Annotated in this window: 175 protein-coding genes and 3 pseudogenes (1 of these 178 only partly in view); 97 read left to right on the plus strand and 81 right to left on the minus strand. The window is 58.5% G+C overall.

Going from position 1 to position 182,628, the window contains the following annotated elements; all coding sequences use genetic code 11:
- Positions 1-15, minus strand: partial view of an ABC transporter substrate-binding protein gene (locus FS819_RS26495; protein WP_156551590.1) — the beginning only. It extends 1,335 nt beyond the left edge of the window; 15 of the gene's 1,350 nt are visible here — the first part of the coding sequence; the start codon lies at positions 13-15; its stop codon lies off the left edge, out of view.
- 305 nt (positions 16-320) lie between these two features.
- Positions 321-1,223 (minus strand): IclR family transcriptional regulator, encoded by a 903-nt coding sequence (locus tag FS819_RS26500; RefSeq protein WP_156551589.1) that lies wholly within the window; start codon positions 1,221-1,223, stop codon positions 321-323.
- A gap of 132 nt (positions 1,224-1,355) precedes the next feature.
- Here FS819_RS26500 and hydA point away from each other — a divergent pair, with 132 nt between their 5' ends.
- From hydA to FS819_RS26565, 13 genes are all read left to right on the plus strand, one after another.
- Positions 1,356-2,732, plus strand: coding sequence for a dihydropyrimidinase (gene hydA, locus FS819_RS26505; protein ID WP_156551588.1), 1,377 nt, complete (start codon positions 1,356-1,358; stop codon positions 2,730-2,732).
- Between the two features lie 2 nt (positions 2,733-2,734).
- Complete coding sequence (locus FS819_RS26510; RefSeq protein ID WP_156551587.1) at positions 2,735-3,463, plus strand: SDR family NAD(P)-dependent oxidoreductase; 729 nt, start codon at positions 2,735-2,737, stop codon at positions 3,461-3,463.
- A 495-nt stretch (positions 3,464-3,958) separates the two neighbouring features.
- Positions 3,959-4,963 carry an aldose epimerase family protein gene (locus tag FS819_RS26515; RefSeq protein WP_156551586.1) on the plus strand — a complete coding sequence of 335 codons (1,005 nt, stop codon included), beginning with the start codon at positions 3,959-3,961 and terminating at the stop codon, positions 4,961-4,963.
- Between the two features lies 1 nt (position 4,964).
- A complete protein-coding gene (locus FS819_RS26520; RefSeq protein WP_034948757.1) occupies positions 4,965-5,756 on the plus strand; it encodes a GntR family transcriptional regulator in 792 nt (263 codons plus the stop codon).
- A gap of 35 nt (positions 5,757-5,791) precedes the next feature.
- On the plus strand, positions 5,792-7,828 hold the full coding sequence (locus FS819_RS26525) for a hydantoinase/oxoprolinase family protein (protein ID WP_197434255.1): 2,037 nt from the start codon (positions 5,792-5,794) through the stop codon (positions 7,826-7,828).
- Positions 7,828-9,510 carry a hydantoinase B/oxoprolinase family protein gene (locus FS819_RS26530; protein WP_156551584.1) on the plus strand — a complete coding sequence of 561 codons (1,683 nt, stop codon included), beginning with the start codon at positions 7,828-7,830 and terminating at the stop codon, positions 9,508-9,510. Before FS819_RS26525 ends, FS819_RS26530 begins: the two co-directional genes overlap by 1 nt.
- Positions 9,503-10,531, plus strand: a complete 1,029-nt coding sequence (locus FS819_RS26535) for an SIS domain-containing protein (RefSeq protein WP_156551583.1) — start codon at positions 9,503-9,505, stop codon at positions 10,529-10,531. The genes FS819_RS26530 and FS819_RS26535 overlap by 8 nt, the downstream gene beginning before the upstream one ends.
- A complete protein-coding gene (locus FS819_RS26540) occupies positions 10,528-11,496 on the plus strand; it encodes a carbohydrate kinase family protein (protein WP_156551582.1) in 969 nt (322 codons plus the stop codon). Before FS819_RS26535 ends, FS819_RS26540 begins: the two co-directional genes overlap by 4 nt.
- The gene (locus FS819_RS26545) at positions 11,493-12,233 is read left to right on the plus strand and encodes an ABC transporter ATP-binding protein (protein ID WP_156551581.1); all 741 of its coding nucleotides are present in this window, start codon (positions 11,493-11,495) and stop codon (positions 12,231-12,233) included. The genes FS819_RS26540 and FS819_RS26545 overlap by 4 nt, the downstream gene beginning before the upstream one ends.
- Before the next feature lie 41 nt (positions 12,234-12,274).
- Complete coding sequence (locus FS819_RS26550) at positions 12,275-13,099, plus strand: ABC transporter permease (RefSeq protein ID WP_156551580.1); 825 nt, start codon at positions 12,275-12,277, stop codon at positions 13,097-13,099.
- Between the two features lie 74 nt (positions 13,100-13,173).
- Positions 13,174-14,277, plus strand: coding sequence for an ABC transporter substrate-binding protein (locus tag FS819_RS26555; RefSeq protein WP_034948770.1), 1,104 nt, complete (start codon positions 13,174-13,176; stop codon positions 14,275-14,277).
- Positions 14,278-14,362: 85 nt separating this feature from the next.
- Complete coding sequence (locus FS819_RS26560) at positions 14,363-15,154, plus strand: N-acyl homoserine lactonase family protein (RefSeq protein ID WP_156551578.1); 792 nt, start codon at positions 14,363-14,365, stop codon at positions 15,152-15,154.
- Positions 15,155-15,236: 82 nt separating this feature from the next.
- Positions 15,237-16,259 carry an SIS domain-containing protein gene (locus FS819_RS26565; RefSeq protein WP_156551577.1) on the plus strand — a complete coding sequence of 341 codons (1,023 nt, stop codon included), beginning with the start codon at positions 15,237-15,239 and terminating at the stop codon, positions 16,257-16,259.
- A gap of 433 nt (positions 16,260-16,692) precedes the next feature.
- Here the strand turns inward: FS819_RS26565 and FS819_RS26570 are convergent, their stop codons facing one another.
- From FS819_RS26570 to FS819_RS26590, 5 genes and pseudogenes are all read right to left on the minus strand, one after another.
- Complete coding sequence (locus FS819_RS26570) at positions 16,693-17,316, minus strand: DeoR/GlpR family DNA-binding transcription regulator (RefSeq protein WP_234625152.1); 624 nt, start codon at positions 17,314-17,316, stop codon at positions 16,693-16,695.
- Positions 17,317-17,480: 164 nt separating this feature from the next.
- Complete coding sequence (istB, locus tag FS819_RS26575; RefSeq protein ID WP_156551621.1) at positions 17,481-18,215, minus strand: IS21-like element helper ATPase IstB; 735 nt, start codon at positions 18,213-18,215, stop codon at positions 17,481-17,483.
- Positions 18,148-19,714 (minus strand): annotated as a pseudogene (gene istA, locus FS819_RS26580) (IS21 family transposase). The gene istB and the pseudogene istA overlap by 68 nt, the downstream one beginning before the upstream one ends.
- Positions 19,715-19,768: 54 nt before the next feature.
- Positions 19,769-20,209 (minus strand): hypothetical protein, encoded by a 441-nt coding sequence (locus FS819_RS26585; protein ID WP_337735777.1) that lies wholly within the window; start codon positions 20,207-20,209, stop codon positions 19,769-19,771.
- The gene (locus FS819_RS26590; protein ID WP_156551628.1) at positions 20,206-20,415 is read right to left on the minus strand and encodes a hypothetical protein; all 210 of its coding nucleotides are present in this window, start codon (positions 20,413-20,415) and stop codon (positions 20,206-20,208) included. Before FS819_RS26590 ends, FS819_RS26585 begins: the two co-directional genes overlap by 4 nt.
- Positions 20,416-20,997: 582 nt before the next feature.
- Between FS819_RS26590 and FS819_RS26595 the strand changes: the two genes are divergently transcribed.
- The 3 genes from FS819_RS26595 to FS819_RS26605 are packed head-to-tail and all read left to right on the plus strand — an operon-like array spanning position 20,998 to position 24,018.
- Positions 20,998-22,059, plus strand: a complete 1,062-nt coding sequence (locus FS819_RS26595; protein WP_492437117.1) for a tyrosine-type recombinase/integrase — start codon at positions 20,998-21,000, stop codon at positions 22,057-22,059.
- The gene (locus tag FS819_RS26600; protein WP_156551619.1) at positions 22,056-23,021 is read left to right on the plus strand and encodes a tyrosine-type recombinase/integrase; all 966 of its coding nucleotides are present in this window, start codon (positions 22,056-22,058) and stop codon (positions 23,019-23,021) included. The genes FS819_RS26595 and FS819_RS26600 overlap by 4 nt, the downstream gene beginning before the upstream one ends.
- Positions 23,005-24,018 carry a site-specific integrase gene (locus FS819_RS26605; protein ID WP_498724746.1) on the plus strand — a complete coding sequence of 338 codons (1,014 nt, stop codon included), beginning with the start codon at positions 23,005-23,007 and terminating at the stop codon, positions 24,016-24,018. Before FS819_RS26600 ends, FS819_RS26605 begins: the two co-directional genes overlap by 17 nt.
- A gap of 46 nt (positions 24,019-24,064) precedes the next feature.
- On the opposite strand, the gene FS819_RS26610 is transcribed toward FS819_RS26605, so the two are convergent.
- Positions 24,065-24,247 (minus strand): hypothetical protein, encoded by a 183-nt coding sequence (locus FS819_RS26610; protein ID WP_156551539.1) that lies wholly within the window; start codon positions 24,245-24,247, stop codon positions 24,065-24,067.
- Between the two features lie 637 nt (positions 24,248-24,884).
- On the opposite strand from FS819_RS26610, the gene FS819_RS26615 reads away from it, so the two are divergent.
- The 4 genes from FS819_RS26615 to FS819_RS26630 are packed head-to-tail and all read left to right on the plus strand — an operon-like array spanning position 24,885 to position 27,409.
- Positions 24,885-25,625: a DUF6088 family protein gene (locus FS819_RS26615; protein WP_156551540.1), complete on the plus strand. Its 741-nt coding sequence runs from the start codon at positions 24,885-24,887 to the stop codon at positions 25,623-25,625.
- The gene (locus tag FS819_RS26620) at positions 25,606-26,703 is read left to right on the plus strand and encodes a nucleotidyl transferase AbiEii/AbiGii toxin family protein (RefSeq protein WP_156551565.1); all 1,098 of its coding nucleotides are present in this window, start codon (positions 25,606-25,608) and stop codon (positions 26,701-26,703) included. The genes FS819_RS26615 and FS819_RS26620 overlap by 20 nt, the downstream gene beginning before the upstream one ends.
- Positions 26,700-27,011, plus strand: a complete 312-nt coding sequence (locus tag FS819_RS26625; protein WP_156551541.1) for a hypothetical protein — start codon at positions 26,700-26,702, stop codon at positions 27,009-27,011. The genes FS819_RS26620 and FS819_RS26625 overlap by 4 nt, the downstream gene beginning before the upstream one ends.
- Before the next feature lie 2 nt (positions 27,012-27,013).
- Positions 27,014-27,409, plus strand: a complete 396-nt coding sequence (locus FS819_RS26630) for a response regulator (RefSeq protein ID WP_156551542.1) — start codon at positions 27,014-27,016, stop codon at positions 27,407-27,409.
- A 577-nt stretch (positions 27,410-27,986) separates the two neighbouring features.
- On the opposite strand, the gene FS819_RS26635 is transcribed toward FS819_RS26630, so the two are convergent.
- Both FS819_RS26635 and FS819_RS26640 read right to left on the minus strand, forming a co-directional pair.
- Positions 27,987-29,906 carry a methyl-accepting chemotaxis protein gene (locus FS819_RS26635; RefSeq protein ID WP_234625137.1) on the minus strand — a complete coding sequence of 640 codons (1,920 nt, stop codon included), beginning with the start codon at positions 29,904-29,906 and terminating at the stop codon, positions 27,987-27,989.
- 438 nt (positions 29,907-30,344) lie between these two features.
- Positions 30,345-30,944, minus strand: a complete 600-nt coding sequence (locus FS819_RS26640; protein ID WP_234625138.1) for a helix-turn-helix transcriptional regulator — start codon at positions 30,942-30,944, stop codon at positions 30,345-30,347.
- 1,040 nt (positions 30,945-31,984) lie between these two features.
- On the opposite strand from FS819_RS26640, the gene FS819_RS26645 reads away from it, so the two are divergent.
- From FS819_RS26645 to FS819_RS26660, 4 genes are all read left to right on the plus strand, one after another.
- Positions 31,985-32,314 carry a hypothetical protein gene (locus FS819_RS26645; protein WP_156551544.1) on the plus strand — a complete coding sequence of 110 codons (330 nt, stop codon included), beginning with the start codon at positions 31,985-31,987 and terminating at the stop codon, positions 32,312-32,314.
- A gap of 679 nt (positions 32,315-32,993) precedes the next feature.
- On the plus strand, positions 32,994-33,986 hold the full coding sequence (locus tag FS819_RS26650) for an HD-GYP domain-containing protein (RefSeq protein ID WP_156551545.1): 993 nt from the start codon (positions 32,994-32,996) through the stop codon (positions 33,984-33,986).
- Between the two features lie 439 nt (positions 33,987-34,425).
- Positions 34,426-36,135: an ABC transporter substrate-binding protein gene (locus tag FS819_RS26655; protein WP_409050158.1), complete on the plus strand. Its 1,710-nt coding sequence runs from the start codon at positions 34,426-34,428 to the stop codon at positions 36,133-36,135.
- Positions 36,136-36,198: 63 nt separating this feature from the next.
- Positions 36,199-38,037, plus strand: a complete 1,839-nt coding sequence (locus FS819_RS26660) for a HAMP domain-containing methyl-accepting chemotaxis protein (protein ID WP_156551547.1) — start codon at positions 36,199-36,201, stop codon at positions 38,035-38,037.
- Between the two features lie 543 nt (positions 38,038-38,580).
- Here FS819_RS26660 and FS819_RS26665 read toward each other — a convergent pair.
- Both FS819_RS26665 and FS819_RS26670 read right to left on the minus strand, forming a co-directional pair.
- Positions 38,581-40,827, minus strand: a complete 2,247-nt coding sequence (locus tag FS819_RS26665) for a methyl-accepting chemotaxis protein (protein ID WP_156551548.1) — start codon at positions 40,825-40,827, stop codon at positions 38,581-38,583.
- Positions 40,828-41,164: 337 nt separating this feature from the next.
- Positions 41,165-41,815: a GntR family transcriptional regulator gene (locus FS819_RS26670; RefSeq protein ID WP_156551549.1), complete on the minus strand. Its 651-nt coding sequence runs from the start codon at positions 41,813-41,815 to the stop codon at positions 41,165-41,167.
- Positions 41,816-41,997: 182 nt separating this feature from the next.
- On the opposite strand from FS819_RS26670, the gene FS819_RS26675 reads away from it, so the two are divergent.
- The 5 genes from FS819_RS26675 (at position 41,998) to FS819_RS26695 (ending at position 47,388) form a co-directional block, all read left to right on the plus strand.
- A complete protein-coding gene (locus tag FS819_RS26675) occupies positions 41,998-43,320 on the plus strand; it encodes an ABC transporter substrate-binding protein (protein ID WP_156551550.1) in 1,323 nt (440 codons plus the stop codon).
- A 66-nt stretch (positions 43,321-43,386) separates the two neighbouring features.
- Entirely contained in the window at positions 43,387-44,307 is a 921-nt protein-coding gene (locus FS819_RS26680; RefSeq protein ID WP_156551551.1) for a carbohydrate ABC transporter permease, read from the plus strand.
- On the plus strand, positions 44,307-45,161 hold the full coding sequence (locus FS819_RS26685) for a carbohydrate ABC transporter permease (RefSeq protein WP_156551552.1): 855 nt from the start codon (positions 44,307-44,309) through the stop codon (positions 45,159-45,161). The genes FS819_RS26680 and FS819_RS26685 overlap by 1 nt, the downstream gene beginning before the upstream one ends.
- 50 nt (positions 45,162-45,211) lie before the next feature.
- Entirely contained in the window at positions 45,212-46,258 is a 1,047-nt protein-coding gene (locus tag FS819_RS26690; protein WP_156551553.1) for a mannonate dehydratase, read from the plus strand.
- A 47-nt stretch (positions 46,259-46,305) separates the two neighbouring features.
- Entirely contained in the window at positions 46,306-47,388 is a 1,083-nt protein-coding gene (locus FS819_RS26695) for an ABC transporter ATP-binding protein (RefSeq protein WP_156551554.1), read from the plus strand.
- A gap of 395 nt (positions 47,389-47,783) precedes the next feature.
- Here the strand turns inward: FS819_RS26695 and FS819_RS26700 are convergent, their stop codons facing one another.
- From FS819_RS26700 to FS819_RS26715, 4 genes are all read right to left on the minus strand, one after another.
- Positions 47,784-49,292, minus strand: a complete 1,509-nt coding sequence (locus FS819_RS26700) for a tripartite tricarboxylate transporter permease (RefSeq protein WP_156551555.1) — start codon at positions 49,290-49,292, stop codon at positions 47,784-47,786.
- A 12-nt stretch (positions 49,293-49,304) separates the two neighbouring features.
- Complete coding sequence (locus tag FS819_RS26705) at positions 49,305-49,772, minus strand: tripartite tricarboxylate transporter TctB family protein (protein ID WP_156551556.1); 468 nt, start codon at positions 49,770-49,772, stop codon at positions 49,305-49,307.
- Entirely contained in the window at positions 49,759-50,874 is a 1,116-nt protein-coding gene (locus FS819_RS26710; RefSeq protein WP_156551557.1) for a tartrate dehydrogenase, read from the minus strand. Before FS819_RS26710 ends, FS819_RS26705 begins: the two co-directional genes overlap by 14 nt.
- 108 nt (positions 50,875-50,982) lie before the next feature.
- Positions 50,983-51,957, minus strand: coding sequence for a tripartite tricarboxylate transporter substrate binding protein BugD (locus tag FS819_RS26715; protein WP_156551558.1), 975 nt, complete (start codon positions 51,955-51,957; stop codon positions 50,983-50,985).
- Positions 51,958-52,124: 167 nt separating this feature from the next.
- Here FS819_RS26715 and FS819_RS26720 point away from each other — a divergent pair, with 167 nt between their 5' ends.
- Positions 52,125-52,853: a GntR family transcriptional regulator gene (locus FS819_RS26720; protein WP_234625139.1), complete on the plus strand. Its 729-nt coding sequence runs from the start codon at positions 52,125-52,127 to the stop codon at positions 52,851-52,853.
- 413 nt (positions 52,854-53,266) lie between these two features.
- Here the strand turns inward: FS819_RS26720 and pyk (FS819_RS26725) are convergent, their stop codons facing one another.
- Genes pyk (FS819_RS26725) through FS819_RS26740 form a run of 4 tightly spaced genes read right to left on the minus strand, consistent with a single transcriptional unit; the run spans position 53,267 to position 58,371 of the window.
- The gene (gene pyk, locus FS819_RS26725) at positions 53,267-54,691 is read right to left on the minus strand and encodes a pyruvate kinase (protein ID WP_156551560.1); all 1,425 of its coding nucleotides are present in this window, start codon (positions 54,689-54,691) and stop codon (positions 53,267-53,269) included.
- 3 nt (positions 54,692-54,694) lie between these two features.
- The gene (locus FS819_RS26730) at positions 54,695-55,963 is read right to left on the minus strand and encodes a glycerate kinase type-2 family protein (RefSeq protein WP_156551561.1); all 1,269 of its coding nucleotides are present in this window, start codon (positions 55,961-55,963) and stop codon (positions 54,695-54,697) included.
- A complete protein-coding gene (locus tag FS819_RS26735) occupies positions 55,960-57,054 on the minus strand; it encodes a tartrate dehydrogenase (protein WP_156629901.1) in 1,095 nt (364 codons plus the stop codon). The genes FS819_RS26730 and FS819_RS26735 overlap by 4 nt, the downstream gene beginning before the upstream one ends.
- An 18-nt stretch (positions 57,055-57,072) precedes the next feature.
- Positions 57,073-58,371, minus strand: coding sequence for an MFS transporter (locus FS819_RS26740; protein WP_234625140.1), 1,299 nt, complete (start codon positions 58,369-58,371; stop codon positions 57,073-57,075).
- Between the two features lie 162 nt (positions 58,372-58,533).
- On the opposite strand from FS819_RS26740, the gene FS819_RS26745 reads away from it, so the two are divergent.
- A complete protein-coding gene (locus FS819_RS26745) occupies positions 58,534-59,448 on the plus strand; it encodes a LysR family transcriptional regulator (protein ID WP_156551563.1) in 915 nt (304 codons plus the stop codon).
- 427 nt (positions 59,449-59,875) lie between these two features.
- Here FS819_RS26745 and FS819_RS26750 read toward each other — a convergent pair.
- From FS819_RS26750 to FS819_RS26760, 3 genes and pseudogenes are all read right to left on the minus strand, one after another.
- Positions 59,876-60,268 (minus strand): annotated as a pseudogene (locus FS819_RS26750) (helix-turn-helix domain-containing protein).
- Positions 60,269-60,814: 546 nt separating this feature from the next.
- Positions 60,815-61,747: a putative bifunctional diguanylate cyclase/phosphodiesterase gene (locus tag FS819_RS26755; RefSeq protein ID WP_156629900.1), complete on the minus strand. Its 933-nt coding sequence runs from the start codon at positions 61,745-61,747 to the stop codon at positions 60,815-60,817.
- Entirely contained in the window at positions 61,701-64,667 is a 2,967-nt protein-coding gene (locus FS819_RS26760) for a Tn3 family transposase (RefSeq protein WP_070167330.1), read from the minus strand. The genes FS819_RS26755 and FS819_RS26760 overlap by 47 nt, the downstream gene beginning before the upstream one ends.
- 137 nt (positions 64,668-64,804) lie before the next feature.
- On the opposite strand from FS819_RS26760, the gene FS819_RS26765 reads away from it, so the two are divergent.
- Entirely contained in the window at positions 64,805-65,386 is a 582-nt protein-coding gene (locus tag FS819_RS26765) for a recombinase family protein (protein ID WP_060716698.1), read from the plus strand.
- Positions 65,387-65,451: 65 nt separating this feature from the next.
- Positions 65,452-65,937 (plus strand): hypothetical protein, encoded by a 486-nt coding sequence (locus tag FS819_RS26770; protein WP_156551381.1) that lies wholly within the window; start codon positions 65,452-65,454, stop codon positions 65,935-65,937.
- A gap of 55 nt (positions 65,938-65,992) precedes the next feature.
- On the opposite strand, the gene FS819_RS26775 is transcribed toward FS819_RS26770, so the two are convergent.
- The 3 genes from FS819_RS26775 to FS819_RS26785 are packed head-to-tail and all read right to left on the minus strand — an operon-like array spanning position 65,993 to position 71,776.
- Entirely contained in the window at positions 65,993-66,868 is an 876-nt protein-coding gene (locus FS819_RS26775) for a Shedu anti-phage system protein SduA domain-containing protein (RefSeq protein ID WP_156551380.1), read from the minus strand.
- Between the two features lie 4 nt (positions 66,869-66,872).
- Positions 66,873-67,625, minus strand: coding sequence for a HEPN family nuclease (locus FS819_RS26780; protein WP_156551379.1), 753 nt, complete (start codon positions 67,623-67,625; stop codon positions 66,873-66,875).
- A 29-nt stretch (positions 67,626-67,654) separates the two neighbouring features.
- Entirely contained in the window at positions 67,655-71,776 is a 4,122-nt protein-coding gene (locus FS819_RS26785; protein ID WP_156551378.1) for an NACHT domain-containing protein, read from the minus strand.
- Between the two features lie 13 nt (positions 71,777-71,789).
- Here FS819_RS26785 and FS819_RS26790 point away from each other — a divergent pair, with 13 nt between their 5' ends.
- The 4 genes from FS819_RS26790 to FS819_RS26805 all read left to right on the plus strand — a co-directional run bounded on the left by FS819_RS26790 (position 71,790) and on the right by FS819_RS26805 (position 75,656).
- A complete protein-coding gene (locus FS819_RS26790; protein ID WP_113492700.1) occupies positions 71,790-72,170 on the plus strand; it encodes a DUF2513 domain-containing protein in 381 nt (126 codons plus the stop codon).
- Positions 72,171-72,418: 248 nt separating this feature from the next.
- Positions 72,419-73,594: a hypothetical protein gene (locus FS819_RS26795; RefSeq protein WP_197434253.1), complete on the plus strand. Its 1,176-nt coding sequence runs from the start codon at positions 72,419-72,421 to the stop codon at positions 73,592-73,594.
- Between the two features lie 16 nt (positions 73,595-73,610).
- Complete coding sequence (locus FS819_RS26800; protein WP_156551377.1) at positions 73,611-74,768, plus strand: Swt1 family HEPN domain-containing protein; 1,158 nt, start codon at positions 73,611-73,613, stop codon at positions 74,766-74,768.
- Positions 74,769-74,831: 63 nt separating this feature from the next.
- A complete protein-coding gene (locus FS819_RS26805) occupies positions 74,832-75,656 on the plus strand; it encodes a hypothetical protein (protein ID WP_156551376.1) in 825 nt (274 codons plus the stop codon).
- Positions 75,657-75,812: 156 nt separating this feature from the next.
- Here the strand turns inward: FS819_RS26805 and FS819_RS26810 are convergent, their stop codons facing one another.
- The 5 genes from FS819_RS26810 to FS819_RS26830 form a co-directional block, all read right to left on the minus strand.
- The gene (locus tag FS819_RS26810; RefSeq protein WP_197434254.1) at positions 75,813-76,016 is read right to left on the minus strand and encodes a hypothetical protein; all 204 of its coding nucleotides are present in this window, start codon (positions 76,014-76,016) and stop codon (positions 75,813-75,815) included.
- A 61-nt stretch (positions 76,017-76,077) separates the two neighbouring features.
- Positions 76,078-76,791, minus strand: coding sequence for an SDR family oxidoreductase (locus tag FS819_RS26815; RefSeq protein ID WP_156551375.1), 714 nt, complete (start codon positions 76,789-76,791; stop codon positions 76,078-76,080).
- Positions 76,792-76,860: 69 nt separating this feature from the next.
- Positions 76,861-77,535, minus strand: coding sequence for a peroxiredoxin-like family protein (locus tag FS819_RS26820; RefSeq protein WP_156551374.1), 675 nt, complete (start codon positions 77,533-77,535; stop codon positions 76,861-76,863).
- Between the two features lie 91 nt (positions 77,536-77,626).
- Positions 77,627-78,397, minus strand: a complete 771-nt coding sequence (locus FS819_RS26825) for an enoyl-CoA hydratase/isomerase family protein (RefSeq protein WP_156551373.1) — start codon at positions 78,395-78,397, stop codon at positions 77,627-77,629.
- A 43-nt stretch (positions 78,398-78,440) separates the two neighbouring features.
- A complete protein-coding gene (locus tag FS819_RS26830; protein WP_156551372.1) occupies positions 78,441-79,076 on the minus strand; it encodes a glutathione S-transferase family protein in 636 nt (211 codons plus the stop codon).
- A gap of 109 nt (positions 79,077-79,185) precedes the next feature.
- Between FS819_RS26830 and FS819_RS26835 the strand changes: the two genes are divergently transcribed.
- The gene (locus tag FS819_RS26835; protein ID WP_156551371.1) at positions 79,186-80,061 is read left to right on the plus strand and encodes a LysR family transcriptional regulator; all 876 of its coding nucleotides are present in this window, start codon (positions 79,186-79,188) and stop codon (positions 80,059-80,061) included.
- A gap of 107 nt (positions 80,062-80,168) precedes the next feature.
- On the opposite strand, the gene FS819_RS26840 is transcribed toward FS819_RS26835, so the two are convergent.
- Entirely contained in the window at positions 80,169-80,504 is a 336-nt protein-coding gene (locus FS819_RS26840; RefSeq protein WP_156551388.1) for a winged helix-turn-helix transcriptional regulator, read from the minus strand.
- Positions 80,505-80,791: 287 nt separating this feature from the next.
- Here FS819_RS26840 and FS819_RS26845 point away from each other — a divergent pair, with 287 nt between their 5' ends.
- Both FS819_RS26845 and FS819_RS26850 read left to right on the plus strand, forming a co-directional pair.
- Positions 80,792-81,637: an NAD(P)H-binding protein gene (locus tag FS819_RS26845; protein WP_156551370.1), complete on the plus strand. Its 846-nt coding sequence runs from the start codon at positions 80,792-80,794 to the stop codon at positions 81,635-81,637.
- Positions 81,638-81,645: 8 nt separating this feature from the next.
- Complete coding sequence (locus FS819_RS26850; protein ID WP_156551369.1) at positions 81,646-82,038, plus strand: VOC family protein; 393 nt, start codon at positions 81,646-81,648, stop codon at positions 82,036-82,038.
- Positions 82,039-82,115: 77 nt separating this feature from the next.
- Here FS819_RS26850 and FS819_RS26855 read toward each other — a convergent pair whose 3' ends face one another.
- From FS819_RS26855 to FS819_RS26875, 5 genes are all read right to left on the minus strand, one after another.
- Positions 82,116-82,586 carry a nuclear transport factor 2 family protein gene (locus FS819_RS26855; protein ID WP_156551368.1) on the minus strand — a complete coding sequence of 157 codons (471 nt, stop codon included), beginning with the start codon at positions 82,584-82,586 and terminating at the stop codon, positions 82,116-82,118.
- Positions 82,587-82,690: 104 nt separating this feature from the next.
- On the minus strand, positions 82,691-83,017 hold the full coding sequence (locus FS819_RS26860; RefSeq protein ID WP_156551367.1) for a nuclear transport factor 2 family protein: 327 nt from the start codon (positions 83,015-83,017) through the stop codon (positions 82,691-82,693).
- 10 nt (positions 83,018-83,027) lie between these two features.
- Entirely contained in the window at positions 83,028-84,011 is a 984-nt protein-coding gene (locus FS819_RS26865) for a saccharopine dehydrogenase family protein (protein WP_156551366.1), read from the minus strand.
- Position 84,012: 1 nt separating this feature from the next.
- Positions 84,013-84,408, minus strand: a complete 396-nt coding sequence (locus FS819_RS26870) for a VOC family protein (RefSeq protein WP_156551365.1) — start codon at positions 84,406-84,408, stop codon at positions 84,013-84,015.
- Between the two features lie 14 nt (positions 84,409-84,422).
- Positions 84,423-85,166 carry an SDR family NAD(P)-dependent oxidoreductase gene (locus tag FS819_RS26875; protein ID WP_156551364.1) on the minus strand — a complete coding sequence of 248 codons (744 nt, stop codon included), beginning with the start codon at positions 85,164-85,166 and terminating at the stop codon, positions 84,423-84,425.
- Between the two features lie 135 nt (positions 85,167-85,301).
- Here FS819_RS26875 and FS819_RS26880 point away from each other — a divergent pair, with 135 nt between their 5' ends.
- Positions 85,302-86,183, plus strand: a complete 882-nt coding sequence (locus FS819_RS26880) for an AraC family transcriptional regulator (protein ID WP_156551363.1) — start codon at positions 85,302-85,304, stop codon at positions 86,181-86,183.
- Between the two features lie 215 nt (positions 86,184-86,398).
- On the opposite strand, the gene FS819_RS26885 is transcribed toward FS819_RS26880, so the two are convergent.
- Positions 86,399-87,313 (minus strand): LysR family transcriptional regulator, encoded by a 915-nt coding sequence (locus tag FS819_RS26885; RefSeq protein WP_156551362.1) that lies wholly within the window; start codon positions 87,311-87,313, stop codon positions 86,399-86,401.
- A gap of 123 nt (positions 87,314-87,436) precedes the next feature.
- Between FS819_RS26885 and FS819_RS26890 the strand changes: the two genes are divergently transcribed.
- The 4 genes from FS819_RS26890 to pyk (FS819_RS26905) are packed head-to-tail and all read left to right on the plus strand — an operon-like array spanning position 87,437 to position 92,576.
- Positions 87,437-88,738: an MFS transporter gene (locus FS819_RS26890; protein ID WP_156551361.1), complete on the plus strand. Its 1,302-nt coding sequence runs from the start codon at positions 87,437-87,439 to the stop codon at positions 88,736-88,738.
- Between the two features lie 21 nt (positions 88,739-88,759).
- The gene (locus FS819_RS26895) at positions 88,760-89,854 is read left to right on the plus strand and encodes a tartrate dehydrogenase (RefSeq protein ID WP_156551360.1); all 1,095 of its coding nucleotides are present in this window, start codon (positions 88,760-88,762) and stop codon (positions 89,852-89,854) included.
- Positions 89,851-91,119, plus strand: coding sequence for a glycerate kinase type-2 family protein (locus tag FS819_RS26900; protein WP_498724751.1), 1,269 nt, complete (start codon positions 89,851-89,853; stop codon positions 91,117-91,119). The genes FS819_RS26895 and FS819_RS26900 overlap by 4 nt, the downstream gene beginning before the upstream one ends.
- A gap of 8 nt (positions 91,120-91,127) precedes the next feature.
- Positions 91,128-92,576, plus strand: coding sequence for a pyruvate kinase (gene pyk / locus FS819_RS26905; RefSeq protein WP_156551358.1), 1,449 nt, complete (start codon positions 91,128-91,130; stop codon positions 92,574-92,576).
- On the opposite strand, the gene FS819_RS26910 is transcribed toward pyk (FS819_RS26905), so the two are convergent.
- On the minus strand, positions 92,562-93,305 hold the full coding sequence (locus tag FS819_RS26910) for a GntR family transcriptional regulator (RefSeq protein ID WP_156551357.1): 744 nt from the start codon (positions 93,303-93,305) through the stop codon (positions 92,562-92,564). The genes pyk (FS819_RS26905) and FS819_RS26910 overlap by 15 nt on opposite strands.
- 148 nt (positions 93,306-93,453) lie before the next feature.
- Between FS819_RS26910 and FS819_RS26915 the strand changes: the two genes are divergently transcribed.
- From FS819_RS26915 to FS819_RS26955, 9 genes are all read left to right on the plus strand, one after another.
- Positions 93,454-94,422: a tripartite tricarboxylate transporter substrate binding protein BugD gene (locus FS819_RS26915; protein WP_071207346.1), complete on the plus strand. Its 969-nt coding sequence runs from the start codon at positions 93,454-93,456 to the stop codon at positions 94,420-94,422.
- Positions 94,423-94,539: 117 nt separating this feature from the next.
- Complete coding sequence (locus tag FS819_RS26920) at positions 94,540-95,616, plus strand: tartrate dehydrogenase (protein ID WP_156551356.1); 1,077 nt, start codon at positions 94,540-94,542, stop codon at positions 95,614-95,616.
- A gap of 39 nt (positions 95,617-95,655) precedes the next feature.
- Positions 95,656-96,123 carry a tripartite tricarboxylate transporter TctB family protein gene (locus FS819_RS26925; RefSeq protein WP_003551173.1) on the plus strand — a complete coding sequence of 156 codons (468 nt, stop codon included), beginning with the start codon at positions 95,656-95,658 and terminating at the stop codon, positions 96,121-96,123.
- A 13-nt stretch (positions 96,124-96,136) separates the two neighbouring features.
- Entirely contained in the window at positions 96,137-97,642 is a 1,506-nt protein-coding gene (locus tag FS819_RS26930; RefSeq protein ID WP_498724776.1) for a tripartite tricarboxylate transporter permease, read from the plus strand.
- A 378-nt stretch (positions 97,643-98,020) separates the two neighbouring features.
- Positions 98,021-99,106, plus strand: a complete 1,086-nt coding sequence (locus tag FS819_RS26935; protein ID WP_070167313.1) for an ABC transporter substrate-binding protein — start codon at positions 98,021-98,023, stop codon at positions 99,104-99,106.
- Position 99,107: 1 nt separating this feature from the next.
- Complete coding sequence (locus FS819_RS26940; protein ID WP_081344225.1) at positions 99,108-100,160, plus strand: FecCD family ABC transporter permease; 1,053 nt, start codon at positions 99,108-99,110, stop codon at positions 100,158-100,160.
- Entirely contained in the window at positions 100,157-100,915 is a 759-nt protein-coding gene (locus FS819_RS26945) for an ABC transporter ATP-binding protein (RefSeq protein ID WP_070167285.1), read from the plus strand. The genes FS819_RS26940 and FS819_RS26945 overlap by 4 nt, the downstream gene beginning before the upstream one ends.
- Complete coding sequence (locus tag FS819_RS26950) at positions 100,912-102,222, plus strand: hypothetical protein (RefSeq protein WP_081341772.1); 1,311 nt, start codon at positions 100,912-100,914, stop codon at positions 102,220-102,222. The genes FS819_RS26945 and FS819_RS26950 overlap by 4 nt, the downstream gene beginning before the upstream one ends.
- Complete coding sequence (locus tag FS819_RS26955; RefSeq protein ID WP_070149862.1) at positions 102,215-102,724, plus strand: hypothetical protein; 510 nt, start codon at positions 102,215-102,217, stop codon at positions 102,722-102,724. Before FS819_RS26950 ends, FS819_RS26955 begins: the two co-directional genes overlap by 8 nt.
- A gap of 223 nt (positions 102,725-102,947) precedes the next feature.
- Here the strand turns inward: FS819_RS26955 and FS819_RS26960 are convergent, their stop codons facing one another.
- The gene (locus tag FS819_RS26960; RefSeq protein ID WP_070167286.1) at positions 102,948-103,895 is read right to left on the minus strand and encodes a LysR family transcriptional regulator; all 948 of its coding nucleotides are present in this window, start codon (positions 103,893-103,895) and stop codon (positions 102,948-102,950) included.
- Here FS819_RS26960 and FS819_RS26965 point away from each other — a divergent pair.
- The 11 genes from FS819_RS26965 (at position 103,855) to FS819_RS27015 (ending at position 113,547) form a co-directional block, all read left to right on the plus strand.
- Positions 103,855-105,075, plus strand: a complete 1,221-nt coding sequence (locus tag FS819_RS26965) for an ABC transporter substrate-binding protein (RefSeq protein ID WP_197432315.1) — start codon at positions 103,855-103,857, stop codon at positions 105,073-105,075. The two genes, FS819_RS26960 and FS819_RS26965, sit on opposite strands and share 41 nt — an antisense overlap.
- Before the next feature lie 68 nt (positions 105,076-105,143).
- Positions 105,144-106,124, plus strand: a complete 981-nt coding sequence (locus FS819_RS26970) for a FecCD family ABC transporter permease (protein WP_234624963.1) — start codon at positions 105,144-105,146, stop codon at positions 106,122-106,124.
- Positions 106,121-106,873 carry an ABC transporter ATP-binding protein gene (locus tag FS819_RS26975; RefSeq protein ID WP_070149866.1) on the plus strand — a complete coding sequence of 251 codons (753 nt, stop codon included), beginning with the start codon at positions 106,121-106,123 and terminating at the stop codon, positions 106,871-106,873. The genes FS819_RS26970 and FS819_RS26975 overlap by 4 nt, the downstream gene beginning before the upstream one ends.
- A gap of 20 nt (positions 106,874-106,893) precedes the next feature.
- Complete coding sequence (locus FS819_RS26980) at positions 106,894-107,409, plus strand: hypothetical protein (protein ID WP_062553577.1); 516 nt, start codon at positions 106,894-106,896, stop codon at positions 107,407-107,409.
- Positions 107,384-107,863: a phosphonate C-P lyase system protein PhnG gene (gene phnG, locus FS819_RS26985; RefSeq protein ID WP_070149867.1), complete on the plus strand. Its 480-nt coding sequence runs from the start codon at positions 107,384-107,386 to the stop codon at positions 107,861-107,863. Before FS819_RS26980 ends, phnG begins: the two co-directional genes overlap by 26 nt.
- Positions 107,860-108,435: a phosphonate C-P lyase system protein PhnH gene (gene phnH / locus FS819_RS26990; protein WP_070149868.1), complete on the plus strand. Its 576-nt coding sequence runs from the start codon at positions 107,860-107,862 to the stop codon at positions 108,433-108,435. The genes phnG and phnH overlap by 4 nt, the downstream gene beginning before the upstream one ends.
- Positions 108,419-109,480 carry a carbon-phosphorus lyase complex subunit PhnI gene (locus FS819_RS26995; protein WP_070167287.1) on the plus strand — a complete coding sequence of 354 codons (1,062 nt, stop codon included), beginning with the start codon at positions 108,419-108,421 and terminating at the stop codon, positions 109,478-109,480. Before phnH ends, FS819_RS26995 begins: the two co-directional genes overlap by 17 nt.
- Positions 109,473-110,318, plus strand: a complete 846-nt coding sequence (locus FS819_RS27000) for an alpha-D-ribose 1-methylphosphonate 5-phosphate C-P-lyase PhnJ (RefSeq protein ID WP_062553581.1) — start codon at positions 109,473-109,475, stop codon at positions 110,316-110,318. The genes FS819_RS26995 and FS819_RS27000 overlap by 8 nt, the downstream gene beginning before the upstream one ends.
- On the plus strand, positions 110,311-111,075 hold the full coding sequence (locus tag FS819_RS27005; RefSeq protein ID WP_070149958.1) for an ATP-binding cassette domain-containing protein: 765 nt from the start codon (positions 110,311-110,313) through the stop codon (positions 111,073-111,075). The genes FS819_RS27000 and FS819_RS27005 overlap by 8 nt, the downstream gene beginning before the upstream one ends.
- An 8-nt stretch (positions 111,076-111,083) precedes the next feature.
- Positions 111,084-111,722, plus strand: a complete 639-nt coding sequence (locus FS819_RS27010; protein ID WP_070149870.1) for an ATP-binding cassette domain-containing protein — start codon at positions 111,084-111,086, stop codon at positions 111,720-111,722.
- A 613-nt stretch (positions 111,723-112,335) separates the two neighbouring features.
- Complete coding sequence (locus FS819_RS27015) at positions 112,336-113,547, plus strand: acyltransferase family protein (protein WP_081341787.1); 1,212 nt, start codon at positions 112,336-112,338, stop codon at positions 113,545-113,547.
- Between the two features lie 370 nt (positions 113,548-113,917).
- Here the strand turns inward: FS819_RS27015 and FS819_RS27020 are convergent, their stop codons facing one another.
- The 7 genes from FS819_RS27020 to FS819_RS27050 all read right to left on the minus strand — a co-directional run bounded on the left by FS819_RS27020 (position 113,918) and on the right by FS819_RS27050 (position 119,709).
- Positions 113,918-115,267, minus strand: a complete 1,350-nt coding sequence (locus FS819_RS27020; protein ID WP_070149900.1) for an adenylate/guanylate cyclase domain-containing protein — start codon at positions 115,265-115,267, stop codon at positions 113,918-113,920.
- A gap of 86 nt (positions 115,268-115,353) precedes the next feature.
- On the minus strand, positions 115,354-115,638 hold the full coding sequence (locus FS819_RS27025; RefSeq protein ID WP_070149901.1) for a copper-binding protein: 285 nt from the start codon (positions 115,636-115,638) through the stop codon (positions 115,354-115,356).
- A 21-nt stretch (positions 115,639-115,659) separates the two neighbouring features.
- Positions 115,660-116,139, minus strand: a complete 480-nt coding sequence (locus tag FS819_RS27030; protein WP_070149902.1) for a cupredoxin domain-containing protein — start codon at positions 116,137-116,139, stop codon at positions 115,660-115,662.
- Positions 116,140-116,179: 40 nt separating this feature from the next.
- Positions 116,180-117,529 (minus strand): multicopper oxidase family protein, encoded by a 1,350-nt coding sequence (locus FS819_RS27035; RefSeq protein ID WP_070149903.1) that lies wholly within the window; start codon positions 117,527-117,529, stop codon positions 116,180-116,182.
- 14 nt (positions 117,530-117,543) lie between these two features.
- A complete protein-coding gene (locus tag FS819_RS27040; protein WP_070149904.1) occupies positions 117,544-119,007 on the minus strand; it encodes a TolC family protein in 1,464 nt (487 codons plus the stop codon).
- Positions 119,004-119,231: a hypothetical protein gene (locus FS819_RS27045; protein ID WP_070149965.1), complete on the minus strand. Its 228-nt coding sequence runs from the start codon at positions 119,229-119,231 to the stop codon at positions 119,004-119,006. The genes FS819_RS27040 and FS819_RS27045 overlap by 4 nt, the downstream gene beginning before the upstream one ends.
- Before the next feature lie 91 nt (positions 119,232-119,322).
- Positions 119,323-119,709, minus strand: coding sequence for a hypothetical protein (locus FS819_RS27050; RefSeq protein WP_070149966.1), 387 nt, complete (start codon positions 119,707-119,709; stop codon positions 119,323-119,325).
- Between the two features lie 643 nt (positions 119,710-120,352).
- Here FS819_RS27050 and FS819_RS27055 point away from each other — a divergent pair.
- Positions 120,353-120,781 (plus strand): DUF305 domain-containing protein, encoded by a 429-nt coding sequence (locus FS819_RS27055; protein ID WP_070149905.1) that lies wholly within the window; start codon positions 120,353-120,355, stop codon positions 120,779-120,781.
- 15 nt (positions 120,782-120,796) lie between these two features.
- Positions 120,797-121,129 (plus strand): four-helix bundle copper-binding protein, encoded by a 333-nt coding sequence (locus FS819_RS27060; protein WP_081344228.1) that lies wholly within the window; start codon positions 120,797-120,799, stop codon positions 121,127-121,129.
- 53 nt (positions 121,130-121,182) lie between these two features.
- Here FS819_RS27060 and FS819_RS27065 read toward each other — a convergent pair whose 3' ends face one another.
- The 5 genes from FS819_RS27065 to FS819_RS27085 all read right to left on the minus strand — a co-directional run bounded on the left by FS819_RS27065 (position 121,183) and on the right by FS819_RS27085 (position 126,207).
- The gene (locus FS819_RS27065) at positions 121,183-121,752 is read right to left on the minus strand and encodes a hypothetical protein (protein WP_234624962.1); all 570 of its coding nucleotides are present in this window, start codon (positions 121,750-121,752) and stop codon (positions 121,183-121,185) included.
- Between the two features lie 106 nt (positions 121,753-121,858).
- Positions 121,859-122,188 (minus strand): hypothetical protein, encoded by a 330-nt coding sequence (locus tag FS819_RS27070; RefSeq protein WP_234624961.1) that lies wholly within the window; start codon positions 122,186-122,188, stop codon positions 121,859-121,861.
- Entirely contained in the window at positions 122,185-122,397 is a 213-nt protein-coding gene (locus FS819_RS27075; protein ID WP_070149908.1) for a DUF2933 domain-containing protein, read from the minus strand. Before FS819_RS27075 ends, FS819_RS27070 begins: the two co-directional genes overlap by 4 nt.
- A complete protein-coding gene (locus FS819_RS27080) occupies positions 122,394-124,520 on the minus strand; it encodes a copper-transporting P-type ATPase (RefSeq protein ID WP_070149909.1) in 2,127 nt (708 codons plus the stop codon). The genes FS819_RS27075 and FS819_RS27080 overlap by 4 nt, the downstream gene beginning before the upstream one ends.
- A 202-nt stretch (positions 124,521-124,722) precedes the next feature.
- On the minus strand, positions 124,723-126,207 hold the full coding sequence (locus FS819_RS27085; protein WP_070149910.1) for a multicopper oxidase family protein: 1,485 nt from the start codon (positions 126,205-126,207) through the stop codon (positions 124,723-124,725).
- Positions 126,208-126,841: 634 nt separating this feature from the next.
- On the opposite strand from FS819_RS27085, the gene FS819_RS27090 reads away from it, so the two are divergent.
- Entirely contained in the window at positions 126,842-127,408 is a 567-nt protein-coding gene (locus tag FS819_RS27090; RefSeq protein WP_197432319.1) for a c-type cytochrome, read from the plus strand.
- Positions 127,409-127,585: 177 nt separating this feature from the next.
- On the opposite strand, the gene cueR is transcribed toward FS819_RS27090, so the two are convergent.
- A complete protein-coding gene (gene cueR / locus FS819_RS27095) occupies positions 127,586-128,029 on the minus strand; it encodes a Cu(I)-responsive transcriptional regulator (RefSeq protein ID WP_070149913.1) in 444 nt (147 codons plus the stop codon).
- A 55-nt stretch (positions 128,030-128,084) separates the two neighbouring features.
- A complete protein-coding gene (locus tag FS819_RS27100) occupies positions 128,085-130,565 on the minus strand; it encodes a heavy metal translocating P-type ATPase (protein ID WP_070149914.1) in 2,481 nt (826 codons plus the stop codon).
- Between the two features lie 165 nt (positions 130,566-130,730).
- Here FS819_RS27100 and FS819_RS27105 point away from each other — a divergent pair, with 165 nt between their 5' ends.
- A complete protein-coding gene (locus tag FS819_RS27105; RefSeq protein ID WP_070149915.1) occupies positions 130,731-131,393 on the plus strand; it encodes an adenylate/guanylate cyclase domain-containing protein in 663 nt (220 codons plus the stop codon).
- 89 nt (positions 131,394-131,482) lie between these two features.
- Here FS819_RS27105 and FS819_RS27110 read toward each other — a convergent pair whose 3' ends face one another.
- Complete coding sequence (locus FS819_RS27110; RefSeq protein WP_230175147.1) at positions 131,483-132,034, minus strand: Crp/Fnr family transcriptional regulator; 552 nt, start codon at positions 132,032-132,034, stop codon at positions 131,483-131,485.
- A 71-nt stretch (positions 132,035-132,105) separates the two neighbouring features.
- On the opposite strand from FS819_RS27110, the gene FS819_RS27115 reads away from it, so the two are divergent.
- On the plus strand, positions 132,106-132,624 hold the full coding sequence (locus tag FS819_RS27115) for a hypothetical protein (RefSeq protein ID WP_070167290.1): 519 nt from the start codon (positions 132,106-132,108) through the stop codon (positions 132,622-132,624).
- 169 nt (positions 132,625-132,793) lie between these two features.
- On the opposite strand, the gene FS819_RS27120 is transcribed toward FS819_RS27115, so the two are convergent.
- Positions 132,794-133,015: a heavy-metal-associated domain-containing protein gene (locus FS819_RS27120; RefSeq protein ID WP_070149918.1), complete on the minus strand. Its 222-nt coding sequence runs from the start codon at positions 133,013-133,015 to the stop codon at positions 132,794-132,796.
- A gap of 213 nt (positions 133,016-133,228) precedes the next feature.
- Between FS819_RS27120 and FS819_RS27125 the strand changes: the two genes are divergently transcribed.
- Entirely contained in the window at positions 133,229-133,603 is a 375-nt protein-coding gene (locus FS819_RS27125; protein WP_070149967.1) for a hypothetical protein, read from the plus strand.
- A gap of 101 nt (positions 133,604-133,704) precedes the next feature.
- Here the strand turns inward: FS819_RS27125 and FS819_RS27130 are convergent.
- Together FS819_RS27130 and FS819_RS27135 are read right to left on the minus strand one after the other, a co-directional pair.
- A pseudogene (locus FS819_RS27130) lies at positions 133,705-133,791 on the minus strand (winged helix-turn-helix transcriptional regulator); the annotation flags it as partial.
- Positions 133,792-133,836: 45 nt separating this feature from the next.
- Positions 133,837-134,205, minus strand: coding sequence for a MerR family transcriptional regulator (locus FS819_RS27135; RefSeq protein ID WP_498724753.1), 369 nt, complete (start codon positions 134,203-134,205; stop codon positions 133,837-133,839).
- 102 nt (positions 134,206-134,307) lie between these two features.
- Between FS819_RS27135 and FS819_RS27140 the strand changes: the two genes are divergently transcribed.
- Complete coding sequence (locus FS819_RS27140) at positions 134,308-135,174, plus strand: cation diffusion facilitator family transporter (RefSeq protein WP_070149920.1); 867 nt, start codon at positions 134,308-134,310, stop codon at positions 135,172-135,174.
- Positions 135,171-135,662 carry a signal peptidase II gene (lspA, locus tag FS819_RS27145; RefSeq protein ID WP_070149921.1) on the plus strand — a complete coding sequence of 164 codons (492 nt, stop codon included), beginning with the start codon at positions 135,171-135,173 and terminating at the stop codon, positions 135,660-135,662. The genes FS819_RS27140 and lspA overlap by 4 nt, the downstream gene beginning before the upstream one ends.
- 22 nt (positions 135,663-135,684) lie before the next feature.
- Here the strand turns inward: lspA and nadE are convergent, their stop codons facing one another.
- On the minus strand, positions 135,685-136,503 hold the full coding sequence (gene nadE, locus FS819_RS27150; RefSeq protein ID WP_081341783.1) for an NAD(+) synthase: 819 nt from the start codon (positions 136,501-136,503) through the stop codon (positions 135,685-135,687).
- Positions 136,504-136,707: 204 nt separating this feature from the next.
- Here nadE and FS819_RS27155 point away from each other — a divergent pair, with 204 nt between their 5' ends.
- The 9 genes from FS819_RS27155 to FS819_RS27195 all read left to right on the plus strand — a co-directional run bounded on the left by FS819_RS27155 (position 136,708) and on the right by FS819_RS27195 (position 150,938).
- Positions 136,708-137,070, plus strand: a complete 363-nt coding sequence (locus FS819_RS27155; RefSeq protein ID WP_234624960.1) for a hypothetical protein — start codon at positions 136,708-136,710, stop codon at positions 137,068-137,070.
- A 123-nt stretch (positions 137,071-137,193) separates the two neighbouring features.
- Complete coding sequence (locus tag FS819_RS27160; protein WP_070149922.1) at positions 137,194-137,598, plus strand: FixH family protein; 405 nt, start codon at positions 137,194-137,196, stop codon at positions 137,596-137,598.
- A complete protein-coding gene (locus FS819_RS27165; RefSeq protein WP_081344229.1) occupies positions 137,595-139,022 on the plus strand; it encodes an efflux RND transporter periplasmic adaptor subunit in 1,428 nt (475 codons plus the stop codon). The genes FS819_RS27160 and FS819_RS27165 overlap by 4 nt, the downstream gene beginning before the upstream one ends.
- A complete protein-coding gene (locus FS819_RS27170) occupies positions 139,019-142,174 on the plus strand; it encodes an efflux RND transporter permease subunit (protein ID WP_070149923.1) in 3,156 nt (1,051 codons plus the stop codon). Before FS819_RS27165 ends, FS819_RS27170 begins: the two co-directional genes overlap by 4 nt.
- A 20-nt stretch (positions 142,175-142,194) precedes the next feature.
- The gene (locus FS819_RS27175; protein ID WP_070167291.1) at positions 142,195-142,650 is read left to right on the plus strand and encodes a DUF411 domain-containing protein; all 456 of its coding nucleotides are present in this window, start codon (positions 142,195-142,197) and stop codon (positions 142,648-142,650) included.
- A 1,043-nt stretch (positions 142,651-143,693) separates the two neighbouring features.
- Complete coding sequence (locus FS819_RS27180; protein ID WP_018326273.1) at positions 143,694-143,870, plus strand: hypothetical protein; 177 nt, start codon at positions 143,694-143,696, stop codon at positions 143,868-143,870.
- Between the two features lie 180 nt (positions 143,871-144,050).
- Positions 144,051-145,088 carry a DUF3991 and toprim domain-containing protein gene (locus tag FS819_RS27185; protein ID WP_070167292.1) on the plus strand — a complete coding sequence of 346 codons (1,038 nt, stop codon included), beginning with the start codon at positions 144,051-144,053 and terminating at the stop codon, positions 145,086-145,088.
- A 64-nt stretch (positions 145,089-145,152) separates the two neighbouring features.
- Positions 145,153-145,758 carry a DUF1419 domain-containing protein gene (locus tag FS819_RS27190; RefSeq protein ID WP_070167315.1) on the plus strand — a complete coding sequence of 202 codons (606 nt, stop codon included), beginning with the start codon at positions 145,153-145,155 and terminating at the stop codon, positions 145,756-145,758.
- Positions 145,759-145,847: 89 nt separating this feature from the next.
- Positions 145,848-150,938: a helicase-like domain-containing protein gene (locus FS819_RS27195; protein ID WP_156538739.1), complete on the plus strand. Its 5,091-nt coding sequence runs from the start codon at positions 145,848-145,850 to the stop codon at positions 150,936-150,938.
- Positions 150,939-151,106: 168 nt separating this feature from the next.
- Here the strand turns inward: FS819_RS27195 and FS819_RS27200 are convergent, their stop codons facing one another.
- Positions 151,107-151,349, minus strand: coding sequence for a hypothetical protein (locus FS819_RS27200; protein ID WP_070149928.1), 243 nt, complete (start codon positions 151,347-151,349; stop codon positions 151,107-151,109).
- A 533-nt stretch (positions 151,350-151,882) separates the two neighbouring features.
- On the opposite strand from FS819_RS27200, the gene FS819_RS27205 reads away from it, so the two are divergent.
- The 5 genes from FS819_RS27205 (at position 151,883) to FS819_RS27225 (ending at position 157,007) form a co-directional block, all read left to right on the plus strand.
- Entirely contained in the window at positions 151,883-153,634 is a 1,752-nt protein-coding gene (locus FS819_RS27205) for a ParB/RepB/Spo0J family partition protein (RefSeq protein ID WP_070149929.1), read from the plus strand.
- Positions 153,631-154,524, plus strand: coding sequence for a DUF7007 domain-containing protein (locus tag FS819_RS27210; RefSeq protein WP_070149930.1), 894 nt, complete (start codon positions 153,631-153,633; stop codon positions 154,522-154,524). Before FS819_RS27205 ends, FS819_RS27210 begins: the two co-directional genes overlap by 4 nt.
- The gene (locus FS819_RS27215) at positions 154,521-154,832 is read left to right on the plus strand and encodes a hypothetical protein (RefSeq protein WP_070149931.1); all 312 of its coding nucleotides are present in this window, start codon (positions 154,521-154,523) and stop codon (positions 154,830-154,832) included. The genes FS819_RS27210 and FS819_RS27215 overlap by 4 nt, the downstream gene beginning before the upstream one ends.
- 385 nt (positions 154,833-155,217) lie before the next feature.
- Positions 155,218-155,805: a hypothetical protein gene (locus tag FS819_RS27220; RefSeq protein ID WP_070167294.1), complete on the plus strand. Its 588-nt coding sequence runs from the start codon at positions 155,218-155,220 to the stop codon at positions 155,803-155,805.
- A gap of 278 nt (positions 155,806-156,083) precedes the next feature.
- Positions 156,084-157,007 (plus strand): ArdC family protein, encoded by a 924-nt coding sequence (locus FS819_RS27225; protein ID WP_070149934.1) that lies wholly within the window; start codon positions 156,084-156,086, stop codon positions 157,005-157,007.
- Positions 157,008-157,010: 3 nt separating this feature from the next.
- Here FS819_RS27225 and FS819_RS27230 read toward each other — a convergent pair whose 3' ends face one another.
- Positions 157,011-157,184 (minus strand): hypothetical protein, encoded by a 174-nt coding sequence (locus FS819_RS27230; protein WP_197433299.1) that lies wholly within the window; start codon positions 157,182-157,184, stop codon positions 157,011-157,013.
- A 455-nt stretch (positions 157,185-157,639) separates the two neighbouring features.
- On the opposite strand from FS819_RS27230, the gene FS819_RS27235 reads away from it, so the two are divergent.
- From FS819_RS27235 to FS819_RS27245, 3 genes are all read left to right on the plus strand, one after another.
- Positions 157,640-157,948: a DUF736 domain-containing protein gene (locus FS819_RS27235; protein WP_018326263.1), complete on the plus strand. Its 309-nt coding sequence runs from the start codon at positions 157,640-157,642 to the stop codon at positions 157,946-157,948.
- A gap of 319 nt (positions 157,949-158,267) precedes the next feature.
- On the plus strand, positions 158,268-158,432 hold the full coding sequence (locus FS819_RS27240) for a hypothetical protein (protein ID WP_165906880.1): 165 nt from the start codon (positions 158,268-158,270) through the stop codon (positions 158,430-158,432).
- Between the two features lie 292 nt (positions 158,433-158,724).
- Complete coding sequence (locus tag FS819_RS27245; RefSeq protein ID WP_174007836.1) at positions 158,725-158,898, plus strand: hypothetical protein; 174 nt, start codon at positions 158,725-158,727, stop codon at positions 158,896-158,898.
- A 36-nt stretch (positions 158,899-158,934) separates the two neighbouring features.
- Here FS819_RS27245 and FS819_RS27250 read toward each other — a convergent pair whose 3' ends face one another.
- From FS819_RS27250 to traC, 6 genes are all read right to left on the minus strand, one after another.
- Entirely contained in the window at positions 158,935-159,438 is a 504-nt protein-coding gene (locus FS819_RS27250; protein WP_070149935.1) for a thermonuclease family protein, read from the minus strand.
- A 64-nt stretch (positions 159,439-159,502) separates the two neighbouring features.
- On the minus strand, positions 159,503-159,787 hold the full coding sequence (locus tag FS819_RS27255; protein WP_070149972.1) for a WGR domain-containing protein: 285 nt from the start codon (positions 159,785-159,787) through the stop codon (positions 159,503-159,505).
- A gap of 210 nt (positions 159,788-159,997) precedes the next feature.
- Positions 159,998-160,195 carry a hypothetical protein gene (locus FS819_RS27260; RefSeq protein ID WP_070149936.1) on the minus strand — a complete coding sequence of 66 codons (198 nt, stop codon included), beginning with the start codon at positions 160,193-160,195 and terminating at the stop codon, positions 159,998-160,000.
- A gap of 28 nt (positions 160,196-160,223) precedes the next feature.
- A complete protein-coding gene (gene traG / locus FS819_RS27265) occupies positions 160,224-162,161 on the minus strand; it encodes a Ti-type conjugative transfer system protein TraG (RefSeq protein ID WP_070149937.1) in 1,938 nt (645 codons plus the stop codon).
- Positions 162,148-162,363, minus strand: coding sequence for a type IV conjugative transfer system coupling protein TraD (traD, locus tag FS819_RS27270; protein ID WP_015647743.1), 216 nt, complete (start codon positions 162,361-162,363; stop codon positions 162,148-162,150). Before traD ends, traG begins: the two co-directional genes overlap by 14 nt.
- A 4-nt stretch (positions 162,364-162,367) precedes the next feature.
- Complete coding sequence (gene traC, locus FS819_RS27275) at positions 162,368-162,664, minus strand: conjugal transfer protein TraC (RefSeq protein ID WP_070149938.1); 297 nt, start codon at positions 162,662-162,664, stop codon at positions 162,368-162,370.
- A 250-nt stretch (positions 162,665-162,914) separates the two neighbouring features.
- Between traC and traA the strand changes: the two genes are divergently transcribed.
- The 4 genes from traA to FS819_RS27295 are packed head-to-tail and all read left to right on the plus strand — an operon-like array spanning position 162,915 to position 168,583.
- On the plus strand, positions 162,915-166,238 hold the full coding sequence (gene traA, locus FS819_RS27280; RefSeq protein ID WP_070149939.1) for a Ti-type conjugative transfer relaxase TraA: 3,324 nt from the start codon (positions 162,915-162,917) through the stop codon (positions 166,236-166,238).
- Positions 166,235-166,801: a conjugative transfer signal peptidase TraF gene (gene traF / locus FS819_RS27285; RefSeq protein WP_081341785.1), complete on the plus strand. Its 567-nt coding sequence runs from the start codon at positions 166,235-166,237 to the stop codon at positions 166,799-166,801. Before traA ends, traF begins: the two co-directional genes overlap by 4 nt.
- Positions 166,791-167,957 carry a conjugal transfer protein TraB gene (locus tag FS819_RS27290; RefSeq protein WP_070149940.1) on the plus strand — a complete coding sequence of 389 codons (1,167 nt, stop codon included), beginning with the start codon at positions 166,791-166,793 and terminating at the stop codon, positions 167,955-167,957. The genes traF and FS819_RS27290 overlap by 11 nt, the downstream gene beginning before the upstream one ends.
- A gap of 17 nt (positions 167,958-167,974) precedes the next feature.
- Positions 167,975-168,583, plus strand: coding sequence for a TraH family protein (locus tag FS819_RS27295; RefSeq protein WP_070167296.1), 609 nt, complete (start codon positions 167,975-167,977; stop codon positions 168,581-168,583).
- A 108-nt stretch (positions 168,584-168,691) separates the two neighbouring features.
- Here FS819_RS27295 and FS819_RS27300 read toward each other — a convergent pair whose 3' ends face one another.
- Together FS819_RS27300 and FS819_RS27305 are read right to left on the minus strand one after the other, a co-directional pair.
- Positions 168,692-169,090 carry a type II toxin-antitoxin system VapC family toxin gene (locus FS819_RS27300; RefSeq protein WP_018326250.1) on the minus strand — a complete coding sequence of 133 codons (399 nt, stop codon included), beginning with the start codon at positions 169,088-169,090 and terminating at the stop codon, positions 168,692-168,694.
- Positions 169,087-169,338, minus strand: coding sequence for a hypothetical protein (locus FS819_RS27305; RefSeq protein ID WP_018326249.1), 252 nt, complete (start codon positions 169,336-169,338; stop codon positions 169,087-169,089). The genes FS819_RS27300 and FS819_RS27305 overlap by 4 nt, the downstream gene beginning before the upstream one ends.
- A 299-nt stretch (positions 169,339-169,637) precedes the next feature.
- Here FS819_RS27305 and traR point away from each other — a divergent pair, with 299 nt between their 5' ends.
- Positions 169,638-170,342: an autoinducer-binding transcriptional regulator TraR gene (traR, locus tag FS819_RS27310; protein ID WP_015647751.1), complete on the plus strand. Its 705-nt coding sequence runs from the start codon at positions 169,638-169,640 to the stop codon at positions 170,340-170,342.
- 14 nt (positions 170,343-170,356) lie between these two features.
- Here traR and FS819_RS27315 read toward each other — a convergent pair whose 3' ends face one another.
- Entirely contained in the window at positions 170,357-170,656 is a 300-nt protein-coding gene (locus tag FS819_RS27315) for a transcriptional repressor TraM (RefSeq protein WP_070167297.1), read from the minus strand.
- A 555-nt stretch (positions 170,657-171,211) separates the two neighbouring features.
- Here FS819_RS27315 and FS819_RS27320 point away from each other — a divergent pair.
- The gene (locus FS819_RS27320; RefSeq protein WP_267967339.1) at positions 171,212-171,931 is read left to right on the plus strand and encodes a helix-turn-helix transcriptional regulator; all 720 of its coding nucleotides are present in this window, start codon (positions 171,212-171,214) and stop codon (positions 171,929-171,931) included.
- 117 nt (positions 171,932-172,048) lie between these two features.
- Positions 172,049-172,711: an acyl-homoserine-lactone synthase gene (locus tag FS819_RS27325; protein WP_070149943.1), complete on the plus strand. Its 663-nt coding sequence runs from the start codon at positions 172,049-172,051 to the stop codon at positions 172,709-172,711.
- A 36-nt stretch (positions 172,712-172,747) separates the two neighbouring features.
- On the opposite strand, the gene trbI is transcribed toward FS819_RS27325, so the two are convergent.
- The 11 genes from trbI to trbB are packed head-to-tail and all read right to left on the minus strand — an operon-like array spanning position 172,748 to position 182,250.
- Positions 172,748-174,043 carry an IncP-type conjugal transfer protein TrbI gene (gene trbI, locus FS819_RS27330; RefSeq protein ID WP_070167298.1) on the minus strand — a complete coding sequence of 432 codons (1,296 nt, stop codon included), beginning with the start codon at positions 174,041-174,043 and terminating at the stop codon, positions 172,748-172,750.
- A 12-nt stretch (positions 174,044-174,055) separates the two neighbouring features.
- On the minus strand, positions 174,056-174,481 hold the full coding sequence (gene trbH / locus FS819_RS27335) for a conjugal transfer protein TrbH (RefSeq protein ID WP_234624959.1): 426 nt from the start codon (positions 174,479-174,481) through the stop codon (positions 174,056-174,058).
- 3 nt (positions 174,482-174,484) lie between these two features.
- Positions 174,485-175,315 carry a P-type conjugative transfer protein TrbG gene (trbG, locus tag FS819_RS27340; protein WP_070149946.1) on the minus strand — a complete coding sequence of 277 codons (831 nt, stop codon included), beginning with the start codon at positions 175,313-175,315 and terminating at the stop codon, positions 174,485-174,487.
- A 15-nt stretch (positions 175,316-175,330) separates the two neighbouring features.
- Entirely contained in the window at positions 175,331-175,993 is a 663-nt protein-coding gene (locus tag FS819_RS27345) for a conjugal transfer protein TrbF (RefSeq protein WP_070167299.1), read from the minus strand.
- Positions 175,994-176,014: 21 nt separating this feature from the next.
- On the minus strand, positions 176,015-177,172 hold the full coding sequence (trbL, locus tag FS819_RS27350) for a P-type conjugative transfer protein TrbL (RefSeq protein ID WP_418883887.1): 1,158 nt from the start codon (positions 177,170-177,172) through the stop codon (positions 176,015-176,017).
- A gap of 17 nt (positions 177,173-177,189) precedes the next feature.
- Entirely contained in the window at positions 177,190-177,372 is a 183-nt protein-coding gene (trbK, locus tag FS819_RS27355; RefSeq protein ID WP_070149949.1) for an entry exclusion protein TrbK, read from the minus strand.
- Complete coding sequence (gene trbJ / locus FS819_RS27360; protein ID WP_081341786.1) at positions 177,369-178,172, minus strand: P-type conjugative transfer protein TrbJ; 804 nt, start codon at positions 178,170-178,172, stop codon at positions 177,369-177,371. Before trbJ ends, trbK begins: the two co-directional genes overlap by 4 nt.
- Positions 178,165-180,600, minus strand: a complete 2,436-nt coding sequence (locus FS819_RS27365) for a conjugal transfer protein TrbE (protein ID WP_070149974.1) — start codon at positions 180,598-180,600, stop codon at positions 178,165-178,167. Before FS819_RS27365 ends, trbJ begins: the two co-directional genes overlap by 8 nt.
- 10 nt (positions 180,601-180,610) lie before the next feature.
- Positions 180,611-180,910, minus strand: coding sequence for a conjugal transfer protein TrbD (locus FS819_RS27370; RefSeq protein WP_015647762.1), 300 nt, complete (start codon positions 180,908-180,910; stop codon positions 180,611-180,613).
- Positions 180,903-181,295 (minus strand): TrbC/VirB2 family protein, encoded by a 393-nt coding sequence (locus FS819_RS27375; RefSeq protein ID WP_070149950.1) that lies wholly within the window; start codon positions 181,293-181,295, stop codon positions 180,903-180,905. Before FS819_RS27375 ends, FS819_RS27370 begins: the two co-directional genes overlap by 8 nt.
- Positions 181,285-182,250, minus strand: coding sequence for a P-type conjugative transfer ATPase TrbB (trbB, locus tag FS819_RS27380; RefSeq protein ID WP_052821131.1), 966 nt, complete (start codon positions 182,248-182,250; stop codon positions 181,285-181,287). Before trbB ends, FS819_RS27375 begins: the two co-directional genes overlap by 11 nt.
- Positions 182,251-182,628: the final 378 nt, after the last annotated feature.

The raw sequence follows: 182,628 nt of genomic DNA on the forward strand, positions 1-182,628 counted from the left end.
ACTCGTGATCGACATTTCATTCCCCTTTTTTGAAGTTCTTTATACAGAATGCCGTTCTGTATGGCGATCATAGAAGCGGGTCAGGGAATTTCTGTCAAGGATAATTTTAGAATGGCTGCGTATGCCGTATGCAGCGCGTGGGCGTGCAAGACTAGCTGCCCAAGTGGTACTCTGATGATTGCTCTGACCCTCTCAGACGTTCAGGCAGCATGGCCGCGGCTCTTAGACATGCGAAATTGACCGCTACCATGCCATGGGGCGGCTGCCGCTAACGCTGCGAATGGCTATGACGTGTGGGTACGTGGACGTGGATTCTTTAGTTAGCGGCGGAAGTTTTCAGGCAGACGCGCCAGGGTCTGCTGGTGGATCTCCGCCACTGCAACCCGCATTGCGGTCGACACCTCAACCTCGAGAGCACTCATGACGTCAATGGGCGCAGAGCAGTTGATAATAAACACCACGTCCCCGCTCCTACCGAAAATTGGCAGGGCAATAGCCATCAGCCCATCCGTGAATTCGGCACGGCTGCGCGCATAACCCCGCTGTCGGCTGGCTTGGAGTTCGGCAACCACCTCATCCTGGGTCGTCAGCGTCGCTGCGGTATACTGAACTGGCGTCCAGTCATCGAACCACGTCTGAACTTTCTCCTCCGGCAACCAGGCAAGATATGCACGCATTTGAGCCGAGGCATCGCGTGGGTAGCGAAAGCCGATCGGCAAGGAGACTTCCATACGCATCGGATCGTGGAATTTATCGATCAGCATGAAAGTCTGATCGGGCATCGGCTGAGACAGAACGAATGGAAGACCGATGGCATTCACCAGGCCGGCAATTTCAGTTCGAATGATGTCGATCATCGGTATGGACAGCAGCTTTGATACGCTTCCTAGAAGCCCGGGATGGAGAGCGTAAGTTTTCGCTCGCTCGTCAAATCTTAGCCAACCGTGTTCCTGCAGCGTCTTAAGGATCGAATGGCAATGACTTTTAGTAATTTTCAGCGCCGACGAAATATTTGCAAGCGTTGTCTCCTCGGCAGGCTGCCAATTGAGATATTCAATAACTGCAATCGCCTTATCCAAGGCCGGCACTAAGCCCAAGCCCGGTTTGCCGCCTTCGCCAACTCCGGATGTCACCGTCCAATGGGTACCGTCGTGGCTGAGTTTCTCGGGTGCCTGTGACGATGGCTCTTGCATGGGTGTCACGGTAGGGCGGGGAGACTTCATGATGAAAACCTTAAGTGAAGCATGACGCCTAACACAGCTTTTCTGCTTATGTCATCCAAAAGCCGTTGACCGAGAGAGGCCGCAATATTATGTTCTCTTAATAGCACATCATTCTGCATAAAGAACAGGCGTATGATAGATCTTATTATTGTCGACGGCACGATTGCGACCAACGCAGGGACTTTCGTGGCCGACCTTGCAATCAATCGCGGCCAGATTGTGCAGATTGGAGGCATGCTGCCCGCGGCGCGACGGACTATATCTGCAGAGGGGCTGCTGGTGCTGCCGGGCGGCGTCGATGTTCATACCCATCTCGACGCGCCTTCGCTCGACATGATGACCGCAGATGATTTCCGGTCCGGCACGATCGCCGCAGCCTGCGGCGGAACGACGTCCCTTATCGACTTCTGCCAGCAGACTCCTGGCGGCACGCTCGCGCAGGGTATAGCTAACTGGAATACCAAGGCCGAAGGCAAGGCAGCGATTGACTATGGCTACCACATGCTGATCCCGGATTTTAATGCCGAGATCGCGAACGAGCTAGCGACACTTCCAGATAAAGGCATCACCAGCTTCAAGCTGTTCATGTCCGGAAAGGGCGGCGCCATGGTGGACGACCATGCGCTGATCACGGCCATGGATGTAGCAAGGAACTGCGGTGCGATGGTTATGGTACATGCCGAAAACGGCGATGCCGTTCATTTTCTGCAGCAACAACTTTTGCGAGAGGGAAAAACAGAGCCTAAATACCACGCCGCTAGTCGCCCCGCCAGAGCAGAAGCAGAAGCGACCGCCCGTGCTGTCGCGCTGGCGGAGATGACGGGGGCTCCGCTCTACATCGTTCACGTCACCTGCGCCGAGGCCCTTGACGAGGTGGTACGTGGCAAACTGCGTGGCGCCCCGGTGCTTGCAGAGACCTGCACCCACTACCTCTATCTGACGAAAGATCACCTTGATCGACCCAATTTTGAAGGCGCGAAATACGTGTTCTCTCCACCGGCTCGCACAAGGGCGGATCAGGAAGCACTCTGGCTGGCGTTACGCCACAACATTCTCGAAACTGTGTCATCTGACCATTCCTCGACGCGTTTTCACGATCAGAAGCAGGGTGGGCGCGGCGACTTCACAAAAATTCCCAATGGTCTTCCAGGAATCGAAGAGCGTTTCATTATGCTCTATCAAGGTGTGGTTGAGGGTCGCATCACTATAGAGCAATTTGTCGACCTCGTAGCCTCAAGACCGGCGCGAACTTTCGGACTATCACCTAGGAAGGGTACGATCGCAGTCGGCTGCGATGCTGATCTAGTGCTCTTCGACGCCAACGCTCGACGCACGATCCGCAATGACGAGCTGCACCATGCTGTGGATTATTCCGCCTATGAAGGGATAGACGTCCGGGGAAAAGTGATTTCTGTGCTGCTCCGGGGGAAAGTTATCGTCGAAAATAGCAAGTATTGCGGCGAACCCGGTTATGGGCGGTTCCTGCCGCGCGCGCGGATGGAGCATTGATAATGCGAGCAAACCGCCAACGAACAGCGCTCATCTTTGGTGGGAAATCGGGAATCGGCGCAGCTGTAGGAAACCTGTTTGAGCAGTCCGGCTTCAGGATCTGCGTGGCAGACCTTTTCGAACCGTCCGAACTTGTGCAGGGTTTATCCTTAGATCGTATCGTATGCGATGTATCCGATGCAAAATCGGTCAGACATGCAGTCGACGGCGCATTGCAAACACTTGGTCATATCGACATCCTGATCAACAATGCCGGGACCGGCACATCTGCCACTGAACTTCAACAGGTATCCCTGCAAGAATGGCGGCGTGTCTTTGAGGTAAATATTTATGGCACGCTGCACGCCATCCAAGCCGTGCTTCCCCACATGTTGGAGCGCGGTTATGGCCGCATCATCAATACAGCATCGCAGCTAGCTCATAAGCCTGCACCCGGGCAAGCGGCTTACTGTGCGTCCAAAGCTGCGCTCGTTGCTCTCACTGTTTCGCTCGCCCAAGAAGTCGCTGCGAAGGGCATAACGGTAAATTGCGTCTGCCCCGGGCCGACCGATACCCAAATGTGGCACTCGAGCGACCCGGCATGGAAGGAATGGAAAATATCCCAGTTGCCAATCAGACGCCTCGGAAGCGTCGACGAAATCGCTTCAGCCTATCTTTACCTTGCCAGCGATGAAGCCGCCTTTATGATCGGACAGAGCCTTTCACCAAATGGTGGGGACGTGATGTGGTGATATCTTTTTTAGAAGCAAGGATTGGATCATCCGATGACGACTTCAACTTGCTCCGCAGTCCGAGTGCCTTTCAACATAATTGGGACCCTGCCTCTGGGACGGAATCTTTCGAAATCAAAGCGGACCTTCACAGAGTCGGATGACAGAAGGCGCGATTTGACTTGGTCCTTCAAGGGTCGTGCTAAACTTTCGTGAAGAAACTGCACTGCACGTCTGTCATTGGTTAGGCTTGCAACGCATCATTTTGCCTAAGGCCAGACGCAATTACACGTAGGAAGAGCACGCGCCAGCTTTCGATTCTCTATCTTTTCGGGAGCTTATGCGCTGCCTTTGTAAATTCAGTACTTGATAGAGACACCTCCGCGACCACCCACCTTTCATCAGGTTAAAAAAAAGCAGTTTTTAAAATTTTTCTCTTGCAATCACCCATTTGTTATAACAACATAATGACATAATAAAAGTACGCCTCAGTAAGAGGCGGCGAAGAGGTGAACAATGCTTTACAAACTGCAAGGCCGCAGCGGCTTATCCGTGGAATTTTTAGATATCGGCGGTTGCGTTAAATCGATCATAACGCCCGACAGGTCAGGACATGCGGCCAACGTTGTGATGAGTTTCGCAACAGAAGCCGAATATCATCGCGACCACCCGTATTTCGGAGCGCTAGTTGGCCGTTTTAGTGGCCGCATCGCCAAGGCAAGATTTGCGCTCGATGGTGTTGAGTACTCATTGTCTGCGAATAACGGTCGCAACCACATCGCAGGAGGAGCTCAAGGTTTTGATAAGAAAATCTGGAGCGTGGAGGTCTTGTCGGAATCTTCGGCAAAATTGACTTATAGTAGCCCGGACGGCGATGAAGGATATCCTGGAAAACTTGATGTCTCTGTAACGTATAGCGTCACGAACGACAATGAGTTTCAGATTGACTACGAGGCTATAACAGACAAGCCAACAGTGCTGAATCTGACAAATCACTCCTATTTCAATCTTGGTGGCGAAGGAAGCGGCACGGTTGAAGGCCACGTCCTCACAGTCAATGCCGACAAGGTAATCGAGGTCGATGACGAGCTCATTCCAACCGGCCGTATTCTTGATGTGGTCGAAACACCGCTCGACTTCAGAACCCCCCACACAATCGGCGCTCGGATACGGAGTGGACATCCGCTCACAAAATTTGCAAAAGGCTATGACTGCAGTTTTGTCCTTGATGGCAGCAAGAACCTGCGCGTCGTGGCTCGTGCTTATGACCCTGTGACTGGTCGAATACTTGATGTTCAAACCACTGAACCCAGCCTTGCATTCTACTCGGGTAATTTTCTCAATGGAAGTCTGATTGGGGCAAGTGGAAGGCAGTATAGACAAGGAGATGCTTTTACGCTTGAGCCGCGCCATCTGCCTGACTCTCCAAACCAACCGTCCTTTCCGACAACCACGTTGAGACCTGGCGAGCGCTACGAAGCAACAACCATCTATCGTTTTTCAACCGATAGCGGGAGATAAGATGAACATGTCGAACCGACTCGTGAAAAGCGGCGTCCCGCTTGTTTATCAACTGGGTGAGATTTTTCGTCTCAAGATCGCCAATGGCGAATTGAAAGCAAATGATCCCTTTCCGACCGAAGATCAGATCTCAAAAACATATGGCGTTAGTCGTATGACCGTCCGCCTAGCACTCGCCAAACTCGTCAATGAAGGCTTCATACGAAGGCAGCAAGGCGTCGGCAGTTTCGTCAATCCCAAGGGCCTAATGCGCCCGGATGAAACGCAGCCAGTCACACGCGACATGTCCGATGTTAAGAGCACAACGAACATCCTGGAGGCAGCAGGTAAAACTGTAAGTACCAAGGTAATTTCGTTTTCCTTAAGCAAACCGTCTCCGAGAATTGCCGAGCAACTCGACATTGCGGAAAGTGATATGATTTTCCACTTCGAGCGTGTTCGTTTCGCTGACAACGAACCCGTCGTGCTCGAAAAAATCTGGGTTCCTGAAAAGATTTGCAGCTCGCTAACCCAGAGTGACGTCGAAGGTTCTGTCTATCGCGTACTTGCAGATCGATTTGGCCTGAACGTAACTGCTGCACACCAAGCCCTTAGGGCTGAAATTGCAGACGAGAACCTCGCTGCGATACTGGACGTGGCTACTGGGTCTCCAATCATGCGCGTTGCAGGCGTGAGTTACACCGACACTGGCGCACCGGTGGAAGTCGAGGAATCCTGGTTCCGATCAGACATGATGGAATTCATAATAGAACTGGGCAGTTTGTCGACTTACGCTCGTTTGATCGAAGACTAAGCGACAATTAACAACAAAATCTGATGAGGGATGCGATGAACAATAGATCGCCACAGAAGCTTGCTGTCGAAATTGGCGGCACATTTACCGATATTATTCTCTTCGAGGACGACGGAAAGCAGCCAAAACTAACGACACTGAAAGTCCCATCCACTCCGCGCCAGCCAGAAAAAGGGGTACTTTCCGGCGTCGACCAACTTGATATTGCCTGGCCTGACTTGCACGACGTGCTGCACGGTTCGACCGTTGCAACTAATGCAGTTTTGGAACGCAAAGGTGTTCCTACGGCGCTCATTGTAACCCGTGGATTCCAAGACATTCTCGAAATCCAGCGGGGAGATAAGACAAACATTTACGATATTTTCTACCAACGGTCGCGTCCAGTTGTTCCACGGGAATGGGTTCTTCCGGTTACCGAACGCCTTGATGTGAGCGGTGATGTGCTCGTGCCCTTGGCTGAAGAAGAGATCCGCAGCTTGGTTCCTCGACTCCTGGAAGGGGGCATTAAAGCCGTCGCGATTTGCTTCCTTCACAGCTACAAGAACTCACAACATGAAGACCGGGTTCGAGCAATCATAGAGGACATCGCGCCTGAGCTTCTCGTCCTCACGTCGTCGGAGCTTTTGCCACAGTTCCGTGAGTATGAGCGAGCCAGCACGGCTACAATGAGTGCATACATCTCACCGATTATGTCCCATTACATTGGACAACTCACCGAAAAGCTTGAAGAGCGTGGGTTCGGTGGCAGCCTGTTCATTACGCAGTCTAATGGTGGAGTTCTGCCTGCCAACGCAATCCGTCGTGAAGTGGTCCGGACGCTGTTGTCTGGTCCTGCTGCCGGTGTGACTGGAGCAATCTACGCGGCAGAACAAGCCGGCATGCAAAACATCATTACCTTCGACATGGGTGGCACGAGCACCGATGTCTGCCTCATCAACGACGGTCAACCGTTGATTACAACTGAGAATATGCTGAACAATCTACCAGTTGCTGTTCCGATGATTGATATTGCAACTGTCGGTGCCGGGGGCGGTAGTATCGCCGCGATTGACCGCCACGGGATGATGCATGTCGGGCCTGAAAGTGCAGGCGCTGATCCAGGCCCGGCCTGCTATGGTCACGGCGGGACATTTGCGACTGTTACCGACGCGAACGTGGCGCGTGGTATTATTCGACCCAAGACTTTTGCCGGCGGGAACTTCAAACTCGATTCTGAAGCGGGCCACGGGGTGATCGAACGCCTTAGCCAAGATCTGGCTATGACCGGGGCGCAAGCAGCAGAGGCCGTCACCCGGATTGTTGAAGCCAACATGACCCAAGCCATCCGTTTGGTGTCGACACAGCGTGGTTACGATCCGCGAGATTATGTACTCGTCGCCTATGGTGGTGCTGGCCCGATCCACGCAGCCTCTGTAGCGAACGAACTCGGTATAACGCGTGTACTCGTGCCACCACATGCCGGTGTGTTGTCGGCATTTGGACTTTTGGTTGCCGACATCGCTCGTGACTACGTGCAAACGGATGTTGCGCTCGCTTTTGACCTATCTCCCGATGATTTCCGCGCAAAGATCGAAGCTTTGGCAGAGAAGGCCCGCAAGGAATTCGAGTCACATGGTTTCGGCGCGAATGAGCTCAAGGTTTTTGCCGGGCTCGACGTTCGTTATGAGGGCCAGGCCTTCGAACTGCCGATCTCAATCGATCCAGAGACCGTCACATCCGACCTAGTCACGACCCGTCTGCATGACGCTCATTACAAGCGCTATGGCTTCGCGTTTGAGAACGAAAGTGCCGAGGTGGTGAACTATCGTCTGAAGGTCGTCATACCTCGCAAGACCAAAGATGTCTCGGTTCATGTCAATGAGACAGGTCCGGTATCAACCGAACTTGGCTCTGTGCTTCTGCGCGGTGAGGCGCGTGAGACCGTGTTCTGCAAGAGCGAGACTATGACGCTCGAAACCACAATAACCGGTCCTGCAGTTCTTGAGGCGGACACCTCTACTTGCTTTGTGCCGGAGAATTGGACTGCCCGTCTGCTCGAAAGCGGAAGCGTTCTTCTTGAGAGGAAAAACTGATGACTACTGTTGATCCCGTCACCTTCAATATTTTTGCCAACAGCGTCCAAGCCATCGCTCAGGAGATGAGCAATGATTTCATTCGGACTGCTTATTCCACCGTCATTCGCGAAGCCGCCGACTGCTCGACCTGCCTTGTCGATCGCAAGGGCAGAGTCCTCTCACAGTCGCAGAATATTCCTCTGCATCTCAACTCGGTGAGCCCAGCGGTTCAGGGCGCGCTTGCCAAAACCGACATTACAGCGCTCACCGAAGATAGCGTCATTATTCTGAATGACGCCTACAACGGCGGCCAACATCTCTCGGACATCTATCTTTTTTCGCCGATCATCCACGATGGAACACTTATTGGATTTTCTGGGTCGGTAGGGCACCATGTCGATCTCGGCCACTCGCCCGGCTACAATCTCTACGCCAGAGACGTTTTCGAAGAACGTATGCGTTTCACGCCAATGGTCTTTTCACTGTCAAGAGACTGGAACGGTGGCATCCTTGAACAGCTGATCCGGGCAAATGTGCGTATCCCCCGCGATACGATCGGCGACCTCAACGCGCAGTTGACGGCCAACGAGACGGGCCGACGCCGCGTCAAGGAATTGATCGCTCGATATTCTGTGGACACCGTCATAGCTGCATCGGACCAGCTCCTCGACTACGCGGAATCGTTCATGCGCGAGGCTATCAGCGAAGTTCCCGATGGTACCTACCGAGGAATAGACTACATCGACACGGATGGTCTCGAGCAGACGAACCTCGAAGTGCATGTCGCTGTCACCGTAAAGGGTGACACTTTGCATCTCGACTTTGAAGGCACATCGGCGCAGGTGAAAACTGCAATCAATTGCCCCCGCGCCTCGACGATTTCGTCTGCATATTCTGCGCTGAAAATGCTTCTGACAAAGCCGTCAATCCCGTTGAACGATGGTTCCTACCGTCCGATCAGCATTTCCGCTCCGGAGGGCAGTCTCGTAAATCCCATCCCCTTCGCGCCGGTCGAGGGTCGCAATGTGGTGGTCATGCGCGTTTTTCAGTCGATCCTTCTTGCCCTTTCAAAGGCTTTGCCGGACCGTATACCGGCCCCGGGTTACGATACTCGCACGGAAGTCGATCTACATTGGCAGGGTGCTCGCACTTACCATGCGATCAGTGAGCAACTTGGAGGCGGTTATGGCGCAGGTCCAGGTAATGACGGAGCCGACCAACTGGACGATCCATTAGGTAACTGCCGAAATACCCCTGTGGAAGCGCTCGAACTTTCACAATCCTTTTTTAGGGTTGAGCGCTACGAATTGAGGCCAGACTCCGGCGGGGCGGGGCGATATCGTGGAGGTCTGGGCGCTGTACGCACCTATCGCTTCCTTCAAGATGGCGTTCATATGAGCGTGTACTCGGACCGGTTCATCAACAAGGCGCCGGGTGTTCAAGGCGGGCATGACGGAACGAACGCCTATATCAAAGTTACGAGGAAAAATGGCGTTGAAGAGCAGTTGCCGCCCAAAGGTGCTGCGGTACTCAATTCCGGTGACGAGCTCGAGGTCGCGATCGGCGGCGGCGCTGGCTACGGTGATCCAAGAAGCCGCGAACCCGAAATGGTTCGTGCTGATGTCCGTTCCGGCAAGGTAACCGAAGACTCCTTGAAAGCCTACCAAGGCGGACAGCCGGGAGAACCGGCGAATGCATGATCTGATCGCAGATATTAAAAGCCAGTCCGAAACTTTGCTCGCCAATGCCGGCCTTCTCGACCGAGCCTATCACAGCTCAAGCCGTTGGACGGGTGGTAGCGATGGCTTCGTTATAACAGGTATGGCAACTTCTCTGTGGGCCTGGCATTCGGCAAGTCTGATCCTCAGTACCGCTGGCATCGGACACGCGGTCGCTGATACGAGCGAATATCATCGGTACGGAACCGCGCAGAGTGACACTTCCCCGTTGATTATCACTAGCCGATCCGGTGAATCCGCAGAAATTATCAATCTACTGGATGTCGTCCAGCCCGGAAGGCCGGTCATCGCTGTTACCGCGTCCGAGCACAGTACGCTTGGACGCAAAGCAACTAACGTCTTGCCGTTCAAGGCGGAAGAGAAGGCGTTCTACAACACGTCTTCTTTTACCACTACGCTCTGCGTCGCAACCTCAATGGTCGCCGGATTGGCGAACAGAACCGATCTGGCACCCGCTGTTTGGCTAGCAAAGCTTGCGGAAAAAGTCGATGTCGTGGCCAACCTAGATCAGGAAGTCTTTGCTGCGGCAGCTGCCGCCATTGCGAAATCTCGCGTTGCTATCATGACCGGCCGTGGTCACCTTATCGGACTCGCCCAACAAGCATCGCTTGATTTGCAGGAAGGGATGCGCATTGCAGCAATCCCGGTATCCGGCGGCTTGCTACGTCATGGGCCGATGGAACTGATCAACCTGCCAGACAGTGTCGTTGTTATGCTCATTCCAAACGATCACATGGCTGGAATTATGGTTCGGTTGGCCTCTGACCTGGTAGGCTACGGAGCTTCAGTAGTCGCGATAGCAGCTGGCCCTGTAGATCTGCCGGCAGGCGTCAGTGTGATCCGGGTTCCCGAAACTATCCCGGAGCTAAATGCGGTTGTTTTTGCTGTTGCGCTTCAAAAACTAAACGTGTCGGTCGCCCAGGCACTGAACATGAGTACAATTGAGCCGGCCCTCATCCCCAAAATTACGAGGGTAGAATGAGTATTGATGTTCTCGCTATAGGTGACCTTACGGTCGACCAGATATTCGGCCCTCTTCGTGATCTCCCTACATGGGGAAGAGAAACCGAAGTCGATACTATGGATGTACGCTTAGGCGGAAACACCGGGAATTTCGCGCTCGCGGGCAAGGTGCTTGATCTTAACGTTGTCTGCGTGGGGCCGGTCGGAAAAGATGACAATGGCCTCTGGATCAAGAATGAAATGGAGAAGAGCGGTCTGAACACAGACCTGCTCGACTTTAGAACTGACTCTCCGACCAGTGTTACAACAGCACTCGTCAGGGAGGACGGTGAGAGGTTATTTATCACCCTCCCGGGCGCATTGGCCAAACTTGGCCAGACATTGCGCCAGTCCCGCTACTCTGATGCGAAAATCGCCTTACTTTCTGGATGGTGTCAACCTCCTCGCGTTGCAATGGACATCTTGCTTGACGCGTTCACACGATTGAGGACAACCGGGACCAAGATTGCGATCGATCTCGCATGGTCGGAAGCGAGTTGGGGCGTCCGTGATGACGTCCTGCAAATCCTTTCCCAGGTAGATTTTGCGCTAATGAATAGCGACGAGGCAGCGGCTCTCTCAGGCGAAACAGACCTGATATCTGCGGCTGAAACGATCTCTGAAAAGCTCGCCCAATCCGCCGTTCTGGTCATAAAAAATGGTGAACATGGTGCGCTCGTTAAAGAGCGTCACAAGCCTTGCGTCATCGTCCCGATTGTGTCGATGGGTGAACCGGCGCACGCGGTCGGGGCAGGCGATTGCTTCAATGCGGGATTTTTTCATGCCGTCTTCGTCCAGAAACTCGATGCGGAAGCCGCCACAGCGTTCGGATGCGATTTCGCAACGTGGATGCTGGTGCACGGCAGGGAGGCAATAGTTGATGTCTCGACTGTCTCTTCATCTCGACGTCAAGCCGGACTGAACCAATCGGGGGATCTGCTATGATGAGAGACTTACGGCTAGAGTCCGTAACAATCGCCTATGGCGAAAAAACAATCCTTGAAAATATTGATCTGACGGTTACCAGGGGCGAGATTATTTGCCTGATCGGCGCCAGCGGTTGTGGGAAATCGACACTCCTAAATGCGGTAGCAGGCCTCATACCTGTCCGATCGGGCTCGATCCTTCTGAATGATAATCCAGTCACTGGTCCATCCGCCGATCGTGTGATGGTTTTCCAGGATGACGCTGTTTTCCCGTGGATGAAGGTCCGTGAAAATGTCGAGTTCGGACTTAAGATCAAAGGTCTTCCTGAGGGTGAACGCAATCGCATCGTAAATGAGAAGCTCGCGACTGTCGAACTGTCGCATGCCGCAGATCTATACCCCAGGGAATTGTCAGGCGGCATGCGCAAGCGCGTCGATCTGGCTCGCGCGCTCGCGGTCAGTCCTCAAATGATCTTGATGGACGAGCCTTATGGTGCATTGGACGCCATGACCAAGGAACGTCTTCAAGTCCAGTTCCTGAAGGTTTGCGAAGACACAAACGCCACTTCGCTATTTGTCACGCACGATATCGAGGAAGCGCTTTTCCTCGGCGATCGCATCGTCGTGCTCGGTCGAAACCCAGGCCACGTAGCGCATGTCATTGATGTGCCGTTCGGAAAAGATCGAACCCTCGAACTCAAGCGAACCGGTGTTTTTCAGCAGCTTCGAGGGACCGTGTCGGATCTCATCGTCTAACACATCCAGTAAATTAAACCCATAAAAAAGGGGAGCCAAAAATGGCCGTTAAAACAGAGGTGCCCACCGGCAGGGCGGCCCGAACGAACAAGTTGATCCGGCAGTTATTCGTCCCACTCGTACTGGTCGCTCTGTGGTTTGCAGCAACCTGGAACGGTACCATCGACCCGATTTTTCTACCTTCACCGGCAGATGTGTGGCGCTCCTTCTTGTCGTTAGCACCGCTCTTGCCTCAGAGTCTCGCGGCGAGTGTTTCGATGACGCTTGGCGGCTTCATTGGCGGTAGTCTCCTTGGCCTCGCAATGGGGCTTACGATGGCATACAGTCGGCTCGCTCGAGAAATCTTTGGTGGCGTTCTCGATTTCTTTCGGCCTATCCCAATCTTCGCGCTGATACCTCTTTTCATTCTTTGGTTCGGTTTGGGCAAAACGCCACAAATTGTCCTCATCGTCCTGGGTACTTCGCTCGTCATTGGTGTTGCAACGATCGAGGCGATCAAGAACGTACCCGCGGTATATATTCGTGCAGGCCTGGTACTCGGCGCTCAGCGCGGGACGATCTACAGATCGATCATCCTTCCGGCAATTTTTCCCCATCTGCTCGGCGCAATTCGGGTAGCCGCTGCCTCGTCCTGGGGACTCGACGTTGCCGCCGAATATATTGGCGCGCAGGTCGGACTTGGCCATCTGATGATTATCAGAGTCCAATATCTCGACACCGCGGGCATCGTTGTGATTGTCGGCATTTATTGCCTCCTTGCCATCATTCTCGACAAGATTGTCGTCGCGCTCGAACGTCCATTAACGCGATGGACGGAAAAGGGGGCAGGCAAGGGTGTTGTTGGTTCCATAACAGGCGCCAGCTGAGTTGCAGAGGCGCGAGTGGCAGCGCTGACAAAAACAATGCCAACAAACATCAACCAAACCAGAGGAAGAACACAATGAAGAAAGCAATGAAAATTGTTGCCGGACTGTCGATAATCCTTTCCGTGCTAGCATCCGGGAGCACGGTGGCACAGGCGCAAGATGCAAAAACTGTGCACGTTGGGATCACGCCATATTTTGATTATATGCCATGGGTCATTGCTAAGGAAAAAGGGCTCGACAAGGAACTCGGCATTGACCTGGATCTCGTGACCATAACGAACACCGCCGCAGGTGTCGCCGCAATGCGTCAGGGAAGCCTCGACATCGTCTCATCTTGCCACGTTTGCGATTTCCCGCTCTATCAGGCTGTCCCTGCGCTACGCAGTTTTCTGATCACGGACCAGTTCAAGGGGTTTATCGTTATTGGTCGAAAGGGAACCGATACGTTTGCCGACCTGGCTCCCAAGATCGGTGCAGAAAAAGCGAAAGAGCAAATTCTCAAGGGGTTCAAAGGTAAGGAATTTCCGACAGTTCTGTCCAGCTACCGTCCTCTTCTGACCGCAGCTCTCGGTCAAGTTGGACTAACTGTTGATGACATCAACGTCATCGAATCCGGGGACGATGCACAGGCTGCATTGGCCTTTCAGCGTGGCACCGGCGACTACTATATGGGTAGTTTGCCGCAAGAGACCAAGCTTCTTGCAATGCCGGACAAGTACGTGAACGTTGGCGGCCATGAAATTCTCGGCCCGGCAGGACTGTGGTACTCAACGATGGTTTCGACGCAGGGTTGGCTTGATAAAAACGAGGACACTGCATTGAAGCTGGCAGCGATCTGGTATCGCGTCTCTCGTTATGCCGACGAACACTTCGAGGAAGTCGCGCCACTTTGGGTCAAGGCAACAAATGAACGGGCTGCGGCGTCATTCACGGTCGATGAGTTCAAGAACACGTTCCAGTTGATGGCTTTTCCAACGCTTGAGAAAGCCAAGACTACGGTCTTCAATCCCGAGTCCGATGTCTACTGGAAGCACTCTGTAGACTTCTATGAGAAGCAGAATGCCGATCAACTTCCAAGCGGCGTGGACCCTGCAACAAGGGCACTCGAAGAGAAATATTACGACAAGCTTGTCGCAAACAAAAAGCTTACCGACTGGGTCAACAGCCCGCTCAAGTAAAGGCCACAGATCGAGCTGAAACACCGGCTCTACGGAGCCGGTGTTTCGTCAGAGTCATAGACGGTGAACCGAAGGAGCCCGACCAATGACGTCGATTCGCCTTTACTGCATGACTGGCGGTACACTTCATTTCGACCAAGGTGTGTTTACACATATGCTGGGAATGGGTCGGCGAATGAAAGCACCCACACCCATATTCCTAGTTGATCACCCGAAAGGTAAAATTCTGTTCGAGACAGGATTGCACCCGAACGCGGCTGTCGATCCGGTGGGGCAATGGGGTGAAGAACGCGCGGTTGATTGGGCGGCCGAGTTTGAGCCAGAACAGGCCGTTGACCGGCAGTTGGCAGCCCTTGGTATTAGACCCGAAGACATCAGCTTTGTTGTTATGTCATGCCTTTATCCGGATCATGCCGGCGGCATGCATCTGTTCCCGAACGCAAAGTTCATTGTTCAATTCCGTGAACTACAAGACGCATGGTGGCCGGATAGACGCCTCACCAAAAGCTACGCCTATCCGGAAATTCAGGAAATCCGAGACCTCGATTATCTCGAACTGCACGATGAGGACTATGATCTGTTTGGCGATGGCTCTGTCGAAATCCTCTTCACACCGGCTCACACGCGCGGTGAACAATCGCTTGTCCTTAGGCTGCCGAATACGGGCACGATTGTGCTCCCTGCTGGAATTTTTCCGCAGAAGGCGAATTACGTGAACAATGTGATGACGGGAACGCCCATGGTCGATCCCGCTACTGCACATCGATCAATGGCGCGGCTGAAGCGTATTGCAGAACGCGAGAATGCCATGGTGATCTTTCATCACGACATTGACGCTTGGGATGACATCCGCAAATCCCCACACTTCTACGACTAGATCGAAAATCCTTTCATTGCGTAGCGCTCGGCGACTGATCGAGCATGACCGAACTGACATCAACAACAGGAAACAGCACCCGATGACTACGCAAATGTATCAAGAGATCATGGAAATTCCATCCGCGATCGCGTCGCTCATTGAGCGATCTGGTGCCGAACTGAAGCAAGTCGGCAAAACTTTCGAGAAACTAAATCCTGCAGCCATAGTTACTATCGCGCGCGGCTCGTCAGATCACGCCGCGCATTTCCTAAAATATGCTATCGAACTCAATGTCGGTATTCCCGTAGCTTCGCTCGGCCCATCCCTCGTCTCCGTCTATAACGCTAGATTGAAGTTGGACCGATGTGGAGCTCTAGCGATCTCCCAGTCCGGCAAAAGTCCCGACATCGTAACGCTAGCGGAAGCGGTTAGAAACGGTGGCGCATATACGGTCGCGGTGTTGAATACGATTCAGTCCCCTCTGGCGAATGCCTCCACCGTAGCGGTAGACATCGCCGCAGGCCCTGAGACTGCTGTGGCCGCGACGAAGTCGTTCGTCAACTCCGTGGTGGCGGGCTTACTTCTGATTGCGGCATGGACGGACGATGAGAAACTCGAGCGCGCAGTCAAGTCACTCCCGGAACACCTGTCAAATGGCTCTGATGCCAAATGGCCTGAGCTTGCGGCCGCGTTAGAGGGCCAACAGTCCTGTTACATTATCGGAAGAGGCCCCAGCGTTGCTATCGCTGCCGAAGCTGCCCTAAAGTGCAAAGAGACCTGTGAGCTTCATGCTGAAGTTTACTCCTCAGCTGAACTTATGCATGGTCCAGTTTCGCTTGTATCACCAAAATTTCCTATCTTGGCGTTCGCCGCAAGAGATCTTGGGGAAGGTTCCGTGTGTGCAGTTGCAGATCAACTAGCGTCGAAACGAGCCAACGTGTTCGTCACCTCCGAGAATGCAGAAGTGGCGACACGCTTGCCGTTTATTGCAACAGGGCATCCTCTCACCGACGCGCTAGCTCAAATAGTCCCATTCTACAGATTTGTGGAAACACTCGCACGGCAAAGGGGATTGAATCCAGACGCTCCGCCAGCGCTCATGAAAGTTACCGAAACTCTTTGAACTTATAGACAACGCTCATTCCATCACGCGCCGCCGGTCAGCTTTCGATTTGTTAGAGGAATTCTTCTTTCGTGCAGAGCACGAAATCGGCAATGATTATCCGTTAGCGCGAACATATTGTCTGCCGGCGGACGCTACCATGGTGACGGCAACAGCTCGCTTTATGCCTTGGTAGCTATTTCTTTGTCCCAATAGCCGTACTTGTTCGCGATATGATTTCGTATCTCTAGCTAACATTCCGAGCTCAGACTTGCGCCTCAAAAAATATACGCAAGACACGGTCTCAGACATACATTTCGGCGGCCTATCGTTATTGTGGAAATTGCAGGAACTGACAACGATATGACGAATTACTTCTGACGAAACCACACGCTAATTCGCCCTGTCCAGCAGCAATTTTGAAGAGGTTATCCTGAGTACTCCGGTATACCGACTAGTCCAGCAACGTCCTAATATTATTCTGTTCCAGCAGGGCGCGACTTTTAGCATTCTCTTCAGTGACTAAGATGTCGATAAGGGACAGAGGGCCAATTTTGTAGGCGGCGGCCGTACCGATTTTGTCAGAAGTAGCGATAGCCACGACTTCTGCGGCGGCGCTGATCATTGCGGACTTTATTGCCACTTCATCATAACCCGAAGTTGTCAAACCTAGATCCTCATGAATTCCATGGACACCAATAAAGCACAGATCAGCACTCATCGAATGGAGTTGCTCCAAAACCCTCGCGCCAAGCGTCATCTGACTTCGTTTGTCAAAGACGCCCCCAAGGAAGATTATTTCTAGATGAGCGTGTTCGTTGGTGACTGTCGCAATTAGGGGGCTGTTCGTCACGATCGTCGCCCTCAAGTCCTTTGGCAGCTGCCGGACCAATTCTAGATTAGAAGTCCCGCCATCAACGATGACGACCTGATCTCGGAGCACAATCTGAGCCGCGCGCCGCGCTAGTCTGACTTTTTGTTCGGCGGAAACTTTGTACCGCCCCTGAAAGGGGAGGGTGCCAGGCGAGATCGGGAGAGCTGCCCCATGGACGCGTTTGATAAGACCTTCCGCCGCCATTTCGCGGAAATCGCGTCGTGCCGTGTCTGTCAATCGGCTCGGAATGTTGACCCCTTATCGGCGTCCAATCTTCACCCCCCTGTAGCCGATCAGCGCTTGGCCTGCCCGGCGCTGGCCGGGGTTGCAGAGGGTAGGCCAAGTGCGGGTGATGTCGTTCTTCGTCTTTAGCTTTGAGAGCGGTTCTTGAAGCGCCAGGATTCGTTTCCGGTCTCGACGATCTCGCAATGATGGGTCAGGCGGTCGAGGAGCGCCGTCGTCATCTTGGCATCGCCGAACACTGTCGGCCATTCACCGAAGGCGAGGTTCGTGGTGACGATGATCGAGGTGCGCTCGTAGAGCCTGCTGATGAGGTGGAACAGGAGTTGGCCTCCGGCCTGAGCGAAGGGCAGATAGCCGAGTTCATCGAGGATGATGAAGTCCAGGCGATTGAGGTAGTCGGCCGTTCGTCCCTGCTTTCCGCTGCGCGTTTCCGTTTCCAGGCGGTTGACCAGATCGACGACATTGAAGAAGCGACCACGCGTTCCGTTGCGGATCAAGGCACGGGCAATCGCAATGGCCAGGTGGCTCTTTCCTGTTCCCGTGCCGCCGACGAGAACGATGTTACGTTGGTCGGCGACGAAGGTGCCGGCGGCCAGCTCCCGGACCAGGGGTTCATTGACGGGTGTATCGGCGAAGTCGAAGTCGTCGATGTCCTTGGCCAGAGGCAGCTTGGCGATGCTGAGCTGGTAGCGAATGGACCGGGCCTGCTTCTCGGCGATCTCCGACTGCAGGAGGTCACCGACAATGCGCGGCGGTTCGTGCTGTCGCTTGATGCCGTTGCCCATGACCTCGTCATAAGCGCTGCGCATTCCGTAGAGCTTCAGCGTGCTCATCAGTTCGAGAACCTGTGTGCGTTCCATCAGCTTGCCCTCCTGAGCCTGTCATAGCGGGCGCAGTCGGCGACCGGCTCATGGGTCAATCGAAGCGCATCGGGGGTTTGAAGAGTTGCCGCTGGAGCCGGATCACGACTGCGGGCCAGAATGTTGATGATCACCGAAGCAGAGCAAACGCCGTGATCCAGTGCCTCTTGGCAGGCCGCATCGACAGCCGTCAGACCATCGGTCGGAACGCAGGCAAGGATGGTAACCATTTGCCGATCACCGGCATGGACTGACTTCAGGCGCTTGCGGACCTTCTCCATCGCCGCTGGCAGTGCCCAGTCCCTGAACGGTGCACCATTGCGCAGAGCTCCGGGTTTGCGAGCCAGAACAGGCACATAATGCCAAGGATTGTAGGCTGTCTCGCCCCGGCCAAAACAACGCTGATGCTCTCCGACATTGACCCCGTCCTGCCGGATAACGATCCGGTCGGCATAGGCATGCACCTCGACGGGGCGGCCGACGGCAGTCGAGAGAACTGAGTATTTGTTGTTGTCGAAACGGACCGTGCAGGTCTTTGACACCGAGGCCGGGACGCTGTGGAAGCCGTCGAACGGCCCGACGTAATGCACGAGGCTGCCGCGCTCCTCCTCGAACACCTGCCAGATCATTCGCTCGGTCTGCTCGGGATGACGGTGCGCCCTGGCATAGGCGATGCATTTGTCGAGTAGCCAGACATTCAGCTCATCCAGGCTTTTGACCCGTAGGCGCGGGGTGAAGAAGCGTTCACGCACCAGACCGACCTGGTTCTCGACTTGCCCTTTCTCCCATCCGGATGCCGGCGTGCAGGCAACAGGTTGAACCAGATAGTGGCTGCACATCTGCAGGAAACGGCGGTTATATTGCCGTTCCTTGCCGACGAACACAGTCTCGACCGCGGTCTTCATGTTGTCGTAAATGCCGCGCGTGCAGGTGCCTCGGAAGAAGTCGAAGGCCTTGTCGTGCGCATCGAACACCATCTCCTGGCTCTCGCGCATATAGGCTCGGGCAAACATCATCCGGCTGTGGCAGAGCCGGACATGCGCTACCTTCACAGTCGTCGTCACCCCGTTGATCAGAATGATCTCGTGACTCCAGTCGAACTGGTAGGCCTCGCCTGGCGCGTAATAGAGCGGAACGTAGGCCTCAGCTGTGACAGCTCCCCGGCTCCTCGACCAGCCTTTTGCATAGCGCCGGATCGCATCGTAGCTGCCGTCATAACCAAGACCCCGAAGCTCCTCGTAAATCCGGATCAGAGTCAGTTGCTCCCGAGAAGGCTTGCCCTCGTTGGCGGCCAGAAAGCGTTCGATCTCAGCCTTCCAGATGCCGGTCTTCGGTAATGGTTGCCGTTCTCGCTCATAAGAGAAGTCGGTCTCATTGGACCGCAATATCTTGCGGACCGTGTTGCGCGAGACATGCAGCTCCCGGACGATCTTCTTCACCGACCAGCCCTGCACATGGAAGGCTCGACGAACACGCGCAATCGTATCCACTCGCTTCAACTCCTCCTCCATCCGTCGTCAAAAAACGGATGGTCAGACGAAACATGAAGGGGGTCAAAATTGGACGCCGATCACCCCGCCAGAGGGGTCAATATTCCACGCCGAAACACACCTCCAGGTCGCCGAAGCGCGCCATGGCCGTTTTCTGTGGCTCCAGCGGTCAGCGATCGAAGCCACCGTCTCCTTTTGACGGAGAGGCTTCTCCCAGGTCGGCGCGGTGGGCTGAAACGCGACGAGATCACCAACCACCGTGAGGGCCTCCGTAAATCCGATTCCACGAAGATAGCTTGCGAGCGCAAACACATCGCCCTTGGCATCCGAACGGGCGTCGAACCAGCCCCTGTCGTCATGGATGACGATAATGATGTCGTCGTCGCGCCGGAATTTTACCGCCCGGCGCGTGCTCTCTTTTCGGTCTATCGCGAAGCCTTCATGCTCAAGGACGGCTGCGCAGCCCACCCGGGTACGCAGCTCTTCGATGTCATTCTTATTCATTTCGCTCCCTCTGCTTTCCTGACTGTTCGGACTGGCAGCGCCCAGGCCGCGAAGATGGAAGCGCGCAAGGGCGCGGTTCGCAATGTGCAGATCTGCGGGACAAGCTCGCGGCGAAGCCTCCCTTGCGCGCGCATCAGCGCAAGCGGCACGCCTTCCCCCGAAGGGGTGATCGGCTCAATGAGCCGATCCATAGGCAAAGGGGTCATATTCGTGCTTATGCACAGATGCACATAACAATGATTATGATCCGTGGGAGATTATGGCCTCCTCGCGGTGAGATCGCCTGAGACTGCGCAGCCCGGGGTCAACCGAGCTGCGCATAATCCCGCCCCGACTGGCGTGCCGGAATACTACGTGAATGAAGTTGGAAAATAGCCACCACACATGCCGTTAGCGGCGATTGTCTTCTAACCGATAAGCAACATCGATCCCGCGGCAGGTCGCCAATTGCGGCGCCTCAGACTAAGTTTAGACTGCAAGAGGCCACAGGCTGAGCAAAAAAAAGCGAAGTGAGAGCCGGCGGAAACAGGCGCAAATTCCTCGATTCTTGAAACTGGAGAAAGTCATCACGACAACATGGCATCTGGACAACCTCAGCGAAAAGGAGACCAGACATGCCAACACCGAAACATTTGCGGCTCAGAACTGAAGATCCCGACAATATCCTTTGGCCCCACATCGGGCTTTTATCGAACTACCTCGCCCAAGGTCGTTATCACGATACACGCCGGCGAAAATACATCGCGAGCGCATTGCACTTTGGAGAATGGCTGGCAGCGGAGAGCATCATGCCGGAGAGGATGGACGAGAATTCCATACGACGCTTCATCACGGAGCATCTGGTCACATGCTCTTGCGACCATAAAACACCGCACAGTGTTATCGTGATGAGGGCCGCTCTCAATCATCTACTGCGTGTTCTCAAGGCAAATGGAGTCGTCCGCAATACAGAACCGAGTGAAACGGATGGCGAAATCGCGCGTTTCGACGAAAAAATGCTCAAGGTCTGGGGATTGTCAAAAGATACCAGGCGGCATCGTTGCGCAATCATTCGCCGATTGCTCGACGCGCACGGATACAGCAATGCAGCTGGAATCGCCTGGCTGAAACCGACCGGCCTGCGAAACTTTGTCATGGGTGCCGAACCGCGTAAGCCCGCAACGATCCGAAGCATCGCGGGAGCAGTTCGTTGCTATCTGAGATATCGCGCTATCATTGGCGACCACGTCCGGCACCTCGAGCGGGCGATACCAACGCCAACATTCAGGCCAGCCGCCGAGTTACCGCAAGGGCTGACACCCTCCGAGTTGCAGCAGCTACTTGCGTCCTTCGTCACGACCGACCGCAACCAGAGAAGAGCATATGCAATTGTCCGGTGCCTCGCCGATCTGGGCCTGCGGTCGCTGGAGGTCGTCCGGTTGACGCTTGATGATATCGATTGGGAAAACGGCATCATCAACGTGCCGGCAACCAAGACCAGGCGCCGTGACATCATGCCATTGCCAACATCGACGGGAGAGGCGATCGCTGACTATCTGATAAATGAACGGCCCGCGACCGAACAGCGGGAGATATTCGTCCGACATGTCGCGCCAGTGGGCAGGCCGGTTGGCAGGCGCGTCGTGCAAAAGGCGCTTCATGCTGCCTATCGACGGTTGGGATGGCAGCATACCAGGGTCCATATTCTTCGCCACACAATAGCAAGCGTGTTGGCCAATGATGGTGTCCCGTTGAAACAGATCGCCGACGTCATGCGCCATCGTAGCGTGGTGACGACCGCCGGCTATGCCCGCGTCGACACTGTCCGGCTTTCCGCCGTTGCATTGCCTTGGCCGGGAGAGATCGCATGACGATGCAGTCAACGATGCTTACCCGAGTGGAAAGTTATCTCGCCGAACGGCGTCACCTCGGCTTCAAACTCGACCGCTCTGGTAGCCAAATGCTATCATTTGCTCGCTTTGCGGATGCAAATGGACACAATGGCCCACTGGATTCCAGAATCATTCTGGATTGGGCCAGAGGCCAAGCTGCGAACAGTGATCCCTTCACCTGGGCGCAGCGGGTCAATGTTCTGCAGCCGTTTGCGCGCTATCTCGCGACAATCGAACCGGGCACGTGTTTCCCGGAAACCAGCCCGTTCGGCAGTTCGAAGCGACGGCTCGCTCCCCATATCTTCACATCACAAGAATTGCGGTCTCTTGTTGCCGACGCGCGTCAAGTGCAGCGGGTGCGGGCCGCCGGGCCACTTATGCTGCCTCCACTGATCGGGCTATTGGCTTCGACCGGTTTGCGGATATCGGAAGCGCTCGGACTACGGATGGGTGACGTGGATCTCGACACGGCCCAGATTACCGTTCGGTTTGCTAAGTTCGGACGCAAACGCCTTGTCGCCCTCCATCCATCATCCGTCACGGCATTGGGAGAGTTCATCGCTGAACAGCGGGGAGCTTTCCGATGCGGGGCTTCCGAACCCTTCTTCAAGGACGAACTGACGGGCGAAGCGCTCGCGTATCGCGAGGTGCTGCGTGGATGGAAACAACTGACGCTCAGGCTTGGAATTGTTCCGCGGGGCGAACATTCGTCCGTTCGTCTTCACGATCTGAGGCACACATTCATATGCCGACGTCTTCTGGAGTGGCAGGCACACGGCACAGATATCGACGGCGCCATGTTGATGTTGTCGACGTATGTGGGACACGTCAATTTACGCGATACCTACTGGTATATTGAGGCCGTACCGGAGTTGATGGCTCTAGCTGGGGACCGCTTCGAAAAGCTCAACAACAAGGTAGGAGATGGCGACCATGGCTAACCTCTCGCCTTCGTTCGCGACCTTGCTTCAAAGCTTCTTCATCGACCATCTGAGACAACAGCGTGCCGTCAGCACCTGCACGGTCGCTGCCTATCGCGACACGTTCAAGCTGTTCCTTGCTTATGCGCAAAAGGCGACCGGCAAATTGCCTACCGATCTTTCCCTTGCCGATCTGAATGCCGAGACCGTCCTTGCGTTTCTGGATCATCTCGAACGAGACAGGGGTAACAGCGCCCGGAGCAGAAATGCACGACTGTCGGCGATCCGGTCCTTCCTGAAATATGCCGCACATGAAGATCTGACGGCCATCGGTGTCATCGAGCGTTGTTTGGCAATCCCCCAGAAGCGGCATGACAAGCCAGTTCTCGGATACCTGACCAGGCCCGAGATGGAAGCCATCATCGGAGCGCCAGACTCCCGAACATGGGCGGGCCGACGAGATAGGGCACTGTTCGCGCTCCTCTACAATACCGGCGCTCGTGTCTCCGAGGCCATCGGTCTTCGCGTCGGCGATGTGGTGTTGGAGGTATCGCCCGTTGCCCATCTGTTTGGGAAGGGAAGGAAGCGTCGCAGCGTTCCCCTCTGGAAGGAGACAGCGAAAACACTTCGGCAATGGGTCACTCACCTGGAGAACACGGCACCAGACGCTTATCTATTCCCTAGCAAGGCTGGTGGGCAGATCTCGCGGTCGAATGTTACTCATCGACTTGGCCTGGCAGTAGCTGCAGCCAGTCATGAAGTTCCAAGCCTCGCGAAAAAGACGATCTCGCCCCATACATTCCGTCATACGACCGCAATGCATCTGTTGCAGTCGGGCGTGAACATTACGGTCATCGCGCTCTGGCTTGGGCACGAGGATCCCAGCACTACCCACATCTACATGGAGGCGGATCTCGCAATGAAGACGGCTGCTCTCAACCGCCTTCAGCCAATCAGCGCCGCAGCCGAACGTTACCGGCCGCCAGATCAGTTGATGGCATTCCTGCAGTCACTGTGATTATGCGCAGCTCGGTTGACCCCGGGCTGCGCAGTCTCAGGCGATCTCACCGCGAGGTGGCCATAATCTCCCACGGATCATAATCGTTGATGATGGCGTCTTCATCGCCGTCATACTCGGCGGAAGGCATGACGCCGATCTCGCCATCGATTTCGAAGAGGGTGACCGGGACCATCAGGGTCCGGGCAAGATCGAAAGCGTGGTTCTGTGCGAGGCTGAGATCCGACATGTGAGGCTCCATCCTTTGGCGGGGCCAATCCCCGCTCGATGGCGCCCGTTCGATCCGGACCCGGCCGCGGTCACCTCAGCGGCGCAGCCAGAGAGGTCGCAGCTTGTCTAGCGAACCCTTTGGGGTTGACCGTCAAGGACGGGACTGGATTAGGGATGCCAGACAAGAGAGCTGGGTCGGAAACTCCGATGGGTGGAGCATCTTTGCGCTCGGCCTGAATTGACCTGCCGCTTACTGATCAGGCGACCGGCAGGTTCCGATACAATGAAGGAGTTGGACGGTTGCTGTTTGCCCCTTTCCGAAAGGGAAACTGTGCAGCAACACTCGATGGTGTCAGACTTTCTTCGTGATTTAATGCGTGAAGGGTGAAAGCCCGAAGGCAAAAGACTCGCGCGCCAAAGCCCGACAGGGCACATTAGCCTAGACTGTGGAGGCCTCGTTCTCGCCATGTGCAACGATCGCGAACGACACGTCCGTTGTGTCGGAATCTGCTCGTTGATTTCAGTTTTGTCTTTCGGTCCATCGATGAAGATCGAAGGCTGACCAATATTTAGATATAAAAATTGGTCAGTATTCATGCACCGATTGCTAGTGACCAAAGTTTGTATATAATCTTCGGTCAGAAGGTAGGACAACTATGCCGGATCCCACATCGGACACTCTCGAACGTATTCACCAAAGGATTGCCGGGGCGGCACCTTCGGGCGTCTGGTCGCGTGCGGATTTCCTGGATATCGCAACACCGAACGCTGTCGAAAAGGCGCTACAGAGGCTGGCCCGCCGCGGCGACATCCGACGCCCTCATCGTGGCCTCTATGACAAGCCGGGTATCAGTCAGCTGACCGGCAAGATGGTTTTTCCGCCACGCGCTTCTTTCATCGATGCGATCGCACGGCGCGACAAGCTTCGTGTTTGCGTCGACGGCATGACGGCTGCCAATGATCTTGGCCTGACGACGGCCGTTCCGGCCAGGTCGACGATCTATGCGGACACATACCCCCGGACCATTGAGATCGAGGCCAATGCCGGTGACACGCAGGCCACGAAACCGGTCATCTATATCCTAGACTTCAAGCGAATTTCAGCAAAGACAGCTTTCTGGGCGGGCCGGCCTGCTATGCGGGTAATCCAGGCCCTCCACTGGTTTCGCGATGAGCGATCCAATCTGGAGACCATCGTCGATGGTATCGTCCGTTATCTGGTACGAAGCCCGAATAGGCAGCCGATCGTCGAGGATCTGCGCGAAAACATCCACGCCATCCCTGCCTGGATGTACCAGGCAATAGAAACGATAACACGCGACCCGCGGCCCCCGGTGGATGAAGACACTCCAACGGACCAGGATGGGAAGGATGAACATGCGCCAGAGCTTCATTGACGTCCTTCGCTCAAGCACCGACGAGCAGAGAGCGCTGTTCTCCGCCGCTGCGTCCGATCTGGAGACCCGGGCCGAGAATATTGAGAAGGATCTCTACGTCTGCTGGGTGCTCGACTTCCTGTTTAACCGACGGAGGGACGATGCTATCGGACTTTATTTCAAAGGTGGGACCAGCCTCAGCAAGGCATATGGGCTGATCCAGCGTTTTTCCGAGGACATCGACATCGGCATCTACAAGGCGGACCTGAAAGTTCCTCTCGAGGCCGACATTGCGGCGCTCTCCTCCGTCACTCAACAACAGAAGGCATTGGCGGAACAGGTAGACGAGGCAGCACGGCATTACATTTCCGGGCCACTGAAAAGCTTACTCGACGAGGAAATTGCCACGGTCGAAAGAGAGAGCGGACAAACAGGACATTTCACGCTCAGCTTCGGGTACGATTCCTACCGGAAAAAGGAAGCGCACGACGTTCTGGTTCTGGGATACAGAAGCGTCTTTGATACGAGCGGCGGCTATGTCGAGGCGGCGGTGCGCATCGAAGGCGGAGCACGCCCGGATCCGGTGCCAGCCGAGATGCGGCAGATTACCCCCTACATCGCATCGGAAATGCCAGCCGGTTCGGATCTCACGATCTCCAATGTGATTACCGTCAAACCGGAACGGACCTTCTGGGAAAAGGTCCTCATTCTTCATGCCATGACGGAAATGACCGAAAAGCGAAACACGGACCAGAATGCGGAAAGAAAGGTCCCCGACCTCAACCGATATTCTCGACACTACTATGATGTGCACCAAATTTGGACGCATCCCGACTACGGGAAGGCGACCGCATCCATGCTCGATCTTGCCGAAGCATGCCGGCAGCACAAGGAACTGATGTTCCGCGCGCCGGACCATTGTTATGATCGGGCAGTACCCGGCAGCTTCCGGCTGGTGCCGACGGTCGATATGCGTAGGAAACTGGCGACCGACTACGAGAGAATGTCGGCCATGATCTTTGCGACACCGCCCAAATTTGAGGCCGTCATGACAAGCATCGAGGATCTGGAGCGTTTGCTCAACAAGGAGCCGGTATGAGCACGAAACCCGCCCTCGAGAGCGCGCCGATCGCTGTAGCGCACGACGTCCTGCGCCATGGAGAATCGGTTGCGGCGGCCTCGGAGGCGGCACACGTCAGTCGCCGGCAACTCCACAGATGGTTTTATCGCCATCTCGGCATCGGCGTCCAGGAACCAAACCGGCGCGGGTTCGGTTCACGCCTCACCGAACGGGTGGTACCTGCCTATTTCAAGGGGACGGCAGCCACGCGATACCCTTCAGACGGGGTGGAGTACGATCTAAAAGGCACTGCGCGACCGGACGAGACCGACCGCATACAGGATTGATCATGGGACAGAGTTTAGACCGTCGCCGCGTCGCGGTCCTCGTTGTCGAGGACGAACCGCTTCTGCTAATGGACGCAATGGACATGATTGAAGACGCGGGCTTCACGGCCTACGGCGCGGGCAATGCCGACGACGCAATCCACCTAATGGAAAAACATCCCGACATCCGCGTTCTATTCACCGACGTCCACATGCCAGGCTCCATGAACGGGTTCAATCTCGCACGCGCGGTACGTGACCGCTGGCCTCCGGTCTCGATCATCCTGGCATCGGCACACGTCAACGTCACGGACGAAAAGGTGCCGGAGAACGGACTCTTCTTCGCGAAGCCATATCCGCCTGCAACAGTCGTGAAGGCGCTAAAAGCTATCGCCGAGCATGTCACACAGTTTGGTTGAGGTCCTAGTTTGCACGGGTGCGTCGCGCGGTTCGGCCATGCCTGGGCGACGTATACGGCGACAGTCCAGTGGCTAATCTCCCCGACCCCTGTCGCTCGGGTCGCGAAGTTCGCCGCCGGAACGTCTTGAACCAGCGCGTTCGCAAAGTTCCGGGATGAACTGATGATATCACCTGCAAAAGGTGGTTCTATCAACTTAGATTGCGACGCTACGGGGTTTCACTCCCGACGCAGGGTAGTGTGATCCGGACCGCACCAGCCTTTCTCCACGCAGTATTGCTCCGCGGCTTGAATGGCCGCGCGCTGGTTCGAAAACGGTCCTGCGAGAGTATGCTCCTCGCCACGGAAAGAGATGAGCACGCTCTTCGAAAACACGTCGAATATTATGCTCAGTCCTTTTTCGTACCGCATTGATATCTCCTCATTCAATTGAAATCGAATATCCTCAGTTCGCAATCTACCGTCGCACAACCGGTCCACGTGCGGTGGTCAAAGTCCGGGTTCGCAGGGATGGCAAATCTACCACCCGGCGAACCGAGCGGTAGATTGGCGAGCTGCTGGCAGCAGAGTTCAAGCTGCTAGTACTCGGCCCAGCCGCTGGATTTTGCCCCGCTGCCGTCACGTCGTGCACGCGCAGGTGTCACCGAGGGAGATCTGGCCATCATATTGGCTGCTTGCCGAAGGCGCTGGACGTGCGTGGTGGAGGTCCCGGCTCCGGCAAGTTGAAAGCCCGAAACGATTTCTCGCAGTCGTGAAGCTTCGGCAACGAGTGTAGCGCTGGAGGCGTTCGTCTCTTCGACCATCGCGGCGTTCTGTTGCGTGACCTGATCCATTTGATTGATGGCGGTATTGACTTCGTTAAGTCCCACTGCTTGTTCTCGGGCCGAAGTGGCGATTGATATCATGTGGTCGTTGACGTTGGAGATCGCGCTCTCGATGCTCTTGAGGGCTTCTCCGGTGTCACGCACGAGCCGGACGCCGCTTTCCACTTCGGAGCTTGATCCGCGGATGAGTTCTTTTATCTCCTTCGCGGCCTGCGCCGAGCGCTGTGCCAATTCCCTGACTTCCTGCGCGACGACCGCAAAGCCTTTTCCGGCTTCGCCAGCGCGCGCCGCCTCTACCCCCGCATTCAGCGCCAAAAGGTTCGTCTGAAACGCGATTTCATCTATCACGCCGATGATACTCGCGATTTGGTTCGCAGAGGCTTCGATGCGCCCCATGGCGTTCACGGCGTTGGCGACCACCGTGGCGGAATGCTTGGCACTGACCGTCGCATGCGCCGCGGCTTCCCGCGCTTCCTCGGCGCGCTTTGACGAGTTTGTGAGGTTCGCGGTGATCTGGTCGAGTGCCGCAGCGGTCTCCTCAAGGGAGGCAGCCTGCTGCTCCGTTCTCTTCGAGAGGTCGTCGGCGCTCTGGGCAATCTCACGCGTACCGCCATCCAGAGCATGCGTGGTATGAGCGACCGACTCGACGGTTTTACCGAGACGCATCACCGCCGAATTCAAATCGTTGCGAAGTGTTTCGAATTCCGCGGCGAAAGGTTCGGTGATCTGAAACGAAAGGTCGCCGTCAGCAAGACGGCGCAGGCCGTCGGCAATCCCGGAAGTCGCTTCAGCAAGGCGTACGTTGGCAGCTGCTTCCGTTTCCGCTTTCATACGGTCTCGCTCGGCTTCCGCCTGCGCGCGGTCGCGTGCTGCGGCCTCCTCCAACCGGCCCTTTTCAATGGCGGCCTTCCTGAACGTCTCGACGGCTTCGGCGATAGAACCGATCTCGTCCTTTCTTCCCGCGAAAGGTATCGCGCGACCGGTCTGGCCCGCAGCGAGGTTCGCAATGGAACCCGTTATGATCTCGATCGGCCGGGCGACACAGAAGTAGGCGAAGTAGACGATCACTCCCATTATGAGAACCGAGACGCCGATGGCGATATAGCTCGTCTGCACCGTCCAGCTGTATGATGCCTGGCTTGCGGTATAGGCATCTTGTGCGCCCTTGGTGTTGAAGTCCACAAGGGCGTCGAGGTCTTCGGCGATCCGGTCACCGACAGGTCCCAGCTCGGTGCTGACAGCGTTGATGGAAGCTAGAAGGCCCCGGGATTTGAAGGATCCGGTAATGCCTGATCCAGTGACCACGTAGCCGTCGAAGACATCTATCACGCGACCGATCAACGCTTCTTCCGTAGGGGTCATCGGTAGGCCCCTGTATAGGTCAGCCTGTTTCCGGAAGTCAGCGATCGCAGCCGTAATAGCGCCGTCGGCCTTCTGCAACTGGTCCTCAGACTGAGCCATTATGTAGTTTCTGTAAGCCAGTCGAAGGTCACCGAGCGCGACGTTCATTTCCTTCGCCGACGACACGCTCGGCAGCCAGTTTGTCGCTATACTTCCAACGTTGAAGTTTATGGCAGATATCTGTCCCACCGCGAATGTCGAAAACGCCAGGAACAGGATTCCCGCGAGTATCACCAACGATGGGAGCGCCGTCTTAATGCTGGGTCGTGCCATTGTCATCTTTCTAGGTCGGCGCGCCCTGGGCGCCGTTGTTGATGCAACGCTGAAGTCATCTCGCTTGCACACTGGGCCGCGGGAGCCCGCGGCACTGAAATCAGATACTTGATGTACCAGATGGTCAAATTGCTCATGAAGTTGTACTAAAATGCTAACGGAAACGCCTTGTCAGCGCGCTCGACCGCCTTCTTCGCTTTCGGTATCAAACCTGCGCGTTAATTGTGTTTTCCGACTTCGATAAAAGAGATGACCGTCGGCTCGTGATGGCTGGACCCTTCCTGGACCCGCGAGGTGAGGAGAGTCCGCAACGGGATGGCAGGTCGCCGGACCGCTGGCGGGCCACTGTACATTGACGCCTGAAGTGTGAGTGGCCTCCTCGGATCGCCAGCGCGCTGGGCCATCCGAAATGCAACGCCTGGACGGCTCGAAGCGCAGTCAGCGCGTCCGTGTCTGTTTGGGAGTTTCGCCAAACCGCTTTCGGTATCTTCGAGAAAAGTCCGCGTGATGCTGAAAACCCCAGGCATTTGCGATCTGCGATATGTAGCCTGGAGCGAAGCCTCGCTTGAGGGCATCGTGGACGCGGTCAAGTCGACATTCGATAATGTACTGAACCGGAGTTATGCCTTTCGATTCCCTGAAAGCGATCTGCAGACTGCGAACGCTGACCCCTGCGGCGAACGCGATCTCGGACACGGTTATCGGACTTGCTAGGTTCGCTTCGATGTAATCGAGGGCGTTTCGAAGCACGCGGTTGTTTACCTGGTCGGCTGTTGGTCTAACGGCCGCCGTTGTTGGCCAGCAGGACAGCAGGTGGAAGACGAGCAGTTCCTCAACTATCGGAAAAGACAGCGGATTATGGTCTCCGTACTGCTGGAGGTTGTCGTGCAAGCGGATGAGCGCGGTCCTGAAGATGCGGATCTGAGGTATGTTCACGTCGACGACGGGCACGAAGCATGCGAACGTGCTACGTTCCTCACCGTACAGCGCCTGCATTTTCTGGAATATGCTCACGGATGCGATTGTACAGCTTATCATACTGGCGCTCCGGGAAGTCCGCTCATACTCCATATCCCGAAAAGGTATGATAACGCCTTGTCCCCGGTCGATGTTGACCTCTTCCCGACCGTCCTTACGCGCCAAGCCTCCGCTTATAGGGAATCGGATAGTCACCAGATCCGAGACAACACGGGGACGGGCCTCGAAACCTGTCGCGGACTCCGTTTTCCAAACACAGAAATCTCGAATTTTAGTCCCGCCGAAATTGAGACGGACCGGCTCTCGACCAAGAGAAGTGAATCCAACCGGGCAGAAACTGTCTGACTGTAACCTATCGTTATCATCGTGGGTTAGGAGCTCGAAACGAAACCTCGTCGGAACCGTGTTCGCACCAGAATTCAAGACAGGCATCGAAAACTCGTGACAAAATGCCCCTCACGACAGCGAGCAGATCAAAGGGATAGTAGGAAGGCTTTCTGGCCGTGACTTACCACCAATGCAACCAGTCGTCACTAACCGCCGATCATTGAAGCTATGCATTCAACGAAATTATCATAGTGAATGCGAAAACACCCTTAGCAGCGCGACAGGCAAACTGCGGGGCGTGTTGATGACCAACTCGCAGTTCCAGCCCCTCCGGACCCGGCCACCTATCCCAGCTGTACATAGCTACGACCGAGGCCTGCGGGTTTTGCCAGACTGTCCATCGTTCGCCACGTCAGCGGGGCGGCAAGCGGCAAACCGACCTTTTGCTTGAACCGGATTCCCGGCAGCCGGAACCATTCGGCTGATATGTAAGCGTGCGCCTTGCGAGCTCATATCGGTAAGTCTCATACGGCGTGGACGGGTCTTCAGCGACAGCGCTTCGTAACGGAAGCTCTCGGCGGGCAGGCTGCCGATTGGACGGCGCGTGAGTAGCGATCGAGCTATGACGCTCGATCAGACCGAAGTTTGTATAGATTGCGAGAGTTCTATCATGTTTCGGCACGTACTACGTAAAATCGAAGTATGATGTTGTCTGGTGAACGTCATTGGATCATTACAGCAAGCATTAGGTCAACGGCTAAATGAGTGTAATGATGGCTCCCACAACTCAGTTCAATCCATTGCGGCTTGTGAACGATGCTATCAACAATGCCAATCTGGCAGGTCAAACACTTACCCCGGACGCCATAGCGCTGCTCTGGAAGCTCGCGCAGGGAAAACTTAGCGAGGGTGACGCGGCTGAACTTTCGCGAACCCTGAGAGAAGCCATAGTCCAGAAGCGGGAGCGACATGAGGTCCGCGTTGTCGACAAAGAAACGGCTGCGGCACTCGACGCCATAGCAGCGACCCTGTGCGAAATACGAGGGCAACTCGTCACGTTACAAGCTCCAGCGTCCGATACTGGCACCTCAGTCGAGGAATAGACGCTCGGACGCCGTGCGTGGGCGCCGTTTCAGAACGTATTCTTATCACCGCTTGCATCCCAGCCGCCTGACTGCGGGCCGGGGCCTCCGGATACCGATCGTGCGGATACGCTAACCCCGACTCTATCCGAGTAACTGCCGTTCGTCTTTCCGCGTTGGGCCGATGCACTGCCGACCACGCGTTGCGGGAACACGAATCCGTCAGCGTTGGCTATCGGTCAACTGCTCAACGCGGCACCTAGTTCTTAGCCGCACACGCTGCAGCTTCGGCGGCGCCACCATCGATAGAGGCATGAACGAAGTCGATAGGGTCGAGCGTCGAATGCCGAAGGATCCGTATTGTCGCCCCTAGCTGTCGACACCGACGCAGTTCCATCTTTCACATGACGTTTACATCATGCTCCAGGCCTTTTTCGCTCCGCTACGCATGCATCGTGCCGTAGGTCGAGTCGGAACGCAGTGCCTGGCTGGCAGGCAAAAGACAGCCGCGCCCTAATTTACGAACCCCCGTTCACGGGAGTTGAGTTGCCGCCTAGTGCCGTCAACGACACGATGCGACGGCTAGCATCAGTTCCTATCATTTTTGCGAAATTAGACACACCTAACGCGAAGCCAGCCGTAGCGTTAACATTTTGTCCATCGCTTGACGACGAGATGGTTAACGGACCGGAACAGAGCATTGTCCGCCGTATCAAATAACAACAGCAATTTGCAGAGTAAGGCGATGAGAAAACGAGTGCGTTTGAACGAGCTGCGCGTTGGAATGTGGGTCGCTGAGATAGACATGCCTTCTGGCATGTCTTCCGACCATGCCGCGCCCTTCGCAATCGCATCTCCTTTGGATATTGAGCGCCTTACCGATCTCAGCATTCTCAGTGTCGTCATCGATGCGAGGAAAGGACTGGATGTGGCGAGAAGTCGCCTATCGACCGTCGACCTCCAGCAGGAAATAGGCGCAAGATTGCCGAGAGAGGAGATAGCTGCGGCCGAGCGGACGATCTCTAGACTAAGGCCGCATCTCAACGCGGTCTTGTCGGACGCCGCCCGAGGCAGTCTGAGCTGCAACGCGCGCGGGATGGAAATTGCGGAGCAAATCGAATTTGCAGCGCTCAGTAACGCCAACGCGTTGCTGGGCCTGCTACGGCTGAAGAACAGAGACAACGAAACTTTTCTCCACTGCCTCTCGGTCAGTGCGCTGATGGTCGTGTTCGGTAGTTCACTCGGCTTGAAGTGCGGCCCGCTGCGCAACCTCGCTCTCGGTGGCCTGCTGCATGACATCGGAAAAATGGCTCTTCCGCTGTCGATACTCCAAAGCACGGGGAAGCTTACCGTCGCGCAGTTCGAAATCGTCAAGACCCATCCGCGGAAAGGGGCCGACATTCTAGGAAGGATACCTGACGTCGGACAGCCTGTCATCGATATCGCGCTGTTTCATCACGAGAAGTACGACGGATCGGGATACCCATTCGGCATCGCGGGTGAACGCATTCCCCGGGCGGCTAGGATCGCGGCGATATGTGACGTGTACGACGCGATGACTTCCGTTCGGCCCTACAAGACGGCGATGAGGCCCTCGGACGCGATCAGCCTCATGACTACGTCGAGAGTGCACTTCGATCCAGCGCTCCTCGATAGCTTCATATCACTCATGGCAACCAGCCCTCTGGTCTAGATATCGCCCGTGCACGGTTGGGGGTATCCCGTCGACGACCGCAATCTTGTGATGCGCATGGAGTGTGCATTTCCCCTCGGAGTCCAACGCCAGATGGCATCGGATGAATACGCGGAGATGCAGCAAAAAGCGGCGACTTCCTTCAGTCGAGAATGAAGAAGACGTTTTCATCTTACCGAATGCGAGGTGTAGATCGGAGTTCGTGAAGTACACTGCCAATGACGCTGGCCGATGAAAACGTAAAACATTCACATGTAAGGTGTTCGGAAACCTTTAGACAGTAAAAGTGACGAATCACCATATAAGAAAAGGTAATAGTATGAGAATGGAACATCGGAAAGTCATGAGAAATTCATCCGAAGACGTAACCTATATCAAAGGAATAGCCTATCCGGGCAGAGATAAACCCATGCGCAGAAATGACCATGGTTCATTGAGAATGATGTTCTCGTCGGCGTGTCTGTTTCTCCTTATGTCAGATAATACATTCGCAGGCATGAAAGAAGCCCGCGAATTTCTCTCATCCGAGATCGGCTCGCTATCGGTTCTATCCCGGGCCGATCAGGAGAACGAGATGAAGTGGTTCATCGAAGCCGCGAAGCCTTATCAAGGAATGGAAATCAACGTCGTTTCCGAGACTCTGACGACGCATAAATACGAATCGGAAGTCCTCGCTCCGGCATTCACGGCTATCACCGGCATCCGGGTCAACCATGAGCTCACGAGCGAAGGCGACGTCGTGGACAAGCTCCAGACCCAGATGCAGTCCGGTGAAAGTTCCTACGATGCGTACGTAAACGACTCCGATCTGATCGGCACGCACTGGCGCTATCAACAGGCCAGGTCACTCACCAAGTTCATGCACGACGAGGGCAGGGACGTCACCAATCCAAACCTGGACCTTGACGACTACATCGGCCTCAAGTTCACCTCGGCACCGGACGGCGACCTGTATCAGCTACCCGACCAGCAGTTCGCGAACCTCTACTGGTTCCGGTATGACTGGTTCAACGACGAGAAGAACAAGGCCGACTTCAAGGCGAAATATGGCTACGATCTCGGCGTTCCCGTCAACTGGTCTGCCTATGAGGACATCGCCGAGTTCTTCACCGGCCGCGAGATCGACGGCAAGAAGGTCTATGGCCATATGGACTACGGCAAGAAGGACCCGTCGCTCGGCTGGCGCTTCACCGACGCTTGGCTGTCGATGGCCGGCAACGGCGACAAGGGCCTGCCGAACGGCCTTCCGGTCGACGAATGGGGCATCAAGGTCAACGAGAAGTCCCAGCCGGTCGGCTCCTGCGTCGCCCGCGGCGGCGACACCAACGGCCCGGCCGCCGTCTATTCCATTCAGAAGTATCTGGACTGGATGAAGGCCTACGCCCCTCCGACGGCAGGCAGCATGAACTTCTCCGAGTCCGGTCCGGTTCCGGCGCAAGGCGAGATTGCGCAGCAGATCTTCATGTACACCGCCTTCACCGCCGATATGGTCAAACCCGGCCTTCCGGTCGTGACAGGCGACGGAACCCCGAAATGGCGCTTCGCTCCTTCGCCGCATGGCGTCTACTGGAAGGACGGGATGAAGCTCGGCTATCAAGACGTCGGCTCGTGGACGCTTTTGAAATCCACGCCCGTGGACCGAGCGAAAGCGGCTTGGCTTTACGCCCAATTCGTCACTTCGAAAACTGTCGACGTCAGGAAAAGCCATATGGGTCTGACGTTCATTCGCGAGTCTACGATACATGACACGAGCTTTACGGAAAGAGCCTCCAAACTCGGCGGTCTCGTCGAGTTCTACCGCTCGCCGGCCCGCGTCCAATGGTCACCCACCGGAACCAACGTTCCCGACTATCCGAAGCTATCTGAGTTATGGTGGCAGGCTATCGGCGACGCAGCAGCGGGGACGAAAACCCCGCAGGAGGCATTGGATTCGCTGTGCGCCAACCAGGAACGTGTCCTCCAGCGCCTTGAGCGCGCCGAAATCCAGGGAGCCATCGGCCCGGTGCTGTCAGAACAGCGCGATCTCCAGTATTGGCACCAGGTCGCCGTAGCGAACGGCCACCTCGCGCCACAGCCGAAAATCCAGAACGAAAAAGAAAGCCCGGTCACCGTTGACTACGACGCGCTCGTCGAAAGCTGGCGAAACTAGCGACAGGGCCACGTCGGACATTGAAATGTACCACTTCAAACCCTCCTTCAAAGGTAAATCATCATGCGACGCCCTAGTATCCTAGTCTCAGTAAGCCTCTCTCTTGTTACGATCAGCATCGTTGTCCTGGGCCTGTACGCCTTCATGGTAACGGGCATGGATCGGCTCAACGCGCGCACCGCCGACGTCGCCGACGGTTGGCTCCCGCGCAGCAAACTGTCCGCGCAAGTCAAGATCGCCCTGGACGATCTGCGGATTGTTTACGGCCAGCATGCGGTGGAAGCGAATGTCCAGCGAATGAACGAGCTGGCCAAGATATCCGCAACCCGGGAAGCCGACCTGCGCGATGCGCTGGAGGTCTACGAGAAGCGCATCTCCTCAGACGTTGAGCTCGCGGCGTTTGCGCCGATCCCTCCACTCGTGGACAGTTTCGTTCAGAAAGGCGGCTACATGCTGGAGATGTCCTCTGGCAAGTCGAAAGACCTTGCCGGATATCTTTTCGGCCACGGCATGACGGCTTTGGCAAAAGACATCAACGCGTCGCTGGACAAACTTATCGCGTTCAGCGAGGAGGGTGCCCACGCTTCGAAGACAGACGGCGTCAAGACGTTCAGATCAGTGCAGTTCGGAAGTCTGCTCGCACTTGGTATCGCGCTGACGATCCTAGCCGGTGTGACCGCATATGTTATCCGCGGCGTCGCGCGGCCAGTGAAACTCATCACGGGCTCAATGTCCCGTCTCGCTGGAGGGAATACTCAGGCAAGCGTGCCTTTCGCCGATCGGTCCGACGAAATCGGCCTGATGGCCGCCGCGGTCGAGGTTTTCCGCAAGGAGGCGATCGAGAAGACGGCGCTGGAAATCCAAGCGGATCAAGACCGCAAACATGCGGAAGCGTCACGCGAGAGGCTTACTCACGAGGCTGAAGCCGCCGCGATGGCGCGGCTTCAGCAAGCGATCTCCGGCATCGCCGATGGTCTTCACGCGATATCGCACGGCAATCTTCAGATGAGGCTGGGCAAGCCGCTGTCGCCGGAATTCGACAAGCTACGGCTCGACCTCAATGCGGCAGCCGAGCAGCTTTCGGCCACGCTGAATACGGTGAACTCCGCGGCGCATTCCATTTTGAGCCGTTCGACCGAGATCGCAGACAGCACTGCGGCCCTGTCGAACCGTACCGAAGAGCAGGCCGCGGCGCTTGTCGAGACGACTGCTTCTATCAATCAAATCGCTTCTACCATGGGGCAGTCAGTCAAGCGACTCGACGACGCACGCCTGGTCGCTAGAACCGCCAATGAAAGCGCGACGAAATCGGGCTGCATCGTGGCTGAGACCATTCAAGCGATGGAGAAGATCGAACACTCCTCCGGCCAGATTTCAAGCATCACGCAGGTCATCAACGAAATCGCGTTTCAAACGAGCCTTCTGGCACTCAACGCGGGTGTCGAAGCCGCTAGAGCGGGAGAGGCTGGAAAGGGCTTCGCCGTCGTCGCCCAGGAAGTTCGCGCGCTCGCCACGCGATCGGCCGAGGCCGCGAAGGAAATCAACGGACTCATCGAGACGTCAAGCACCCAGGTCAAAGCGGGCGTCGAACTTGTCCACAAGACCGGAGCAACCTTGGGGACGATCGTATCCCATATCTCTTCCATGAACGAGAGCATGGAGGGTATCGCATCTGCAACAGTCGAGCAGGCGACGACTCTTTCAGAAGTCACGCATGCGATCAACCAACTGGACAAATTCACGCAGCAAAACACGGCGATGGTCGAGGAAACCTCAGCCGCGAGCTTCGAGCTGGCAGCGGAAGCGAGAATACTGCAAGACCTTATGGCCGCCTTCGAGCTTCCGGATACATCCATGGCCGGCAGGCCTCTCCAACACCTGGCGCTGCAACGCGTAGCCTGATGGCGGACATCCGGCGAACAGCGATGATCATCGAGCAGGGTGACGTCTGAGGGAGACTTGCCCTACTGAAAAATCACCACCCCTAAGCAGCCAGAAGGGGTGGTGAAATCCAGGTGCGGGAGATTCGCCGACAGGAAAAGCGACCTCCTGTTCGCCAATGCCGTCGGTACTGCCCCTGCTGGTGCCCGGCACATAGCTACGACGTCTGTGTCTGCTCGCTGGAACTGCAAGCACTCGGTCGGAACGCTCGCGCCGGTCACGTGACAACAACAGGCACGGTGGCCGCTTTTGAAGCCTACCGTAATCGTCTCCATCGGAGCTGTCCGGTCTCTGTCACTTTAAAAGCGGGCGGACACCGTGCCTGTAAAGGATCCGATCCCATCGGATACAAGCAAGTCCCAGAGAAACGCCGTATTCTAGAAGCTCGCGGGGCGTGAGGCGCTGCAACCCAAGGCGACCGCTGTAACTGAGTGCCTTCTCGAATAGCTTTCGTCTGACCGACAGCAGGTGACGCCGAGAACCGAACCTGGCGTAGCAGGTGCTTCAGAATTCCTCCCAGCTGTCTACCGAGGGTTGGCGGGCGGCGGCCGACGATCTCCCAGCGAAACCGATATTCGGCTTCCCGACCACCAACCGCGGGTGGTGACCCGACGACGGAGAATGTACAGCCCTCGGGGCTGCCGGCGAGGTCTTCCGTTCTACCGAATCCGTCGAGGCAGACGAGAAGCGGAACTGTGCTACGAGCTCCTTCAGGCGGCCGGCCTCCATAGCCAGCGTTGCGCCGGCGGCGTTGGCCTCTTCCACCATCGCCGCGTTCTGCTGGGTCACCTGGTCCATCTGGTTGACTGCCGTGTTCACTTCAGCAAGTCCGACCGACTGTTCCTTCGAAGACGTGGCGATAGAGTCCATGTGCTGGTTTATCGTCACGATGTACGTCTCGATAGTCCGCAACGCGTCGCCGGTCTGTCGAACAAGATGAACACCTGTCTCGACCTCTCCTGACGAATTTCGGATTAGCTCCTTGATCTCCTTGGCAGCTTTCGCAGACCGCTGAGCGAGTTCCCGGACTTCCTGTGCAACAACTGCAAACCCGCGGCCGGCCTCGCCCGCACGGGCAGCTTCGACACCGGCGTTCAAAGCGAGGAGATTCGTCTGGAACGCGATTTCGTCGATCACACCGATGATGTTCGAAATCTGGCTCGACGACTGCTCGATCTTGCTCATCGCGTCGACCGCGTTCCCGACAACGGTGCCGGATCGCCTCGCGTTTTCGTTGGCCTGCACAGCCACCGCCCTTGCTTCTTCGGCTCGCTTGGAAGAATTCGACACGTTGACCGTTATCTCATCCAGTGCGGCGGCGGTCTCCTCGAGGGACGCCGCTTGCTGCTCCGTCCGGCGCGATAGGTCGTCGGCACTGCGGCTGATCTCCCGCGATCCGCTGTCTATGGCGGACGTGGCCTCGGAAACGGACGAAAGGGTAGCGCGCAGCTGTCCTACGGCTTGATTGAAGTCAGAGCGGAGGCTCTCGAAATCGTGGTGGAAACTCTCGGAAATCTGGAACGAGAGATCTCCCGCAGCCAGATGTCTCAGGCCTGATGCCAAACCGCTCGTGGCAAAAGCCATCGCTTCGGAGCGTTCTCTTTCTTTCTCCTCGGCCTGTAGGCGCTCTTCCTCGGTCCGGTTCCGATGGCGTTCCGCCTCGTCTTCCAGTTCGCGCGTCTTTATGGCGTTGTCTTTGAACACCTGCACGGCACGCGCCATGGCGCCGACCTCGTCGGGTCGCCCGCCACCATTGATCTCCGCTGCCAGATCGCCTTGAGACAGTCGGGTCATCGTCGAAGTGATACCGCCGATCACGGACGCGAGCGAGCGAGCGAAAACCAGAAAGCCGAGAAGAGAGAGTACGGATACGACTACTGTTCCGATGACTGTTACCCATAGGGCCTCGGATGCTTTATCGACTACAGCGGTGACGTCCGACGCGATCTGGAGAACGCCGATTGTCGTGCCCGAGAAGTTTGTCAGAGGACGGGCATCGACGATGAAATGCCTGTCTTCGATCGTCACGTCGGCCCGAACTGTTTTCCCCGCCAGAGCTTCGTTGAGACTTTCCAAGGGCAATATGTCGTTCGCTGAGGTCGAGGACTGCTTGACCAATTTTCCTTCCGCCGTGACATAGACGGCGATTTCTCCGCCGATGCGCTTGGCTACCGACGTGAAATATTCGTTCGTAAGGCTCGTTCCGGCGTCAACCACCCCTACCACGACGCCTTCCTTCAGGATCGGAGCGGAAGCGAACATGCTGACCGCTGCGCGTCCGGGCTCGATCCCCGACACGAGGCTGCCGGACTGCAGCGCTTGAACAATCGTCTTCCGACGGCCTTTCATGTCGTCGCCGAACTTGTCAGGCGCATGAATCCGAGCGACGGCTTCGCCATTTGCGTTCACCATCGTGACGACGGTGATGCCGCCGTCTTTCACGATTGAAGGCATCGCGCCGGCGTAGCGCGCAACGATGCTCTCGCGGGCGTTGCGTAATACCAGGTCCGCCATATCGGGCTCGCCAGCCAGCGCAACGGCGATGGCCGCAGCCGACTTTCGCTGAGCTGCCATATCGTTTTCAACGAAAGCGAGATCGGCGTTTGCCTCGCGTGAAAGCGTGTCTACCGTGGATGCCGACTGTCGGTACCACGCGCTTCCGCCGATCGCGACGGCAGAAAACAGCACGGCGGCAAATCCGTAGGCTGTGATCTTCACCCAAAGAGGGCTCTTTATTTCGGATTGAGACATCAGGGACCCTTCGGCTACTAAGGTTGGTCCGCCGATACTGACCGAGATCCTTAAAATATGAATTAACCTGATGGCGTCATCGCGCCGCTATGTCTCGCGGAAGACAAGCCAAAGAGCATACCCATCGAAAACGCACGTCTACAGCCCTCGATACGTACTCAAACACCTTACGACTGGCCCGGGCACGCTGCGCCTCGAATGCTTTGCGGCAGCTCACGCTTTTGACTACGGGAAAGTCCTTTCTTCAAACCTTCAGCAAACCGTTGGGCGGGGAAATGTAGAAATATATAGTGAAGCTGACGGACGTCATCCGGCCTGCATTTTCTGCAGGTAGTTGTCACCGGATGATCAACCTATGCAGAACGCCCTTGAGGTGTTTTTGCAGCGCATCTACAGCACCGTCCGCATCACGCGCTTCCAGCGCTTCCAGGACGGCCAAATGCTCCTGCATCGATTTCACGGTGTTGACTGCGTTAACAGCTTCGGGATTCAACAGACGGAGCAGATACATTTTCTGCGAGAGTCTGAAATAATTCGCGGTTATCTGTGCATTATCGAACGCGGCGATGAAGCTGCCGTGAAAATCTTGCTCTAATTTCTTCACCGGCATCGCAAAACTCGATGTTTTCGGATGATGCTGCACGAACTCAAGCATATCGTGATGCCTCGTTATCAATGCGGAAATCAGTGCATTCGGCACTGTTTTCGCCAGGCGCCGTAGACCCTCGCTCTCGAGCAGTTCCCTGAACTGAAAGGTACCGCCGACGAATTTGACGTCGGGATAGAATATGACAACGCCAAGGCGACGGCGCACCTGGACGATGCCTTCCGCCTCTAGAAGGGTTACAGCTTCGCGCAGGGGCGACAGCGAGATACCGAGAACCTCGCAGAGCTCCTCTTGCGTCAGCGTTTGTCCGAGCTTCAATTTTCCGTCGATCAGGGCGTCCATGAAAGCTACGAAGCCCGGATGTTCAATTCCTCCGTCCAATTACTCTCTCCACTATGAGGATCGTCTACATAAAGCGCGCTAACGATCGTGTCACCGGAAAACGACCGCAGCGCGTTGACAAAGCCTGGCACAAGCCGTTAAAACATATCTAGAGCGGCTTTGAATATATTTAAAGTTCTTTTATTGCGATATTAATCTGCGGGATCTTGGAGGAGGTCAACATGAATGAACGTGGAATTCTTACGCGACGGTCATTGCTGCGTGCATCCGCAGCCGTAACCGCGGCTGCTGTCATGTCCGTACGAGAAGGCGGACCGGCTTTGGCTCAAGCCAAGCTTTCCGGAAAGGTCGTATACTGGGGAGGGCTGATTTTTTCGGACGAAGCCAACAAGCTTTTGAAATCGACCGTCACGGCGTGGGGCGAGGCCAACGGAGTCGAGACCGAAGTCGTTATGATCAATCAGAACGAGACGGTCCAGAAAGTATCGGCAGCGGTCGCGTCAGGGACACTGCCTGATGCCATGGACATCAATCTCGACCTGCTCCTCCCTCTTTCGTTGCAAGGCGTGTTTCTAGCGCTTGACGATGTCTACGACGCGGTAGGCAATCAGCAAGGCGGATGGTACGAAGGTGTCGACCGAGCCGTGAGCGGCCAGGCTTTCCCCGGTGGACGAACAGGCATTCCGTTCGGCGTAAGCGGAAACCTTTTACTACGGCGCAGAGACATTCTCGAAGCCTCGGGTTACAAGTACGCTCCCAGAACCTGGGACGAACTCGCTCAGCAGGCCGCTGCTGTAAGTGGCAAGGGAGTCTACGGGCTCGGCCTCGCGCTTTCCAACGTGCCCGACGGCAACGTCCAGATAAACGTGTTGCAGTCGTTCGGTGGAAGGATCGCCGACGATGCCGGCAGGACGGTGACGATCCGCTCCGCGGAAACACGGGCCTATCTGCGGTGGATCAAGGAGAACTGGGACAAAGGTCTTTTCCCCCCGGGAAACGTGATATGGGACGGTGCCGGCGATAATCAAGCCTATCTTTCCGGACAGGCTGCCTTCATCGCCAACACGGGATCGGTCGGCATCGCCGCGAGAAATCAAGATCCAGAACTGTACGCAGGTTCGGCATTCACCCCTCTTCCCGCAGGACCGAAAGGCCTGATCTCCCCTTTCATCCCGCAGCTTCGAGCGATCCCGAAATCCAGCCAGAACGCCGGCGCGGCAAAGGCCCTTGTGCTCCACCTGTCGCAGCCTGAGTTTCTCAGGGAATACTACAAGGTGGCGATCTACGGGCCGGTGCTGAAGTCGCAGAAGGCGTTCGAGGCTTTCAATGGAGGCGACCCTATTCTCACCGCATTGCTGGAACTCGCGGAGACAGGGACCGCGCCGGCATATCCAGACGTATATAACGCAGCTTACGGCGAAATGCTGAACAACTTCGTCGTGCCGAAAATGGTACAGCGTGTCGTGATAGACAACTGGGACTTCGATAGAGCGATGGACGAGGCGCAGGGGCAAGCCGAAGGTATCTACGGCAAATACAACTAGCGAAGTCAGTCTGCCGTCCCCGAAGGCGCCCGGAGTGCATCCGGGCCGATCCAGAGGAATCTTCCGATGTCATCTACAGATAGGTCCATCCGCCGGGTCGCAAGGCCCTGGCGCATCAGCGCGCACTCGCGAGCGAACGCTTTCCCGTACATGCTCGTCGCGCCGGTCGTCCTCCTGATCGTGGGGCTCGTAGCGTATCCGTTTCTGTACGCTATATACGTGGCCTTCACAAACCGGATGGTCGGGAACGACGGTGAATGGGTCGGCCTCGCGAATTTCCGGCATTTGGCACAGACGGCCACTTTCCTAAGCGCCGCCCGCAACACGATCGTCATCGTGCTCGTGAGCGACGTCGTGAAGCTTGCGCTAGGTCTCGGACTGGCACTGTTGGTCAACCGCAACATTCCAGGGAGGGGCTTCTTCCGGGCATTCTTGATGTTGCCATGGGCAATGCCGGCATTCGTCGCCTTTCTGACCTGGCGCGTTCTGTACCAACCGATCGGCGGCGGGATAAACCTGATACTGACGGAGACCGGTATCTATCCACATATCGTCGACTGGCTCGGTCAGACCCCGACGGCGTTGCCGGCGGTCATAATGGCGTCGGTATGGCGGGGATTTCCTTTCTGGTTCGTCAGCATCCTGGCAGCGCTTCAGTCCATTCCCAAGGAACTTTACGAAGCGGCTCGGGTCGACGGCGCGAATGCCTGGCAGCGGTTTCGTGACGTGACGCTCCCCGGCATACGCCAGGTCCTTGTCATCACCACGCTACTTTCATCGATATGGACAGCGAACGGTTTCGAACATGTCTGGCTCCTTACCCAAGGCGGACCGTCCGACGGGACGATGGTGTTCCCGGTACTGGCGTACTTCGGGATGCAAACGCAAAGGATCGGAGAGGCCGCCGCGGTCTCCGTGGCGATGCTTCCCGCGATGATCGTGCTGGTCTTGATGGCAACGTTCCTGATGCAGAAGGATGACGACTGATGCAAAACTTGAACTCGCTTAGGACGGGCGCGAACGTCCGGATAGGAGCCGCCTGCACCTACCTCGCCCTCGTTCTCGCGGCCGTCTCAGTGCTCTTCCCGATCTACTGGATGGTGATAACTTCGCTGAAGCTGCCGCGTGAAATCTACCGGATGCCGTCGCTCTGGATCCACAACGCGACACTTACCAACTATAAATTGTTGTTCGGCGACGGCCAGTTCGTCGCAGCCATCTTGAACAGTCTTATCGTCTCGGTCACCGTGACAGTCATCTCAATCGCGATATCGTCCTTCGCGGCTTACTCGATGGTTCGGTTCAGGTATCGGTTCCGTGGTTTTATCGGCAAACTCATCCTGTTCGCATATCTGACCCCGACCTCGCTTCTTTTCATCCCGCTATCGATCCTCATGGCTCAGCTCAAACTGGGAAACTCGCTCTTCGGGCTGATCCTTGTGTATTTGACGTTCTCCCTCCCTCTTAGCACGTGGCTACTTCAGGGCTATTTCCGCAGCGTCCCCAGAGAGCTGGAAGAGCAGGGCCAGATCGACGGCTTGACACGACTCGGGGCGTTGATCCGCATCGTACTACCCTTGTCCGCTCCGGGGATCGCGGCCGTATCCATTTTCACATTTACAGGAGCCTGGAACGAGCTTCTGCTCGCGCTTGTCCTGATCACATCTGAAAACCAGCGCACCGCGCCGCTGGCGCTTAATTACCTGATCACGAGTGACACGCTTCCCTGGGGACCCCTCATGGCAGGGGCGGTGATCTCCTCCGTCCCCCTGATGTTCCTCTACTTCGTCGCCCAGCACTTCATGGTCCAGGGGCTCACCGCCGGGTCCGTGAAGGGCTGACCTAGCGTCTACGCCGTCTCTGATTTCCAGTATGTCTCAAAGGAATATCGATGAGTATCCGCATCGCCGTTGGCCAGTTCCACCAGCTTACAGAGGAGAAACTCCGTTTCGCAGCCCAGATCGGCGCCAGCGGGATCCAGATGAACGCGCCCCATCTCCCCGGGGAACAAAGATGGGAAGAGGCTGACGTCAGAGCGCTCGTCCAGGCAACAGAAGCCGCGGGACTAAAGTTTGAAGCCATCGAAAACGTTCCGGTGCATTTCTACAACAAGGCAATGCTCGGCATGGAGGGCCGTGACGAACAGATTGAGAACTACCGCCATACTATTCGAGCCGTCGGTCGCGCGGGGATCCCGATTCTTGGCTACCACTTCATGCCCAATTCGGTATGGCGCACGAACTGGTCGGCACCGGGCAGGGGCGGCTCGGGAAATACGGAATTCGACATGACGGTCGTCGACCAGGTCGACGATGTCGACGGGCTGAGGAAGTTTCTGCCGACGACGCTTGGTCATCAATCCGCCATGCCGCTCATCGCGAAAGGCGACACCGTGATCAGCGAGGAGCAGATGTGGCGAAATTATACATATTTCATGGAGGCGGTGCTGCCGGTCGCGGAGGAAGAGGGGGTTAGGCTCGCTCTCCACCCTGACGATCCGCCCGTTCCGATGCTGGGCGGCGTCGCGCGTCTGTTCTACAAGCCGGAAAACTTCGTCCGTGCCTACGAACTCAGCGCAAGCAGTCCATCCTGGACGCTGGACCTATGCCTTGGGTGCTGTTCCGAAATGACAGGTGGCAAGGAAGACGTCCGCAAGATGATCGAATATTTCGCGCCGAAAGGATGTATCTCCTATGTTCATTTCCGCGATGTTCAGGGCACGGTCCCGAAATTCATCGAGTGCTTTCTCGGCGAGGGAAACTTCGATCCGGCAGAGGTGATGCTGCTGCTCCACAGGAACGGCTTTGACGGGTTTCTCCTGGACGACCATGTGCCGCAGATGGACGGGGACAGCACCTGGAACCACCGCGGACGCGCCCATGCCGTCGGATACCTTCAAGGTCTGATCAAGATGGCCCAGTACCTCAAAGCAGCCTGAACGACCTCCGTACAAAAGACGCCTCTGGACTCAGTAAAGGAATTTCGATGGCCACGCTTAGCCTGAACACGGTACATAAATCCTACGGAGTGCTACCGATCATTCACGGGGTGTCAATCGACATCGCCGACGGAGAGTTCGTGACACTCGTAGGTCCTTCGGGATGCGGAAAATCGACGCTCCTGCGCATGATAGCAGGCCTAGAGACGATATCGGCCGGCGAAATACGTATCGCCGACAGATTGGTAAACGATCTCCCGCCGCGGGCGCGAGACATCGCAATGGTGTTTCAGAACTACGCCTTGTATCCCAACAAGAACGTCGCGCAGAACATGGGGTACGCGCTGAAGCTCGCGGGCCGTCCGCAGGCGGAAATCGACAGGCGAGTTTCGGACGCTGCGGATATACTCGGCTTGAAGGCGCTGTTGCAAAGACGGCCCGCCCATCTTTCGGGCGGACAGAGACAGCGGGTCGCGATGGGGCGGGCGATCGTTAGGGATCCCAAGATTTTCCTGTTCGACGAGCCTCTGTCGAATCTCGACGCCAAGCTTCGCGTCGTCATGCGAACGGAAATCAAGGAACTCCACCAAAGACTGAAAACGACGACGGTGTACGTTACACATGACCAGATCGAAGCTATGACTATGGCCGATCGCATTGTCGTCATGCGTGATGGCATCGTCGAGCAGGCAGGCCGACCGCTCGAACTCTATGATCAGCCACGTAACGTTTTCGTTGCCGGCTTCCTCGGATCGCCTTCCATGAACCTGATCGGGGGACGGATGACATCCTCCGCGGCAAAGCCCATATTCGTGACAGAAGACGGCGTGACTATACCCATGCCGTCGAGCGCACCGTCGGTAGCGCCCGGGAAGGCTATTTTTCTAGGGATTCGGCCTGAGCATCTTTCAGCGGGATCGGACGCCTGCGAACTGCCAATGAAGGTAAGGGTCGGTGTCATTGAGCCTACGGGGGCAGAGACGCTCGTCGCTGCGCGTTTCGGCGAAAGCCCAGTCGTCGCCCTCATTCGCGAAAGGATCGACCTTATCGCGGGCACAGAACTGACATTGCGAGTCGATCCGCGAAAGCTTCATTTCTTCGACGCCGAAACCGGGTTGCGGCTGAGCTGACGTCAGCCTGACGCGGGGAAGGGTGCCGTAGTTCGGATCAGTTAACGACAACCTCAACGTCATACCTTGCGCAGATAGAACCTCACTTGCCGGGATGCAAGATGATCGCCGTCGGTGGCCTCTAACATACACTTGGCCGGTCCCGTCGCGATGTGAGCGCGAAAACGGTGTCTAACGCCTGGCGCGTCGAATGTCCTCAGCACGCTGTTGCCATCCAACCCCTGCTGGAATCGACGAGGCAGGAGAACGTCGCCCTCTAAGCCCGACAGCTGTCGGGGATCCGGATCGCCGCTCTCGACGCCGGAGATGTTACGTCTCGCCGCGATAGTTGCGGGCTTGCGGGGACGTGCCACCGCAGGAACCAGCGCGATATCTCGGACGCATGTCAGCCCTGGTCAGTCCTCCTCAACGAATACTTCGTCACGCTTCGACCTTATAGATGGAAGCAAGGCCATCACGATGCAGATCAATCCAACAGCAAGCAGGCTTGCGGAGATCGGGTTCGTGACGAAAACAGTCGCGTCCCCTCGGGAAATGATCATCGCGCGTCTAAGATGCTCTTCCAGTAGCGGTCCAAGTACGAAACCGAGCAAGAGCGGTGCGGGCTCGCATCCCATGCGTATCAAGAGGAATCCGAGCAACCCCGCGACGATGATAGCGTAGACGTCGAACGGGTTGTTGTTGATCGAGTAACAGCCAATCGCCGCGAACACGACAATGGCAGGGAACAGCATCCGGTAGGGGATGGTCAGCATTTTGACCCACAAGCCGATCAGGGGCAGGTTGAGGATGACAAGCAGCAAGTTGCCGATCCACATAGAGGCGATGATACCCCAAAACAGCGCCGGCTGGCTATTGATCACGTCCGGGCCGGGCGTGATGCCCTGCAGGATAAACGCGCCGACGATCAACGCCATGACCGGATGTGCGGGAATGCCAAGGGTCAACAGGGGAATGAAGGATGTCTGGGCGGCGGCGTTGTTGGCGCTCTCCGGACCGGCAACGCCTTCGATGGCGCCATGACCGAACTCTTCCGGATGTCTCGACAGATTCTTTTCTGCGGAGTAACTCGCAAACGATGCCAGAACATGCCCCCCGCCCGGGAGCACGCCCAGAACCGAACCGATAACAGTTCCGCGCAGAACCGGACCGACGATGCGGCGGAAGTCATCCCGGCTGAGCCATAAGTTGGTCACACGCTTGACCCCCACTTCGCGCTCGTGCTCGTGCTGTAGATTCCGGAAGATTTCGGCAACGCCGAACACGCCGACGGCAATCGAAACGAAGTTCACGCCTTCGGTCAGTTCCATGCGCCCGAACGTGAAACGCTCCTGACCGGTATAGATATCCTGGCCAACGGTACCAAGGAGGAGGCCGACGACGATCATCCCGAGTGCCTTGAGAACGGAGCCATGTGCCAGAGAGATAGACACGAGCAGTCCGAGCACGATCAATGCGAAATATTCGGGCGCTCCGAATCTCAGCGCGACGGAAGCCAGTGGCGGAGCAGCGATCGCCAGGAGAAGCGTCGCCACGCACCCGGCGAAGAACGACCCGAGGGCCGCCGTTGCCAACGCCTGTCCAGCGCGGCCCTTGCGCGCCATCTGATACCCGTCGATCGCCGTGACCGCGGAGGAGCTTTCACCTGGTAGGTTGATAAGGATAGCGGTGGTAGACCCTCCGTACTGCGCGCCGTAGTAAATTCCCGACAGCATGATCAAAGACGTCACCGGCGAGAAATTAAACGTGATCGGTAGCAACATGGCAATTGTTGCGGTGGGCCCGATTCCTGGAAGTACGCCCACGAGGGTGCCAAGCAGCACGCCGACAAAGCACCATATGATATTTACAGGCGTGAGGGCGGTCTCGAACCCTAGTGCGAGATTGGAAAGCAGGTCAAACATCGGTTGTGTACCTCAGCGTCCGAAGGCTGGTCCGAATGTCGGAAGCGCCACGGCGAGTCCAACCTTGAAAATTACGAAGCAAAGGGCTGCCATCACGGCTGACATAACCGCGGCGGCGATAAACGAATTCTTCCGCGATGCCATCGCTGTCATGAAAGTGCATATTAGGACGACCGGAACCAGACCTATTACACGCGCGCCGGCTCCGAAGATGCCCAACGCAAGACACACCAGTACGAGCGCCCTCCATGAGACAGGACCTTCCGCGGGCTCCGGTGCCTTGCGGAAGCCTCCGATGAAGGTGATAACTCCGAATATCGCCAGTACGCCGGCCAGGACGACCGGAAAGAATCCGGGTCCCATTTGGAAAGCCGTACCGAATTCATAGGCAGTTCCCTGGAGCAGAAACAGCGCGGCGATCGCAATGAATATGCCTCCAGCGTATATATCGCGTCGGCGTTTTGTTTCAGTTTCTGTCATCCTGCGCTCCCGGTCCGGCCGCCATTTTGAGGATATTGGATCCGGCGATTGCCTCGCAGACGGCGTCCGTGACCTGCTGGGTGGTCGCGGTCCCGCCGACGTCCGGGGTGAGGATGCCCGCCTCGGTGACGCGTTCCACGGCGCTCATGAGGCGCTGCGCGGCCTCCGTCTCGCCGAGGTGCTCGAGCATCTGCGCCGCCGTCCAGAAGGTGGCGACCGGATTGGCGATGCCCTTGCCGGTGATGTCGAAGGCCGAGCCGTGGATGGGCTCGAACATCGACGGGAACCGCCGTTCCGGATCGATGTTGGCGGTCGGCGCGACGCCGAGGGAGCCGGCAAGGGCTCCGGCGAGGTCCGACAGAATATCCGCGTGCAGGTTTGTCGCCACGATCGTGTCGAGACTCTCCGGCTTCAGCGTCATGCGCACCGTCATGGCGTCGACAAGCATCTTGTCCCAGGTGACGTCGGGGAACTCCCGCGACACCTCGGCGGCGATCTCGTCCCACATCACCATGCCGTGACGCTGCGCGTTCGACTTGGTCACGACGGTCAGCAGCTTGCGCGGACGGGCCTGCGCCAGCTTGAACGCGTAGCGCATGATCCGGGTAACGCCGACGCGGGTGAAGATCGCCACTTCCGTGCCCACCTCTTCGGGCAGCCCCCTGTGGGCGCGGCCTCCGTGACCGGAATACTCTCCTTCGGAGTTCTCGCGCACGATCACCCAGTCGAGATCGCCGGGGCCGCAGTTGCGCAACGGCGGCGTGATCCCGGGAAGGATCTTGGTCGGACGAACGTTGGCGTACTGGTCGAAGCCCTGGCAGATCGGCAGACGCAGGCCCCAGAGCGTGATATGGTCGGGAACGTCCGGCGCGCCGACCGCGCCGAAGTAGATCGCGTCGAACGGCTTGAGCTGTTCGAGGCCGTCGGCCGGCATCATCACGCCGTGTCTCTTGTAGTAGTCCGATCCCCAGTCGAAGGTCTGGGAATGGATCCTGAAGTCGCCGCTGCGCTTCTCGAGCGCCTCGAGGACCTGAAGTCCGGCGGCGATCACTTCCGGGCCGATGCCGTCCGCGGGGATGGCGGCGATCTTGTATTCACGCATGGGAATTCTCGTCTCTTCTGGAACGACAAGGGAGGGTACTTGGGACGCCGAAAGACCCAAGGGTCTGGTCGGACGTTCTCTGGAGGACGGTCAGGCCCTCCAGATGTCTCACTTTCCGCCGGTGGTGATGACCTTGGTGAGCCGGTCGACCTCCGCTCTGAATTTCTCGTCAAGCGCCGCGGGAGAAGCCAGATCCTGGGAAACGGGGACCGTACCCAGGCTAGCGAAACGGTCAACAACCGTCTGGTCCTTCAGAGCGATCTTGAGGGCCTCCGAGAGTTTTTCGCGAATGGGCAGTGGAGTGTCTTTTGGAGCCCATAGCGCATGCCAGGCGCTCAGCTCGAAACCCTTGAGCCCGCTTTCATCGATTGTCGGTAGATCGGGGAGCACCGCGATCCGCGCCTTCGTCGTCACGGCATAGGCGTGCACTTCCTGCGCCTTGATCTGCGTCGTCGTGTTTGTCGTTTGGTCGCACGCCAAGTCGATGCGGCCGCCCATCAGGTCGGTCATGGCCGGCCCCATGCCTTTATAGGGAACCAAGGTGATTTTCGTGCCAAGAGCATCCTGCAGCAGGCGTCCACATAGATCTGAAACAGCCCCGGTCCCAGCGGTGCCGAACGTGACTGCGGGTCCATTTTCCTTCACGTACGCCATGAGGTCCGTGAAGGTCTTCGGCTCCAGGTCTTTCCGACCCACGATCGTCATGGGCACCTCGGTTATCAAGCCGACGCTCGAGAAGTCCTCGATGGGCTTGTAGGGGAGGTTCGGATAAAGGGCGGCAAACGTCGCGACCCCGATATGGTAGAGAAGCAGACGGTAACCGTCGGGATCGGCCTTCGCCACGTTTCCGGCGCCGAGCGAACCTCCCGCTCCACCCATATTCTCGACGAGAACCTGTTGTCCGAGCGTCTTGGACATGGACTGCGCTACCAGGCGGGCGACGGTGTCGCTTGGACCGCCGGCGGCAGCCGGAACCATGATCGTGACTGGGCCCGCGGGATAGGCGTCTTGAGCATGCGCCGCGCCCGCCACCGCAGCAACTATCGTCAACACGGCCGTCAATTCAAATTTCTTCCGGAACATAAGCCACCCTCCTCCTGGTGCGCCAACCGGCAGCCTCCACTACCAGTATGCATGCCAGCTTGCATGCAAGATGAAAATGATCGACTTGCGTACGTTTGTCAACATGCAAGATGCGCTGTAAAAGACCTGTCTATTCATCGGGAATGATCATGGTTAGACTAGGCAACATGCTGCGTGCAGCCGTACGGGATACCGCGCAGCAGTTTCCCGAATCCGTCGGAGGGGTCGGCTCTTCTTCCGGACGGGTCACGGAGGCCTACCAGGCCATCCGTAAGGCGATACGCGCGAATATCTTCCCACCGGGCTATCAAGCCGCGGAGATTGAAATCGCGCGCCAGCTCGGCATGAGCAGGACACCCGTGCACGAAGCTATGGCGAGACTGCAAGAAGACGGGCTGGTGCGGATTCTGCCGAAAAAGGGTATTATCATATGCGCTCTCTCGCCGGCGGATATCGAAGAGATCTACGAGGTGACGATCGCACTCGAAGGTGCGGCCGCAGCCAGACTTGCCAGAATCGAACCCGTTGAGAAACGCGACGTCATCGCGGAATTGCGCGACGCTACGAATGCTATGGTTTCCGCGCTGGCTGAGAACGACCTGCCGGCCTGGGCAGAAGCCGACGAACGTTTCCATGAAACTCTGGTGGTTCGAAGCGGCAACGGCAGGTTGACGCGGATGGCGGGAACCGTCGCTGACCAACTACACCGAGCGCGCGTCTTCACACTGAACTTGCGTCCGTTGCCGGTTGGGTCATCGGAAGAACATCTCGCCATCATCGACGCCATCGAGAAGGGCGCGGAACGGGAGGCCAGCGCAGCAGCGAGGCTGCACCGGAAGCACGCGCACGATCAACTCGTTCCTCTCATTGCGAAGCTGAACTTACAAAACCTTTAGGCCACCTGACTTCAACCCGTTGTCTCAACTTGCCGTATGCCGTTGCCTTAACTTGCCGTATGGTAAGCTGCTAGCTTTTACCCGCAACGTCTGAAGCCCAGTGTCTCGGCTGCGACGGCCATTAAACCGCTGTTACGGAACGCTACGCGATGCACATGAATCACACTCCCGGCAATCTGCGACAGGCGGCAATGGTCCGGATCGACCAGGCGATCCGCGAACCGTTGCGGACGAAAACAGCAGCGCGTCGACAACACAATCGTCTCTGATACCTCAGGGTTCCTTCATGTTACGGCCAACGACCGCATGGGCAAATGTTCTCTCATGTCATTCTAACGCGGTTCGGACAACGATACCCGCAAACTGCGGGGCGATGTTCCGGCTCATCACATGATACAGTCAAAGCTTGGTTTCTAGACGACCTCAGTCACCCGTAAATTATTCGTGCTACCTGGCGTTGCGAACGGAAACCCGGTGACGACGACGATATGCTCACCTGCGGCGGCCAGCCTAGTTTCAAGCGCTGCCTGCTTCGCGCGCTCTACAGACAGCTCGTACGTGTCGTCGTTTGATGAGACAATCGTCACCACTCCCCACATTATGCCCAACTGATGGGCCGTCTTATCAGACGGCGTAAGCGCCAGGATCGGGAGAGGAGGGCGAGCACGGCTAATTCGGGCTGCGGTCGTCCCGCTCACCGTGAAAGCAACGATCGCGGGCGCATTCAGGGAAATCGCGACTTCAGCGGCTGCTGACGCGACGGCGTGTGGTGGAGTCTGGCGGATCTTTGGTTCGGTTGCTGCGAGGATGGGGCGATATAGCTTGTGTTTTTCGGTCTTCTCAATAATCCGGCTCATCATCTCGACGGTTTCAACAGGAAACGCTCCGGTTGCCGACTCGGCGGACAGCATCACGGCATCAGCGCCGTCATAGATCGCTCCGGCGACGTCGGAGGCCTCCGCCCGCGTAGGAGTAGGGGAGTTGACCATCGAATCGAGCATCTGGGTGGCGACGATTACCGGCTTTGCAGCCATGCGGCACGCACGGATCAGCTCCTTCTGGCGCCCCGGCACGTCTTCGGGAGGAATCTCGACTCCGAGATCGCCTCGTGCAACCATGACAGCGTCAGACAGTCGTACGATTTCATCGATCTCGTCCAGAGCAGAAGGCTTCTCGATCTTCGCGATGAGACCGGCTCTATCGCTGACGAGAGAACGCGCTTCGATCATGTCCCGAGCCGTTTGGACAAACGACAGGGCAACCCAGTCTACTCCGAGTTCCAAGCCGAACTCCAAGTCCTTTCTGTCCTTGGGGGTCAGCGGCGAGATATCCAGCACCGAACCCGGTAGGTTAACGCCCTTCCGATCGGAAATCACGCCGCTGACAACGACGACAGCGTCGATGACATCGGGCCCAACCCCCGTTACGCGGACCCTCACCCTCCCGTCGTCGATAAGTAGATAGTCGCCAGGTTTGACCGCGGCGAAAATCTCGCGGTGAGGGAGCGGAATATCCAATACGCCAGCGCCCGGCTGTGTGCCGCACAAGAACCTGATGTCCGTGCCCTTATGCAGGTCCAATCGGCCTTTCTGCAGCACTCCGATCCTGATCTTCGGACCCTGTAGATCCTGGAGGATTCCAATAGACGTGCCGAGTTCGCGGTCGAGGCTGCGGATGTTTCGATATACTGCAGCGTGATCGTCTTTGCTCCCATGGCTGAAGTTAAGTCGGAACGTATCCACGCCGGCCAAGAACATGGCCTTCAGCATAGAAGGGGAACTGCAGGCGGGTCCCACCGTCGCGACGATCTTCGCTCGGCGATTTGTACGAAGGATCATGGCTTAACCAATCAAAATGGCGCGGATGTCGTTTACGTTCGTCAACGTCGGTCCAGTGACGATCAAGTCGCCGACCGCGCTGAACGCGCTGAAGCTGTCGTGCTTCGATAAAGCGGCTCGCGCGTCAACACCTGCCGCCCGCATTCTGGCAAGGCTGTCTGGTCCTATGATCGCGCCTGCCGCATTTTCAATGCCGTCGATCCCGTCAGTATCCCCAGCCATGGCCCAGATGCCCTCTTGCCCCGAAATCCCCAACGCTAGACTAAGCAGGAACTCGGTGTTTCGCCCGCCCCGACCGCGATTGTCGGCAGGAAGAGAGACCGTGGTTTCGCCGCCCGAGAGCAGTACAGCGGGACCGGCGATGGGAAGCCCTCTGGTTCTTGCCGAAGTTGCGATGCCCGCCAGCACAGTTCCGACATCCTTGGCCTCTCCCTGCAGGGCGTCGCCCAGCACGAGGGGCTGCAGGCCGGCCTCTAGCGCCACCTTCGCGGCTGCCTCCAACGCCATCGAAGGCGAAGCGATCATCCGAACTTCGGAACGCATCGAATGGGACGAGGACGGTGCCCCACCATGCGCGAGGACCAGTTTGGCGGACTGCGGTAGGTCCAGCCGGTATCTGGCCACGATTTCGTTGGCCTCCTCGATTGTGGTGCCGTTTGCGACCGTAGGGCCCGACGCGATCTCCGATGGATCGTCTCCTGGGACATCGGATATGAGCAGAGTCACCACCTGGGCAGGGTAGGCTTGTTGAGCCAGCCTTCCGCCCTTGATGCCGGACAACTGCTTCCGGACCGTATTCATTTCGCCGATTGTCGCGCCACTGGCAAGTAGAGCCTTGTTGACGGCTTTCTTGTCCTCGAGCGTCATCGTGCAGGCAGGAGAGACAAGAAGTGACGATCCTCCGCCCGAAATCAGAGCGATCACCATGTCGTCGGGACCGAGACCACTGACTGCCAGGAGTATTCGTTCCGCGGCCTCCAGGCTCATTTCGTCAGGGACGGGATGGGACGCTTCAATGATTTCGATGCGACCCGCCGGGACCGCGTGACCGTATCTCGTGACGACAATACCGTCCATGTCGACGTCACCCCAAGCGGCGTCGAGTGCGGCAGCCATGGCAGCGGACGCCTTTCCAGCTCCGACGACCACACAGCGCCCCTTCGGACGCTGTGGAAGGTTGCTGGCCAATACCGCAGCCGGATTGGCACTGGCGACCGCCGCTTCGAACATTCGAAGCAGTACATCGCGCGCGGACTTGTCGTCCCATTTCATCCGACGGCCGCCATTTTGAGGATATTGGATCCGGCGATTGCCTCGCAGACGGCGTCCGTGACCTGCTGGGTGGTCGCGGTCCCGCCGACGTCCGGGGTGAGGATGCCCGCCTCGGTGACGCGTTCCACGGCGCTCATGAGGCGCTGCGCGGCCTCCGTCTCGCCGAGGTGCTCGAGCATCTGCGCCGCCGTCCAGAAGGTGGCGACCGGATTGGCGATGCCCTTGCCGGTGATGTCGAAGGCCGAGCCGTGGATGGGCTCGAACATCGACGGGAACCGCCGTTCCGGATCGATGTTGGCGGTCGGCGCGACGCCGAGGGAGCCGGCAAGGGCTCCGGCGAGGTCCGACAGAATATCCGCGTGCAGGTTTGTCGCCACGATCGTGTCGAGACTCTCCGGCTTCAGCGTCATGCGCACCGTCATGGCGTCGACAAGCATCTTGTCCCAGGTGACGTCGGGGAACTCCCGCGACACCTCGGCGGCGATCTCGTCCCACATCACCATGCCGTGACGCTGCGCGTTCGACTTGGTCACGACGGTCAGCAGCTTGCGCGGACGGGCCTGCGCCAGCTTGAACGCGTAGCGCATGATCCGGGTAACGCCGACGCGGGTGAAGATCGCCACTTCCGTGCCCACCTCTTCGGGCAGCCCCCTGTGGGCGCGGCCTCCGTGACCGGAATACTCTCCTTCGGAGTTCTCGCGCACGATCACCCAGTCGAGATCGCCGGGGCCGCAGTTGCGCAACGGCGGCGTGATCCCGGGAAGGATCTTGGTCGGACGAACGTTGGCGTACTGGTCGAAGCCCTGGCAGATCGGCAGACGCAGGCCCCAGAGCGTGATATGGTCGGGAACGTCCGGCGCGCCGACCGCGCCGAAGTAGATCGCGTCGAACGGCTTGAGCTGTTCGAGGCCGTCGGCCGGCATCATCACGCCGTGTCTCTTGTAGTAGTCCGATCCCCAGTCGAAGGTCTGGGAATGGATCCTGAAGTCGCCGCTGCGCTTCTCGAGCGCCTCGAGGACCTGAAGTCCGGCGGCGATCACTTCCGGGCCGATGCCGTCCGCGGGGATGGCGGCGATCTTGTATTCACGCATGGGAATTCTCCAGTTTGCTTAGTGTTGGGTAGACGTGGTCGCCCGAGCGTCGCGGTTCGCGCTTTTAGAAAGGATGAGGGTGACGACGGCCGAGATGACGAGAAGGCCGGCGACGAAATAAAGCCCTCCCGCGAAGCTGCCGGTAGTGTCCTTGATCCATCCTATCATGGATGGCCCGACGAAACCGCCAAGATTGCCGATCGAGTTGATAGTCGCGATACCGGCAGCGGCAGCCGGACCCGATAGGAAGAGTGTTGGCATGCTCCAAAGCGGGGGTTTTGAGCAGCTGATGCCGATATTCACGAGCGTCAGGGCAGCGAGAACTGCAAACACAGTCGTAGCGCCGGTGGCAAGGGCGAGGCCAGCGGCCGCAAGGAGACATGCTCCGACGACGTGCCACGTGCGCTCGTTCGTCTTGTCGGAATGGCGGGCCCAAAGGATCATGGCGATGACCGCGAAGACGGCCGGGATGCCGTTGATCAAACCGATATGGAACGAGCTCAGCCCGAAACCCTTGATGATCTGTGGAGCCCAGATGCCGAGGGTATAAAGCCCCGCCGACGTGCCGAAGTAGACGAGCGACAATGCGAGCACGCGAATGTCTGCAAGCCCAGCCCAGATGCTATGGCTCCCCTTCGGCTTGCCCGCCCTTTCCAGCTCCATGGTCTGCACCAGCCACACGCGCTCTTCATCCGAAAGCCACTTCGCCTTTTCGGGTCGATCGGTCAGGTAGAAGAGCACGACAACCCCGAGAACGAGCGCGGGAATGGCCTCTATGATGAACATCCACTGCCAGCCGGCAAGCCCCCATACACCGTGCATCTCAAGCAACGCGCCCGAAATCGGAGACCCTATCGCCGTCGCGAGGGGAGCAGCTGCCATGAACATGGCGGTTACGGCTGCCCGACGTCGCGCTGGGAACCAGTAGCTGAGGTAGAGGATAATTCCGGGAAAGAAACCCGCTTCGGCGACACCGAGGAGAAAGCGCAGAGCGTAGAAACTGGTCGCTCCCTGCACGAGCGCCATCATACCGGAAACGATACCCCAGGTGATCATCACCCGGGCGATCCATATCCTCGCGCCGACCTTGTCCAGGATCAGGTTCGACGGGACTTCGAATATGAAATATCCGAGAAAGAAAATGCCGGCGCCGACGCCGAACACGGTCGATGAAAAACCGAGATCCTGGTTCATCGTCAACGAAGCAAAACCGATGTTCACGCGGTCGATAAAGGCCACGAGGTACAGGATCATGATGAATGGCACGATGCGCCATGTAATCTTGCGTATTACGCGTGCTTCCAGTTCACTGGCCACGGCGAGCTCCTCCCTTTGTTCAGTGCGCGTCCTCTAGCGCCTCGGCACGAACGGTAGGCTTCCGCTCGCAACAAAAGAAGCGCGTCTTGATTATATAGAAAAATGATATAATTTTATGAGCGACCGACTTCGTGGAGGACCTGGGCATGCGGGAGACTTTGCTTGGAGATACGTCAGCTCAGGTGCTTCGTGGCAGTCACGCAGGAACTGCACTTCGGAAAAGCAGCACAGAAGTTGGGTGTGCTGCCAGCGTCGCTCGGTCGGGAAATCAAAGGTCTGGAGGCGTCGCTGGGCGTGCGTCTGCTCGAACGCACTACCCGCAACGTGGTATTGACGGAGGAGGGAGCTGCTCTCCTAGCCCAAGCGCAATCGCTTTTGAAACAGGTGGAGCGCATCGAGAACAGCTTTCGCGGGCGGCCGCAAAAGGACCGTACCGAAATCAAGATCGGCGCTATCGACAGCGCTGCAGCAGGGCTAGTACCCCAGCTCCTTCACCAACTGAGATCCACGCATCCGAGTTTGACGATCCATCTGCTTGAGGACAAGACGGTAAGCCTGCTGCCCAAACTGGATTCCGGCCGACTCGATCTCGCGTTCGTGCGGCCGTCGGAACTGATAGACCGCCGTTTCAAGGTTCTCCCTCTTTTCAACGAGACGGTAGTCGTGGCGCTTCCCGTCGGTCATCGCCTGTCGGAAAGGCGATCTATAGGTGTCGCTGAGCTTGACGGGGAGCCGCTGATCGTGCCGGACCGGAAGAGCCGTCCACATAGTCACGACCTGACCATCAAGCTCTTTACCGACGCGGGTATGCATGTAAGAATTGCCCAGATCGCCGAGGAAAAGCAGACGATCATCAACCTCGTGGCGGCGGAAATCGGGTTGGCGATCGTACCGCGCTGGACGTCGCGACTTGCCGTCAGCGGCGTAAAATACATCCCTCTGGAACTTCATGTCGGCAGTGGCGCGGGACGCCTCCCGCTGGCCGCCGCTTGGCTCAAGGGAACCCGCGATCCCCTCAGAGAGCTCGTGCTCGACGAGCTGAGGGAAAACATTGAAATATACTCGGCAAATGCCTAGCCGGACGGCGGATCAGCGAAGTCCGCCGAACACGGGCTTGAGGTTTTCCGCCGCCATCTGCTACATTCGGCGTACTAGGTCGTTAAACGGCCGCAACAGTGTCGAGGGTAATAACCTGGGTCTCTCCGATGCCCCATTTAGGTCTCGAACGTAGTCCGGAGGCGGGGAGGGCCCTTACAGATAGGTCGGGTATACCAGACGACCGTCGCGCGGTCCTTGCGCCATCATGCACAAGCCGGTAGTTCGCACAGTTCGTTAATCCCGGAGTACTCTCGAACGCATTCGCAACGACGAACGGTGAGCAACGGCGCAGGAGCGGACTTCAAGCGGTGTCTATAACCCGATCCTGCGCGCTCGTATCTAGATGACCGCGCGGCAAACACTGGCCGACATGCCTTCCCAGCCAGTCTGACCTGTTCATCGACAGTCAAGCTACGGAAACCGCCTCCACCAGGGCAATCAAACGATGACGCACGGCAGGACTGGAGATGCGCAGGAATGCCATGTTCAACGCTACTGCTTACCGTGAGACCAGAAACACGGCTATGGCGTCTTGCGCCGCCGACGAAACCGAGGGCGCTCCAGTGCCCAACGGAGCCTGTTCGTCAAAAAACTCGTGAACAGACATGTGCAAAATAGCCGCTATCTCTTTCAGACGGCTCGCGCCCATACGATTTGCACCCTTCTCATACTTCTGCACCTGTTGGAAGGTGATGCCAAGGTGGCCAGCGAGGACACTCTGGCTCATACCGAGGGCTTGGCGCCGCATTCTGACACGTGATCCGGCGACTAGATCGATCTGGTTCGGAGATCTCGACATTAACGTTCAACTCCAGGCTTCGCGACGGTACAATCAGTGCCTATCGTAGAGCGCTTATAAAGCCAATACACTAGCTGCGATTCCGGGTTCTCGATAGCGACACGCTTGTCACAAGCCGGCCGGGTTGAAAACATAGGCATCTCTCACCCAACACGAGGCTGTACATATCTAGATTACGCCAAACACGTTGGGAGGTTTGTAGTAGCCGCAGCGCGACGCGATTCTCCAGAAAAACGCCTAAGTATAATAGCGAGAAGAGACCATCCGACGCCATAACTCCTTGCGCAGAAGCTACCCATCATTTGGTTCCTAGAGTACATTCAAAAGACTAACTAAAGCCGAACCCGAGCAAAGGCTCACGACGACAAATCCGACGACAATCCCTGGAGCAGCAATACCGGACGCTGACCCGACGTCGGCGAAACCTTCAGGTGTTAAAGTCGGACTTGTTAACACGTTCACGGAGTACGCGACTGAAGGGCGCACGTTCGCGAAAGCATACGATCAAGCGTCGTCACGAATAAGATAAGTACGCTCGGTATCGGATCAAGCTGCAGCCTCGGCTCCCGATACACCGGGGCTGACCCATGTTTGAAACTGCGAAGCCGGGATAGGCCTCGTGAAGAGATACCCCTGAGCTTCGTCACATTCCATACGCGTTACAATCGCGAGCGCGGAATTCGTCTCTATACCCTCTGCAACGACGCGGTATCCAAGATCGTGAGACAACGTGATCATGGACTGAACAAGTGTTTGCCCACGCTCGTCGCCGTCTAGATCGCGGATAAACGATTGATCGATTTTCACGATCTTCGTCGGCAACTTCTGCAGATAGGAAAGGCTGCTGTATCCCGTTCCGAAATCATCGATTGACAGCGCGATCCCTGCTTCCCGAAGCGCTTGGAGCGTCTGGAGCGCCTTTTTCGCGTCTTTCATGATGGCGCTTTCCGTTACCTCAAGTTCAAGAAATGAAGGCGAGATACTATGATGCGTCAGCGCGGCGACAACCTGCTCGGCAAAGACGCTGTCTTCAAGATTTGCCGCGGATACGTTCACCGACAACGGCATGGCGAACCCTGTATCCAGCCAGGACCGCGCCTGCCTGAGCGCGGCGTTCAAAACCCAGATGGTCAGGTCCCGAACATGTAGTGAGCGCTCGACGACCGGGATGAACTCGCCCGGGGGCACGGCCCCAAGCTCAGGATGCTGCCACCGCAGGAGCGCCTCTGCGGCAACACATCTCCCGGTTCTTAGGTCGATGCGCGGCTGGAAGACGAGGGAGAGCTGGTCGGCAGAGACGAGAGCGTCCGCGAAAGCCTGCAGAATCTTGAAGCTCCGCCGATATTCCGCATCGCGCTCCGAGGAAAAAACGCATATGGGCGTCACGACACGAAAGTGTTGGATCTGTCCGACTTTTGAGAACGTATGGTGATCACGCTGCGAGGATAGATGTTTCGCGCCGCAATGGCCTGAGATCAACGCCGTCTGTTGGGGTCCAGATGTAATCGCCGGTGAGACTGATGTGCTGCCAGCCGAGTGGGGTAATGTGTTTGATGATGTCAAGCGGCGTGGGAATGCCATCTCGGTTGAGCTCGGCGAACGCCGGTTCAAGATAGAGTGTGTTCCAGTAGACGATGGCGTTGATTAGCAGGTTCAGTCCAGATGCTCGGTAGAACTGGCTCTCGAAAGTCCGGTCGCGCAATTCTCCGAGGCGATTGAAGAACAGTGCGCGGGCCAAGGTGTTCTGGGATTCGCTCTTGTTGAGGCCGGCCGTCGCGTTCCTGCGCATTTCGGGGTTCTGCCACCACTGGGGCAGAAAGATGGACCGATTGATGCGACCGAGATCGCGTAGCGCCAACGCCAGTCCGTTCTGGCGTGGGAATGCGGACAGCTTTGCCAACAGGGTCGAAGGCCGAACCTGCCCGGAACGGATCGTCGTGACCAGCCGCAGGATGTCGTTCCAGTTTGCCTTGATCCGCTCGACGTTGATGTGCTCGCCAACGAGCGGCGCCAGGTTTTCGGGAGGCGCGTCGCGCGGGAAAAGATAGAGCTTGCGATCCTTGAGACCGCGCAGCCGAGGCACAATCTGGAAACCAACGAGATGGCAAAGGGCGAAGCTCATATCGCTTACCCCGCCGGTATCGACATAGTGGGTTCCGATGGCGAGATCGCTGCCATGATAGAGCAGTCCATCGAGGACATAGATGGCTTCGCTCGCATTGGCATTCATGGCGATGATGTAGAAAGCGCCGTACTGGTCAGAGGTGAACCGGTAGAATTTGGCGCCGGGGTTGGGACCATAGCGGCCGTTGAGGTCGCCGATCGCCTCGGCGTGTCCGCCCGCCGGAAAATACTGGCCATCGGAGGATGACGTTGTTCCATCGCCCCACAAGCTTGCCAGAGGCAATTGCCTCTGGGCGTTGACGAGAATGGCGTGCGCGGCCGTGTAACCTTCCTCGCGAATATGCCAGTCGTGCGCCCAGGCGAGTTGGCGCATCGTAATGCCGGGGGAAACGTCCGCCATTCTCGTGAGACCGAGATTGATCCCGTCCGCCAGGATGGCGGTGAGGAGCGCAAGCTTGTTGTCGGCCGTCCGACCGCTGCGCAAATGGGTAAAGGCGTTCGAAAATTCCGTTCGGGCGTCAACCTCGAGCAAAAGGTCAGTGATGCGGATCGCAGGCAGACGGCTTTCCACCTTTAGCTTCAGCGACTTGGCGATGTCCGGAAACATAGCCTTGTGCGGCGTGACGCTAAACCCCGCCCCGGTCAGTTCTACATCGTCGAGCTCGCCGGCTGCGGCCAGACGCGAGAGGTCAGCCAGTCCATCGTTCAGCAGCTGGCGCTGTTGGCGAAGATACGTCTCGACATCGGTATCAACGGCGATTGGAAGCGGTCCTTCCTCACGCATCAGCTCGAATGTCGGCGTGGGAATGAGAAAGCTTTCGAAAGACTGGAAGCGTTTGGCTCCTTCCACCCAGACATCGCCCGCATCGAGCCGGCGCTTCAATTCGCTGAACAGGCAAAGCTCATAAGCCCTGCGATCAATCTTTCCATCTTTGAGTATGAGAGGCATCCAGCCCTTCGGCGCAAAGGAGATCGGTGCCTTGTCGGGTATGGTCCTTTTGCCCGTACGATATAGACCCGCGACCACGGATAGCGCCCGCAAGAGGTTCGCCGCCACTGCGTGACCGCGGAACACGAGAGTGGAGAGAAACTGTGGCGCCAGTTTCCTGATCGTCGGATAGCGCTGGAGCATTTCGATTTTACCGTCGATAACATCCGGCGCGATCAGCGTATCGACCGCCTGGACACTGGTTGTAAAAGCTGGCCATTGGATGACCAGATCAAGCGCTTTGGCCATGTCCTCACCCTTCTCTCTGGCCTTGATGATCGCATGGCAGACTTTTGAAACGTCCTTCAACGGCGTCTGCACTTCCCGAACGGATCGGGTGACGCGAGCAGCCGCCTGGTTATTGGCTCGCCGCGTCAGGATGCCCATGAGTTTCTTGAACATGTCGATCGCGCAATCGGTGAGATGGCGGGAAAGGTGGAGCACTGTTGCAGCCAGGACAGCATGTCGGCGTTCGGTGTTAAGGTCGCGCAGATGCTGCGCGCTCATTCGCGTCCCCTCTGCAGCAAATTCGTCAAAGACCTTGGCCGGAATGCGATCCATCAACGTCGTCGGCAGGTTCAGAGACCGGAGAAAGCGAATGCGCTCGGCAATTCTGTCGAGGTTGACGGCGGCTGGCGACAATGCTGGCGTTCTCGCCCAGGCAAGAATAGTCACGCTTGTCCCCTCACGCGGATCGAGAAGCTTGTCCAGATCGAGCTTTTGGCCTTCTGAGATCCCGCCGGCCAAGGCCCGATGAGCAATACGAATGCCGCGCCTGATCGCCACATGAATGATGGCTTCGAGCGCTGGCCGCGCTGGCAAGAGAATTCTCCTGCGTCGCAGTTCTTCCACGACCATATCCGCCAATACATCGGCGTGGCGCAGGGTTTGTGCGGCAGGTGTCAGCCAGCCTGTGAGTGCCCGCACGTCCGAAGGCACAAACGGACGCATCTGCATTCTGTCGAAAAGCAGGGCCAGATGCTCGCGCCGCGTCTGTGGGCGCTCGAAATAACGTTCGATCTCATGGTGATCGACGCCGATCTGCCGCGCCAGAAATCGTAAGACGCCAGCCGGCAGGACCTCGCCATCCGCAAGCGGTCGGCCAGGGTATCGTAGCGTGGCCAGAACACAGGCGAGGCCCAGTCTGTTCGAGGCCTTGTTCTGTCGCATGATCAGGTCGAGATCCGATCGATCCAGCGTGTAATGTTTGGCGATCTCCCTTTCGTTATCCGGGATGATCGTCGCCTGTTGCCACCATGCCTCGCTCAGTAATGCTCTTCGCACCATTCTCTGATCTTCCCGTTTCGCCGCGGAGAGTGCAGCGAAACGGAAAATGCGTGTCCGACAAACGAACGTTTCGCGGCATCCACAGTTCTTGTCCGCAAACCTTGTCATGAAACGGCAAATCGGACAAACCACGTCTCATGACCGCTATCGGCTATGCAAGGGTCTCCACCGGCGACCAGGACACCGCCCTGCAACTCGACGCTTTGCGCAAAGCAGGTTGTGAAAGGCTGTTCGAGGATAAGGCATCCGGCACGAAGACTGACCGACTCGGATTGGCGGAGGCGATCCGCTACGTTCGCGACGGCGACACGCTCACAGTCTGGAAGCTCGACCGCCTCGGCCGGTTGATGAAGCACCTCATCGAGATCATCACCGAACTGGAGGCCAAAGGCGTCGGCTTCCGATCCATCACCGAAAACATCGACACCACGACATCCGGCGGTCGCCTGGTCTTCCACCTGTTCGGCGCGCTGGCACAGTTCGAGCGCGATCTGATCCGGGAACGAACACGTGCCGGTCTGCAAGCCGCAGAGGAACGCGGCCGACGCGGTGGCCGACAAGTCGTCGTAACCCCGGACAAACTTGCCAAAGCCCGCCAGCATCTGGCGGCCGGTTTGAACGTCCGGGAAGCCGCGGCCCGCGTGAAAATCGGGAAAACCGCCCTCTACGAAGCTCTCAAGGCCGAAAAAGCAACGACATCCACGGTCAAACCAACCTGAGTTCCGGATACGTTCTTAAAAGTCGGACAGATTCGCCACTTTCGTGTCGTGAAGCCCATAAGTTCATGCAGGGTTTAGTGGCCATGAGGGTGCCGTTAAATGTGGTGGCGGTCTACGATAATGACGCAGAAGGTGTTGCAGCTCACGGCAAAACAAATGCGCTCAAGCTGCTCGCAAGCTATCGCGTCTGCATCCTCCCCGATCTCGATGAATTCTCGAGATTTCCTACCACAGGGCCGACCGGTCTAGCGATGGGCGATATTAATCGACGAGCAGCGTCACTCGAATGCTATTTGGATCTGTCCCGGCGTGGACTTCCAGACGTGGTTGTCCAATGGGGCGGCTTTAACGACATAGCCGGATCATACCAGGGAAGTCTAAAAGGGAAGACACAGTTCATGAACGACTTCCTCGGGTACCGAGGTAAGGAAGATCGACGCGGCGCTTACGACTTCATGAAACTGGAGAAGGTACTCGATGTCTTGGTTGGCGCGTGCGTCGAAATAGCGTCGGAAGCGGCCGCATCAATGCAAGCAAGGCGCCTGCGCTGATTGCAACGATACTGCACCTGTAGCTCGGGCGAATTTTATCGCTGCTGGAGTTGGGTTACTCAGTGTCACCGATACCCATGATTCCCGTCCGACCATCGGCTGCCCATTTGTCCCAATACCCCAATCGCGCCTTGACGAATTCCTTGCGGTCATCCGCCATGTATGGCGTCTTATCGACGGCGAGATCTTTACCTTCAATCTTCGACCGATGTGGCGCCCAGAGCGGGCCCAACTCGAGCGTTGCGGGTATGGATAAGGCTTCGTAACGGCCGTTCCGAAATTTCGCGGTCATGTATTGATCATGGTCTTTAATCGGATGCAGGCGATCATACGTCATATAATACTCGCCATCTCGAATGAGGTTTGATCGGAGACGGTTCAATTGAGCGTTGCCTTCAATTTCAGACCGGCGACCGTAGATGAGCACATATTGAGGAACGAATGTCCGCCAACGCGGCAACGCGTCCATGAGATAGTGGTCACAGAACGACGTCTGATTTGCCGGTTCGCGAAACCAGCTTTTCCAACGGGCAATTTGGGTCTGCGCTTGTGTGAACTGCGCGGTCGGTTGGCCGCCCTTGGTAAACATTCTTTTCTTCGGGGCCTCGATCTCAACCAAAACTGTATAGATGTGCAGGCTGTCAGTGGCGATCCAGAGAAAGTCAGGTATGTGCTCGCTGAAGCCTGGCAATATAGGTTGCGTGATCAACGCAGCGGGAAACGCACTGTGCCCGGATGGGCCTGACATGCTCTGACCACCGGGAACCATACAAGGATGCGTTTCAAGAAACTTCTGGAAGACTGCCTCTTCGTGGTCTTCAGCGGCATCGAGCAAGCCCCGCCAATCGCGTTGCACCAGCTCGCTGTAACGATCCCATGTCAAAGCTGCGGGTCCGCTTTCCAGTTTATATGTTCGCTCGGTGGTTAGCACCTCGTCATCCTCTCCGTGTCGCTGCCGTCGCTTCCGCTGCGTCCTCTAGAATGATAGCAACTGACGACTCGGTCGCATCGACACCAACATCCTCTGCGAGGATCTCGTTGATCGCTTCGGTTTTCAGCCATTCCACCCACTTTTGCAGGAATGCTCCATAGTCGGCCATCCCGATCCTGAGGAAGAATAACTTGGTCGGAATACTGGGATTGTCGGTGCTGACAAAAGCGAAGCGCCGCACCGGCGCCGCAGACGACGATCTTCCATATTCGTCCAAATACAAAATCCCGCCATGCGCCAAAGCGTTGCGAAGGATCTTGCAGAAACGGTTTGCCGATAGATTCCTAGCGTCTTCGATTGCCGTCGGCGCGTCAAGCTGAGCAGCGATGGCCTCAGGCAAGCCGTCGACCGCGAGATTTGGGAATCCTCCTCCCTTGTCCAACGAGGCAAACTGCCACGGACCGGTGAAAAAGTCTGCTAGATGGATAGCAGCTTGGAGATCTATGGCATGGTCTACCGCATCAGCCAGTTTAGGGTTGAGAACAGCATCATTCATATGACCGGAGTTTGCGTTGCGCCGATATTTCAGAATCCGTTCAATCGGGAGAATGACGATTGGCATGGAGACCGACAAAAGAAACGTCGCCTTCAAGGGCAGGCGGCTCCCGTCGGATTCACCCAAATGCTCGTAAAGATCGCGGAGAAGCTGATGCGCCCGCTTCGGTACCTCAAGACTGAAATGAAGCGGATTTCCCATGGCTTGCTCCCAATTTGATGAGATTACCGTCAGACTGATTTCTTTGTGCCGCGGCGTGGCGGTTTCGATTTGGTCGTTGTTTTCTTGGGCGGTTTCGGTTTGCTCATCGTCTCAGAACGCGACACATCCAAGACGATCACCGATATTTTCTCTTCCAACGACGAGGGGAGGTCCGCCCGTAGCATCGCCTCCAATTCCCCCGCGCTGGCAGGCGGCTCTTTGCTGTCGCGTCTTGTGGGTACGCGATAATCGGTGCCAAACCAAAACACGAGATAGATGCCATAGCCGAAGGCCCCCTCATCAGCAGCGTAGCCGGCAAGCTGTTCTTCCGGCGCAGTCCAAAGCTCCGAATTGAAATGGCGCTTCGCCTCGATCGGCAAATTCCGTCCGCCATGGGAGAGAAGCAAGATGTCTGCTCGGGTGTTCTCTCCGCGACGGGCCTCGGGCATGGCAGCCGCCACACCGTAACGCTCCAACCGAGACTTTAACAGTTCGAGGAGCCGGTCTCGGTCCTCATTCTCTATTTGGGGTTTTTCGGGCGCGCCGTTGTGATCTGTGTTCCAGTATCGTTTCCACGGCATTTCGCTGCCAGTCCTCAAGGTGCTCCTGTATCTTTCGATTTCTTCGAGCACCACAGCTACGAGGTCCGCGGGGCTCGCCGGCGCTCCACCAGCAAGGGCTACCTTTAGCTCACCCACCGATGGCGCAATGAACAGATTGTCGCGCACGAGACGAGCATGTTCTGCAGCAGCGTGTGTTAACAGCTGACGCCAGCTCGGATCGGATGAGGCGATCAGCGACTTCAAAAGTCTCCCGGCAGAGGGATCGTTTGAGGCACTGAGGCGATTGATGGCCGCCCGGATGACACCGCTTGGGCCCTCGGGGCGTGCCCAGTCCCGATCCTCCAAAGCATGGGCTGCTGCCAATGTCGAGATTCGAAGCCGGTCGAGCTGATCAGGCCTCGGGCAGATTTCGTGCAGTCGGGTCACAAGGTCCCCATCCGGAGCCAGGAAAGCGACACGGATTTCTTCAGCTGTGTGGGTTCCCTCGAATTTTTCTGGGTCGAGTATTAGGGCAACCGACTGCCACAGCCGCATGCTTTGAGTGTCTAGCTCCTTCGCTAGTGCTTCCTCGGTAAGATTGGCCATTTCGGTTCGAGACAAAATTCGCGCCGAGGCTGTCAGCGCTTGCATCAACGCTCTAGGTGGTAGGTTCGGCCGCTCCGCCAGGAGGCGCCTCAGAATGTTCGAAAGAAGATCTGGTTCCTGCGACGAAGCCAGATGATGGATGGCATCAAGATCCTCATCCCGGGCATCAAGCGCGGCGTACCAGTATCGAAGCATCTCGTCTGCGCCCACAGCGATGTCACGCGCAAGATGTTTGACACCCCAACTTGCGAGCGACGGCTGCTCGTCGCCGCTGAAGTAGTTTTGGCGAAGCGCAACGATCGCGGTTACCGCAGGACAATTGCTGATCTCTTCTTCTCGCCCGGCCATGAGCGCCTGGTGGATACCGGCCGCCACGACGTACTCTTGGACGTAGGAACCATTGGTCGCTTCAGCTTTGCCGAGATCGGCCGCGTCGACTTTGATATCGGTGTGGATTGCGAACTGAACAAATCCTTCGGCGATTGCGGAAGTGATCCGCGCGTTGGTGAAATGCTCGATCTGGGAAAGTGGAGGCTTCTTTTTGGAGATCATCGCGTTGCGATAGAGTTCTGCCCCCCATTTGAGTGCACCAAACTCGCTCTCCCGCCCCGCTGCGATCGCATTGATTTTGGGTTCGAGGGTCTTGATATTGTGGGCACGGGCGGTGTCGGTTTCAGCGAGTTCCTTTGCCTTTCGCTTTTCCTCCTTCCCCTTCCAGCTCTTGTTCGGATCTTTGCGCAGATCCGCTATGAAGCCCGAAAAAGTCCCTTCCTTTTCGAGCGCCGAAACGATGCGCCCCTCCCACTTTGGCCATTGAGATTCACTGCGAACCGCATAGGCTGCAACCTCGAACAACCGTCGGCGGCGAGGGACATGTGGCGTCTTGCCGGCGAGATCGAGCAGGTTCTCTATAAGCGTGTCGTCGGGAAGCCTTCGAGCAATCGTGATGTAGTGATTGGTTGCCATCCAGGGCCCCTCTTCGATGGGGCTGCTTTCTAAGAGGACGGTAAAAAGCTCGAGTTCCCGATTTTCTTTGTCCTTATCAATCCAGGCGCCTATCGCTTTGGCAAGCGGCTCCTCGAGCCGATCCCACTCATAGTCGCGGGTGTTTCTGATCCAAGACCATAGCCGCGTTGCTCCGATATCTAGGTTATTGTTTATCGCGTCGGCCAGAGAGGCCTGCATGAAATGTCGAACTTCGAGCTTGAGACCTCGATCTTCACTCGTTTTGCGGAGCATTGGCTGGTCAAAGAGATCCGGGCGTGGTGCCTTCTTCAGCTTTAAGAGAAGTGGAAAGAGGTTGCCGCTTTCCTCGCTCTCGCCGTCGGCAGCCGGCGCCAGTTCGTTGAGGTCCGAAAGCAGGTCGGAAATCTCCTGGTGAGATAACTCATGCGTGGGAATGTCCGACAGTACGTCTGCTCTCAGCGAAATCTGATCATAGCTTTTGGTCATTCGCGATAGTTGCGCAAGCAAACTGCGCCTCGCTGAACTGGGGTCCGAGCTTCCCTTGACCCAAGCTTCAGCCGCTCTCTGACGTTGCCAAAGCGGCCGGGCCGGGTTCACGGCGATCTCGTACAGTTTGTTTTGCATCCCAGCCAATGGCGGTCCATCCGCTAGAGCTTGGAGGACGGTGAGCTGGAGGTGGCTTGTGACGTCGCTGTCGAGGATGGAAAGGAAATCGGTAACGAGGTCATCACCGGCGAGGCCTCCGAAAACCGTGATCGCATCTCGTGAAGAAAGGAAAAACGGGTCGTCGCGGTCAAGGTTGACGAGGATCGCCCGGCGGCCATTCGTGGCAAAAGCGGCGGCGTCGCCATAAGCAAGGACTGTGGCGGCATCCCGTTCGATCAGCCTCAGGGCACCCTTCTCATCGCCCTTTTGCGACAGGTGGGCCGTAAACCAGGCGTAAAGGCCTCGGAGTTCGCTCGGCGCTTTATGATCATTACCAGTGATGACCGCGACGGCGCGGGCCAATGGAAATAAAGGGCCTGTCGGCTTCCCGGTGACGAGTTCAGCGAGAAATCGTCCTGCTAGAAACTCCGCAATCGTTCTATGCGATGGTTCAAAAGTTTGGCCCTCTCCCTTGAATATCGCTGTGTCTAGCGCAAAGTCTGCCAATTCGGAGTCAATCGCAAGCGATTGGACGACAACGAAGTCCTTCGCACGCGATCCAACAGCAAGCGCATTTGAACGCCAAAGCGCCCGCGCGCCGCTCGCAAGAAGATAAAACGATAATCGCCCCGCGGCATCGACGATATCATCGATTGGCGCACGCCGATCGTTCACGCGTTCCGGATCGTGCTCGTGCGCAAGTGCGTAGATTGCTCGGTTGAATAGTTCAAATCTCGTGCTGGGCCATACGCCGCCGGATGCCACAACCGAGTGGAGCAGTTGCAAGCTCAACGGGTTTTCAAGGAAGGCGCCGGCTCCCCGAGCACGTGCATCTGCGAGAAACCGCTCGGGGTCGGCCTCTCCCAAGCCGGATAGGACAATCTCTGCCTCGGTATCGTCCAATGGAAGGAGATACGCGACCGTAATTGGGTGCTCGCTTGCGGCTCGGCGCATGGCGCGCATATCTGCAGCTTCCCGCCAGTCCTCTGCACGACAGGTGAGTCGCCAACGCCTGACGCCGCTCTGTGTAATCGTGTTGGCAAGTTGTAGAAGCTTATCCTTACCGTTGTCTCCGGCACGATACTCATCGAGGGCGTCCAGATAGGCTGTTGAGGCGGAGGCGATTGGAATTCCGTTCATCGCTTCGCGGCAGGTCAGAAGCTCTCCACCTTCCTGACTTGCCTCGTACTCAAGTGCCGTCGATTTTCCGATCCCAGGCTCACCGAGAAGCACGAGACAGGGCATCCCACGCAATTCGCTGAGGCGAAGTTCGACGGCTTCGCCCTCAAGCACAACGGAAACGCGTCTGTCTAGCGGTGTTTTGATCATGTATTTAGGGTAGTATTTCTTGCAGCTGTCGATCAATTGAGTCGTCACATTTCTCAACAACATTCGGAGGACTGCTGTGAAGCGTGACATGGACTTGGTGCGAGATCTCCTTTTACAGATCGAGGAATTCGACCAGGGCTATGGCGGCGATGTTGAAATCGAAGCTGGGGATCACGAACCACATGTCGTTGCTGAGCACCTTCGATTGCTTCTGGAAGCCAGGCTAATAGAAGGTGATGCCGTACCCGACGATGAATATGCGTTTGATCATATACTGCCGACGCGGCTGACTTGGTCAGGGCATGATTTCTTGGAGACCGTCAGAGATCCGGAAATCTGGAAAAAGACGAAGGAGGGCGCGCTATCTGCAAGAGGCTTCACGCTCGACCTGCTGCAGGATCTCGCTAAGGGATTTATCAAGAAGCAAATTGAAGAGCGGACCGGCATCGCACTTTAGAGCGATCCGCGACCTCAAATACGATTGATGGAAGAGGGATCGGCGAAAAACGCGGAGACCTAACGGTGAGAAGGCAAGAACGAAAGAACCAGCCCGTCGGCAAAGCGGATAGGGACAGGTGGAAAAAGGGGCAAGGGACAACGGCGTTCCTTGTACAATAGGCGACAGAGTCCTGGTTTTGCTTGCGGGCCTCTGATATTTTTTCGCACGTTAGACGCGAGAGCCCATTCCGTAAGGAGTATGTGTGCGTGGATGCTGTGAATGAGAAACCCTATGCCGGAATGCTAGTCGGCAATGTCGGCGAACCGATCAGGTTGAAGGAACTCAATCTGGCTGGGGTTTCTGCTGCGCCCGCAAAAGGAGGAGACACGGCGCAAATCTGGACACGGATGTCGCTCACGTCCGATGAGATGATGTTCCACACAATAGCAGAGAGCATCAGCGGCGTGTTGATTCACGCGGCTCAGGAGAACGGTGCTCGTATCAGGCCGGACAGGGTTGATATGCTGCTTTTGGTCATCAAGCTGGATAACTCGGCAGAGCTATGGGCGGATACGGCGGCCGTCACGATGCACGCTATGCTAAACCGATCGGTCCAGGGCGGCGCTTTCATTTTTGATAGTGACGTTACTGATGTCGTTGGCATGTGGTTTCCAAAGGTCGATATCACGGACGAGGACCGGATACTCTGCCTGTTCCGTACGAAATGGAGCTTTGCGCTGTTCTTCGACCTGCACCGCGAACATCCGCTCGACATCGAAGCTGCACAACACGATTTAGGCACATTGCACCGACGGCTCTATTATCGTCACCTCTACGAGATGGTCGAAAACGAGCTGAATATGCAGCGGCTGGCCAAAAGCGGCTGGTTCCCGTTCGCGGAAATCATCAGCCGCGAATTCGCGGAGATCGCAAACCATTCCAATGCGGAATTTGACCTGACCGAGCTGGAGGGAAAAATCCTCTCCTCCTTCGATGATGCACGTATTGAGAAGATCTTCAGCCGCTGGATGGTGAAGCCCGCATTCCAGGATAAGGAAAAAATCCTGCGGCCGGCGATCGATGCATTCAAGCGCGGCGAACCCGTTATTGTGCTCAAGACGCTGCTGACCGAGATAGAAGGCGTGCTGCAATCGGCGCATCGGCGCAAACACGGAAAGAGCGCAGCGAACCTCAAAGCGCTTTTTGCCTTTGCGACCGCATCGGCGGAAGAACGCGCGGGCACGGGAGATTCATTGCTGTTTCCGGCGAGCTTCGTCGAGTATCTGAAGGCCCATACCTTCGATCATTTCGATCCGGATGCGGTCGGTGATACCGCATCGCGCCACGCAGTCGGTCATGGTGCGGCGGGAGCGGACAGCTACACGCAGATCCGCGCGCTGCAAGCCATCCTGACGCTCGATCAATTCGCGTTTTACTTTTAAATCCGGGAAATCCTGCATGTCGAACGAATTGAAAAAGCTGCTCGAACAACAGCGTGCTCTTCACGACCTAGCGGGCATCAACTCTCTTGGTAAAACGATAAGCGATGCGGCTCGGCTGCATGGTTTGAACGATCTTCAGACCCGGATATCAGAGATGGCGACAATTCCCAACACAAGCGCATTGGCGCTCGCCGCAATGGGCAAACAGAATGCGTTGGGTGAACTGGCAGCGGGACGCATGAGCGGTTCAACCAATCTGGGGGAATCGATCCGCGCGCTGAATGAAAGGCTGATCTTTCCGGAAATCTCTGCCCTATCGAAACTGCTTAAGGACTATCCGTCCGGATACTCGAAGGCCTTTCGTGACGCGGCGGGCGGCATCGAGTCGCTGACAGCACGCATGGAGGCCATGAAGACACCGTGGCTGGATGTGCAGCGGCATGCGCTTTCGGCGCGCGCTTTTGTCGATCTGCAGGCAATCGGCGGGCTCGCCAATTCCAGGAATTCGTTCAGTGTGCGTATTTCCGCAGCGCTGCGGATCGAACTGGGTGATTGGCGGGATACCATCACGTTCGATGTGCCGGCGCTGGTTGATCCGGTCGCCCGCTTTGAGCTTTATGATGCTCAGGGCTTCGACACGAACCTTACCCATTTCAGCGTCGAAGCCTATCAGGAGACGGTCCAGATCGCCGGCCTCGCCGTCAAGGAAGATACCGAAGCGGATAGTGTCACTGAAGACGATGCCGGCGTCGAACTCAACTCGCGAGCCTATGAGACCTTGCTACGGTTCGAGCGCGAGGTCCGTGCTTTCATCGTCGCGGTGATGACGGAGCATTTCGGCGCTGACTGGATGAAACGCCAATTGCCTGCAGATCTTCTCGATAAGTGGAGGGACAAAAAACAGAAGGACATGCAGCAAGGTGGGGAGGGCTTCCCGCTGATCGACTACGCCGATTTCACCGATTATAAAGGCATCATCGAGCGTAACGACAACTGGGAAGCAGTCTTCAAAACGGTATTCGGCCGGAAAGAAGACATTCGGGAATCCCTTCAACGACTGTTCCCGGTTCGCATTGCCACTATGCATGCGAGATTCATCACACTGGAGGATGATCTGTATCTTAGGGCGGAGACGACCCGTATTCTCATGCGTTTGCGCCGTCACATGAGCTGAGCTATGCACGAGAACAGTTTTCTTGATCCACTTGGTTCCCGCCTGCCCGCGCTGTAACAGAATGTGCTCAAGCTGCGCTCGGCCCACATGGTGCTGGTGCTATTCTATGCCGAGCAGCTCAAGGCCAAGGTGCTGTCACTGATACAGCGTTCCGATGGCTTTATGGCACATACTGGTCGTGCAGAACGCGTGCCGCGGGGGACAAAGAATCCAGTCGGCAAATGCCTCGATGCACTTGAAGCCGACGGCGCATTGTCGGCTGACGAAAAAGCGGAGATCCGCCGGCTGATCGACTACCGCAATAGCGTCGGGCACGATGTCCATGAGCTTGTCGCCGACATCACGTCGGAACGGTCCGTTCGCCGATCGTGGATATACCTGCCTGAGAATTTCACCCGTTATGATTACGAAGCGGTCGAGCGTTTACAGCATTTCCTGAAGCTGTTGGGCGAGAGGCAGAGGACACATCATTATAACGGCACGATCAGCTTCGACGGGCTTCATTTCCGTAGCGCCGAGAGGGTCTTTCTAAACGAGATCAAGCTACTGCGCCGGAAAATCGCGAAGCAGTGGAAGGCGAGACAGCAGCAGATCGATGACCTGAACAAGGAGATGCAGTCTGCGATCATCGGGAGGGAAGAGACCGATCCGCTTCATCCTGCGAACCAATATGATGATGGCAGGCTGACCCGAAGGGGCGAGGAGATTTGCTACCGCCTGTTCGACCAGGGGCTTTCTCCCTTGGCGGTCGCGCATCTCATGGGACTGCAATTGACTTCGGTGCGGAACCGGCAACGAAGTTGGGTGAAGTTGGGCGGCAAACAGCGCCCGGCTGTGGATTTTGAAACGCTGCCGGAGCGGAAATATTACCGGCGCTACAACGACTAGCTAAGTCACTGTTTCTAAACGCTTTGACTTCCGCATAAACTACAAGGCCAAAGTTCGTATCCTTTCAAGGCGAAGACGATCCTGGGAGATCCACTCAGCGTAATTCTGATACAGCCCGACCAAGTTAATGGATAGCACCGGTCGGGCCGCTGTTGATCATTTCGCTACGTAGGCCTCGTCATAAGGCTTCCAAACCGTGTAGCCGATGGCATTGCCGCCATAGAAGGTCGAGCGGTCATAGGGCGTCAGGGCGATACCGTTGCGCAGACGATCGGAAAGATCCTGGTTTGAGATGAACTGGCGGCCTAAAGCGCCGAGTTCGCCGGTTCCGAGTTTTACGGCTGAAAAAAGCTTGTTCACAATCAGTCTCCCTGTTGGGGGTTGTTTGGCGATTGGTGTTTTCCGGGTGATGCTCTGCAGCCTAAAAGGCGGCCTTGCCGATCGAGGCGCCGCCGTCGACATGTAGCGTCTGGCCGGTCATGAAAGCGGCATCTTCGGAGAGCAGGAAGGCGATGGTCGCGGCGATCTCGTCCGGCTCGCCGAAGCGTCCCATCGGCACGCCGGCCAGATATCTGGCCTCGCCGGCGCTGCCGGCCGGATTGTTGGCCCGGAACAGTTCGGTCTCGGTCGGACCGGGCGATACGGCATTGACGGTGACGCCCGAGGTCGCGAGTTCGAGCGCCCAGTTGCGGGTGAAGCTGACCAGCGCCGCCTTGGCCGCGGCATAGGCCGTGCGCTCGACGCTGCCGAGAACCGTCAGGCTGGTGATGTTGACGATCCGCCCCCAGCGGCGCGACTTCATGCCCGGCAGGGCTGCCTGGGTGGACACCAGCGCCGGATGCACGTTGACCCGCATGACCTCCTCGAGCGTCTCGACGGCAATCGCGCCGAGCGGGGCTGCCCGGACAAGCCCGACATTGTTGACGACGCCATCGACGGCATTGTCGCGGACGATTTCGGCAAGACGGTCCCCGGCCTTGCGGTCGGCAAGATCGACGGCATGGAATTCGCCGGGGAAGTGTTCTGTCGGATTGCGTGCGACGCCGATGACGCGATGGCCGTTGCGGATGAGGCGCGTGGACAGGGCAAGGCCGATGCCCTTGCTGGCGCCGGTGATCAGGAAGGTTCTTTTCATGGGACGGTCCTTCTGAATGTCATGCGGCCCTGCCTCGTCGGAGGCAGGGCTCTGTTGGTGGAGATAGGATCAAGCGGAGACCGCTGCAGCACGGCGCAGCGCCGGCAGCATGTCTTCCGGTTCGGGGCGGCGGGTATAGTCCGGGTTGACCTCGGCATAGAGGATCGTGCCGTCCTGACCGACAACGTAACGGGCCGGCATCGGCAGCGTCCAGCTCGGGTCGCCGTTGAAGGCTGGCAGGTCGTTCTTCAGCGACTTGTAGAGCTCGACCAGATAATCCTGCATCTCGAAGCGCAGGCCGAAGGCGGCCGCAACGGCATTGTGCGGGTCCGACAGGATTGGGAAGTCGAGGCTGTTCTGGCGGACGGACTTGCGGCTGTTGACCGGGTTCTGCGGCGAGATCGCCACCAGGCTGGCACCGAGCGCCTGGAACTCCGGTATGGCCTGCTGCAGCGCCTGCAGTTCCATGTTGCAATAGGGGCACCAGACGCCGCGATAGAAGCTGATGACCAGCGCTCCTTTCGCAAGCAGGTCGGTCGACGAGACCTTGTTGCCTTCCGGATCGTCGAGCGTGAAGGCGGGGAGCTTGTCGCCGGCTTTGAGGGCGCGTTCCGCCACCCCCGAAGCGATTAGCTCGGCGGTGGCGCGGTGCATCGTCTCGATCACCGAATAGGGCACGTTGTAGGGTGGTTTGCCGGCTTCGAAATCGGCCTTGAATGCGTCGAGTTTGGCTTGCAGGGACAGGGGGATTCTCCTTTGATTGGATTGGATGGGAGGCGTTGGGCATGCCGAACCTCAGGATCTGTGCTGAAGCCCGGCAAGGGACGGGGCGTGATCAGCCGTTGGCAGCCATCGAGCGGGCGACTTCGGCAGCGCTGATGCCTTCGAGCGCCAGGCCATAACCGGCACCTTCGTCGACGATCCGGCGCAGCTTCTGGGTGAGCGCGATGCGGGTGTAGCGGCTGGTCAGCGGCGGCAGGGCGGCGATGCCCTCGGCGATCTCATGGGCGCGGGCGAGCAGCTTGCCCGAAGGCACGACCTCGTTGACGGCGCCCCATTCCTTGGCTGTCGCGGCATCGAGCACCTGGCGGCTGAGGATGAAATAGCGGCCGCGGATGCTGCCGATCACTTCCGGCCAGAGCAGATTAACGCCGTCACCCGGAACGATGCCAAAATCGAAATGCGGCTTGTCCTGAAAGACCGTTTCCGGCGTTGCCAGAACGATATCGGCGAGCAGCGCATATTCAGAATGGAGCAGCACCGGACCGTTTAGGGCGGCGATCAGCGGCACCTCGATATCGAGGATGTTCATGAGGATCTTCTTGCCCTCGCGAAAAATCTTGTCGTAGCCGCGCGGCGAGAAGAAATCGAAGCCTTCGGGGCTGATCGCATCCATGAAGGCGTCGCCCGAGCCGGTCAGGATGACGACTCGATTGTCGGCATCCGAGCCGATCTGGTGGAACAGGTCAACGAACTGCTCATGGGTATGGCCGTTGAAGACGAGCTTGCCGCCATCGGTGTGCAGCGCCACTTCGAGGACGCCGCTTTCCGAACGGGTCAGGCGGGCATTGGCGAAGGTGTTCCTGTAGGTTTCGAATTTGGACATGGTGGTCTCCTTTGGTTTTCTGATGTTTCAGGCTGTGGAAGAGTCAGACGGCGGGAACGAGGGCCTCGACGCGGGTGATGGCGCGTCGGACGGCCGGTCGTGCTGCGACCTCGTCGTACCAGCGGGCAAGATGGGGACGGCCGTCGAAGGTGACGTCCGGAAACTGGCGGCGCCACATCCAGCCAAAATGAGCGATGTCGGCGATGGTGAAATCGTCGCCGGCCATGAAGCGGCGCTCGGCAAGCAGAGTATCGAGCAGGCCGGTGATGCGCTCTGCCTCGCCCGAGAAGCGGGCTTCGGCGACCGGCTGCGGCTCCGGTGAAGAACGCTTGAAGAAGCCGGCATTGCCGAAGGCCGGGCTGAGGCCGGAAGCGTGGAAGAACAGCTGTTCGAAGACGCGAGCCCGTGCCTCGCCACCAGCCGGCAGCAGCCTGCCGGTCTTTTCAGCGAGATAAACGAGGATGGCGGCACTTTCGGTGAGCACCAGCGGTGCGCCGTCGACATCGGCATCGACCAGCACCGGCACCTTGGCATTGGCATTGAGGGCGACGAAGCCGGCCTCCTTCTGCTCGCCCTTGCGGACGTTGACCGGCTTCAGGTCGTAGGCCAGGTCCATCTCTTCGAGGGCAATCGGGACCTTGACGCTGTTGGGCGTGGCGAATGCGTAAACTTCGATCATGTCTCTCTCCTTGGCGGTGTGTCGCCGGTGAGGAGAGTTATGCCCATTCTCGGGATATTGCGGCAGGCGGCCTGAAGCGATAATGCTTATTCCGAAGGGGAATAAGCTTATGGATCGATTGCAGGCGATGACGGCGTTTGTCAGGGTGGTCGAGACGGGTTCGTTTTCGGAGGCGGCCCGGCGCATCGGGGTCGGTCAGCCCGCCATATCGAAGACGATCGCACAGCTTGAGGATCGGCTGCAGGTGCGGCTGCTTCTCCGCTCGACGCACGGCCTGACGCCGACCGATGCCGGGCTGCGGTTTTTCGAACGTGCCAAGACCGCCATTCAGGAAGCCGATGAAGCCGAACTTGAGGCACGGGGAGCCGGCGCAGGACTTTCCGGGCGTTTGCGGGTTTGCGCGGCAACGACCTTTGCGAGGTTGATGGTTCTTCCTCGCCTGCCTGAGTTCATGGCAGCACATCCAGAACTGGAGGTCGATGTCATCCTCGATGATCGGGTGATCGATCTCGTCTCCGAGGGCATCGACATCGCGCTGCGCATGGGCGATCTGGCGGACTCATCCGCCGTTGCCCGACGCCTGACGACAGGTCGTCGGTCGGTGATCGCAACGAGAGCCTATCTCGAAAGACATGGAACCCCGAAGGTACCGGCCGATCTCGCGGTCCATCAGGCGATCGTCTACACGCAACTCGGCAACAGCTGGACATTCCAGAAGGGCGGGACGGAAGCCTCGGTTGCGGTCTCGGGGCGTGTAAGGTTCAGCGCCGCCGAGGGGCTTCGCGCGGCGGTGCTCGCGGACATGGGGCTTGCTGTTACATCTGACTGGATGTTTTGGCCGGAACTCCAGAGTGGACAGGTCGTCCGTCTGCTCCAGGACTGGGAGCTGCCATCACTTAACCTTTGGGTGGTATTTCCGACCGGGCGCCTGGCGAGTGCCAAGGCGCGGGCGTTTGCAGATTTTACCACTGGAATCTTTGGGTAATAGAGGCTCACTGCGGGCAATTATGCGCAGATACAACAGGTTGGCGGTTCGAATCCTGTCAAGAGCATTAAAAACTGGATCTCGCGATTAATCCGGTACCAGCCTTCTCACGTTGTCGATGGTCGAGCATCGAATGCACCACGCGCTTTCTCGATAATCTCCTGGTTCAAGCGAACCCAGTTCATCACGTGCTCCAACGGTTCGACCAGCGATTGTCCAAGGGGCGTCAGCTCGTATTCCACCTTCGGAGGTATCGTGGGAAAAGCCCGCCTCTCCACGATGCCGTCCCGCTCAAGACCGCGCAGCGTCAGGGTGAGCATGCGGTGCGACACGCCGCCGACCTCTCTCATGATCGCATTGAAACGCACTGGCCCATCGGCAAGCACGCCGACCACCATCACCGTCCACTTGTCGCCAACGCGGTCAAGCAGGCTGGAAATCATCTGGCACTGGCTATGATCGCTGTCTGCGAATTTCGGCAGACCGGGCTGGTCCTGTTGCGACACGAGCTTCTCCTTGATTACCGCAAATGGCGGTCACGATAGCACGCGACCAAACGAACAAATAGTTCGTGACGATCAAATCAGAACTGGATTGCCGTCGCTCAAGGTGCTCGCCCAGCCATGCCACGAACATCGATGTTCGTAGGGTACAAATTTGTGCATTCTTGTGCCGATACTCCCGATTTCCATATGTTTGTGACGAACATAATGTTCGTCGGAGAATGCGTATGAAAATTGGTGTCAGCGGCGCGAACGGGCAACTTGGAAAAGCCGTCCTCGGTTATCTCGTCGAGCATGGAGGAAACGATCTCGTCGGCATATCACGCCAGCCGGATACAGTGATCGCGAACGTCGAGGGGCGGTTCGGCGACTATGATCGACCCGACAGCCTTTCGCAAGCCTATGCCGGGCTTGACCGGCTGCTTCTCATTCCCAGTGCCGATCTCAGGCCAAACGTGCGGGGGCCACAGTTCCGTGCCGCCATAGACGCTGCGGTCGCAGCGGGGGTGAAGCATGTCGTCGTGGTCTCTCTGCAGGGCACGCGGAAGGTCGATGGGCCTTCTATGGGGCGCGATTTCTGGATCGGCGAACAGCATCTCATTGCAAACGCATCGTCCTGGACAATCCTTCGGTCTGGATTCTATGCGGAGGCCTTCGCGCAGGAAGTCCAGATGTCGGCCGCCCATGGCATGCTGGCCGGGCTCGGATATGAATCGGTGACCTATATGGCCCGCGACGATCTCGCGCGATCCGCCGCGGCTGTTCTGACGGGCGACGGGCACGAGGGAGCCATCTACCAGATCAGCGGACCCGAGAGGATCAGCGGCGAACAGAAAGCCGCTCTGGTCAGCGAACTGATCGGGAAGCCTGTCGGATTCATCGCACTTTCAGAAAGCGATCTGCGATCCGGACTTGCCGCGGCGAACCTACCTACCGACCTCGTGGAGGCGATCGTGGAAACCAAGCGTCATTCTGCAGCCCATAACCTCGACTACCTCTCGGGTGATGTGGAACGATTGACAGGGCGCGTTCCGCAGAGTCTGCGCCATGTTCTTTCTTCTCTGTTGCCGTGAGGATTGAGATGCAAGGATCATTCACGCATGTCACCGTCGGCACGAACGATATCGTCCGGTCACGCAAGTTCTACGATGCCGTTTTGAGTGCGCTGGGATGGAGCCGTCTCAGGGACATGGGCGATAGCGGATCGGCTTGGGGGATTGACCTCCCGGCCTTCCTCGCCGTGAGGCCGATCAACGGAGAAGCGGCGACCTTCGGAAACGGTGCCACTATAAGCTTCCAGGCACCTTCGAGTGCTGCTGTCACTGCTTTTCATACTGCGGCGCTGCGTTTCGGAAGCCCGGATGAGGGTCCGGTCGGGCCAAGACCTTGGGCACCGCATGCTGTTGCAGCCTACACCCGCGATCCTGATGGCAACAAGCTTGCGGTGTATTTCCTTGGGCCGCAGATGAGTTGAATAGGTCTGAAGGGCGCAAACGAGTATGCGAAAGGCGGCAGGAGCCTGCTCCTGCCGCCTTTTCAGTGCCCTTAGGTCTAGATGTCGGCAAGCACGGCCGGATCTCCGGAACGCCATACATTGTCGACCGTGTTGCGCTTGATGACCCAGACATCACCGCTCCTCTCCAGTTCGACATCGTAGCGGTTCTTCATCATGTAAAATCGTGATGGATCGCTACGCAGAACATGCTGGGCTTCCACGAGCACGTCCATCCGGGCGGTATCGCCATCAATGGTGACGCGAGGATTGCTGACGGAGTGGGTCGTGTCGACAGAGCGAAGCGATGTCGACAGGGCCGTAACGATGACATCCCTGCCCTCGATAACCGGATATTCGAAACCCGCCTTTGCCCCGGCTGGCCTGAAATCAGAAACGGCGTTTTCGGCAAGCGACGATGACAGAAGCGCCTGGTCGCGCAGATCGATGCCTGCTGCGAAGCGATAGAGGGCTTCGACAACCGCCAGCCTGTCGGCAGCGTCTTGCGTGAGGGGGTATGATGTTGTCATGAATGTATTCCTTGTCATGCCGGAGGCCTGCGGAATGCAAACCTTTCCCGGCCTCGGCTCCGCGGGAGCCGATGGTTCTGGTCGGGTAAGCTTGGGTGGAACCGCTATTCGAGGTCGGCGTCGATCCGCTCGATCAGTCCGGCCGCATTGATCACAATCTTGAGGATGCCGATCTCATGGCCGAAGTTGCCGGTGAATTCGACGCGGGCATCTGATGTGCGGTCGTCAAGCATCTCGATGGACAAGAGCCTGGTCTCGGTGTGGTAGCCAACGAAGAACCGCTCGAGATACTGGCGAACGCCGTCAGTTCCCGCGAAGCCATCGCCCACCGAGACATCATCGATGACCGCATCCGGTGCAAACAGGGACAAGGTTGCCTCGACATCGAATGCATTGGCTGTCCGGATGAAGGATTCGACGATCTCTTGCATGGTCGGCTCCTCAGATGTCGATGATGATCGTGTTGGCGATGGTCTGCGCGAAACCATTCCCGAACAGCGCCGCGGGCGTCTGGAAACCGGGACGGGCCTCGCCTGCCAGCACACGACGGCCGGCCTCGGCTGCGGCCATTGCCGTGAACGTATAGCCGTTGACCGTTTCGAGAACAGACCGGGTGATTGTTCCATCCGTGTCGGTGATTTCGACGGCTGCCTGGTAGCGGTTGGCCAGACGCTCCGCTTCGCTCGGGCCGTCCGGGAGAGCCGAGAGATCGCCCTGCGGAAAACCGTCGCCGGTGACATGCACGAAGGTCTCGATGTCAGCGACACCTGTGGCCCGAGCGATGGTGATAAGGTCGGGTAGCGTCACAGGGAAGCAGTCGACCGCGCCCTTGCCGAAGTCGAACTTGCGGATGCCGGTCGCCGGGATGGCGACGAGCTGGCCGTCGACGCGGGCCAGGGTCTCGGTCGTAACATTCTCCATGGCGGTGATCGCCGACCCGCGCGACAGTCCGCCTGCAACATGCAGGGCAACCCGGATCCCGAACGGTTTCGCGACGCGTGCAGCGGCATGTCCGGCGAGACTGCCGAGCATCGCGACACTTCCGCCACCGCCGGGCATGAGCATGATACCCGCGGCCTTAGCCTGATCGTCGAGCACTTCCGCCAGACGGTAGCTGTCGAGTTCGGCCGCGGTGTCGAGGTAATGAACGCCGGAGCGGATCGCTGCCGTCATCAGTGGCTCGGCGGTGCGCATGAATGGTCCGGCGCAGTTCAGGAGGACGGTGATGCCTGCGAGGCCCCTGTCGACCTCAGCCGGTTCGTCGAGACTGAAGACGCGATAGTCCACCCCAAGTTCGGATGCGAGTTTGAAGAGGGCCGCTTCGTTGCGGCCAGCCAGAACGAGAGGCGTGCCTGCCGTCTTCGCATGTTCTGCCGCCATGCGGCCGGTATAGCCGGTCGCGCCATAGATCATCAGTTTTGTCATGTCAGTGCTGCCATTCCTTGTAGACGAATTCGAGGCTGTAGCCGTCGGGGTCGCGCATCTGCGCGGCGTAGTAGCGTGGGTCGTAGTGGAGCTGTGCTCCGGGCGGATGGATTTGCGATGCGCCCACCGACATCGCGGCGGAAAAGGCGGCGTCGACCTGAGCCTTGCTGTTGGCGACGAAGCCGATATGTGCGGCGCGTCCCTCGACCACGCCTTCGCGGAGCCAGAAGAACACTCTGCCATTCGCGCCAAACCCCTTCAGATCTGGATGACCGCGAGGGCCATCCTTTCCATCGTAGTCATGGACGTGAACAATCCCGAGAGGGTCGAGCGCTGCCTCGTAGAACGCGATGGACCGGGCGATATCGCTGACGGAAATGAAGACATGATCAAGCATGGTGCCCTCCTTCGCTAGATGATGTAGCCACCCGCAACTTCGATATTCTGGGCATTGATCCAGCGGTTCGGCCCGGACAGGAGGCTGGCGACGACCCCGCCGATCTCTTCCGGCTCGCCAACGCGGCCGAGTGCCGTCTGGCCCGCGAGCATTGCCTCGAATTCATCGTTCAGCCCGCCGCCGAGTTCGGTGCGGATCGCGCCGGGTGCGATCGAGTTCGCCCGGATGCGCCGCTCGCCGAATTCCTTGGCCAAGTAGCGGGTCAGGACTTCGAGGCCACCCTTGAACGCGGCATAGGGTGCGACACCGGCCGTCGCCACGCGCGAGGTGGCGCTGGTGATGTTGACGATCTGGCCGCCATCCGCCATCAGCGGCAGCAGGATCTGGGTCAGGAAGAACGGCCCTTTGAGATGGACATTGAACAAGCCGTCGAACTGCTCTTGCGTCACCGTGGCAATCGGACTGTAGAGACCGTATCCCGCATTGTTGACGAGATAGTCGAAGTCGCTACGCCCCCAGAGGATCTCCAGCTTCTCGGCAAGCGCATCTCGAAACGCCGGGAACGAGCCGACATCGCCGACGTCGAGCTTCAGCGCTACGGCCTTGCCGCCGCCCTCGACGATCGTCTTCACGACCTCGTCCGCCTTGCCGGCATTCTTGTTATAGGTGACGACGACGCCCAGGCCGCTGCGGGCGCATTCGACGGCGGTGCTGGCTCCAAGGCCCCGACTGCTGCCGGTGACGATGACGATCTTCATGGGCATTCCTTCCCTGTTCGGTGTGATCTCAAGCTAAGCCCGCATGCTCTCCCGCGCTCACCCAATTCTCTTTAAAGCTTGCCTATTCCTGCTTTGCCGTTGCCGACTGGCCCCTATTCTGTCACGGTCGCTCTCATGGAAAAGCAACTTCAGGAACTGCGCGGACTGGCCTCGTCCGCGGAAAACCGCCGTACCGAGACAGGCATCCCGCGCGTGGCAATGGTTCAGGGCGAGATCCCCGAACATCGGCTGTCAGCCGTCTACGAGCCGATGATCAACCTGATCCTGACCGGATCGAAGACGATGACGGTCGGTGAACGGACCTTCGCCTATGATCCTGCGACGTATTTCGTCATGTCAGTCGACCTTCCAGCGGTGGGATCAGTGCATCCTTCGGTGGCGGGCGAACCCTATCTTGCGGTCAGCCTGACGCTCCACCCGCCGACAGTCGCCGCTCTCATCAGCGACTTGCCGGTGCAGGTCTGCAGCAAGCTGTTCGGATCGGGTTTCTCGGTTGCGCCAGTTGGCGAAGAGCTTCTCGATGCCTGGGTGCGCATGCTGCGCCTGATGGACCGTCCGGACGAGATTGCAGTGCTGGCACCCGCCTATGAACGGGAGATATTGTTCCGGGTGCTGCAGGGTCCGCTCGGCTGGATGCTTCGTGATATCGCAGCACCTGATGCCGCCATCTCGCGGATCGGCGTTGCCATCCATTGGATCCGCGAGAACTTTGCCAAGCCTCTCAGGGTCGAGGCGCTTGCCGAGATGGCCTCCCTCAGCATCTCAGCCTTCCATCGTCACTTCAAGGCGGTCACGGCGCTCAGCCCGATCCAGTACCAGAAGCAGGTGCGACTATTGCATGCGCGGACACTTCTCATGTCTGGAGAGGGAAACGCGACATCAGTGGCGTTCGGTGTTGGATATGAAAGCCCGAACCAGTTCAGCCGGGAATATGCCCGACACTTTGGATTGCCTCCATCCAAGGACGCGATACGGCTTCGAGGCGAGGCGGCCTGACATCGCGGAGGGCAGGGTGCGCGGCGACTATTGAGGGATGTCCGGTCGAACGATTACTGTTAGCACCAAACGTGCGGTCCTGATTTTATCAATGATTTAGCACGCCCATGATTGGTAGAACGCTGGTTCAAACCCGCTCAAGACGAAGAGGAACAAGATGCTGGTGCCCGCCTCTCTATCAGGTGCAGACGGATGGTACGGAGGGGCGGGCGAGCCTACGCCTGCTCGGCATATCGGTCGATATTTGTGTCGAGAAGTTCCAGCAACTGGTCGCGTCCGGGATCACGAACAGCTTTTGCCCAGGCTGCGGCAAGAGGCAGTTTCCGGAGTGAAATGCCGCCAACCGTCATGAGGGGAACGAAAGTCACCCCGGATACCGCGAGTTTCGCGGTCCAGCGGGGGACGATGGCGGATCCGATTCCTGCCGCAACGAGGTTGATAATCGTTTGTTTCTCGTCAGCAATCTGGGCGATGCGCGGGTGTAGTCCGGCGTCCTCGAAGAGTTTCATGGTCAGGTCATAGCTGTGGGGACGAGAGCGGCGCTCTGGCACGATGAGGGCCTCGTCGCGCAGTTCATCGACGGAGATCCGCTCGCGACCCGCGAGCGGATGCGTGACGGGCAGTGCAATAACGGGTGTTTCGTGCGTGAGGGTGCGAATAACCAGGTTCCGGTTTAGTCCGTCTCGAGGTCGAATGAAGATGATATCCAGACGCCCGGCAATCAGTTTTGGAATGAGACGTATCGACTTGTCTTCGACGAGCTGAGTTTTGATCCCAGGGCATCGCTCCCGAAAATCATGCAGCAGCGGCGGTATAAGACCTGCTGCAGCGCTGTCTATCGCACCTATGCGGAGCACGGTCGTCTGCTGAGTTTTCCTTGATCGAAACTCTTCCGCAAGTGTCTGGAGACGATGGAGAAGGGGCCTCACCTCCTCCAGCAGGGCGACTCCATCTTCGGTCAGGGCGACACTTCGGGTTGTCCGGGACATGAGGCGAGTGCCGAGGGACTCCTCCAACAGTCTTAAATGCCGTCCCAGCGATGCCGGTAGCATTCCCATTTTCTGTGCAGCCCTACCGAAATGCAGTTCTTCGGCCGCAGCGACGAAGCATTTTAGTTGTTCCAGTTCCATGACATGCATTTATATCATTTAATTATATAATTAAAGCATTGTGGCTTGGGAGGAAAGTACGAATTAACGTCTTTCCCGAAGGCGCAGGAGGTGCGCCCAACGGATCATTGGGAGGAGTTCGCTATGAACAGCGACCTGGAGACGCGCGTTCTGCGCAAAATCACTCTGCGCATCGTGCCATTTATCATGCTGCTTTATTTTGTAGCGTTCCTGGACCGGGTGAATATCGGTTTCGCCGCACTGACCATGAACGAGGACCTTGGATTTTCCTCGACTGTCTTCGGTATCGGAGCAGGCATCTTCTTCGTCGGCTACTTCCTGTTCGAAGTTCCGTCCAACCTCATTCTCAACAAAGTCGGTGCGCGCATCTGGATTGCCCGCGTCATGATCACCTGGGGGATCGTGTCCGGCCTCATGGCGTTCGTACAGGGAACAACAAGTTTCTATGCGTTACGCTTCCTTCTCGGCGTTGCCGAGGCGGGCTTTTTCCCGGGGATTATCCTTTACCTGAGCTTCTGGTTTCCGGCTCGCCGCCGTGCGGCAGTGACAGCGATTTTCATGGCCGCAGCCCCGCTTTCGACCGTCCTCGGTTCGCCGATCTCCGGAGCGCTCATGGAGATGCATGGTTTCCTCGGTCTTGCCGGCTGGCAGTGGATGTTCCTGATTGAAGCCGCTCCTGCGGTCATCCTCGGCGTCGTCGTCCTCTTTTACCTCACCGACCGTCCGGAAAAAGCCAAGTGGCTCTCGGAAGATGAGCGCAACTGGCTTGTGAAGACGATGAACGCTGAGCAGGCCGCAAAGGGCAAGGCCAGCCACAGCATTCTTGCAGGGCTCGCTGACATTCGGGTTATCGCGCTCGCCCTTGTCTATTTCGGTACGTCCGCCGGCCTTTACACCCTCGGCATCTGGGCGCCGCAGATCATCAAGGAGTTCGGCCTATCGTCCCTTCAGGTCGGCTTTATCAACGCGGTACCGGGCATTTTCGCAGTTGTTGCAATGGTTCTCTGGGCGCGTCATTCCGACAAGACCGGTGAACGGACCTGGCATGTGGTTGGCGCGTGTCTGCTTGCCGCCGTCGGGCTTGCCTTTGCCACGGGTGCGACAAGCGTCTTCACCGTCCTTATTGCGCTAACGCTGGTTAACATCGGCATCAGCTGCTCGAAGCCGCCGCTTTGGAGCATGCCCACGCTCTTCCTGTCAGGACCAGCGGCCGCAGCCGGTATCGCTACCATCAACTCGATCGGTAACCTGGGCGGCTTCGTTGGTCCCTCGATGATCGGCTGGATCAAAGACACTACGGGCAGCTTTGCGGGCGGGCTCTACTTCGTCGCCGGCCTGCTGGTCGTATCCGCGATCGTGACGCTCGTGTTGTCGCGTACCGCACCGGAAAGCGGGGGCAAAGTCGCCCCGGTCCAACATCGTTAAATCTCAAAGTGGAGAAAAGACATGCGTGAATACAAGATTGCAGCGATCCCTGCGGATGGGATTGGTCCTGAGGTTATAGCTGCGGGTCTTCAGGTTCTGGAGGCGCTGGAACAGCGCAGCGGTGACTTCAAGATCCATACCGAAACCTTCGACTGGGGTTCTGACTATTACAAGAAGCACGGCGTGATGATGCCGGCCGACGGGCTGGACAAGCTGAAGAAGTTCGATGCGATCTTTTTCGGTGCGGTCGGCGCCCCTGACGTTCCCGACCATATCACGCTCTGGGGCCTGCGCCTGCCGATCTGCCAGGGGTTCGACCAGTACGCCAATGTGCGCCCGACGAAGATCCTGCCCGGCATCACGCCGCCCTTGCGCAATTGCGGTCCAGGCGATCTCGACTGGGTCATCGTGCGGGAGAATTCCGAAGGCGAGTATTCCGGCCATGGCGGCCGCGCCCATAGGGGCCTTCCGGAAGAGGTCGGCACGGAAGTGGCGATCTTCACCCGCGTCGGCGTGACCCGCATTATGCGCTACGCCTTCAAGCTGGCCCAGGTGCGCCCGCGCAAACTGCTGACTGTCGTCACCAAGTCGAACGCCCAGCGGCATGGCATGGTGATGTGGGACGAGATCGCGGCCGAAGTGGCGACGGAGTTCCCGGATGTCACCTGGGACAAGATGCTGGTTGATGCAATGACGGTGCGCATGACGCTGAAGCCGGAGACGCTGGATACGATCGTGGCGACCAATCTGCATGCCGACATCCTGTCGGATCTGGCTGGTGCTCTCGCTGGCAGCCTCGGGGTTGCGCCGACGGCCAACATCGACCCGGAGCGCCGTTTCCCATCAATGTTTGAGCCGATCCACGGATCTGCCTTCGACATTACCGGCAAGGGTATCGCCAACCCGATCGCCACTTTCTGGACTGCCGCGCAGATGCTCGAGCATCTGGGTGAACGCGACGCCGCCGCACGGCTGATGAGCGCCGTCGAGCGCGTGACCGAAGCGGGCATCCTGACGCCAGACGTCGGTGGCACCGCCAACACCAGCCAAGTCACCGAAGCCGTATGCAACGCAATCGCAGGATCGAATATCTTGAAGATGGCCGCTGCAGAATGACCTGGAACGATGTGTCCGCTCGCCAGGTGCTGCGTCGAATTTTCGACGCAGCCGTTGCCAGCGCGGATCCGAAAATAGCTGTTGTCAACAACCTCCCAGAGCGTCCCAGAGGTCGCTGCGTTGTGGTGGGAGCGGGCAAGGCGTCGGCTGCGATGGCGGCTGCGGTCGACGCCGCCTGGCCCGATGTCGATCTCTCGGGCATCGTGGTCACTCGCTACGGCCACGCCGTTCCGGCGGGACGCATCGAAATCCTGGAGGCCTCCCACCCCGTCCCGGATGAGTTGAGCATCAAGGCTGCAGAGAAGATTTTCGCTGCGGTTCAGGGCCTTGGTCCGGACGATCTCGTGGTGGCTCTCATCTCCGGCGGCGGTTCGTCATTGCTTGTCTCGCCTGCGGGCGAGATGACTTTGGCCGACAAAAGGGCGGTCAATCAGGCGCTGCTTGCCAGCGGTGCCACCATCTCCGAGATGAATACCGTCCGCAAGCATCTATCCACTATCAAGGGAGGACATCTGGCCCGCGCAGCACTGCCGGCAAAACTGGTGACACTGGTCATCTCTGACGTGCCGGGTGACGATCCATCGGAGATTGCCTCGGGTCCAACGGTCGCGGATCCTACCACTTTGGCAGATGCAGCAGCCATCGTCGCCCGCTACGGCATTGACCTGCCCGATTCTGCGCGCGCAGTGTTGGCGCAAGGCAACGAGACGCCGAAGGCAGGGGAGGTTGCAGGCGAGATTCGGCTGGTTGCTGCCCCCTCGATAGCGCTCGAAGCGGCCGCCGCGGCCGCGCTGGAAGCCGGTTTGTGTCCACTGATCCTCGGAGATGCCCTGGAAGGTGAGGCTCGCGAAATGGGGCGTGTCATGGCGGGCATCGCGCTATCCGCGCGCGACAAGGGCCTGCCTGTAGCAGCACCTGCCATCATCCTGTCCGGTGGTGAGGGCACTGTTTCCCTTGGTGGCATGACCGACGGGCGAGGTGGAAGAAATACGGAATTCCTTCTAAGCCTTGCGGTTGCCCTTAAGGGAGCTTCCGGCATCTGGGCCATCGCCGGTGATACTGATGGTATCGACGGTGTCGAGGATGCTGCCGGTGCGCTGGTCGCGCCGGACAGTCTTATCCGAATGCGCGATGCTGGTATCGATCCACGGGCGACCTTGTCTGCCCATGATAGTTACACGGCCTTCAAGGCCATCGGCGACCTGGTGGTCACAGGCCCAACGCTTACGAACGTCAACGACATCCGCGCAATTCTCATAGGTTAGGTTTGGACATGTTCATACGCAACAACCGGCGATCAAAGATCGTCGCGACGGTCGGACCGGCGTCAAGTTCGCCCGACATGCTTTGCTCACTGTTTCTCGCCGGTGTCGATACGTTCCGCCTGAATTTCAGCCATGGTGCCCGGGCCGATCACGCGGAAGTCTATAGGAACATCCGAGCTCTCGAGCAGGAGCATGATGCTGCTATCGCCGTGCTGCAGGATCTTCAGGGTCCGAAGATCCGGATCGGAGTTCTGGCACATGGCAGGCTCGAACTCGCACGTGGATCCACCATCGGATTTATCCTTGGCCGTGAGGGTGGTGAAGGAATGAACGATATTCCGCTACCTCATCGGGAAATCTTCGAGGTGGCGGTGCCCGGAATGGACCTCCTGATCGACGACGGTAGAATAAAAGTCCGGATCATGGAGGTGATGGACGGGCGGCTTGTTTGCGAGGTCCTCAATGGAGGCGCCTTGTCGAACCGCAAGGGTGTCAACGTGCCCGGCGCTGTCCTGGACATTTCCCCGCTCACGGCGAAAGATCGTGAGGACCTGGAATTCGGGCTCGAGCTTGGCGTCGACTGGGTCGCACTTTCTTTCGTTCAGCGGGCACGCGACATGATCGAAGCCCGGTCCCTCGTTGGAGACAGGGCTGGCCTCATTGCCAAGATCGAGAAGCCGTCTGCCCTCGATGACATCGAGGATATTGTCAGGCTTTCGGACAGCGTCATGGTTGCGCGAGGTGATCTCGGCGTGGAGATCCCGCCGGAGGACGTTCCGGGCAAGCAGAAGGAAATCATCCGTGCATGCCGGCTAGCGGCCAAGCCCGTGATTGTCGCCACACAGATGCTCGACTCGATGGTGAGTTCGCCAACGCCGACGCGCGCTGAAGCCTCGGACGTTGCCGGTGCCATCTATGATGGGGCAGATGCCGTCATGCTTTCCGCCGAGACCGCAACAGGCGCCTACCCGGTGGAGGCGGTCGAAATTATGAACCGGATCATCGAGAAGACGGAGAAGCACAAGCACTACCGGCCGATCCTTGAGGCAACGGAACCCGATGTCGCTCAATCACCGCCGCATGCAGTTGCCACTGCAGCAGCCAACGTTGCCGTGGCTCTGGGATCGCCGGTTGTGGTGGCCTATACATCGAGCGGAACAACCGCGGCCAGAATTTCGCGTGCCAGACCGGCATTGCCAATTCTGGCTCTCACTCCGTCCGAACAAGTCGCGCGCCGGCTCAACATGTTCTGGGGGGTTGTCGGCGTGCGATCACAAGATGTCCACACCTATGAGGCGTCGCTGATTCATGCGCAACAGGCGGTGCAGGAAGCAAAGCTGGCAAGTCCCTCCGATCACATTGTCATCGTGGCGGGATTTCCATTTGCGCAACAGGGCAGCACCAACAATCTCCGCGTCGTTCAGATCGCCGCAACCGACAACCTAGAGATTGCGTAGATTGTATCGAGCAATAAGGGGGATCAATGCGTCATGAGCATGTTTGCGGTGCAGCCGTGCGGCGCGGCTCGCCGCATCCCCATCACCCTGCTCGATTGCTTCTATGATTTCCGCATGCTCACCGGCCGAGTGCAGCGGCAAGGGCCGTAGGTTGAGGGTGAACATGCGGGCGCGATGCAATTGATCGGCGACGGTCCCCGCCATCCGCATGAGGCGGCTGTTTCCGCTCTCTATTACGAGAGTCTGATGAAAATCCTCGTCGGCCACAGCCCATCGTGGAAGGTCGTTGTCGGCCAATGCCTCAATCATCCGCTTTGTGGCGGCCTTCAGAAGCTGGATGACGGGCGCGCGTTCCTCCATCGGCAGCCGGGCGAGCCGTGCCGCCGCGGCACCCTCGAGCGCGGTGATGACTTCGTAGATTTCTTCGATGTCCGCGGGAGACAGGGCGCAGATGATGATGCCCTTCTTGGGAAGTATCCGGACCAGTCCGTCTTCCTGCAGTCGCGCCATGGCTTCGTGCACCGGGGTTCGGCTCATGCCGAGCTGACGCGCAATTTCAATTTCTGCGGCTTGGTACCCGGGGGGAAACGCATTGGAGCGTATCGCCTCCTTGATGGCGAGATAGGCGGCAGAAACCCGACCCGAACCGTTGATGTCGGAGTTTGCTGAATTCTGTTCTGTGGCCGGATCGCGTGGCGCGGCTCCGGGAATGTCGATCGTCCTGATCATGAACTGCCTGTCGTTGTTTCAAGGCTCGTTATAGCCGCTCTCCTGGAGCTTGACAAACGGGCGCGCATCAATAAATGTAAGCTTGCATGCAAGATAGCATGGAAAAGGATGTGGAGGCATCCTTCGCGATCTCAGGGAGGAAAGCGCGATGAAAAAGGTACTGTTGTCCCTCACAGGTGTCCTGTTTGCCATGTCCAGCCATATGGTACTGGCGCAGGAGAACTATCCTGATCGACCCATCACAATCGTGGTGCCTGCAGCGGCAGGTGGACCGAGTGACACCGTGGCGCGCCTGGTGGCGCAGTCGATGTCCACGACCCTTGGCCAGCAGGTGCTGATCGAAAACATGGGCGGCGCCGGCGGCTCGCTTGGTGCCGCAACAGTGGCGCAGGCGGACCCCGATGGCTACCGGTTGCTGCTCTACCATATCGGGGTGGCCACCTTCGCTGCGCTCTACCCGAACCTGACCTACAAGCCGATCGAAGACTTTTCGAGCGTCGGGCTGATTACCGAGGTCCCGATGACGGTCGTCGGCAGGAAGGACTTCGAGCCGAAGACGTTCACCGATCTCCTCTCCTATGTGAAGGCAAACGGGCCTGCCGTCACCTTCGGGACCGCCGGCACAGGTGCAGTTTCCGATCTCTGCGGCAGGTTGCTGCAAGACGCGCTCGGCACCAAGATCACTCTGGTGCCTTACAAGGGGATGGGTCCCGCAATGACCGATCTCATTGGAGGCCGTATCGACCTCGCCTGCGACCAGACGACCAACACCACGACCCAGATCAAGGCCGGTGAGGTTCATCCTTATGCGGTGACAACGAAGGCGCGGATTGGCGTGCTGCCAGATCTTCCGACCGTGGAAGAGAGCGGCCTGCAAGGGTTCGAGCTCAGTGCCTGGCATGCGCTCTGGGCACCCAAGGAAACGCCTGAAGCCATCCGCAGCAAGCTTGCGGAAGCGTTGCGCGCCGCACTCAAGGATCCGGTCGTGATCGAGCGTTTTGCGAGCCTTGGAACCGCACCGGTATCGGAAGATCTGGCGACACCGGCGGCGCTTGACCAGAAGTTCGCGTCTGAAGTCGAGCGACTGACGAAGCTGATCAGCGAAGGCGGCAAGTAACCTCGGTTTGATCGGCGGCTGAGAATAAGCCGCCGATCCATCATTCGTCATGGCCACGGGCCATGCGTCCGGCGCTTGAACCTTGAGCGCTAGCCCTTGAACAGGAGCGAACTTCCCATGCGTGAATACAAGATTGCAGCGATCCCTGCGGATGGGATTGGTCCTGAGGTTATAGCTGCGGGTCTTCAGGTTCTGGAGGCGCTGGAACAGCGCAGCGGTGACTTCAAGATCCATACCGAGACCTTCGACTGGGGTTCGGACTATTACAAGAAGCACGGCGTGATGATGCCGGCCGACGGGCTGGACAAGCTGAAGAAGTTCGATGCGATCTTTTTCGGTGCGGTCGGCGCCCCTGACGTTCCCGACCATATCACGCTCTGGGGCCTGCGCCTGCCGATCTGCCAGGGGTTCGACCAGTACGCCAATGTGCGCCCGACGAAGATCCTGCCCGGCATCACGCCGCCCTTGCGCAATTGCGGTCCAGGCGATCTCGACTGGGTCATCGTGCGGGAGAATTCCGAAGGCGAGTATTCCGGCCATGGCGGCCGCGCCCATAGGGGCCTTCCGGAAGAGGTCGGCACGGAAGTGGCGATCTTCACCCGCGTCGGCGTGACCCGCATTATGCGCTACGCCTTCAAGCTGGCCCAGGTGCGCCCGCGCAAACTGCTGACTGTCGTCACCAAGTCGAACGCCCAGCGGCATGGCATGGTGATGTGGGACGAGATCGCGGCCGAAGTGGCGACGGAGTTCCCGGATGTCACCTGGGACAAGATGCTGGTTGATGCAATGACGGTGCGCATGACGCTGAAGCCGGAGACGCTGGATACGATCGTGGCGACCAATCTGCATGCCGACATCCTGTCGGATCTGGCTGGTGCTCTCGCTGGCAGCCTCGGGGTTGCGCCGACGGCCAACATCGACCCGGAGCGCCGTTTCCCATCAATGTTTGAGCCGATCCACGGATCTGCCTTCGACATTACCGGCAAGGGTATCGCCAACCCGATCGCCACTTTCTGGACTGCCGCGCAGATGCTCGAGCATCTGGGTGAACGCGACGCCGCCGCACGGCTGATGAGCGCCGTCGAGCGCGTGACCGAAGCGGGCATCCTGACGCCAGACGTCGGTGGCACCGCCAACACCAGCCAAGTCACCGAAGCCGTATGCAACGCAATCGCAGGATCGAATATCATCTGAACGGGAGGACCGTCAGGGGACGCCAGAGGGGAGGAGACCATGGCTACACTCGAAAAGCACACCCGGAAAAACCTGATTGCCGGTGGCATCTTCATCGCCATCGCAGCCTCGTTCGCTGTGCAGGGTCTAAGATATGAGTTCGGGACCGCGACCCAGATGGGCCCGGGCTTTTTCCCGGTGGTTCTCGCTTTCGTATTGGGTGCACTAGGCGTCGTCATCGGCCTTGATGGCTTGCGCAGTGAGCCGGAGCCGACCGATGGTTCCGTCCCCTGGCGCGGGCTCGTCCTTATCTGTCTGGCACTTGCCATCTTTGCAGCCGGAGCCCGCGATCTTGGGCTCGTACCCGTCGTCCTGCTGTGCACGTTCATGACGGCACTCGCGTCCCGCCGAAATTCGCTGGTATCGGCGGCTATGATGGCCGCCGTCATCGCCACTCTTTGCTATCTGGTCTTCAAGGTCGGGCTGGCAGTTGCCATTCCGACATTCGGGCCGGTTTTCGGACTATGAGGTGCTCACCATGATGGATCTGATCTCGAATCTTGCCCTTGGCTTCGAAACGGCTCTCACGCCGATAAACATCGTCTGGTGTTTCGTTGGCGTACTGCTCGGCACGCTCGTTGGCGTATTGCCCGGCATCGGGCCGACAGCGACGATCGCGATGCTTCTGCCGATCACGTTTACATTCTCCCCGGTAACGTCCCTGATCATGCTTTCGGGCATCTACTACGGCGCCCAGTATGGTGGGTCCACAACAGCAATCCTCATCAACCTGCCGGGGGAAAGTTCTTCCGCTGTCACAGCGATCGATGGCTATCAGATGGCCCGAAAGGGGCGTGCCGGCCAGGCATTGGCAACCGCGGCGCTCGGATCCTTCTTCGCAGGATGCGTGGCAACTATGCTGTTGGCGATCGCGGCTCCGCCGCTTGCCTCCATCGCGCTCGAATTTGGCGCGCCGGAATATTTTGCCCTGATCGTTCTCGGGCTGCTCGTTTCGATCTCACTCGCTCACGGTTCCGTCCTGAAGGCGCTGGGCATGATCGTCATCGGCTTGCTGCTTGGGACGGTGGGCCAGGACATCTATACGGGCGAGGAGCGCTTCACGTTCGGTCGCCTGGAATTGTCGCAGGGGATCAACTTTGTTTCGATTGCTGTTGGAATATTCGGGGTCTCCGAAATCTTCCGCAACCTTCAGAACGAGCACACGCGCGAAATCGGAGTGAAACACGTCACGAACCTTTGGCTGACGAAAGACGATTTCCGGCGGATTATCGGCCCTGTATTGCGGGGAACGGCGCTTGGCTCGCTTCTCGGCGTATTGCCGGGCGGCGGTCACGTATTGGCGTCCTTTGCCAGCTATTCGGTCGAGAAGAACCTGTCGAAAAATCCGGCCGAATTTGGCCATGGAGCGATCGAAGGCGTGGCGGGACCCGAAAGCGCCAACAACGCAGCGGCTCAGACGTCCTTCATTCCGCTGCTTACCCTCGGCATTCCGGCCCATCCAGTCATGGCACTCATTGTTGGCGCCTTCATCCTGCAGGGGATCACGCCGGGGCCGGACGTCATTGCCAGCCAGCCGGCGCTGTTCTGGGGCATCATCGCATCGATGTGGATCGGTAACCTGTTGCTGGTGATCCTAAACCTGCCGCTGATCGGGCTGTGGGTTAAGATGCTGACCATTCCCTACCGTATGCTGTTTCCGGCCATCGTCATCTTTGCCTCGATCGGATGTTATTCCATTAACAACAACCCCTTCGACGTCTATGCAATCATCGTCTCGGGCATACTTGGCTACGTTCTGATCCGTGTGGGCTGCGAACCTGCACCCCTTCTGCTGGGCTTCGTTCTGGGGCCGTTGCTCGAAGAGCATCTCCGTCGGGCGATGATCATCTCCCGCGGCGACGCGACAGTGTTCGTCACAAACCCGATCGCTGCATCGCTGCTCGGATTGGGTCTGGTCTGCGTAATTTTGGCGCTCCTACCGGCGATACGTTCCAAGCGCGATCAGGTGTTCGTAGAGGATGACTGATGCCGGACATTTTCATGTCGTCGGGCTCCAGGGCGAGTTTTCAAGTGATGGGGTGTGAGAGCTACCTTCTTTCGCGAACGCCGAATGGTGTGATTATTTTCTATAATAAACTTTCGCCGCCCAGTTGCTGTAGCAGGCTTGCAGATCAAAGGCTTAACCGAAACAACTGGAACCGAAAGTTCGATTCCCGTCAAGGCGAGCCCAACCACGTAAGCGAAGCTTCCTCTCCGGACACAGTAACAACGCGACTGTGGTGACGTGAAACATCCCTGCGTAATCGCCGGCCCCTCGGCCGCCCACGAGCGGCGCATTTATCTTGACAAAATAAATCATATTTACGATTTGATGTGCGTCACTGAATATTTTGAGGGTTTTTTCATGCTTTTCAGACCGAGAGAGCTCGCGATCACAGTCGCATTGGTTTTCACTCAGCCTCTAGCCGCAATCGCCGATCCGATCACCATCATCGATCATGAAAACCGCACCGTCACGTTGGCAAAGCCCGTCGAGCGGATCGCCTCTATCCCGATCCCGATGGCCTCGACGATCATCGCGATGGACGGCGGAACCTCGAAACTGGTCGGCATGAACCCGACGGCCAAGTCGGCCATCGTTGAAGGCGTGCTGGGCAAGATCTTTCCCGAGGCCAAGGACATCCCGTCCGACATCACCGCGCCGAACTTCATTCCCAACGTCGAGGAACTGGCGGCCACCAATCCCGAACTGGTCATCCAATGGGCCGATCGCGGCCCGGACTTGGTCGACCCGATCGTCAATGCCGGCCTGACCGCGCTTCTGATTTCCTACGGCACGGAAGAAAAGACCAAACAGTACCAGGCCATGGTGGCGACCGCGATGGGCAAGCCCGAGCGGGCGGAGATGATCAACGGCTGGCGCGACCAGGTGGCCGCCGAAATGGCCGCCAAATCGAAGGACATTCCGGCCGAGAAGAAGCCGAGAATCCTCTATCTCGGCCGTGCGCTCGAAGGCCTGACCGCCTCCGGCGACAAGGGCAATTACAACGCCTTCTACATCAATCTGGCCGGCGCAACCTCCGCCTCGGCCGATGTCCAGGGCCAGGGCACGACGATCAGCCCCGAGCAGATTGCCGAGTGGAACCCGGACATCATTCTCTTGAACAGCTTCGAGGCCAAGCTCGGCCTTGAGCGGATCTATAACGACCCGATCCTGTCGCTGACCAAGGCCGCCCAGGAAAAGCGCGTCTACAAGATGCCGCTTGGCGGCTATCGCTGGGATCCGCCGAACCAGGAAAGCCCGCTGACCTGGATGTGGCTCGCCAATCTCCTGCACCCCGACATCTTCCAGTACGACCTGCGCGGCGAGATGAAAAAGGCATACAAGACACTTTACGATTACGATCTGACCGACGAGGACATCGACGGCATCCTGTGGATCGGCATGCAGGGCGAGGCGACCAACTACGCCCAGTTCAGGGCGAAGTAAGATGGCGATGGCGGCGACTGAGCGCGAGCGCCGAAGCCTGATCGGCTTCCGCATCGGCGCGTTTGGGCTCATGGTGCTGGCGCTGATCGCGGCCATGCTGTTTGCGATCGGTGCGGGGCGCTTTTCCGTCGACGTGGCGCGGATCGGCGAGATCCTGCTCGCGACGGCCCTCAACCCGAATGCCGCGCCGACGCAGATGGACGAGCGCATTGTGCTGCTCGTGCGTCTGCCGCGCGTATTGCTTGCGGCGCTGTCGGGTGCGGCCCTTGCCGTCGGCGGGGCGGCGCTGCAAGGCGTGTTCCGCAACCCGCTGGTCTCGCCGCAAGTGCTCGGCATCAGCCAGGGCGCGGCCTTTGGCGGGGCGCTTGCCATCCTGTTCGGCTATTCCGGCGTCGTCCTGCTCGGCATGGCCTTTACCCTCGGCCTGTCGGCACTGGTGCTGGTCGGCCTGCTCGCCCGCATCAACGGCCGCACCGAGGTGATCACGGTGATTCTGGCGGGTATGATCGTCGGGGCGCTGTTTGCTGCCCTGGTATCCGTCGTACAGTTCGTCGCCGATCCCAATACCTCCCTGCCCGCCATCGTCTACTGGCTTATGGGCTCGTTCTCGACTGCCACCTGGTCGCGGCTGTGGCTTGCCGTGCCGGGCATGGGCCTCGGCCTCTTCTCCGTCTGGCTGTTGCGTTACCGGCTCAACCTCTTGGCGCTAGAGGAGCAGGAAGCACGGTCGCTCGGCGTCAATCCCGACCGCGAGCGCTGGTACATCTTCATCGCGATTTCGCTGATGACCGGGACTTCGGTGGCAGTGGCCGGCATTGTCGGCTGGATCGGCCTTGTCGTGCCGCACGCCGCGCGCATTTTCGTTGGCGAGGACCATCGCGCACTGATCCCGGCCTCGGCGCTTCTGGGCGCGGCCTATCTCACCTTCATCGACACGATGGCGCGGACACTGACGGCAGCTGAAATTCCGCTCGGCGTCCTGACCGCGCTGGTCGGCGCCCCGGTCTTCGCCTACCTGCTGCGTCGCCACTTCAGGGAGACCAATCGCACATGATCGGGCTTGACGACGCTTCCGTGTCCTTCGGCACGCGCACGCTGTTTTCCGGTATCAGCTTCACCGTGCCGATCGGTCGGTCGATGGCGGTGCTTGGCCCCAATGGCCGCGGCAAGACCACGCTGCTGCGCGCCCTGCTCGGCTTCCAGCCGCTGGCGAAAGGCCGCCGCACCGCGCCGAAAATTGCAGGCTACGTGCCGCAGCACGGCGCCTCCCAGGCCAAGCTCTCCGGCTTGGACGTGGTGATCATGGGCCGCGCAGCCAGGCTCGGCCTGTTCGGCCAGCCCTCGGGAGACGATCGCGCGGCGGCCGAGGCGGCTCTGGACGGGGTCGGCGCCGGCCATCTGGCTGAGTTTCGCTACGACCGCATGTCCGGCGGCCAGAGGCAGATGGTGCTGATCGCGCGCGCCATCGCCACCGGATCACCAGCTCTCGTCTTCGACGAGCCGACATCGGCGCTCGACCTCGGCAACCAGTCGCGCACCCTGGAGCTCCTGAACACGCTCAGGCTTCGCCGCGACAAGGCGATCCTGTTCACCACCCACGACCCCAATCATGCGCTGGCGGCGGCCGATGATGTGTTGCTGATGATGCCCGGCGGCCGTGAAACGCACGGCACCGTCGCCGAGATGATCCAGCCCGAACTTCTCTCCGAACTCTACGGCGTGTCGATGCGCTGGGTCGAGGTGACCGGACCGACGGGCGAGACACGCCGGGCGATCCTGCCGGCCTTCGCCGGAATAGAGGCCGCATGAGTGCGATCTATCTGAAATCGACCTATGAGGCCCCGTCCGAGGTGGTGAAGGCGGCGGCGGCCAAGGGAACTGTGACGATCATCGAGCAGTCGGCGCTTAATGCCGACATGCTTCTGGCTCACAAGGGCCTGATCACCGACAACCAGCTCGACCAGAACGCCATGGTGCTGATGCGCGAGGCGCTCGCTGCCTTCCTCGACGCCGGCGGCCGCTGGTTCTTCAATGGCCACATGGTGCGGCCACTGGTCGCCGGCATGGCCCAGTACCGGCCGATCGAGGCGCCAAAACGCACCGATTTGGATTTGTCCTCGGTCAATCCCCATCCGTTGTTCTCCGGCATCGACCTTTTAAAGCTTGAGACAAACAAGGGCGTGGCGGGCTTTTACGGCCGGGGCTGCAATCCGCTGCCCGAAGGTGCTGTGGCGGTCAATGGTCTGGGTCCGGCGCAGGTGCCGGTCGACTGGGTCTGGGTGCGACCAAGGGGCGGGCGGATATTTTCACATGCGGGCAATGATCTCGGCTCGCTGGGGCTAGAATGGAACCTTTCAGGCGAACTGACGCGGCGCATCATCGAATGGACGCTCGGCAGCCCGTGCTTTGACCCGTGGCCCTCAGCGCCGTCGTCGCCGGCCGCTGATCTGCCGCTCGCCATATCCGAAGCCTATGGCGGCATGCGCCTGTCGAGCCGGCAGGAACGGCGTATCGTTGCGCCATCGTCCGGGACCTATTACCACATCCGCAGTCTTGAAGGACCGCGCTATACTTCGATCTTCGACGTCATCTGCACGCCCGAACAGCTTGCCGGGATCCTGCGTCCCAGCGACATTCTGTGGGTTCCGTGCCGCACGCCGGCGCAACGCATGATCGCCCAGAAGGAAGCGGTTGCCCGCCATCTTGCGGCCGGCGGGACTGTGGTGGCGCTCGGCGAGAGCCGCTCCGACCTCTGGTTGCCGCATGTCGAGTTCACCGGCACGCCGACGAACTGGTGGTGGTGGCTCGACCCGTCCGCCGATCTCGGCGTGCGCGTGACCAAGGCCGCGGCCCGCCATCCGCTGATGGCCGGCATCGGCGACAGGCAGGCGACCTGGCACCTGCACGGCTGGTTCGTCCCGCCGGACGGGGCCACGGTGCTGGCCCGTGACGGCGAAGGCCGGGCGATCCTCTACGAGGACAGGGTCTCGACGCCCGGGACGATGATCCTCTCCTCGCTCGATCCGATGTTCCACCACGGCTCCCACTTCATGCCGGCCACGACCCTTTTCCTCGACCGCTTCGTTCCCAACCTGAAAGCCTTCGCAGATGTCTAATGCCATTACCGTGCTCGACAACGGCCACCCGATCAGCTTCACCTTCGACGGCATCAACGCCTATCACGGCGGCGGTTTTCCCGGCGGCGTCGCGCATGCGCTCAAAGCCATGCAGGCGGCGTTTCCGCTGCTGTCCGACACACCGCTGGAACGGCGCGAGGTGACGATCGTGACCGCCTTTTCCGGACCTGGCGGCCGCGACGCGCTGGAAATGGTGACCCGGGCGCTGACCGAGGGACAGCTGACTGTCGACAAGTCGATCGGCGGCAAGGACATCATCACCGATCCGCCCGGACCTTACGTATTCCGCTTCAGCTATCGCGGCCGCACCGCCGAAGCGGTGATCAAGCCGGGACATGTGAAGGAGGAGTTCGTCACGCTGGGCGCCAAGAAGGACAAGACGCCAGATGAGATCGCCCGCCATGAAGAGCTGAAGGCGGAAATGGCTTACCGCCTGCTGCCTATCCCTGCACATGAAGTGTATGGCGTCGGGATCCTTTGATCCAGACCTGACCGAAGATCCAACATATCGGGTGTGAAGAGCTGCAGTCAAAATTTGTAAGCTTCGCCTGAATACTGTTCTGCATTGACCGTCGGGACAAGGCGTTCGCCAAATGGTCGCCGGCGAGCGTCCTTTGGTCGCTCGATGAACCAACTTGCTTATAGTGAAGTTGTTTAAGTTCAATATTGCGTGACTGGATGGCTTCACATGGGTTCGAATTGGTTCAAGACCTGACGGATCGCTGGCCTTCCTTTAGAAGGATGGCAAGCTCCTTAGCAAAGCTCTCAAGATCTACCGGATATGGCGAACTACGCCGCCAAAGAGCGAAGATTTGCCTACGAACGGGCTTTCCCTTAATTTCTGCCAACGCAAATTGCGTCCCGTTGATGGATTGCCCACACGCGATGGACGGAACTAGGCAAGAGTATCCCTGCTCCCTGACGAGGCGTATTCGGGTTTCGATGCTAAGCCCGTAAGAGCGCAAGATCGGTCCATTCGAGCGGTCGGCAAACCGTAGAGTGGAATCCTCCGTGCTCATGGGAAAGTCGTCTTCGCTCAAGGGCAATAGATCGAGTTTGGCGAGATCAGCTGGTTCGATCTGATCACGTTGGATGACCGGATTGTCCACGCTGGTGAGGAGGTGAAACGGCTCGTTGAGAAGCTCGACCTGTTGGAACGCCTCATCGAGTACAGGGCACGCCGTGATCACGAGATCGATCTCGCCTTCTTTAAGTCGCCGGCTGAGGCCTTCGTGCTTCCCTTCCATGAACGCGAGTTCAAGACGCGGATAGCGCTTGTGAACGAACCCGACCGTTTGAGGAATGAGGAATGGGCCGACTGTCGAGATCATCCCGACGCGGAGGCGCCCGCCGAATGCCCCCGTCCTTCGGCTGGTCTCATGACCCAGCGCAGCAACTTGCTGGAGGAGCATGCCGATACGCCGAAGGATGTCGCCACCGGCGTCAGTCGGAGTGACCTTGCGGGCGCCGCGCTCGAATACAGTTGTGCCCAACACTGTCTCGGCTTTGCGCACTTGATGCGATAGCCCTGAGGCGCTGATACCCATCTCCTCGGCAGCCGCGCGAAAACCTCCGCACCGATGCACGGCCAAAACCAACATCAGATCACGGATGGAAAGGGAGGCAAGTCTGTTCGATATTTCTTCTCGCATTGTCCGATTTGTTCGACTTGATAAGACGCTTCTCCCTATATACGAAAAACATGACTGCAACACTCATATTCTGAGGTGCCTGATGTTTTCGAAGTTTCTTCTCTCCTCCGCAGCAATGATTCTGGCTCTGGCGCCGGCGCCCTTGCTTGCGGACCCCATCACATTCAAGGATGTGACTGGCGCTGAAGTCACTCTTCCGAAGCCCGCGACGCGTATCGTAACGTTGCCGCAGCCGGGTGCTGCGACAGTGATCGCGGTTGATGGGACGTCGGAACATCTCGTCGGCATGAACCCCGGCTCACGCAAAGCATTCGAAACCGGCCTACTCAAGAAGATGTTTCCAGATGCCGCGTCCATTGAAAGCGGTATCGTCGCGGAGGGCGGCAATGGCTGGATGCCGAATGTCGAAGCAATCGCGGCGCTCAGGCCCGATCTCGTCATCCAATGGGGCGGTCGAGGAGACGAACTCGTGGCGCCACTGCGGAACGCCGGTATTCCGGTCGCGCTGATGGTCGGAGGCGGCAATGGCGGTACGGAAGAGCTCGCCCGCGAAAACATCAGCCTCGTGGCAAACATTCTTGGCAAACCGGAAAAGGCGAGGGCTCTGTTTGCGTGGCGTGACGAAGTCATTGCAGACGTCAAATCCACGCTTGCGGCACACCCAGCGGAACGCAAGCCGAAGATCCTTCACCTGCGCTCCTCCAAAGGCAAATTCACTGCGACGGGGGAAAAGAGCTACCAGAACTTCTTCATCACGCTGGTTGACGGCGACAATGTTGGCAAGGGCCTGGGTGTTCAGGCAGAAGTCAACGCAGAACAAATTGCAGCGTGGAACCCCGACCTTATCATGCTGACAGCTGCGGAAACTGACGCCGGACGCGAAACGATACTCGAGAACGAAGTTTTGTCGCAGACTACCGCCGCCAAGACCGGGCGTGTCTACAAGACACCGAATGGTGGATATGTATGGGATAGCGCCAGCCACGAAAGCCCGTTTACCTGGATGTGGCTTGCAAACCTTGCTCATCCGAACCTCTTCCATTTCGATCTGCGCGCCGAGGTGAAAAAGGGATTTGAACGGCTCTACAACTATTCTCCTACGGAAGACGAAATCGACGCTGTCTTGAAGCTCGATCTCAACGCCAGCGCTTCGAACTATCAACAGTTCGCTCGCAAATGACACTGGCCCCTGCCGGAACCGATCATCCGGATCAGTCGACCGCACGCGCGGTCATACATTGGTCGGCATTGCTCTTGCTTCTTGTAGTGGCGATCGTTGTCTCGGCATCAGTTGGCCGGTTCAGCATACCGCTTGCTGATGTCCTGAACATCGCGGCTCGTTGGCTTTCTGGCGCGCTTGCGCCAGAAACTATGGAGGAGCGCATTCTCATCAACGTTCGTGTGCCACGCATCTTGCTGGCGGCGATCGTTGGTGCAGGACTTGCTCTATGCGGTGCAGCACTTCAGGCTCTGTTCCGCAATCCACTCGTGTCGCCGCGTGTGCTAGGTGTTTCATCGGGGGCGGCGCTCGGTGGGGCGCTGACGCTGCTGGTCGGCGGTGGCGCTACCGTGTTGTTTGCCGCTACCTTCAGCTCGGCTCTTTTCGCGCTTGTGCTGGTTGCGGTCATCTCACGTGTAGCAGGGCGCACGATCCTTTCGATCGTGCTGGCAGGTATCGTCATTGATGCGTTGTTTTCAGCGATGATCTCGCTGACGCAATACGTGGCTGATCCGGAAACTTCGCTTCCTGCGATCGTCTTCTGGCTGATGGGCAGTTTCTCATCGGCAAGCTGGAGGAAGGTCGGCGAACATGGCCCGGTGATCCTGCTTGCCATCATCATTCTTTATCGTTTGCGCTTTCGGATTGCGGTCCTGTCGATGGGTGACGAAGAAGCGCGTTCATTCGGTGTGAATGTCGGCTTTTCGCGTTGGCTCGTCTTTTCCGTAATCTCGGTGATCATTGGCGGTTCTGTAGCCGTGGCCGGTGTCATCGGTTGGGTGGGGCTCGTCATTCCGCACGCGGCGCGCCTCCTTGTCGGGGAAGGGCATCGGCGCTTTCATGGCACGGCCGCATTGCTTGGGGCGAGTTTTATGGTGGTGATCGACACGCTTGCACGAGCAATTATCAGCGCCGAGCTGCCGCTTGGCATTCTTACGGCTGTCATTGGTGCACCGGTCTTCATCTACCTCCTCTGCACAAGGCAGGCGCGGATTGGGGCGACCCAATGATCGCACTCTCAAATGCAGGAATGAGGCGGGGTCAGCGCTGGATTTTTCGCGATGTCAGCTTTGATCTGCCGCATGGTGAGGTGTTGGCGATCCTGGGCTGTAATGGCCGCGGTAAAACCACGCTTCTGCGCACCTTGCTAGGATCCCTGGAGCTGAGTGAAGGCACCCGAACGATGCCTGCCGTTGTCGGTTATGTACCGCAGTCACAAGGTGGCGGAGATCAGCATCGTTGCCTTGACATCGTGATGATGGGGCGAGCCGGGCGCCTGGGGCTCTTCGGGCTGCCGGGAAAGGCTGACGAGATCGCTGCCTTGTCCGCGTTGGCCACAGTCGGCGCCTCTCAATTTGCAGGACGCTCTTTCGGTCACCTTTCCGGCGGCGAGCGACAGATCGTCCTGCTTGCGCGGGCATTGGCGACAGAGGCCAAAGTTCTCGTGCTCGATGAACCCGCAGCTTCCCTTGATCTTGCCAATCAAAACCTGCTGCTCGGTGTCCTGATGCGGCTGAGGCAGGCTCGCAGCCACACGATCGTTTTCACCACCCATCATCCACAGCATGGTTTGATCCTCGCCGATCGGGCTTTGATGATGCATGCCGGAGACGAGGTTCTCTATGGCCCCACGGCCGACATGATGACGGATGGCGAGCTCGCCCGCCTCTACGGGGTGCCTTTCGTGCGGCACACCGGCGCTGTTGGCCGACCTGATATCGTTTCCCCGATCTTTGGGGCAACCGTCTTTTCATCCTAAACCAAGAACAGGAGCCTACATTGGACACGATTACCTATCTTGAGAATGGCGAAGCCTTCACCGTGAGCTTTGCCGAACTCCTCAAATACCATGGTCCCGGTTTTCCCGGTGGCGTTGCGCACGGCCTCAAGGTCATGCAGCGGGCGTTTCCGCTACTGGATGAAGGACGTCCCGTCGAACGGCGTGAAATCCGTATCGATACGGCGTTTCCGGGTCCTGGTGGACGTGATGCCTTCGAATTTGTTACCAGAGGGCTGACCGACGGTCGGTACGTGGTCGACCGTTCGCTGGGTTGGGACGGCATCGAGGAAAGCCCGAAGGGACGGTATTATTTCCGTTTTACATACCGCGGTACGGTAGTCGAGGTTACGATCCGCCCAGGTCATGTGCGGCCCGAATTCCTTGAGCTTGCTCGCAAGGAAAATCGCACCGCCGACGATGAAGTGCGCCTTGCCGCACTGAAGCGCGAAATGGGCGATCGCCTCGTTCCGCTCGCTCCGGAAGATGTTTATGACGCCAAAGTCAGCCGCGCCTGATCCCGATTGCGTCCAGAGCGAGCGTCGCCATTGGATGGCTGTGCTCGCCCGCGCGCCCATTGATCTGCTGCGGGCATCTTTTGAAGACTGTCCGCAGTGCGCTGATGTACGTCGGCTTGTGGGGCCAGAGATTGGTCTGATCCAGCTGCGTGCGAAAACACCCGTGACGAAAACCGCATTTCATCTCGGCGAAGCGACCGTATCGCGCTGCGTTGTAGAGCTGGCCGGTCGGCGTGGTTATGGCGTGGTCCTGGGCAGCGATCTTGAAAGGGCTGAGCTTGTGGCGGTTTTCGATGCGCTGCTCCAGGATCCTCAGATGTATGGCGAACTCAGGCCGAAATTGCTGCAGCCGGCCGAGTCCGCCATCTCGGTGAGCCGGCAGCGCCGGGCAAATACGGCTCAAGCGACAGCGGCACATTTTTTCACTGCCGCGCGAGGGGGTAAAACGCCGTGAAAATTGCGATCGATCAGCGTGGACCCCAGAAAGCTTACGAGGACCGAAAGGCCTATCGAAACCTCCTTCAGGCATTCGCCTATCCGGGCAAGATGATGAGTGTGCGCGGAGGACACCTCGCCCATGCCGCTATCCTCATGACACTCGCGGATACGACGACGCCGGTCTGGATTGATGAAGGCTTCGCCGAAATCAAGGCGAATGCGACCAAGGCACAGTTGCCGAGTGCGAGTCGGGTAAACTGTGTTTTCGCACTCTGTAGCGGAGAACGCTTTAACGGCTTCGATGGCTTTCCCGTCGGAACGCTTGTCGACCCGCACCTTTCCACGACCATGCTCATAGAAGTCGTTTCACTCACCGGTGGTGAGCCATGGCGGCTTGCTGGCCCGGGAGTAGGGCCAAACGGCGCTAGCCTGGCGCCGATTGGATTGCCGAAAATGTTTCCTGCCGCATGGGCGCAGAATAACGCGCTCTACCCGCTCGGAATCGATGTGATCTTTACGGCGGGTGAACTGTGCGCATGTCTCCCCCGAAGCGTCAGATTGGAGATCGCCGATGTATGTGCCGGCTAAGGGGGGAGAAGTTGCCATTGCCAGGAGCCTCGAAGCCTTAGCGCGTGCCCGGCGTGGCGATCCCGATGTGCCGGAATTGACCGTCGCCCAGATAAGGGAGCAGATGCGGGGTGCAGTGGACCGGGTGATGACGGAAGGCGCCCTTTACGATCGAGACCTCGCGGCTCTCGCTCTGAAGCAGGCGCAAGGCGATCTGTCGGAGGCGACCTTCCTATTGCGGGCTCACCGCGCCACGCTTCGGCGCATGGGCCATTGCGAGCCCCTAGAATTCACGGATATTTGCCTCGATCGGCATATCTCCGCGACCACGAAAGAGCTCGCCGGCGGCCAGATCCTTGGAGCGACCTACGACTACACCCATAGGCTTCTCGATTTTTCCTTGCTAGAGGCGCGCTCCTGCGCTGATCGCGCGGTGGTTGACGATGAGTTGCAGGATGAAAGAGGTTTCGTCCAAGATTCTGCCGCGCTAGCACTGCATACATCACCCTATCAGGACTTGCTTGTTTCCCCAGACTGCGAGCCGAGCGGGAACCGGGATTATGAACCAGTCGATATCACTCGTGTCCCGGTCCGCCCGCCTTACGGACCATCCGAGACGCTCGGCCATCTGGTTCGTGGAGAAGAGGGGTTTCTGACTGGTCTTGCCTACACACGGCTGCGCACTGCCGGCGCGTCCCATCCCTATGTGGAAGAGCTGTCGGCAGGTCAGGTTGAGATCCTGGTCGAGCTGGAGGATCTGGGGCTTACCGTTTCGATCGGGGATATAGACATCACTATCTGCCGTATGGTGGCGCCGGTTCTGGACGGCAAGCAATCCCATCTCTCGCCAGGCTTCGGTGTTGCGTTCGGGACGAACGAGAGGAAAGCTGTCGCTATGGCCACCGTGGATCAGGCACTGAAAGCAGGGCTTGATCCTGAGCTGGTGCTTTCCCATAGCGACGGCGTGGAAGCAGCCGGCTACGTATCGCACCTTAAATTGCCTCACTATTCCGACTTTCAATCCGATCTGGAGCTGATCCGGCGTGCGAGGTCTACGCATGAATGAAACGTTCGGCTACCTCGATGAGGACAGCAAAAGATCTGTGAGACGAACAATCCTGAAGGCCCTGGCCATCCCGGGCTATCAGGTGCCGTTCGTCGCACCGGAAATGCCGATAGCCTACGGTTGGGGGGTAGGGGGCATGGTGGTCACGGCAAGCCTGATCAATGAGGAGGACTTGCTGAAGGTTACCGACCATGGCTCAGACGACACGGTGAATGCGGTCAACATTCGGTCCTTCTTCACGAGGACGGCTTTCGTAACCACCACGACCCGCACGCCTGAGGCAACACTCATACAGGTCCGCCAGCGTGTCCCCGAGGCAAAGCTCCAGGAGGGGCAGATCGTCGTTTATCAGGTGCCGAGACCAGACCCTTTGCGCGCCTTCGTCAACTCGGCCAAGGAGGCCTCTCGCATGCACGCACACGCGGATTACGGCCGTGTGTACGCTCGGCTGTTCGAGGAAAGAACCGGTAGTCGTGGTGCAGTCCAGCCAGGGTATGACTACCCGGTTATGGTCGAAGGGCGATATTTGATGTCTCCGTCACCGATACCGAAGCGAGATAACGCTAGTCTCCACCGTTCGCCGGCAATTCAGATATTCGGCGCGGCGCGAGAGCGTCGGCTCTATGCATTGCCACCCTACACCCATGTCGAAAGCCTTGCATTCGACGATATACCTTTTGACCCCGGCTATCCTGATGACGGACGGCAGTGTGTCATTTGCGGATGCGCAACCAGTCATCTCGACCACCTTCTCCAGAAGGATGATGGGACAAGCGAATGGGTATGCTCCGATACCGAATGTTGCGAACAAAGATCAAAGGAGGTTGCCGGTGCTTAGGCTACCTTCTCCCGTCCTGACGCTTGGTCGCGTTTCATATGATAGGCGGATTGCGCCGGACACGTCGTTCGTCCTCTATCCTGGAGAGGTGCTTTGTCTCGTCGGGAAATCCGGAGCGGGAAAGTCGACGCTGCTGCGCATGGCGGGCGGGCTTTTGCGTCCGCACGAGGGGAGGGTGCTACACCAATCCGCCGATGGCCCGATCTCGATCTATGAGCTTCCCGAGCAGGCTTTGGTTTCACAGCGACGTCGGAACGTCGGGATAGTCGCTCAGAATGCTCGTGACACCCTCGATATGGCACAAAGTGCCGCCGCGAACATCGTTCAGCCTCTGTTCGACAATGGCGAGCGCAATTTTGGCCGAGCGATGGCGTCAGCGCAGCACTGGTTCGCTGCACTCGATCTCGATGTCGCAAGGATGGGCGACCTGCCGAGTTTGTTTTCCGGTGGCATGCAGCAGCGCTTGCAGATTGCGCGAGCGCTGGTCCACGGACCGAAGGTTCTCTGTCTGGACGAGCCGACGACTGGTTTGGATACCTCGGTGCAGGTCCGTCTTCTTTCATTGCTTTCGGGGCTTCAGCGCCAAACGGGCGTCGCCATGTTGCTTGTGACACATGATCTCCGGATTGCCCGGCTGATCGCCCACCGCGTGATCGTGCTCGACGAAGGCAGGATCGTCGAGGAGGCTCCACCAGACCGGCTCATCGCTGATCCTTGTCATCCTGCGGCCCGCGACCTCGTCGCGGCAATGATTTGAGGACGGCTATGGACATCTTGCGTGTCGAGAACCTGGAAAAGGACTACGAAGCACGAGCCGTCGGTCCGGTGAGCTTTAGATTGAGGGCCGGTGAAATAGGATTGATCGTCGGCGGTTCAGGGTCGGGAAAATCGACGGTGCTCGATGTGCTGTATGGGACAAAAAGAGCGAGCCGAGGAAGTGCCTTCTTGTGTGTTGGTGACGGGCAGCGAGATCTCTTCGACATATCGGTCGCGGAACTCGTTTCAATTCGAAGCGTGGCCATTGGTTACTGTACCCAATTTTTGCCGGCGATCCCCGGAAAATTGGCAGCAGACCTCGCAAATGAAGCTGCTTGCGCAGAAACAAGTTCGGCCGATATCACCGAGCTGTTGGATCGATTGGCCTTGCCGCAACGACTCTGGACCCTGCCGGTGTCTTCATGGTCTGGCGGCGAGAAACAGCGCCTGAACATAGCGCTCGCTGCCCTTCGCAAGCCAAAACTAATTTTGCTCGACGAGCCATTCTCCGCGCTGGATGAAGCACTGCACCCTGTCGTTTGGTCGGTTCTATCGGCGTTGGCTGATGGTGGCTCCGCAATATTGCTTGGGGTCCATAAGGCAAGCTCCTCTACAGCAGGGGCAGAAACACTGGTTGTCCTTGATTGATCAGGCATGTCTTGTGAGTTTTCGACGGATTAGCCTGATTTCCGGCAATTGGGGAGCGGGCCCGATACAATTAGGGATCTTGCGCATCGACACGTTGAGAGTTGGGGCGCTGAAGTTTCTGTAGGTTGCGGTTCGAAAACTACGCGTCAAGGGTTCGATACCCTTCAAGGCGTTCGAAGTATCTGTGGACATCCACAGCGCGGCCTTATTTAGTTTGCCACGCGGCGCGGCATATCGGTCCCGGTTTCCGGCGTTGCCGTCGCGGCGCTAAATATAATGCGGCGATTCATTTGACCGATTTCTCTAGGGTGAACGGCTTCAACGTACCCGCTAGATGTTGATTGCCACTGGTGACTGACCTGGTCCCAGGGCCGATTACTATCGAAAATCAACAGACCAACTGCCGCGCACCACCGCGCGTGCGGCGTCAAATGCGTCCCGACCCTGCGGTCGATATCATCATTAACTCAGCACCTGAGGTACTGCATCATTGATAATTTTACGAAAAATTTAGGTTAATTGACGGTTTCCATTGTAACCTGTTCCATCGCAAGCGCAGATCGGTAAGTTGATTGGCATCAGCTTTTTCAATGAAACTGCCGGAGCGTTGCGCATGACTATGCTTGCCACCACGAATAACTCACATGCAGGCAATTTAGCTTCGCTCTCGCATAAGAGCGTCGTGGTTACGGGTACTCGGATGCTAGGCCCCGATATTCTGCGCTCGCTGGCGATCTTGCTGGTGATGCTCGTCCATTTGCCATTGAATGCCACGCCCGGAGTATTGGTGACCGTGCGCGAATATGGCTGGCTCGGCGTCGATATCTTCTTCGTACTGAGCGGCTACCTGATCGGCACGCAACTGTTCAAGGAAGTGACGCGCACGGGAGCAGTCGATTTCAAATCGTTTTACCTCCGGCGTGCCTTCCGCATCTTTCCAGCGTTCTTCGTGGTCCTTGGCCTTTATGCCCTGGTTCCGGTCCTTCGCGACAATCCGGCGATGCAGCCTCTCTGGAGGTTCGCCACCTTTACCGTCAATCTCGGGTTCGATCCGAGGGAAGGGAACGCGTTTTCTCAGGCATGGACGCTTGCTGTCGAAGAGCAGTTCTATCTCGTCCTGCCTTTGCTAGTTCTTCTCCTCTACAGACGCATCGGCACGGGACGGGTGCTTGCCCTCGCAGGGCTGCTGATGTTCGCCGGCGTCGTGCTGCGTTACACGATCTGGGATATACAGGTTGGCACCCTTGTCGCAGAGGGCCAGTTCCGCCCCGCCTTTGCGACATACCTCCGAGATGTCTACTACCCGACATATACCCGTCTCGACGGTCTGTTGTTCGGCGTAGTGCTTGCGGCCTCCCGCTTTTTCAAGCCTGAGCTTTGCAGGCAATATCTGCCGCCAAAGGTCACGATTCCCTCAGGTCTGATCTTTGTGATCGCGGCGCTCATCTGCTTCGTTGATCGTGGACCGCTTGCAGGACAAGGCATCTTTCCGGTGTTTCAGGCGCAACTCGGCGCGGTCGCGGGCTTTCCGCTGATCTCGATCGGTATTGCGCTTTTGTTCTGCGCTATGCTCGATCTTGAGCACTTTTTGAGCCGGTGGCCTGTACCGGGGGCGGCTCTCGTCGCAACGCTGTCCTACAGCCTTTACCTGACGCACAAGTCCGTCTTTCACGTCACGCGCCTTGTGCTCGGAGAGGAGAACCTGCAGGGAAGCTTCGGCTTTGTCGTCTATCTGCTTGCAAGCTTAGCCGTCGCGGCCGTTCTCTGGTTTTGCGTAGAGCGAACATTCCTGCATCTTCGGGATCGCATGCTTTCGTGGAAGTAGGCCTGCGCCGTATTAAAGACCCTGTATGTCGAGGCATTTAGTGCTATATTATAGATCTCTCATGCCTTGGGAGGGGGTCAATGTGGAGCCGCAAGATTTTGATACTTCCGTTCGCGATAGCCGCTTCTGTCATTCAGGCCCGGTCGGCAGAACGGCTGCCATTTCATGTCTCGCATTTCCAGGACGATGTTACCGTCAATCTGACAGTAACATCGCTGCAAACATCACCCGTCCAGGACTACGACTTCGATGTGACCATCGGCCTAACGGAATTCGATAGCGGGGGTTCGATCAGGTACATCGACCAGGGAAGCCACGACGTCCGCGTAAAATGTGACGGCGCGGGCAAGGTCTTCGTCGGTGGGGCGGTTTACGTTCCAACGAGGGGTGTCGCCGGAAGTGACTGGAAAGAAGACCTGTGGAAATCGGTCTGCACCTCCCCGGTTTCATAGCTGACAGGCGATGCAAGATTTGCAGCGCGACGGATATAGGCAATGTTGACCGACGCCCTCCTGCCGGAAATACTGACGCCATTGGTGTACACCCAATCATTGGCCCCAAACATACCCGGGACTTCTTCGATTATGCGGTCCGAGACTACGAGTGGCGATTTCAAAAGGCTGGCTAGAGCCTCCAGGCGTTGAGCGACATTGACGGCGTCCCCGATCACGGTGAACTCGTCGTGGAAGCCGCTTTCAATGACTCCGCCGAGAACGGTACCATAATGAAGGCCGATCCCCGCGTTCAGACAGGGGCCGCCCCTGCCAATGTTGTCGTTGCGCCACTCGTCGAGTGCAGCAGTCAAAGACAACGCGCAGGCTAATGCCCGCCGAGCATCGTCCGCCTTGGGCTTCGGCTGCCCGAACACCGCCATCACGCCATCGCCGATGAACTTGTCAACCGTTCCGCCATAGGCGAACACCGTGCCGGCGACGATGTGCCGATACTCACCGAGGACACGGGCAAGCTCGCGTGCGGAAGCCGTTTCCGCATATGACGTGAAGTCGCGGATATCGATAAACATGATCGCCGCGTCCCGCCGCTCTAGGTCAAGGTTGGCACTGGCAGTCTGAAGATCGGCGACGACTGTTGGCGAGAAGAAGCGTGACAGGTTCATGCGCTTTTCCTCGATCCTTAACGCCTGCCTGATGGTGCGTTCGTGATCGCGCGCCAACAGATACACAGCCATCGCAGTGAAGGCGAAACTCATGGTCAGGCCGAGGTCCTGATTGAAGAAGTTGGCCAGTAGTGTTCCGGGCGAGCTGGCGTGATGACGGAACGCCATGAGGGCAAGCATAAGCACCCATGCCAAGACCACGATCGTCGAAAACAAAACGATTAGCCTGCGCTCCAGCTTCAAGGCTACGTGGTTCAGAAGGATGAACGAGACGACCAAGCTCGACGTCGTAAGGGCATGGTCTTCCGTGATCGGACTAGCCAGAATGTGCTCATAAAGGATCATCACGACCAAGGCCGCATCGAGCGCGACGAACAGTGAACCGAGGTGTTTCTGTGTTGGGAAATAGACAGCCACCGCGACGGATGCCACGCTAACGATCAAATAGACCGAGCTGACGATGGCATGGGTCGTAAAACTGGCGAGACCGTCTCCAAACAGGAGGTTGGCGAACAGGATCGAAAGGACAACGAACCGTAGCGAGGCCGATCGTAGTTCCCGGGTGGAAGCACTATTGCTGAACGGCGATGATTTCTGATCCATTGATCCAGGTCTGTACGATCAGCATATGCCGATCTAAAAAGTTGAGGTCGGAAGGGCCGGGCCTTGGGAGGCCAGGCCCGGTCCCGTTACTTGACGTCCGTAACCGTGATTTTGCCCTCGACGCGCTCGGCGACGAACTCAATGTTGGCGCCTTCCTTCAGTTTTTCGAGCATGGCGTCGTCTTTGACGCGGAACACCATGGTCATGGCGGGCATCTCGAGGGATTTGAGCTCCTCGTGGATAATTGTGACTTTCTTCGCTTTGGCGTCGACCTTCTTGACGGTACCCTTGGTGAATTCCGCCGCGAAAGCGCCGGAAGAAAGGGCTACCGCGAGAAGGGCTGTCGAGGCGAATTTGATGATGGATTTCATGTCAGGTCTCCTTGCGTCGAATTATTTCTTGGCCACGGTAACGTCGCCGTGCATTCCGGCGTCGTAGTGGCCGGGAACAAGGCAGGCGATCTTGAAGGTGCCGTCATTGGTGAACTTCCAGATGATCTCGCCGGACTTTCCCGCAGCCAGACGGATCGCGTTCGGATCGTCGTGTTCCATTTCCGGGAATTTCTCCATGACAGCCTTGTGCTCCATAACCTTGTCTTCTTGGTCGAGGACAAACTCGTGATCCAACTCGCCCGCGTTCTTGATCGCGAACACGACCGTCTGGCCCTTACGGACCTTGAAGGTGTTTGGCGTGAAGATCATCTTGCCGTCGTCCGTTTCCTTCATGGAGACCCGGATGGTCTGTGTGGCCTCCGCCTTCTTGCCAGGCTCGCCGACCGCCATGGCAGCGTCATGGCCGCCTTCGTGTGTGCCGGAGGCGAGGACGGGTGTGGCTAGCGCCGCGAGAAATAGTGCGATCATTGCAATTTTCATGATGTATTCCTTTGGTGGTTGGATTGGATCGAGCTGAAGATCAGCCGTGCTTCATGGGCTTGGGCGTGATCTGGGTCTTTGCGTCCTTGGCCTTGGTCGTGTCGGGCAACTCGCCCGTCCACTCCCAGGCTTGCGTTCCGGGTGGGTTTTCGTACCAGCCAGGGTCGGTGTAATCGTCCGCCGCGATGCCCTCGCGAACCTTGACCACGGAGAACATGCCGCCCATCTCGATGGGACCGTGCGGACCCCATCCGGTCATCATCGGAACGGTGTTCTCCGGAATTTCCATTTCCATCTCGCCCATGTCCGCCATACCGGCGGTTCCCATGGGCATGTATTCGGGCTGGATTTTCCTGATCTTCTCGGTGACGGATTTCTTGTCGACGCCAATGAAGGTGGGCACGTCATGGCCCATTGCGTTCATCGTGTGGTGCGACTTGTGGCAATGGATCGCCCAGTCGCCCGGATACTTGGCATCGAACTCGTAGGCACGCATGGCGCCGACGGGGATGTCGATGCTGACCTCCGGCCAGCGGGCTTCTGGTCGCACCCAGCCCCCATCGGTACAGGTCACCTCAAAGTCATAGCCGTGCATGTGGATCGGATGGTTGGTCATCGTCAGATTGCCGACACGGACGCGCACCCTGTCGTCCTTTGACACGACCAGCGGACTGATGCCGGGAAAGATGCGGCTGTTCCAGGCCCAGAGATTGAAGTCCGTCATCTCCATGACGCGCGGAACATAGGTGCCCGGATCGATGTCGTAACCGCTGAGTAGAAACACGAAGTCCCGGTCGACGGGCATGAACTTCTCGTCCTTCGGGTGGATGACGAAGAAACCCATCATGCCCATCGCCATCTGCACCATCTCGTCGGAATGCGGGTGGTACATGAAGGTGCCGGACTTCACGAGATCGAACTCATAGACGAAGGTCTTGCCGACCGGGATGTGCGGTTGCGACAGTCCGCCGACGCCGTCCATGCCCGACGGCAGGATCATGCCGTGCCAGTGGATGGTCGTATGTTCCGGCAGCTTGTTGGTCACGAAGATGCGAACACGGTCACCCTCGACCGCCTCGATCGTCGGACCTGGGGACTGGCCATTGTATCCCCAGAGATGGGCTGTCATGCCCTCGGCCATCTCACGCTCGACGGGCTCCGCCACAAGGTGGAACTCCTTGACGCCGTTGTTCATGCGATGGGGCAGGGTCCAGCCGTTGAGAGTGACGACTGGGGTGTAGTCCGGCCCAGACGAAGGACGAACTGGGGTCTGTGTTTCGGCAGTTTCCATGATGGCAGCCTCAGGCAGGCCCATGTTGGAGGTCTTCGCCCAGGCGGCAGTCGAAACGAGGGCTGCGCCTGCGCCGAGCATCTGTCTTCTGTTGAACATTCTCTTGTCCTTTCTCAGTGACCGCCGCCGCCGCTTTCGGCAGCCGCTGCGACTTCCGTTTCACCACTGGCCGAACCCGCGCCGCCGCCGTAGATGGCAGGCGCGAGATTGGCTTCGGCCAACCAGAAATCGCGTTTTGCATTGACGGCGAGGAGGATCGAATTGACCTTCTCCCGGCTGTCGGCGAGCAATTCGAATGTGTTGGTGATCATGCCATTATATGTGAGGAGAGACTCTTCCTCGATCTTGGCGCGCAGCGGCACCACGCTGTTGCGATAGTGCCGTGCGATGTCGTAGTTCGCGCGGTAGGCTTGATAGGCGGAGCGAGCTTCCGAACGGACGTTAACCGCCTTTTCCGCGAGAACGTTTGCCGCCCGCATGTAGGCCAGTTCCGATTTCCGCATCCGGGCCTTGCCGCTGTCGAAGATCGGGATCACGAATTCCAGCTCTACATTTCCGGTCGTCTGCTTGTGCTTCTCGCCATCCTCGAGTTCTCGCTCGGTCTCGAAGCCGGAGAGAATTTCGAGATCGGTGACGTAGCGCGTGGCTTCCGTCAGCTTGTAGGACTTGGCTGTCGTCGCGAGGTCGAGCTTCGCTATCTGGAGGTCGACCCGACGCTCAAGCGCTTCTGCTTCGATCAGATCGCGCTTGACCAGACTCTTGGGAAGCTGAGGCAGACGGTTCGGAATCTGATAGTCTATGTCCGATCCCCAAAGTCCCATGAGCCGCGTGAGTTCTTCTTTCGCGAGACGGGCTTCAAGCCGTGCCTTGGCGGTCTGTCCGGTGAGTTCGGCGTAGAAGACGTGCTCGCGAGCCTGTCCGCCCTTGGTGAGAGAGCCAGCTTCGCCGATTTTCTGTGCGAGTTCCGAAGCCGCATCTGCGGCCGCCTGCGCCTGGTTGAGCTGGGCTACCGTTTCCCATGAGGCGACGGCGGTGATCCATGCGCGACGCGTGTCGGCGGCGAGCTGTAAGGTCCGCAGGGCCGCATTGAGCTGCGCCTTTCGGAACCCACCGTCGGCGATCTCGACGTTCCGCTTCTGGGTAGCGAGCGCGAGGATGTTGGTGGCGATCACACCTTCGATTGCCTTGTAAGCTTCGAGGCCGGGCGTACCGATTCCCGTCAGACCGATGCCAACGGTCGGGTTCACAAGCATGGTTGACTGCCAGGCATCCGCCGAAGAGTCTCCAAGATCGGCGTAGGCCGCCTGCAGGCCCTTGTTGTTCAGAAGCGCGACCTGAACTGCCGTTTCGACGTCCACGGTCTTTCTCGCCAGCAAGGTTTTCACCCGGCCCGAGACAACCTGAGCGTCTTGGCGGTTCTGCACCCAGACGGTGTCTTTTCCGGTCGCCTCGGCTGTCTTGTTCGCAACATTGGAAAACCCGGCCGTCGCCGCGGAGTATTCCGCAGAGGATACGCATCCTCCGAGAACGAGAGGAAGTGCGACAGTCACGGCACATTTGAGAGTGAAAAAGCTCATGACGCCCCTCCGTCCGGAGCTTGCGCGTCATTCTGGTTCCGCCACGGTTTGGGATCGACCGGGACGCGGTGCGTATAGCCCGCAACGGGATTATGATAGTGAATTGGACGAACGTCGACCGCTAGGTCGGCGATGTCGCCCGAAGCAATGACTTCAGGAGGCAACGTGGCAGCACATCCGCTTGCGAAGAGCGGCAAGGCAGCCACCAGAATTTTGAGGTTCATGGTGTAATCCGAATAGGAGATGTCATCGGCGGAACGAGCCAATCATGCTCGTTGACGCACGTTCAGACCCGCAGGGACGGGTTGATCCTATTCAGATATTCGGTGGACGATGGAGGGTCGGGATTTCACCGAACGAGCGCTGATCGTCAATGAGTCTGTGGATCGACGCAACCACGGGGCCGTCTAAAGTGTCCGTAGTTGCGACAATTGCGAAACTTATGCAAAAGTCGTTGCAACAGTTTTGCTTTCCGACTTTCGACTCTGCGTCGTCCGCAGAAACACTAGCATGGTGATCGTGTTCGCCGATTTGAGCGTCGGCGTGCTCCATGGTGTCCGACACTACTGTCGTACCATTGAGCGCCCCGCCGTGCATGGCGGCTGTAGCAGTGGACAGCGAGTACCCTGCCAGTGACACAACAATCACCAGTCTGATCAGAATCAGCAATTTCTTGCATGTGATTCGATACATCGCGCCCATCATTCAACAGCTACCTTCAGCGCAGCCAAATTTCAATAAAAGAAATATGTCAGGAGATTCACGTCGTTTATGTGGCGACGAGTTTTTCCATTATTTGACTTTAAAGGTTCCAACGCTTGTAAGGTCAAGGGCCGCAGCCGATTGCTCCGACATTAAATCTGGATATCTGGCCGTTCCCCGATGGGCTAAGGCGGAACCGTTTCAGAGTTCAGGTGTTACACAGGGTGATTCACCGGGCACCAGTGGCGATCACGCTCGCAAGCCGAGGGAAACATGTCGATGTGCGTTCGCAACATAACAGACCTAACGTGTCGAGTTCTTGCGATACTTTTCATCCTGTCCAATATCCACGGGATGGCGGTGGCGGCGCATGCATCTGACGATCACTGCCCCTCAGTTTCTTCCTCGTCGTCTAATCGCTATTCTGACGGTGCCATAGGACGCGCTTGCTGTTCCAACCTGACCTGCTGTCCCATCGTAACGTTGGGCGACGTGTTTGTCGCTCCCGATAGACGAAGGGTTGCGGTGTCCGTTGCTGTCGAACAACCAGTAATATCCCTCTCTCTGCAACCGGACTATCCCCCTCCAAAGCTCCTGGACTGAGTGACGATTTACGAAAACGAAGCCAATAAGGAGAACTGAAATGAATACTCTCGTACGAGTCTCGCTCGCTGCCGCGGGTGCCTTGTCATTGCTCGCCACTGTGCCAGCCGCCTCTTTCGCACAGATGGCATACCCAGAAAAATGTAAGTCCGAGATGGACATGTCAAAGATGGATATGATGTCCGGTGACATGGGCATGGGCGAAATGATGACTGACTATCAGAAGGCATCGATGGAAGGCATGAAGTCTATGCACATGAACATGATGCAGGGCATGATGAAGAAGGACGCAGACGTTGCCTTTGTCTGCGGGATGATCGCCCATCACATGGGTGCGATCAGCATGTCCGAGGTGGAGCTGAAATATGGCGACAACGAATGGGCTAAAAAGGCGGCTCAGAAGATCATTGATACCCAGACCAAGGAAATCGCAGAGATGACTGAGTGGCTCGACAAGGAAGCGAAGTAGGAAGGGAGAACGAACATGCATCACCTTTCAGACGAAATGAAAGCCTGCATCGACAATTGTCTCGCCTGCTACCGCGAGTGCTTATCGATGGCCATGGGGCACTGCCTGGAAATGGGCGGCGAACATACCGAGCCGAAGCATTTCAGGCTCATGATGGCCTGCGCGGAAATCTGCCGGACCTCGGCTCATTTCATGCTCCTCGGTTCCGAGCATCACAAGCACGTCTGCCGCGAGTGCGCCGAAATCTGCACACAGTGTGCCGAAGATTGTGAGCGCGTCGGAGACATGGATTCGTGTGTGGCGGCTTGCCGTCATTGTGCGGAGAGCTGTTCAGAAATGGCGGCTTGAAACGTTGGGGGAGAGCACTCTCATCCGTGCTCTCCCCCAAACACGGAGTTTCATCAGGCCTTTGCCCCTTCCAACCAGTAGGCGATCAAACTCGCGGCCCAAATGGCAAAGAGACCTAGCAGTGCCCACCTGAAGTCGGAGTTGATCGCGAAATTGACGGCTGTCATCGTTCCAATCGAAACCGCGCCTCCAAGGATGGCACCGGACACTGCTATGGGCTCCCGCGAGCAGAAGGCCGTAGCGGCCAGTGTGATCATAAGAATACCCGTCGCCATCGCGAAGCCTCCGAGGACCGCAAAGACACGGCCGAGCCAATCTCTCAAGTTCGGCCCGAGTACCGTAAGATCCCCTTCGGTCAACTGCATGTAACGCACGTCTTCGGGCAGCAGTGGTGGGCGAAAGAGAACAAAATATATACCGATGCCGACGACGATCACCCCTGTCGTCGTCAGAAGCAGTGCTGAAGTTGTCCACTTACGTCTATCGAGCATCGTCTTATCCTCAGAGCGGGCCGCTCTTTTTGATACGTCCATCGCCATCGCGACTGACGCCGGGTCAGTCAGGTCCGAGTTTGGTCGAAAAATGCTGCCTTTGCAGCCGCCGCCATCCGCTTGACGCACCATCTTGCGTAGCTTCCACCCAGTAAGGTCCCTGCGATCCGGCCAACCACGGAACTTGGGTAGTTGTAATCGATAAACACGTGGAGACGGCAGAGACGCCCGCTATCCTCTATTTGGAAGGGCATCCGGTAACTTCCGACACGAGAAGGCGCGGCTCTCCGACCGTTTCCCATGCTTTTAGAAACGGTCGTTGCCGCTGAATGACGACTTCGTCTACGTACAGCTTCAAACCAGCTACTTTTCCGGTCATCTTGATCACGGAACCAATGCTTCGCCCGCGAGCTTCGTCGAAGTCATATGCCATGCTTCCCCACAGCATCATTATCGACGATCTCTGCATTCGCCTGCCGGGTTTTGCCTGCTCGTCCATGTAGTCAAATAGACGTTCTGCCGACGTCGTCACCTCGACATCTGCCTGTGCGGAGTGTGGGTAGATCAACGTGTTTCGTCCTTACCCAGGCGGTCCTCGCCGTGACCACCATGGCCATGACCACCGTGGCCATGAAAAAGATGCAGGACGGGGCAAGCTAACAGGAGAAAGTAGGGCGCGAGACCAAATGCATGCGCCCAGTGCTCGCGCAAGAGGAAGAAGGCGAAGATGACGCCCATCGACGCAGCAATCAGCGTCCATTTGCGATCCCATTTCATATCCGGACGCTCCTCAATCTGAGGGCGTTGCCAATGACGCTTACCGACGAAAGCGCCATCGCGGCCGCAGCGATGATCGGAGACAGCAAAAGTCCGAACGTGGGGTAGAGCGCTCCAGCGGCGATTGGGACGCCAGCCGCATTATAAATGAAGGCGAAGAACAGGTTCTGCCGGATATTGTTCATTGTTGCATGACTCAGTTGGCGAGCCCGCACAATCCCTTGCAGATCGCCTTTGAGCAGAGTGACGCCTGCACTCTCAATCGCGACATCCGTGCCGGTTCCCATAGCAATTCCGACATCTGCGGCAGCCAGGGCAGGGGCGTCGTTCACTCCATCCCCAGCCATAGCGACGATCCGGCCTTCTTCCCGCAAACGCTTGACGATCTTGCTCTTGTCTTCCGGCAGGATTTCGGCTTCGACCTCGGTGATCCCGAGCTTTCGGGCAACTGCGTCGGCCGTTGTCTTGTTGTCGCCGGTCAGCATGACGACCCGGACCCCTGCCTTCAGTAAGGCTTGAACTGCATCAGGTGTCGTCGTTTTGATTGGGTCGGAGATCGCCAACAGGCCTGCCACATCGCCGTCTACCGCGACGAAGATGACAGTTGCGCCTTCTCCTCTCAGCGCCTCCGCCTGGCTGGTGAGAGAGGAGACATCGATATGCGCGTCCTCCATAATGCGGTGGCTGCCGATAATGAGCTTTCGTCCATCGACACTGCCCGTGACCCCTTTGCCAACCGGGCTATCGAAACCTTCCGCAACGCCGAGAACCAGCTCCCGTTCTGTCGCCGCGTTGACAATGGCAGTTGCCAGTGGATGCTCGCTCGCCCGTTCCAGTGTTGCCGCAAGGCGCAGCAGTTCGGTTTCCGTGAACCCGTTTATCGCGGACATCGACGTTACCTTGGGTTTGCCCTCGGTCAGGGTTCCGGTCTTGTCGACGACCAATGTGTCGATTTTCTCGAAACGCTCCAGGGCTTCGGCATTCTTGATCAAGACACCAAGACCTGCACCCCGGCCAACGCCCACCATGATCGACATTGGGGTCGCAAGGCCCAGTGCGCAGGGGCATGCGATGATGAGCACTGCGACTGCGGCTACAAGGCCGTGGGCGAAGCGCGGTTCTGGTCCCCATATCATCCACGCTACGAATGCCACGATGGCAATCCCGATCACCACGGGGACGAACCAACCGGAAACTTCGTCGGCCAGGCGCTGGATGGGCGCTCGCGAGCGCTGGGCGTCCGCAACCATGCGAACGATCTGCGACAGCATGGTATCCCGGCCGACTTTTCCAGCTTCCATGACGAAGCCACCAGTTTGGTTCATCGTGCCGCCTATCAGCTTTGCACCGACCTCTTTGGTGACGGGCATCGATTCACCGGTGATCATCGATTCATCAACCGAACTGCGACCTTCGATAAGGCTGCCATCGACGGGGACCTTTTCACCTGGGCGAACCCGAAGCCAATCCCCCACGACCACCATTTCCAGGTCAATGTCCTCGTCAACCCCATCGCGGACGCGGCGTGCCGTCTTCGGGGCAAGATCAAGAAGTGCGCGAATGGCACCACCGGTCTGTTCCCGGGCTTGTAACTCCAGCACCTGTCCAAGCAGTACCAGGACAGTGATGACGGCTGCGGCCTCGAAATAGATGGCGACCGAACCGTCGGCGGAGCGGAACGTGGCGGGAAACAGACCAGGTGCAAGGGTTGCAACAACGCTGTAAATCCACGCGACCCCCGTCCCCATTGCGATCAGTGTAAACATGTTCAGGCGCATAGTGACGAGCGACTTCCATGCTCGCTCGAAAAATGGAAAGCCTGCCCATAGGACGACAGGTGTAGCAAGCACCAGCTGAATCCAATTCGAAGTCTGGGCACCAAGCACCATGTGAAGATTGGTGAGGTGGCCACCCATTTCCAGCATGAGCACAGGCACGGACAGAACGAGCCCGATCCAGAAACGGCGTCTCATGTCGAGATATTCGGCGCTGGGTCCGGTTTCTACTGTGACCACTTCCGGTTCCAGCGTCATCCCGCAGATTGGGCAGTTCCCAGGCCCTATTTGCCTTACCTGCGGATGCATTGGGCAAGTGTAAATCACGCCTTCGGTTTGTGTAGTCATCGAACTTGCAGCACCATTCCCCGCCGCGTGACCTTCAGTTGCATGATGTTGATGATGATCTTTGTGTTCATCCATTTGGAAAAAACTCCTTGGGTACGTCTCTATCGGGAAGCATAAGTTGCCCTGGCTAGTCCAAGATGTCGTGAGGAGCGCGACGCGGCTTAGACTCTGCGCAGCGACGCTCGACTTCGACGGCAAATGCTTAGCTTCCGTCCCTATAGGCGACGAACGACATCATTCCGGATGCCATGTGGTAGAGGTGATGGCAGTGGAGGGGCCAACGGCCGGGATTGTTCGCATCAAAGGCTGTGACTACACTTCCCATCGGCGGAACCAGAACGGTGTCCCGCACCGCGCCCTGAATCGTGTTGCCGTTGATACCGATTACCTGGAAATGATGACCGTGCAGATGCATCGGATGCGCCATCATTGACATGTTCTGCATGGCAACCTCGACCCGGTCGCCGTGCCTCACACTGAGGCCATCGCCTCCGTCGATTTGCCAGGTGTAGCCCGCCATGTCGCCAGTCAGGGTGAGAGCGAAACGATGATCTGCGGGACGCGTTGGAAGAGCCTCGACGGCCCTCAGCCGCTGTTCAAGTTCCAGCCCGAGAACAGGTCCATTTGCCGGACCACGCGAAGCAATCTTGGCAATGTCAGCCCCAGGCGAGGCGAGGATGACCCCAGTCCGCTCCAGTGATCCTTCACGTAAGGCGAGAATAGGATGGACTCCCCCGGTTTTTGGAAGCTCCAGCCGTATATCCAGGCGCTGGCCCATTGAAATCGGAAACTGATTTCCCGAAATCGGGTGGACCAACAGTCCGTCTACCGCAACAAGACGCCCTGCAAGGGCCCCAGTGTCGATGGTGAACGCCGTCGCCGTCGCGCCGTTGATGATGCGTAGACGGACCAGACCGCCTTTCTCCGTCGAAACCACCTGTGGGTCGTCGAGCGTGCGATCATTGGCGAGATACGCATCGTACTCGATGTCGTTCAGGTCCATGGCTGCCATTCCTGGCATCGCCATACCGGACATATGTCCTCCGTGCATCCCGGCTGCCATGCCCTGCATCATAGCACCATGGTTCATGGCCAGGCCGCCCTTGGAGCGGGAGCCTTTAAGCCTGGCGAGCAATTCCTCGGCGGGTGTGAACGAAAAGTCATGCAGGAGAATGACGACTTCTTGCTCATCACGCCTCGCGTCATCGGCAGTCCTGACAATTAACGGGGCGGCCAGCAAGTTTTGCTCCTGAAGCGTGTGCGCATGCATCCAGTGTGTCCCCCCGGCACCGACGGGAAACGTATAGCGGCGGGCTTCGGCTGGACTTAAAAGTGCAGACGGATTGTCCGGCACGCCGTCCATTTCCCACGGGGGCGTCAGACCGTGCCAATGGATGAGCGTGGGATCGTCGATATTATTGGTAAGGGTGACGTCGAATTGACTATTTGCTTCCAACGTGATGCCCGCTGTGCCGTCAGGTTGAACGAGCCCAAAAACGCTAGCGGCCTTCCCATTCACTTCGATTACCCGCTTCCCAATGGAAAGCGAACGGGTTCCGATTTCCGCCAGCGGTTGCAGTGTACTGGTTGTCACCTGCGGCCGGCCGCTCGTGGGAAACAATGTGGAAGCCGAACCAGCGACCGCTACACCCGTCAGTAGTCTTCCTAAGAATTCACGACGATTCATCTCTTTGCCTCATTTTCTCGTGTCGGCCTTGCCGACGAAACGGCGCCGCGTGGAGATCACGGGCACCGACGATCATCCGCCATGGGGCGGGGAGCGATCAAACAAGGGATCGAGGAGGCGTGAAAGGGGGGCGACAGGTGGAGCCAATGAAGGACGCCTGCGGATCAAGGTATTGCTGAGAGCCGGAATCCAGGTGAAGAACGACAGGGTTCCAAACCGGAAGAATGACGTTGCACAGGCTGCATACGCTTTTGCAGCAAGCCTTCTGCTCGACAGGGTGGTGATCACCTTGTCCAGCTACGTCGCGTTTGGATGTTTCGATATGTTCAACTGGGGATAAGTCGTTATTGCAAAGAGTGGGAGCGGCCTCGGCCATCGGCGCGACGAGGAACATAATTGCGACCAAAACGGCCAGCAATTGTCTCGCGCATCTTCGAATGGTTTGGTTTGCGGCGAACATGTTTTCGCTGGGACCCAATTGTCATATTCAAGCACGATACCATGCCGTTGCAGGAGTTGCGTTGATCTTGATCAAACGCGAGGAGGTTTCGAGCCCCGAAGGTCGAGCCTCCATATGCTCGGATGGTCAAAACTGGGAGGAAGAGCCTCCGGGAAAAGGGAGTGTAGCATGGGGATGAATGCGAGCGCGACGAAACTGGCCACTCTTGTGCTTCCAATAGTCGTTTTCGCCACGGCCGTCTCCGTAGCAACCGCTCAAACCGCCGCGCCCGGCAACGTAGTCAAAAGACAGGACGGCATGAAGGCGATGGCAAACGCCGCCAAGATCATCAACTCGATGTTCAAGGACACGTCACCCTACGACGCGAAAGCGTTCAAAGCGGCCGCCGAGACTATTCGGGCTCACTCGGGAGATAGCCTGTCGGCGTTGTTCGACGGTTCCGCCAACACGGCTGGCTCGAAAGCCAGCGCAAGCATCGAAACCGACCGTCAACAGTTCGACAAGTTGGCTGACGATCTTGGCATCTACGCGTCCGCGCTGTCTATCGCAGCTGACCGAAATCCCGACACGCTTGGCCCAGGAACGCGGATGAAGGGGGGCGAGGCCATGATGGGCGGACCCCTGGCAAAGAAGATGGATGCCGCACGAGAAGCGGAATCAATGCCCGCCGAACATGCCTTTCATCTGATGCTTCAAACATGCACCTCTTGCCACGCGAAGTTCCGGATCGAGGGGAAGTAGCGAAATCCCAATGGATGCCTCCAAGTGTGATCGGGTCGAGGCTGTTGGCTTTGGAATTTCGTTCAACTGCCACCCGTTCTCCAGGTATCCCGAGCGACCGGGCGGCTGGGTTCTTTTTTTACGGTGTTTGCAACAGCTTTCGTCAGAAGTGGAGATGAAGGCAGGAAGGATAAGCCCTCACTTCATAGCGTTAACCCCAAACCGGGCATTGATTTCCGGGGTGTCCTTTTCCGTCGCGTTCGCAATCTCTTCAATGATCGGGCAATCCGGTCTATCGTTGCCTTGGCAATGGTTCGCCAGGTGCTTCAGGGTCTTGGTCATGGCTTGTATTGCAGCCGCCTTGCGTTCCAGTTCGGCGATATGCTCAAGAGCAATCGCCTTGACGTCCGCACTCGCTCTGGATCGGTCACGCCATAAGGTCAGAAGCGTTTTCATCTGCTCCACTGAAAAACCGAGGTCCCGGGCTCCTCGGACAAACCGCAATGTATGAATGTCGTTGTCGCTGTAAGTGCGATAGCTCGCCTCCGTCCGGTGTGCGGGGCTTATCAGCTTGATCTGCTCATAATAGCGGATCATTTTAGTCGAAACGCCGCTCGCTTTTGAGGCTTGTCCGATATTCATTTTGATATCCTTCCAGGAGTGGACGGGCGTCCGGCGAGAACCGGACGCCAAGTTTTCATGCCGGAGTTGCCCGACGAAGCCGGAGCGCATTGCCCAATACAAACACACTCGACATCGCCATCGCAGCCGCTGCAAATATGGGCGACATCAGAGTGCCGTTCACAGGATACAGCACTCCGGCGGCAACAGGGATCAGGAGGACGTTGTAGGCGAATGCCCAAAACAAGTTCTGCTTGATGTTCAGGATCGTGGCCTTGCTGAGAGCGATGGCCTTCGGCACACCGTTCAGGTCTCCGGACATCAGCACGACATCGGCACTTTCAATTGCGATATCGGTTCCTGTCCCTACCGCCAGGCCTATGTCGGCCTCGGTCAGGGCAGGAGCATCGTTGATGCCGTCACCGATGAAGGCCACCTTTCGGTTGCCGTGCCGAAGTCTCTTGACCGCCTCGACCTTTCCTTCCGGCAAAACCTCTGCGATGACTTCGTCGATACCAAGCTGCCTGGCAATCGCCTCGGCGGTGCGACGGTTATCTCCGGTGATCATCGCCACTTTAAGACCGAGGTTATGCAAGGCCTTGATCGCCTGAGGTGTGGTTTCCTTCATTGGATCGGAAACGGCGATGATGGCCGCCAGACGTCCATCGATTGCCGCGTAGAGCGGAGACTTGCCGCTGTCACCGAGCCGTTCGGCGTCGCGGGCGAACCTCGAAACATCGATCTTGTGTAGCTGCAGGGCGCGGTCAGCACCAACAAGGATGTCCGATCCGTCCACTGTCCCGCGCACACCAAATCCAGGTGTCGCCACGAAATTCGTCACAGGGGCCAAACCGACGCCTTTCGCCTTCGCTGCCGATACGATGGCTTCGGCAATCGGATGCTCGGACAAAGACTCCAGGCTGGCAACCAGAGCCAGAACCCGGTCTGCATCGAAACCGTCGGCAATGATGAAGTCTGTCAGCTCCGGGCGTCCCTTGGTCAGCGTTCCGGTCTTGTCGAGAGCGACGACATCTGTCTCACGCAGGTTTTGCAAAGCCTCACCCTTGCGGAACAGGATGCCGAGTTCAGCCGCACGACCAGTGCCGACCATGATCGAGGTCGGCGTTGCCAGACCCATCGCACAGGGGCAGGCGATGATGAGAACCGCGACCGCGTTGACCAGCGCAAAGGTCAGCGCAGGAGAGGGGCCAAAGACGTACCAGGCAACGAACGTGAGGACAGCCGCGAGGATCACCGCCGGGACGAACCAGCCGGTCACCTTATCGACGAGCGCCTGGATCGGCAGCTTTGAACCCTGCGCCGCCTCGACCATCTTGATGATCTGGGCAAGCAGCGTGTCGCTGCCGACCTTGGTGGCCTTGAAGGTGAAAGACCCTGTCTTGTTGATGGTGCCGCCGACAACCTCGCTATCCGAAGACTTCTGGACGGGTACAGGCTCTCCGGTGATCATGGATTCGTCGACGTACGAGCTGCCGTCCACCACAGTGCCGTCGACCGGGATTTTCTCACCGGGTCTGATCCGGATGACGTCGCCGACGACAACGTCGCTGATCTGAATTTCGACGAATTCACCTCCATGCGAGACGAAGGCCGTCTTGGGTTGCAGTCCGACGAGCCGCTTGATGGCCTGGCTGGTCCGGCCCTTGGCGCGAGCTTCGAGGTATCGACCGAGCAGGATCAGCGTGACGATGACGGCCGCAGCCTCGTAATAGACATTCGCGGTTCCTGGAGGCAGAAGGCCAGACAAAAAGGTTGCAACGACCGAATAACCCCAGGCCGCAGACGTACCAAGGACGACAAGCGAATTCATATCAGGCGTCCAGCGCAACAGGTTTGGCACACCCTTCTGGAAGAACCTCAGACCCGGACCAAACAGAACCAAGGTTGCCAGCACGAACTGGAGATACAGATTGTTACGCATCCCAATGGTGTCCATGATCAGTTCATGGACGCCGGGAATGAAGTGAGAGCCCATTTCTAGCACGAAGAGCGGCAGTGTCAGCAACGCCGAGAATACCAGCATACTTTTCAGGGTGCGCATTTCGACGGTGCGACGGTCCTCACCTTCATCGCCGGCATCAGCAACCACCTTGCGGACGTCATATCCGGCACCCCGGACGGCGGCCTCAAGCGCCGTGATCTCAGTCGATCCGGAAATCAGACGAACGGTCGCCTTCTCCGTAGCAAGGTTCACAGCCGCGTCGATGACACCGGGGACTGCCTTCAGCGCCTTTTCCACACGAGAAACGCACGAGGCGCAGGTCATACCTTCGATGCTAAGTTCTTGGGTGACAATCTTGGGCTCGTACCCGGCCTTTTCGATTGCGCGGAGTACCCCGTTGGGGTCCGGCGTTCCGGTAAAGTGAACGGTTGCACGTTCCGTAGCCAAGTTAACATTGGCCGAGGCCACGCCGGGGACGGCAGCAATGGCTTTTTCCACGCGCACGACGCAGGAAGCGCATGTCATTCCCTCGATGCCAAAATCGGTCGCGATGGGCACTGGAAACGCTGGTGTGATCTTCGATATTGCAGTCATCGGATGGGTGTCCTTTTCCTTAACTGCATAGATAGATAAACCTTCCCAGCATGGTAAGGTCAAGCGATGTTTTGCAAGCGCGTGGATGAACGTTGCACAGGGCGCGAATGCGGGCGAGAATGAGGGTGTCGCAAGGGATCAAATCTTCGAACCTTGGAGGGCGATATGAGGCAGCGAGAGGATTCGGCGACACCAGCGGCCACAGTTGCGTTCGTAGATATCGCGGGATTCAGCGCTATTTCGGACGTTTATGGTGACGCGGCTGCCCTTGTCGTGCTTGAAGTATTCGAGGGCATGGTCCGCGACGCCCTCAGCGGCTATGAGCCCCCAATCAAATGGATCGGCGATGAGGCGATGCTCGCGTTTCCCGAGCCAGATACAGCGATCCAGGTGCTCGGAACGCTGTTGCAGGCATGTCGTAAAGAATCCCGGCTACCTCTCACTCGGGCGGGACTTAACCATGGGCCCGTCATCCACAGAGCTGGTGATCTATTTGGATCGACCATCAACATTGCAGCACGAATCACCGCGCTCGCATCGCCTGGGCAATTGCTTGCAACTCAGCCCATTGCCGAGGCAGCTGTCACAAGGGGTATCGCGGTACGAGACCTCGGCATGGTGGCACTTAGATCGGTAACCGGGGAAGTCCCTCTCTACGAGATCGAGCTTGCTCCGTCGGCTGACCCGGCCTGGATCGATCCCGTGTGTAAGATGCACGCGCCATACTCATCCTACAGGCGGGCCGCGCCGGATGGACCGTGGTTTTGTTCGCCTCGTTGTGAGGAATCATATCGGCGATCGCCGCGGACCTACGAGGTGCCCCGCTGAAGTGACAAGGCAACCCCTGGCCAGTGAATGGCGATCCCAGCCTCGGCACGATTCTCAATCCGTGAGTTCGGTGGGCGGGCGACAGAGATTCAATGATCCCGTGTAGAGCTACCTCGGCGTCGGGATATCTCCCTGTAGAGCGCTTCCGGCGAGACACCAATTTCGTCTGCCAAACCTCGCCAGTCGCCTCTTGCTGGCAAGGCATCATCGTTCCAGGCTATCCAAGCATCCAGGCGGGCACTGACCGTTCTGAGCGCAGCAATTTCTGACCGCTTTCTGGCGCTCACCAGTTCGCGCGAGAGATGTGCCATCCATTCCCTTGCAAAAATCAGGTCATGTTCCAGCATTTTTCGGACCGCAGGAACGGGCACCAGTAAAGCTTCGGTTGCTGCCGCCGCGACAGCGTCGCAATGATACCGCTCTGAAAACAGCGAAGCTTCAGCCAGTACGGTGCCTGCCGTCGAGCGCTGCAAAAGCGCCTGGTTTCCATCTGCCTGGAAACGGACGAGGTTCACACACCCTCCCGCGATAAGAAAGAGCATGTGCACCGGATCGTCCCGGTGGAATAGATGCTCGCCCTTTACAAAGGACTTTTGAGCAACGGCTTTGGTCGTCAGGTGGCTGACAATTTTTTCCGACATGACAGCTATCATGTCTCCGCCAGTCATTAGTTGGCAAGGTCCTCTTATCGAAACAAGCCTGCCGAGGAACCATGAAATCTCTATTGGTCGCGCTCCTTTTCTTGCTTCTGCCTTTTTCCGCGCTGGCGCAGGAAAAGCACACGCATTCCTCGCCTTATGTTGGGCAGCAGATGCGCGAAATTAAAAGTCTGTCGGCAGAAGACATCGCGGAACTGGAGGAAGGAGGAGGGTGGGGGTTAGCGAAGGCCGCCGAGTTGAACGGCATGCCAGGACCCTCGCATGTTCTGAAAATGAAGCATGAGTTAGGACTGACGGCGAACCAGGACGCTTCGACAGTGCGAATTTTCAACGGGATGCGAGAAGACGCCATCGAGGAGGGAAGAAACTTGATCGCTCGGGAAACGGCGCTGGAGGTCGGATTTCGCAAGCGCTCTATTTCTCCTAAAGCTCTCCAGGAGCGAATTCGCGAGATCGAAACAAGCCGCTCAAATCTGCGTTATATTCATCTTTCGGCTCACCTAGAGATGATGGGTGTTTTGAAGGAGGAACAGGTCAATCTGTACAATGACCTGCGCGGATATTCTCCCTGACCGGTTGCAGGCTGCGATCAACTTAGATCGAAAACATGATCCGAAGAACTCTTTTCGAAACATGGCCCGTTTGATGCGATCTGCTCGTTGGCTCTCTATCTGAACCTCGTCAATCACACGCGCCGTCGAGATGGCGCGTGTTTGTTTGTGCGTGCTGAGCCCGAAGATTTTAGGCGACGTGGCTGCAGCAGGATTTCTTAAAAGACGCCCCATATCCGGCGCTCGCAATCGACGCGATAAATGCTTCGGACGCCATTTGCGACTCGATTGATACGGTCTTGGTGCTCAGATCGACAGCCACCGAAGCGCTCGGATCGACGGTCTTTACAGCCTTTTCTACGGTGCTGACGCAGTGACCGCAGGTCATGTCGGGTATGTTGAGATGATACATTGGAAGTCTCCGATTAATGTGACTGATGCAATGTGGTGCTTCCAACGGTGGGAGGGTCAAGGGCCTCCAGTCCAGATGTAACGTTTTTTGTATTTTCGGTACACGTGAAGGGATATTAACCGCTTGCGACCTTCCCTCGCGCCTGGAAGGAGTTGACTGCACATGTTCGTGAGATGTCTTCCAATGAAGAGGGCTCCTTGCCAGACTAACAACATGAGGTTCATGAAAGTCATCCATCGACTGCTGTTCGTGACCGCCGTGCTCGGGATCATTGTCGGTCCCATTGGCATCCAGGCGGCTGACAGTGCGATGGCCGCCTCGGGGCCTGCCGCGATGGATAGTCTGGCCGGGGTTGGCATGCCTGACGACATGCCATGCTGTCCCGATGAACAACCGAGCAAACCAGACTGCGGGAGCAAGTCCTGCCCCCTGGCTGTGCTCTGTACGACGGCGATGGTCGGTCAGGTGGCGACCTCGCATTCATGGTTATTGAACGTCGGCTGGACCGCCTACCGGTTCCTTACTCCCCTTCACGCGGAGCTTGCCTCCTCACTGGTCGATCCGCCAGTACGTCCCCCAAGACTTTGATCCCACGTCATTGAGTACGTTGTCGATTCGGCACGGTCGCAGGCCTGCGTCCGTGCAGTACCGATGGCGATCGGATCAAACCTGCTAAAAACTCAACAAGAGCCTTCTGATATTAATCGCTTCAGCATCTTTGCGACAGTCGGCTGCGCGACGCCGAGACGTTGGGCGACATCCACTTGCCAGGTCTCGTCCGCCGGAACTGTCGGTTGAAGTCTGCCAACACAGTTTTGATGTCAGCCTGAGGATCTTCCTCCCGCCATGGCGTCGATGATCCGGCAATCGGCCACCTGACCGAGACGGCATTCGGCTATCATCCGCCGCAGTTCCGTTTTCAGGTTCGTAAGACGGGCGATACGATCTTCCACGGCGTCGAGCTGGCTTTGCGCGATGCGGCTTGCATCCTCACACGATGCTTCCGGTTGTTCCTGGAGAGCCAGAAGAACGCGCACCGATGCCAGATCGAAACCAAGTTCCCGGGCATTCCGGATAAAGCACAGTCGTTGCGCGTCTGCTTCGCCATAGGTGCGACGGCCGTTGGACATCCTGGCTGGGATTGGGAGAACCCCGATGCGCTCGTAATAGCGAATTGTCTCTATGTTCACGCCAGATTTCTCGGATAAGTCGCCGATCTGCATTTTTCATCTTGCTCCTGTAGTCACTACAGGTAGTACCATGGTCGAATTCAAATATCGAGGACCGACGAAATGGCAGCAGCCGCAACCGACACAATCCGCTATCAGGTGACGGGGATGGATTGTTCCTCCTGCGCTGCCAAGATCGAGGGGGCCGCGCGCAAGGTCGAAGGGGTGGCCGACGTGAAGGTATCGATCGCCTCGCAGGTTATGACACTGGAAGTTGACGAGCCAGCGGCCCGCCTTCCTCTGCTGGAAAGCGCCATCACGGGTCTGGGTTATCAGCTCGACCGCATTGGTGCATCCAGGGACATTGCAGACGGCGATGACGACGACAGGATTCCGGACCTGTCTCATGTCACCCCGGCATATAAAAGGGCGCTCTGGATCGTCGTGCTCCTGAACGTTGGTTACGGCGTCGTGGAGATCGTCGGAAGTTTCCTCGCCGGCTCCCAGGCGCTGCAGGCGGACGCCCTCGACTTCCTGGGGGACGGCATGATCTCATTCCTAGGGCTGGTCGCGGTCGGATGGGGCCTTGCCGCCCGTGCCAAGGCGGCGCTTCTACAGGGTGTATTCCTCGGCCTGCTCGGACTCGGCGTCGTCGCGTCGACCATCTACAGGGTGTTCATCGAGCATCAGCCCGAATCCGTGCTAATGGGCGGCTTCGCGCTTGTCGCCTTCGTCGTCAACGTGCTGGCGGCCGTGGTGCTCATCCCGCACCGTAAGGGCGACGCCAACATGCGCGCGGTGTGGTTGTTTTCGCGGAACGACGCGATTGGCAATCTCGCGGTTGTGGCCGCTGCGGGCTTGGTCTGGTGGATGGGAACGCAATGGCCTGACCTCGTTGTTGCTTTCGCGGTTGCAGGCCTCTTCCTTCAATCGGCGTGGTCGATCATCCGGGACGCACGACAGGACCTTTCTGCGTCGAGGGACAGATGAGGGCGGTGGCTTCAATTTCCTTGGTCCTGGTCGGCGCGGCACTTGATCTGGGAGCGAAGGCGTGGGCGCGGGCGAGCCTTGAACCCTACGGTCCGCCCGCGGACTTTCTGCCTTTAGTACCGTTGCGCCTGACCTTCAACAACGGCGTGTCGTTCAGCATGTTCGCTGTCGACGGCGAAATCGGCAAAGCCGTCCTCATCGGGGTTACGGGCATTATAACACTTATCATCGCCATGTGGGCGTATCGTTCGCGCGGCTGGCAACGGGCAGCCCTGTCGATGATCCTGGCTGGCGCGCTCGGAAACCTGATCGACCGAAGCCTGAGGGGCGTCGTGACTGACTTCCTGAGCCTCCGTCTTGGCGAATGGGAGCCGTTCGTGTTCAATCCGGCCGATGTCTGGATTTCTTCAGGCGTGGCGCTACTGCTGGTCCTGCAGACCACGCAAGGCGGAAGCGCCGAGGTGGGCGACAGTACGTCATCGCGGTAACGAGCCTAAGGACCGTTCCTTGTCATTGCGGCGAGAGTGGCAGGGCGCGCTTGTGGGCCGTCGCGACGTGCGTCGTGAGGATGCGCTGAAACGCGGCTTCCTCGATCGGCTTTCCTTCCAGGAAGTCGTCGATCTCATCATACGTGACCCCGTAGACGTCTTCATCGGGCCGCAGCGGAGCGTCGGACTCCAGATCGGCGGTCGGCACCTTGAACACCAGGTCCCGCGGCGCACCGAGATATTCGGCGAGCGCCCGCACGCGCCGCTTGGTCAGTCCGGAAAGCGGCAGGACGTCCGCAGCGCCGTCGCCGAATTTCGTGAAGAAGCCCATCAATGCCTCCGCCGCATGGTCAGTCCCGATCACCAGGCCACGAACCGCGCCGGCGAGCGCGTACTGGGCGATCATCCGCTGGCGCGCCTTGATGTTGCCAAGGTGGAAGTCCAGCCGAACGGTTTCGAACAGGTCGCCTGCGTCCCCGCAGACCTCGGCCATCATCGCGTCCGCTGCGGGCTTTATGTCGATGGTGACTACGCGGTCGGGGCCGATGGACGCGAGCGCTCTCTGAGCGTCGGCCTCGTCGGCCTGCGTGCCATAAGGCAGTCTGACCGCGATGAACTCCGCCTTATGCCCTCTGCCCCGGAGGCGCTTCACCGCAGTCTGGGCAAGCAGTCCCGCGGTGAGCGAATCCACTCCCCCGCTGATGCCAAGGACGAGCGCTCCGCATGACGAGGCTTGCATGTAATCCGCGAGGAAGGCCGTTCTGCGCTCGGCTTCCGCGGACGCGTCGAATTCCTTCGCTACTCCGAGCGCCTCGATAATCTGCAAATGTTGGTCACGCACGACAATCCTCCATAACAGCTGTGAAATCCAAACCAGGCGAGAAAGTTGCAACCTGCCGAATCCCGACTGTCTTGTGAACTTACATGGCCGCAGATCGACAGGTAATCGGAGCAGGCGCGAAGTGCGTCGCTGTCGCTAACGCACTTTTCAGTGAGACCTCTTCCAACCTCGATGTCTTCGTGCCAGACTATGCGGATGAGGTTCATGAAGGTCATCCATCGACTGCTGTTCGTGACCGCCCTGCTGGGGATCGTGGTCGGTCCCTTGAGCATCGGGGCGGCGGACAGCGTAATGGCGGCCTCCGGACCCGCGATGCACGGCATGTCCGGCATGGAGATGTCAGGCGACATGCCGTGTTGCCCTGACGAAATGCCGGCCAAGCCCGACTGCAGCGGCAAGTCATGTCCTCTGGCCTTGGTGTGTACGACGGTGATCGTCGGCCAGGTGGCTAACCCGCATTCCTGGTCGTTGAATCTCGGTCGGGTCGCCCATCGGTTCCTCATTGCCCTTCATGCGGAGCTTGCCTCCTCACTGGTCGATCCGCCAGTACGTCCCCCAAGACTCTGATCCCACGTCATTGAGCACGTTGTCGATTCGGCACGGTCGCAGGTCTGCGTTCGTGCAGTACCGATGGCGATCCATATTGACTGAGGACGAGGTTGCAGACCCGTCCGGACGAGACATTCAATCATGAAACAGATCACCTTCGACGCGAGGATCGCGCTCCTCGCCAGCGCACTGCTGTTCATCACCGCCACGGCTTCCTTCGCCGGAGCGCAAGACTACGAATTCCAGGCCGTCCAGACCGAGATCAAGCAGGGGCCAGGTTCGACCGTGTCGGTACGGCTGGTCGATAAGCGGACGGGCAAGACTGTCCCCGATGCCGTCATCTTCACGACGCGGATGGACATGGCTCCCGATGGCATGGAGACGATGACCACGACGGTGGAGTCAACTACTTCCGCGGAGCCGGGCGTATACGCTTTCACGACGAACCTTTCCATGGAAGGCGGATGGCGTTTCCAGGTCGCCGCCAAGGTTCAAGGCGAGCCTGAGACAGTAAAAGGCGAAGTCGTCTTGAAGGCAATCCCGTGAGCGTCTCACGCATCATTGCTACGCTTTCCCTCGCCGCGATTGTCGGTTGGGCAGGCTATCGGGCCGGGAAAAACGATGTCGGTGCACGCCTGCGGCGGTACGTCGATGATAGCGGTATGGCCACAGAGGCGGAGCCGCGACGCGAAGGAACGGGAGCGGTGATCTACTACCGCCACCCGGACGGGCTGGCCGAGTATTCCGCAAAGCCGAAAAGCACCGACGACGGGCGGCCGTTCGCGACCGTCCGTGCAAGCGAGGATGTCAGCCTCAGCGCGGCCGGCGCGGTCGCACCGTCACCCGACACGGCATCCGTCTCACTCGAGCGTAAAATCTTGTACTACCGCAACCCCATGGGGCTTCCCGACACCTCCAAGGTCCCGAAGAAGGATTCAATGGGGATGGACTATCTCCCTGTCTATGACGGCGAGGTTAGTGACAGCTCCACCGTCAAGGTCTCACTTGGCAAACTCCAGCGGACGGGGGTGAAGACTGCGCTGGCGGAAATGACCACGGTCACCCGGAAAATCCGGGTGCCCGGAACCGTGACGCTCGACGAGCGCATGGTCAGCATCGTCTCGATGCGGGCGGACGCCTTCGTCGAGGACGTCGCTGATGTCACCACCGGTGACCGGATCACTAAGGGAGAAGACCTCTTTCACTTCTATTCGAAGGAGATCGCCACCGCTGGGGCCGAATACGCGACCGAGATGCGCAACGGCGGCAAGGCGGGTCCAGATACGGGGTCGGCTCTGCGGCTGAAGAATCTGGGTGTGCCCACGACAACGATCACCAGCATCGCTACAGAGCGGAAGGTGCCGCAGAGCATCGCCTACACATCGCCGCGCGACGGTGTCGTATTGGAGCGCATGGCCGTGAGCGGCATGATGGCCGAGGCTGGCGATGTTCTGTTCCGTATTGCTGACGTGTCGAAGGTCTGGGTGATCGCCGACGTCCCCGAATACGAGCTTAGCGCCGTCCGCGAGGGAGCCGCAGTCGCCGTCATCATTCGTAATCTGCCCAGCACGACGTTCAAGGGAACGGTCGACCTCATTTATCCGGAGGTCCAGGTGCAAACCCGGACCACGAAGGTCAGGATAGAGCTTCCGAATCCGGACGGTCTGCTAATGTCCAACATGTACGCAGAGGTCGAGATCGAAGCCAGAGCCGGAAATCCGGTCGTCGCCGTTCCCAACAGTTCGATCATCGACACGGGCGACCGCCAGATTGTCTTTCTCGACAAGGGCGAGGGCAGGTTCGAACCGATGGACGTCGCGCTGGGTGTCCGAGGCGAAGACATGACGGAGATCATCAAAGGCATCGCAGCAGGCGACCGCGTCGTTGTTTCCGCCAACTTCCTGCTGGACGCCGAAAGCAACCTCAACGCGGCACTGAGTGCCCTCACGCAGGACGAGGCAAATCCATGATTGCCAACGTCATCGCATGGTCGGCCCGCAACCTCGTCCTGATCCTTGTCGGCGCTGCTCTTTCTATCGCGGGCGGCGTCTACGCGCTGCGCACGCTGCCCCTTGATGCGATCCCCGATCTCTCCGACGTTCAGGTCATCGTGTTCACCGACTATCCCGGTCAGGCTCCGCAAGTGGTCGAGGACCAGGTCACCTATCCGCTAACGACCTCCATGCTGACCGTGCCGAAGTCGAAGGTTGTGCGTGGTTTCTCGTTCTTCGGCGTTTCGTTCATCTACGTGATTTTCGAGGACGGGACCGATCTCTACTGGGCGCGCAGTCGAGTACTCGAATACTTGAATGCCGCAGCTAGCCGTCTGCCGGACGGCGTGTCGCCGAGCCTCGGGCCGGATGCTACGGGCGTGGGCTGGGTCTACCAATATGCCGTCGTCGCCAAGGAACTGTCGCTGGCCGAACTTCGGTCGCTTCAGGACTGGGTCGTGCGCTTTGCCATCTCCAAATCCGAGGGCGTCGCCGAGGTGGCCAGCGTCGGCGGCTTCGTTAAGCAGTATTCCATTGTCGTCGATCCCGCCCGCCTGAAGGCTCAGAACGTGTCGCTGTCGGATATCGCCGATGCCGTGCGCTCCAGCAACCGCGACGTCGGCGGACGAACGATCGAGCTTTCCGAGTTCGAGTTCATGGTTCGGGGCAAGGGCTATCTGCAGGGCATCAATGACATCGAGAGCATCGTACTGAAAACGAATGCTGGCGTCCCGCTGCATCTCTCGGACGTCGCAAGGGTCGAACTGGTGCCGGACGAGCGGCGCGGCATCACCGAGTTGAACGGTGAAGGCGAGGTCGCCAGCGGCATCGTTCTCCAGCGCGACGGCGCCAACGCGCTGACCGTCATCGAGAATGCGAAGGAAAGCTTGGCGGCGGTGCAGAGCAGTCTTCCGGCTGGTACCGAAATCCTGCCCGTCTATGATCGTTCGAAACTCATCGAAGCGGCAATCGAGACCTTGAAAGTCACGTTGATCGAGGAATCGATCGTGGTTGCACTGGTGACTATCGCCTTCCTTTTGCATGTCCGAAGCGCGCTCGTGGCCATCATCATGCTGCCGATCGGCATTCTCATCGCCTTCATGGCCATGCGGGCGCTAGGTCTGGGAGCGAACATCATGAGCCTCGGCGGGATAGCTATCGCTATCGGTGCGATGATCGACGCGGCCATAGTCATGATCGAGAACGCCCACAAGCATCTGGAACGCGCGCCTCCTGACAAGCCTCGAGCCGAAGTGCTGATCGAGGCGGCAAGCGAGGTCGGGCCGGCGCTGTTCTTCAGCCTGCTGATCATCACGGTGTCGTTCCTGCCGATTTTTACGCTCGAATCGCAAGAGGGCCGCCTGTTCGGACCGCTCGCCTTCACCAAGACCTTCGCGATGGCGGCGGCAGCGCTGCTGTCCATCACACTTGTTCCGGCACTGATGATCCTGTTCGTCCGCGGCCGCATTGTCCCAGAACACAAGAATCCGCTGAACAGACTGCTGATCTGGATATACCGTCCGGTCATCGCGGGCGTCCTTAAGGCCAAGAGCCTGACAATCCTGGCAGCCATCGTGATCCTCGGGGTGACCGTCTGGCCCGTGCAGCATATCGGGAGTGAGTTCATGCCTGATCTCGACGAGGGCACGCTGATGTACATGCCGACAACGCTACCCGGCCTCTCGGTGACAAAAGCGGCGGAGCTCATGCAAACGCAGGATCGCATCATCAAATCTTTCCCCGAGGTCGAGACGGTGTTCGGCAAGGCGGGTAGGGCGTTGACGGCAACCGATCCGGCTCCGACGGAAATGTTTGAGACCATCATCACCCTGAAACCCAAGTCCGAATGGCGGCCGGGCGTCACGTCTGACAGTCTGAAACAGGAGATGGACGCGGCACTTCAGTTTCCCGGTGTCTCCAACGCCTGGACGATGCCCATCCGCGCCCGCATCGACATGCTTTCGACCGGAATACGCACGCCCGTCGGCGTCAAGGTCTACGGGACCAACCTGAACGAGATGGAGAAGGTCGCTCGCGATATAGAGACCGTTCTCAAGGCGGTGCCGGGAACGTCGAGTGCCTACGCCGAGCGCGTCATCGGTGGATACTATCTCGATATCATCCCTGATCGCATGGTGCTCGGGCGCTATGGGCTTTCGATCGACGATGTCCAGGATGTCATCGGAATGGCCCTGGGGTCCGAGGTCGTGACCTCGACGGTGGAGGGCAGAGAGCGGTATGGCGTCGCCATCCGTTACCCAAGGGCTTTCCGAAGCGATCCCCAGTCCATCGCGAGGGACGTCCAGGTATCATTGCCCGGTGGCGGCACGGTTCCGTTGGGCGAGGTCGCCGAAGTCAAGCTCACGCGCGGTGCCACGACCATAAGGACGGAGAACGGCCAGCTCGCCGTCTACATCTTCGTAGACATCGCCAACCGCGACCTTGGGGGCTACGTTGCCGAAGCCCAAGAAGCCGTCGCGGCGAGCGTCGAGATGCCCACGGGCTATTCCGTCGCATGGAGCGGGCAATTCGAATATCTGGAACGGGCAAAGGACCGACTAATGATCGTCGTCCCGCTGACGCTGGCGCTGATCTTCCTGTTGCTTTACCTGAACTTCAAGACGTTGACCGAAACGGTGATCGTCATGCTGTCCCTGCCGTTCGCTCTGGTCGGCGGCATCTGGATGATGTGGTGGCTGGGCTTCAACGCCTCGGTCGCCGTAGCAGTCGGCTTCATCGCGCTCGCGGGCGTGGCAGCCGAGACCGGGGTGATCATGCTGATCTACCTTGACCACGCACTCAGGGACGAGAAGGCGAAGTGCGAGGCCGAAGGCAGGATATTCGGACGGGAAGACCTCAACAGGGCCATCATGTTCGGAGCCGTCGAGCGGGTGCGTCCGAAGATGATGACTGTTGTCGCGATCATGGCGGGCTTGGTACCAATTCTCTGGAGTACGGGTGCCGGCTCGGAGATCATGCAGCGGATCGCCGTGCCGATGATCGGCGGCATGGTATCATCGACACTGCTGACGCTGGTCGTAATCCCGGCAGTCTACGGGCTGGTCAAGGGTTATGGATTCAAGGCGGCGCGCACGGAAAAGCAAGTCCCCGCATCCTTGGCCGCACATTAAGTTTGATAAGGAGAAGCGCGATGAAAAGAAGAGAATTCCTTTGCACCCTGGCTGCCATCGGAGCGTTGCCCGTAGCCGGAGCGGCGCTGGCAGCCGGCGAACGCATGGTCGTCTACAAGGACCCGCACTGCGGATGTTGCCACGTTTGGGCGGACGCGATGAAAAATGCCGGGTTTTCCGTGCAGGCGGAAAACGTGGACGACCTCGACGCCGTAAAGGACCGCTTCGCCGTCCCCACCAATATGCGGGGCTGCCACACCGCGGTGGTCGCGGGATACTATCTCGAGGGACACGTTCCCCTGGACGCGGTGATGAGGCTGTTGTCAGAGAAACCCGAAATTGCGGGGCTCGCCGTGCCGGGTATGCCCGCCGGGTCATTGGGCATGGGAGACGATCCCCGCGCATCGTATGACGTCCTGGCCATGGGAAAGGACGGTGCGAACAAGCTCTACCAAGCGGTCAGGCCGAAAGCCTAATTGGCGCGCCAGCTGGACCGCCAGAAATTTCGGGTGAGCACGTTGACACGAGATCGGCTTGTCTTTTGGGAGGGGTGGTCGCCCAATCACCGTCAAAGCGGCGCGCGACGCATGTTGTTTCAGGCGCTGGAGAATTCCGGGTTGATCATCAGACGTGTCGCGCTCGACGTGCGGGCCGTTGTAGGACGCCGATGGAAGGCGAAGACGAGAGCAGTGCCTGTCGAACTGCCAGACGAGCTACTTAGCGCGGTGGCCTGAGAGCCAACATCTTTTCGGATGGGAATTTTCGACCTCTATTTTGGTTGTTGTTATTGCCGTGGGAAATTTGAGGATTCTTTTAACAGTGGGATACTTCAGTCAGGAGGAACTATGTTCCATAAATATGCTTATGCAATTTTTGATAAGATATTGAAATACTTCATATAAAACCACCTCTCCGTCATTCGGATTTTGTGTAACTTGCCACTGTCGCCACCGGTCTCGAGAGATTGATGATCCGCTTCCTCACACGATGGCTCGCACATCGCCGGGCAATACGGCGGCGATGGCAGGCTGATGCCAGGCTTCTCGCAAGTTCGGATCCAGCCGGGTCCTACTACGAAGCACAGCGCCGTGCGTTGCATAGCCGGTCCAGTGGTGATCTCGACGAGTTCTGGCACTGGTCGAAAGTCGCCAGCGAGATAGCCCGGATAGAGCCACGCGCTGAGATGGACTTCGCTGTTCTCAAGGCCTTGTCCGATCAGGAGAAAGCCGGCCGTCGTTGACTGGTGGGCTGGTCAGACAGGTGCTCGGCAACAAATGCTGAGCTGGCTTCCGTGAACGATCTGTGCCGGATACCCCAATTCCCGCCGAAGCAAACCAATCCCGCTCTTTATGGATGGCGTCCTGGACCATGTCCGGATCTCCGTCGATCAACCCACTATCGGGGTCGGCTAGCAAGCTGCCGCCGCTTGCGCCTTTGGCTTCGCGGTGATCGCGACCGTCCCCGGTCCTTTGAGGAGCCATCGAGCGGGATCGGCCTGCTCCGGACGGAGGTTTCTCACATGGCACAGGATCTTGCACTCGCACAAAGCCACGCATTTTCGCTTTCCCGCATTCTCATGGTTCCCGTCACCCTGTTCAAATCTGGCGACGAATTCGGCGTCCTTCCGTCCGACGAACTCGATGACGAAGACGATCTTGAGATCGTGCATGAATATTTCCCCCGCGGGTCTCATTGAGACCCGCATGTCCCTGCCGCTGGCGACCTGTCGGCCGCAAGGGAAGCTCCGCCGCGGCCGGTGCAAATCTGCACCTTGATTGCCGCGCCCTTGCCCCCTCCATTCTTCGCGGCGGAAACGAGGATGGCCGCAGGTATGCGGATTGGAAAAGAAGGGCGATCGACAAGTGATCGGAAAACAATGAAGAGAGAAGAGTTGGAGGCGCTGCGCGCCAAGGTGAGTTGCGAAGCCGTGCTGGAGCAGGCCGGTTACGAAATCGATCTCAAAGAGAGCACGCGCCGCGCCGTCAAATACCGGCGTGGCGGCAACATCGTCATTGTCACGCATGACGGACGCGGCTGGTTCGATCCGCTCAGCGATGAGAAAGGCGACGTCTTCGGCCTTGCCATGTTCCTGGAAAGGATCCCATTCCGAGCTTCAGCGGAAGCAGTCGCGTCACTTGTCGGCGTTCAACTCTCCCGGCCGGAATGGAGGTCCCCGCGGTCTTCAGTGCCCATAAAAGACATTTGCGATCGTTGGCGCAGCCGGTCCACGCCTTCGCCCGGATCCGGTGCCTGGCGCTATCTGTGCTGGGCGCGCTGTATCCCGACGGCCATCGCCCGACAGGCTATTCGAGAGGGTGTCCTGCGGGAAGGGCCCTTCGGCAGTATGTGGGCAGCCCACGTCGATAGCGAGGGTCGCGTCGTCGGTTGGGAGGAGCGCGGTCCCGACTGGCTTGGCTTTTCGACGGGAGGCTCAAAGGTTCTCTTCCGCTTTGGACCAAGCGATGCCTCTCGTCTCTGCGTTACCGAGGCCGCGATCGACGCAATGAGCCTTGCCGCACTCGAAGGTCCGCGCGAGCGAACTCTCTATCTCAGCACTGGCGGTGGGTGGTCTCCGGCGACAGATGCGGCGCTTGCCGAACTTGCTGTGCGGCCGGGACTGACACTGGTCGCGGCTACGGATGCCAATTCCCAAGGCGATGTCTATGCAGAACGATTGCGGGCGCTCGCCGAGGCATCCGGTTGCAACTGGCAGCGGCTACGTCCGCCGGCGGAGGATTGGAACGAGGTTCTCCAAAACAGAGAGAGGGAAAAATGGGAGAGGAAGAGCGAGAAGAACAACGAGGCCTGCCGCATGCGCGCCGGCCGCATCAAGGGAGGCTTCGCCCGGCATGCGCCGGCCCTTGACCCAGCCGGACACGAGGCCGGCAGCGCGGAAGGGGTCATGAAGGACTGAAGTGGATAGTGAGGTCGAAACGACATTGCTGCCTTTGGTCCTAAACCCCGAAAGGATCAAGCTGATGACCTCGAGAGCCCTTCCCCGCAAAATCTTTCAGGGAGCGGCCAAGCGTGCCGACATGTTCCGGATGTTCGACAGGCACGCTATGCGCCCCGACCGCTTTGCTGGCGACCAGTCTGCCGTCTATGCCGGCGAATGGTTCGAGATCGATGAAACCTCCCACTCCTATATGCTGGATATTCTGCCGCCGCTCTGGATGCGCGGGCCGATCTTTGCGATGCGCGAGTTTATGGCCGGTTCGGTGACCTCGGTGTTTTATGCGATCCGGATCGATGAAGCGGTCCGCTATTTTCACACATACTGCGACCTCTCGGACCCGAACTCTGTGGAGGCGATGCGGATCGCTATTATTGACCGCGAAACCCGACCAGTCCGGGCGATGAGCCGCGAAGAACGGCTTGAGCACATCTGGAGCACGACCACCGACGGCTATCGCGGTTACGCCGGCGACAACTGGCCGAAGCCGATGCAAGGCCACCGCACGGTGATGCTCTACGGTGGCAGTGAAGGCACGTTCCTGAAGTTGCTCGACACCCTGTCCGACGACGAGATCGCGGCCAAGCTGCCGGTGCATCTACGCCACCTCCCCGCATCGCTGGCCGCCTGAGCCAGATCATCATTCGCAAACTCCGCGCCGAATGCGGTCTTCTCGGTGGCCGAGCGATGGCGCACGCCCTCATTTCAAGGAACTTTCCCATGAGCAACGATCCATTTACATCAGACATGTTCGGCTCGAGCGTGCTTTCGTCCGGCCTCGGGCTTGGCGTGACAGCGTTCGGCGGGTTCTCGCCTGATGCCGCCAATGACGACGATCCGGATCCCCTGCCGCCAGCACCTGCACCCGCCCTCGCCGTCGCTGCCACGCCTGCCCGGCGCGCGAGGCTTCGGGCAAACTTCTATCTCGACGGCGACCGCGGGCTCGCCGCCTCCTGGAGGGATCGCGCTCGCGCCAATGTCGCGGCGATCCTTGTCGCCAACGGCATTGCCAAGCAGGACCGGCCGGCGACGGCCAAGGAACAGGCGCAGTTGATCCGCTTCACGGGCTTCGGCGCCGGCGAACTGGCCAACGGTATGTTCCGTCGGCCAGGCGAGGTCGATTTCCGCCAGGGTTGGGACGATATTGGTTCTTCGCTCGAGACCGCGGTTTGCGAGAGCGACTACGCGTCGCTTGCCCGCTGCACCCAATATGCGCATTTCACGCCGGAGTTCATCATCAGGGCAATCTGGGCTGGGGTCCAGAAACTGGGCTGGCGCGGCGGCCGGGTGCTGGAACCTGGCATCGGCACGGGGCTGTTCCCGGCCCTGATACCGGAGCCATATCGCGACGTTGCCTATGTGACCGGGATTGAACTCGATCCGGTCACCGCTCGCATCGCCTGCCTGCTTCAGCCGAAGGCGCGGATCATCAATGGCGACTTTGCCCGCACCGATCTGGCGCCGATCTACGATCTCGCCATCGGCAATCCGCCCTTCTCCGACCGCACCGTCCGCTCGGATCGCGCTTACCGATCGCTTGGCCTTCGTTTGCACGACTATTTCATCGCCCGGTCGATTGACCTGCTGAAGCCCGGTGCGCTTGCCGCCTTCGTCACGTCGCATGGCACCATGGACAAGGCCGATACCACGACACGCGAGCATATCGCCAAGTCGGCCGACCTGATCGGGGCAATCCGGTTGCCCGAAGGCAGCTTTCGCCGTGACGCCGGCACGGATGTCGTCGTCGACATTCTGTTCTTCCGCAAGCGCAAGCCCGGAGAGCCGGAGGGAAATCAGCTGTGGCTCGATGTCGATGAGATCAGGCCGGCCACCGACGAAGAAGGCGCCATCAGGGTCAATCGCTGGTTTGGTCGGCATCCGGACTTCGTGCTCGGCACACACGCCCTGACCTCCGGCCCGTTCGGCGAGACCTACACATGCCACCCACGCGATGGAGAGGATCTCGAAGCCGCCCTTGCCACTGCCATCGAGCTTCTGCCGGCTGATCTCTATGACGGCGAGCCGACACCGATCGATATTGATCTGGAGGACGAACTCGGCGAGATCGTCGCCTTGCAGCCGAGAGGCGGCTCCGTTCGCGAGGGCAGCTTCTTCCTCGACCGGTCGAAGGGCCTGATGCAGATGCTCGACGGATCGGCCGTGCCGGTCACCGTCCGCAAGGGTCGCTCAGGCAATGGAATCCCGGAAAAACACGTTCGGATCATCAGCAAGCTGATCCCGATTCGCGATGCAGTGCGCGAGGTCCTGAAGGCGCAGGAAACCGATCGGCCATGGCGCGATCTCCAAATCCGATTGCGCATCGCCTGGTCGAGTTTTGTGCGCGATTTCGGGCCGATCAACCACACAACAGTCTCGATCCAGGAAGATGCCGAGACCGGCGAGGTCAAGGAAACGCATCGCCAACCGAACCTCGCACCGTTCCGCGACGATCCCGATTGCTGGCTGGTCGCCTCGATCGAGGACTACGATCTGGAGACGGACACGGCGAAACCGGGGCCGATTTTTTCCGAACGCGTGATTGCTCCGCCGGCCGCACCGACGATTACCTCACCTGCCGATGCGCTCGCCGTCGTGCTGAATGAACGAGGCCACGTCGATATCGACCATGTCGCCGAGCTGCTGCACAGCGATCCTGCTGATGTGGTCGACGAGCTGGGCGAGGCCATCTTCCGTGATCCGGCCGATGGATCGTGGAAGACGGCAGACGGATATCTCTCAGGGGCCGTCCGCACAAAGCTCGCCGCCGCGCAGGCTGCCGCAGAGCTCGACCCGTCATATGAGCGTAATGTCCGCGCGCTTCTAGATGTTCAGCCGGCCGATCTGCGTCCCTCGGATATCACAGCCCGTCTCGGCGCACCTTGGATCCCGGCCGCCGATGTCGTCGCCTTCGTCAAGCAAAAGATGGAGGCTGATATCCGCATCCATCATATGCCGGAGCTTGGTTCCTGGACGGTGGAGGCACGGCAGCTCGGTTACAGCGCCGCTGGCACATCGGAATGGGGAACGAGCCGCCGCCACGCCGGCGACCTGCTGTCTGACGCGCTCAACAGCCGAGTCCCACAGATTTTCGACGTCTTCAAGGATGCCGACGGTGAGCGCCGGGTCCTCAATGTAGTCGATACGGAAGCCGCGCGCGACAAGCTGCAGAGGATCAAGCAGGCTTTTCAGGACTGGGTCTGGACCGATCCAGATCGCACCGACCGGCTGGCCCGCGATTACAATGATCGCTTCAACAATATCGCGCCGCGGAAATTCGACGGCTCCCACCTGAAACTTCCCGGCGCCTCTGGCGCCTTTGTTTTGTACGGGCACCAGAAACGCGGCATCTGGCGGATCATTGCCGATGGCTCGACCTATCTTGCCCATGCTGTCGGCGCCGGTAAGACGATGACGATGGCGGCGGCCATCATGGAGCAGCGCCGGCTTGGACTGATCGCCAAGGCCATGCTGGTCGTGCCCGGCCATTGCCTGGCGCAGGCCGCTCGCGAGTTTTTAGGCCTCTATCCGAATGCTCGCATTCTGGTGGCGGATGAGACGAACTTCACAAAGGACAAGCGGGCTCGCTTCCTCTCGCGCGCCGCGACCGCGACCTGGGACGCGATCATCATCACGCATTCGGCGTTCCGGTTCATCGCCGTGCCGTCCGCCTTTGAGCAGGAGATGATCCAGGGCGAGTTGCAGCTCTATGAGGATCTGCTGACCAAGGTCGACAGTGAGGACCGCGTTTCGCGCAAGCGCCTTGAGCGGCTGAAGGAAGGTTTGCAGGAGCGGCTCGAAGGACTGGCGACCAGAAAGGATGACCTGCTGACTATCTCGGAAATCGGCATCGACCAGATCATCGTCGACGAGGCGCAGGAGTTCCGCAAGCTCTCCTTTGCTACCAACATGTCGACATTGAAGGGCATCGACCCGAACGGCTCGCAGCGCGCCTGGGATCTCTATGTGAAATCCCGCTACATCGAGACGAAGAACCCCGGCCGCGCACTGGTGCTCGCTTCCGGCACGCCGATCACCAATACGCTCGGAGAAATGTTCTCGATCCAGCGTCTGCTTGGGTATGTAGCGCTTGCCGAACGCGGCCTGCACGAGTTCGACGCCTGGGCATCGTGCTTCGGCGACACGACTACCGAACTCGAAATCCAGCCATCGGGAAAATACAAGCCGGTCAGCCGCTTTGCTTCCTTCGTCAACGTGCCGGAGCTGATCGCCATGTTCCGCTCGTTTGCTGATGTGGTGATGCCTGACGATCTGCGGCAATACGTGAAGGTGCCCAACATCTCGACCGGCCGGCGGCAGATCATGACTGCCAAGCCGACGGCACTGTTCAAGACCTATCAGCAGATGCTCGACGCGCGGATCAAGGCGATCGAGCAGCGCGAGGGTCCCGCCAAGTCCGGCGACGACATCCTGCTGTCCGTCATCACCGATGGGCGCCATGCGGCGATCGACCTGCGCTTCGTCATGCCGGCGGCCGACAACGAGGAGAATAACAAGCTCAATCTGCTCGTCCGCAATGCCCACCGGATCTGGAAGGAAACCGGCGAGGCGATCTATCGACGCCCCGACGGCAAAGACTTCGATCAACCAGGGGCAGCCCAGATGATCTTTTCCGATCTCGGCACGATCAACGTGGAGAAGAGCCGAGGCTTCTCGGCCTATCGGTTCATTCGCGACGAGCTGATCCGGCTCGGTGTGCCGGCATCGCAAATCGCCTTCATGCAGGAATACAAGAAGACCGAAGCCAAGCAGCGGCTGTTCGGTGACGTGCGCGCTGGCAAGGTCCGTTTCCTGATCGGCTCGTCTGAAACGATGGGCACGGGGGTCAACGCCCAGCTTCGGCTGAAGGCTCTCCATCACCTCGATGTGCCATGGCTGCCATCGCAGATCGAACAGCGAGAAGGCCGGATCGTCCGTCAGGGCAACCAGCACGACGAGGTCGACATCTTCGCCTATGCGACGGAAGGTTCACTCGATGCCAGCATGTGGCAGAACAATGAGCGCAAAGCCCGGTTCATTGCCGCGGCCCTGTCGGGAGACACCTCGATCAGGCGACTGGAGGATGTTGGTGAAGGGGCGGCCAACCAGTTCGCCATGGCCAAGGCGATTGCATCCGGCGATGAGCGGTTGATGCGGAAGGCAGGCTTGGAGGCCGATATCGCACGGCTCGAACGGCTGCGGGCCGCCCACGAGGACGATCAATACGCCGTCCGCCGGCAGATGCGCGATGCAGAACGCGAAATCGAGGTCTCTACCCGGCGGATTGGCGAAATCGGCCAGGATATCGCGCGGCTGCAGTCGACCACCGGCGACGCCTTCACGATGACGGTTCTCGGTAAAGAACATGCCGAGCGCAAGGAGGCCGGTCGGGCGCTGATGAAGGAAATCCTAACGCTTTTGCAGCTTCAGCATGAGGGCGAGGTTCACCTTGCCACGATCGGCGGCTTCGATCTGGTCTATGAGGGTGAGCGGTTCGGCAAGGGCGACGGCTATCGCTACGGGACGCTGCTCCAGCGCACGGGCGTAAGTCAAGAGATCGAGCTTGCAATCACGGTCACGCCGCTGGGTGCCATCTCACGGCTGGAGCACGGACTCGACGGCTTCGAGCAGGAGCAGCTTCAGTATCGCCGGCGGTTGGAAGAGGCCGAGCGTCGGCTGGCCTCCTACCGTTCTCGAGACGGAGGAGCGTTCGCGTTCGCTGACGATCTGAAGGAGAAAAGGCGAGAACTACGTGACATCGAAACTCAGCTGGCGGACGGTCTCGGCAATGAGACCAACACGCTGGCCGCATAGCTGCATTGCACAATAAGTGTTTTCCGATTGGCCAGAAATCAGGCATAAAGCCTACAGCTGATGCATATGGCGGTCTCCTCCCAGTTCCGCCGCAGCAGCTGTTCCCCTCTGGAGGTCAAAGATCTCCACACTTTATGGCCCGCGGTTTACTCCGTCGGCCCTTTTTTCTTACACATCATCATCCAAAGATATCTCGTCTTGGCCAGGCTGACGACCACGGTGCTGTTCTTCCTTGAGAGAAAAACTGTCGAGATAGCGCTCGCGCATCGTACGCATGTCGATGTCGCCACTGATCCACGCATCCAGCAGAGCCATAAAGATTGGGTCCTCGTCGATCGGCATACCACGCGACTTCGCGCGATTGATGGCGCGGTGTGCGATGGCCCTCCGGGCTTCAGGATCGGTACTCATCTTTCCTCGACTGGCACTCTTGGAGGGCGGCGACATTTATCAGCGAGTATTCACGCTCGCGACTTGAATTTTCCCGCCATCAACAATATCTGAGCATCACTTCCCGTTCAGATGATGTCCTTACGCTGCAATCGCTGTGGTTTTCGACGTCGTCCGGGATCTTAAAGGGCGCTCCCCTCGCGGGTCGAGCGCCCTTTTGCGTTTCGGTTTCCGGTCGAGGTTTTTCATGTCGTTCGCGCCTCGGCGTACGCGGACAGCACTTCTAATGGAGAAACGGAAAAGAAGGAGGAGGGAAAGAACCGGTCGCCGATCGGTCCTCCTGCCGACGCGTACGCTCAACCGCCGCCTGCGCTATCCCGGCCACTCGTTCTTCGCAGGGCTGTCAGCCCCGCTTGTCCTTCGCAGCAGGGATGCTCGGTCGCAGTTGCGTCAGTCCGGCCGTTCGGCGGTCCGGGAGGTGTCTTCGAGAAAAATGAAGACAGGAAGGGCTGGCAAGGCGCCGGTCCGGAACTCTCTAGACAAGGACAAATCCCATGCAGATCATGAAGGTTGACCCGCGCGCTCTGAAGGAAAACCCCGACCGGATGCGCCAGTCAAAGTCGTCGCCGCAGGCCGATGCGCTGATGCTGGCCACGATCAAGGCCGTCGGCATCGTCCAGCCGCCGGTGGTCGCCCCGGAGACGGATGGTGGCAACGGCTACATCATTGACGCTGGCCATCGCCGCGTCCGCCTCGCCATCGCGGCTGGTCTTGAGGAGATCGAAATTCTCGTCGTTGATGCAGCCAACGACAATGGCGCGATGCGTTCGATGGTCGAGAACAGCGTCCGCGAAGCGCTCAATCCCGTCGATCAATGGCGAGGTATCGAACGGCTCGTTGCTCTCGGCTGGACAGAGGAAGCTATCGCCGTCGCTCTCGCCCTCCCCGTTCGCCAGATCCGCAAGCTGCGCCTGCTTGCCAATGTCCTGCCAGCTATGCTGGAGCAGATGGCGCTGGGCGATATGCCGTCCGAGCAGCAGTTGCGGGTGATCGCCGCGGCGGGCCAGGTCGAACAGAAGGAGGTCTGGAAAGCGCACAAGCCCAAGAAGGGCGACACGGCGCCATGGTGGCAGATTGCGAATGCGCTCACGAAGAAGCGCATGTATGCCAGGGACGCGAGCTTCGGCGATGATCTGGCTCAGGCCTACGGCATCGAATGGGTGGAGGATCTCTTCGCACCGGCCGACGAGGACGGCCGCTACACCACCAATGTCGAAGGTTTTCTCGGCGCCCAGCACGAATGGATGACGAACAATCTGCCGAAGCGCGGCGCGATCGTCGAGGTCAACAGCTGGGGCCAGCCGGAACTGCCGAAGAAGGGATCCCAAGTCTACGGCAAGCCGTCCAAGTCCGACCATAAGGCGCTCTACCTCGATCGTGACGGCAAGGTCCAGACGGTGCATTACCGCATCCCCGAGGCGGCGAACCCGAAGGGTGCTGTTGGCGACGGATCGGTCACTGGCGGCGATGACACCGACGCAGTCGCCACGCCGAAAGTCCGGCCCGACGTCACGCAGAAGGGCCACGACATGATCGGCGATTTCCGCACTGATGCCCTGCACGATGCGCTCGGTCGCGCGCCGATCGAGGATGATATGCTGATGGCGCTGATGGTCCTGGCGTTCGCCGGCCTGAATGTCCGCATCGACTCCGGCGCAGATGGCACCTTCTACGGCGGCAAGCGCTTCTCGCGTCATGCCGTCGGACTGTTTGACGAGCATGGCAAGCTCGCCTTCGATCAAGACACGCTTCGGGTTGCGGTTCGCTCGGTGCTGATCGACGTCCTCTCGTGCCGGCGTGGCATGTCGAACAGCGGCATGGTCGCGCGCATCGCCGGCGAGGCGATCGGCGCCGACGCGTTCCTGCCAAACATGGGCTCGGAAGATTTCCTCTTGTGCTTGTCGCGCCAGGCACTGGAAGCCTCTTGCGCTGAGGCATCGATCCAGCCGCGCCCTAAGGTCCGCGAGACGCGTACAGCGCTCGTCGAGCATTTCGCAACTAAGCACTTTGTCCATCCGTCGGGCCGCTTCGCACCGCCGGCTGACGAACTGCTCGACTGGATCCGGGCAGGCTCTGCCACAGATGTCGTCGGCGCCGGGTCGCTCGACGACGGCCGCGCTGATGGTACCGCTGAGGACCAGGATGGGGAAATCGACAACGAGATGGAACGGGAAGGCATGCAGGGGGCAGACCGCCCAGATGACGCTGAGCTTGACGAGGACTTCGATCAGAGGGCTGCAGCATGACCGCCGCCTTCCAGTCGAACATGACGCCACCCACCCCCGATCATTCGGGGGTGGAGTTTGCCACCACTGCGGACGGCCTGCCCGTGGCCCGCATCGGTGACCTGGTCCTTGGCATGATCACATCACCCAGCGGCTTTGCTTTTGTTGCAAGCGCCGGTGCGATCCGTCGGCCACTCGCCGATCTGACGCGGGCAGATTTCATCGGGCATAACGGCCGGGTGGCGGATGAAGCGGAATTCCGTGCACGCGTCGCCGAGACCGCTGGTCACAAACGCGATCTGGCCAAGCTGAACCGCGTGCAAACCCGAATGTCGGCCAGCACACCATGGGGCGGATCGCAGATGGCGGTCGTGTACGCAGAGGGCGTCGTCGCCCACATGACATCAGGGCATGGCGGCTTCCATCTGTCGACTGAGCGCAATGCCAAGGTCCATCCGCTGCTGCGGAAGGACACGCCTTGGTATGAAGAGGACTGCGAATGGGCGATCGTTGCGGTAAGTTTCCCGGACCTATTCACCGCTTACGAGCGGTCGATGGCAGAAAAGACCATCCGCAATACCTGGCCCGACGTCTGGGAGAAAATCTATGGCCGCACGCTCGCCGAGGGCGAGAGCTGGGGCAAGGACCGCTGGGCGTTCGATCAACGCCATGCGGCGGACTACATCGTTATGTCGGCAATCTTGTCCGATCATCGCCCCGGCATGACGGAGGTCGTGGCGAAGATCGGCGGAGGCCATATCCGCGGTGGTGAAGAACGCCGCTTTCTGGTGGCAAGCGACGAATATGCGGGGCGGGGGCGGTTCGGCTTCGTCATCGATCTCGCTCGCCACGCTGAGTATGATGGCCCCTCCTCCTTCATCGGCTGGCGAAGCCGGGAGGATGGGTCATGATTGACGTCCGCCCCTTGAGGCCGCAGGCGAAAGCAATCGGCGCCCGGCACGAGACAGAGCGGCATCTCGATTGTCCGACCCGTCAGATTGCGGCGCGCGCCGGGAGACAGGTGACCACGGTGAAGGTCCGGAGCCGCCCGCGGCGCCGGTCCAGTCTCCGTCTCTACCTTCGGGAGCTCTTCGACCGCTTTGCCTTCGAGCGCTGGGTCGAACTCGACACGATCGCCTGCAGGCTGGCAATGCAGGAGCAGGTCGTCGGTCAGTTCCAGCATCGCGACCGCGAGCCTGTGCTGCATTCGGCGATATAGGAAGACCCGAGGCGAGTGAGCTGGCGATGTGCTTGCCGGCTTCGATGGCATCGGCATTGCGGGCTTTGCCATGTGCCTTCTCTTGGGCATCGGGAGTGATATCGGACCCGTGCCGGACTGCTCTTCTTGTTCGCTGCGGTCTGAACCGGCGGCCGGTCGTTTCAAGGCCGCTGTCGCGCCGCGGGGCGGCCGATCCAGCCTCTCTGCGCGAGGGCAAGCTCGCGGTCTGCTCAGGCCAAGGCCTGCTGGTCCGCAAACCTGCCCTGCTGGCTCAGTTGGATCGGACCTGTGAAGCCACCCGTCCCTTGCCGGTTCCTGGTCGTCCGCATCGAAGGGCAGACCGGCACGGGTCGGAACCGCTTCGGAAGCCAAGGAAGGAACAGACATGGCCAAGCCCTCTATCCCCAATCGCTCCAACGCACGGGTCTCGCAATCTCGCCGCGCTACCACCCTCGAAATGGTCCGCCTCTCCTGCCCCGACGCCACCCAGGCGTCCAAGATCGCGACAAGCTTCGGCACGGCAGTCGTCGATAGCGATGGCATCCGCAGCCTTCACGAGCGGCTGATCGTCGAGACCGCCGAAAGCCTGTCCGAAGGCCTCGGCGAGAAGGCGATGCAGATCCACCTCCAGCGCATCGTCGGGGCCTTTGTCGGATCCGCGTATGGCGCCGGGCAATTCTACTCCCGCGCCGTCACAGAGGCGCGCGACGCAACGGCCAAGGCGTCCAATGACGCCCGCGACGAGAATCTCGATGGTCCGGTTGGCTATGACAGCGCCGCCCAGCGCAAGCGGGAGTTCGCGGCCGACATGGGTGTCCAATCGCACGCGCTGCGCATGGCGGCCGAGGGCGCAGTCGCCGCCTATGAACAGGTCATCGGCGAGACCTGGAAGCCCTTCGACCGGCCGGTCGAAAATCCGGGCGCATCGCTCGACCGCAAAGCAGCCGAAGCTCAGTTGGCCGCATTCGGATAATACGAACGGCGGGGTCGCACCCCGCCCCTTCCTTCTTGTTCCTTGGCTGGCGCCTGCATGCGCCGGCCTTTTCTCAGGTCCAAAACGAAAGCTGGATGCGCGCCTGTTGCGGCCCGTCCCGCTCGGCGGTCCTGCAGGAGCCGGGCGCCCATGCAACGGCTTTGCCGTCCTCCACACTGTTACGGCCGTTCCGGTGCATGGCCGCACCATCGGCCCCTGACTTCGGACCTCCGTGACGGACCGCGATAGGCGCGGTCCTGAGAAAAGGAAAAGAAGTCATGACGAGGAAAGCGGAATCGGACCGTATCGACATCTATACGCGGATCACCGATCGGATCGTTGAAGATCTCGAACAGGGCGTTCGTCCCTGGATGAAACCATGGAGCGCCGTCAATACCGATGGTCGGATCTCCCGGCCCCTGCGACACAACGGCCTCCCATATTCCGGCATGAACGTGCTGCTCCTGTGGTCGGAGCAGGTATCGCGGGGGTTCTCCTCCTCGATGTGGATGACATTCAAACAGGCCCTCGAACTGGGCGGCGCCGTACGGAAGGGCGAAACGGGCTCGACGGTCGTCTTTGCGAGCCGCTTTACAAAGTCGGTGGCCGACGGAAACGGCAATGAGGTCGATCGGCAAATTCCGTTCCTGAAGGCATACTCGGTGTTCAATACCGAGCAGATCGAGGGTTTGCCTGACAGCTATTATGCGCTGCCGGTCAAGGTCCGGGATCCTGTCGAGCGAATAGAGAGCGCCGATCTCTTCTTCCGCAACACCGGCGCGGTCATCCGACACTGCGGCAACCAGGCCTATTATTCACCGGTCATGGATTACATCCAGATGCCGCCCTTCGAGGCGTTCCGCGATGCAGCCGGGTATGCGGCCGTCCTCAGTCATGAGGCGACTCACTGGACGGCGGCGGAACATCGCGTCGGACGAGATCTGTCCCGGTATGCGAAGGATCGAACGGAACGCGCGCGCGAAGAACTCATTGCCGAGCTCGGCAGTTGCTTCCTCTGCGCCGATCTCGGTATCGTGCCGGAGCTCGAGCCGCGGCCGGATCATGCGTCCTACCTCCAGTCGTGGCTATCGGTGCTGGCCAACGACAAGCGGGCGATCTTCCAGGCTGCGGCCCATGCGCAGCGCGCCGTGAGTTTCCTGCATTCCTTGCAGCCGCAAGAGGATCTGAAGGCTGCGGCCTGACGTTCAGGCGCGGTCGTCACCACCGGTGGCGGCCGCGTGATCCTCATCCCGTTGGTCCTTCAGACCTTGGGAGATGTCAGCATCCAGCCTTCCCCAGATCGACGGTTTTTGAGCGTCGGGTTTGGGTTTACGGGACGGTTTGCGCTCAATGATGAACGGCTTGGTCTGCTGAGGCATTGATCCTCCAGGCTGCGATTCGCGAGTGCAACAATATCGCACCGGGGAGATCGGGCAAGCGAGCCAATGTTAGCCCGAACTTGTGTCCCCGACTGAAGCAAGCAACGACGGTCGAAGCGGGGGATGGCGCAAGATGCCATTCGTGCCCGGGCGAGTGCGGCGGAACACCATTGCCATATCCCTTCGCGTCAGAGTTTCCGGCAACCCATCTGCGGGCTCGATGAGGCATGTCTGACCGGAGACCGGCTGCGCCTCGATCGTCTTCCCGCAACGACAAGGCTCAGATTTCTTACCCCGGAAGGCTGCGCCCTCCTCCTCGCCCACTAACAAATCTGCGACTTGCCGTCCTCCATTTCATTCCGGCCCTATTGGGTGCGGTCCGATCGTCACCGGTCTTTTGACAGCTATCGAGGTCGCGATGGGCGCGGCCCGAACACGAGAAAAGGAATACGACAATGGCAACCATAGGCACATTCACCTCCACCGAAAACGGCTTCACCGGCTCCATCCGCACGCTCGCCCTTAACGTCAAGGCCCGCATCGCTCGGGTCGAGAACCCCTCCGACAAGGGCCCGCAGTTCCGCGTCTACGCCGGCAGCGTCGAGCTAGGTGCCGCCTGGCAGAAAACCTCCGAACAGGGCCGCGACTACCTCTCGGTCAAGCTCGACGATCCGAGCTTCCCAGCTCCGATCTACGCAACACTCGCCGAAGTTGAAGGCGAGGATGGTCTCCAGCTCATCTGGTCCCGCCCGAACCGGGACTGATTGACATCACGGGGCTCCGCCATCGGCGGAGCCTTCTCCTCTGCCGAGAAGTAAAGACGGACCCGGCATCGAGCCAGGTCCGTCTTTTTTGGTGGCATACGGTTAGCGGGGAAGCTGCTCAGTATGAGCGATCGTACCAAGCGGGCATCGCGGCCTCAAGGATGAGCGGTTCCCCCAATTTACTCCACCCGCCCATGGGCTGCTTGCGCAAATCGGCTCCCCCACTCCCCGGCTCTGCCGGTCGCTGGCGCGATCCCTGACCCCGCGATCCCCCCTCGGACCCGTCGGTCATCTTTCACAAACTCAAGGAGATGGGACGATGACGATCGAACAGCACATCGAAGAACTGCGCGCCGAGCTCAAGAACGCATGCGACGCTGCGGAGCGCCGCGAGATCCAGACCGAGCTGGACCTGGCTCAAGCGGAGTTGGCAATCATCACGGCAGAGCAGGACGGAAGCGTTGATGCCGAGCCGCCCTTCTGAGGGCGGTATACTACACAGCTAGGCGTGGTCTCTGTGTAAGGTGTCGAAAGGCGGAGACATTGCACGGTGTCCTTGTCGAGCGAGGCCATCGACCCCAGGGATGTTGCGGTCCGGTCGTCGGGCAGCAACTCATCGCCATCAGAATTTTCCCCGCCGCTTCGCGTCTCCTCGCGCGCCAAAATTCAGGTGTCGATAAGTCCTCCGCTTCGCTGCGGCCGTACCGATGCAACCCTCCTTGTCCCGGCCTGCGGCCGATCCCTGCGATGTCCGCAATCGACAAGGAGAAACCACCATGCAACGCCTCGCACAATTCCTGGCCGCCACAGGCCGCAAGCTTTCTTCCCTTGGCAAGGTTATCGGCCACTTTTTCCGCAAGGGCAAACTCGGCCTGAAGCTCGCGATCAAGATCCCGTTCTTCGTCGAGATCGAGATCTCCTTTGAAACAGATTGGAGCAGGCGCCGATAACGGCGTTGTGCAACGGCCAGCAATCGTGGGCCGGTTTCAGCACCAGGGCTGTCTACGGCCCGTCCAGGTTCTGGCCAGGCCTTCCGATACGAGGATATCACCGAGGCTCCTGCCGTCACGGATGAGGACGCGGAGCTTGCGACCGTACTTGTCTTCGTCGCGTCCGGGCCATGCGCGAAGCTTGAAGGAGCCCTGATTGACCAGTTCGATCAGGCGATCGGTCGCTCTATTTCCCAGCGCCAGCTCCGTTGCGCATTTCGGCTCGCTGATCTCGGGAGCGTCGATATGGGCAATGCGGATTTTTGCGCCCTCAACCCAGAGAGTATCTCCGTCCACGACGCAGGCGAAGCGATCACCACCGAAACATTTCCGGTATGTCGTCTCCGGACTGATGACCAAGCTCGCAGCCTCGGCGACTGGAACGATCCCAAATATGTGAGCGCCCAGCGCACAGCCGGATACTGCGATCGCGACGATGATCTTTCTCACGGGATACCGGACCTCTGGCCGAAGGCTATGGTCATTCTGCTGCAATTCCATGGGTCTCAATTTGAGTTCGATCCGTCAGAGATGGTTTTCATATCGCTCTTCGGTGAAGCTGGCGCTAACGCCGCTGCAAGCTGTCCCGGTACGTATGTTGAGCCGAGTTGATTGTACGGTATCCCCTGTGGCGTTTTTGCCTGACGAGATCGAGGAACAATTCAACCGCGTCTTTCTCTTGCTCGAAGTGATGAACCTTTAGCTGGCCTCTGGTTCCGATGCGTCCCCAGCGCCGCATAAGACAGGCCTCTCCGAAGAGGGTCGGTTCGATCGACATGGCATAGAAGCGCGCCATGTTTTTCTCAGCATTCGTGCGTTCGACATAAAGGTGATAGGGCTGGGCGATCATGGTGAGAGAATCGCGCAATCGGGCCCATGCGTCCAACGAGAGTTGTGAATCGATGGTCGCGGAACGATTCAGTTTTGTGAAGTATGGACAGAAGGAGCGCGGGGCGGTCCGCCTTTGGCGTACGGCTCTATTCGCTGAAGCGAACGAAGCCCAACTGTGGTCTTCGCCGATCCCGGTAACGATCCTCCCGCGATAGCCGACTTCCACTGATCAGTATCCCAGGTAACCGAGAATATCGGCGCCACAATAGTCGGCTTGCTCGTCTGCATGAGCGATGACATCACCGGTCATGACATCCACCAAAGCGCTATCGCTGTCGCGAACGATTGCCTCAATTTGATGGATGCGGCATTCTTCGATTGCCTCTTCTGCCGTGACCTGTGCCTCGCAGGCTTCCCAATATCTCATCGCTCGATCTTCGGGTCCGGGTTGTCCCTCAGACCTTCATATCCAAAGGTCCACGTTTTCCATGGAAGCGGTTATCGCCAACGCAGGACTTCATGTCGGCTCGCCGGAACCACATCGCGCGACCGCATCGAAGCGGCGCATTTCCCCCGGTGAACACAATTTGCTCATCGGCACGCATGCGGAGGACTTCGTGTGGCTGGATCAATGGTCGGCTGGCCAGCTGCTTCGATCGGGTTCGTGACGAACCCCTCGCCTGAAAACTCCGGCTGACCTGATCGATCTCGACTGTCGTTGTTCCACAACGCCGGGAGATATAGTCCGCGGTCTCCGGATCGTTGATCGCTGAGAAACTGATCCAGCTCGCGCTTTCGAACCACTTGCTGGTGGCGTCGCGTCCGCCATAGGTTTCGCGCATCTGACCGATCGACTGATAGATCATCAGAAGCGTGATCCCGTACTTGCGGCCGGCATCGCGTGCCGTCTCAAGGATCCTCATGAAACCCAGGCGAGCGACCTCGTCGAGAAGGAACAGAGCGCGTCCCGGCATCGCCCCGTCACGATTATAGATGGCGTTCAGGAATGAGCCGATGATCACCCTTGCCAGACCACCATGGGTCTCCAGCGTTTTAAGATCCAGGGCGACGAACACGTCGGTCTTTCCCGATGCGATGTCATCGGTCGAAAAGGTCGAACCGGACACGAGACCGGCATAGTTCGGATAGCTCAGCCAATGGGTTTCTTTGATCGCATTGGCATAGACGCCGGAAAATGTCTCCGGGGTCATGTTCACGAACGCTGCCACGTTCTCCTTCACAAAATCGGACTCGGAGTTGTCGTAGATTTCCTGAAGCCGCGCGCGCAGCTTCGGCTCCGGTTCCGAGAGGTTCATGCGCACGGTCCGCAGCGTCTGATTCTTCTTTTCCGTATGACCCGAGAGGCAGACATCGGCGATGATCGCCGTCAGCAGCTGCAAGCCGGATGCCCGAAAGAAATCGTCCCGTACGCCGCTGGCGCGGCCGCTTTCGCTCATGATCCACGAGGCGACCGCAGCGATATCCTCTTGCTTCGTCCCGCCATGCTGACCGATCCAGTCCAGGGCATTGAACCCGATATCGGGATCTTTCGGGTCGAGCACGATGACATCACGGCCGGCCTTAATCCGGTGCGCCTTGACCATCGGCGCCACTTCATTGGATGGATCAAGTACGATCAGCGTGCCGCCCCATTTCAGCGCCGTTGGAATTGTCACCGACGTAGTCTTGAAACCGCCGGAGCCGGCGAAAACGATGCCATGTGACGATCCGAACGAACCATCGAAGCAGAGCAGCGGTGACTTGCCCCCGGCGCCCCATGTCTCAGGCATATCGGCCCGAAACGAGAGTGCCGCCGTGCTGTCGCGATCGACACGATATCGCTCGCCGACGACGATGCCGCCGTCCTCTGCGAACAGCTTCCCTGCCTCCGGCAGTTTCAGCCATTCCGCCTCGCCGTGCAGCGCGCGTTTACCCCGGATGCGTTTCGGCTCGGAACGCGAGAATGCCGCGTTGCCGATCACCGCTACCCGCAGCGCGAACATGCCAGAGAAGAGAGCTGTCGCAGTACCTGTCATTGTTGCCGGGTCGACGTAGGACAGGATCGACCTCGCCGCAGGCACCTGTCCGGCAAATTGCGAAAGCCGCATTCCTTCCCGAACGACGGCAATGGCGATGACGGCGCCCGATCCGGCAGCGACGCCCCACCCTGCGGTCTTGATGTTGACCGATCCCTGGGCACTGAGGAGAAAGATCAGCCCGATCGCAGCACTTGCGATATAGGGCAGCGACAGTCCGATTCGGCCGAGGGTCAATTTGGCCTCTGCCGTTTTTCCGAAACTGGCGAGCCACTGTTCGATCCCCGGCAACGCGAGGGCGATGGCTATCATCATCAGCATCGGGACAACGGCGAGCAGGATCCTATTCGCTGTCATTGCCGAATGCCTCCGCGCCGATTGCGATCAGACGGGATCGCTCCGCCTCATCGGCCTTGATCCTCGTCTTCGCTTCGATCAACAGACCGAGCAACAGCGCGCGTTTTTCATAGCGCAGGCCTGCTTTGACGATCAGGCCGCCCAATTCGATCTTCTCGCGAGCATCCTTCTTTCTTGCCTCTGCTGTGGTCAGCCGTTGCATCCGCTCAAGCCTCGCCAGCCTGGCCCGCAGCCGCGCCAGCACTGAGCGACGTGGCCGTCGACGTTCCGGTCGTTCCAGCGGCACTCTTTTCCTTTCCGTTCGATCCGGCTCTACCTCCGCGAAACCGCTTCGCCACCTCCTCGAACGCCGCCTGAAGATCGGCGTCGTCGATTTCGATCTCTCCGAGCCCCGCCTTCAGCGCAATGCGGCCGATGCGTTCGGCGTCGCGTGTTTCCGCCTGCTTCAGCTGTTCCTGCAGGCGGGCAAGTTCTTCGCGGATTTTCGACGTTGGCTTCTTCATCGGGATGCAATCTCCAGTAATATCCGTGGAATGGTGGGATGAGAGTCCCCGATTTTTCCCCGGCAGGACAGGTACAAATTTGTACCTCGCCAAAGCGTCAGCATTTGGCGAATGATCCCGCCGCTCGACAAGAGCGGATCCAAGGGCGCAATTATACGTCGCTGACGCGACGTTCTGCTTTTGCCCCCTGGCGGGGCCACCTCTTGCGATCAACCTGTTGATTTCGTTCGCAAGAAGGAGCGCTCCACCCGTGGCCGTCCCGCATTTTTCAGTCAGCATCGTCGCCCGTGGCTCTGGCCGCAGCGCAGTGCTGTCTGCGGCCTACCGGCACTGCGCCAGGATGGAGTATGAGCGGGAAGCACGCACAATCGACTACACCAGGAAGCAGGGTCTTCTGCACGAGGAGTTCGTGATCCCTGCCGATGCGCCAAACTGGCTGCGCGCCATGATTGCCGATCGATCGGTCTCGGGAGCCTCAGAAGCGTTCTGGAACAAGGTCGAGGTGTTCGAGAAGCGGGTCGATGCCCAGCTTGCCAAGGATGTGACCATCGCGCTGCCGATCGAGCTATCCTCCGAGCAGAACATCGCGCTGATGCGAGACTTCGTTGCCGAGCATATCACGTCGAAGGGTATGGTCGCGGACTGGGTCTATCACGATGCACCCGGCAACCCGCATGTCCACCTGATGACGACATTGCGGCCTCTGAGCGGGGACGGGTTCGGTGCCAAGAAAGTCGCTGTTCTTGGACCAGACGGCCAGCCCATTCGCAATGACGCCGGCAAAATCATCTATCAACTCTGGGCGGGTGGCACTGAGGACTTCAATGCTTTTCGTGACGGATGGTTTGCTGTCCAGAATCGCCACCTGGCGCTTGCCGGGCTGGATATCCGCATCGATGGCCGATCATTCGAAAAGCAGGGTATCGACCTGACACCGACCATTCATATCGGGGTCGGCGCGACAGCTATCGAGCGAAAATCGGAAACGGAAAACGGGCCGGCCACAGCCCGGTCACGGACGCTCGAGCGGATCGAATTGCAGGAGGAGCGGCGCGCGGACAATGTCCGGCGCATCCAGCGCAATCCCGGTATCGTGCTCGATCTGATCACCCGGGAGAAGAGCGTGTTCAGCAACCAGGACGTGGCGAAGATCCTCCATCGCTATGTCGACGACGCAGCTCTCTTCCAGAGCTTGATGGCGCGGATCATGCAGCATCTGGACGTGCTGCGTCTCGACTGCGAGCGGGTAGACTTTACCTCCGGTGTCAGGACGCCAGCCCGCTACACGACGCGCGAGATGATCCGCATCGAGGCCGAGATGGCAAACCGGTCGATCTGGCTGTCACAGCGATCGTCACACGGCGTCCGGCAGAAGATCATCGAAGCGGTGTTCGACCGCCATGAGCGCCTCTCGGATGAGCAGAAAACGGCCATCGAGCATGTTGCAGGTCCAGAGCGGATTGCAGCCGTGATCGGCCGCGCCGGCGCCGGCAAAACCACGATGATGAAGGCGGCGCGCGAGGCTTGGGAAGCGGCCGGTTGTCGTGTCGTTGGTGCCGCCTTGGCGGGGAAGGCGGCCGAAGGATTGGAAAAGGAAGCGGGTGTGCTTTCCCGCACATTGTCGTCCTGGGAACTGCGCTGGGCTCAAGGTCGCGACCAGCTCGACGACAAGACTGTCATGGTCCTCGACGAAGCCGGCATGGTCTCTTCGAAACAGATGGCGCAGCTTGTTGAAGAGGCGACGGTGCGCGGGGCAAAGCTCGTTCTCATCGGTGATCCCGAACAGTTGCAGCCGATCGAGGCAGGCGCCGCCTTCCGCGCCATCGCTGATCGCATCGGCTACGCCGAACTCGAAACCATCTATCGCCAGCACGAGCAATGGATGCGCGACGCGTCGCTCGATCTCGCCCGCGGCAACATCGCCAAGGCTATCGAGTCCTACAGTGCAAACGGTCGGATGATGGGATCGACCTTGAAGTCGCAAGCTGTCGAAAACCTTATTTCCGATTGGAACCGCGAGTACGATCCGGCCCGGTCCTCGCTGATCCTCGCCCACCTTCGCCGCGACGTGCGGATGCTCAATACGCTGGCGCGCGCCAAGCTGGTGGAGCGCGGACTTGTCGGAGCCGGTCACGCCTTCAAGACGGAAGACGGTATCCGTCATTTTGCCGCTGGCGACCAGATCGTCTTCTTGAAGAATGAAGGCTCGTTGGGCGTCAAGAACGGTATGCTGGCAAAGATCGTGGATGCCGCTCCCGGGCATATCTTGGCCGAGATCGGCGAAGGCGAACATCGCCGAGTTATCAGCGTAGAGCAGCGGTTCTACAACAACGTCGATCATGGATACGCGACGACGATCCATAAGAGCCAGGGCGCGACCGTCGACAGGGTCAAGGTTCTGGCCTCGCTCTCCCTCGACCGTCACCTGACCTATGTGGCAATGACCCGTCATCGAGAGGATCTCGGCGTCTATTATGGCTCGCGGTCCTTCGCCAAGGCGGGTGGCCTTACCGAGCTTCTATCGCGCAAGAACGCAAAGGAAACGACGCTCGACTACGAGAAGGGCGTCTTCTATCGGGCGGCCCTTCGCTTCGCCGACGCGCGCGGCCTGCATCTGGTCAACGTCGCGCGCACCCTCGTTCGCGACCGCGTCGACTGGACCGTTCGCCAGAGACAGAAGCTCTTAAATCTCACCGCCCGCCTGGCGACGATCGGCGCACAGCTCGGTCTCAAGGGCCCGAATACCCAAATGACCCCGAACCCCGTCATGGAGGCAAAGCCAATGGTATCAGGCATCACCACGTTCCCGAAATCGATCGACCATGCCGTTGAGGATCGCCTAGTCGCCGATCCCGGACTGAAGAAGCAATGGCAGGAGGTCACGACACGCTTTACCCAAGTCTTCGCCGAGCCGGAGACCGCGTTCAAGGCGGTCAATATCGACGCCATACTAAAGGATCCGGCAAGAGCGCAGACAACGCTTGCGAAGATCGTAGCGGAGCCGGAAAGTTTTGGAGCGCTCAAAGGCAAGACCGGCATCTTCGCCGGAGCGAATGAGAAGGCGGCGCGCGACACGGCGCTTGTCAACGCGCCTGCCCTGGCGCGAAACCTCGAGCGGTATGTGACGGCGCGCGTCGAGGCGGAGCGCAAGCATGAAGCGCAAGAGCGGGCAATCCGTCTCAAGGTCTCCATCGACATCCCTGCCCTCTCGCCATCGGCCAGGCAAACGCTTGAGCGGATCCGCGATGCGATCGATCGCAACGATCTTCCCGCCGGTCTCGAATATGCGCTGGCCGACAGAAACGTGAAAGCTGAACTTGAAGGCTTCGCCAAGGCTGTGTCCGAGCGTTTCGGAGAACGCAGCCTGCTGCCGATCTCTGCGAAAGATGCAAACGGCGAGACCTTTCACAAATTGACGGCCGGCATGAACCCTTCGCAGAAAAGCGAAGTGCAGTCGGCTTGGAACAGCATGCGCACTGTGCAGCAACTCGCCGCGCACGAGCGCACCACGCTGGCATTGAAGCAGGCTGAAACAGCGCGGCGAACCCAGACCAAGGGGATTTCCCTCAAATGATCATGATGATGCTTGAAGGTGGCACGGTGCCTCGTCAACGTCGCCGCGCATGTTTCACGTTATCCGTGGCAGCCGGTCTGTTGATCGTCCTCTTTGCGGCCGGTTGGGTTGGTGGTCTGCGCATCAACACGACGCCCAGTGAGCCGCTCGGCCTCTGGCGCATTATTCAGCTGACGCGCGCGGCCCGATCCGGGGAAACGGTTTTCGTCTGCCCGCCTGACAATGCTGTCATGCGCGAGGCGAGGCAGCGTGGCTATCTCCGCCCGGGACTTTGCCCCGGCGGGTTCGGGCCGTTGATCAAGACTGTCATCGCGGTGGCGGGACAGCGCGTGGACGTCACCGATCGCATCGCCATTGATGGCGTAACGATCCCCGGCTCCCGCATCATGGAGAAGGACGGACAGGGGCGATCTCTTCTGCACGATCAAAGCGGAATGGTGCGACCCGGAGAGGTGTATTTGCATTCCGACTTCATCGGATCATGGGATTCCCGGTATTTCGGTCCGATGCCTGAGTCCGGCGTGCTCGGTCTGGCGCAAGAGGTGTTGACCTATGCGCCGTGAGGTCATGATGACTGCCGTTCTTGTCCCGCTTGCAGTCGTCGTCGGGGCGGTCGGCTGGAGCGGCCAGGCGCTCCTGCTGCCTGCGGCAACCTTCTTTCCGCTTCTTTGGGCTCGATCGCCGACGCGGATCGCGGCAGCTCTCGTCGCGGCCGGCTATTTCCTGGCGGCGTCACGGGCTTTGCCGTCCGGCGTCGCCCAGTTCTTTGCTGCGGATCTCTGGGTCGGGCTCTGCTTCTGGATAGCTGCGGCATCGTCCTTCGTTGCCGTCCATGCGGTATTCTGGACAGCACGGTCGGGCTTGGTAAAAGCGGTGCGATATCTCCTCATCTTGGCTCTCACCGGTCTGCCCCCGCTCGGGATCACAGGCTGGGCGCATCCGCTGACGGCGGCCGGCATACTGTTTCCAGAATGGGGATGGTGGGGGCTTCTCGCGTTGACAGCCGGCCTGATCGGTCTCGTAACCCGGATCGGGCCGGCTATCGCCATTGCCCTGTCAGGTCTATGGCTTTGGTCCGCCGCATCGGGGACAAATCAGATTCTAGCGGAGGGGTGGCGTGGTGTCGAGCTTGAAATGGGTGCAAGCCTTGGCCGTGACCGCTGGCTGGAACGTCAACGCCATCTGATCGCGTTCGTTCGGGAGGCTGCGGGATCTGACGCAGCTGTGGTGGTTCTGCCAGAGAGCGCGCTGGGCTTCTGGACGCCAACCCTTGAACGTCTCTGGCGGGAAGAATTGCAAGGGACCGGTGTGACGGTAATAGCCGGTGCGGCCGTGATAGATGCGAATGGCTACGACAATGTGATGGTCGCTATTGATGCGCATGGGGGGCGTGTCCTCTATCGCGAGCGCATGCCTGTGCCGGTTTCGATGTGGCGTCCATGGGAGCGATGGACAGGAGAGACCGGCGGCGCCCGCGCCAACCTCTTCGCCAATCCTGTCGTCGAGGTCGCGGGCCGAAAGATCGCACCGCTCATCTGCTACGAGCAGCTCGTACTTTGGCCCATTCTCCAGTCGATGCTACATCGACCCGACGCGATCGTTTTGATCGGCAATGGCTGGTGGACGACGGGTGGCAACATCATCGCTATCCAGCGCGCGAGCGCCAAAGCCTGGTCCGCCCTGTTCGGCGTCCCCCTTGTGATTTCCTTCAATACCTGAACTTTGGAGCCTTCGTCATGGATGCTGCCTTTATCGCGGAATGCGCCGATCCCTCGCTGAAACCCGCCATCGTCGAGCAGTTCGTAGCCGCTGTCGGTCCGGGCGATCCACTGGCCGTTACCGTCAAAGCCGGAGGGCGGCTCATCCTCGTACCAAAACCGAAGACGCCCGACGAGGCTATGGAGATCATACGCCAGTATGTCGGGCAGGCCGTCGTGCGTGTGGGCCTTACACAGTTCCCGGCGGGTGTCGGCGTGAAGGACGCATCCGAGCTGAAATCAGATCTGATGGAGCCTTGCGAAAACCTTCGCATGGGGACGAAGATGTTTTCCAAGATCATGCGCATCGTTTCAAAGTGGTATGGCAACCCAACGAGCAGTGAGGTGCTTCCGCAGATCTTCGAAGATGCCGTTTACGCCTGGAACACCGGCCAGTTCGAAGGTGAAAGCGTGTTTCAGGCGGAGGATCCAGGTGGAACGATCGTCGATCGGAAGAAAGTTTCTTCGGATGCCGCGGACAAACCTGATGATGCCACCGCCTCGCAGAGCGAAGGGGAGCCCTCAGACGAAAAGGAGGTTGGGACTGCGGGAATTCGGGTCGATCTGTCCCGGATCGGCGGGCAGTAACGCCCAAACGCTGCAATCCGGCAGTGTGTTCGTGACACTGAGCTCGTCAAGGCTATCCACCAAACTGGGAGTTCGAGCGTCAAGATAGCCCGGCGCGGACACTTGTGCCTACCGTGCCGCGACTTCGATATCGGTGTGTATGAAGTCATCTCCCTTGAACAGCAAAGGCGCCGAAAGGCTTTTGGCGAGCGCGTATGCGGCACAGTCGGCAAGGTTAAGCCTGGCCTTCGCATCGATGCCCTTGCCGTACTTTCCGAAGGCCTCTGAAGCTCTTCGAGCCTGCTCCTCATCAAAGGGCAGGATCTGGACGCCGTTGTCTGTCAGAAAGAGCCAGAGGATTCGCTCACCCTCCGGCCCTCTACGGCGTCGTAGAACGACCGCACATTCATGGGCGTTGACGGCCGACATAGTGAGATCGTCGGCATCCTGAATTACGCGAGCATAAAGAGCACTGTCGTCTTCCCGTTCGAGGATGGCGACTACTGCGGAGGAATCGACGACGATCATTGTTCGTTCAGGTCGTCGAGAATCTCTTTCGGCGACGATGGGTCAAACAGCGGCAGGGCCGAGACCTTTTCGCCGACGGCCATCATCTGCTCGACGGTCATGCGGTTGCGAACAGGCAAATCAGTGGAAACGCCAAGCGCCGCAGCCTCACGTTCGAGCGCCGCGCGAATAAGATCATCCGGTCTACGGCCCACACGGGCCGCAACCTTTCGGGCAAGCTGTTCGGTATCGTGTGTAAGCTGCAACATGGTCTCTCTCTAATGACAGTCCAGATATAGGACATTTTTAAAGACAATAACAGGTGGATGGACCGCACTGTCTGAAAAGTGAGGTCGGTCGACACCCCGACACGTTTTCCGCGAATAAACAAATTCCGAGGTTTTCAATCTCGCGGAAACGATTTAGAAAACCATTCCATGATGGTCAACTTATGCGATTGAATATGCTTCATTCTTTACCAGGTCACTGTTCGCGCGCGTCGCGGTCCCTCTGACTGCCGACGCATTTCGCCACCGCGCAACGGGTGCGATTTACAGGGAGAGTATGGATGTCAAACTGGGTCGAGAAACTGCTGGATATCACCGTGATCGGAAACGATCAGTCCATGGTGAAGGGCGCCCTGGCCAATCTTGCTGATCGGTTCGATTTTGTGGGCTATGCCTTCGTAAACATTCGTCCCGGGCAGACCTATGCGGTCTCCAACTACGATATCGACTGGCAGAAAATCTATGACACGCTGGACTACCGGTTCATCGATCCGGTCATGCGGCAGGCCCAGCTTATAAGGCGCGCTTTCGCCTGGTCCGGCGAAGCCGACAAGAGCTCGCTGTCAAAAGAGCAGAAAAACTTCTTTTCGAAAGCCGCTGATTTCAACATTCGCTCGGGCGTTTCCATCCCGGTCGCCACCGCCAACGGTGCGATGTCCATGCTGACCTTTGCATCGGCGAAGCCTTCGCTTGCTAGTGATATGGAGATCGATGCGATTATGGCTGCCTCAGCGGTCGCCCAGCTTCATACGCGTCTTGAGCACATGCGGGTCACGCCCTCCATCGAGGAAAAGATCGTCCTGACGCCGAAGCAGGTAAACTACATTCGCTGGCTGTCGCTTGGCAAAACGGTCGAGGTGATCGCTGAACTGGAGCAGGCAAAGTATGCTGGCGTCCGCTCTGCGATTGACGATGTCAGAACGCGCTACAATCTGGCCAATCATGCGCAGGTGGTGGCTTTGGCTATACGACGCGGCCTGATTTAGGCTGATCTGGCGGGTCAGGCCTTGGGCGTATAGCCCAGAATGTGCAGGAGGGTGGTCAGCGCCGACATTTGCGCGTGCATCCTGATGGTTGCTTCGAGATAGGCAATATGGGTATCGCTAACAAGCTCCTTGCCGGCTTTAACGTCAGCCGGCAGTTCATTGAACAGATTTTCTGCCCGCTCCAATAGATCCCGATGTTCGCGGATTGCATCGATCGTGAGACGCTCAACGAGCGGTGACGGAAGCCCATTCAAGAGCCCTATCAGCGGCTTCAGATCGACTGCCTCGCCATTCAATCGGTCGTCGGCGTCCATGTTCAACTCCCAAAACAGGAATGCGCGGTGCGCCCCCGCATAGTTCCTGACCCCTGGCGATCGGGGAGTTAGTAACCGAGCATGCGCCGGCCCATAGACCTTTAGTTCCGAGGAACCTGGACATACGTCCATGGCTCCCCGACCATAGGTCGAGGAATTCGGCGCCCTAACGGCGGACGCCAAACCGGCATGCGTCGGGTTACTAAGCCCGGAGGCAGCGCGTACTGCCTCACCAGCGCTTATAGCGACCTAACCTCATCCGCGCCACCGCAGATTTGTTGGCGTCCGAGGTCGGCTCGCGGCCAGCGATTGAAGAAGGAGCCTAGAGTCGCTGTCGTTTTGGTGTCCAAACTGAAACGAAGGATCGTCCAATCGTCGAACTAAATTAACCTCCGCATAGCAATGCCTATCCTCGCCGGGAAGTTGCGTTTGAACCGAGAAAGCAATCAGGTTACGGCACAATCCCATCAAGTTCTGCATCGCTGCCGAACTCCTTTGGCTGATCATTCGATCTCTGAGGCCGATTGTCAGGCCGCAGTGCTTAGGAAGCGTATATTGACAGGACCTCTCGCCGATTTTTCTGACGTCAAGGAGCGCCTTGCAAAGGCGGGCGCGGTGACCGACGCACTCCATTTGATACAGTCGGTTTATCGCGTCGATTTCATAACCTACCATCTCGCTTCGACTGTGATCGGCGATTTTGATGCTCCGTTCGTGCGCACGACCTACCCGGATGCGTGGGTATCCACCTATTTGTTGAAGGGCTATGTCACCATCGATCCTGCCGCGCGCGAGGGCTTTCTGCGCCAACTGCCATTCGATTGGCGAGAACTCGACGTCACGCCCGAGATGCAGGTGTTTCTGGAAGACGCAATACGCCATGGGATCGGCCGCTTTGGCTTTTCCATCCCGATATCGGATAAAGCCGGCCGTCGTGCCATCCTCTCTTTGAATTCGGACGCCACCGCCGAAGACTGGGAGGTTCTGGTCAGTGCTCATCGGAGTGAATGGGTCGATCTAGCGTATCTCGTCCACCAGATGGCAGTGTTCGAGCTACATGGAGCGAGCGATCCGATCCCGGTCTTGAGTCCGCGGGAACGTGAGTGCCTGTACTGGAGCGCGCTCGGCAAAGATTACAAAGATATCGCGCTTATTCTCGGCCTTTCGCATCACACGACCCGCGGCTACATCAAGTCGGCGAGGACAAAACTCGGTTGCGCCACGATCTCGGCGGCGGCCACTCTTGCCCTGAAGCTACGCGTGATCACGATATGAGCCGACCGCCCGCCAGCCTTTGACAATACCCGCATATGGGTCTGACCATATGCGGGAATATCTGGCTCCTCCGCCAGGCGGCATCTTCCAGCCAAGATCAACAGCTGGAGATAAACCTTGTTCATTCTGGTTCAAGCGCATCAATACACCCGTTATCAGGCTCTCATGGATCAGGCATTTCGCCTGCGCAAACGCGTGTTTCACGATCAACTCGGTTGGGCCGTGACAATCGATGGTGATTGCGAGCGCGACGAGTACGATGCTCTGCGGCCGGCTTACCTGATGTGGAGCAATGATCGCGCGGATCGCCTTTACGGAACGCTGCGGCTGATGCCAACCACCGGGCCGACGCTTCTTTACGACGTCTTCCGCGACACGTTTGCGGGTGCCAGCCTGATCGCACCCGGAATCTACGAAGGGACGCGAATGTGCCTCGATGAGGAAATACTCTCCGAGGACTTTCCGAACCTGGAATCGGGCAAGGCTTTCGGCATGCTGTTGCTGGCGTTGTGCGAATGCGGATTGTCGCACGGTATCGAGACGCTGGTCTCGAACTACGAGCCGCACCTGGCGCGCGTCTATCGTCGGGCGGGGCTCGCCGTTGAAGAGGTTGGCCGCGCAGACGGCTATGGTCGCTCCCCGGTTTGCTGCGGTGTTTTCGAAGTTTCAGAGGAGGTTCGCACGCGCATGCAGCAGGCGCTCGGAGTCGGGGCTCCCCTCTATGCAGGATATCGGCCGCACAAAAAGGCGGACAGCGAGACCGTGCGCATATCGGCCTGATCCAGGAATTGTCCAAAGGGCGGTTGCGGCAACGCCTCAACCGCCATAATTTCCGGGAAAGACAATATCCTGGTCGACGAGAACGTTGAACTTGTAGCCCGGTCGGATCTGGATGGTGGGCTGAACATTCAGGTTCTTGGAAATCGTCTGCTCCGCGACGCGGCCGAAGGTCTCCGCAAAGTTCCTGCGTGCCGCGTCAGAGGCTGTATCCTGTGTGGCGAGGGTGGAACTCTCCGGAACTGCCATATCGATGCCAGTACCAATCAGTGCAACAAGCGCCGCCGAACCGAAGGTGCGGAAATAGTGATTATTGACCTTATCAGAGAACCCGCCATAGCCCTGCGAGTCCGTTCCAGCCATGCCACCGATCTGTAGTGTTGAGCCATTCGGGAAGATGACATCCGTCCAGACGACCAGAACGCGGCTTTGGCCAAACGAGACCTTGCTGTCATAGCGGCCGAGTAATTTGGTACCCTGCGGAATGAGAAGAAAATGCCCTGTGGCACTGTCGTAGATGTGCTGGCTCACCTGCGCTGTGATCCGGCCCGGCAAATCGGAAATGATACCGGTAATCATGGTCGCAGGGATGACCGAGCCGCGCTTCAATTCATAGCGCGACTGCTGGGGTACAACCTGGTTCGGCAGGTAGCCGAGATCCTTGATGTCAGCGTTGAAGAAATCTTCTTTCGAAGTCTGCCCATTTGGATCGACATTCTGCCCCACCAAACCTGATTTCATGGCCGCGGCGTAGAGATCAGAGGCACCGTTATTGGTGGCCGGCTGCCGCTCCGTTGTCCTGGTGTCGTTGGAGATATTTCCCAGCTCCGAGATTTCGACCTTCAGCGGCGAGTCAAATGCAGTCGCACGGGCCTGAAGGCTGGCCATACGCTGTCGCTGCTGTTCACGCAGGACTTGTTCGCGCTGCTCGCGGCGAAGTCGGGCCAACCATTCTTCTTCCGACTCCATTCGCGGTCGGCGCTCTTCCCGTGCCCGCTGCCTTATCTGCTCTTCTTCAATCGGCTTGGCCTCCACCTTTGTCTGGGTTGCAGGCGTGGGCTGGAATACGGGCTGCTCTTCGCGATCCCCGATGATGCCGTCTTTCACCCCGCGCTTCATCTGATCAGCGAAGGTCGATGCCGGGACGTTCGAGCCTGCTTCATCCGGAATTCTGTCGCCGAAACGCAGTCCCCGGGATGAGATGCCGTAGACAAGGACACCGGCGACGACGACTGCGATACCGATACCAAAGAACACCGGCAGGCGATTGAGCCGTTTCATGCCCTTTTCCTGCGAGGCGCTGCTCGGATTGCCGAGCTGGAGCGACTGGACCATATCTGTCTCTCCTCAGTTTCGCTTCATTAATGAAAGCGGGCTCGCCGGCGTGGCGCCACCAGATGACACCGAATAGGCCCGCCCAAGCTCGAGTGTCTCGCTGGAAAGCCTCACTAGCACCTGTCCGTCGACGTCGATCAACGAATATGCCAGCTCAATCGGTTTGGCGGTATCTTTGACGGAGCGTGCCTTGTCATCCGTCACGACAGTGAAACCCCACCCATTTAACGCGGCCTCGAGCGCGGTCGAGAACTCCGATGCGTCGCTGTGAAGCCTGATCGGCGTGACGGTTGACCCTGCCTGCTCGGCATAACGCCCAGCTATGTCGCCAGCGATCGCGCTTGCGGCGGGGCCGGTTACCGTCGAAGGCGCGTCTGTTCCGGTCTGGCAACCAGAGAGAAGAACGCCAGCAGCAAAAGGAAGAACGCAAAGGCGCATCGATCAGCCTCCCCGCCGGATGGTGATTTTCTGCTGACGCCAGCCGACGCCCGAAACAAGGACAGCCTTGTCGATGTTGTAATCGACGATCATCATGTCGTTCTTCATCCGGTAGTTTACGATCCGGTTTTGCCCGCCAGAGACCACGAAGAGGACCGGCGCATCCTGACCAGAGAGTGTTCGCGGAAACTGTATGTAGGTCTTCTGTCCATCCGAATAGACGCGCTTCGGCTTCCAGGGCGCGCTGCCGCTCAGTGAATAGGCGAAGGCAAGTTGCTCTGGCGGCACGCCGCCGTCGGCATTGGTCATCGTCTGAATGCGAGCGTTGATGTCGGACAATCTCGTCGCAGCCTCCTCCGGATACTCGAAACCAACGCGGGCCATGTACTGGCTTGGATGCGATTTGAGCTGAATATGATAAGTGCGCCTCGACGTCGTCACGACCATCGATGTGACCAGCCCGGCCTCAGACGGTTTGACGATCAGGTGAATTGCTTGGCCCCCTGCAGCACCGGATGTGGCCGGCTCGACCTTCCAGCGTACCGTGTCCCCGACAAGCACGTCGCGCACAATCTCCCCACCCTGAAGCTCGATGTCGCAGACCTGTAAAGGTGAGCACACGACAGAAGGCTGCGTCTCACCGAACAGGAAGATGACCTTTCCGTCGGCTCCCGTCGTCACCAGTCCCCGCTGCCCGCGCCATTTGTTGGAGAGGGTGGTTCCCTTAGCCTCATTTGTCGTCAGGTTCTGGGTAAAGCCCGTTGTCGTCGCCGTGATCAAAAGCGCAAGTGCGGTCATGCAGCAAAGCGCTGCCCGCTCTAACCTTGTATTCATTGAAGTCCCCTGCCCTTACAGTTGCGCGGTCCAGTCGAAGTCCTTGACATAGAGGCCGATGGGATTGAGCCGGATCGTCGCCTCGTCCTGGGGCGGGGTGATCGCCACCGTGGCTATGCCGCGAAATCGGCGTGTCGCGATTTCCTTGCCTTTGCGATCGCGCTCATACTCGGTCCAGTCGATCTGGTAGGTCTGGTTCGACAGCGCGACGATGTTGTTCACCTCGATGGCGACGGTCGCATTCACAGCTTTTTCGAATGGCGAGTTGCCGCGGAACCAGGCATTGATCTTCTGGGTCGAAGGATCGCTCGTCCTGAGAAGCGCATAGGTCCTATCGATGTATTGTTTCTGGACGACGGCGTCGGGCGTGATGGAGCGAAAACTGGTTATAAAGCCGCCGAGCGTTGCCCGGATGACCCGGGCGTCGGCATATTCGATCTGCTGCGGAAATCCTGCCGAGACGGTGTTTCCGAGCTTGTCGACCTCGACGATGTACGGCACGAGTTTGACCTGCGTGCTCAGATACAGCGAGTAGCCGAAACCGATTACCGCCATGCCAAGGCTCAAGATGCCGACCGTCCGCCATGCCGAGGCCGCCCTCACGTAAGAGCCGTATCGTTCCGACCATTCCTGCCTCGCGGCAAGGTACGGGTTCTCGGGGGCGCGTTGCGCTGCCATATTGTGTTCCCTGTCTTGAATTTACGATTTGTCCTGCCGCTCCGGCGGCTGACCGGGTGAGGCTCCTTTGCCACGAGCCTGGTCGAGCTTCGCGTTCGCCAGGCCAAGGATGGAGCCGGCATAGGCACCGGGTGACCCGATCGCCTTCTCCTTGGCTGCGGATCCTGCGGCCTGCCCGGCCGAACCAAGGCCTGCACCCACTCCGCGAATAGCCGCTCCTCCAAAGGATGATCCGGCGGCCCGCGCCGCTTGACCTGCGGCATATCCTGCTCCGGCCGCACCTGCGGCCAGGAAGGCTCCGCCAGTCGCGAAAGACGCCGCCTGCCCACCGTGCTGAATGGCTTCCATCCCGCCGGAAACAGACGCCCCCTGAACGACGCCCTGCATGATGTTTGGAACATACATCGCGATGATAAACACAACGACCGAGATGCCGGCGATCGCAAGTGTCGTGATGAACTGGTCGGTCTCGGCGGTTGGGGCCTGAGCAAGTCCCAAGAGGACACCGGAGCCGATTTTAGCGATCATGACCAACGCCATGAGCTTCATGCCAACGCCGAAAGCATAAACGAGATATCGGACGGCAAAGTCTTTGGTGAACGAGGATCCACCGAGGCCGAGCATAATCATTCCCGCGAGTAGGCCGACATACATCTCGACCATCACAGCCACGAAAATCGCTGCCACCAGCGAGAAGCAGATCACAACAATACCCATGGCGAGAACGGCTGCGATCGCAAGAGCATTATCCTCGAAGACACCGAACTTGGCCTGTTCCGACATCTGCGAAGCGACACGGATACCCGCATCGAACACCTCCGCGGGCGAAGCTGACCCACTACCGGCCCCGATCTGATAGAGACTATCGACAACAGCTTTGGCAAACGTTGGTCCCTGGGTCAAAACAAAGGCAAAAAAACCGATGAACATGATCCTCCGCACAAGCTCAGCGAACCAGCTGTCGAGGGATGCCGACTGAATGGCGAGCCACACTGCGGCAATCCCCACCTCTATTCCGGCGAGGATCCAGAACAGAGACCTTGCCGCATCCATGATGGTTGTTTCCCAGCCCTTGGCAGCGGAAGAAACCTGATTTTCAAGCTCCGTGAGGACTTGGCCCTGCTGTGCAAACGCAGGGCCGGCCAGCATAAGGCAGGCAAGTCCGGTTGCAAGAAGCATCAACTCGATCCGTGCCCTCACCATCTTGGACGCATTTCCTGGCCCTTTTCGATCGGGGGCAGGTCCTTATTCACACCGAAAAATTTCTCGCTCTTTTTGGATGAGGATCTCTCGTCGGACTTCATGATGAATACCGTTGCTGCTGCCACTGATGCAACTGCTACCAAAAGCGCGATAGCAATGACGATCGCGCGGCTCACCAGCGGGGCTCCATCTTCTGACCTTCGGGGACGGCACTGGTATCCGCGTTGAAGAACTTTTCCCGTCGTGCCTGTGCCAGATCCTTGTCGGTTTGCTCGCTTTGCAGCCACGTCCCCATCATCGTCATCTGCTGGGATACGAGACCACGCAGCTTTTGCGTTTGCGCGACCTGCTGCGCTGCAATCTCGTGGCCGACCTGGAGAGCTTTCATTTGGCCATCGGCAGATTCCGACATGTTTCGGAGGGAGTCCATCGTATCCTCCTCGCTGTCGAACTGGTCAGCCGTCAGGCTTGCAGCCTTGAGCGTGCTGGCGATGGTGTCGCGGTTGGTATCTGACCAACTGGCATAGCTCGAGGACAGGTCTGTCCCGTTGGCGGCGGCAGTCTGTAGCTCAGCATAGGATTGAAAGCGCTGCTTCAGCACATCATCTGCGCTCCCCATCGAGAAAGAGATGCTCTGTCCTTGATCGACGATATCCCGGAGCTGGTTGAGGTCGTTTTCGACTTGGCCCCAGATGTGATCGGGCAGCTGCGCCGTGTTTTGCAGCATGTTTTCATAGATGTTCAGCTGGTTCTGGATCTGCTCGGCCAGCTGACTGATCTGTGTCAGCTGATTGTCGACCTGCAGGCCGGAGCTTTTAAGGAGGTCGACGAGCTGTGCATTGTTGGCAAGCTGTGTCCACTCGGTGGCAGCGCCCGTCGCTGAGCCGGCAAATGCTTGTGCCGAAGCGCAGACTGCAAAAGCCGCCACGACAGCGGTGGCGGATTTTCTTCTGAGCGATAGGATATGGTCAAGCATAGCGATTGATCCCTCTTTCATTGAGCCATTGGGTTGGCCAGTCTTTGCCGAAGGTTGAGAGAAGTTCCCGGATCCGAGCGAGGTCGGCTTTGCCGGAAGCACCGACGAAGGAGAGGGTGAGCGGCCCCAGCGCCATATCAAAAAGGCGGCGTCCGTCCGGCGACGTCACGTAATATTCCCGCTTTGGAATAGCGGCTGCGACGATTTCGATTTGGCGAGGATTAAAGCCGATGCGCTCATAGAATTCCCGTGTCCCGGACTCGCGGGCAGCCCCATTCGGGAGGCAGATCTTGGTTGGGCAGGATTCCTTCAGGACATCGATGATGCCCGAACGCTCTGCGTCCGAAATTGACTGAGTGGCGAGAACGACCGCGCAGTTTGCCTTTCGCAGCACCTTCAGCCACTCGCAGATCTTGTCGCGGAAAACCGGGTGGCCGAGCATCAGCCACGCCTCATCGAGAATGATAAGGCTTGGTGCCCCCGTGAGCCGCTTTTCGATCCTGCGAAACAGATAGGTCAGCACGGGCACGAGATTTCGCTCGCCCATATTCATCAGTTGCTCGATCTCGAAGCACTGGAATTGACCGAGGGTCAGCGAATCCTGTTCAGCGTCGAGAAGCTGGCCCATGGGGCCGTCAACAGTGTAGTGGTGCAACGCGTCCTTGATCTCCCGCATCTGAACGCCACTCACAAAATCCGACAGCGACCGGCCTGGCGCCCCCGCCATCAAACCGATCTGCCGAGATATGGCGTTTCGGTGGTCCGGGGTGACCGTGACACCCTGCAGGGAGACGAGTGTTTCGATCCATTCGGAAGCCCAGGCGCGATCGGTATCGGTCGAGAGATCGGAGAGAGGGCAAAAGGCAAGCTTAGCCCCCTCTCCTGCCTCGCCGCCGATTTCATAGTGATTGCCATCCACGGCCAGCGTCAGCGGCAGAATAGAGTTGCCTTTGTCGAAGGCGAAAACCTGCGCACCCTTATACCGGCGAAATTGCGCTGCGATGAGCGCGAGAAGCGTTGACTTGCCGGAACCGGTTGGTCCGAAAATAAGCGTATGCCCGACATCATCCACGTGAAGGTTCAATCGGAAGGGTGACGATCCGGAAGCCACCTGTGTCAGTGGCGGCGCGTCGGGTGGATAAAACGGGCAGGGCGCAAGCGGACTGCCCGACCAGACGGAATTGAGAGGGATCAGGTCTGCGAGGTTGCGGGTGTTTATCAGCGGTTCCCGGATGTTGCAGTACCAGTTGCCTGGCAGGCTCCCGAGGAACGCGTCCGTCGCATTCAACGTCTCGATCCGCGCCCCAAATCCTTCAGCCTGGATTAGCCGTCGAACGGACTCGGCTTTATTGGCAAGATTTTCTCTGCTCTCGTCGAATAGAATGATCACCGGCGTGTAGTAGCCATAGGCGACCAGCTGTGAAGATGCCTCGGCGATCGCGTCTTCAGTTTCCGCGACCATGGCCATTGCGTCCTGGTCAACGGATCGGCTTTGCGTCTGGAAAAGTTGGTCGAAAAACGGCCGTACTTTTTGCTGCCATTTCTTGCGCGTGCGCTCCAACCGCTGCTTTGCCTCCTCAGCATCCAGAAAGATGAAGCGCGACGACCAGCGATAACTGAGCGGCAGGAGATCGAGGCTGTTGAGGATGCCTGGCCAGCTCTCGGCCGGCAAACCGTCGATCGCAATCACGCCCAAGAAACGGCTTTCGACTTTCGGGGTTAGGCCGTGCTCTAGCTCCGCGGTCGCCAGCCAATCCAAATACATGGGAATTTCAGGTAGGCGTACGGGGTGATTTTCACCGGTGATGCAGAACCGGATGAACTGGAACAGCTCATCGTAGCGGGCAATACGGGCGCCACCGCGTTCCGGTACTTCACGCGTTCGCATGCGCTCGATTGAGATGACGTTGCCGAGGTACTGCTCGATCTCCCGTATCGAGCGCCTGAAACTGTCGAGCACCGTGTCGGCATAGCTCGCCGTCCGGCTCTCGGTGTCCGAGTAGATATAACGCGTGACGCCAGAACGCCGGCGCTCGGGAGGGCGATATGTCAGGACGAGCGCATGCCGGCTCTCGAAATGCCCTCGCTCTTGTTCGAAGTGCTTGCGACGCTCATCATCGATCATGCGAGTGACAGGATCGGGGAAATGACTGCGTTCCGCAGAAGGATACTCAGTCGTTGGGATGCGCACGGCCTCGACCTGGATCATCCAGCCGGAACCTAGCCGTGAAAGGATCGTATTGATCTGTCGGGACAGCTCGTTGCGCTCGAAATCCGTGGCACTCTCGGAGTCAGGGCCGGCAAAATACCATCCCGCCATGAGACTTCCGTCCTTGAGAAGAATGATCCCGTTATCGACCAGTCCGGCATAGGGCACGAGATCGGCGAACGACGGTGCGGACGGGCGAAGGGAACGCAAAGCGACCATCATTGCACCTCTAAAAACGCCGCCACGGCGAAGACGTGGGCAGGTAGTGATGCCGGTAGCGCAAATGCCGCACATAGACATGACGCATGAGGGGATCGGATTTTGCCATCATGCGCAGTGCGCCGACGATCACGAACCAGATGGCGATGCCGAACAGCGCTGAATACAGGGTGAGCACGACGAAGATCAGGATGATTGCCACCAGCCCTGTGACAAGCAGGAGCTCCCGGTCTGCCCCCATCAGCAGGTTTGGCCGTGAAAGAGCGCGGTGAATGCGATTGCGTTGGAGAGCGGAATGCGGCTCACCCATTGGCCCCCTCCCCTCTTGCAACGGACATCGGCTGGGAAACGGTCCCTGGCAAACTTGTGGCAGTGATGCCGATCGACGCGCCGGTCGCACCGAACAGTCCGACAATCGTCGTCGCCCCCAGCAGGATACCGGCGACCAGTACGATGTAGACGAGGCGTCGCGCGAAATCGTTGAGCTCGCCGCCGAAGATCAGCATTCCGCCGGCGATCGCCATGGCGGCGAGGGCAATTGCTCCTGCGACTGGCCCAGTGATGGATTCCTGAATCTGTTCAAGCGGCCCCTCCCAGGGAAGACTCCCACCGGAACTGGCAAGGGCGGGCGCGGCAAGCGCCGCGCAAAACAGCGCAGCGAGCAGTCCGAGCCGAAGAGAGCGATTATGCAGCATGAATGTCCTCATCAATTTGAGCGTAATGTTCGGTCTGGTACCGGCTACCGCTGAAGCCCTCGACATTGATGACCTCTCGTACTCGTCTCCCCCTCCCAGCTCGCTCGATCGAGATGACAAGATCAACGGCCTCTCCGATCACAGCCTGCATCGGCTGCTGACTGACCTCGGCGGTCAGTTGCTCCAGACGACGCAAGGCGGACATGGCGGTATTGGAGTGGACGGTGGTGACACCACCGGGATGGCCGGTATTCCAGGCCTTCAACAGCGTCAGTGCGGCGCCATCGCGGACTTCGCCAACGATGATGCGGTCGGGACGGAGGCGCATGGTGCTCTTGAGCAGCCGCGCCATATCGATCGTGTCACTGGTATGCAGGCACACTGCATTCTCTGCCGCACACCGTATTTCCGCGGTATCTTCAAGAATGACCATGCGGTCATCCGGTGCTGAAGCTATGATTTCAGCGATCACGGCATTGGCGAGAGTCGTTTTGCCCGAGCCCGTTCCACCCGCGATCACGATATTGAGCCGATTCGCGATTGCGCTCCTGATCACTGTGGCTTGCGCCTCCGTCATCACCTTGTCAGCGATATAGTCGTCGAGTGGGATCAGCCTGGAGGCTCTGCGCCTGATCGTGAACGTTGGGGACGCGACAACCGGGGGCAGCAACCCTTCAAAGCGGTGTCCGCCAATGGGAAGTTCGCCCGAAATGATCGGCCGCTCATCGTCCGCCTCAGATTGTAGAGCGTGTGCGACGGAGCCGATGATTGTTTCCGCTGCTGTCGCAGCCATCTCACCCGCGGGCGCAATGCCCTGCCCTAACCGCTCGATGAAAACTTTACCGTCCGGGTTGAGCATGATCTCGACGACGCCAGGGTCGTCGAGGGCGATACATAAACGATCGCCCAGTGCTTCTTGAAGCTTGCGCACAAGGCGGGAATGCGACTGAAGCATTGCAGCTTTCTCCTCGCTGATTGGTTTGTGAGGGAAAAGAGCCGCGCCACGCTTTGATGTCCACGTACAAATTTGTGGGTCGCCTGCGTGAGGTGATTCCGTCAGGTTCCCATCGATTCTCTCAATGGGCTTCTGGGTCGCCTCAGATAAGGGCGGAAAAATCTGAGGAAAGAAAGGACATGGACGATGGCGATGAAATGCTCAACACACTGAAATATAACACCTAATCACGCGTTTTTGCGATGGTCTTGGATCATCTTAAGACATTGTTAACTTTAAATTCCTTGTCGCGCAGGGGGAATCGGACGATAGTTGCGCAAATTATGGCTTTATGGCCATTTTTTCGAAAGTGACGCCACCTAGGAAATAGTTTGCAAA

Origin of the sequence: Allorhizobium sp. Av2 (genome assembly GCF_021462805.2) — a bacterium.
GTDB classification, from domain to species: domain Bacteria; phylum Pseudomonadota; class Alphaproteobacteria; order Rhizobiales; family Rhizobiaceae; genus Allorhizobium; species Allorhizobium vitis_G.

Coding starts and splice junctions, on each gene's coding strand:
- FS819_RS27370 (WP_015647762.1), bottom strand. CDS start 180,910: ATGGGTGAGCCGCATTCCGCTCTCCAACGCAATCGCATTCACCGCGCT.
- FS819_RS26945 (WP_070167285.1), top strand. CDS start 100,157: ATGATCGGGCTTGACGACGCTTCCGTGTCCTTCGGCACGCGCACGCTG.
- traC (WP_070149938.1), bottom strand. CDS start 162,664: ATGAAGAAGCCAACGTCGAAAATCCGCGAAGAACTTGCCCGCCTGCAG.
- FS819_RS26500 (WP_156551589.1), bottom strand. CDS start 1,223: ATGAAGTCTCCCCGCCCTACCGTGACACCCATGCAAGAGCCATCGTCA.
- FS819_RS26915 (WP_071207346.1), top strand. CDS start 93,454: ATGAAAAAGGTACTGTTGTCCCTCACAGGTGTCCTGTTTGCCATGTCC.
- FS819_RS27090 (WP_197432319.1), top strand. CDS start 126,842: ATGAATGCGAGCGCGACGAAACTGGCCACTCTTGTGCTTCCAATAGTC.
- FS819_RS26510 (WP_156551587.1), top strand. CDS start 2,735: ATGCGAGCAAACCGCCAACGAACAGCGCTCATCTTTGGTGGGAAATCG.
- FS819_RS26590 (WP_156551628.1), bottom strand. CDS start 20,415: ATGACCCCTTTGCCTATGGATCGGCTCATTGAGCCGATCACCCCTTCG.
- FS819_RS26735 (WP_156629901.1), bottom strand. CDS start 57,054: ATGCGTGAATACAAGATCGCCGCCATCCCCGCGGACGGCATCGGCCCG.
- FS819_RS27190 (WP_070167315.1), top strand. CDS start 145,153: ATGACCTCGAGAGCCCTTCCCCGCAAAATCTTTCAGGGAGCGGCCAAG.
- FS819_RS27060 (WP_081344228.1), top strand. CDS start 120,797: ATGCATCACCTTTCAGACGAAATGAAAGCCTGCATCGACAATTGTCTC.
- FS819_RS26705 (WP_156551556.1), bottom strand. CDS start 49,772: ATGACAGAAACTGAAACAAAACGCCGACGCGATATATACGCTGGAGGC.
- FS819_RS26925 (WP_003551173.1), top strand. CDS start 95,656: ATGGCTACACTCGAAAAGCACACCCGGAAAAACCTGATTGCCGGTGGC.
- FS819_RS27055 (WP_070149905.1), top strand. CDS start 120,353: ATGAATACTCTCGTACGAGTCTCGCTCGCTGCCGCGGGTGCCTTGTCA.
- FS819_RS27240 (WP_165906880.1), top strand. CDS start 158,268: ATGACGATCGAACAGCACATCGAAGAACTGCGCGCCGAGCTCAAGAAC.
- FS819_RS27220 (WP_070167294.1), top strand. CDS start 155,218: ATGGCCAAGCCCTCTATCCCCAATCGCTCCAACGCACGGGTCTCGCAA.
- FS819_RS27250 (WP_070149935.1), bottom strand. CDS start 159,438: ATGGAATTGCAGCAGAATGACCATAGCCTTCGGCCAGAGGTCCGGTAT.
- FS819_RS27345 (WP_070167299.1), bottom strand. CDS start 175,993: ATGGCAGCGCAACGCGCCCCCGAGAACCCGTACCTTGCCGCGAGGCAG.
- traD (WP_015647743.1), bottom strand. CDS start 162,363: ATGCAACGGCTGACCACAGCAGAGGCAAGAAAGAAGGATGCTCGCGAG.
- FS819_RS26850 (WP_156551369.1), top strand. CDS start 81,646: ATGCAAGGATCATTCACGCATGTCACCGTCGGCACGAACGATATCGTC.
- FS819_RS26520 (WP_034948757.1), top strand. CDS start 4,965: ATGAACATGTCGAACCGACTCGTGAAAAGCGGCGTCCCGCTTGTTTAT.
- FS819_RS26800 (WP_156551377.1), top strand. CDS start 73,611: ATGTCGAACGAATTGAAAAAGCTGCTCGAACAACAGCGTGCTCTTCAC.
- FS819_RS27040 (WP_070149904.1), bottom strand. CDS start 119,007: ATGAGCTTTTTCACTCTCAAATGTGCCGTGACTGTCGCACTTCCTCTC.
- FS819_RS27305 (WP_018326249.1), bottom strand. CDS start 169,338: ATGTTGCAGCTTACACACGATACCGAACAGCTTGCCCGAAAGGTTGCG.
- FS819_RS26560 (WP_156551578.1), top strand. CDS start 14,363: ATGACGTCGATTCGCCTTTACTGCATGACTGGCGGTACACTTCATTTC.
- FS819_RS26865 (WP_156551366.1), bottom strand. CDS start 84,011: ATGACAAAACTGATGATCTATGGCGCGACCGGCTATACCGGCCGCATG.
- FS819_RS27010 (WP_070149870.1), top strand. CDS start 111,084: ATGGACATCTTGCGTGTCGAGAACCTGGAAAAGGACTACGAAGCACGA.
- FS819_RS26715 (WP_156551558.1), bottom strand. CDS start 51,957: ATGTTCCGGAAGAAATTTGAATTGACGGCCGTGTTGACGATAGTTGCT.
- FS819_RS26840 (WP_156551388.1), bottom strand. CDS start 80,504: ATGATTTCCAGCCTGCTTGACCGCGTTGGCGACAAGTGGACGGTGATG.
- FS819_RS27155 (WP_234624960.1), top strand. CDS start 136,708: ATGAAGGTCATCCATCGACTGCTGTTCGTGACCGCCCTGCTGGGGATC.
- trbB (WP_052821131.1), bottom strand. CDS start 182,250: ATGCTTCAGTCGCATTCCCGCCTTGTGCGCAAGCTTCAAGAAGCACTG.
- FS819_RS27160 (WP_070149922.1), top strand. CDS start 137,194: ATGAAACAGATCACCTTCGACGCGAGGATCGCGCTCCTCGCCAGCGCA.
- FS819_RS27065 (WP_234624962.1), bottom strand. CDS start 121,752: ATGGTGCGTCAAGCGGATGGCGGCGGCTGCAAAGGCAGCATTTTTCGA.
- FS819_RS27375 (WP_070149950.1), bottom strand. CDS start 181,295: ATGCTGCATAATCGCTCTCTTCGGCTCGGACTGCTCGCTGCGCTGTTT.
- FS819_RS26620 (WP_156551565.1), top strand. CDS start 25,606: ATGCGCCAGAGCTTCATTGACGTCCTTCGCTCAAGCACCGACGAGCAG.
- FS819_RS26535 (WP_156551583.1), top strand. CDS start 9,503: ATGCATGATCTGATCGCAGATATTAAAAGCCAGTCCGAAACTTTGCTC.
- traR (WP_015647751.1), top strand. CDS start 169,638: ATGTCAAACTGGGTCGAGAAACTGCTGGATATCACCGTGATCGGAAAC.
- FS819_RS26585 (WP_337735777.1), bottom strand. CDS start 20,209: ATGAATAAGAATGACATCGAAGAGCTGCGTACCCGGGTGGGCTGCGCA.
- pyk (WP_156551358.1), top strand. CDS start 91,128: ATGTTCATACGCAACAACCGGCGATCAAAGATCGTCGCGACGGTCGGA.
- FS819_RS27115 (WP_070167290.1), top strand. CDS start 132,106: ATGAAATCTCTATTGGTCGCGCTCCTTTTCTTGCTTCTGCCTTTTTCC.
- FS819_RS27000 (WP_062553581.1), top strand. CDS start 109,473: ATGAATGAAACGTTCGGCTACCTCGATGAGGACAGCAAAAGATCTGTG.
- FS819_RS27210 (WP_070149930.1), top strand. CDS start 153,631: ATGACCGCCGCCTTCCAGTCGAACATGACGCCACCCACCCCCGATCAT.
- FS819_RS27200 (WP_070149928.1), bottom strand. CDS start 151,349: ATGAGTACCGATCCTGAAGCCCGGAGGGCCATCGCACACCGCGCCATC.
- FS819_RS27260 (WP_070149936.1), bottom strand. CDS start 160,195: ATGAGATATTGGGAAGCCTGCGAGGCACAGGTCACGGCAGAAGAGGCA.
- FS819_RS26835 (WP_156551371.1), top strand. CDS start 79,186: ATGGATCGATTGCAGGCGATGACGGCGTTTGTCAGGGTGGTCGAGACG.
- FS819_RS27290 (WP_070149940.1), top strand. CDS start 166,791: ATGCGCCGTGAGGTCATGATGACTGCCGTTCTTGTCCCGCTTGCAGTC.
- FS819_RS27030 (WP_070149902.1), bottom strand. CDS start 116,139: ATGAAAATTGCAATGATCGCACTATTTCTCGCGGCGCTAGCCACACCC.
- FS819_RS26955 (WP_070149862.1), top strand. CDS start 102,215: ATGTCTAATGCCATTACCGTGCTCGACAACGGCCACCCGATCAGCTTC.
- FS819_RS26680 (WP_156551551.1), top strand. CDS start 43,387: ATGTCATCTACAGATAGGTCCATCCGCCGGGTCGCAAGGCCCTGGCGC.
- FS819_RS26930 (WP_498724776.1), top strand. CDS start 96,137: ATGGATCTGATCTCGAATCTTGCCCTTGGCTTCGAAACGGCTCTCACG.
- FS819_RS26845 (WP_156551370.1), top strand. CDS start 80,792: ATGAAAATTGGTGTCAGCGGCGCGAACGGGCAACTTGGAAAAGCCGTC.
- hydA (WP_156551588.1), top strand. CDS start 1,356: ATGATAGATCTTATTATTGTCGACGGCACGATTGCGACCAACGCAGGG.
- FS819_RS26825 (WP_156551373.1), bottom strand. CDS start 78,397: ATGTCCAAATTCGAAACCTACAGGAACACCTTCGCCAATGCCCGCCTG.
- FS819_RS26880 (WP_156551363.1), top strand. CDS start 85,302: ATGGAAAAGCAACTTCAGGAACTGCGCGGACTGGCCTCGTCCGCGGAA.
- FS819_RS27120 (WP_070149918.1), bottom strand. CDS start 133,015: ATGTATCATCTCAACATACCCGACATGACCTGCGGTCACTGCGTCAGC.
- FS819_RS27050 (WP_070149966.1), bottom strand. CDS start 119,709: ATGGGCGCGATGTATCGAATCACATGCAAGAAATTGCTGATTCTGATC.
- FS819_RS26655 (WP_409050158.1), top strand. CDS start 34,426: ATGATGTTCTCGTCGGCGTGTCTGTTTCTCCTTATGTCAGATAATACA.
- FS819_RS26515 (WP_156551586.1), top strand. CDS start 3,959: ATGCTTTACAAACTGCAAGGCCGCAGCGGCTTATCCGTGGAATTTTTA.
- lspA (WP_070149921.1), top strand. CDS start 135,171: ATGAGGGCGGTGGCTTCAATTTCCTTGGTCCTGGTCGGCGCGGCACTT.
- FS819_RS27020 (WP_070149900.1), bottom strand. CDS start 115,267: ATGGATCAGAAATCATCGCCGTTCAGCAATAGTGCTTCCACCCGGGAA.
- FS819_RS26780 (WP_156551379.1), bottom strand. CDS start 67,625: ATGGGAAATCCGCTTCATTTCAGTCTTGAGGTACCGAAGCGGGCGCAT.
- FS819_RS26645 (WP_156551544.1), top strand. CDS start 31,985: ATGGCTCCCACAACTCAGTTCAATCCATTGCGGCTTGTGAACGATGCT.
- FS819_RS26895 (WP_156551360.1), top strand. CDS start 88,760: ATGCGTGAATACAAGATTGCAGCGATCCCTGCGGATGGGATTGGTCCT.
- FS819_RS26635 (WP_234625137.1), bottom strand. CDS start 29,906: ATGGCACGACCCAGCATTAAGACGGCGCTCCCATCGTTGGTGATACTC.
- FS819_RS26540 (WP_156551582.1), top strand. CDS start 10,528: ATGAGTATTGATGTTCTCGCTATAGGTGACCTTACGGTCGACCAGATA.
- FS819_RS26875 (WP_156551364.1), bottom strand. CDS start 85,166: ATGAAGATCGTCATCGTCACCGGCAGCAGTCGGGGCCTTGGAGCCAGC.
- trbI (WP_070167298.1), bottom strand. CDS start 174,043: ATGGTCCAGTCGCTCCAGCTCGGCAATCCGAGCAGCGCCTCGCAGGAA.
- FS819_RS26625 (WP_156551541.1), top strand. CDS start 26,700: ATGAGCACGAAACCCGCCCTCGAGAGCGCGCCGATCGCTGTAGCGCAC.
- FS819_RS26935 (WP_070167313.1), top strand. CDS start 98,021: ATGCTTTTCAGACCGAGAGAGCTCGCGATCACAGTCGCATTGGTTTTC.
- FS819_RS26700 (WP_156551555.1), bottom strand. CDS start 49,292: ATGTTTGACCTGCTTTCCAATCTCGCACTAGGGTTCGAGACCGCCCTC.
- FS819_RS26690 (WP_156551553.1), top strand. CDS start 45,212: ATGAGTATCCGCATCGCCGTTGGCCAGTTCCACCAGCTTACAGAGGAG.
- FS819_RS26785 (WP_156551378.1), bottom strand. CDS start 71,776: ATGTTGTTGAGAAATGTGACGACTCAATTGATCGACAGCTGCAAGAAA.
- FS819_RS27110 (WP_230175147.1), bottom strand. CDS start 132,034: ATGTCGGAAAAAATTGTCAGCCACCTGACGACCAAAGCCGTTGCTCAA.
- traG (WP_070149937.1), bottom strand. CDS start 162,161: ATGACAGCGAATAGGATCCTGCTCGCCGTTGTCCCGATGCTGATGATG.
- FS819_RS26995 (WP_070167287.1), top strand. CDS start 108,419: ATGTATGTGCCGGCTAAGGGGGGAGAAGTTGCCATTGCCAGGAGCCTC.
- traF (WP_081341785.1), top strand. CDS start 166,235: ATGATCATGATGATGCTTGAAGGTGGCACGGTGCCTCGTCAACGTCGC.
- trbL (WP_418883887.1), bottom strand. CDS start 177,172: ATGCTTCTTGCAACCGGACTTGCCTGCCTTATGCTGGCCGGCCCTGCG.
- FS819_RS27100 (WP_070149914.1), bottom strand. CDS start 130,565: ATGACTGCAATATCGAAGATCACACCAGCGTTTCCAGTGCCCATCGCG.
- FS819_RS26600 (WP_156551619.1), top strand. CDS start 22,056: ATGACGATGCAGTCAACGATGCTTACCCGAGTGGAAAGTTATCTCGCC.
- FS819_RS26855 (WP_156551368.1), bottom strand. CDS start 82,586: ATGACAACATCATACCCCCTCACGCAAGACGCTGCCGACAGGCTGGCG.
- FS819_RS27170 (WP_070149923.1), top strand. CDS start 139,019: ATGATTGCCAACGTCATCGCATGGTCGGCCCGCAACCTCGTCCTGATC.
- FS819_RS27230 (WP_197433299.1), bottom strand. CDS start 157,184: ATGCCTCAGCAGACCAAGCCGTTCATCATTGAGCGCAAACCGTCCCGT.
- phnG (WP_070149867.1), top strand. CDS start 107,384: ATGACGCCAAAGTCAGCCGCGCCTGATCCCGATTGCGTCCAGAGCGAG.
- FS819_RS26765 (WP_060716698.1), top strand. CDS start 64,805: ATGACCGCTATCGGCTATGCAAGGGTCTCCACCGGCGACCAGGACACC.
- FS819_RS27235 (WP_018326263.1), top strand. CDS start 157,640: ATGGCAACCATAGGCACATTCACCTCCACCGAAAACGGCTTCACCGGC.
- FS819_RS27205 (WP_070149929.1), top strand. CDS start 151,883: ATGCAGATCATGAAGGTTGACCCGCGCGCTCTGAAGGAAAACCCCGAC.
- FS819_RS26555 (WP_034948770.1), top strand. CDS start 13,174: ATGAAGAAAGCAATGAAAATTGTTGCCGGACTGTCGATAATCCTTTCC.
- FS819_RS26720 (WP_234625139.1), top strand. CDS start 52,125: ATGCTGCGTGCAGCCGTACGGGATACCGCGCAGCAGTTTCCCGAATCC.
- FS819_RS26965 (WP_197432315.1), top strand. CDS start 103,855: ATGGAAAGGGAGGCAAGTCTGTTCGATATTTCTTCTCGCATTGTCCGA.
- FS819_RS26550 (WP_156551580.1), top strand. CDS start 12,275: ATGGCCGTTAAAACAGAGGTGCCCACCGGCAGGGCGGCCCGAACGAAC.
- FS819_RS26730 (WP_156551561.1), bottom strand. CDS start 55,963: ATGAAATGGGACGACAAGTCCGCGCGCGATGTACTGCTTCGAATGTTC.
- trbJ (WP_081341786.1), bottom strand. CDS start 178,172: ATGCTTGACCATATCCTATCGCTCAGAAGAAAATCCGCCACCGCTGTC.
- FS819_RS27295 (WP_070167296.1), top strand. CDS start 167,975: ATGGATGCTGCCTTTATCGCGGAATGCGCCGATCCCTCGCTGAAACCC.
- FS819_RS27255 (WP_070149972.1), bottom strand. CDS start 159,787: ATGATCGCCCAGCCCTATCACCTTTATGTCGAACGCACGAATGCTGAG.
- FS819_RS27195 (WP_156538739.1), top strand. CDS start 145,848: ATGAGCAACGATCCATTTACATCAGACATGTTCGGCTCGAGCGTGCTT.
- FS819_RS27025 (WP_070149901.1), bottom strand. CDS start 115,638: ATGAAATCCATCATCAAATTCGCCTCGACAGCCCTTCTCGCGGTAGCC.
- FS819_RS26665 (WP_156551548.1), bottom strand. CDS start 40,827: ATGTCTCAATCCGAAATAAAGAGCCCTCTTTGGGTGAAGATCACAGCC.
- pyk (WP_156551560.1), bottom strand. CDS start 54,691: ATGATCCTTCGTACAAATCGCCGAGCGAAGATCGTCGCGACGGTGGGA.
- FS819_RS26615 (WP_156551540.1), top strand. CDS start 24,885: ATGCCGGATCCCACATCGGACACTCTCGAACGTATTCACCAAAGGATT.
- FS819_RS27075 (WP_070149908.1), bottom strand. CDS start 122,397: ATGAAATGGGATCGCAAATGGACGCTGATTGCTGCGTCGATGGGCGTC.
- FS819_RS26630 (WP_156551542.1), top strand. CDS start 27,014: ATGGGACAGAGTTTAGACCGTCGCCGCGTCGCGGTCCTCGTTGTCGAG.
- FS819_RS27315 (WP_070167297.1), bottom strand. CDS start 170,656: ATGGACGCCGACGACCGATTGAATGGCGAGGCAGTCGATCTGAAGCCG.
- FS819_RS27225 (WP_070149934.1), top strand. CDS start 156,084: ATGACGAGGAAAGCGGAATCGGACCGTATCGACATCTATACGCGGATC.
- FS819_RS26815 (WP_156551375.1), bottom strand. CDS start 76,791: ATGAAAAGAACCTTCCTGATCACCGGCGCCAGCAAGGGCATCGGCCTT.
- trbH (WP_234624959.1), bottom strand. CDS start 174,481: ATGCGCCTTTGCGTTCTTCCTTTTGCTGCTGGCGTTCTTCTCTCTGGT.
- FS819_RS26940 (WP_081344225.1), top strand. CDS start 99,108: ATGGCGATGGCGGCGACTGAGCGCGAGCGCCGAAGCCTGATCGGCTTC.
- FS819_RS26960 (WP_070167286.1), bottom strand. CDS start 103,895: ATGCGAGAAGAAATATCGAACAGACTTGCCTCCCTTTCCATCCGTGAT.
- FS819_RS27175 (WP_070167291.1), top strand. CDS start 142,195: ATGAAAAGAAGAGAATTCCTTTGCACCCTGGCTGCCATCGGAGCGTTG.
- FS819_RS27125 (WP_070149967.1), top strand. CDS start 133,229: ATGAGGTTCATGAAAGTCATCCATCGACTGCTGTTCGTGACCGCCGTG.
- FS819_RS27180 (WP_018326273.1), top strand. CDS start 143,694: ATGGCACAGGATCTTGCACTCGCACAAAGCCACGCATTTTCGCTTTCC.
- FS819_RS27245 (WP_174007836.1), top strand. CDS start 158,725: ATGCAACGCCTCGCACAATTCCTGGCCGCCACAGGCCGCAAGCTTTCT.
- FS819_RS26710 (WP_156551557.1), bottom strand. CDS start 50,874: ATGCGTGAATACAAGATCGCCGCCATCCCCGCGGACGGCATCGGCCCG.
- FS819_RS27035 (WP_070149903.1), bottom strand. CDS start 117,529: ATGTTCAACAGAAGACAGATGCTCGGCGCAGGCGCAGCCCTCGTTTCG.
- FS819_RS27080 (WP_070149909.1), bottom strand. CDS start 124,520: ATGACTACACAAACCGAAGGCGTGATTTACACTTGCCCAATGCATCCG.
- FS819_RS26885 (WP_156551362.1), bottom strand. CDS start 87,313: ATGGAACTGGAACAACTAAAATGCTTCGTCGCTGCGGCCGAAGAACTG.
- FS819_RS26890 (WP_156551361.1), top strand. CDS start 87,437: ATGAACAGCGACCTGGAGACGCGCGTTCTGCGCAAAATCACTCTGCGC.
- FS819_RS26660 (WP_156551547.1), top strand. CDS start 36,199: ATGCGACGCCCTAGTATCCTAGTCTCAGTAAGCCTCTCTCTTGTTACG.
- FS819_RS26595 (WP_492437117.1), top strand. CDS start 20,998: ATGCCGGAGAGGATGGACGAGAATTCCATACGACGCTTCATCACGGAG.
- FS819_RS26950 (WP_081341772.1), top strand. CDS start 100,912: ATGAGTGCGATCTATCTGAAATCGACCTATGAGGCCCCGTCCGAGGTG.
- FS819_RS26640 (WP_234625138.1), bottom strand. CDS start 30,944: ATGATAAGCTGTACAATCGCATCCGTGAGCATATTCCAGAAAATGCAG.
- FS819_RS26830 (WP_156551372.1), bottom strand. CDS start 79,076: ATGATCGAAGTTTACGCATTCGCCACGCCCAACAGCGTCAAGGTCCCG.
- FS819_RS27365 (WP_070149974.1), bottom strand. CDS start 180,600: ATGGTCGCTTTGCGTTCCCTTCGCCCGTCCGCACCGTCGTTCGCCGAT.
- FS819_RS26545 (WP_156551581.1), top strand. CDS start 11,493: ATGATGAGAGACTTACGGCTAGAGTCCGTAACAATCGCCTATGGCGAA.
- FS819_RS26770 (WP_156551381.1), top strand. CDS start 65,452: ATGCAGGGTTTAGTGGCCATGAGGGTGCCGTTAAATGTGGTGGCGGTC.
- FS819_RS26525 (WP_197434255.1), top strand. CDS start 5,792: ATGAACAATAGATCGCCACAGAAGCTTGCTGTCGAAATTGGCGGCACA.
- FS819_RS26870 (WP_156551365.1), bottom strand. CDS start 84,408: ATGCTTGATCATGTCTTCATTTCCGTCAGCGATATCGCCCGGTCCATC.
- istB (WP_156551621.1), bottom strand. CDS start 18,215: ATGGAACGCACACAGGTTCTCGAACTGATGAGCACGCTGAAGCTCTAC.
- FS819_RS27085 (WP_070149910.1), bottom strand. CDS start 126,207: ATGAATCGTCGTGAATTCTTAGGAAGACTACTGACGGGTGTAGCGGTC.
- FS819_RS27105 (WP_070149915.1), top strand. CDS start 130,731: ATGAGGCAGCGAGAGGATTCGGCGACACCAGCGGCCACAGTTGCGTTC.
- FS819_RS27015 (WP_081341787.1), top strand. CDS start 112,336: ATGACTATGCTTGCCACCACGAATAACTCACATGCAGGCAATTTAGCT.
- FS819_RS27140 (WP_070149920.1), top strand. CDS start 134,308: ATGGCAGCAGCCGCAACCGACACAATCCGCTATCAGGTGACGGGGATG.
- FS819_RS26920 (WP_156551356.1), top strand. CDS start 94,540: ATGCGTGAATACAAGATTGCAGCGATCCCTGCGGATGGGATTGGTCCT.
- FS819_RS27045 (WP_070149965.1), bottom strand. CDS start 119,231: ATGAACCTCAAAATTCTGGTGGCTGCCTTGCCGCTCTTCGCAAGCGGA.
- FS819_RS26685 (WP_156551552.1), top strand. CDS start 44,307: ATGCAAAACTTGAACTCGCTTAGGACGGGCGCGAACGTCCGGATAGGA.
- FS819_RS26910 (WP_156551357.1), bottom strand. CDS start 93,305: ATGATCAGGACGATCGACATTCCCGGAGCCGCGCCACGCGATCCGGCC.
- FS819_RS26760 (WP_070167330.1), bottom strand. CDS start 64,667: ATGGTGCGAAGAGCATTACTGAGCGAGGCATGGTGGCAACAGGCGACG.
- FS819_RS26530 (WP_156551584.1), top strand. CDS start 7,828: ATGACTACTGTTGATCCCGTCACCTTCAATATTTTTGCCAACAGCGTC.
- FS819_RS26975 (WP_070149866.1), top strand. CDS start 106,121: ATGATCGCACTCTCAAATGCAGGAATGAGGCGGGGTCAGCGCTGGATT.
- FS819_RS27215 (WP_070149931.1), top strand. CDS start 154,521: ATGATTGACGTCCGCCCCTTGAGGCCGCAGGCGAAAGCAATCGGCGCC.
- FS819_RS26565 (WP_156551577.1), top strand. CDS start 15,237: ATGACTACGCAAATGTATCAAGAGATCATGGAAATTCCATCCGCGATC.
- FS819_RS26605 (WP_498724746.1), top strand. CDS start 23,005: ATGGCGACCATGGCTAACCTCTCGCCTTCGTTCGCGACCTTGCTTCAA.
- FS819_RS26610 (WP_156551539.1), bottom strand. CDS start 24,247: ATGTCGGATCTCAGCCTCGCACAGAACCACGCTTTCGATCTTGCCCGG.
- cueR (WP_070149913.1), bottom strand. CDS start 128,029: ATGAATATCGGACAAGCCTCAAAAGCGAGCGGCGTTTCGACTAAAATG.
- FS819_RS26860 (WP_156551367.1), bottom strand. CDS start 83,017: ATGCAAGAGATCGTCGAATCCTTCATCCGGACAGCCAATGCATTCGAT.
- FS819_RS27300 (WP_018326250.1), bottom strand. CDS start 169,090: ATGATCGTCGTCGATTCCTCCGCAGTAGTCGCCATCCTCGAACGGGAA.
- FS819_RS26675 (WP_156551550.1), top strand. CDS start 41,998: ATGAATGAACGTGGAATTCTTACGCGACGGTCATTGCTGCGTGCATCC.
- FS819_RS27185 (WP_070167292.1), top strand. CDS start 144,051: ATGAAGAGAGAAGAGTTGGAGGCGCTGCGCGCCAAGGTGAGTTGCGAA.
- trbG (WP_070149946.1), bottom strand. CDS start 175,315: ATGAATACAAGGTTAGAGCGGGCAGCGCTTTGCTGCATGACCGCACTT.
- FS819_RS26900 (WP_498724751.1), top strand. CDS start 89,851: ATGACCTGGAACGATGTGTCCGCTCGCCAGGTGCTGCGTCGAATTTTC.
- FS819_RS26695 (WP_156551554.1), top strand. CDS start 46,306: ATGGCCACGCTTAGCCTGAACACGGTACATAAATCCTACGGAGTGCTA.
- FS819_RS26570 (WP_234625152.1), bottom strand. CDS start 17,316: ATGGCGGCGGAAGGTCTTATCAAACGCGTCCATGGGGCAGCTCTCCCG.